Origin of the sequence: Buttiauxella sp. A111 (genome assembly GCF_014189855.1) — a bacterium.
GTDB lineage: Bacteria > Pseudomonadota > Gammaproteobacteria > Enterobacterales > Enterobacteriaceae > Buttiauxella > Buttiauxella selenatireducens.
This window is the reverse complement of sequence record NZ_BJFN01000005.1, coordinates 230686-443005: the sequence shown is the minus strand read 5'-3', so window position 1 is coordinate 443005 and position 212320 is coordinate 230686. Positions and strand designations below refer to the sequence as shown.

Annotated in this window: 194 protein-coding genes, 1 tRNA gene and 1 pseudogene (1 of these 196 cut by a window edge); 79 read left to right on the top strand and 117 right to left on the bottom strand. The window is 49.9% G+C overall.

What is annotated here, in order from left to right; genetic code table 11:
- The 9 genes from BSPA111_RS17145 to fkpA all read right to left on the bottom strand — a co-directional run.
- The coding region (locus BSPA111_RS17145; RefSeq protein WP_032641063.1) for a GTP-binding protein at nucleotides 1-325 on the bottom strand (325 nt) is incomplete at its 3' end.
- Nucleotides 326-397: 72 nt separating this feature from the next.
- Nucleotides 398-2512 (bottom strand): elongation factor G, encoded by a 2115-nt coding sequence (gene fusA / locus BSPA111_RS17140; protein WP_183272351.1) that lies wholly within the window; start codon nucleotides 2510-2512, stop codon nucleotides 398-400.
- A 93-nt stretch (nucleotides 2513-2605) separates the two neighbouring features.
- On the bottom strand, nucleotides 2606-3076 hold the full coding sequence (gene rpsG / locus BSPA111_RS17135; protein ID WP_008457106.1) for a 30S ribosomal protein S7: 471 nt from the start codon (nucleotides 3074-3076) through the stop codon (nucleotides 2606-2608).
- A 90-nt stretch (nucleotides 3077-3166) separates the two neighbouring features.
- Nucleotides 3167-3541 carry a 30S ribosomal protein S12 gene (gene rpsL / locus BSPA111_RS17130; RefSeq protein WP_003023654.1) on the bottom strand — a complete coding sequence of 125 codons (375 nt, stop codon included), beginning with the start codon at nucleotides 3539-3541 and terminating at the stop codon, nucleotides 3167-3169.
- Between the two features lie 126 nt (nucleotides 3542-3667).
- A complete protein-coding gene (tusB, locus tag BSPA111_RS17125; protein WP_183272350.1) occupies nucleotides 3668-3955 on the bottom strand; it encodes a sulfurtransferase complex subunit TusB in 288 nt (95 codons plus the stop codon).
- A 6-nt stretch (nucleotides 3956-3961) separates the two neighbouring features.
- On the bottom strand, nucleotides 3962-4321 hold the full coding sequence (tusC, locus tag BSPA111_RS17120; protein ID WP_183272349.1) for a sulfurtransferase complex subunit TusC: 360 nt from the start codon (nucleotides 4319-4321) through the stop codon (nucleotides 3962-3964).
- A complete protein-coding gene (tusD, locus tag BSPA111_RS17115; RefSeq protein WP_183272348.1) occupies nucleotides 4321-4707 on the bottom strand; it encodes a sulfurtransferase complex subunit TusD in 387 nt (128 codons plus the stop codon). The genes tusC and tusD overlap by 1 nt, the downstream gene beginning before the upstream one ends.
- The gene (locus BSPA111_RS17110) at nucleotides 4707-5429 is read right to left on the bottom strand and encodes a transcriptional regulator (protein ID WP_034460202.1); all 723 of its coding nucleotides are present in this window, start codon (nucleotides 5427-5429) and stop codon (nucleotides 4707-4709) included. Before BSPA111_RS17110 ends, tusD begins: the two co-directional genes overlap by 1 nt.
- A gap of 177 nt (nucleotides 5430-5606) precedes the next feature.
- Complete coding sequence (gene fkpA / locus BSPA111_RS17105) at nucleotides 5607-6440, bottom strand: FKBP-type peptidyl-prolyl cis-trans isomerase (RefSeq protein WP_183272347.1); 834 nt, start codon at nucleotides 6438-6440, stop codon at nucleotides 5607-5609.
- A gap of 227 nt (nucleotides 6441-6667) precedes the next feature.
- Between fkpA and BSPA111_RS17100 the strand changes: the two genes are divergently transcribed.
- The gene (locus BSPA111_RS17100) at nucleotides 6668-6886 is read left to right on the top strand and encodes a protein SlyX (protein WP_183272346.1); all 219 of its coding nucleotides are present in this window, start codon (nucleotides 6668-6670) and stop codon (nucleotides 6884-6886) included.
- Nucleotides 6887-6936: 50 nt separating this feature from the next.
- Here BSPA111_RS17100 and slyD read toward each other — a convergent pair whose 3' ends face one another.
- The 4 genes from slyD to kefG all read right to left on the bottom strand — a co-directional run bounded on the left by slyD (nucleotide 6937) and on the right by kefG (nucleotide 10195).
- Nucleotides 6937-7521: a peptidylprolyl isomerase gene (gene slyD / locus BSPA111_RS17095; RefSeq protein WP_183272345.1), complete on the bottom strand. Its 585-nt coding sequence runs from the start codon at nucleotides 7519-7521 to the stop codon at nucleotides 6937-6939.
- Between the two features lie 99 nt (nucleotides 7522-7620).
- On the bottom strand, nucleotides 7621-7821 hold the full coding sequence (locus BSPA111_RS17090; protein ID WP_183272344.1) for a YheV family putative zinc ribbon protein: 201 nt from the start codon (nucleotides 7819-7821) through the stop codon (nucleotides 7621-7623).
- Nucleotides 7822-7835: 14 nt separating this feature from the next.
- Nucleotides 7836-9644: a glutathione-regulated potassium-efflux system protein KefB gene (kefB, locus tag BSPA111_RS17085; RefSeq protein WP_183272343.1), complete on the bottom strand. Its 1809-nt coding sequence runs from the start codon at nucleotides 9642-9644 to the stop codon at nucleotides 7836-7838.
- On the bottom strand, nucleotides 9644-10195 hold the full coding sequence (gene kefG / locus BSPA111_RS17080; protein WP_183272368.1) for a glutathione-regulated potassium-efflux system ancillary protein KefG: 552 nt from the start codon (nucleotides 10193-10195) through the stop codon (nucleotides 9644-9646). The genes kefB and kefG overlap by 1 nt, the downstream gene beginning before the upstream one ends.
- A 125-nt stretch (nucleotides 10196-10320) precedes the next feature.
- On the opposite strand from kefG, the gene BSPA111_RS17075 reads away from it, so the two are divergent.
- On the top strand, nucleotides 10321-12225 hold the full coding sequence (locus tag BSPA111_RS17075) for an ABC transporter ATP-binding protein (RefSeq protein WP_183272342.1): 1905 nt from the start codon (nucleotides 10321-10323) through the stop codon (nucleotides 12223-12225).
- Between the two features lie 34 nt (nucleotides 12226-12259).
- Here BSPA111_RS17075 and BSPA111_RS17070 read toward each other — a convergent pair whose 3' ends face one another.
- Nucleotides 12260-12859: a LysE family translocator gene (locus tag BSPA111_RS17070; RefSeq protein ID WP_183272341.1), complete on the bottom strand. Its 600-nt coding sequence runs from the start codon at nucleotides 12857-12859 to the stop codon at nucleotides 12260-12262.
- A 62-nt stretch (nucleotides 12860-12921) separates the two neighbouring features.
- Between BSPA111_RS17070 and BSPA111_RS17065 the strand changes: the two genes are divergently transcribed.
- The 3 genes from BSPA111_RS17065 (at nucleotide 12922) to BSPA111_RS17055 (ending at nucleotide 15247) form a co-directional block, all read left to right on the top strand.
- Nucleotides 12922-13944 carry a hydrolase gene (locus tag BSPA111_RS17065; RefSeq protein ID WP_183272340.1) on the top strand — a complete coding sequence of 341 codons (1023 nt, stop codon included), beginning with the start codon at nucleotides 12922-12924 and terminating at the stop codon, nucleotides 13942-13944.
- Entirely contained in the window at nucleotides 13941-14159 is a 219-nt protein-coding gene (locus BSPA111_RS17060; RefSeq protein ID WP_034460225.1) for a YheU family protein, read from the top strand. The genes BSPA111_RS17065 and BSPA111_RS17060 overlap by 4 nt, the downstream gene beginning before the upstream one ends.
- A gap of 209 nt (nucleotides 14160-14368) precedes the next feature.
- Complete coding sequence (locus BSPA111_RS17055; RefSeq protein ID WP_183272339.1) at nucleotides 14369-15247, top strand: phosphoribulokinase; 879 nt, start codon at nucleotides 14369-14371, stop codon at nucleotides 15245-15247.
- A 21-nt stretch (nucleotides 15248-15268) separates the two neighbouring features.
- Here the strand turns inward: BSPA111_RS17055 and BSPA111_RS17050 are convergent, their stop codons facing one another.
- On the bottom strand, nucleotides 15269-15673 hold the full coding sequence (locus tag BSPA111_RS17050) for an OsmC family protein (RefSeq protein ID WP_183272338.1): 405 nt from the start codon (nucleotides 15671-15673) through the stop codon (nucleotides 15269-15271).
- 312 nt (nucleotides 15674-15985) lie between these two features.
- On the opposite strand from BSPA111_RS17050, the gene crp reads away from it, so the two are divergent.
- Nucleotides 15986-16618, top strand: a complete 633-nt coding sequence (gene crp / locus BSPA111_RS17045; RefSeq protein WP_003852956.1) for a cAMP-activated global transcriptional regulator CRP — start codon at nucleotides 15986-15988, stop codon at nucleotides 16616-16618.
- Nucleotides 16619-16873: 255 nt separating this feature from the next.
- The gene (locus BSPA111_RS17040) at nucleotides 16874-18964 is read left to right on the top strand and encodes a YccS/YhfK family putative transporter (protein WP_183272337.1); all 2091 of its coding nucleotides are present in this window, start codon (nucleotides 16874-16876) and stop codon (nucleotides 18962-18964) included.
- Between the two features lie 39 nt (nucleotides 18965-19003).
- Here BSPA111_RS17040 and BSPA111_RS17035 read toward each other — a convergent pair whose 3' ends face one another.
- The 4 genes from BSPA111_RS17035 to ppiA all read right to left on the bottom strand — a co-directional run bounded on the left by BSPA111_RS17035 (nucleotide 19004) and on the right by ppiA (nucleotide 22208).
- Nucleotides 19004-20230 (bottom strand): aspartate aminotransferase family protein, encoded by a 1227-nt coding sequence (locus BSPA111_RS17035; RefSeq protein WP_183272336.1) that lies wholly within the window; start codon nucleotides 20228-20230, stop codon nucleotides 19004-19006.
- Nucleotides 20231-20328: 98 nt separating this feature from the next.
- A complete protein-coding gene (gene pabA, locus BSPA111_RS17030) occupies nucleotides 20329-20892 on the bottom strand; it encodes an aminodeoxychorismate synthase component 2 (protein ID WP_183272335.1) in 564 nt (187 codons plus the stop codon).
- Nucleotides 20893-20925: 33 nt separating this feature from the next.
- The gene (locus tag BSPA111_RS17025) at nucleotides 20926-21528 is read right to left on the bottom strand and encodes a putative adenosine monophosphate-protein transferase Fic (RefSeq protein WP_183272334.1); all 603 of its coding nucleotides are present in this window, start codon (nucleotides 21526-21528) and stop codon (nucleotides 20926-20928) included.
- Nucleotides 21529-21635: 107 nt separating this feature from the next.
- Nucleotides 21636-22208 carry a peptidylprolyl isomerase A gene (gene ppiA, locus BSPA111_RS17020; RefSeq protein WP_183272333.1) on the bottom strand — a complete coding sequence of 191 codons (573 nt, stop codon included), beginning with the start codon at nucleotides 22206-22208 and terminating at the stop codon, nucleotides 21636-21638.
- 406 nt (nucleotides 22209-22614) lie between these two features.
- Here ppiA and tsgA point away from each other — a divergent pair, with 406 nt between their 5' ends.
- The gene (gene tsgA / locus BSPA111_RS17015; RefSeq protein ID WP_183272332.1) at nucleotides 22615-23796 is read left to right on the top strand and encodes an MFS transporter TsgA; all 1182 of its coding nucleotides are present in this window, start codon (nucleotides 22615-22617) and stop codon (nucleotides 23794-23796) included.
- A gap of 28 nt (nucleotides 23797-23824) precedes the next feature.
- Here the strand turns inward: tsgA and BSPA111_RS17010 are convergent, their stop codons facing one another.
- Nucleotides 23825-25108 carry a cytosine deaminase gene (locus BSPA111_RS17010; protein ID WP_183272331.1) on the bottom strand — a complete coding sequence of 428 codons (1284 nt, stop codon included), beginning with the start codon at nucleotides 25106-25108 and terminating at the stop codon, nucleotides 23825-23827.
- Nucleotides 25109-25335: 227 nt separating this feature from the next.
- Between BSPA111_RS17010 and nirB the strand changes: the two genes are divergently transcribed.
- The 5 genes from nirB (at nucleotide 25336) to BSPA111_RS16985 (ending at nucleotide 30979) form a co-directional block, all read left to right on the top strand.
- Nucleotides 25336-27888 (top strand): nitrite reductase large subunit NirB, encoded by a 2553-nt coding sequence (gene nirB, locus BSPA111_RS17005; protein WP_183272330.1) that lies wholly within the window; start codon nucleotides 25336-25338, stop codon nucleotides 27886-27888.
- Nucleotides 27885-28211, top strand: a complete 327-nt coding sequence (gene nirD, locus BSPA111_RS17000; RefSeq protein ID WP_183272329.1) for a nitrite reductase small subunit NirD — start codon at nucleotides 27885-27887, stop codon at nucleotides 28209-28211. Before nirB ends, nirD begins: the two co-directional genes overlap by 4 nt.
- 175 nt (nucleotides 28212-28386) lie before the next feature.
- Nucleotides 28387-29193 (top strand): nitrite transporter NirC, encoded by an 807-nt coding sequence (nirC, locus tag BSPA111_RS16995; protein WP_183272328.1) that lies wholly within the window; start codon nucleotides 28387-28389, stop codon nucleotides 29191-29193.
- A gap of 19 nt (nucleotides 29194-29212) precedes the next feature.
- Nucleotides 29213-30586, top strand: coding sequence for a siroheme synthase CysG (gene cysG, locus BSPA111_RS16990; protein WP_183272327.1), 1374 nt, complete (start codon nucleotides 29213-29215; stop codon nucleotides 30584-30586).
- Between the two features lie 219 nt (nucleotides 30587-30805).
- Nucleotides 30806-30979, top strand: coding sequence for a YhfL family protein (locus BSPA111_RS16985; RefSeq protein WP_183272326.1), 174 nt, complete (start codon nucleotides 30806-30808; stop codon nucleotides 30977-30979).
- 43 nt (nucleotides 30980-31022) lie between these two features.
- On the opposite strand, the gene BSPA111_RS16980 is transcribed toward BSPA111_RS16985, so the two are convergent.
- From BSPA111_RS16980 to pilM, 20 genes are all read right to left on the bottom strand, one after another.
- A complete protein-coding gene (locus BSPA111_RS16980; protein ID WP_183272325.1) occupies nucleotides 31023-32108 on the bottom strand; it encodes an aminotransferase class V-fold PLP-dependent enzyme in 1086 nt (361 codons plus the stop codon).
- 56 nt (nucleotides 32109-32164) lie between these two features.
- Nucleotides 32165-33469 carry a YhfT family protein gene (locus BSPA111_RS16975; RefSeq protein WP_183272324.1) on the bottom strand — a complete coding sequence of 435 codons (1305 nt, stop codon included), beginning with the start codon at nucleotides 33467-33469 and terminating at the stop codon, nucleotides 32165-32167.
- Nucleotides 33470-33479: 10 nt separating this feature from the next.
- On the bottom strand, nucleotides 33480-33833 hold the full coding sequence (locus tag BSPA111_RS16970; RefSeq protein WP_183272323.1) for a DUF2620 domain-containing protein: 354 nt from the start codon (nucleotides 33831-33833) through the stop codon (nucleotides 33480-33482).
- Between the two features lie 9 nt (nucleotides 33834-33842).
- Complete coding sequence (locus BSPA111_RS16965; RefSeq protein ID WP_183272322.1) at nucleotides 33843-34733, bottom strand: phosphotriesterase-related protein; 891 nt, start codon at nucleotides 34731-34733, stop codon at nucleotides 33843-33845.
- Nucleotides 34726-35961 (bottom strand): phosphopentomutase, encoded by a 1236-nt coding sequence (locus tag BSPA111_RS16960; protein WP_183272321.1) that lies wholly within the window; start codon nucleotides 35959-35961, stop codon nucleotides 34726-34728. The genes BSPA111_RS16965 and BSPA111_RS16960 overlap by 8 nt, the downstream gene beginning before the upstream one ends.
- Complete coding sequence (locus tag BSPA111_RS16955) at nucleotides 35954-37129, bottom strand: YhfX family PLP-dependent enzyme (protein ID WP_183272320.1); 1176 nt, start codon at nucleotides 37127-37129, stop codon at nucleotides 35954-35956. Before BSPA111_RS16955 ends, BSPA111_RS16960 begins: the two co-directional genes overlap by 8 nt.
- Before the next feature lie 85 nt (nucleotides 37130-37214).
- Complete coding sequence (locus tag BSPA111_RS16950; protein WP_183272319.1) at nucleotides 37215-37571, bottom strand: PRD domain-containing protein; 357 nt, start codon at nucleotides 37569-37571, stop codon at nucleotides 37215-37217.
- A 25-nt stretch (nucleotides 37572-37596) separates the two neighbouring features.
- Nucleotides 37597-38499 carry a GntR family transcriptional regulator YhfZ gene (yhfZ, locus tag BSPA111_RS16945; protein WP_183272318.1) on the bottom strand — a complete coding sequence of 301 codons (903 nt, stop codon included), beginning with the start codon at nucleotides 38497-38499 and terminating at the stop codon, nucleotides 37597-37599.
- A 256-nt stretch (nucleotides 38500-38755) separates the two neighbouring features.
- A complete protein-coding gene (trpS, locus tag BSPA111_RS16940) occupies nucleotides 38756-39760 on the bottom strand; it encodes a tryptophan--tRNA ligase (protein WP_183272317.1) in 1005 nt (334 codons plus the stop codon).
- Complete coding sequence (locus BSPA111_RS16935; RefSeq protein WP_183272316.1) at nucleotides 39753-40466, bottom strand: phosphoglycolate phosphatase; 714 nt, start codon at nucleotides 40464-40466, stop codon at nucleotides 39753-39755. Before BSPA111_RS16935 ends, trpS begins: the two co-directional genes overlap by 8 nt.
- Entirely contained in the window at nucleotides 40459-41136 is a 678-nt protein-coding gene (gene rpe / locus BSPA111_RS16930) for a ribulose-phosphate 3-epimerase (protein WP_183272315.1), read from the bottom strand. The genes BSPA111_RS16935 and rpe overlap by 8 nt, the downstream gene beginning before the upstream one ends.
- Nucleotides 41137-41181: 45 nt before the next feature.
- Nucleotides 41182-42000, bottom strand: coding sequence for an adenine-specific DNA-methyltransferase (dam, locus tag BSPA111_RS16925; protein ID WP_183272314.1), 819 nt, complete (start codon nucleotides 41998-42000; stop codon nucleotides 41182-41184).
- Nucleotides 42001-42064: 64 nt separating this feature from the next.
- On the bottom strand, nucleotides 42065-43375 hold the full coding sequence (gene damX, locus BSPA111_RS16920; protein ID WP_183272313.1) for a cell division protein DamX: 1311 nt from the start codon (nucleotides 43373-43375) through the stop codon (nucleotides 42065-42067).
- 97 nt (nucleotides 43376-43472) lie between these two features.
- The gene (aroB, locus tag BSPA111_RS16915) at nucleotides 43473-44561 is read right to left on the bottom strand and encodes a 3-dehydroquinate synthase (protein WP_183272312.1); all 1089 of its coding nucleotides are present in this window, start codon (nucleotides 44559-44561) and stop codon (nucleotides 43473-43475) included.
- A gap of 60 nt (nucleotides 44562-44621) precedes the next feature.
- The gene (gene aroK / locus BSPA111_RS16910) at nucleotides 44622-45143 is read right to left on the bottom strand and encodes a shikimate kinase AroK (RefSeq protein WP_064542836.1); all 522 of its coding nucleotides are present in this window, start codon (nucleotides 45141-45143) and stop codon (nucleotides 44622-44624) included.
- A 318-nt stretch (nucleotides 45144-45461) separates the two neighbouring features.
- The gene (pilQ, locus tag BSPA111_RS16905) at nucleotides 45462-46709 is read right to left on the bottom strand and encodes a type IV pilus secretin PilQ (protein ID WP_183272311.1); all 1248 of its coding nucleotides are present in this window, start codon (nucleotides 46707-46709) and stop codon (nucleotides 45462-45464) included.
- A complete protein-coding gene (locus BSPA111_RS16900; protein ID WP_183272310.1) occupies nucleotides 46648-47034 on the bottom strand; it encodes a HofP DNA utilization family protein in 387 nt (128 codons plus the stop codon). The genes pilQ and BSPA111_RS16900 overlap by 62 nt, the downstream gene beginning before the upstream one ends.
- Nucleotides 47024-47491, bottom strand: a complete 468-nt coding sequence (locus BSPA111_RS16895) for a hypothetical protein (protein WP_183272309.1) — start codon at nucleotides 47489-47491, stop codon at nucleotides 47024-47026. Before BSPA111_RS16895 ends, BSPA111_RS16900 begins: the two co-directional genes overlap by 11 nt.
- Nucleotides 47475-48029 (bottom strand): PilN domain-containing protein, encoded by a 555-nt coding sequence (locus tag BSPA111_RS16890; RefSeq protein WP_183272308.1) that lies wholly within the window; start codon nucleotides 48027-48029, stop codon nucleotides 47475-47477. The genes BSPA111_RS16895 and BSPA111_RS16890 overlap by 17 nt, the downstream gene beginning before the upstream one ends.
- Entirely contained in the window at nucleotides 48026-48850 is an 825-nt protein-coding gene (gene pilM / locus BSPA111_RS16885) for a type IV pilus biogenesis protein PilM (RefSeq protein ID WP_183272307.1), read from the bottom strand. The genes BSPA111_RS16890 and pilM overlap by 4 nt, the downstream gene beginning before the upstream one ends.
- A 119-nt stretch (nucleotides 48851-48969) precedes the next feature.
- On the opposite strand from pilM, the gene mrcA reads away from it, so the two are divergent.
- Nucleotides 48970-51522, top strand: a complete 2553-nt coding sequence (gene mrcA, locus BSPA111_RS16880; RefSeq protein ID WP_183272306.1) for a peptidoglycan glycosyltransferase/peptidoglycan DD-transpeptidase MrcA — start codon at nucleotides 48970-48972, stop codon at nucleotides 51520-51522.
- Between the two features lie 193 nt (nucleotides 51523-51715).
- On the opposite strand, the gene nudE is transcribed toward mrcA, so the two are convergent.
- Nucleotides 51716-52276, bottom strand: coding sequence for an ADP compounds hydrolase NudE (nudE, locus tag BSPA111_RS16875; protein WP_183272305.1), 561 nt, complete (start codon nucleotides 52274-52276; stop codon nucleotides 51716-51718).
- Between the two features lie 454 nt (nucleotides 52277-52730).
- On the opposite strand from nudE, the gene BSPA111_RS16870 reads away from it, so the two are divergent.
- The 5 genes from BSPA111_RS16870 to pckA all read left to right on the top strand — a co-directional run bounded on the left by BSPA111_RS16870 (nucleotide 52731) and on the right by pckA (nucleotide 59137).
- A complete protein-coding gene (locus tag BSPA111_RS16870; RefSeq protein ID WP_183272304.1) occupies nucleotides 52731-54872 on the top strand; it encodes an intracellular growth attenuator family protein in 2142 nt (713 codons plus the stop codon).
- A gap of 61 nt (nucleotides 54873-54933) precedes the next feature.
- Complete coding sequence (gene yrfG, locus BSPA111_RS16865) at nucleotides 54934-55614, top strand: GMP/IMP nucleotidase (RefSeq protein ID WP_183272303.1); 681 nt, start codon at nucleotides 54934-54936, stop codon at nucleotides 55612-55614.
- The gene (gene hslR, locus BSPA111_RS16860; RefSeq protein ID WP_183272302.1) at nucleotides 55614-56015 is read left to right on the top strand and encodes a ribosome-associated heat shock protein Hsp15; all 402 of its coding nucleotides are present in this window, start codon (nucleotides 55614-55616) and stop codon (nucleotides 56013-56015) included. The genes yrfG and hslR overlap by 1 nt, the downstream gene beginning before the upstream one ends.
- Before the next feature lie 24 nt (nucleotides 56016-56039).
- Entirely contained in the window at nucleotides 56040-56918 is an 879-nt protein-coding gene (gene hslO / locus BSPA111_RS16855; RefSeq protein WP_183272301.1) for an Hsp33 family molecular chaperone HslO, read from the top strand.
- A 599-nt stretch (nucleotides 56919-57517) separates the two neighbouring features.
- On the top strand, nucleotides 57518-59137 hold the full coding sequence (pckA, locus tag BSPA111_RS16850) for a phosphoenolpyruvate carboxykinase (ATP) (protein ID WP_183272300.1): 1620 nt from the start codon (nucleotides 57518-57520) through the stop codon (nucleotides 59135-59137).
- A gap of 50 nt (nucleotides 59138-59187) precedes the next feature.
- On the opposite strand, the gene envZ is transcribed toward pckA, so the two are convergent.
- Nucleotides 59188-60546, bottom strand: coding sequence for a two-component system sensor histidine kinase EnvZ (gene envZ, locus BSPA111_RS16845; RefSeq protein WP_183272299.1), 1359 nt, complete (start codon nucleotides 60544-60546; stop codon nucleotides 59188-59190).
- Nucleotides 60543-61262, bottom strand: coding sequence for a two-component system response regulator OmpR (ompR, locus tag BSPA111_RS16840; protein ID WP_001157751.1), 720 nt, complete (start codon nucleotides 61260-61262; stop codon nucleotides 60543-60545). The genes envZ and ompR overlap by 4 nt, the downstream gene beginning before the upstream one ends.
- Before the next feature lie 236 nt (nucleotides 61263-61498).
- Here ompR and greB point away from each other — a divergent pair, with 236 nt between their 5' ends.
- The 5 genes from greB (at nucleotide 61499) to feoC (ending at nucleotide 67850) form a co-directional block, all read left to right on the top strand.
- A complete protein-coding gene (gene greB, locus BSPA111_RS16835; RefSeq protein WP_183272298.1) occupies nucleotides 61499-61972 on the top strand; it encodes a transcription elongation factor GreB in 474 nt (157 codons plus the stop codon).
- A gap of 121 nt (nucleotides 61973-62093) precedes the next feature.
- On the top strand, nucleotides 62094-64424 hold the full coding sequence (locus BSPA111_RS16830) for a Tex family protein (RefSeq protein WP_183272297.1): 2331 nt from the start codon (nucleotides 62094-62096) through the stop codon (nucleotides 64422-64424).
- Nucleotides 64425-64854: 430 nt separating this feature from the next.
- On the top strand, nucleotides 64855-65079 hold the full coding sequence (gene feoA / locus BSPA111_RS16825; protein ID WP_183272296.1) for a ferrous iron transporter A: 225 nt from the start codon (nucleotides 64855-64857) through the stop codon (nucleotides 65077-65079).
- 54 nt (nucleotides 65080-65133) lie between these two features.
- A complete protein-coding gene (gene feoB / locus BSPA111_RS16820) occupies nucleotides 65134-67455 on the top strand; it encodes a Fe(2+) transporter permease subunit FeoB (RefSeq protein ID WP_183272295.1) in 2322 nt (773 codons plus the stop codon).
- Between the two features lie 155 nt (nucleotides 67456-67610).
- On the top strand, nucleotides 67611-67850 hold the full coding sequence (feoC, locus tag BSPA111_RS16815; protein WP_183272294.1) for a [Fe-S]-dependent transcriptional repressor FeoC: 240 nt from the start codon (nucleotides 67611-67613) through the stop codon (nucleotides 67848-67850).
- A gap of 42 nt (nucleotides 67851-67892) precedes the next feature.
- On the opposite strand, the gene bioH is transcribed toward feoC, so the two are convergent.
- Entirely contained in the window at nucleotides 67893-68669 is a 777-nt protein-coding gene (gene bioH / locus BSPA111_RS16810; protein ID WP_183272293.1) for a pimeloyl-ACP methyl ester esterase BioH, read from the bottom strand.
- Nucleotides 68670-68707: 38 nt separating this feature from the next.
- On the opposite strand from bioH, the gene gntX reads away from it, so the two are divergent.
- The gene (gntX, locus tag BSPA111_RS16805; RefSeq protein WP_183272292.1) at nucleotides 68708-69391 is read left to right on the top strand and encodes a DNA utilization protein GntX; all 684 of its coding nucleotides are present in this window, start codon (nucleotides 68708-68710) and stop codon (nucleotides 69389-69391) included.
- Nucleotides 69392-69449: 58 nt separating this feature from the next.
- Nucleotides 69450-70025, top strand: a complete 576-nt coding sequence (gene nfuA, locus BSPA111_RS16800) for a Fe-S biogenesis protein NfuA (protein ID WP_034460317.1) — start codon at nucleotides 69450-69452, stop codon at nucleotides 70023-70025.
- A gap of 123 nt (nucleotides 70026-70148) precedes the next feature.
- Here the strand turns inward: nfuA and malQ are convergent, their stop codons facing one another.
- Entirely contained in the window at nucleotides 70149-72230 is a 2082-nt protein-coding gene (malQ, locus tag BSPA111_RS16795) for a 4-alpha-glucanotransferase (RefSeq protein ID WP_183272291.1), read from the bottom strand.
- A gap of 8 nt (nucleotides 72231-72238) precedes the next feature.
- Entirely contained in the window at nucleotides 72239-74641 is a 2403-nt protein-coding gene (malP, locus tag BSPA111_RS16790; protein ID WP_183272290.1) for a maltodextrin phosphorylase, read from the bottom strand.
- Between the two features lie 375 nt (nucleotides 74642-75016).
- Between malP and malT the strand changes: the two genes are divergently transcribed.
- On the top strand, nucleotides 75017-77725 hold the full coding sequence (gene malT / locus BSPA111_RS16785) for an HTH-type transcriptional regulator MalT (RefSeq protein ID WP_183272289.1): 2709 nt from the start codon (nucleotides 75017-75019) through the stop codon (nucleotides 77723-77725).
- Between the two features lie 37 nt (nucleotides 77726-77762).
- Here malT and glpD read toward each other — a convergent pair whose 3' ends face one another.
- Nucleotides 77763-79271, bottom strand: coding sequence for a glycerol-3-phosphate dehydrogenase (gene glpD, locus BSPA111_RS16780; RefSeq protein ID WP_183272288.1), 1509 nt, complete (start codon nucleotides 79269-79271; stop codon nucleotides 77763-77765).
- Nucleotides 79272-79465: 194 nt separating this feature from the next.
- Between glpD and glpE the strand changes: the two genes are divergently transcribed.
- The 3 genes from glpE (at nucleotide 79466) to BSPA111_RS16765 (ending at nucleotide 81470) form a co-directional block, all read left to right on the top strand.
- Nucleotides 79466-79795: a thiosulfate sulfurtransferase GlpE gene (gene glpE / locus BSPA111_RS16775; protein ID WP_183272287.1), complete on the top strand. Its 330-nt coding sequence runs from the start codon at nucleotides 79466-79468 to the stop codon at nucleotides 79793-79795.
- A gap of 63 nt (nucleotides 79796-79858) precedes the next feature.
- A complete protein-coding gene (gene glpG / locus BSPA111_RS16770) occupies nucleotides 79859-80689 on the top strand; it encodes a rhomboid family intramembrane serine protease GlpG (RefSeq protein WP_183272286.1) in 831 nt (276 codons plus the stop codon).
- Nucleotides 80690-80711: 22 nt separating this feature from the next.
- Nucleotides 80712-81470, top strand: coding sequence for a DeoR/GlpR family transcriptional regulator (locus BSPA111_RS16765; RefSeq protein ID WP_183272285.1), 759 nt, complete (start codon nucleotides 80712-80714; stop codon nucleotides 81468-81470).
- Between the two features lie 173 nt (nucleotides 81471-81643).
- On the opposite strand, the gene glgP is transcribed toward BSPA111_RS16765, so the two are convergent.
- From glgP to asd, 6 genes are all read right to left on the bottom strand, one after another.
- Nucleotides 81644-84091: a glycogen phosphorylase gene (gene glgP / locus BSPA111_RS16760; protein ID WP_183272284.1), complete on the bottom strand. Its 2448-nt coding sequence runs from the start codon at nucleotides 84089-84091 to the stop codon at nucleotides 81644-81646.
- A gap of 22 nt (nucleotides 84092-84113) precedes the next feature.
- A complete protein-coding gene (gene glgA, locus BSPA111_RS16755) occupies nucleotides 84114-85547 on the bottom strand; it encodes a glycogen synthase GlgA (RefSeq protein WP_183272283.1) in 1434 nt (477 codons plus the stop codon).
- 107 nt (nucleotides 85548-85654) lie between these two features.
- A complete protein-coding gene (glgC, locus tag BSPA111_RS16750) occupies nucleotides 85655-86938 on the bottom strand; it encodes a glucose-1-phosphate adenylyltransferase (protein WP_183272282.1) in 1284 nt (427 codons plus the stop codon).
- Nucleotides 86939-86952: 14 nt separating this feature from the next.
- Nucleotides 86953-88935, bottom strand: coding sequence for a glycogen debranching protein GlgX (glgX, locus tag BSPA111_RS16745; RefSeq protein ID WP_183272281.1), 1983 nt, complete (start codon nucleotides 88933-88935; stop codon nucleotides 86953-86955).
- Nucleotides 88932-91118 (bottom strand): 1,4-alpha-glucan branching enzyme, encoded by a 2187-nt coding sequence (gene glgB, locus BSPA111_RS16740; RefSeq protein ID WP_183272280.1) that lies wholly within the window; start codon nucleotides 91116-91118, stop codon nucleotides 88932-88934. The genes glgX and glgB overlap by 4 nt, the downstream gene beginning before the upstream one ends.
- Before the next feature lie 259 nt (nucleotides 91119-91377).
- Nucleotides 91378-92484: an aspartate-semialdehyde dehydrogenase gene (gene asd, locus BSPA111_RS16735; RefSeq protein WP_183272279.1), complete on the bottom strand. Its 1107-nt coding sequence runs from the start codon at nucleotides 92482-92484 to the stop codon at nucleotides 91378-91380.
- A 142-nt stretch (nucleotides 92485-92626) separates the two neighbouring features.
- Between asd and BSPA111_RS16730 the strand changes: the two genes are divergently transcribed.
- Complete coding sequence (locus BSPA111_RS16730) at nucleotides 92627-93220, top strand: YhgN family NAAT transporter (RefSeq protein WP_034499233.1); 594 nt, start codon at nucleotides 92627-92629, stop codon at nucleotides 93218-93220.
- A 103-nt stretch (nucleotides 93221-93323) separates the two neighbouring features.
- Here BSPA111_RS16730 and yicI read toward each other — a convergent pair whose 3' ends face one another.
- Nucleotides 93324-95648 (bottom strand): alpha-xylosidase, encoded by a 2325-nt coding sequence (yicI, locus tag BSPA111_RS16725; protein ID WP_183272278.1) that lies wholly within the window; start codon nucleotides 95646-95648, stop codon nucleotides 93324-93326.
- 354 nt (nucleotides 95649-96002) lie between these two features.
- Here yicI and BSPA111_RS16720 point away from each other — a divergent pair.
- Nucleotides 96003-96097 (top strand) — tRNA-Sec (locus BSPA111_RS16720).
- Nucleotides 96098-96122: 25 nt separating this feature from the next.
- On the opposite strand, the gene BSPA111_RS16715 is transcribed toward BSPA111_RS16720, so the two are convergent.
- Both BSPA111_RS16715 and BSPA111_RS16710 read right to left on the bottom strand, forming a co-directional pair.
- Nucleotides 96123-97148, bottom strand: a complete 1026-nt coding sequence (locus BSPA111_RS16715; RefSeq protein WP_183272277.1) for a hypothetical protein — start codon at nucleotides 97146-97148, stop codon at nucleotides 96123-96125.
- A 199-nt stretch (nucleotides 97149-97347) separates the two neighbouring features.
- Nucleotides 97348-97542, bottom strand: a complete 195-nt coding sequence (locus BSPA111_RS16710) for a toxin-antitoxin system HicB family antitoxin (RefSeq protein ID WP_183272276.1) — start codon at nucleotides 97540-97542, stop codon at nucleotides 97348-97350.
- 133 nt (nucleotides 97543-97675) lie between these two features.
- Here BSPA111_RS16710 and BSPA111_RS16705 point away from each other — a divergent pair, with 133 nt between their 5' ends.
- The 5 genes from BSPA111_RS16705 (at nucleotide 97676) to BSPA111_RS16685 (ending at nucleotide 100020) form a co-directional block, all read left to right on the top strand.
- Nucleotides 97676-98206, top strand: a complete 531-nt coding sequence (locus tag BSPA111_RS16705) for a hypothetical protein (RefSeq protein WP_183272275.1) — start codon at nucleotides 97676-97678, stop codon at nucleotides 98204-98206.
- Between the two features lie 205 nt (nucleotides 98207-98411).
- Entirely contained in the window at nucleotides 98412-98786 is a 375-nt protein-coding gene (locus BSPA111_RS16700; RefSeq protein WP_183272274.1) for a hypothetical protein, read from the top strand.
- 173 nt (nucleotides 98787-98959) lie between these two features.
- Nucleotides 98960-99181 carry a YgdI/YgdR family lipoprotein gene (locus BSPA111_RS16695; protein WP_183272273.1) on the top strand — a complete coding sequence of 74 codons (222 nt, stop codon included), beginning with the start codon at nucleotides 98960-98962 and terminating at the stop codon, nucleotides 99179-99181.
- 219 nt (nucleotides 99182-99400) lie between these two features.
- Nucleotides 99401-99643, top strand: a complete 243-nt coding sequence (locus BSPA111_RS16690) for a CopG family transcriptional regulator (RefSeq protein WP_183272272.1) — start codon at nucleotides 99401-99403, stop codon at nucleotides 99641-99643.
- Nucleotides 99644-99648: 5 nt separating this feature from the next.
- Nucleotides 99649-100020, top strand: coding sequence for a type II toxin-antitoxin system VapC family toxin (locus tag BSPA111_RS16685; RefSeq protein WP_373925638.1), 372 nt, complete (start codon nucleotides 99649-99651; stop codon nucleotides 100018-100020).
- A gap of 45 nt (nucleotides 100021-100065) precedes the next feature.
- On the opposite strand, the gene fdhE is transcribed toward BSPA111_RS16685, so the two are convergent.
- The 4 genes from fdhE to fdnG are packed head-to-tail and all read right to left on the bottom strand — an operon-like array spanning nucleotide 100066 to nucleotide 105592.
- Nucleotides 100066-100995, bottom strand: coding sequence for a formate dehydrogenase accessory protein FdhE (fdhE, locus tag BSPA111_RS16680; protein WP_183272270.1), 930 nt, complete (start codon nucleotides 100993-100995; stop codon nucleotides 100066-100068).
- On the bottom strand, nucleotides 100992-101627 hold the full coding sequence (gene fdoI / locus BSPA111_RS16675) for a formate dehydrogenase cytochrome b556 subunit (RefSeq protein WP_183272269.1): 636 nt from the start codon (nucleotides 101625-101627) through the stop codon (nucleotides 100992-100994). The genes fdhE and fdoI overlap by 4 nt, the downstream gene beginning before the upstream one ends.
- Nucleotides 101624-102529, bottom strand: coding sequence for a formate dehydrogenase subunit beta (fdxH, locus tag BSPA111_RS16670; protein ID WP_183272268.1), 906 nt, complete (start codon nucleotides 102527-102529; stop codon nucleotides 101624-101626). The genes fdoI and fdxH overlap by 4 nt, the downstream gene beginning before the upstream one ends.
- Nucleotides 102530-102541: 12 nt before the next feature.
- The gene (fdnG, locus tag BSPA111_RS16665) at nucleotides 102542-105592 is read right to left on the bottom strand and encodes a formate dehydrogenase-N subunit alpha (RefSeq protein WP_183272267.1); all 3051 of its coding nucleotides are present in this window, start codon (nucleotides 105590-105592) and stop codon (nucleotides 102542-102544) included.
- A 173-nt stretch (nucleotides 105593-105765) separates the two neighbouring features.
- Between fdnG and fdhD the strand changes: the two genes are divergently transcribed.
- From fdhD to BSPA111_RS16650, 3 genes are all read left to right on the top strand, one after another.
- Nucleotides 105766-106590 (top strand): formate dehydrogenase accessory sulfurtransferase FdhD, encoded by an 825-nt coding sequence (gene fdhD, locus BSPA111_RS16660; protein WP_183272266.1) that lies wholly within the window; start codon nucleotides 105766-105768, stop codon nucleotides 106588-106590.
- 119 nt (nucleotides 106591-106709) lie between these two features.
- The gene (gene asr / locus BSPA111_RS16655) at nucleotides 106710-106949 is read left to right on the top strand and encodes an acid resistance repetitive basic protein Asr (protein ID WP_183272265.1); all 240 of its coding nucleotides are present in this window, start codon (nucleotides 106710-106712) and stop codon (nucleotides 106947-106949) included.
- A 325-nt stretch (nucleotides 106950-107274) separates the two neighbouring features.
- Nucleotides 107275-107862 (top strand): maltose acetyltransferase domain-containing protein, encoded by a 588-nt coding sequence (locus BSPA111_RS16650; RefSeq protein WP_373925637.1) that lies wholly within the window; start codon nucleotides 107275-107277, stop codon nucleotides 107860-107862.
- A gap of 49 nt (nucleotides 107863-107911) precedes the next feature.
- Here BSPA111_RS16650 and BSPA111_RS16645 read toward each other — a convergent pair whose 3' ends face one another.
- From BSPA111_RS16645 to BSPA111_RS16635, 3 genes are all read right to left on the bottom strand, one after another.
- Nucleotides 107912-109273 carry a PTS transporter subunit EIIC gene (locus tag BSPA111_RS16645; protein WP_183272263.1) on the bottom strand — a complete coding sequence of 454 codons (1362 nt, stop codon included), beginning with the start codon at nucleotides 109271-109273 and terminating at the stop codon, nucleotides 107912-107914.
- A gap of 76 nt (nucleotides 109274-109349) precedes the next feature.
- Nucleotides 109350-110420: an SIS domain-containing protein gene (locus BSPA111_RS16640; protein ID WP_183272262.1), complete on the bottom strand. Its 1071-nt coding sequence runs from the start codon at nucleotides 110418-110420 to the stop codon at nucleotides 109350-109352.
- A 161-nt stretch (nucleotides 110421-110581) separates the two neighbouring features.
- A complete protein-coding gene (locus tag BSPA111_RS16635) occupies nucleotides 110582-111628 on the bottom strand; it encodes a LacI family DNA-binding transcriptional regulator (protein WP_183272261.1) in 1047 nt (348 codons plus the stop codon).
- Between the two features lie 169 nt (nucleotides 111629-111797).
- On the opposite strand from BSPA111_RS16635, the gene BSPA111_RS16630 reads away from it, so the two are divergent.
- Nucleotides 111798-112763 carry a chemotaxis protein gene (locus tag BSPA111_RS16630; protein ID WP_183272260.1) on the top strand — a complete coding sequence of 322 codons (966 nt, stop codon included), beginning with the start codon at nucleotides 111798-111800 and terminating at the stop codon, nucleotides 112761-112763.
- Nucleotides 112764-112842: 79 nt separating this feature from the next.
- On the opposite strand, the gene rhaM is transcribed toward BSPA111_RS16630, so the two are convergent.
- The 5 genes from rhaM to rhaB all read right to left on the bottom strand — a co-directional run bounded on the left by rhaM (nucleotide 112843) and on the right by rhaB (nucleotide 118184).
- Nucleotides 112843-113157 carry an L-rhamnose mutarotase gene (gene rhaM / locus BSPA111_RS16625; RefSeq protein ID WP_183272259.1) on the bottom strand — a complete coding sequence of 105 codons (315 nt, stop codon included), beginning with the start codon at nucleotides 113155-113157 and terminating at the stop codon, nucleotides 112843-112845.
- The gene (fucO, locus tag BSPA111_RS16620; protein WP_183272258.1) at nucleotides 113154-114302 is read right to left on the bottom strand and encodes a lactaldehyde reductase; all 1149 of its coding nucleotides are present in this window, start codon (nucleotides 114300-114302) and stop codon (nucleotides 113154-113156) included. The genes rhaM and fucO overlap by 4 nt, the downstream gene beginning before the upstream one ends.
- Nucleotides 114303-114441: 139 nt before the next feature.
- Nucleotides 114442-115266, bottom strand: coding sequence for a rhamnulose-1-phosphate aldolase (rhaD, locus tag BSPA111_RS16615; protein ID WP_183272257.1), 825 nt, complete (start codon nucleotides 115264-115266; stop codon nucleotides 114442-114444).
- Between the two features lie 189 nt (nucleotides 115267-115455).
- The gene (locus BSPA111_RS16610; protein WP_183272256.1) at nucleotides 115456-116715 is read right to left on the bottom strand and encodes an L-rhamnose isomerase; all 1260 of its coding nucleotides are present in this window, start codon (nucleotides 116713-116715) and stop codon (nucleotides 115456-115458) included.
- Nucleotides 116712-118184 carry a rhamnulokinase gene (rhaB, locus tag BSPA111_RS16605; protein WP_183272255.1) on the bottom strand — a complete coding sequence of 491 codons (1473 nt, stop codon included), beginning with the start codon at nucleotides 118182-118184 and terminating at the stop codon, nucleotides 116712-116714. The genes BSPA111_RS16610 and rhaB overlap by 4 nt, the downstream gene beginning before the upstream one ends.
- A gap of 301 nt (nucleotides 118185-118485) precedes the next feature.
- On the opposite strand from rhaB, the gene rhaS reads away from it, so the two are divergent.
- Together rhaS and rhaR are read left to right on the top strand one after the other, a co-directional pair.
- Entirely contained in the window at nucleotides 118486-119322 is an 837-nt protein-coding gene (gene rhaS, locus BSPA111_RS16600; RefSeq protein WP_183272254.1) for an HTH-type transcriptional activator RhaS, read from the top strand.
- A gap of 77 nt (nucleotides 119323-119399) precedes the next feature.
- Nucleotides 119400-120248 carry an HTH-type transcriptional activator RhaR gene (gene rhaR, locus BSPA111_RS16595; RefSeq protein ID WP_183272253.1) on the top strand — a complete coding sequence of 283 codons (849 nt, stop codon included), beginning with the start codon at nucleotides 119400-119402 and terminating at the stop codon, nucleotides 120246-120248.
- A gap of 41 nt (nucleotides 120249-120289) precedes the next feature.
- Here rhaR and BSPA111_RS16590 read toward each other — a convergent pair whose 3' ends face one another.
- The 4 genes from BSPA111_RS16590 to BSPA111_RS16575 form a co-directional block, all read right to left on the bottom strand.
- The gene (locus BSPA111_RS16590) at nucleotides 120290-120775 is read right to left on the bottom strand and encodes a DUF1240 domain-containing protein (protein ID WP_183272252.1); all 486 of its coding nucleotides are present in this window, start codon (nucleotides 120773-120775) and stop codon (nucleotides 120290-120292) included.
- A 2-nt stretch (nucleotides 120776-120777) separates the two neighbouring features.
- On the bottom strand, nucleotides 120778-121629 hold the full coding sequence (locus BSPA111_RS16585) for a hypothetical protein (RefSeq protein WP_183272251.1): 852 nt from the start codon (nucleotides 121627-121629) through the stop codon (nucleotides 120778-120780).
- Between the two features lie 266 nt (nucleotides 121630-121895).
- Nucleotides 121896-122930: an L-rhamnose/proton symporter RhaT gene (gene rhaT, locus BSPA111_RS16580; protein ID WP_183272250.1), complete on the bottom strand. Its 1035-nt coding sequence runs from the start codon at nucleotides 122928-122930 to the stop codon at nucleotides 121896-121898.
- Between the two features lie 209 nt (nucleotides 122931-123139).
- Nucleotides 123140-124561: an L-fucose/L-arabinose isomerase family protein gene (locus BSPA111_RS16575; protein WP_183272249.1), complete on the bottom strand. Its 1422-nt coding sequence runs from the start codon at nucleotides 124559-124561 to the stop codon at nucleotides 123140-123142.
- 286 nt (nucleotides 124562-124847) lie between these two features.
- Here BSPA111_RS16575 and sodA point away from each other — a divergent pair, with 286 nt between their 5' ends.
- On the top strand, nucleotides 124848-125468 hold the full coding sequence (sodA, locus tag BSPA111_RS16570) for a superoxide dismutase [Mn] (RefSeq protein ID WP_034460735.1): 621 nt from the start codon (nucleotides 124848-124850) through the stop codon (nucleotides 125466-125468).
- 78 nt (nucleotides 125469-125546) lie between these two features.
- A complete protein-coding gene (gene yiiM, locus BSPA111_RS16565; protein ID WP_183272248.1) occupies nucleotides 125547-126218 on the top strand; it encodes a 6-hydroxyaminopurine reductase in 672 nt (223 codons plus the stop codon).
- 67 nt (nucleotides 126219-126285) lie between these two features.
- On the opposite strand, the gene cspA is transcribed toward yiiM, so the two are convergent.
- The gene (gene cspA / locus BSPA111_RS16560; protein WP_034499351.1) at nucleotides 126286-126498 is read right to left on the bottom strand and encodes an RNA chaperone/antiterminator CspA; all 213 of its coding nucleotides are present in this window, start codon (nucleotides 126496-126498) and stop codon (nucleotides 126286-126288) included.
- A gap of 273 nt (nucleotides 126499-126771) precedes the next feature.
- Nucleotides 126772-127482, bottom strand: a complete 711-nt coding sequence (locus BSPA111_RS16555) for a DUF3053 domain-containing protein (RefSeq protein WP_183272247.1) — start codon at nucleotides 127480-127482, stop codon at nucleotides 126772-126774.
- Between the two features lie 517 nt (nucleotides 127483-127999).
- On the opposite strand from BSPA111_RS16555, the gene BSPA111_RS16550 reads away from it, so the two are divergent.
- From BSPA111_RS16550 to uspF, 3 genes are all read left to right on the top strand, one after another.
- Complete coding sequence (locus tag BSPA111_RS16550) at nucleotides 128000-129382, top strand: MFS transporter (RefSeq protein WP_183272246.1); 1383 nt, start codon at nucleotides 128000-128002, stop codon at nucleotides 129380-129382.
- Between the two features lie 258 nt (nucleotides 129383-129640).
- The gene (locus tag BSPA111_RS16545; RefSeq protein ID WP_183272245.1) at nucleotides 129641-129931 is read left to right on the top strand and encodes an HTH-type transcriptional regulator; all 291 of its coding nucleotides are present in this window, start codon (nucleotides 129641-129643) and stop codon (nucleotides 129929-129931) included.
- Nucleotides 129932-130120: 189 nt separating this feature from the next.
- Nucleotides 130121-130555, top strand: coding sequence for a universal stress protein UspF (gene uspF, locus BSPA111_RS16540; protein ID WP_183272244.1), 435 nt, complete (start codon nucleotides 130121-130123; stop codon nucleotides 130553-130555).
- Nucleotides 130556-130654: 99 nt separating this feature from the next.
- Here uspF and glyS read toward each other — a convergent pair whose 3' ends face one another.
- The 3 genes from glyS to BSPA111_RS16525 form a co-directional block, all read right to left on the bottom strand.
- A complete protein-coding gene (gene glyS / locus BSPA111_RS16535) occupies nucleotides 130655-132724 on the bottom strand; it encodes a glycine--tRNA ligase subunit beta (protein WP_183272243.1) in 2070 nt (689 codons plus the stop codon).
- 9 nt (nucleotides 132725-132733) lie between these two features.
- Complete coding sequence (glyQ, locus tag BSPA111_RS16530) at nucleotides 132734-133645, bottom strand: glycine--tRNA ligase subunit alpha (RefSeq protein ID WP_064542532.1); 912 nt, start codon at nucleotides 133643-133645, stop codon at nucleotides 132734-132736.
- A 109-nt stretch (nucleotides 133646-133754) separates the two neighbouring features.
- The gene (locus BSPA111_RS16525) at nucleotides 133755-134066 is read right to left on the bottom strand and encodes a YsaB family lipoprotein (RefSeq protein WP_183272242.1); all 312 of its coding nucleotides are present in this window, start codon (nucleotides 134064-134066) and stop codon (nucleotides 133755-133757) included.
- 142 nt (nucleotides 134067-134208) lie between these two features.
- Between BSPA111_RS16525 and BSPA111_RS16520 the strand changes: the two genes are divergently transcribed.
- The gene (locus BSPA111_RS16520; RefSeq protein WP_183272241.1) at nucleotides 134209-135204 is read left to right on the top strand and encodes an acyltransferase; all 996 of its coding nucleotides are present in this window, start codon (nucleotides 134209-134211) and stop codon (nucleotides 135202-135204) included.
- On the opposite strand, the gene BSPA111_RS16515 is transcribed toward BSPA111_RS16520, so the two are convergent.
- Nucleotides 135201-136118 carry a GlxA family transcriptional regulator gene (locus tag BSPA111_RS16515; RefSeq protein WP_183272240.1) on the bottom strand — a complete coding sequence of 306 codons (918 nt, stop codon included), beginning with the start codon at nucleotides 136116-136118 and terminating at the stop codon, nucleotides 135201-135203. The genes BSPA111_RS16520 and BSPA111_RS16515 overlap by 4 nt on opposite strands.
- Nucleotides 136115-136657 carry an isochorismatase family protein gene (locus BSPA111_RS16510; protein ID WP_183272239.1) on the bottom strand — a complete coding sequence of 181 codons (543 nt, stop codon included), beginning with the start codon at nucleotides 136655-136657 and terminating at the stop codon, nucleotides 136115-136117. Before BSPA111_RS16510 ends, BSPA111_RS16515 begins: the two co-directional genes overlap by 4 nt.
- Before the next feature lie 201 nt (nucleotides 136658-136858).
- Here BSPA111_RS16510 and BSPA111_RS16505 point away from each other — a divergent pair, with 201 nt between their 5' ends.
- The 5 genes from BSPA111_RS16505 to ghrB all read left to right on the top strand — a co-directional run bounded on the left by BSPA111_RS16505 (nucleotide 136859) and on the right by ghrB (nucleotide 142079).
- Entirely contained in the window at nucleotides 136859-137878 is a 1020-nt protein-coding gene (locus BSPA111_RS16505) for a LacI family DNA-binding transcriptional regulator (protein WP_183272238.1), read from the top strand.
- Nucleotides 137879-137980: 102 nt separating this feature from the next.
- A complete protein-coding gene (locus BSPA111_RS16500) occupies nucleotides 137981-138730 on the top strand; it encodes a sugar phosphate isomerase/epimerase (RefSeq protein WP_183272237.1) in 750 nt (249 codons plus the stop codon).
- Between the two features lie 3 nt (nucleotides 138731-138733).
- Complete coding sequence (locus tag BSPA111_RS16495) at nucleotides 138734-139672, top strand: sugar kinase (RefSeq protein ID WP_183272236.1); 939 nt, start codon at nucleotides 138734-138736, stop codon at nucleotides 139670-139672.
- Nucleotides 139673-139754: 82 nt separating this feature from the next.
- Entirely contained in the window at nucleotides 139755-141038 is a 1284-nt protein-coding gene (locus BSPA111_RS16490; RefSeq protein ID WP_183272235.1) for an MFS transporter, read from the top strand.
- 66 nt (nucleotides 141039-141104) lie between these two features.
- Nucleotides 141105-142079, top strand: a complete 975-nt coding sequence (gene ghrB, locus BSPA111_RS16485; RefSeq protein ID WP_183272234.1) for a glyoxylate/hydroxypyruvate reductase GhrB — start codon at nucleotides 141105-141107, stop codon at nucleotides 142077-142079.
- A gap of 36 nt (nucleotides 142080-142115) precedes the next feature.
- Here the strand turns inward: ghrB and BSPA111_RS16480 are convergent, their stop codons facing one another.
- The 6 genes and pseudogenes from BSPA111_RS16480 to BSPA111_RS16455 all read right to left on the bottom strand — a co-directional run bounded on the left by BSPA111_RS16480 (nucleotide 142116) and on the right by BSPA111_RS16455 (nucleotide 147313).
- Nucleotides 142116-142421 (bottom strand): type II toxin-antitoxin system RelE/ParE family toxin, encoded by a 306-nt coding sequence (locus tag BSPA111_RS16480; protein ID WP_183272233.1) that lies wholly within the window; start codon nucleotides 142419-142421, stop codon nucleotides 142116-142118.
- A complete protein-coding gene (locus tag BSPA111_RS16475; protein WP_183272232.1) occupies nucleotides 142421-142675 on the bottom strand; it encodes a type II toxin-antitoxin system Phd/YefM family antitoxin in 255 nt (84 codons plus the stop codon). Before BSPA111_RS16475 ends, BSPA111_RS16480 begins: the two co-directional genes overlap by 1 nt.
- Nucleotides 142676-142877: 202 nt before the next feature.
- Nucleotides 142878-143240: a YibL family ribosome-associated protein gene (locus BSPA111_RS16470; protein ID WP_183272231.1), complete on the bottom strand. Its 363-nt coding sequence runs from the start codon at nucleotides 143238-143240 to the stop codon at nucleotides 142878-142880.
- A 74-nt stretch (nucleotides 143241-143314) separates the two neighbouring features.
- Nucleotides 143315-143930: pseudogene (mtlR, locus tag BSPA111_RS16465) on the bottom strand (mannitol operon repressor MtlR).
- A gap of 113 nt (nucleotides 143931-144043) precedes the next feature.
- A complete protein-coding gene (gene mtlD / locus BSPA111_RS16460) occupies nucleotides 144044-145189 on the bottom strand; it encodes a mannitol-1-phosphate 5-dehydrogenase (protein ID WP_183272230.1) in 1146 nt (381 codons plus the stop codon).
- Between the two features lie 204 nt (nucleotides 145190-145393).
- Entirely contained in the window at nucleotides 145394-147313 is a 1920-nt protein-coding gene (locus BSPA111_RS16455) for a PTS mannitol transporter subunit IICBA (RefSeq protein WP_183272229.1), read from the bottom strand.
- Between the two features lie 582 nt (nucleotides 147314-147895).
- Between BSPA111_RS16455 and BSPA111_RS16450 the strand changes: the two genes are divergently transcribed.
- The 5 genes from BSPA111_RS16450 (at nucleotide 147896) to BSPA111_RS16430 (ending at nucleotide 150561) form a co-directional block, all read left to right on the top strand.
- Nucleotides 147896-148156 carry a hypothetical protein gene (locus BSPA111_RS16450; protein WP_183272228.1) on the top strand — a complete coding sequence of 87 codons (261 nt, stop codon included), beginning with the start codon at nucleotides 147896-147898 and terminating at the stop codon, nucleotides 148154-148156.
- Nucleotides 148157-148230: 74 nt separating this feature from the next.
- Complete coding sequence (locus BSPA111_RS16445; RefSeq protein WP_183272227.1) at nucleotides 148231-148839, top strand: glutathione S-transferase; 609 nt, start codon at nucleotides 148231-148233, stop codon at nucleotides 148837-148839.
- A 178-nt stretch (nucleotides 148840-149017) separates the two neighbouring features.
- Nucleotides 149018-149245, top strand: coding sequence for a hypothetical protein (locus BSPA111_RS16440; protein WP_183272226.1), 228 nt, complete (start codon nucleotides 149018-149020; stop codon nucleotides 149243-149245).
- Between the two features lie 16 nt (nucleotides 149246-149261).
- Nucleotides 149262-149741, top strand: coding sequence for an Hcp family type VI secretion system effector (locus BSPA111_RS16435; RefSeq protein ID WP_183272225.1), 480 nt, complete (start codon nucleotides 149262-149264; stop codon nucleotides 149739-149741).
- A 1-nt stretch (nucleotide 149742) separates the two neighbouring features.
- Entirely contained in the window at nucleotides 149743-150561 is an 819-nt protein-coding gene (locus BSPA111_RS16430) for a DUF4225 domain-containing protein (RefSeq protein WP_183272224.1), read from the top strand.
- A gap of 332 nt (nucleotides 150562-150893) precedes the next feature.
- Here BSPA111_RS16430 and BSPA111_RS16425 read toward each other — a convergent pair whose 3' ends face one another.
- Nucleotides 150894-151247 carry a hypothetical protein gene (locus tag BSPA111_RS16425; protein ID WP_183272223.1) on the bottom strand — a complete coding sequence of 118 codons (354 nt, stop codon included), beginning with the start codon at nucleotides 151245-151247 and terminating at the stop codon, nucleotides 150894-150896.
- Nucleotides 151248-151471: 224 nt separating this feature from the next.
- On the opposite strand from BSPA111_RS16425, the gene selA reads away from it, so the two are divergent.
- Together selA and selB are read left to right on the top strand one after the other, a co-directional pair.
- On the top strand, nucleotides 151472-152857 hold the full coding sequence (gene selA / locus BSPA111_RS16420) for an L-seryl-tRNA(Sec) selenium transferase (protein ID WP_183272222.1): 1386 nt from the start codon (nucleotides 151472-151474) through the stop codon (nucleotides 152855-152857).
- Nucleotides 152857-154704 carry a selenocysteine-specific translation elongation factor gene (selB, locus tag BSPA111_RS16415; protein ID WP_183272221.1) on the top strand — a complete coding sequence of 616 codons (1848 nt, stop codon included), beginning with the start codon at nucleotides 152857-152859 and terminating at the stop codon, nucleotides 154702-154704. The genes selA and selB overlap by 1 nt, the downstream gene beginning before the upstream one ends.
- A 46-nt stretch (nucleotides 154705-154750) precedes the next feature.
- Here the strand turns inward: selB and BSPA111_RS16410 are convergent, their stop codons facing one another.
- Nucleotides 154751-156289: an aldehyde dehydrogenase family protein gene (locus BSPA111_RS16410; protein WP_183272220.1), complete on the bottom strand. Its 1539-nt coding sequence runs from the start codon at nucleotides 156287-156289 to the stop codon at nucleotides 154751-154753.
- A 211-nt stretch (nucleotides 156290-156500) separates the two neighbouring features.
- Here BSPA111_RS16410 and BSPA111_RS16405 point away from each other — a divergent pair, with 211 nt between their 5' ends.
- Nucleotides 156501-157370 carry an ROK family protein gene (locus tag BSPA111_RS16405; RefSeq protein ID WP_183272219.1) on the top strand — a complete coding sequence of 290 codons (870 nt, stop codon included), beginning with the start codon at nucleotides 156501-156503 and terminating at the stop codon, nucleotides 157368-157370.
- Between the two features lie 47 nt (nucleotides 157371-157417).
- Here BSPA111_RS16405 and BSPA111_RS16400 read toward each other — a convergent pair whose 3' ends face one another.
- Complete coding sequence (locus BSPA111_RS16400; RefSeq protein WP_183272218.1) at nucleotides 157418-159385, bottom strand: glycoside hydrolase family 127 protein; 1968 nt, start codon at nucleotides 159383-159385, stop codon at nucleotides 157418-157420.
- A 9-nt stretch (nucleotides 159386-159394) separates the two neighbouring features.
- Complete coding sequence (locus tag BSPA111_RS16395; protein WP_183272217.1) at nucleotides 159395-160798, bottom strand: MFS transporter; 1404 nt, start codon at nucleotides 160796-160798, stop codon at nucleotides 159395-159397.
- A gap of 250 nt (nucleotides 160799-161048) precedes the next feature.
- On the opposite strand from BSPA111_RS16395, the gene BSPA111_RS16390 reads away from it, so the two are divergent.
- Nucleotides 161049-161873 (top strand): AraC family transcriptional regulator, encoded by an 825-nt coding sequence (locus tag BSPA111_RS16390; protein WP_183272216.1) that lies wholly within the window; start codon nucleotides 161049-161051, stop codon nucleotides 161871-161873.
- Here BSPA111_RS16390 and BSPA111_RS16385 read toward each other — a convergent pair.
- A complete protein-coding gene (locus BSPA111_RS16385; protein ID WP_183272215.1) occupies nucleotides 161860-162348 on the bottom strand; it encodes a hypothetical protein in 489 nt (162 codons plus the stop codon). The genes BSPA111_RS16390 and BSPA111_RS16385 overlap by 14 nt on opposite strands.
- On the bottom strand, nucleotides 162338-163135 hold the full coding sequence (locus BSPA111_RS16380) for a winged helix-turn-helix domain-containing protein (protein WP_183272214.1): 798 nt from the start codon (nucleotides 163133-163135) through the stop codon (nucleotides 162338-162340). Before BSPA111_RS16380 ends, BSPA111_RS16385 begins: the two co-directional genes overlap by 11 nt.
- 676 nt (nucleotides 163136-163811) lie before the next feature.
- On the opposite strand from BSPA111_RS16380, the gene BSPA111_RS16375 reads away from it, so the two are divergent.
- Complete coding sequence (locus BSPA111_RS16375; protein ID WP_183272213.1) at nucleotides 163812-164261, top strand: helix-turn-helix domain-containing protein; 450 nt, start codon at nucleotides 163812-163814, stop codon at nucleotides 164259-164261.
- Nucleotides 164262-164495: 234 nt separating this feature from the next.
- Complete coding sequence (locus BSPA111_RS16370) at nucleotides 164496-166283, top strand: methyl-accepting chemotaxis protein (protein WP_255459296.1); 1788 nt, start codon at nucleotides 164496-164498, stop codon at nucleotides 166281-166283.
- Between the two features lie 84 nt (nucleotides 166284-166367).
- On the opposite strand, the gene BSPA111_RS16365 is transcribed toward BSPA111_RS16370, so the two are convergent.
- From BSPA111_RS16365 to hypA, 24 genes are all read right to left on the bottom strand, one after another.
- Nucleotides 166368-168479 (bottom strand): YjbH domain-containing protein, encoded by a 2112-nt coding sequence (locus BSPA111_RS16365; protein ID WP_183272211.1) that lies wholly within the window; start codon nucleotides 168477-168479, stop codon nucleotides 166368-166370.
- Nucleotides 168476-169225, bottom strand: a complete 750-nt coding sequence (locus BSPA111_RS16360; protein WP_183272210.1) for a capsule biosynthesis GfcC D2 domain-containing protein — start codon at nucleotides 169223-169225, stop codon at nucleotides 168476-168478. Before BSPA111_RS16360 ends, BSPA111_RS16365 begins: the two co-directional genes overlap by 4 nt.
- The gene (locus tag BSPA111_RS16355; protein WP_183272209.1) at nucleotides 169225-169869 is read right to left on the bottom strand and encodes a YjbF family lipoprotein; all 645 of its coding nucleotides are present in this window, start codon (nucleotides 169867-169869) and stop codon (nucleotides 169225-169227) included. The genes BSPA111_RS16360 and BSPA111_RS16355 overlap by 1 nt, the downstream gene beginning before the upstream one ends.
- A 66-nt stretch (nucleotides 169870-169935) precedes the next feature.
- Nucleotides 169936-170193, bottom strand: a complete 258-nt coding sequence (gene yjbE / locus BSPA111_RS16350) for an exopolysaccharide production protein YjbE (RefSeq protein WP_183272208.1) — start codon at nucleotides 170191-170193, stop codon at nucleotides 169936-169938.
- 224 nt (nucleotides 170194-170417) lie between these two features.
- The gene (locus tag BSPA111_RS16345) at nucleotides 170418-171848 is read right to left on the bottom strand and encodes a phosphomannomutase (RefSeq protein ID WP_183272207.1); all 1431 of its coding nucleotides are present in this window, start codon (nucleotides 171846-171848) and stop codon (nucleotides 170418-170420) included.
- A 64-nt stretch (nucleotides 171849-171912) separates the two neighbouring features.
- Nucleotides 171913-172971 carry a mannose-1-phosphate guanylyltransferase/mannose-6-phosphate isomerase gene (locus BSPA111_RS16340; RefSeq protein ID WP_183272206.1) on the bottom strand — a complete coding sequence of 353 codons (1059 nt, stop codon included), beginning with the start codon at nucleotides 172969-172971 and terminating at the stop codon, nucleotides 171913-171915.
- 7 nt (nucleotides 172972-172978) lie between these two features.
- Nucleotides 172979-173695, bottom strand: a complete 717-nt coding sequence (locus BSPA111_RS16335; RefSeq protein ID WP_183272205.1) for a WecB/TagA/CpsF family glycosyltransferase — start codon at nucleotides 173693-173695, stop codon at nucleotides 172979-172981.
- A complete protein-coding gene (locus tag BSPA111_RS16330) occupies nucleotides 173682-174851 on the bottom strand; it encodes a glycosyltransferase (protein ID WP_183272204.1) in 1170 nt (389 codons plus the stop codon). The genes BSPA111_RS16335 and BSPA111_RS16330 overlap by 14 nt, the downstream gene beginning before the upstream one ends.
- A gap of 14 nt (nucleotides 174852-174865) precedes the next feature.
- Nucleotides 174866-175735 carry a hypothetical protein gene (locus BSPA111_RS16325; RefSeq protein ID WP_183272203.1) on the bottom strand — a complete coding sequence of 290 codons (870 nt, stop codon included), beginning with the start codon at nucleotides 175733-175735 and terminating at the stop codon, nucleotides 174866-174868.
- The gene (locus BSPA111_RS16320) at nucleotides 175725-177053 is read right to left on the bottom strand and encodes a hypothetical protein (protein ID WP_183272202.1); all 1329 of its coding nucleotides are present in this window, start codon (nucleotides 177051-177053) and stop codon (nucleotides 175725-175727) included. The genes BSPA111_RS16325 and BSPA111_RS16320 overlap by 11 nt, the downstream gene beginning before the upstream one ends.
- A 52-nt stretch (nucleotides 177054-177105) precedes the next feature.
- The gene (locus BSPA111_RS16315) at nucleotides 177106-178311 is read right to left on the bottom strand and encodes a CDP-glycerol glycerophosphotransferase family protein (RefSeq protein ID WP_183272201.1); all 1206 of its coding nucleotides are present in this window, start codon (nucleotides 178309-178311) and stop codon (nucleotides 177106-177108) included.
- A 1-nt stretch (nucleotide 178312) separates the two neighbouring features.
- Complete coding sequence (locus BSPA111_RS16310; protein WP_183272200.1) at nucleotides 178313-179557, bottom strand: oligosaccharide flippase family protein; 1245 nt, start codon at nucleotides 179555-179557, stop codon at nucleotides 178313-178315.
- Nucleotides 179558-179696: 139 nt separating this feature from the next.
- Nucleotides 179697-180089 carry an adenylyltransferase/cytidyltransferase family protein gene (locus BSPA111_RS16305; protein ID WP_183272199.1) on the bottom strand — a complete coding sequence of 131 codons (393 nt, stop codon included), beginning with the start codon at nucleotides 180087-180089 and terminating at the stop codon, nucleotides 179697-179699.
- A 71-nt stretch (nucleotides 180090-180160) separates the two neighbouring features.
- Nucleotides 180161-182308, bottom strand: a complete 2148-nt coding sequence (locus BSPA111_RS16300) for a polysaccharide biosynthesis tyrosine autokinase (protein WP_183272198.1) — start codon at nucleotides 182306-182308, stop codon at nucleotides 180161-180163.
- A gap of 23 nt (nucleotides 182309-182331) precedes the next feature.
- Nucleotides 182332-182766 (bottom strand): protein tyrosine phosphatase, encoded by a 435-nt coding sequence (locus BSPA111_RS16295; protein ID WP_183272197.1) that lies wholly within the window; start codon nucleotides 182764-182766, stop codon nucleotides 182332-182334.
- A 2-nt stretch (nucleotides 182767-182768) separates the two neighbouring features.
- Nucleotides 182769-183905: a polysaccharide export protein gene (locus tag BSPA111_RS16290; protein WP_183272196.1), complete on the bottom strand. Its 1137-nt coding sequence runs from the start codon at nucleotides 183903-183905 to the stop codon at nucleotides 182769-182771.
- 73 nt (nucleotides 183906-183978) lie between these two features.
- Nucleotides 183979-185082 (bottom strand): UDP-N-acetylglucosamine--undecaprenyl-phosphate N-acetylglucosaminephosphotransferase, encoded by a 1104-nt coding sequence (gene wecA, locus BSPA111_RS16285; RefSeq protein WP_183272195.1) that lies wholly within the window; start codon nucleotides 185080-185082, stop codon nucleotides 183979-183981.
- A gap of 1821 nt (nucleotides 185083-186903) precedes the next feature.
- Complete coding sequence (gene yajD / locus BSPA111_RS16280) at nucleotides 186904-187251, bottom strand: HNH nuclease YajD (protein ID WP_034460453.1); 348 nt, start codon at nucleotides 187249-187251, stop codon at nucleotides 186904-186906.
- 47 nt (nucleotides 187252-187298) lie between these two features.
- Nucleotides 187299-189383 carry a formate hydrogenlyase transcriptional activator FlhA gene (flhA, locus tag BSPA111_RS16275; RefSeq protein ID WP_183272194.1) on the bottom strand — a complete coding sequence of 695 codons (2085 nt, stop codon included), beginning with the start codon at nucleotides 189381-189383 and terminating at the stop codon, nucleotides 187299-187301.
- Nucleotides 189384-189531: 148 nt separating this feature from the next.
- A complete protein-coding gene (gene hypE, locus BSPA111_RS16270; protein WP_183272193.1) occupies nucleotides 189532-190542 on the bottom strand; it encodes a hydrogenase expression/formation protein HypE in 1011 nt (336 codons plus the stop codon).
- Nucleotides 190539-191660 carry a hydrogenase formation protein HypD gene (hypD, locus tag BSPA111_RS16265; protein ID WP_183272367.1) on the bottom strand — a complete coding sequence of 374 codons (1122 nt, stop codon included), beginning with the start codon at nucleotides 191658-191660 and terminating at the stop codon, nucleotides 190539-190541. Before hypD ends, hypE begins: the two co-directional genes overlap by 4 nt.
- Nucleotides 191660-191920 carry a HypC/HybG/HupF family hydrogenase formation chaperone gene (locus BSPA111_RS16260; RefSeq protein ID WP_183272366.1) on the bottom strand — a complete coding sequence of 87 codons (261 nt, stop codon included), beginning with the start codon at nucleotides 191918-191920 and terminating at the stop codon, nucleotides 191660-191662. Before BSPA111_RS16260 ends, hypD begins: the two co-directional genes overlap by 1 nt.
- Complete coding sequence (hypB, locus tag BSPA111_RS16255; protein ID WP_183272192.1) at nucleotides 191911-192774, bottom strand: hydrogenase nickel incorporation protein HypB; 864 nt, start codon at nucleotides 192772-192774, stop codon at nucleotides 191911-191913. The genes BSPA111_RS16260 and hypB overlap by 10 nt, the downstream gene beginning before the upstream one ends.
- The gene (gene hypA / locus BSPA111_RS16250) at nucleotides 192767-193126 is read right to left on the bottom strand and encodes a hydrogenase maturation nickel metallochaperone HypA (RefSeq protein WP_183272191.1); all 360 of its coding nucleotides are present in this window, start codon (nucleotides 193124-193126) and stop codon (nucleotides 192767-192769) included. The genes hypB and hypA overlap by 8 nt, the downstream gene beginning before the upstream one ends.
- Before the next feature lie 302 nt (nucleotides 193127-193428).
- On the opposite strand from hypA, the gene hycA reads away from it, so the two are divergent.
- The 13 genes from hycA (at nucleotide 193429) to BSPA111_RS16185 (ending at nucleotide 207922) form a co-directional block, all read left to right on the top strand.
- Nucleotides 193429-193884, top strand: a complete 456-nt coding sequence (gene hycA / locus BSPA111_RS16245) for a formate hydrogenlyase regulator HycA (protein WP_183272190.1) — start codon at nucleotides 193429-193431, stop codon at nucleotides 193882-193884.
- Between the two features lie 216 nt (nucleotides 193885-194100).
- Nucleotides 194101-194706: a 4Fe-4S dicluster domain-containing protein gene (locus BSPA111_RS16240; RefSeq protein WP_183272189.1), complete on the top strand. Its 606-nt coding sequence runs from the start codon at nucleotides 194101-194103 to the stop codon at nucleotides 194704-194706.
- The gene (hycC, locus tag BSPA111_RS16235; protein ID WP_183272188.1) at nucleotides 194703-196511 is read left to right on the top strand and encodes a formate hydrogenlyase subunit 3; all 1809 of its coding nucleotides are present in this window, start codon (nucleotides 194703-194705) and stop codon (nucleotides 196509-196511) included. The genes BSPA111_RS16240 and hycC overlap by 4 nt, the downstream gene beginning before the upstream one ends.
- A 10-nt stretch (nucleotides 196512-196521) precedes the next feature.
- Nucleotides 196522-197448, top strand: a complete 927-nt coding sequence (locus tag BSPA111_RS16230; protein ID WP_183272187.1) for a respiratory chain complex I subunit 1 family protein — start codon at nucleotides 196522-196524, stop codon at nucleotides 197446-197448.
- A 17-nt stretch (nucleotides 197449-197465) separates the two neighbouring features.
- A complete protein-coding gene (locus tag BSPA111_RS16225; RefSeq protein ID WP_183272186.1) occupies nucleotides 197466-199175 on the top strand; it encodes an NADH-quinone oxidoreductase subunit C in 1710 nt (569 codons plus the stop codon).
- A 205-nt stretch (nucleotides 199176-199380) separates the two neighbouring features.
- Nucleotides 199381-199923 carry a formate hydrogenlyase complex iron-sulfur subunit gene (locus tag BSPA111_RS16220; protein WP_034460466.1) on the top strand — a complete coding sequence of 181 codons (543 nt, stop codon included), beginning with the start codon at nucleotides 199381-199383 and terminating at the stop codon, nucleotides 199921-199923.
- Nucleotides 199923-200687, top strand: a complete 765-nt coding sequence (locus BSPA111_RS16215) for an NADH-quinone oxidoreductase subunit B family protein (RefSeq protein ID WP_183272185.1) — start codon at nucleotides 199923-199925, stop codon at nucleotides 200685-200687. The genes BSPA111_RS16220 and BSPA111_RS16215 overlap by 1 nt, the downstream gene beginning before the upstream one ends.
- Nucleotides 200687-201097 (top strand): formate hydrogenlyase maturation HycH family protein, encoded by a 411-nt coding sequence (locus tag BSPA111_RS16210; RefSeq protein WP_183272184.1) that lies wholly within the window; start codon nucleotides 200687-200689, stop codon nucleotides 201095-201097. Before BSPA111_RS16215 ends, BSPA111_RS16210 begins: the two co-directional genes overlap by 1 nt.
- A complete protein-coding gene (gene hycI, locus BSPA111_RS16205; protein WP_183272183.1) occupies nucleotides 201090-201569 on the top strand; it encodes a hydrogenase maturation peptidase HycI in 480 nt (159 codons plus the stop codon). The genes BSPA111_RS16210 and hycI overlap by 8 nt, the downstream gene beginning before the upstream one ends.
- Before the next feature lie 220 nt (nucleotides 201570-201789).
- Nucleotides 201790-202335, top strand: a complete 546-nt coding sequence (gene hydN, locus BSPA111_RS16200) for an electron transport protein HydN (protein ID WP_183272365.1) — start codon at nucleotides 201790-201792, stop codon at nucleotides 202333-202335.
- A 56-nt stretch (nucleotides 202336-202391) separates the two neighbouring features.
- Entirely contained in the window at nucleotides 202392-204542 is a 2151-nt protein-coding gene (gene fdhF / locus BSPA111_RS16195; protein WP_183272182.1) for a formate dehydrogenase subunit alpha, read from the top strand.
- 133 nt (nucleotides 204543-204675) lie between these two features.
- Nucleotides 204676-206895 carry a carbamoyltransferase HypF gene (gene hypF / locus BSPA111_RS16190; RefSeq protein ID WP_183272364.1) on the top strand — a complete coding sequence of 740 codons (2220 nt, stop codon included), beginning with the start codon at nucleotides 204676-204678 and terminating at the stop codon, nucleotides 206893-206895.
- Between the two features lie 4 nt (nucleotides 206896-206899).
- Nucleotides 206900-207922 (top strand): HoxN/HupN/NixA family nickel/cobalt transporter, encoded by a 1023-nt coding sequence (locus BSPA111_RS16185; RefSeq protein ID WP_183272363.1) that lies wholly within the window; start codon nucleotides 206900-206902, stop codon nucleotides 207920-207922.
- A gap of 41 nt (nucleotides 207923-207963) precedes the next feature.
- Here the strand turns inward: BSPA111_RS16185 and avtA are convergent, their stop codons facing one another.
- Nucleotides 207964-209217: a valine--pyruvate transaminase gene (gene avtA / locus BSPA111_RS16180; RefSeq protein WP_183272181.1), complete on the bottom strand. Its 1254-nt coding sequence runs from the start codon at nucleotides 209215-209217 to the stop codon at nucleotides 207964-207966.
- Between the two features lie 302 nt (nucleotides 209218-209519).
- A complete protein-coding gene (locus BSPA111_RS16175; protein WP_183272180.1) occupies nucleotides 209520-211538 on the bottom strand; it encodes an alpha-amylase in 2019 nt (672 codons plus the stop codon).
- A gap of 314 nt (nucleotides 211539-211852) precedes the next feature.
- Here BSPA111_RS16175 and BSPA111_RS16170 point away from each other — a divergent pair, with 314 nt between their 5' ends.
- Nucleotides 211853-212320, top strand: the 5' portion of a protein-coding gene (locus BSPA111_RS16170) for a protein bax (RefSeq protein ID WP_183272179.1). 366 nt of this gene lie beyond the right edge of the window; the window shows 468 of its 834 coding nt (coding positions 1-468); its start codon is at nucleotides 211853-211855; the stop codon falls past the right edge of the window.

Genomic DNA, 212320 nt, shown 5'->3' with positions numbered 1-212320 from the left:
TCGCAGCAACAACCAGGATAGCGCCGTCCATCTGAGCAGCACCGGTGATCATGTTTTTAACGTAGTCGGCGTGCCCTGGGCAGTCAACGTGCGCATAGTGGCGAGTCGGGGTGTCATATTCAACGTGAGAAGTGTTGATGGTGATACCACGAGCTTTTTCTTCTGGTGCGTTATCGATCTGGTCGAATGCACGAGCAGAACCACCGTAGGTTTTCGCCAGAACGGTAGTGATTGCTGCAGTCAGAGTGGTTTTACCATGGTCAACGTGACCGATAGTACCGACGTTGACGTGCGGTTTTGTACGTTCAAATTTTTCTTTAGACACGGCTATATTCCTTACTGTTGCGCTCCCCCCTCAAGGAGAGAGCGCGGGATCAATGTTTTATAAACCCTGGGTTTATTTACCGCGGGCTTCAATTACGGCCTGAGCAACGTTGTTAGGCGCATCATCATACTTCAGGAATTCCATGGAGTAAGATGCACGACCTTTGGTCAGGGAGCGCAATTGAGTTGCGTACCCGAACATTTCAGACAACGGAACTTCAGCGTGAATCTGAACGCCAGTAGCGTTAGATTCCTGACCTTTCAGCTGACCACGACGACGGCTAAGGTCACCGATAACGTCACCAGTGTTCTCTTCTGGAGTTTCAACTTCAACCTTCATGATAGGCTCAAGCAGAACTGGTTTAGCTTTCTTAAAGCCATCTTTGAAGGCAATAGAAGCGGCCAGTTTAAACGCCAGTTCGGAGGAGTCAACGTCGTGGTAAGAACCGAAGTGCAGACGCACGCCGAGATCTACTACTGGGTAACCCGCCAGAGGACCAGACTTCAGCTGCTCCTGGATGCCTTTATCAACAGCAGGGATGTATTCCGTTGGGATCACACCACCTTTGATGTCGTTGATGAACTCGTAGCCTTTCGGATTCGAACCCGGCTCCAGTGGGTACATGTCGATAACAACATGACCGTACTGACCACGACCACCAGACTGCTTAGCGTGTTTACCTTCAATATCGGTAACTTTCGCGCGAATCGCTTCACGGTAAGCAACCTGAGGTTTACCAACGTTAGCTTCAACGTTGAATTCACGCTTCATACGGTCAACGATGATGTCGAGGTGAAGCTCACCCATACCTGCGATGATGGTCTGGTTAGTTTCTTCATCAGTCCATACGCGGAATGATGGATCTTCTTTAGCCAGACGGCCCAGAGCCAGACCCATTTTTTCCTGGTCAGCTTTGGTTTTTGGTTCTACTGCGATGGAGATTACCGGTTCAGGGAATTCCATGCGCTCAAGAATGATCACGTTATCTTGGTCACACAGGGTGTCACCAGTGGTCACTTCTTTCAGACCAATCGCTGCAGCGATATCGCCCGCGCGAACTTCTTTGATCTCTTCACGCTTGTTGGCGTGCATCTGTACGATACGGCCCAGACGTTCACGCGCTGATTTCACCGGGTTGAACACGGTGTCGCCAGAGTTAACAACGCCAGAGTAAACGCGGAAGAAGGTCAGGTTACCAACAAACGGGTCGGTAGCGATTTTGAACGCCAGAGCAGCAAACGGCTCGTTGTCGTCAGAGTGACGAACAGCCGGAGTGTCTTTACCGTCGTCCAGCATACCGTTAATCGCGGTAACGTCAGTCGGAGCTGGCAGATATTCAACAACCGCATCCAGCATCGCCTGAACACCTTTGTTCTTAAATGCAGAACCACAGGTTACCAGGATAATTTCGTTGTTCAGAACGCGCTTACGCAGAGAAGTTTTGATCTCTTCTTCAGTCAGCTCTTCGCCACCAAAGAATTTATCCATCAGCTCGTCAGAACCTTCAGCAGCGGCTTCAACCAGTTTCTGGCGCCATTCTTCTGCCAGTTCCTGCATATCAGCTGGGATCTCTTCGTATTCGAAGGTCACGCCCTGATCAGCTTCGTTCCAGTTGATTGCTTTCATTTTCACCAGGTCAACAACACCAGTGAATTTCTCTTCCGCGCCGATAGCCAGTTGCAGAGGCACCGGAGTTGCGCCCAGACGTTTTTCAATCTGATCAACAACTTTCAGGAAGTTAGCACCCATACGGTCCATTTTGTTAACGAACGCGATACGTGGAACTTTATATTTGTTTGCCTGACGCCATACGGTCTCAGACTGTGGCTGAACACCACCAACAGCACAGTAAACCATTACCGCACCATCAAGAACACGCATTGAACGTTCAACTTCGATGGTGAAGTCAACGTGCCCTGGGGTGTCAATGATGTTGATGTGGTGTGGTTCGAACTGTTTGGCCATACCTGACCAGAAACAGGTGGTCGCAGCAGACGTGATGGTAATACCACGTTCCTGCTCCTGCTCCATCCAGTCCATGGTGGCTGCGCCATCATGAACTTCACCGATTTTGTGGTTTACACCGGTGTAGAACAGAACACGTTCGGTAGTAGTAGTTTTACCGGCGTCGATGTGAGCACTGATACCAATGTTACGGTAACGCTCAATGGGTGTTTTACGAGCCATTTGATTCCTCTATATCCTAGGACGTTCATTTAAGTAACCCAAAGCGGGCAGCTCACATGAAGCGCCCGCTTGGTGACTAACACTACGAAGGGATTACCAACGGTAGTGAGCGAACGCCTTGTTGGCTTCAGCCATACGGTGAACGTCTTCACGTTTCTTAACTGCAGTACCTTTGTTCTCTGCAGCATCAGAAAGTTCGTTCGCCAGGCGAAGAGCCATGGATTTATCACCGCGTTTACGAGCAGCTTCTACGATCCAACGCATTGCCAGAGCATTACGACGAACCGGACGTACTTCTACTGGAACCTGATAAGTAGAACCACCAACACGGCGGGACTTAACTTCGACAGTCGGACGAACGTTGTCCAGAGCGACTTCGAAAGCTTCCAGTTCGTTTTTACCAGAACGCTGAGCCAGGGTCTCCAGCGCGGTATAGACGATAGATTCTGCAGTAGATTTCTTACCATCTACCATCAGAATGTTTACAAATTTGGCCAGCAACTCTGATCCGAACTTAGGATCTGGAAGAATTTTACGTTGACCAATGACGCGACGACGTGGCATGGGAATACTCCGTTGTTAATTCAGGGTTGTCCAAAACTCTATTGAGTTTGACATTTATTTAAAACGTTTGGCCTTACTTAACGGAAACCATTAAGCCTTAGGACGCTTCACGCCATACTTGGAACGAGATTGCTTACGGTCTTTAACGCCGGAGCAGTCAAGTGCACCACGAACGGTGTGGTAACGAACACCTGGCAAGTCTTTTACACGACCACCACGGATCAGGATCACGGAGTGTTCCTGCAGGTTGTGACCTTCACCACCGATGTAGGAGGTAACTTCAAAACCGTTAGTCAAACGCACACGGCATACTTTACGCAGTGCGGAGTTTGGTTTCTTAGGAGTGGTAGTATATACACGAGTACATACGCCACGTTTCTGCGGGCAGGCTTCCAGCGCAGGCACGTTGCTTTTTGCAACTTTGCGAGCGCGTGGTTTGCGTACCAGCTGATTTACTGTTGCCATTAAATAGCTCCTGGTTTTAGCTTTTGCTTCGTAAACACGTAATAAAACGGCCTCATATAATATGAGGACGCAGAATTTTAGGGCTGAGCCGAAAAGGTGTCAAGAAATATACAACAATCCTGGATTTTACCAGGTAATCTGCTGTTCGTGTTTAACTGTCAATCTGACGAAATCAGTATAGCTGACCTGGCCTACACTGGTCGAAATTTGAGCGATTAAGCCGCGTGCCTCGATATCTTCCTGCAGAGCATAAATAGAAATGGGGGCGGCGAGCAGCAAATCAAGGGCCTTCGTCCCACTGAGGGCGACAATAACTGCATCCTGGATCAATAACAACTCATCGCCATGTTTCACGCAGCGCAGCATCGATTCCAGATCGGTTTGAAAAGGTGAGTGTTGTAAAATATGCAGCATGTAGCCTCAGAAGGTTAATACGACATCAAACTTATGTAGCATTTCGCCCAGTGCATCCGGTTCAAGAGGTTGTACATCTAGAATCCACGCACTGTCTATTGGTAATCCCCGCTCCCGGACAGAGGCCGCACAGAGATAACACTGGTCAATGTCATATAACGGCAGTACGCGAAATGTTGCGATGTAATCACGGCCGAGAATGAGACCAGGCCGTTGTCCTGGGAGCAGTTGCAATACACCGTCACCAACGAAAAACACACCGACATCTTCAGTTAACGCCGATGTCGCCAGTAAGGCATCTAGCCCTTCCCGACCGGCAGCACTCCCATGAGGGGCTGATTTAAATACAAATGCGACACGCTTCATCAGAATTGCACCGTTCTATCGCAAGTCAGCGTAGCTTGTGCCAGCGCTCCCAGACCACTGAGAATAAAACCTGGCTGCAAGTTATGGCTCGGTAAACCGAGCTGAGTGGCTTGCTCTTCGTCCGTCACACCGCGACGCAGTGCTGCTGCTACACAGATATGCAACTCAACGCCATGCTGCTGATGCAATTGCTGCCACGCCTGTACGACATTGAATTCGTCACTCGCAGGCGACGTCAAAACGTTTGCGTTGTGGACACCCTCACGGTAGAAAAACACGCTTTCTAACGTATGGCCTTGCATGATGACGGCCTGGGAAAACTGCAATGCGCTACTCGCCTGCTGCGTGCCATAGGCCGGACCTGTCACCAGGATGGCAAAACGCATTACTTATCCTGCCCCTGGAAATCACCGTTTTTGAATTGACGGATGTAGAGATAAACAGTGTGCTTAGAAATATTCAGACGGTCAGCAACCTGGTTGATAGCATCTTTGATATCAAAAATGCCTTTCTCGTAGAGGTTAAGCACAATCTGTCGATTCTTAGCATTATTAGACACATTGCGGTCGGCATTCACTTCTTCGATTGTGAATTCCAAAGCCTGCATGACCAGATCTTCTACGGATGAAGCAAAGTTTACGGACGAAGCAACCTCCGGCGTTTCCGGCGGAATGAACGTCGACATAATTTGCGAGAACGGTACGTCCAGATTGATGTTGATACACAGCAGGCCGATGACGCGTTCATCACGATTGCGGATGGCGATAGTTTCTGACTTCATCAGAACACCACTTTTAGCACGTGTAAAATAGCATTTGGAAACGCTACTGTCCGCGCCAGTCATATCATGCAGCATACGCAAGGCGAGATCGGTGATTGGCGAGCCAATTTTACGCCCGGTATGTTCACCATTTGCGATCCGGATAGCGGAACATTTTAAATCTTGCAGCGAGTGCAACACAATTTCACAATGAGAACCAATCAGCATCGCTAACCCGTCCACGACCGCTTCGTAGGATTTCAATATTTCAAAGTCGGTTTGTTCAAATGGACGTTGGTCCAGTAAGTCGAGCTCACTGGTTTCATTGGTTAAAAGCGAATTGGACATTTAAAGATACCACCCTCTACAGAGAGCCTGTCGCGCTTAAATGGTGTCAGGGCAGACTCATACTCAGTTGTTGCGCAGCCTGCTAAGGTAATACAGCGTCAGATGCGCTTTCCAGCTTTTATTATATCCTGCCTCAAATAAAAAACCGCCGCCCTGGGGGCGGCGGTTAATAATGCCTTATTTGCTCTTAGCTGCTTCAGCTTCTGGAGCTGGAGCGGCATCTGGTTTCGCGTCTGCTTTAGGTGCTGGTTTGATATCCAGCAGCTCAACGTCAAATACCAGTGTGGAGTTAGCAGGGATCCCCGGAACGCCAGTTTTGCCATAAGCCAGTTCTGGTGGAATAACCAGTTTGATTTTCCCGCCTTTCTTCAGGTTCTTCAGACCTTCAGTCCAGCCAGGGATAACACCGTCAAGACGGAAAGAGAGTGGCTCACCACGGGTGTAAGAGTTATCAAACTCTTTACCGTCGATAAGTGTACCTTTGTAATTCACAACAACAGTGTCGCTGTCGGTCGGTGCTTCACCTGTACCGGCTTTGTCGATTTTGTACATCAAGCCAGTAGCCGAGGTTTTAACACCCTTCTCTTTTGCGAAAGCATCACGGAAGGCTTTGCCTTTATCCGCGTTTTCTTTAGCGTCTTTTTCCATTTTCGCTTGAGCGGAAGATTTCACGCGAGCTTCGAAAGCTTGCAGAGTCTGCTCGATTTCCTGGTCGGATAATTTGCTTTTGTCAGCAAATGCGTCCTGAACACCAGCGATAAGCTGATTTTTATCCAGCGTAATCCCTAGTTTTTCTTGTTCTTTCAGAGAGTTTTCCATGTAACGGCCCAGCGAAGCACCTAATGCATACGCAGATTTCTGGTCGTCATTTTTAAATGCCGCGTTGCTTGCAGCTGGCGCGGTAGGTGCAGCAGCATCTTTTGCTGCAGCGGCTGGAGCAGCGAACGCAGGAGCGCTCAGGGCAACGGCCATCGTGGTCGCCAGTAGCGTTACTTTAAACAGTGATTTCATCCATTTCTCCAGGGCCGGGGCCTCAAACCCCAAGGTTATTATCAACTAAGAGATGTACTATAACGTCGTGGAAGAAATCTACACAATCTCTCCGCGTCTTATCGAGACAAATTCAGACTCTTTTTGTTTAAAGAAGTTTCGTCCAGAGCAAAACTGCGCTGTAACGTGTGGAATTTTTCAGTAGAATCGCCGGAAATTGTCCATCCGCAGAGCAGGAGAGATTAGCCATGCAACAAAAATCGACCGAACAACGGCTGGAAGAACTTGAGAGTCGTCTCGCTTTCCAGGAGATTACGATAGAAGAGTTAAATCAGACGGTAACGGCTCACGAATTAGAAATGGTCAAACTGCGCGAGCATTTCCGATTGCTGGTTGAAAAGTTAAAAGCCAGCCAACCGTCAATGGTTGCCTCAGAATCAGAAGAAACCCCGCCGCCGCATTACTAGCAGCACAAAAAAGGCGTGTCAGTGACACGCCTTTTTTTATCTCGAACGGATTAGTGGCAACCGCAGCCGCCATTGCCGCCACAACCGCCTTTACCGTGTTCGTGATCATGGTCGTGACCGTGACCACCACAGCAACCACCTTCGTGGTCATGGTCGTGGTGATGATCGTGCTCACCGTGAACGTGGCCATGAGCCAGCTCTTCAGCGGTAGCTTCACGAATAGCGATAACTTCAACGTTGAAGCTCAGGTTCTGACCTGCCAGCATGTGGTTGCCATCGACAACAACGTGCTCATCTTCAACAGCGGTAATTTCAACTGGCACTGGACCCTGGTCGGTATCAGCCATGAAGCGCATACCCACTTCCAGCTCATCAACGCCCATGAACACATCTTTAGGAACGCGCTGAACCAGATTCTCGTCGTATTGACCGTAAGCGTCATTTGCGCCAACGTTCACGTCGAAACGATCACCCACTACGTGGCCTTCCAGCGCAGTTTCCAGGCCTGAAATCAGGGAGCCGTGACCATGCAGATAGTCCAGCGGCGCACTCACCGGAGACTCATCAACCAACACACCGTCTTCTGTACGTACCTGGTAAGCCAGGCTGACCACCAGGTCTTTTGCTACTTTCATGATATCTCCTGAGCGAGCATGGGAAAAAAAACTGGCGCCGATTGTAGCGGAATTTAGCGCCGGTGTACCCCTAAGCTTAAAAAAAGCTGGCGCACCTCGCTAGTCTGGATGAAAAATCCCAATGACTTGCTCTTGTTTGCGAGCATGGTCCTGCGGTTGCTTATCCGCCTCACGCATTTGGTGTCCACACTTAACACACTCAACTATATCGACATTATTCTCACGCCACATCGCGAGAGAATCCCGCGTCTGACATTCGGGGCAAACAGCCCCGGCAATAAATCGTTTACGCACCGGCATTGGCTTCACCTTAATTATTCAAAATCATCCCAACCATCGAACTGGCGACGCTCTTGCTGCATCTCGCGTTCGAAAATTTCTTCCAGTTCACGACGCGCTTCACGCACCCTGGAAATTTGTGCGTTATCGGTATGAATGGGCATTAATTCACGCAGCATACTCATATCCAACCGCCTGAAGTGGAGTTGTGCACGATGCGCTTGATGCGGATGCATACCCAACGTCATCAGGGCCTTACGCCCAAGCTCCAGCGCACTGGAGAAGGTTTCACGTGAAAATTGGGTCACTCCAGCTTGCAACAATTCATGAGCTTCTACACGCCCCCGGGCTCGCGCCAGTATCGCCAGATGTGGAAAGTGTTGTTGACACAAGTGAACCACTTTCATGGTGTCTTCCGGCTCATTACAGGTAATCACAATCGATTTTGCCGTTTCTGCACCCGCCGATCGCAGCAACTCCAGTTCTGTTGCATCACCGTAATAAACCTTATAGCCGTATTTGCGCATCAGGCTTACAGAGCTGATATCCCTCTCGAGTACCGTGATGCGCATCTTGTTTGCCATTAGCAAACGGCCAATGACCTGCCCAAAACGCCCAAAGCCAACAATAATGACTTGTGGCTGATCGTCTTCCACATAAGGTTTTTCATCCGTTTCGTCATCAGCAACATTAAATCGCCGCGCAAGAATGGCATCGACACCTTTCATCAGCAGCGGTGTCGTCATCATAGAAAGCGTGACGGTCACCAGTAACAGCGGCATTTGGTCGCCACTAAATAGCTTTTGCGATGAAGCCGTTGAGAAAAGTACGAAAGCAAACTCCCCTCCCTGGCTTAACACACCTGAAAACTGCAAACGCTCCGAGCTGCGCAAACCGAAAAACCACGACAGGCCGTACAGCACACTGGCTTTAACGGCCACCAATACCATGACGCCTAACACGACCCAGAAAAGATGGGTGTAGAGCACGCCAAGGTTTAACGCCATGCCAACGGAAATAAAGAACAATCCCAGTAATAGTCCTTTAAATGGATCGATAGCGATTTCCAGCTCGTGCCGGTATTCGCTTTCGGCCAACAATACGCCGGCGATAAACGTACCCAGCGCCATTGAAAAGCCGAGCGCATCCATGAATAACGCCGAGCCCAGCACCAACAAAAGTGCTGCGGCGGTAAAGACTTCACGCACACCAGAACCCGCAATAAACCGGAAAACCGGTTTTAGCAGATACCGACCACCAATCAACATTCCTGCAAAGGCCAACACTTTGAAGCCGATTTTTATCCAGTCGGGGCTGTCATCACCATTTCCGGCCAGCAGCGGCACCAATGCAATCGCAGGAATGACAGCTAAATCCTGGAACAGCAACACTGAGAAACCAAGCTGGCCGGCTTCATTGCGATTCATTCCTTTGTCACGCATCAGTTGTAGCGCCATTGCGGTGGATGACATCGCTAAACCTATGCCGCCTATCACCGCCGCCTGCCAGGAAAACTTCGTTAACATCAGCAACCCTGCCAGTACAACGGCACTGAGCAGCACCTGCGCGGCACCGACACCAAAAATAGAACGTCGAAGTTGCCAAAGTTTGGATGGGTTCAACTCCAGACCGATGATAAACATCAGGAAGACAACGCCCAATTCAGAGAAGTGAAGAATTTCATCCACATCACTGATAAAACCTAACCCCCATGGGCCAATGGCTATACCCGCCAATAAATAGCCCAGCACCGCGCCAATCCCTAAACGGGCCGCAATCGGCACAGCAACTACCGCGGCAAACAAAAACAGGACGCCAGCCAACAATAAGTCTGAACCTTCCATTAGCGACCTCCCGGAAGTAACGGCGAAGCCAGCCACTCGCCATAGGCCTTCGCGTGGCTGGCAAGTTCTTGCGGAGTCTGCCGACGAGCCCAATAAACGATGATGGGATTCATCCAGTGCATACGACACATTGCAGCTGTGAGCTCAAACGGGCGCAAAATATCGGTCAGTGGAAACCGATTAAAACCGTCATGCCGATACGCACCTTCAGGCTCGCCGGTGGTAATCACACTGCGCCAATACTTTCCCTCCAGAGCATTACCTCCAATACCGCTGGCAAAGCCACGGCTCAACACACGGTCCAGCCACTCTTTGAGTAACGCCGGGCAGCTATAGGTATAAAGAGGATGTTGGAAGACGATGACATCATGCTCTCGCAGCAATGCCTGCTCATGATAGATATCGATAAAAAAGTCAGGATAGTGAGCGTAAAGGTCATGCACAGTGACATTAGCAAGCTTCTGCGCCGCCTGGAGTAAGACGCGGTTTGCGACCGAGTCTTGTGACTCCGGATGGGCATATAGCAGCAAAACTTTCGGCGGCTGCAACATCATTACCCTCCAGGGCGTCGTCATAGTCGTTATTTTGGGCTACCATGCAGCCCGACGCGAAGGCAGAAGCTTCACGTTACCTAAATATAATGACAATTTAACATACTCTGAACATACGGCGCTTTATGATTGTTTTCTCCTCGTTACAAATTCGTCGCGGTACCCGCGTTCTGCTGGATAATGCCACCGCTACCATCAATCCGGGCCAAAAAGTGGGCCTGGTGGGTAAAAACGGCTGCGGAAAATCCACGCTGCTGGCGCTGCTGAAGAACGAGATCAGCGCCGATGGCGGAAGTATGACTTACCCTGGAAACTGGGCTTTAGCCTGGGTCAATCAGGAAACTCCTGCGCTGGCAATGCCCGCCATTGAGTATGTTATTGATGGCGACCGTGAATTCCGCCAGCTTGAAGCTGAACTGGCAAAAGCCAATGAGCGTAATGACGGCCATGCTATCGCGCTGGTTCACGGTAAACTGGATGCGGTTGACGCCTGGACGATTCGCTCACGTGCCTCCAGTTTGTTGCACGGCTTAGGCTTCAGCAATGAGCAGCTCGAACGTCCGGTCAGTGATTTTTCGGGTGGCTGGCGCATGCGTCTGAACCTGGCTCAAGCACTTATTTGCCGTTCAGATTTGCTGTTGCTCGATGAACCGACCAACCACCTGGATTTAGACGCCGTTATTTGGCTTGAGCGCTGGCTGAAAAGTTACCAGGGGACGTTGATTCTTATTTCCCATGACCGTGACTTCCTTGACCCTGTCGTGGGGAAAATTATTCATATCGAGCAAGAATCGATGTTTGAATACACCGGTAACTACTCGTCGTTTGAAGGCCAACGCGCCACTCGACTGGCTCAACAGCAGTCGATGTACGAAAGCCAGCAAGAGCGCGTCTCGCACCTGCAAAGTTTTATCGACCGTTTCAAAGCCAAAGCCAGCAAAGCGAAGCAAGCGCAAAGCCGTGTGAAAATGCTCGAACGCATGGAATTGATTGCCCCGGCACACGTAGATAACCCGTTCCATTTCAGTTTCCGTGCCCCAGAAAGCTTGCCAAACCCGCTGCTGCGCATGGAAAAAGTCAGCGCTGGCTATGGCGACCGCGTGATCCTTGATTCCATCAAGCTTAATCTGGTTCCTGGTTCCCGCATCGGCCTGCTGGGTCGTAACGGTGCCGGTAAATCCACCCTTATCAAATTGTTAGCGGAAGAAATTCAACCACTGCAGGGCGATATTGGTCTGGCCAAAGGCATCAAGCTGGGATACTTCGCACAGCACCAGCTTGAATATTTACGTGCTGACGAATCTCCGCTGCAACATCTGGCACGTATCGCGCCAAAAGAATTAGAACAACAACTTCGCGATTACCTGGGCGGCTTTGGATTCCGGGGCGATAAAGTGACCGAGCAGACCGCACGTTTCTCCGGCGGTGAAAAAGCGCGTCTGGTATTGGCACTGGTTGTCTGGCAGCGCCCGAACTTGCTGCTGCTCGATGAACCAACAAACCACCTTGATCTCGACATGCGTCAGGCACTGACTGAAGCGTTGATTGATTTCGAAGGCGCATTAGTCGTGGTTTCGCACGACCGTCACTTACTGCGTTCGACGACCGACGATCTCTATTTAGTCCACGACGGGAAAGTCGAAGCGTTCGACGGCGATCTTGAAGACTATCAGCAATGGCTGGTTGATCTGCAAAAACAGGAAAACCAACCGCAAGACTCGGCAAAAGATAACGTCAACAGTGCGCAAGCGCGTAAAGATCAAAAACGCCGGGAAGCAGAGTTACGCACGCAAACCCAACCGCTACGCAAGCAAATTACCAAGCTTGAAAAGCAGATGGAAAAGCTAAATGTGCAACTTGCAGAGGTCGAAGAGAAGCTGGCTGACAGCGCCATTTACGACCAAAGTCGTAAAGCGGAAATGACGGAATGCCTGCAAACTCAGGTTAAGGTAAAAGCGGCTCTGGAAGAGTGTGAAATGGAATGGCTGGATGCGCATGACCAGTTAGAACAGATGATGCAGGTCGAATGACAGTCTGGCCTCACCCAATGTGAGGCCAGATGACTCAATGCCAGATAAGCAGCACACACGCCGCAGTCAGCAAACCCATAAAGATATTAAAGATTGCCCAGGCGCGGCGGCTACGAAGTAACGTGCCAATCATGCTGCCAAACGCAATCCAGATGATACCTGCAACGATGTTAACCAGCGCAATACCGATGCTGATTAGCACCACAGAGTGCAGATACTGAGAACCGGCAAGGCTAAAACTTGCCACTGCGCCTAACGCCATCAGCCACGCTTTCGGGTTGATAAGCTGCAACAAACCACCCTGCCAGAATGGAATCGGTGACGGAGGTGGCGCATCGGTTTCCAGTTTTTCATATGTCGCTGTGCCGATTTTCCATGCAAGCCACAATAGGTAAGCACTCCCGGCAATTTTCAGGATAAGGTGCAACGCTGGATATAAAAGGATTAAGCTACCGACGCCAAAGGCCACCAGCAACAAGATGCACTGCATCCCCAGCATGATGCCTATCATCAAAGGTACGGTACGCATAAAGCCGTAGTTGGCGCCGGAAGAAGTCAGCAACATATTGTTTGGGCCGGGTGTAATCGCCGCGACCCAAAGAAAACCAAGCATAGAGAAGAAAAACGTTTCCATGAAATGGGTGTTCCACACCCGGTAAAGTTAATGAGCAAGCTAAATGAAACTAACAGTGTGATATGGCCACGACAAGTCCCGCAGTATTGAATTTTAATCACGTAGACGATGAACAATTTCGTCCGTTAAAGGGTGTCAGTAATCCGCACCTGCAAACTATGCTCCCTCGCTTAATTCGCCGCCGCCTCAATTTCAAACCTCACTGGCAGCGTCTGGATATGCCGGATGGGGATTTTGTCGATCTTGCCTGGAGCGAAGACCCGCGACAGGCAACGCATAAACCACGGTTAGTCGTTTTTCATGGTCTTGAAGGGAGCCTGCACAGCCCGTATGCGCATGGATTAATTGATGCCGCACGTAAGCAAGGCTGGCTCGGTGTAGTGATGCATTTTCGGGGTTGCAGCGGCGTACCGAATCGCAAGGAACGAATCTATCACTCCGGTGAAACCGAAGATGGAAGCTACTTCCTCAACTGGCTCAGTACACGTTACGGCAACGCACCAACGGCGGCTGTCGGGTTTTCACTTGGTGGAAATATGCTTGCCTGCTTAATGGCAAAACAAGGTGCTCATTGCACACTACAGGCCGGTGTTGTGGTTTCTGCCCCACTCATGCTTGAGCATTGCAGCAAACATATCGAAACAGGATTTTCGCGCGTTTATCAACATTACTTGTTGAATCTATTGAAGAAAAATGCGGCACGCAAACTGAGAAGCTATCCGGGGACTCTCCCTGTCGATATGCGTCAGCTCAAAGGTATGCGCCGTCTGCGCGAGTTTGACGATTTGATTACCTCAAAGATTCACGGTTTCGCCGATGCTATCGACTATTACCGCCAGTGCAGCGCCATGCCACTATTGCCACAAATCAAAACGCCTACGCTTATCATCCACGCCAAAGATGACCCGTTTATGGATCACCATGTGATCCCTGATAAAGCGATATTGCCCGACAACATTGAGTACCAACTGACGCGTTACGGCGGCCATGTTGGGTTTGTGGGTGGCACACTGCGTCGCCCGGAAATGTGGCTTGAACAGCGTATCCCACAGTGGCTGTCTAAATTTTTGGAAAAATCACTATGATGATTCCCTGGCAAGATCTCCCTCCCGAAACGCTTGATAATCTGATTGAATCCTTTGTATTACGCGAAGGTACAGATTATGGTGAACAAGAGCGCTCACTAGAGCAAAAGGTGGCCGATGTTAAGCGCCAACTGCAAAGTGGAGAGGCCGTATTGGTTTGGTCAGAACTCCATGAAACGGTGAATATCATGGCCCGTGGGCAATTTCGCGGCTAAATATTAATCTTCTATACTGCATAATGCCCCTCACCCCAACCCTCTCCCAAAGGAGAGGGAGAAAAACAAACCAGGCCCGCTCCAGTTCCCTCTTCGGGATAGGGAGAAGAACATGCTCAATCCAGTTCCCTCTCCTGGGGGAGAGAGGGTTAGGGTGAGGGCCAAACCCAGCTAAACCCACTTGTGATTACCCAGGGAGTTGTTGCCTTATGTCAGCCAAACATCCGGTTATTGCCGTAACAGGTTCCAGCGGCGCGGGAACGACCACCACCAGCCTTGCCTTTCGCAAAATATTTCAGCAACTCAATCTTCGCGCAGCCGAAGTCGAAGGTGACAGTTTCCACCGTTTCACTCGCCCTGAAATGGATATGGCTATCCGTAAAGCTCGCGATTTGGGTCGCCATATCAGCTACTTTGGCCCGGAAGCGAATGACTTCGGCTTACTTGAGCAAACGTTTCTGGAGTACGGAAATACCGGGCAAGGTAAATCACGCAAGTATCTGCATACCTATGATGAAGCGGTACCCTGGAACCAAATTCCGGGTACGTTTACTCCGTGGCAATCGCTGCCGGAACCGACTGATGTCTTGTTCTATGAAGGTTTGCACGGAGGAGTTGTCACCCCGCATCATGATGTGGCGAATGCCGTCGACTTGTTGGTTGGCGTAGTGCCGATTGTGAACCTGGAATGGATACAAAAACTGGTGCGGGACACCAGCGAACGCGGGCACTCCAGAGAAGCGGTGATGGACTCAGTCGTACGCTCGATGGACGATTACATCAATTACATCACGCCGCAATTTTCCCGTACCCATATCAACTTCCAGCGCGTGCCTACCGTTGATACGTCGAACCCATTTGCGGCACGTGGTATTCCGTCACTGGATGAAAGCTTCGTGGTGATTCATTTTCGTGGGCTGGATAACATTGACTACCCGTACCTGCTCGCCATGCTGCAAGGCTCATTCATTTCCCACATCAATACATTAGTGGTGCCGGGTGGCAAGATGGGACTGGCAATGGAATTGATTATGGCGCCGCTAGTTAAACGGCTGGCAGAAGGTCGACACATCAATCAGGGCGGATAGTTACCGCCCTGCTGACACACATTAGCCTTCAATCACTTCATAGCTATGAGTAATGTTCACAGCTTTTTCCAGCATCAGAGCAACAGAACAATACTTTTCAGCAGATAAATCCACCGCACGGGAAACCGCGTTATCTTTCAGTTCTTTGCCTGTCACGATGAAATGCAGGTTAATGGTGGTAAAAAGACGAGGGGCTTCTTCACGGCGCTCAGAGGTCAGTTTTACTTCGCAATCCGTCACGTTGTAGCGACCTTTTTGCAAAATAGAAACCACATCGATTGCACTGCAGCCCCCCGCAGCCATCAGAACCATCTCCATCGGACTTGGGGCTTTATCGCCAGAATTACCATCCATCAAAATCTGGTGTCCTGAAGCGGACTCCCCAAGGAAGGTTAACCCTTCAACCCACTTCACTCGTGCCTGCATGTTACTTCTCCAGTTGAAAAAAACCCTTTCAGAGTACGCGGATGCAGCAAAACTGGCAACGGAAGGCGACCTGCGTCATGCTGAAACGAGACAATAGGAGACACTTGTCAAAAGCTATGCTAAAACAATCCAGATGCTACATCGATACATTGACGTAATGCATGTATGCAGAGGACGTCACTAATTACAGGCAGCAAGAATGACTTGCATGCCATCTCCCCAAGGTGGGGAATATTCTAATACTTGCAACGCCAGACAGGATGTTTAGCGTCTTGTCGTTGGTAGCTAGTTATAAACAGAGGATAACCGCGCATGGTGCTTGGCAAACCGCAAACAGACCCGACTCTCGAATGGTTCTTGTCCCATTGCCATATTCATAAGTATCCATCGAAGAGCACACTGATTCACCAAGGTGAAAAAGCTGAGACGCTGTATTACATCGTCAAGGGCTCTGTGGCTGTTCTGATTAAAGATGAAGAGGGCAAGGAAATGATCCTCTCCTATCTGAATCAGGGCGATTTTATTGGTGAGTTAGGGCTGTTCGAAGAAGGCCAGGAACGTAGTGCATGGGTTCGTGCTAAATCTGCCTGTGAAGTGGCTGAAATTTCCTATAAAAAATTCCGCCAGCTGATTCAGGTCAACCCAGACATTCTGATGCGCCTGTCTTCCCAGATGGCTCGTCGTCTGCAAGTGACATCTGAGAAGGTCGGTAACCTGGCATTCCTGGATGTGACTGGTCGTATCGCACAGACACTGCTGAACCTGGCGAAACAACCTGATGCAATGACCCACCCAGACGGTATGCAGATTAAAATTACCCGTCAGGAAATCGGTCAGATCGTAGGTTGCTCTCGTGAAACCGTTGGTCGTATCTTGAAAATGCTGGAAGATCAAAACCTGATCTCCGCTCACGGTAAAACGATCGTCGTTTACGGCACTCGTTAATCTCCGTTCTCAAAAAAGGCGTGTCGCTCAGGTAACACGCCTTTTTTGTATCTAAATTTTGTATCCGAGTCATTGGGGTTGCAACAAAACAGCAAATAAGTTCTCCTGATGAACTTGCAAATAAGTGATGATTCAGCCCTTGCATGGGCCTCTCCCCATTGGGGTTACTGCCAGTAGCATTCAATCTGCACCCGGCAGATTTATCGAGTGAGTAACTGCAGCTAACGCCGCTGCAGCTTCAAGTAAGAAGGAAATATGTGGCGCCGACTGATCTACCATCCAGAAGTTAACTACGCTTTGCGGCAAACGCTGGTGCTGTGCCTTCCTGTAGGAGTAGGTTTACTGCTCGGAAATTTGCAGTTAGGGCTGCTGTTCTCGTTAGTGCCCGCCTGTTGCAACATTGCCGGTCTGGATACACCTCATAAACGCTTCTTCAAACGCCTGATTGTTGGCGGCACTCTTTTCGCTGTCAGCAGTTTAATCATGCAGCTTTTGCTGCTGTACACCTCCGTTCCATTACCCGTTATTCTCATGGTGATGGCGCTCATGCTTGGCGTTACCGCAGAAATCAGCGCCCTGCATGCTCGGTTGCTTCCTGCCTCGTTGATTGCTGCCATCTTTACACTCAGCATGGCCGGCAATATGCCTATCTGGAAGCCGATGGTGCTGTATGTCTCTGGCACGATTTGGTACGGGGTATTTAACTGGCTTTGGTTCTGGATGTGGCGCGAGCAGCCGTTGCGCGAATCGTTAAGCCTGCTCTATCGCCAATTAGCGGATTACTGTGAAGCCAAATACAGCATGCTAACTCAGCATACCGATCCCGAAACATCACTCCCACCGCTCCTGGCTCGCCAGCAAAAAGCCGTCGACTTGATTACCAACTGCTACCAACAACTGCATATGCTATCGGCGAACCAGCAAAACGGTTACAAGCATTTGTTACGCTCCTTTCAAATCGCGTTAGACCTACAAGAGCACATTTCCGTCAGTTTGCATCAACCTGCCGAGGTGCAAAAACTTGTCGCGCAAAGTCATGCGGAAGCCGTTATTCGCTGGAATGCGCAGACCATTGCGGCCCGTTTACGCGTTCTGGCCGATGACATTCTTTACCATCGTTACCCGCAGCGTTTTACGATGGAAAAGCAAATTGAAGCCCTCGAGAAAATCGCCCGGCAGAATCCGGATAACCCGGTCGGACAGTTTTGCCATTATCACTTCAGCCGTATCGCGCGTGTATTACGCAGCCAACGCCCACTGTACGTCCGTGATTTAATGGAAGACCGGCAACGCCGTTTGCCACTGTGGGCAGCGCTGAAAAGCTATTTATCGTTGAAATCAGCGGCCCTGCGCAACGCCGCCCGGTTAGGCGTGATGTTAACCATCGCCAGTATTTTTGGCGCATTCTTACATCTGCCAAAACCCTACTGGATTTTAATGACGGTGATGTTTGTAACGCAAAATGGCTACGGCGCCACTCGGGTACGCATTCTGCACCGTTCGGCAGGTACCATTGCTGGCCTGGCCATTGCGGGTTTCGCCCTGCACTTTCACTTCCCACAAGACATTGCGTTGGCCGCGATGCTGGTCATTACCCTCGTCAGCTATTTGATTATTCGTCAAAGCTATGGCTGGGCGACAATTGGTTTCACCGTGACGGCGGTATATACCCTGCAACTGCTAACGCTTAGCGCGGAGCAATATATTGTTCCGCGTTTGATAGATACCCTGCTGGGTTGTTTGATTGCCTTCGGTGGCATGGTATGGCTTTGGCCGCAATGGCAAAGTGGGTTGCTGCGCCAGAACGCCCACGACGCACTGGAAACAGACCAAGAGGCCATTCGTCTTATCCTGAGTAACGACCCTGAACCCACGCCTTTGGCCTGGGAGCGTATGAAGGTCAATCAGGCCCATAATGCACTGTTTAACTCGCTGAACCAGGCGATGCAGGAGCCCGGTTTCAACTCGCATTATCTGGCAGATATGAAACTGTGGGTGACGCACAGCCAGTTTATCGTCGAGCACATCAATGCCATGACGACTCTGGCACGCGAGCACAACATGCTGACCCCGGATTTAGCCCAGCATTATTTGCAGTCATGTGAAATTGCGCTGCAACGATGCCAACAGCGGTTGCAGTACGATGGGCCGGGAGAGACTAACGACGCGAACATTCTCGACCCACTGGAAGGGCTTCCGAGTGGGCCGCTGAGCACAATGGAACAACATTTACAGCGGATTTTGGGTCACCTCAGCACAATGCACACCATTTCGTCGGTTGCATGGCGCCAGCGCCCCCATCATGGTATCTGGCTGAACCGTTTACGTCGGCCTGAGAGTAAGTAAACCTACGTCATCCGCCGTTTTTCCGGATGACGCGGGCGTTTACACGACCTGAGATACGATTTTCTCGACCGCTTTAGCAAAGCGCGCCATACCTTCATCAATATCAGCCTTTTCAACGATTAAAGCTGGTGCAAAGCGCATGACATCAGGCCCGGCATTCAAAACCATCACGCCTTCCTGAGCGGCCGCATGAAGGAATTCACGTGCACGGCCTTTGTATTGCGGTTTCAGCTCCGCACCAATCAACAAACCCATGCCGCGAATATCGCTGAACACATCAAACTGCTCATCAATCTGCTTTAAATGCTTCGCGAACTGCTGACGTTTTTCAGTGACGCCCTTCAACACCTCAGGCGTATTGATGATATCAAACGCTGCACCTGCAACAGCACACGCCAGCGGATTTCCACCGTAGGTAGAACCGTGTGTACCAACATGGAATGCCGAGGCTATTTCTTGCGTCGTCAGCATGACGCTCACAGGGAATCCGCCACCAAGCGCTTTAGCACTGGTCAAAATGTCCGGAGTCACGCCGTAATGCATATACGCAAACAGTTCGCCGATACGCCCCATGCCACACTGCACTTCATCGAAAACTAACAGGGCTTTGTGTTCATCGCACAGTTCGCGTAAGCCTTGCAGGAATTCTGGCGTCGCCGCCGTGACGCCGCCCTCTCCTTGAATCGGCTCAACCACCACCGCACAGGTGTGATCGTCCATTACGGCTTTTACCGCATGTAAATCGTTAAACGGTACATGGATAATATCGGCGGGTTTCGGCCCAAAACCATCGGAATATTTTGGCTGCCCACCGACAGAAACGGTAAACAAAGATCGACCATGGAAAGCGTTATGGAAGGCAATAATTTTGGTTTTGTACGGACTATGGCGTGTGGACGCGTAATAACGAGCCAGTTTAAATGCGGTTTCATTTGCTTCGGTGCCAGAGTTCATAAAGAGCACGCGTTCAGCAAATGTGGCAGCAATCAGCTTACGTCCGAGGCGCAGAGCAGGTTCGTTGGTGAACACATTACTGGTATGCCATAGCGTTTCGCCCTGGCTTTTTAACGCTTCAACTAATGCCGGATGGCAGTGCCCCAACGCCGTAACTGCGATCCCACCCGCGAAATCAACATACTCTTTTCCTTGTTGATCCCAGATACGGCTCCCCAGGCCTTTTACCGGGATAAACTCTGCCGGTGCATAAATCGGCAAAATGACTTCATCGAAAGTTGCCCGGGTAATTGCTGATTGTTCAGTTGCCATTTATTGCCCATCCCTTTTTACGCATCAAACGCCATGGAAGACACATGAAAATATAATCATGGAATATGCATAAAAAATCATTTAGTGGCAATAAAAAATCAATACTTCAGGAAATTGGCTAACAGTTGATGTCCCTGCTCGCTGAGAATGCTTTCCGGGTGAAACTGCACGCCTTCCAGCTTCAGCTCGCGATGACGAATACCCATAATCTCTTGCTTATCGGTCCAGGCCGTCACGTCAAAACACTCTGGTAGCGTTGGCGGGTCGATGACTAAAGAGTGGTAACGCGTCACGGTCAGAGGATTGTTCAGACCGTTAAATACACCAGTATTGTTATGCGAAATCGCGGAGGTTTTACCGTGCATCACTTTTTGGGCGCGGACAATCGTCGCACCAAATGCCTGGGCAATAGCCTGATGACCAAGGCAAACGCCGAGGATGGGTAGCTTTCCGGCGAAGTGGGTAATCGCCGCGAGGGAAATGCCCGCTTCAGAAGGTGTACAAGGTCCTGGGGAGATAACCAGTTTTTCTGGTGCCAACGCGCTGATTTCTGAAAGGGTCAGCTCATCGTTACGTTTCACCATGACTTCCGCGCCCAATTCGCAAAAGTACTGATAAAGGTTCCATGTGAATGAGTCGTAATTGTCGATAAGCAGTAGCATCGCGGCTCCCGGGTAAAAATGAACCGCGCTATTCTATTCGCTTTCCCGCGCTTCACTCACGACTTTAGTGAAAATCTCGCTGAGCTGGGTTAAATCTCCCAACGCACCAGCCTGATTTGCAGCTTGCCATTCGTCAGGATCAACGTCACTCCAGTCCAACAGATATCCGGCATGAATCGCCAGTTGCTCAAAGAACACACGTTGCGCGCGCCCACTCCCCACAAAGAACGGGTGAAGAACGTTAATCTCACAGTAGTAATGTGCCAGACGATTAACAAACTCGTTTCTGGCAAGCCCCGTCAGATAATGTTCGTCTTCCATCTCCTGCAGCAGATCGTTGCCTTCATTTTCGATGTATTCGAAATGGCAAAAACGTGTCTCGCCCTTGGAAATATCCACATCACGTAGGTCGCCTGCCCAATCGAAGACATCCTGAAAAAGTTGCTGATGGATGGCACACAACCACGGCAATCCGCGATGCAGCGGACCAAGTTCAATCGTGTCTGCGCGTAGTGCGATAGCCTCATCTTGCGCATGAGGTTCAAGAACATCCAGCCGATTACTGGCCTGAAATGAACGGCTTCGCTGTTGTTGCCAAAGGCGGGACTTTTGCTTGTCGGTCAGTTTCTTTGCCATGGTGCCTCCCTAACATGACCCTTTATTGCCACAAGTATAAGCAGCAATCGTTGGAAGTGCTGGAAGGAGGAGATTGCGCAGGTAGAGATTACCCGCGCAGGTATTATTTACGGCAGGACTTTTGCGGAAAGGATAACGACAGGTTTTGACGGAACATTTTGGTATGGACCCACATCATGCGTCTGCACTTGAGAGATCTTATCGGCAACGTCCATCCCTTTCACAACTTTACCAAATACTGCATAACCAAAGTCGCGCTGCCCGTGGTCAAGGAAAGCATTGTCAGCCACGTTGATGAAGAACTGGCTGGTAGCACTGTCTTTATCTGCGGTACGCGCCATAGAAATGGTGCCGCGGGTATTACGCAGCCCGTTATCGGCTTCGTTTTTAATCGGTGGATTCGGCTGCTTTTGATTCATATCTTCAGTAAAGCCGCCACCCTGAAGCATGAAGCCTGGGATCACACGATGGAAAATGGTGTTGTTATAGAAGCCGCTGTTCACATAGTCCACGAAGTTTTTCGCAGAAACGGGGGCTTTTTGGCTATTTAACTCAAGCTCAATTTCACCCGCTGAAGTTGTCAGCAGGACGTGTGGGTCACCTTTAGCAGCTAGCGCAGCAGGAGATAGCGCGGTAAGAGCAAACACGGTTGCTACGGCCGCCAGAGTCGATTTGAGCATGAATAATTCCTTACGAAGGCAGTGAATGAAGCAAGTTGCTAGATTGTAAAGAGGCACTCAACTATGCGCCAGCCATTTACGGTTTTTTACTTTCACACAAATCAATAAGTTAAATGAACGAATAAACATACGACGCATTTCAATGTGATTCATATCACTTAAAATGCATGTAATTACAGCAAATGATTCATAAAATGTATGAATAGGTCACATTTTTGACTAAAATCCATCCTTCTCGAGTGCTGTCAAAGCACTTTACATTTTTATACCCCTAAATAATTCAAGTTACTTCAAGGCGGCAAGCCCGCGAGTCCCCAAGAGCTTACTTGAGTAAGTGACTGGAGTGAGTGGGAGCAGCCAACGCATAAGCAGCTTGAAGTATGACGGGGATATTCACAGGCTTGTCATGACTAACAGCAACCGTATTAAGCTCACATGGATCAGCTTCTTCTCCTACGCCCTGACTGGCGCGTTGGTGATCGTCACCGGGATGGTGATGGGCAATATTGCCGAATACTTCCACGTTCCCGTTTCCAGCATGAGTAATACCTTTACCTTCCTGAATGCGGGCATTTTGATTTCTATCTTCCTGAACGCCTGGTTAATGGAAATCGTGCCACTCAAAACTCAACTTCGCTTTGGTTTCATCCTGATGGTTCTGGCCGTTGCTGGGCTTATCTTTGGCGACAACCTGACCATTTTCTCAGTGGCGATGTTTGTTCTTGGTCTGGTCAGCGGTATCACCATGTCGATTGGTACCTTCCTGATAACCCATATGTACGAAGGCCGTCAGCGGGGATCACGTCTGTTATTTACCGACTCCTTCTTTAGTATGGCGGGGATGATTTTCCCAATGGTGGCTGCGATTCTTCTGGCACGCAGCATCAACTGGTATTGGGTCTATGTCTGTATCGGCCTGGTTTACGTTGCGATTTTTATTCTGACAATTGGTTGTGATTTCCCGGCATTAGGTAAACACGCTGCGCAAACCGAGAAAGTCGTCGAGAAAGAAAAATGGGGCGTTGGCGTGTTGTTCCTGTCCATTGCTGCGCTGTGCTACATCCTTGGTCAACTGGGCTTCATCTCCTGGGTTCCGGAATACGCCAAAAGCCTGGGCATGAATCTGAATGATGCGGGTCAGTTAGTTAGCGATTTCTGGATGTCTTATATGTTTGGTATGTGGGCATTTAGCTTTATTTTGCGCTTCTTCGATCTACAACGCATTCTGACTGTGCTTGCGGGTGCTGCCACAGTGCTGATGTATCTGTTCAACACAAGCGAACCTGCGCATCTGGCGTGGTTTATACTGGCTCTGGGCTTCTTCTCCAGCGCGATTTACACCTCGGTCATTACGCTGGGTTCTTTGCAGACCAAAGTGGCTTCGCCAAAACTGGTTAACTTCATCCTGACTTGCGGCACCATCGGTACCATGCTGACCTTCGTTGTCACCGGCCCGATTGTGGCTCACAGCGGCCCACATGCGGCGCTGCAAACCGCAAACGCCTTGTATGCAGTGGTGTTTATTATGTGCCTGATTTTGGGACTGGTGACGAAACACCGCCAACATAATGCGACTGCCGCACACTAATCGCGAATATTGTCATGGCGGGTAGATCTTACCCGCCAAAATTTATCTCTTCCGCCTCGTCCAGCATCACCCAGGTTTGTGACAATTGTGTCGTCGCAATGACCTTTCCACCGCGCACCGACCAGCGCACAGGAACCTGTCTCCTCACTGCATCAAAGCCATTCTCTGCAGGCAGAATGATCAGATGCGCCGTATTTCCCTCAACAATGCCGTAATCCTGTACCCCGAACGTACGCGCACTATTCTCGGTGATCAGTTTCAAGCCTTCATCAATTTGCTGATATCCCATCATCTGGCAAACATGTAGCCCCATATGCAGCACCTGTAGCATATTAGCAGTGCCCAGTGGATACCACGGGTCGAACACATCATCATGGCCGAAGCAGACGTTGATTCCCGCTTCGAGCAACTCTTTTACACGGGTGATACCCCGGCGTTTCGGGTAATCATCAAAACGCCCTTGCAGATGGATATTCACCAGCGGATTGGCGACAAAGTTAATCCCGGATAGCTTCAGCAAACGGAACAAACGCGAGGTATAAGCGCCATTGTAAGAGTGCATCGCCGTGGTATGACTGGCGGTTACGCGCGCGCCAATGCCATCTCGCAGAGCGAGTGCCGCGACCGTTTCGACAAAGCGTGATTGCTCATCGTCTATTTCATCGCAGTGAATATCTAGCGGGCGATCGTACTTTTGTGCCAGCGCAAAAGCCTTATGCAGCGATTCCACGCCATATTCGCGGGTAAATTCAAAATGCGGAATTGCCCCAACCACATCAGCACCAAGGCGTAGGGCCTCTTCAAGCAGGGCTTCACCGTTGGGGTAAGAAAGGATCCCTTCCTGCGGGAAGGCGACAATCTGTACCTCAATCCACGGCGCAGCTTCCTTTTTCACTTCGAGCATCGCTTTTAACGCAGTCAGCGTTGGATCCGACACATCAACATGGGTGCGTACATACTGGATACCGTTGGCTATCTGCCATTTCAGTGTTTGCCAGGCGCGTTGTTTTACATCTTCGTGCGTCAGCAATGCTTTGCGTTCAGCCCAGCGTTCAATGCCTTCAAACAAAGTTCCTGACTGATTCCAGTGGGGTTGCCCCGCGGTCTGCGTGGTATCAAGGTGAATGTGTGGTTCGATAAAAGGCGGGATGGCTAAACCGCCTCGCCCATCAAGAATCTGTTGGCTCTCAGGCTGGGTTTCGCCCATCGGTTTGATTGCCAGAATGTGCCCGTTTTCGAGAGTTAATTGCCACAAACCTTCGCGCCCGACCAGACGCACATTTTGAATTAGCTCCAACACCTTATTGCTCATATCCACCTCTTCTTGATTAACCACCCCTTCTTCATAGCACACTCATCAAAATGAGAACATTTATTGTCTCTTCACGAAAAGCCAAACAATTCCACACCTTAGAAAAACTCACTAAAATCATACATATACCCATTAAGAGGTATATAAAGGTGTATTTGATTTGTATCAATAATCGCCATTGCTGAATCGTTAAGGTAGGCAGTAATAGAAAAGAAATTGAGGCAATTATGAGCAAAGTCAAAATCGCAATCATCGGTAATGGCATGGTTGGCCATCGCTTTATCGAAGACCTACTTGATAAAGCCCAGCCAGGCCAATTCGACATTACTGTTTTTTGTGAAGAGCCGCGAAAAGCCTACGATCGCGTACACCTCTCTTCCTATTTTTCTCATCATACCGCTGAAGAGTTATCGCTGGTTCGTGACGGCTTCTACGAAAAACATGGTGTAAAAGTGCTGGTTGGCGAACGCGCCATCACCATCAACCGCCAGGAAAAGGTCATCCACTCGAATACCGGTCGTACCGTGTATTACGACAAACTGGTGATGGCAACCGGTTCTTATCCGTGGATCCCGCCAATCAAAGGTTCTGAAACACAAGACTGTTTCGTCTACCGCACTATCGAAGATTTGAACGCCATTGAAGCGTGCGCCCGTCGTAGTAAACGCGGTGCCGTTGTCGGTGGCGGTTTATTAGGCCTTGAAGCCGCAGGTGCGCTGAAAAACCTGGGTGTCGAAACTCACGTTATCGAATTCGCGCCAATGCTGATGGCTGAACAACTCGACCGCATGGGTGGCGAGCAACTGCGCAATAAAATCGAAAGCATGGGCGTACGCGTTCACACCAGCAAAAACACCCAGGAAATTGTCCAGCAGGGCAACGAAGCGCGTAAAACTATGCGTTTTGCTGATGGTACCGACCTGGAAGTGGACTTCATCGTCTTCTCCACCGGTATCCGTCCACGCGATAAACTCGCCACCCAATGCGGCCTGGCAACAGCGCAACGTGGCGGTATCGTTATCAACGACACTTGCCAGACTTCTGACCCGGACATCTACGCCATCGGCGAATGTGCCAGCTGGAATAACCGTACATTCGGCCTGGTTGCACCTGGCTACAAAATGGCGCAGGTCACTGCCGACCATCTGCTTGGTTCTGAAAACGCCTTCGAAGGCGCAGACATGAGCGCCAAGCTGAAATTACTCGGCGTTGATGTTGGCGGGATTGGTGATGCACATGGCCGCACGCCAAATTGCCGCAGCTATGTTTATCTCGACGAAAGCAAAGAAGTTTATAAGCGTCTGATTGTCAGCGCCGACAATAAAACTCTGCTTGGTGCAGTTCTGGTGGGCGACACCAGCGATTACGGCAACCTGCTGCAACTGGTTCTGAACAACATTGAACTGCCTGAAAACCCGGATGCGTTAATTCTTCCGGCGCACGCAAGCTCTGGTAAACCCGCGATTGGTGTCGACAAACTGCCAGACAGCGCGCAAATCTGCTCCTGCTTCGATGTCACTAAAGGTCATCTGATTAAAGCGATCAACAAGGGTTGTCATACCGTTGCTGCGCTGAAAGCGGAAACCAAAGCGGGCACTGGCTGCGGCGGCTGTATTCCATTGATCACTCAGGTATTGAATGCCGAACTGAGCAAACAAGGCATCGAAGTTAACCATAACCTGTGTGAACACTTTGCGTTTTCTCGTCAGGAGCTGTACCACCTGATCCGCGTTGAAGGTATTAAATCCTTCGACGAGCTGCTGGAAAAATACGGTAAAGGTTACGGCTGTGAAGTGTGTAAACCGACCGTCGGTTCTCTGCTGGCTTCTTGCTGGAACGAATATGTGCTGGCACCTAAGCACACGCCGCTGCAAGACACCAACGACAACTTCCTCGGCAACATCCAGAAAGACGGCACTTACTCTGTGATCCCACGCTCTGCTGGCGGTGAAATTACCCCAGAAGGCCTGATGGAAGTAGGTCGTATCGCCCGAGAATTCAATCTCTACACCAAAATTACCGGTTCCCAGCGTATCGGCCTGTTTGGTGCTCAAAAAGATGATTTACCAGAAATCTGGCGCCAGCTGATTGATGCCGGTTTTGAAACAGGCCATGCATACGCGAAAGCACTGCGTATGGCGAAAACCTGCGTGGGCAGCACCTGGTGCCGTTACGGTGTAGGCGACAGCGTCGGCTTCGGCGTTGAGCTGGAGAACCGTTACAAGGGGATTCGTACCCCGCACAAAATGAAATTCGGTGTATCCGGCTGTACCCGTGAATGTGCAGAAGCACAGGGTAAAGACGTGGGCATTATCGCTACCGAAAAAGGCTGGAACCTGTATGTCTGCGGTAATGGCGGTATGAAACCACGCCACGCTGATTTACTGGCCGCTGATTTAGACCGTGAAACGCTGATCAAATACCTCGACCGTTTCATGATGTTCTACATCCGCACCGCAGACAAACTGACCCGTACCGCACCTTGGCTGGATAGTCTGGAAGGCGGTATCGAATACCTAAAACAGGTCATTATCGACGACAAACTGGGTCTGAACGCTCAACTTGAAGCCGAACTGGAGCGCCTGCGCGAGAAAGTGATTTGCGAGTGGACTGAAACTGTAAATACCCCAGAAGCGCAAGTTCGCTTCAAACACTTTATCAACAGCCCGCAGCGTGATCCGAATGTACAGATTGTTCCTGAGCGTGAGCAGCACCGTCCGGCTACACCTTACGAACGTATCCCGGTCACCCTGGTAGAAGAAGTGGAGGAAAATGTATGAGCCAGTGGACTACCGTTTGCCCCTTAAACGACATCCTGCCTGCTACCGGTGTTTGCGCATTGGTGGGTAATCAGCAGATAGCCATTTTCCGCCCACGTAATGACGATCAGGTTTTCGCTCTTAGCAACATCGACCCATTCTTTGAAGCCAGCGTGTTGTCTCGTGGGTTAATTGCCGAACACCAGAACGAACTTTGGGTTGCCAGTCCATTGAAAAAGCAGCGTTTCAGACTGCGTGATGGATTGTGCATGGAAGATGAGAGCCGCTCAATCGCGCACTATAAAGCGCGTGTACAAGACGGCCAGGTTCAGATTAAAGCATAAAACAACCCTCACCCTGCCCCTCTCCCTGAGGGAGAGGGAATAGACCGTTCTCTCTCTCTCCTGGGGGAGAGGGGATAGACCGTTTTCTCTCTCTCCTGGGGGAGTGGGCCGGGGTGAGGGCAAACTTTCAGATCTTCATTTTTTAATTTTCTTTCACTTTCTTGGGATAACAAAAATGTTCACCGATACCATCAACAAATGTGCGGCTAATGCCGCTCGCATTGCCCGATTGTCGAAAAACAACCCGCTGGGTTTTTGGATAAGCTCCGCGATGGCAGGGGCTTACGTGGGACTTGGGATCATCCTGATTTTCACCCTCGGTAATCTGGTTGAGCCTTCGCTGCGTCCACTGGTAATGGGGGCTACCTTCGGTATCGCCCTGACACTCGTCATCATCGCGGGCTCTGAGTTATTCACTGGACACACGATGTTCCTGACGTTTGGTGTGAAAGCCGGCACTATCTCCCATGGTCAGATGTGGGGCATTTTGCCGAAAACCTGGTTAGGCAATCTGGTGGGCTCTGTGTTTGTGGCACTGCTCTACAAATGGGGTGGCGGCAGTCTTTTACCGTTAGATACCAGCCTTGTTCACACCGCTGCATTAGCAAAAACTACCGCTCCGGCTATGGTGCTGTTCTTTAAAGGCGCGCTGTGTAACTGGTTGGTTTGTCTTGCAATCTGGATGGCTGTACGTACTGAAGGTGCCGCGAAATTCATCGCTATCTGGTGGTGTCTTCTGGCATTCATCGCTTCCGGCTACGAACACTCCATTGCCAACATGACTCTGTTTGCACTTTCCTGGTTTGGCCATCACAGCGACGCTTATACCCTTGCAGGTATCGGTCACAACCTGCTGTGGGTAACGCTTGGGAATACCCTATCTGGCGTAGTATTCATGGGTCTGGGTTATTGGTATGCTACTCCGAAAGCGGAGCGTCCACAGCCTGAGCGAATCGCCGCGCCGGAGACTGCACGTAACTAATTTCTTTTGAGGATTGACCGTGGATCACCTGCCAATATTTTGTCAATTGCAAAGTCGTGACTGCCTGCTCGTGGGTGGCGGCGACGTTGCAGAACGTAAAGCGCGTTTGTTGATGGAGGCAGGTGCAAAAGTCACTGTAAATGCCCTGGACTTCTCCCCACAATTTCAGGTGTGGGCTGAACAGGGCATGATTACGTTGGTACAGGGGGAATTCCTCCCCGCGTTACTCGATGAGTGCTGGCTCGCCATTGCCGCGACAGACGACGACGCCGTGAATCAACATGTCAGCGAGGCATGCGAATCCCGCCGTATTTTCTGTAACGTTGTTGATGCGCCCAAACAAGCCAGCTTCATCATGCCATCGATTATTGACCGCTCACCGCTGATGGTTGCGGTCTCTTCCGGTGGCACATCTCCTGTTCTTGCCCGTCTGTTACGAGAAAAACTCGAAGCCATTCTGCCGCTGCATCTGGGGAAAATCGCCGCTTATGCCGGGACTCTGCGCGGCAAAGTTAAATCAAATTTCAAAACGATGGGCGAACGCCGCCGCTTCTGGGAGAAGTTCTTCTCCAATGATCGTCTGGCACAGTATCTGGCCAACGAAGACCAGAAAGCTATCGATAAAGAAACTGAGTCGATGTTCGCGACACCACTGGATCACCGCGGTGAAGTGGTGCTGGTCGGCGCAGGGCCTGGTGATGCCGGATTGCTGACATTAAAAGGATTACAGCAAATCCAGCAAGCCGATGTCGTGGTATATGATCGCCTGGTCTCCGACGACATCATGAACCTGGTTCGCCGCGATGCTGACCGCGTATTCGTGGGAAAACGCGCGGGTTATCACTGTGTTCCGCAAGAAGAAATTAACCAAATTCTGCTGCGAGAAGCGCAAAGCGGTAAACGCGTTGTGCGTCTGAAAGGTGGCGATCCGTTCATCTTTGGTCGTGGTGGTGAAGAGTTAGAAACGCTGTGTGAGGGCGGCATTCCGTTCTCCGTTGTCCCCGGCATTACTGCTGCGTCCGGCTGTTCCGCATATTCAGGTATTCCCTTAACCCACCGCGATTACGCGCAAAGTGTCCGTCTGGTTACAGGCCATTTGAAAACAGGTGGTGAACTGGACTGGGAAAACCTGGCCGCTGAAAAACAGACTCTGGTGTTTTATATGGGTCTGAACCAGGCTCCAGCCATTCAGGAAAATTTGATTAAACACGGTATGACCGCAGAGATGCCGGTCGCGCTGGTCGAAAACGGCACAGCGGTAAAACAACGTGTTGTCAGCGGAATATTAAGCGAGCTCGGCACATTATCGACTCAGGTTGAAAGCCCGGCATTAATTATTGTTGGCCGTGTTGTGGCATTGCGCGATAAATTAAATTGGTTCTCGAATCACTAAAGATATTATCTTAGATAAAAGATAGCCTGCTGGTTAATTCCCGCAGGCTTTTTTATTTCTGAGTTCTGAGTACAAACGGAATTTTAATTAGCAATACGATTAGCATTTAATGTCGGTAGGATTGCGGACTTAGCAATTTCCCTTTCATCACATACACTTAATCGCCTTTTTTATATTAAACATCATCCATATTATTCTATTTATAACCAGGGAAGACTCATGATTAAGCTCGTGAAAATTGCTACCGTATTTACTGTATTATCCACATTGACTGCATGTAGCGGACACATTGAAAACAAAAGCAAAAACTGTGGTTACGACTACCTTCTTCACCCAGCTATTTCTATTTCAAGAATCATTGGCGGCTGCGGCCCTGCGGATGAGTCTAAATAAGCAAGTACTCGAAATCGCTCTCATATTATGAGAGCGATTTTATTTATAGCCCCTGACAACTTTCCTGCAAAATACGCAACACCGTCTGCATCCCACTGCGATTGGGATTAATACGAATCATACGTTGTTCAAGCGTTGGGTCGGTCTGCCGAAACGTGCCGGACACCCGGTAAAACAACGGTGGGATTTCATATTTCGACTCGGCTCCGACCGGATACGGCAACGCCCCCAATTTCTGCGCTGAATAAAGTACCTTTTCCGCAATCGGCTGATGAAACTCCACCAGAAGAACTTTAGATTGGGCGTTAGCAATAAATGCATGTTTAACCTGTGGAATATGCCCAGAGTTCAGCGCCTCAACAAGGTTGTTGTTAACCTGCGACTGAACCGCGTGCATCACTGGCGCGAACACCAGCCCACGCAAGGCTTCCATTGCCTGGAACCCCTGAACCTGGCTGCCACCTGAATACATACTCTGTCGCACAGCACTCACCACTTTTTCCTCCCCCACTACCACGCCAATTCCCGGTGGGCCGAAAAGTTTAAAGCACGAGAAAGTAGAAAGTGTGGAGCCGCATTCGCACCCAATATTGTCTACTTTCATCACCGCATAATTATCATCAGTCAGTGACGGCAATCCGTATTGGTTAAAGCAAGAGATAACATGGTTCAATTCGTATGAATCATCTAACTTTTGCCGCGTATGCTGGATAAGTGCGGCCTTCGGCTGGTGCAATTCAATCACTTTTTTGACTTCCTCAAGCTGATTAAAATCGGCACGAATCAGTCGCAAACCCATCTGTTCGGCAATGACGGCAGTCGTGGGGTAAAGAGGGGCATCGTGGATAAGTAAACTTTCTCCCGCATTCAACATAGCTGCCAGGCCGCTACGAATCGCCCCCGTTCCAGCCCCCTGAACGAATGCCGCCGCCGGTGCGCCAAAGAAATTGGCCAGCACGGCCTCAACACGACGAGTCATCTGCGGCTGATTCAGGCCGGGAACCAAACCCAAATCGCCGCCATTGAGAAAATCACTGCCGGGAAAATGCCGACAAATCACATCCACCAGTTGGAACTGCTTACACTGCGCCTGCTCCATCGTCAGGCTTTGCAAAGGCCAGGTTTTCACTTTACTCGCTCCATGAAAGCCTGCCGTCGCGATCAACAGCAGGCGTAAGGAAGGGATCAGACCGGAACGAACAGGCCGCAATAGTAGAGAATGTTAAGCACAATACCGGTAATCAGCACTGCGACGACAGGTGAGGCCATTTTCTGAACCGGACGCCCCAGTGATTCATTAAGGAAATAGAGCGCGGCGGCGATGGTAAAACCGGTGTATCCCGCCATTTTGATGGCGGCAAATATAGAGCCAACCAGCAATGCCATTTCCATCAGCATATTCATCGCGTTACGGATGTTATCTGAGGCATTTCGCACCGAAGGATATCGCCCCAACCATTTACCAATGGAGCGTAACAGCAGCACTTCTGCAGAAATGACCAACGCCCCCACCACAAAGGCAATCAACGGGTTAGAGATTAAATAGCCCACAGCGAAGACAAAGGTGAAGCCCGCGACAGCATAAACACCCGTCGCCAGCGCGGTGGTTGCTATCATGGGTACAAATCCCAAACCGCGCATGAATTCAGCCAGCGCCGCCTGGTTTATCAGGGTCTGCGACTGCGCCGGATCAAGTCCCGCCGTATAAGCCTTCTCAAGCGTGAAGATAGACACTTCTGAACCCGCAAAAATCTTCATGCTGGCTACGGCTGCAATCAGGCCACCGACAATCGCGATGTACGGCAGGTTCTTGATGATTCGCGATGTTCGCTCTTCAAAGACCGACGAACCGCCATCGTCGCCATCTCGTTCATCGCGAGTGCGATGATCCTGCGAAATCGCAATGCCCAACAGCATGACCATGCCGACGAAAATCTCAATAGATTCAGGGTTGAGATGCGGGAAGAAGCGCACGATGAGCACGCGCGTCATCAATACCACTACCGCCGCGAACAGGCTGTTCTTCCAGCCAAATTGATAGAAAATCGCCACCAATGGGAACAGCGCGAAAGCCGAAACGACCGGAGAACTCAGTTCACCAAGCGAACCCAGCACGTCTACCGGCAGCGCCGTCAGCAAATGGTTTACCGGCAGCAGGCAGGTGAGGATCAGAATCCCCCAGACCGCGCCCAGACCAAACGCCAGTGCACTATTAAAAGCCAACACACCGATAATATCCGTCGGCAAAAACAGCAACCAGCTGTTGAGCAAACCTGTTTTGAGCGTAAACGAAATACCGACCGATGCTACAAAGCCAATACTCAGTCCGAATGCAATACTTCCCGCCTCGCGGCGATTCATATTGCCTTCAATAAGCTGAGGCAAAATGGGGCGAATACCATCGTGGAATACCGCCGCCGACTTATGCGCCAGCAGTGCCGTCATGCCGGTCAGGCAAGCAACCACGAGAATCTGAATGTAGAAATCCATAGCGCCGCCTTTATTTTAAGTGGGCGATAAGCATCGGAATGGCATGTTCGATATGCTCAACCGACAGGCCAAAAGCGACTTTTCCTTCCGCGACCATTTTGGCGACCTGCTCTTCCTTCGCCTTAATTCCCGGCTTCGCTATGGTGCAACTTTTGTTGTAGCCAATTATCGCAATAGCGATAGACAATGCGGCCCCCGCCCCGGTGTTGCAGGCGCCAATGTAGTAATCAAGCTGGCCGGATTTAACCTTCGTGGCCGCTTCCATATCGTTGTAAATAAACACTTCAAAGTGATTAGGTGCAGAAGTCTCGATGGTTTTTTTAATGAGCTCACGCTGTAAGCCAGCAACGCCAATCTTTTTCATGGGAATTCCTTATTTAAAGAATACAGAGGGATTGTCACGCAACATCAAATCAACGTCGGCCTGGGTGAAACCAGCCTCCCGCAATAAAGGGACAAACGTTGTCAGCAAGTAATCAAAACCAAGGCCGCCATTCGCCTTTAAATGTGAGCGGCGGGTAATATCCATCGAGAGCATGACGTGGTCCAGCAGGCCGCGGCGGGCAATTTCTTGCAGCATCGCCACGCGTTTCTCATCCGGGTAATAGTTGTTTTTACCGATGGTATCGAACTGAACGTACGCGCCCTGTTCAATCATGCGCAGAATGTTGTCGAGGTTATCTTTCAGGTCACAATGACCGACGACAACGCGCGAGAGGTCCACGCCGTGCTTTTTCAGTAGCGCCAGTTGCTCAAGCCCCATGGTGCTAAACGAGGTATGGGTAGAAATCGGGCGACCCGTTTCCCGATGGGCTATGGCTGCGGCGGCGAACACTTTAGCTTCGTCCGACGTAATCACATCCACACTCGACCCAATTTCAGCAATGATCCCGGCTTTTAAGCGGGTGTCATCAATGCCGATTTCTATTTCGGCGATCATCTCCTTCGCCAGCGTTTCCACTGGGGTTGTGGCAACATGCTGCGGGAAAAAATTATGCTGGTAGTAACCCGTGCAAGCCATCACGTTCATTCCGGTGTCTTGCATAATATCGAGCAAAAACTGCGGATTACGCCCCATGTATCGATTGGTCATTTCAATAATGTTGCGTACGCCCTGGGCATAGAGCGATTTCATTTCTGCACAAATCAGGTCGTATTGATCCAGGCGGCAATCAATGTTGTTTTTAAATGACGACAGATCGATATGCAGATGTTCGTGAGCGTAGGTGTAGCCCTTCACATCAATTCGCGATTGTTCAACCATGATTGCCTCCAGTGTTTGTGTTATGCAGCAGTGACAGGAACGAGGTGCCGTTTTGTGGTGCGCTTGCGCTGAAGAAATCGCAAACTGTTGCGCCAACATCGGACAGTGTTGTTCTGACGCCAAGATGCGCGCCGGTGATTCCCGGTTGCCAGACCAGTAACGGCACGTTTTCACGCGTGTGTTTGCTGTGACCAATCGTGGGATCGTTGCCGTGGTCGGCCATGACGACCAGACAATCACCAGGCTGCATTGCGCTCATTAGCCGACCGAGGTTCTCATCTACAACCTGTAACCTTTCGGCATAGCGATCCACGTCCTGGGCGTGCCCGGCTAGATCGGTTTCCTGAATGTTGGTACAGATAAAAATATCCCCCGGCTTTTGGAGTTCATTGAGCGTAATGTTCATGATCTGCTGGGTATCAACGAGGTTCTGGTAGCTAACGCCATGCGGGTTAATCGCAATATCAGCCACTTTGCCCACCAATACGGTTTTGATATTCACCTCATGCAGTTTTTGTGGAACCTGCACGCTGGCATTGACCCCAAAACCCATGTGAACAACCTGGAAACCGTGTTGATAGACTCCGGATCGTGGTGCGTTTATGCCGATATACTGGCCCAGTTTTTCCTCAGCGGCGTCCAGTAGCTGCTGGCTGCTTTCCAGCAAACCGCCGAATGCAATCACTCGCCCAACCTGGACACAATGACGAACAATCTCACCTATGACGCGAACTTCTTCAAAAGAAATAGCGTTTAAATTTGCGCTAATATTAAACACTTGCCCGAGATCGGCTTCGAGGTTATCGCCAATGGCAACGGCCTGATTTACCCACAAATATTGCAGGTCGCTGCCCTTACGCTCGACCTGCCAGCAATCGGCAATTAACGCGCGTTCAACATCATCAATGACCGCTGAAAAAGGCATGCGCAGAGGCGGTTGTGGCCGAGTGCCCAGAATTTCCTGATGGCCCATAAAAGTGTCGCCACCTTCATGTTGCAACATGGCCGTCCCGTAAACAGCGCTCGCAGAGGATTGCATCGCCCCTTCCGTAAAGCCCAGTGCATTAATCAAACCGAGTTTTTCCAGCACCGGTAAACTTAACTGCGGGAAGCATTGCAAAATATGCCCGCAAGTGTTGGCACCGATATCCTCTGGCCTGACTTGCGGCACATCATCCATGGCGCCCACACCAAAACTGTCTATCACCACGACCACAAATTTACTCACGCAAACCTCCAGCGATAGGGTTACCGAGACTGTCGTACAGCGCTTCTAGCACCGGCTTTCCGTGGCTTATCCCGGAGACCAACGCCACATCGCTGCGCGTAACAAAAACCTGTGTCCGGAAGCACATGACGACCGGTGCGCCCACTGGAAACTCGCCCGCAAGGCCGATGTGGTAGTCGATGCTGCTGTCATCCATTGGCAGTATTTTTGCAGGCACCGCGTCACTGTCTGCTGCCGGAAAAACCAGGGCATTTTGCGCATGGCCCCGGCGATAGTAGCCCCCGCCAAAACAGTAACTCCGCCCCTGGAATTGATGCGATATTTCAGTGAGATACAACATGGCGATACGCTCTGGTTGGTCGCCGTGTTGATTTGCAGGAATCGTACCCGTTAGTGCATGACCCGGTTCTGCATGTGTCACGCCGTACTGCGCCAGCAGGGGTAACGAGCTACAGCTGGACGCAGATGGCGCATTAATTTGTGCCAGTTCAATTCCCTGCGTACGAAGCAGATCGCGAGCATGTAGTAACGTGGTCAAATTCGGTGTTGGCTGCGTTTGTTGCATGTCCTCATCCCACAACAAACAAGGGAAGTGAGTCAGCCCGGTGATTTTTACCCCAGGCATTTTCTGGATGGCAGCAACCACTTCGCGCAACGTTGAAAACGGGAATCCCGCTTCCTGACCTGGATACAATGTGTCTTTATCGCCAAAAACTTTGAGCATGATTGGCTGAATCTGCCCGCAGTGCAGCGCCGCATCAGAAATTTCCTGCGCTTTCTCCAGTGAGAAAATGGTGATCATTTCTGGTGAAGCGTTAACGCTTTCCACTATTAAACTTTTGGGTACCTGAACCAGATGCCCAACGTGGGAAACCGGAACACCCGCGTTACGCAATGTGCGGGCTTCTTTAAAATCCACCGCGACAGTGCCATGAAAGCCCAACTCAATCAGGCGTGTCGCAATCCACGGGTTACGCCCCAACTGTTTCGTCATCAGATAGAGCGTGATGCCCAGGTTTTCCGCTGTTTCCAGCAGGCGACGACCGTTCTCCATCACCTGATCAACATCAATCACGCAGGTATCTGGCAGAATGTCGCCCTGTTGCCATAACTTAATTGCGGCCTCAATCAGCGCCGGATTTTGTGCCTTGAGTGCTTCAATAAACATGCCTTTGCCTCTCGACTCCATGCTGCAAAAAATCTAAATAATCATTTTTTTGAATATTTAAGATAAAGCAGTTTGCTGACAATAATTATTCTTTGCTCGCCATCCACAGGCTAAAAAGATTGGCGAGCAGATAACCTTCTTCATTGGGATGAAGCGTGACATCAAATGGAGACAGCATGGCGCGATGAATCTGCAGCAGCTGCGTATAAACCTGCGAGTTGACGATTTCTTCCAGCAACTCGTCATCAAGCGGGCCGATCTCTTCACCCCGGCGGCTGCGCATCAATGCATTCGCCATATGAGTGATCGCCATTTCCCCCTGTTCGTTTCGCAGCGGAATGGACCATTCCGTTTCCAATTGGATAACAACACCTAACATGCCGTCGCAGATATCCCTGTCGATAAGGCCTGCATCGCATAACAGATTTAACCGCTCTTCCATCCCGTATTACCCCCTGGTGAAATACTCAATAACTTGGCTCTTGTTCACCCAGCAGAACTCTTTGCTGATGAGCAAGCAGCTCATTTTTGTTCACGACCGTGCGCAGAAGTTGCTGGATTGGCACATCATCGGCACGCGTCAGCACTACCGCTTCTGAGGCTTGCACAAAACGGGCATCACCCTGCAAAGGCAGCGCTTCCAGACCGAGCAATTCAAGCGAGTCCTCGCCGCCCACGTTCCAGATAACGGCGTCAATTTCACCTTTTGCGACGCGGTTAATACACTCGTGATACGGCACATCGAGGATCTCAACCGGCTGACCAGAAAAATAAATCTCCGTCATAATTCGCTGGTCGGCCGATCGCGGGTCTAGCCCTACGCGCTTAATTTGTTGTGTATCCACACGGCATATGAGTTTATGTTCACCCACGTAAGTATGCGGACCCAGCTCCAGCGCAATACACACATCTGTATTATCCAGATAACTCTGCGCCGCGAGCCGCGAAACCACCGCCAGATCGTAAACACCATTCAACAGGCATTCCACGCGAACATCCGAGCCACGCATATGCGCGTAGTAAAATGGAATCCCATCAAACTGAGCTTTTAACCCACTGGCTAAGCCTTCATATAGACGGGTGTAGGGCAGCGGCATGGCACACACGACGTTGCCAATATCCGCAAAAGCCAACAGGATTTTGTTATCCATACTCACCAGATAACTTCCGTTGCGCCCGCGTCGCTCAACTTTTACCGCACCTGCTTTCTCAAGAGTTTTTAAGGCTGCCTGAATCAAGCCCACGGAGAAACGGCATTCAGTCGCCAGTTCATCGATGGTTTTCAGGCGACTGCCTCTTTTTTCGCCCAGTAAATAACGCGCCAGGCTGGCCTGCGCAACGCCCTCTTTTTTGATAAAGCTACGGCTCATATTTAATCTTCATTTTATTGAATGGTTATATCTTCATTAAATTGAATATAAATGGCAAATGGGGAAGATGCAAAAAGAGAATGGGATCACAAAAGAAAAGGGAATGATGGAGGGTTTGAGATTCATTGCCCTCACCCCAGCCCTCTCCCCCAGGAGAGGGAGAAAACCGAGCAATCCTCTTGCCTTGAAGGAGAGGAAGAAAACCGAACAATCCCCTCTCCTTCAAGGAGAGGGTTAGGGTGAGGATGGTTTTAAACTACGGGTGGGCTACAAACCCAATCACCTCATAAACTTTTTTCAAGGTGGCGCTCGCATGCGCGCGCGCTTTCTCGGAACCGTCTTTCATCACTTGCTGCAAGTAGGCTTCATCGTTACGGAAACGGTGAAAACGTTCCTGCAACTCAGTCAGCATGCCGGAAACAGCATCAGCAACTTCACCTTTCAGATGACCATACATTTTGCCTTCAAACTGCTGCTCAAGTTCTGGGATAGATTTCCCTGTAACGCCCGCCAGAATATCCAACATATTGGATACACCAGCTTTGTTAGTGGTGTCGTAACGAACAACAGGCGGCTCATCAGAGTCAGTGACCGCACGTTTGATTTTCTTCACTACCGCTTTCGGGTCTTCCAGCAGGCCGATAACGTTGTTGCGGTTATCATCTGATTTAGACATTTTCTTGGTCGGCTCAAGCAGAGACATCACGCGCGCGCCAGACTTCGGAATAAACGGCTCAGGCACTTTGAACACATCACCATACAACGCATTGAAACGTGCAGCGATGTCGCGGCTCAGTTCCAGGTGTTGTTTCTGATCTTCGCCGACCGGGACCAGATTGGTTTGGTACAGCAGAATATCCGCGGCCATCAGCACCGGATAATCAAACAGACCCGCGTTAATGTTTTCCGAATAACGGGAAGACTTGTCTTTAAACTGAGTCATACGGCTCAGCTCGCCGAAATAGGTATAGCAGTTCAGCACCCAACCCAACTGTGCATGTTCTGGCACGTGGGATTGTACGAAGATGGTGCTTTTAGCCGGGTCAATACCACAAGCCAGATACAGTGCCAGCGTGTCGAGCGTCCGTTTACGCAGTTGTGCTGCATCCTGACGCGCAGTAATCGCATGCTGATCGACGATACAGTAGATGCAATCGTAATCGTCCTGCATATGGACCCACTGACGCAGCGCACCCATGTAGTTACCAATGGTCAATTCACCTGATGGCTGTGCGCCACTAAAGACAATGGGCTTACTCATGTTCTGATTCCTGATGTTCTTTGTTAGAGAGCCCTAATGCGGGCAATAACTCGTTGAAATGGTCAAATATGTAGTCTGGTTTGCTCAACTCGATGGATTCACCGTAGTTGTAGCCGTAGGTCAGGCCGACGGAACAACATCCGGCTGCCTGTGCTGCGAGAATATCATTGCGGGAATCGCCAACAAACAGCAACTCTTCGGCGCTCAGATTCAACTGTTCCATCACTTTGTGCAGCGCTTCGGGATGCGGTTTTTTATTCTCCACATCGTCGCCGCCAATAATGATTTTGAAATAATGTGCGATACCCAACCTTTCCAGCATCGGTAACACAAATGGCGTCGGTTTGTTGGTGACCAGACCCATCGGCAGGCCTTTTTCAGCGAATACCGCCAGCGTGTTAGCCACTTCCGGGAACAGGAAGCTGCCTTCCTCCGCCGTTTCCGCATAGAAGGTATCAAACAGTTTACGCGCGATACGACATCTGTCGGCTTCTGGCTCTTCGCCTTTTAAAGCCCAGGTCAGCGCACGCTTAACCAGCACGTCTGCACCATTGCCGATCCACTTTTCAACTTTGTCTTCACCTGCCGTTGGCAACTCCAGGGCATACAGCGTCTGGTCCATTGCCTGGGTTAAACCCAGCGCGGTGTCAACCAGCGTACCGTCTAAATCAAAGGCGATACCGCGAATTTTATTTAACTTATCCATGACTTACCTTTGCCAACTCACTTCGCATACGGTCAATTACGGCTTTGTAATCTGGCTGATTGAAAATCGCAGAACCGGCAACAAACATATCAGCGCCTGCTGCGGCAATTTCAGCGATGTTGTCAGCTTTCACGCCGCCGTCAACTTCCAGACGGATGTCATAACCGGAAGCCTCAATACGCTCGCGCACCTGACGCAATTTTTCCAGCGTATGAGGAATGAAAGATTGCCCGCCGAAACCAGGGTTTACGGACATCAGCAAAATCACATCCAGCTTATCCATCACATGATCAAGACAACTCAGCGGCGTTGCAGGATTTAGCACCAGCCCTGCTTTGCAGCCGTGTTCTTTAATCAGTTGCAGGGAACGGTCAACATGTTCGGACGCTTCAGGATGGAAGGTGATGATGTTGGCACCCGCAGCGGCGAAATCCGGAATAATACGGTCAACGGGTTTCACCATCAGATGCACATCAATAGGGGCGGTAATCCCATAATCTCGCAGGGCTTTTAATACCATCGGGCCGATGGTGAGATTCGGAACGTAATGGTTATCCATAACATCAAAATGGACGACATCCGCACCAGCAGCCAGCACAGCAGCCGTGTCTTCACCCAGGCGGGCAAAATCGGCTGAGAGGATTGATGGGGCAATCAAAAACTGTTTCATCCGCTTCTCCAGTAGCAAATCATTAACGTCTGCGGGCGAAACAGCTTAGGCACCGACTTTATACAGCGCTAGCAGTTCGTCCACCTTGTTACGTTTTCCGCCATTCCGGCTAATACTGCGTCGCACTTGTACCACGTGCAGTTTGGCTTGCTGATACCACAACCGGGTGAGCTCTGTATCATGGTTAGAAATCAGAACCGGGATGTGATTTCCTTGCAAATTTTCCGCTAACTGCGCCAGGTGTTGCTGCTGCACCATATTAAAGCTATCAGTGTGATACGCCGTAAAGTTAGCAGTAGCAGACAATGGCGCGTACGGCGGGTCGCAATAGACAACAGAACCCGCGGTTACATTCGCCATGCTGACGTCATACGACTGGCACAGGAATGTCGCGTTTTGTGCTCGTTCGGCAAAATGATACAACTCTTCTTCCGGGAAGTAGGGTTTGATGTAGCGGCCGAACGGGACATTGAATTCACCACGTAGGTTATAACGACAAAGGCCGTTGTAACAATGGCGGTTCAGATATAAAAACAGCAAAGCACGACGGAACTCATCTTTGCACAGATTAAATTCAGTTCGATTGAGATAGAACGCTTGTTCGTCGTTTTGTGCAGCGGTAAAGAGTTTTCGAGACTCCTCAACGTACTCATCCGTGCGGGTTTTAACGATGTTGTATAGGTTAATCAGATCGCTATTAATATCTGCGAGGATATAACGGGAGTAATCAGTATTCAGAAAAACTGAGCCGGCACCGACAAACGGCTCAATCAAACAATCACCTTTCGGCAGATACTTTTTAATGTCTTCGAGCAGGGGGTATTTACCCCCTGCCCATTTCAGAAAAGCGCGATTTTTTTTCATGCTGCCTAACTATTTACACCTTTTCCAGCTGTGGAAAGGTTCCAACAGCGGCTGCGCTTGTTCATCACTTCAGATCAGACTGAACCTGATGGATAGGTTTTGCCCATGGGTTCTTGGCCTGCACATCAGCTGGCAATGTTGCAACAGCACGTTTCGCCTCATCTTTGCTGGCGTAGATACCGCTAACCAACACATACCATGGCTGACCATTTCGTACTGTCTGGTAGACCATATAATGTTGCAGATTCTCTTTCTTCGCCCAGGCATTCAAGTTTGCTGAGTTAGAAGATGAGCTGAGCTGTAAAGTGTAATGGCTACCAGGAGCGCCTTTGATTGCACCAGCATCACCCGCTACCGCGCCAGTAGCCGCAGTCACAGGGGCTGCTGTCGTGGCTTTCGGTGCTGAAGACGTTGCTGTCTCAGTGGCTGTGGCTTTTGGAGTAGTTGCGGTAACCGGTGCTTTAGCTGGCGCGGTCGCCGTTGGTGCTGGAGCCGTCACTGCTTCGCTACGTTTCGCAATCACCACAGGTTTTGGTTCAGCGACTACTGTGCTTTTCGCGACCGGCTGTTGCTTAGCCGGTTGAGCTTTGTGTTGCGGCTCAATCACAGCAGTTTTACGTTCTTGACGTGGTGCCGCTTGCTTCGCTGGTTCAGATTTCGCGACCGGGCGTGGAGCGGTAGTTGAGCTATTGCTACCCGCAACCGCCGCAACTGTAGCTGGCGCTGTTGGCAACGTTGAATTGCTCACGACATTATCAATCTGACCCGATTGTTGAGTCAGTGCATTATTCAGATCACCCGGAACTTCAACACGCTGCTGGCCCTGAGGTACAGGCTGAGTTTGCGCGTCAGTAGGGGTTGAAGAAATTGCAGGAAGAGTCACTTCTTGTGGGTTCGCGGCATTTTCTGTCTGATTGGCCGCAGTTGTCGAACCATTAGCCTGATCGGCGGTGTTGCCCGCAGCGCCAGACAAATCGATGTTTTTCTCAGCACCAGGTGTCTGATCTGCAGTTTCAGTCGTCGAAGGGGCTTTCAGCGCCGAGCCAATTCCAATGATTAATAGCAGCAGCACTAGAACACCAATGCCCATCATCAGATGCTGGCGAGATACCGGAACTTTCTGTTTAGCGGATTTTTTACGAGCACGCGCCGGGCGACGTTCTTCAGCATCAACTTGAAGATCATCTTCGCTTTCATACTCTTCTTCATCACGAGTACGGCGGGAACGCGCTGGACGAGGCTCGTCGGCATCTAATTCAACATCATCGACATTGATTTGTGGCTCACTCTCGCGCTCATCAGCTCTACGGGTACGACCTGAACGACGATCGCTGGGATCGGGTTTCAGCTCATCTTCCGGTTTAAACTCATCCATTTAACACCCCACTAAAAGGCTTATGCCAGCGATTCGTACTCAGCACATCACCCGAAGTTAAAAATCGCCTGACTGCAGCGACCGAAATTTCTAATAATTAAGCCTGCTGACAGTCAGCAATGGCGGACAAAACGACATCGTGTGGCACTCCGCCACGCACTTCACTCTTCCCGATAGCCAGTGGCAGCACTAAACGCAAATCACCAGCCAACACTTTCTTGTCACGCATCATGTGGGGCATATACGCGTCTGCTGACATTTCTTTCGGCCCAGTAACTGGCAGCCCAGCACGTTGCAGCAGCTTGATGATTCGCTGAACATCGGCTTCACTGAAGTTACCAAGACGCTGTGCCGTACGCGCCGCCATTACCATACCTGCAGCAACAGCTTCACCATGCAGCCAGTTGCCATAGCCCATTTCAGCTTCTATAGCGTGACCAAAGGTGTGACCCAAATTCAGTAAAGCACGTAAGCCGCTTTCGCGCTCGTCAGCGGCAACAACTTCTGCTTTCAGCTCACAACAACGACGAATACACCAGGCCAAAGCTTTGCCATCAAGCGCAAGCAATGCGTCCAGGTTTTCTTCAAGCCAATCAAAGAATTCACCGTCGAGAATAATTCCGTACTTAATCACTTCTGCCAGGCCAGATGCTAACTCCCGCGCCGGTAAAGTATTCAGACAGTCGAGATCCACCACAACCGAAGCCGGCTGGTAGAACGCACCAATCATATTTTTACCGAGAGGATGGTTAACGGCTGTTTTTCCGCCAACAGAAGAGTCCACTTGCGAAAGCAATGTGGTCGGAACTTGAATAAAACGCACGCCACGTTGATAGCTCGCAGCAGCAAAGCCAGTCAGGTCACCAACGACACCGCCACCAAGGGCGATGAGTGTCGTGTCACGACCGTGTGGCTTTTCAAGCAACGCGGTAAAGACAGTGTCTAATACTGCGAGGCTTTTAAATTGTTCGCCATCCGGAAGGATGACGGAATCGACTTTAACGCCCGCTTGCTCAAGCACGCCACGCACCTTATCCAGGTAGAGCGGCGCCAGGGTTTCATTGGTCACCAGCATCGTTTGGTCGCCAGCTTTCAACGGCCCAAAAGATGCCGAGTCACTAAATAACCCAGCAGCAATGGTGATAGGGTAACTACGTTCCCCGAGAGTGACTGTTAACCTCTCCATAACGCGAAGTCCACCTTGATGTTGCTTAGCCCGCAGGCGTTTTTTTCGATTAAGCCAGAATCAGTTGCTTTCCAACATATGAATAATCTGGTTAGCAACCACTTTGGCACTTTGGTCGTCGGTGCGAATCGTCACATCAGCAATCTCTTCATAAAGAGGATTGCGTTCTTGAGCTAATGCTTCAAGAACTTCACGCGGTGGAGTCTCAACTTGCAGCAGTGGGCGCTTTTTATCACGCTGAGTACGAGCAAGCTGTTTTTCGATTGTGGTTTCAAGATACACCACAACTCCACGGGCGGAGAGACGGTTACGGGTCTCACGAGACTTCACAGAACCACCGCCAGTTGCCAGCACGATGCCCTGTTTTTCAGTGAGTTCGTTGATGATTTTTTCTTCGCGATCGCGGAAGCCGTCTTCGCCTTCAACGTCGAATACCCAGCCCACATCAGCTCCGGTACGTTTCTCAATCTCTTGATCAGAATCGAAAAATTCCATATTGAGTTGCTGAGCTAACTGACGCCCAATAGTGCTTTTGCCGGCACCCATAGGCCCAACCAGAAAGATATTGCGTTTCTCTGCCATTTTTTCGGTACTACTAAGACAATTCGTTGATGATAAACCCGCCCTGTTACAACCAGGTGCAGCGGGACATGAACTGAAACCTCATAAGCGATAGTGCGAGAGTCAGACTGAAAATTATCTCAATACTCAAGGTAGTTTGGCAACCGATTATATTCCCCAGCGTTCTCATGAAGAAGAAAATACATAAATCAGGGTTATCTGTCACAGTCTTGAGCAACCAGCCTCTCGAAACGGTACACCTTGTAAGCTAATTCCTCTCTGCCGTCAAACACCTGGGCGTCGTTTCAAAGAAAAACTCCACGATGATGCAAGAAAACACTACGGAACAGGGATAAGTCGCGGTGTAATAAAGACCACCAACTCTCGGCGTTGGTGGTCTTTAGCATCATGGCGAAACAGACTCCCCACTAGTGGGATGGAGCCCAGCAGAGGGACGCTATCACTGCTGTCTTTATTGTGCTGCTGGAAAATCCCGCCAAGAGCCAGGGTTTCACCGTTTTTCACCGCTACAACCGTTTCTATCTCCTGTTTGTCTATTGCCAATACCTCACCATCAGTCTGCTGAATACTTCGACCCGGCATATTTTGGCTAATACGCAGTTTTAAACGAATGTTGCCATGCGGCTGAATAGTTGGCGTGACTTCCATCCCCAAAACCGCCTCTTTAAATTCGATTGAGGTCGCCCCGCTCTCACCGCTAGATACCTGATAAGGAATTTCAGTACCTTGTTTAATACTGGCGGGCTGCTGATGCGCCGCCATCAGGCGAGGACTCGCAATAATCTCCAGTTGTTGCTGCTGTTCCAGAGCGGATAGCTCCAGTTCCAGCAGCCTTCCATCGATACGAGCAATGTTAAAACCCACTTTTGCTGTCGCACTGCCAACAGAAACATCTGCCGAAACTCCGGTGGGTCGATGGAGCTTATTTTCACCAGTTTGCTCCGCAGCAGACCATTTCACACCCAGCTCACGCAGCTTATCCTGGTTGATGGTCACAATATGGGCTTCAATCTCTACCTGCCCAATCGGTAAATCCATTTCGGCAACCCAGGCAGCAATCTGTTTCAAGACATCTTTATTGTCATGCACAATCAGCCTGTTAGTTCGTTTATCTACCGTGGCATAGCCCTGGGCGCTTGTCAGTTTAGTTCCCGCCGATTTCAGCGCAGCGGCTAACTCTTCTACATCAGCATAATGAGGAGCAAATACTTGCTGCAACATCGGTTGGTTGAGTGTGAGTTGTTTGCGCTGTTCCATCGCTAACGCTTGCTGCTCCCGGAGGCGAGCCTTAGGCTGAATCTGTATAACATTCCCGTCCTGCTGCTGGCTGAGCTCAGCGCTGTTGAGTACCAGTTGAAATGCCTGCTTCCACGGTACGTTTACTAAGTTGAGCGACAGCACACCTTCAACGCCAGGTGCAATCAGCAGGTTAACTCGTCGAGCTTCAGCCAGCGCCTGCAACACCTGGGTTATTGGTGCGCCATCAAGCACCAGCGAAATACCTTTATCGGCCTGGCTTGCGAACGGCAGCACCAGTATCAAAAGTAATCCCCTCATCCATTGCATGTGTTTTTCCTTTTATTTCCCAGCGGTAAGAAGAGAGTGGGCAGCCGGGGTCAAGTTTTGCGACCACAGCTCCTTTGCCCACACTTTCAATCTGCGCGCCTTTAAAGAGCACGCTATCTGGCTTAATACGCCGCCATACACCTTGAGGGTCGAGCATCAAAGCCGTACTGGTCTCAGTTGAATTGATAACGCCCTTTAACGTCCAACGCCCAAGTTGGGCAGACAGGCTTTCACAAGGCGAAATATGTGGCAGAAACGGGTTTGGCGGTATCGCCCACGCTGAGGAGATCACCAGAAAGACCAACCCACCAATGCTACGGTTCATCAGCGAACTCCATAGTCATCACCAGACTGAGTAACTCCCCTTGCGCCGTGATGGTGAACGAGTGGTTTGCCACAACACGATATTCGGCAAGCCGTATGAATAATCCCGGTAGTTTCTCCCATGGAACCAGCATGTTCAGCACTGCGCCTTTATCGTCAGGCTGCCACTTCACTAGCTGCCCTCCCGCTTGACTGACAAAGTCCGTCACGGAAAACAGCGGTGCCTTCAATGGCGAAACAGGTTGTTCGAGTGCAGCCAACTGCTGGATTTTGTGTCTTAACCGCGCCAGCTGTTGACTCATTTGCTCGCAGTGCGCTTGCAGCTGTTGAATCTGAGAGTTCTGCGGCAGTATCAGAAACAACCCAGCAGCAAGCGTCGCCATGCTTGTTATGCAGGTAAACGTTGCAATGCGTATCCAACGCGCCCCACTTAGCCAGCGCTCAATGAACCCGTGCATTTTCCACCTCTGAAAGCATGAGTGTGACACCGAAGCCGTATCCACCTTGTGCTTCATGCTGAACCGCGCCTGCCTGAACGGCAGCAACACCGTCAAGCTGTGCGAGCATCTTTTCCAGCCTGTGCATATCATCCAGATCCGTTGCATGCCCCTTGAGCTCAAACCGCCCATTTTGCAGGGTCAGTGAAGACAGCCAGGAACCGGCAGGCAACCCCTCTGCCAGCCGAACCAATCGCCGCTCCCAAACCTGCACAGCCCGTTGCTGCGCATTACGAATTTGCTGCAAATGCAGGAGTTTTCTTTGCTGCTCTTCGAACCCCAGCCGTTGCTGATAAAGGGCCTGTAATGCAGGGAGCGTATTTGCCAGGTATTCACTTTGAGTCTGGTGCTGACTGACTTTCCATGCCGATAACTGCCGCCCGGCAAAAGCGATGAGGGGCACGAGTATTAAAACCAGAGCAAGCAAAACACTCCAACGGTGCACCTTCTGCTGGCGCAGCGTCTGGCGCCATGGCAACAAATTAATCAGCGCGCTCATCGGGACACCCTGCCAATGGCCAGTCCTATCGCAACCGTAAACACTCCACCATGACGCGGCAGCGGCGGTTGCAAGCGTGAAAGTGCGGACCACGCATCCAATGGCAAAAACCCCACCGGCTGTGACTCGGGTTGCGCGAAACTCAGCGCCACCTTCCCCGGCTCGGTTTTAAGTTGCTGGCATAAATCGCTAATCGTGGGTACGACATGGGTATCAGCCCATCCCCAACGTGGCGTGGTTTCGGTTGAAGCCCATAACCAGTGATTCTCTTCGCGATGCACCAAATACTCGCATTTCTCCAAATGACAGGGCGTAGTAAGCGCTGGCAATGCACTCGCGCCAGGGGTCAGAGTTGCCGGAAAAAGCTTTACCACTGCCAGACTTTTTATCAACGCAGCGACATCTGTCTGGCGCGCAGCTACTATCAAATACGGGTCAGCAACATCTTGTGACGCTAAATAATCCCAGCACAATTGAGCGGGTGTCATTTGCAGCTGCCGGGCGGTTGTTGATGCGATATACGCGTCACTTGCAGACTCGGCCAGACGTTTGTCAGGCGCAGGAATAGGGCGTTGCAATGTCCGCTGGGTTGGAAAAGAGACACGCAATTGATGGCGCACCGGCAATTCTTTTCGCCAGTCCAGCAAAGCGTTAGCGAATGCTTCCGTATTCATTAACAAACCGTCGCGAAAGGTTCCTTCAGGCAGGGGAAGTTGCCACCAATGCCGAAGCTGCCACCCTTGCCGTTGGCGTTGAACCGCCACCGCACGCACGCTTGTATGTTGAATATCCAGGCCTATTTGCCAGGTTGCGAACATCATGATTACGGTCTCCTTATCGCCGTGCGAGGAAAATGCCATACCAATGCCACTGGCTTGCCTTTATACTACCGCGCGGTTGTTTATAAACTGCCCAATGGAAACGTAATGGGAAATCTAAGGTGAAGTTCGTAAAGTATTTATTAATCCTTGCAGTGTGTTGCATTCTGCTGGGAGCAGGCTCGATCTTCGGGCTCTACAAATTTATTGAGCCGCAGTTGCCTGATGTCGCCACGCTTAAAGACGTGCGGCTCCAGATCCCAATGCAGGTTTATAGCGCTGATGGTGAGCTCATTGCTCAATATGGTGAGAAGCGCCGTATTCCGGTAACGCTCAATCAAATCCCGCCAGTGATGGTGAAAGCTTTTATTGCGACCGAAGACAGCCGCTTCTACGAACACCATGGCGTAGATCCTGTCGGGATCTTCCGTGCCGCAAGCGTAGCGCTGTTTTCTGGCCATGCATCTCAAGGTGCAAGTACCATCACGCAACAGCTGGCACGTAACTTCTTCTTGAGTCCTGAACGCACTCTGATGCGCAAGATAAAAGAAGTGTTCCTGGCGATTCGTATTGAGCAGTTGCTGACTAAAGATGAAATCCTCGAGTTATACCTCAACAAGATTTATCTCGGTTACCGCGCCTATGGTGTCGGGGCCGCAGCCCAGGTCTATTTTGGTAAGTCGATTGATCAGCTGACACTAAGCGAAATGGCGGTGATTGCCGGGTTGCCAAAAGCACCGTCAACTTTCAACCCACTTTACTCAATGGACCGCGCCACTTCCCGTCGTAATGTCGTGTTATCGCGTATGTTGAGCGAAAACTACATTTCTCAGGCGCAATACGACGAAGCACGCAACCAGCCAATCGACGCTAACTATCACGCGCCAGAAATCGCATTCTCTGCACCGTACCTTTCTGAGTTGGTGCGCCAGGATATGGTGGCGCGTTATGGCGAGAAAGCCTACGAAGATGGTTATAAGGTTTACACCACCATCACACGTAAAACTCAGCAAGCCGCTCAACAAGCCGTACGCAATAACGTCATGGCTTACGATATGCGTCACGGTTACCGTGGCCCATCGAATGTGTTGTGGAAAGTGGGTGAAACCCCGTGGGATAAAACTAAGATTGTTGATTCGTTAAAGAATCTACCCGTCTACGGCCCGCTGTTCCCTGCTGTAATTACTCAGGCAACCCCTGCGGAAGCGACAGCATTGATGGCTGATGGCAGCGCCGTTTCTATCAGTATGGATGGAATGCGTTGGGCGCGCCCTTATCGTTCTGACACCGCGCAAGGCCCAACGCCACGTAAAGTGACAGATGTGGTGCAAGCGGGGCAACAAATCTGGGTTCGTAAAGTTGATGAGAATTGGTGGCTTGGGCAAGTCCCGGACGTGAACTCCGCCCTGGTTTCTATCAATCCACAGAACGGTGCCGTTGTGGCGTTGGTTGGTGGTTTTGACTTCAATCAGAGCAAATTCAACCGTGCCACTCAGGCATTGCGTCAGGTGGGCTCCAACATCAAACCGTTCCTTTACACCGCGGCAATGGATAAAGGCCTGACTCTGGCGAGCGTGCTGAACGATGTGCCGATTTCTCGCTGGGATGCCGGTGCCGGTTCCGACTGGCGTCCGAAAAACTCTCCACCAGAGTATGCAGGCCCAATCAGATTGCGTCAGGGCCTTGGCCAGTCGAAGAACGTGGTGATGGTGCGTGCAATGCGAGCTATGGGTGTTGACTACGCAGCAGAGTATCTGCAGCGCTTCGGCTTCCCTGCGCAGAACATTGTGCATACCGAATCTCTGGCACTTGGCTCGGCCTCTTTCACGCCGATGCAGGTCGCTCGCGGTTATTCCGTCATGGCCAACGGTGGTTTCCTGGTTGATCCGTACTACATCTCAAAAATTGAGAATGAAATTGGCGGCACGATCTTTGAAGCCAAGCCGAAAATCGCCTGCCCTGATTGCGATATTCCTGTGATTTACGGCGAAACGCCGAAGTCTAACGTGCTGGAAAATCAGAATGTTGAAGACGTCGCGCAGTCTCAGGAACAGCAGAACGCCAGCGTTCCAATGCCGAAGCTTGAACAAGCCAATAGCGAACTGGTCGCCCAAAGCAGCCCGCCTGAGTACGCACCGCACGTCATTAACACGCCGTTGGCGTTCCTGATAAAAAGCGCGCTTAACTCCAATATTTATGGCGAACCCGGCTGGCAAGGCACCGGCTGGCGTGCAGGTCGTGACCTGAAGCGTAACGATATTGGCGGCAAAACCGGTACCACGAACAGCTCGAAAGATGCATGGTTCTCAGGTTACGGGCCGGGTGTGGTGACATCCGTATGGATTGGTTTTGACGATCACCGTCGTGATCTGGGACGGACATCCGCATCAGGTGCTATCAAAGATCAAATCTCGGGTTACGAAGGTGGGGCGAAGAGTGCTCAACCGGCATGGGATGACTTTATGAAAGTCGTTCTGGAAGGTGTACCAGAAGAACCGTTAACGCCGCCACCGGGCATCGTCACCGTTAATATTGACCGTTATACAGGGCAATTGGCGAATGGCGGGAGTAGTCGTCCGGAGTACTTTATTGAAGGCACTCAACCTACGCAGCAGGCAGTGCATGAAGTGGGTACGACAATAATTGATAACGGCGAGAGCCACGAGTTGTTCTAAAAACTTGATACAGCCCGCTTCGCGTTGAAGCGGGCTGTATTGAAAAAATTGAAACCCTAAATAATTCGAGTTGCAGGACTAAAACGCCAAAGGTGTTTTAGAACAGCGCTTGCGCTGGCCCCGAAGGGGTGAGGCCCACGATGGGCCGAATAATAACGCAGCCAACGCACATGCAGCTTGAAGTATGACGGGTTTACAAACGCCCCTGCTCTCTCAACCATTCCCGCACTAAGAAAAGCGCACTTACATTTCGCGCTTCGCTAAAATCTTCTTCATCGAGCAAATCAAGCAGCGATTCCAGCGGCCAACGTACTTGCGGCAACTCTTCTGGCTCGTCACCCTCCAGCGATTCGGGATAGAGGTCTTCAGCAATAACAATGTTCATTTTGCTCGAGAAATAGGACGGTGCCATCGTCAGTTTTTTCAAGAATGTCAGCTGATTAGCGCCAAATCCAACCTCTTCTTTCAACTCACGGTTCGCTGCTTCAAAGACGGTTTCACCAGGATCGATTAATCCTTTAGAGAACCCAAGCTCATAAGATTCGGTTCCAACCGCGTATTCACGAATCAAAATCACATGGTTATCGATGATAGGTACTATCATGACAGCTTCACGCGCAGACGGACGCATCCGCTCATAAACGCGGCGCACACCGTTGCTAAATTCCAGGTCCACCGTTTCGACATTAAACAGGCGTGAACGGGCCACGGTTTCAACATGTAAAATGGTCGGTTTTTGTAATGGTTTACTCATCGTGGCTGGGCTAACAGTAAATGCAGGTACGTCATTGTGCGGTATGCCACATATCTCACGCAATGAACATTCGTTATTATTTACATTTCTGTAACTTTAAGTGATTTTTCAAAGTCTCTGCTACATGTCAATAGGCTGTAATTGAAATAGGAATTTGCTGATATTTCTCGTAAAGTCGCTTTGCTAACATTATGTTACAGCACGCTATGCACAAAAAAATGTCTCAAGAATGGTGCCATGGCTGCCGATAAATACTTCTATGCCCTACATAATTTGAGTTTAATCGCGGCAGGAAGAGAACGAGTTTCGATAAACTAACGTGAGTATGTGACTCGGACGAGTGAATGTTGCCAACAGCTATCTCGTTTGACGTCCGTTGGAAAGGCACCCGAATGCTGTCAGGGGTGCAACTTGCTGCGTTTTAATAAGAAAACGAGTGTTTGATGGGGAAAGCATGAGCACCTTATTACTTCTTTTAGCTGCTATGCTGGCCTGCATCTTAATTGCGGGGTGGCTAATTTGGCGCAGCCTGCGCTTACGCGCTCGAGTATCACAAGCACAATCATTTAGTGGCGCGACCTCACGCAAGCTAACCGCTGAAGAACGCGCCGCGGTTGAAAACTACATTGAATCTTTAGCCCGCACGCAGGATATCGTGGGGCCCTCTGGCGCCAGTGCCGCGCCGACCAAACTGGTCCTCAATGCGTTGAGTAACACTGCGCTGTCGCTCACACGCTCTATCACCCGATATGGCTTATCCACAGACGATCCTAATAAGTGGCGTTACTACCTCGACTCTGTAGAAGTGCATCTTCCGCCATTCTGGGAACAATACATTACCAACGATAACTACGTTGAGTTGATTCGTACGGAAACCATGCCGTTAGTGATTTCCCTTAACGGGCATACACTTATCGACTACAGCAGCGAAAATTTTGGTTTCGCTCTTGAGAAAAACCCTCATAGTCAGGCATCCATTCGCGGCGAAGAAAGCGAACAAATAGAGCTGCTGAATATCCGTCAGGAAACGCCTGAAGAATACGCGCTAAGCCGTCCTGATGGGCTGCGCGAGGCCATTCTCATTTGTGTGGCTTTCATAATGCTGTTTTTGTGCCTCGTGACCCCATCGGTTGTTTTACCGTGGTTAGTGGGTGGTGCCTTTATGCTGCTGGCGGCAAGTCTGTGGGGTTTGTTCGCTCCTCCGACAAAAAATGCACTGCGTGAAGTCCACTGCTTACGCGGTACGCCTAAGCGTTGGGGACTTTTCGGTGAGTCAAATCAGGAACAGATTAACAATATCTCGTTAGGGATAATCGACCTGATTTACCCTGCACACTGGCAACCCTACATTGCTCAGGATCTTGGGCAAAAAACAGATATTGATATTTATCTCGACCGTCATGTGCTTCGCCAGGGGCGTTTTCTGTCTTTGCATGATGAAGTCCGCAACTTCCCTATTCAGCATTGGGTGCGCAACCTGGTGATTGCCATGGGTAGCCTGCTGGTGCTGACAATGTTGACTGTCTGGGTTCCGTTAGAAATGCCGCTTAAACTGAGCATGTCCTGGCTGGAAGGCGCGCAAACTATCGAAGCCAAAACGGTGGCTGATCTCGATAAAAAAACGCTCCGGGTTGGCGACACGTTGAAAGTAAACGGTACGGGTATGTGTAATATCCACACGCCAGATAACTACACCGCGCGTCAAACGTATCCGTTTACCCCATTTGATTGTTCACAAATCATCTGGAATACCGCTCCGGCTCTGCCGGTGCCGGAATCAGATATCATGGACAAAGCCACGGCATTGACGCAGGCAGTCAGCGGGCAAATTCATCCGCAGCCCAGCAATGACTCTAAAGTTAACCCGCAGTTACGCAGTGCCATTCAGAAATCAGGCATGGTGTTACTGGATGATTTCGCTGGCATTGTTCTGAAAACCCAGGCGCTTTGCACCACTGATGACGAATGTATCCGGCTGAAAAATGCCTTGGTGAACCTGGGCAACACGAAAGATTGGGATACCCTGACCAAAAAAGCGGATTCAGGAAAACTCACTGGCGTGAATGTTCTGCTGCGTCCGGTCAGTGCCGAGTCGCTGGATAATCTGGTTACCACGTCTACAGCACCGTTCTTTATCCGAGAAACGTCTCGCGCAGCACAGGCTCTCAATAGCCCAGCGCCCGGCGGATATGTGATCATGAGTGACGAAGGCAGCGACCTGGTAGACCAACCTTTGCCACCGGTTCCGTTGTATGACATTCCGGCGCAGGAGCAATGGACGGAGTTCCAACGGCTAGCCGATATGCTTCTCAAAACACCGTTTAAAGCCGAAGGAATTATTACAGGCATTCGACAGGATGCGAACGGGACGAAGCATATTTCACTGCACCGGGTCCCGGACAGCAGCAGCCTGTGGAGTTACATCAGTACCACGCTGCTGCTTATCGGCATGATTGTTTGTCTACTCGTTAACGGTGCGCTGGCAATTTGTCGATATCGCCGCAGCCGCAACCGTCTGGCGCAAATCCAGCAGTACTATGACAACTGCATGAATCCATCGCTGACCGCGATCTCCGCTGTACGCCCGCTGTTCTAAACTTCGCGTGACAGGTTGTGCTAACCTGTCACGCAGTCTCTTTTAATCAGGCCAAGACCCTATGCATATTGATATTGCCTGGCAAGATGTCGATACCGTCTTGCTGGATATGGACGGCACGTTGTTGGATCTCGCGTTCGATAATCACTTCTGGCAGAAACTGGTACCAGAATGTGTCAGTCAGCAAAGAGCGATTCCACTTGATGAAGCACATCAGCTGATTCGTCAGGAATATCACGCCGTGCAACATACACTAAACTGGTACTGTCTGGATTACTGGAGTGAGCGTCTGGGTTTGGATATTTGTGCGATGACAACCGCGCAAGGGCCAAACGCAGTGTTACGTGAAGATACCGTTCCGTTCCTCGACGCCCTGAAATCCTGCGGGAAGCGCCGAATTTTATTGACGAACGCGCATCCACATAATCTGGCGGTCAAACTCGAACATACAGGTTTAGCTCAGCACCTTGATTTATTACTTTCCACCCACACATTTGGTTATCCGAAAGAAGATCAGCGGTTGTGGCAGGCTGTTGCTGAGCATACCGGGCTGGAACCTGAGAGAACGCTGTTTATCGATGATAGCGAACCGATTCTGGATTCCGCCGCGAAGTTTGGCATTCGCTATTGTTTGGGTGTGACCAATCCCGATTCTGGCCAGTCCGACAAAACCTATCAACGCCATCCTGCATTGAACGACTATCGCCGACTACTCCCGAAGTTGATGTTTAAGGAGTCGTGATGAAAGAAAAATCGTCTGAAGGTGTGCGTCTCGACAAATGGCTGTGGGCTGCGCGTTTTTATAAAACCCGCGCGATTGCCCGGGAAATGGTTGAAGGCGGCAAGGTGCATTACAACGGCCAGCGCAGCAAGCCGAGTAAAATCGTTGAGCTGAATGCCATGCTGACGCTACGCCAGGGCAATGACGAGAAAACTGTCAAAGTACTGGCTGTCACTGAGCAGCGTCGCCCGGCCACGGATGCCTCGCAGCTATATGAAGAGACAGCAGAAAGTATTACTAAGCGGGAAAAAGTGGCGCTGGCACGCAAGATGAATGCGCTGACTATGCCCCATCCCGACCGTCGCCCCGATAAAAAAGAGCGTCGCGATTTGATGAAATTTAAACACGGTGGCAACGAATAGTTGCCACCTGAATGAGAGAAAACTATGGCTCAACAAGACCAATTACATCGTTACCTGTTTGAAAACTTCGCCGTGCGCGGTGAACTGGTAACGGTTTCCGACACCTGGCATCACATCATGGAAAACCACGATTATCCTGCTCCCGTTAAAACGATTCTCGGTGAATTGCTGGTCGCCACCAGCCTGCTGACTGCAACCCTCAAATTTGACGGCGATATTACCGTGCAATTGCAGGGTGACGGCCCAATGAGCCTGGCAGTGATTAACGGCAATAATAACCAGCAAATGCGCGGTGTTGCGCGTTTTAAAGGTGAAATCCCTGCTGATGCGGACTTGAAAACTCTGGTGGGCAACGGCTATCTGGTGATCACGATTACACCAGCTGAAGGCGAGCGTTATCAAGGCGTAGTAGGGCTTGAAGGCGATACTCTGGCAGCGTGTCTGGAAGATTACTTCTTACGTTCCGAACAGTTACCGACGCGCCTGTTCATCCGTACTGGCGATGTTGAAGGCAAACCTGCTGCAGGCGGTATGCTGTTGCAAGTTCTGCCAGCACAAGATGCTCAGGCAGATGATTTCAATCACCTGGCAGCACTGACCGAAACCATCAAGGCTGAAGAGTTGTTGACGTTACCGGCCAACGATGTGCTGTGGCGCTTGTACCACGAAGAAGAAGTGACACTTTACGATCCGCAGACGGTCGAATTTAAATGTACGTGTTCACGTGAACGCTGTGCCGATGCACTAAAAACTCTGCCTGATGAAGAAGTAAACAGCATCATTGCAGACGAAGGTGAAATCGACATGAACTGTGATTATTGCGGCAACCATTACGTGTTCAACTCCATGGACATCGCTGAGATCCGCAACAACGCCTCCCCGGCAGACCCTCAGGTTCATTGATTTCCTGACCTCACTTTAGCGGTCTGTCACGGTGAGATCTGTTTGCTTCACCGGTTTTCCGTTCACCCGTGCGGCTGATTATCTCTGTAACCGCCGTTAACGGTGAACGTGCCAGGAGGATTACGCCATCCTCCTGGCGACCTCGGCGCCCGGTTTTAAATTGCCGGGAGTCGGGGTCCATAAGGGAGCGACGGCTCCCCTATGACGTTCACCGGTTCGGTGACTGCATATATCGAAAGGCTTCGGGTGAACGGAAACTTCACCGCTTCCGACATAAACAACCCATGCTCGTCTCAAAGATGTGACTAAGAGACAGCCGGAGTGAGGCATTCAGACTCAAAGTGTTTCATCATTTGCACACGAATGCGCTCTCGCTCACACCTCGTCCGTTAATCGCACTATTTTTTAACATATTCAGAATATTTTCCCTGCCGAGCCAGCATTTCCTGCCATACTCTCACCCCGTTGCGACTCGCTTCACAGCGTTTTCCGCTATATGGATTCGAGTGGATGCTCAAATCTATGATAAGTGTCGCGGTTAACAACCCATAAACAACCCTACAATATTAAGCAGTACAAATTGGCTAAGGAGCAGTGAAATGCGAGTTAAAGGCATAACCCCGCAAGATCTCAAGGCTTATGGAATTCATGACGCAAGTGAAGTGATTTATAACCCTGATTACGACACGTTGTACCGCGAGGAACTCAATCCCAACCTGCAAGGTTTTGAGCGCGGCATAGAAACAAATCTCGGTGCGATTGCTGTTGATACCGGTATTTTTACCGGCCGTTCCCCGAAAGATAAATACATTGTCCGTGACGACACGACGCGCGATACCCTTTGGTGGGCAGACACTGGCGAGGGTAAAAACGATAATAAACCGCTTAGCGAAGAAACCTGGCAGCATCTGAAAGGACTCGTCACCCAACAACTCTCTGGCAAACGCCTCTTTATTATTGATGCTTTCTGCGGTGCTAACGCGGATACCCGCCTCTCCGTACGTTTTATTACCGAAGTGGCCTGGCAGGCTCATTTCGTTAAGAACATGTTCATCCGTCCAACTGACGAAGAGTTAGAAACCTTCAAAGCTGACTTTGTGGTGATGAATGGTGCGAAATGCACTAACCCACAATGGAAAGAGCAGGGATTGAACTCTGAAAACTTCATCGCTTTTAATCTGACCGAGCGCGTGCAATTGATTGGCGGGACCTGGTACGGCGGCGAAATGAAGAAAGGCATGTTCTCTATCATGAACTACCTGCTGCCGTTGAAAGGCATTGCTTCTATGCACTGCTCGGCAAACGTCGGTGAGAAAGGTGATGTGGCGGTGTTCTTTGGTCTGTCCGGCACTGGCAAAACTACGCTTTCTACCGATCCAAAACGCCGCCTGATTGGCGATGACGAACATGGCTGGGACGATGACGGCGTGTTCAATTTTGAAGGCGGTTGCTACGCGAAAACCATTCGTTTATCCAAAGAAGCCGAACCGGAAATCTTTAACGCGATTCGCCGTGATGCACTGCTGGAAAACGTAACCGTTCGCGATGACGGTTCTATCGATTTTGATGACGGTTCCAAAACCGAAAACACCCGTGTTTCCTACCCGATTTACCATATCGATAACATCGTTAAACCGGTCTCTAAAGCGGGCCACGCCAACAAAGTTATCTTCCTGACCGCTGATGCCTTTGGTGTTCTGCCTCCGGTTTCCCGTCTGACGGCAAATCAAACGCAGTACCACTTCTTGTCGGGCTTTACCGCTAAACTGGCGGGTACTGAACGCGGCGTGACTGAACCCACTCCGACTTTCTCCGCCTGTTTTGGCGCTGCATTCTTGTCTCTGCATCCGACACAATATGCAGAAGTGCTGGTGAAACGCATGCAAGCGGCGGGTGCTCAGGCTTATCTGGTTAACACCGGTTGGAACGGCACCGGCAAACGTATTTCTATCAAAGATACGCGCGCGATTATTGATGCCATTCTGGATGGTTCTCTGGACGACACCGAAACCTTCACGCTGCCAATCTTTGGCCTTGCTGTTCCAACAGAACTGGAAGGCGTTGATAGCCACATCCTGGACCCACGGAACACTTACGCATCACCAGAAATGTGGCAGGAAAAATCCGAGCAACTGGCTACGTTGTTTATCGAAAACTTCGAGAAGTACACCGACACCCCTGCGGGTGCAGCGCTTGTTAGTGCTGGGCCGAAGATTTAATTCGACCTGACCTAAAAACTAAAAAGCCTTCCCTGCCGGGAAGGCTTTTTTTATTCTCTCTCACCATTGAGAGGTTGAGGAGACTTCTTCATCGGTACTGGCAGATAAGCCCGTATCCGCAAACCGCCCCGCTCGCTAACGCCGATATCCAACAAGCCGTTATGGTTGTCGATAATACGCTGCACGATGGCCAACCCCAAACCGGTTCCGCTGGTGCTACGCGCGCTATCGCCACGCACAAAAGGCTGGAACAGGTGCTTAAGCTGGTCAGGTTTAATCCCTGGGCCATCATCTTCCACCTGGAACCATGCGCGGTTTAGCTCGCCGCCACTGCTTACCTTAATCCAACCATTACCGTATCGCGCCGCGTTCACCACCATATTGGCGGCTGCGCGTTTGATGGATAACGGATGGATGTTAACCAGCAATTCGCCAGCTTGCAGATCGGTATCAATTTCGCGCTCATAGCCACTTTCTGCGGCCACCACTTCACCCAATACACTATTGAGATCGGCAATTTCCAGCGGCATCTCTTGCCCGGTACGCAGGTAATCGATGAACTGCTCGATTATCGCATTACACTCTTCGATATCTTTGTTAATCGATTCAGATAGATAGCCATCCTCTTCACTCATCATCTCTGTTGCCAGACGAATACGAGTAAGCGGCGTGCGCAAATCGTGGCTGACACCCGCCATTAATAGCGTGCGGTCATCGGCGAGCTGTTTCACACCTGCGGCCATGTGGTTGAAGGCTCGGGTCACTGAACGCACCTCCGACGCGCCATATTCGCGCAAGGGTGGCGGAATAATGCCTTTACCGACTTGCAAAGCGGCATGCTCAAGGTCAACCAAGGGTCGGTTCTGAATACGAATAAACAGCCACGCACCACCAATCGCGAGCAACATTATTGCAAGCGTATAGCGGAACAGCGGCGAGAAATCGCCCTGATGAATTTCAGTCAGGGGGACACGAACCCAGATATTTGGCGACAGCCACGTCTTCAGCCAGACAACTGGCGAGCTCTTGTTAACCTCAACACGCACTTCTGTTGGGCCACCCAATTGCTGCGCCATTTGATGGCTGAGGAATTCGTAATGCTGCGCCCAGCGCAAACCCGCGTCTTCCGCCGCTTCATTGGAATACAGAGAAATTCCCAACTCACGGTAGATTTCACGCCGAAATGCAGGCGGAACCACCAGTTGCGTGCCATCTTCGAGTTGCAGTTTATCGGTCATGAGCATACGGACTTCGTAAGCCAATACCTTATTAAACTGCTGCAAGCTCGGCAGAATGGCGAAGTTCAACACCACAAGATAGGTCGTCACCAGGCTGACGAACAGCAAGGTGACGATCAATAACAGTGTGCGGGCAAACGAGCTTCTGGGGGAGAAGCGGACTCGCCTCATGCCTTAGAACCGTCCGGCACAAATACGTAGCCCAGACCCCATACGGTCTGGATATAGCGTGGATGCGCAGGGTCTTCTTCAACCATGCGGCGCAGACGAGAAATCTGCACATCGATAGAGCGCTCCATCGCGCTGTACTCACGGCCACGCGCCAGGTTCATCAATTTATCGCGTGACAACGGCTCGCGCGGATGGCTCACCAGCGCTTTCAGCACCGCGAACTCGCCACTGGTTAATGGCATAGGCTCGTCTTCACGGAACATCTCACGAGTACCGAGGTTCAGCTTAAACTTACCAAAGGCAATAACCGCTTCTTCCTGAGAAGGTGCACCAGGCAGTTCATTAGCCTGACGGCGCAGAACAGCACGGATACGGGCCAGCAGTTCGCGTGGGTTAAATGGTTTTGGAATGTAGTCGTCAGCACCAATTTCCAGCCCCACGATACGGTCAACTTCTTCGCCTTTCGCGGTAACCATAATGATTGGCATTGGGTTGCTTTGGCTGCGCAGACGGCGGCAGATAGACAAGCCATCTTCGCCCGGCAACATCAGGTCAAGTACCATCAGGTGGAAGGATTCACGGGTTAACAGGCGATCCATCTGTTCTGCGTTAGCAACGCTACGGACCTGGAAGCCTTGTTCGGTGAGATAACGTTCAAGCAGCGCACGTAAGCGCATGTCGTCATCCACGACCAGAATCTTATAGTTCTCTTGCATTCTTATACTCCCAAAGGCTCGAACAGTGAGTGCGTATTCTTAAAAAACTGCGGCGTTACGACCAGTCAAATCTGGTATATATTCTAGTCGAAATTGTTACAAAGCATATTAAACAGATGGTTATAGACTCTTTTTAACCAAAAATGATGACTTGGTTCGCAAATTTCTGGGATTGCCATCACCCTGATATTTCGGTTTAAATCACCTTTATTGTGCTACTCATTCAAGGCTTGATGATGAAAACGCCATTAATTACCCGCGAAGGCTATGAAAAGCTAAAACAAGAAAAGGACGCCTTGTGGCGAGAAGAGCGTCCGGAGGTGACAAAAAAGGTCACCTGGGCGGCCAGTCTTGGCGATCGCAGTGAAAATGCCGACTACCAGTACAACAAAAAAAGACTGCGAGAAATAGATCGCAGAGTGCGATATCTCACGAAATGCCTCGAACAATTGAAAATTGTCGACTATTCCCCGCAGCAAGAAGGCAAAGTGTTCTTTGGCGCGTGGGTGGAAATTGAAAACGACGACGGAAACCAGCTGCGTTTTCGTATCGTGGGGTATGACGAAATCTTTGGGCGCAAAGATTACATCTCTATCGACTCCCCGATGGCTCGCGCCCTACTGAAAAAAGAAGTGGGCGACCTCGCCATTGTGCAAACACCCGCAGGTGAAGCGCAGTGGTACGTCAATAATATCGAGTATGTGAAATAACCCGCACAGCCAGCAACAGAACTGTCCGATTCATCACCTGTCGGGCGCTGTGGCTGGCATTTTTGCCCTCCGATCCGTATAACTATGCCTTGAAATTTCTACCTGGACAGATGACAAACCCATGATGAATGATTCACTCTGCCGCATTATCGCCAGCGAGCTAAAAGCCAAAAATGAACAGGTTGATGCCGCCGTTCGCCTGCTGGATGAAGGGAATACCGTGCCGTTTATTGCACGTTATCGTAAGGAAGTCACCGGCGGGCTGGACGACACTCAACTGCGTCAGCTGGAGACTCGTCTGGGCTATCTGCGCGAACTCGAAGATCGCCGCCAGACCATCCTCAAATCCATTACCGAACAAGGTAAATTGAGTGACGAACTCGCCGCGGCCATCAATGGCACGCTGAGTAAAACCGAGCTCGAAGACCTCTATTTACCGTATAAGCAAAAACGTCGTACACGCGGGCAAATTGCGATTGAAGCCGGTCTTGAGCCACTGGCCGAATTGCTTTGGAACGAGCCGTCACACACACCAGAAGAAGAAGCCGCCCGTTTCGTTGATGCCGACAAAGGTGTTGCTGATACCAAAGCCGCCCTTGATGGCGCACGCTATATTCTGATGGAGCGCTTTGCCGAAGATGCGGCGCTGCTGGCAAAAGTGCGTAATTATCTGTGGAAGAACGCGCATCTGGTTGCCAATGTGGTGAGCGGTAAAGAAGAGGAAGGCGCGAAATTCCGCGACTACTTCGACCATCACGAACCGATTGCCACCGTTCCCTCCCACCGCGCGCTCGCCATGTTCCGTGGCCGCAACGAAGGTATTTTACAGCTCGCGCTGAATGCCGATCCGCAACACGACGAGCCACCGCGTGAAAGCTATTGCGAACAGCTGATTATCGACCATCTTGGTTTACGTCTGAATAATGCCCCGGCCGATGCCTGGCGCCGTGCAGTAGTGAGCTGGACCTGGCGTATCAAAGTGCTGATGCACCTTGAAACTGAGCTGATGGGTACCGTACGCGAACGCGCCGAAGACGAAGCAATCAACGTTTTCGCCCGCAACCTGCACGACTTATTGATGGCGGCGCCGGCTGGTCTGCGTGCGACTATGGGCCTCGATCCAGGTCTGCGTACCGGCGTGAAAGTGGCGGTTGTGGATTCAACCGGCAAACTGGTCGCCTTCGACACCATCTACCCGCACACCGGGCAGGCAGCGAAAGCCGCCGTCGTCGTTGCAGCACTGTGTGAGAAATACAACGTCGAGTTGGTTGCCATCGGCAACGGCACGGCATCGCGTGAAACCGAACGTTTCTTCCTCGATGTGCAAGAACAATTCCCGAAAGTCACCGCGCAAAAAGTGATTGTCAGTGAAGCGGGTGCTTCCGTCTATTCCGCATCGGAACTGGCGGCGCTGGAGTTCCCTGACTTAGACGTGTCGATTCGTGGCGCGGTTTCTATTGCCCGTCGCCTGCAAGATCCGCTGGCAGAGTTAGTGAAAATCGACCCGAAATCTATCGGTGTCGGCCAGTATCAGCACGATGTTAGCCAGTCGCAGTTGGCGAAGAAGCTGGATGCGGTCGTCGAAGACTGCGTAAACGCCGTGGGCGTGGATCTGAATACCGCGTCAGTACCATTGTTAACCCGCGTGGCAGGATTAACGCGCATGATGGCGCAGAACATCGTCAACTGGCGTGATGAAAATGGCCGTTTCCAGAACCGCCAACAGTTGCTTAAAGTCAGCCGTTTAGGGCCGAAAGCCTTCGAGCAGTGTGCGGGCTTCCTGCGCATAAACCATGGTGATAACCCGCTGGATGCTTCAACGGTTCACCCGGAAGCGTATCCGGTTGTCGAGCGCATCCTGGCCGCGACCGAACAAGCGTTGCAGGACTTGATGGGTAACGGTGAGGCGCTGCGCGGCCTGAGCGCCCGTGAATTTACCGACGAACGTTTCGGTGTGCCAACGGTTACCGACATCATCAAAGAGCTGGAAAAACCAGGCCGAGATCCTCGTCCTGAGTTCAAAACCGCGAAGTTTGCTGATGGCGTAGAAACCATGAACGACCTGACGCCTGGCATGGTGCTGGAAGGCGCAGTCACTAACGTGACCAATTTTGGCGCGTTTGTAGATATTGGCGTTCATCAGGATGGTTTAGTTCATATCTCCTCGCTTTCAGACAAATTCATCGATGACCCACACAAAGTGGTGAAAGCCGGCGATATCGTCAAAGTGAAAGTGATGGAAGTGGATCTGGCGCGTAAGCGTATTGCGCTCACGATGCGTCTTGATGAGCAACCTGGCGAGTCCAACCGCCGTGGTAGTGCACCGCGTGAACAAAACGAGCGCCGTCCGGCACAACAGCAGAAACCTCGTGGGCGTGATAACGCCGCAAGTAGTAGCGGTAACTCTGCGATGAGTGACGCGCTGGCCGCGGCATTAGGCAAGAAACGCTAATATACGTTGTTAATTCCGCTCTCTCCTCTTAACCCGGAGAGAGCGGAAAAAGTCTGATTTAATAATTTGCGGCAGATCAATTTTCACCGCGATATAAAACAGCACTAATATTTATCAAATGCGTAACACTTGAAATATCCAGACAACATTAACAGAGATAAAATAATAATTTTATCAATTCAAAATAAACACAACTCATTGTTATTATTAATTTTTATATAAAAACAGCCTTTCAAAACCCTCCCATAAAATAAACTTCTGTTTCCTGTGAAATAAGCCACACCCTCTTATTCATCACAAAAATATTTATTGAAGACAGAAACCATTCTCATTATCATTGGTTTGTTCGTTAATTCTCCTCCATCCAAAGAAAATTCTTGTTAGCGTTTCTCGTTAGCGCAATTAAAGAGCCCAGCTCTAAGTAGGTCCTATGCGATTCTTGCCAAGTAGCTCGTGGAAAATTATCGGCTTTGCCAACGAAATCAGCCCTTCATATCGCCAGAAATTATTATCACTCGGTATGTTGCCAGGCTCGTCCTTTAACGTTGTACGTGTCGCGCCTTTAGGCGATCCCATTCATATCGAAACGCGTCGCGTCAGTTTGGTATTGCGCAAAAAAGATCTCGAACTGCTGCACGTTGAAGCCATTGCCTGACTGGCGGGGTGAGCGCTCGCGCTCGTTGCTATTTTCTTTAAGTTCACGAATAAAATGAAAAAATTAACTATCGGCTTAATCGGTAACCCTAACTCCGGGAAAACCACGTTATTCAACCAGCTCACAGGCTCACGCCAACGAGTGGGTAACTGGGCGGGCGTTACTGTTGAACGTAAAGAAGGTCAGTTTTCAACGCTTGCGCATCAAGTCACGCTGGTCGACTTGCCGGGCACCTACTCGCTGACCACCATCTCATCGCAGACATCGCTCGATGAACAAATCGCCTGCCACTACATTCTGAGCGGCGAAGCAGACTTGCTGATAAACGTGGTCGATGCGTCGAACCTCGAGCGCAATCTGTATTTAACGCTGCAACTTCTCGAGCTGGGTATTCCATGCGTGGTCGCGCTCAACATGCTCGACATTGCCGAGAAGCAAAACATTCGTATTGATATCGATGCGCTTGCAGCACGCCTTGGTTGCCCGGTGGTTCCATTAGTATCGACTCGTGGCCGTGGCATGGAAGGTCTGAAGCTGGCAATTGACCGCCGTCAGCCTAATGCACATACCGACTTAGTCCTTTACCCACCGAAATTACTTGAAAACGCCCGGACACTGGCAGCAGAAATGCCAGAGGATATGCCTGCGCAGCAACGCCAATGGCTGGCCCTGCAAATGCTTGAAGGCGATATCTATAGCCGTGAATATGCCGGTCAAGCCGCTGATAAGCTGGATGCCATTCGCACCCAACTGACTGAAGAAAATGAAGATCCGGCACTCCTGATTGCTGATGCGCGTTATCAAACCATCGCCGCCATCTGCGATTCCATCAGCAACAGTCTGACCGCCGAACCGCATCGCCTCACCGCGATGATGGATAAAATTATCCTGAACCGCTTCCTCGGCTTGCCTGTCTTCCTGCTCGTGATGTATCTGATGTTCTTGCTGGCGATTAACATCGGCGGCGCGTTGCAGCCGATTTTCGACGGTGGTTCTGCGGCTATCTTTATCCACGGCATTCAGTGGATAGGCGCAACATTGCACTTCCCAGGTTGGCTGACAATTTTCCTCGCGCAGGGTATCGGTGGCGGTATTAACACCGTGCTGCCGTTGGTGCCGCAAATCGGCATGATGTATCTGTTCCTCTCCTTCCTTGAGGACTCCGGTTACATGGCGCGCGCGGCATTTGTTATGGACCGCCTGATGCAGTCGCTCGGCTTACCGGGCAAATCCTTCGTTCCGTTGATTGTCGGCTTCGGCTGTAACGTCCCTTCGGTAATGGGTGCGCGTACGCTGGACGCACCACGTGAACGCCTGATGACCATCATGATGGCGCCGTTTATGTCATGCGGTGCTCGTCTGGCTATTTTTGCGGTGTTTGCTGCGGCCTTCTTCGGTCAGCAGGGGGCGTTGGTCGTCTTCTCGCTCTACATTCTTGGCATTGTGATGGCGATTCTTACCGGTCTGATGCTCAAACACACCATCATGCGCGGTGAAGCCACGCCGTTTGTCATGGAACTGCCGGTGTATCACGTCCCTCACCTGAAAAGCTTGTTGCTGCAAACCTGGCAACGCCTGAAAGGCTTCGTGCTGCGTGCCGGTAAAGTGATCGTCATCGTCAGTATTTTCATCGGTGCGCTGAATAGCTTCTCGTTTAGCGGCAAAGAAGTGGACAACATTAACGACTCTGCTCTGGCGTCGGTTAGCCGCGTACTCACCCCGCTGTTGAAGCCGATTGGCGTGCATGAAGACAACTGGCAAGCGACCGTTGGCCTGTTCACTGGGGCAATGGCGAAAGAGGTGGTGGTTGGCACACTCAACACCCTCTACACCGCAGAAGATATGCATGAAGAACCGTTTGATGCCGCCAGTTTCAGCCTGACAGATGAGTTAGGTGCCGCCGCCGGAGAAACCTGGCAGAGTCTGAAAGACACCTTTAGCCTGAGCGTGCTGGCCAACCCAATCGAAGCCAGTAAAGGCGACGGCGAAATGGCAAGCGGAGCAATGGGCGTCATGAGCAGCAAATTTGGCAGCGCAGCAGCGGCTTACAGCTACCTGATTTTCGTTCTGCTCTACATCCCATGTATTTCCGTGATGGGCGCAGTGGCACGTGAATCGAGCCGTGGTTGGATGATGTTCTCCGTACTTTGGGGGCTGAATATTGCTTACTCGCTTTCCACGCTTTACTACCAGACCGTGACGTTTAGTGCACATCCGCAATACAGCCTGGTCTGTATTCTCGCGGTGGTATTGTTCAATGTGCTGTTGATAGGTGGTTTGCGCCGGGCGCGTAGCCGTGTGGATGTTAGCCTGATGACGACGCGTAAAACTGTCGAAGCTGCGTGCTGCAAAAGCACCACGGGCGATTGTCACTAAGAGCCATCTCAGTAGGCGTGATTGATGCAGTGAGTTTTGACTCGGACTGCGCGGAAAAACCGGAACGTACACGAAGTACGTGAGGATTTTGAGCACAGCCCAGGGCAAAACTCACAAATAAAATAGCCTAATGAGATAGGCTCTAAGGGGATATCATGGCGAGTTTAATTGAGATTCGTGATGCACTGGCGCTGCAAGGCCGTCTGGATGCGACGCAAATTAGCCAACAGCTCTCCACACCGTTGCCGCTGGTTAACGCGATGCTGAGTCGTCTTGAAGCGATGGGCAAAGCCATGCGCATCACCGAAGACCCAAACGACTGCCTGACGGGAAGCTGTAAAAGCTGTCCGGAAGGTAAAAAATGTATTCGCGAAGTCTGGGCGCTACGGGCCTAAAATGAATGAGAAAGGGCCGGATGTGAATCCTGCCCATTTTATTTAATCTTCAAGACGCTTTTGAAAATCTTCCAGCACCTGGCAAACATCCTGCGGGTGCGAAATAAACGGCGCATGGGCGGCTTTAGGGAAAACCACCGCTTCACTTTGCGGCCAAAGCTCTTCCAACAAGCCCGCGACTTTACGCGGCACCAGCCCATCAAGATGTCCATACAAGCGTAAAAACGGCAGTGTTAGCTGGCCGAGCGGCTGGCGTAAATCCGCCGTTTTCAGGATCTCCAGGCCACCGTTTAGCACCTCAACACTTGGCATTGGCTGCTCGAGAACCACAGCTTTCAGGCGGCGAGCATCCTGGCGAGCGGTTTCTGTACCCAGCGTTTGTAACGCCAAAAAACGCTCCACGGTACGCTGAAAATCTTCACTCAATTGCTGTTGGAAACCCGCCAGAATTTCAGGTTTGATGCCCGGCCAGTCACCATGAGCAGTGAAGCAAGGCGAGGACGCAATGGTCACCAGTCCTCTCACGCGTTGCGGATGAGTTAACGCAATCTGGCTTGCCACCAGCCCACCCAAACTCCAGCCCAGCCAAATTGCCCGTTCCGGCGCGTGTGCCAATACCGTCTCGGCCATTTCCTCGAGTGTCAGCGCACCAAAATCCTGGCTGCGACCGTAACCGGGTAAGTCGACAAGATGAAGGCGAAAATGCGAGCTTAATTCCTCGCAAATGCAATGCCACACTTCCGCGTTCAATCCCCATCCGTGCAGCAGCACAAGATCGTCTTTTCCTTCACCTTTTGTCTGCCACCAAAGCTTACTCATCAGTTACTGTTCTCATTTTGTTCAGCAAGGAGGCGAATATGCTAACAATCCCAGGGCTATGTTGGCTATGCCAGATGCCACTTGCTTGTGCGCATTGGGGAATTTGCTCGCGTTGTACTCAGGCATTACCCACGCCACCGCCCTGCTGTCCATGCTGCGGGCTGCCCTGCGCCAATACGCACTTGCCTTGCGGGCGTTGTGTGCAAAAGCCTCCAGAGTGGGATTCGATCGTGTTCGTCACGGATTACAGACCCCCGCTTAATCAGCTCGTCCAGCGATTCAAATTCAATGGCACCGTCGCATTGGCACCTGCTCTGGCGCGTTTAATCATGTTGCGTGGGCTTGAGGCAAAACGTACTCAAAGCGGGTGCAAACCTGATTGCATGGTCAGTGTTCCACTGCATTCACGCCGTGCCTGGCGTCGTGGCTTTAACCAAAGTGACCTACTGGCACACTCGCTGTCACGTTGGCTACAGTGTGACTATTTCCCAAAGGGGATCATTCGAATTCGGGCCGCGCAAACACAACATCAACTCACGGCCCGGCAGCGGCGCAACAATCTAAAAGGCGCTTTCAGGGTTGATTTTCCCGTGGCAGGCCGCCATATAATTATTGTGGATGATGTCGTCACGACGGGCAGTACGGTGGCGGAAATTGCGCGGTTGCTGAAAAAGCAGGGCGCGGCGACTATCCAGGTGTGGTGCCTTTGTCGAACCTTGTAGACCCTCGATGATGGGCGTATTATAACCGACTAAAATAGTCAACTATTGAGCAATCGTTATGATCCGTATTTCCGATACAGCACAATCCCACTTTGCCAAACTGTTGGCGGGTCAGGAAGAAGGGACGCAAATTCGCGTATTCGTCATTAATCCTGGTACTCCAAATGCGGAGTGCGGGGTTTCTTACTGTCCGCCGGATGCGGTAGAAGCATCAGATACTGCCCTTAAATTCGAGCAGTTAACCGCGTATGTGGATGAGTTAAGCGCACCTTATCTTGAAGATGCCGAAATTGATTTCGTTACCGACCAACTCGGTTCACAACTGACGCTGAAAGCGCCAAACGCCAAAATGCGTAAGGTTTCTGATGATGCGCCGTTAATGGAACGCGTTGAGTACATGCTGCAAGCCACGGTAAACCCACAGCTGGCTGGCCACGGCGGTCGTGTCACGCTGATGGAAATTACCGATGAAGGTTTTGCGATTCTGCAATTCGGCGGCGGCTGTAACGGCTGTTCAATGGTAGACGTGACCCTGAAAGAAGGCATCGAAAAACAACTGCTGGCAGAGTTCCCTGAACTGAAAGGTGTTCGTGATTTGACCGAGCACCAACGTGGCGAGCACTCTTACTACTGATTTATTTTGCCCTCACCCTAACCCTCTCCCACAGGGAGAGGGGACTGACCGGTTTTCCACTACACATGGATACTGGTTTTCCCCCTCTCCTTTGGGAGAGGGTCGGGGTGAGGGGAATCAGAACTACTTCTTCTTGCGCCGCTTATCTAAATCCTTCAGCAACTTATTCACTTCGTCATCTGCGAACATCTCCTCAAGCGAGGTCGATAACTTGCGCCGCCAGTTTTTATACTGATAGCTAGTCCCCGGAATGTTCACAGGTTCCGCGATACCTAACCAATCCTCCGGTTGCAAACCCAACAGAGCGCTATTGCTATCAGCAATGTAGCGTTGCATCCCGCGATTTAGCGTGGCCGTCATCGCCATCAACGAGGCTTTATGGCCTGCGCGTTTTGGCAGACAGCCATATTCATGCAGACTATCCAACAAACCTTGTTTGGCACGCTCGCGATCCTGATACAACTCAGTCAGCATCTCTTCATCAGGATACAGACCAAGGGTTTTACCCAACGTCAGATCGCCGCTTTCCCAGTAACCGCGCAGCGTCGGCAAATCGTGAGTGGTGGCAACCGCCATGGATTGTTTCGGCCACGCTTTCGGCGCGCGGAACTGTTTTTCCTGATCGTGCTCGAAATAGAGCACTTTGTAGGAGTAAACCCCGCTGTCACGCAGCTTGCCGACAATCTCAACCGGCACCGTACCGAGATCCTCACCGATAACCATGCAGTGATGGCGTTTACTTTCCAGCGCCAGTATCGACAGCAGATCGTCCACCGGATAATGCACGTATGCGCCTTTGTCTGCGGTTTCGCCATAAGGTATCCACCACAAACGCAGCATCGACATAACGTGGTCAATACGCAGCGCACCACAGCTGGTCATATTGGAACGCAACAGTTCAATAAACGGTTGATACGCACGCGCGGTAATCACATGCGGGTCCATCGGTGGCAAACCCCAATTCTGGCCGAGCGGGCCAAGAATATCCGGCGGCGCACCCACGGAAGCTTTCAGGCAGTAAAGTTCGCGGTCACACCAGGTTTCCGATCCCCCTTCCGCCACGCCAACTGCTAAATCGCGATACAAGCCAATCGGCATTTTAAAGCTTTGGCTCGTTTGCCAGCACATCTCGAACTGGGCGTAAGCAAGGTATTGCAACCACAGATAGAAATTCACTTCATCACTGTGTTCGGTGCAGAACGCTTTGACTTCCGGGTTATGTGCGTCGCGGAAACCTTCCGGCCACACCGGCCAGCCCCAGCGCATTTGATCTTCTTTCACCTGATAAGCGTGCAGTGCGTCGAACGCCGCCTGGTAGTAGAGACTATCGCCGCCTTCTTGCACAAATTTCTGGAAAGCAACGACGTGCTCGTCCCGCGCGCCACGTAAAGAAAACTGCTTCCACGCCATGCGCAACGCAGCCATTTTCAGCACGGTAACGGTGGAATAATCGACCCACTGCGCATCTCGCGCCGCTTGCAACGTTGCCTGGGTGGTCGGCATTTTCCACCACGTCTGCGCTTCATCGCTAAGCAAGAAATCGTCAACCGCGTTCACATCGATATAAATCACGTTCAACCAACGACGTGATGACGGGCTATACGGGCTGGCACTTTCTGGATTCGCAGGATACAGCGCATGAATCGGATTCAGGCCGATAAACGAGCCACCCCGTTTTGCCACATCCACCAGCATGCGTTGTAAATCACCGAAATCCCCAATACCCCAGTTATGCGTCGACCGTATGGTGTAAAGCTGAACACACGCTCCCCACAGTTTTTCATCCCGCATCAACGCGGCAGGTTCATAACAACGCTTTGGCGCGACAATCACGCGGCATTGCCAGTTGTGCTCATTCTGGCTGACTGTGAGGTCGTGATAGCCTTCCGGCAATGTTGCAGGCAACAGCATCTTTTTGCCTGCCTGTGCATGCCCTTTATGCTGCTTGCCCTCTTCGGTGGTCAGATGCCAGGTGTATTCACCGTTTCCTTCCAATACCGTCGCCATGCGAGTGCCAGAAGTAAACACCAGCACATTCGCCACTGGTGTTACTGCCACCTTTTTCAAGGTGACAGTACGGTTCATGGCTTCCAGCAAACGCTGCTTGGTATCCGCAGGAATCGCCTGCGGTTTGCCATGGGCGTTAATGTAGTTTGGGCTAATTCCCGCCTCCAGGGCGGCGTTATCAAGACGTTTGCTGTCCATGCTTTCCCTTAGCGTTTTGCCTGCCAGATACGTTGTTGATAATCACGGATAGAACGATCGGAGCTGAACATACCGCAACGAGCCGTATTCAGAATGGCGGCGCGCGTCCAGGCTTCCTGGTCGAGATACAGTGCATCTGCAAGTTTTTGCGCTTCCGCATACGCCGTGAAATCGGCCATCACTAAATACGGATCGCCGCCTTGTTTGCCGATGCTGTGCAGCATCTGGTCGAAGGCATGTTTATCGCCATCGCTATAAACCCCTTTTTCCAGCTCTTTAAGTACGGCATCCAGCACTTTGTCTTTCTTACGCCATTTCACTGGGTCATAGCCTTTGGCTTTGAGCGCTTTCACTTCTTCCACGGTATGGCCGAAGATAAAGATGTTTTGCTCACCGACTTTCTCAGCGATTTCGACGTTCGCCCCATCCAGCGTACCGACCGTCAGGGCTCCGTTGAGCGCCAGTTTCATGTTACCGGTGCCGGAGGCCTCTTTACCTGCGGTAGAGATTTGCTCGGAAATATCAGCCGCCGGAATCATCACCTCTGCCGCAGAGACACAGTAATCCGGCAGGAATACCACTTTCAGCTGATCGCCAACGACCGGATCGTTGTTGATGGCATGCGCGACTTTGTTAATCGCAAAGATGATATTTTTTGCCAGGTAGTAGCCCGGAGCCGCTTTCGCACCGAACAGATACACACGCGGCACGCGGGAAGCGGTCGGGTTTTCACGGATTTCTTTGTACTGCGCCAAAATGTGCAGCAGGTTCAAGTGCTGGCGTTTGTACTCATGCAGGCGCTTGATCTGTACGTCAAACAACGCATCCGGGCTGATAACAATACCCGTGCGGTGTTTAACAAAGGCAGCCAGCTTCACTTTGTTTTGATATTTGATGTCGCGGTATTCCTTACGGAATTTCGCATCATCAGCATATTTTTCCAGACCTTCGAGCACGTCCAGATTGTTTGCCCACTCTTTCTTGAGCTTTTTATCGAGCAGTGCCGCAAGTGCCGGGTTGCACTGTTTGATCCAGCGACGTGGGGTAATACCGTTGGTTACGTTATGGAATTTGTTCGGCCACAGTTGGTGATATTCCGGGAACAGATCTTTGACCACCAGATCGGAGTGCAGCGCTGCCACACCGTTTACCGCAAAACCACTGACCACACACATGTTCGCCATGCGAACTTGCTTGTTGTGAACCACAGCCAGTTTTGCCCACACGGCTTCGTCGCCAGGCCAGGTTTTGTCCACCAGCTTCTTAAAGCGGGCATTAATTTCATTGATGATCTGCATATGGCGCGGCAGCAACGCTTTCACCAGTTTCTCGTCCCAGCACTCCAGCGCTTCAGGCATCAGTGTGTGGTTGGTATACGCGAAGGTTTTACTGGTAATGGCCCAGGCGTCATCCCAGCTCATCTGGTGCTCGTCGATAAGCACACGTAACAGCTCAGGAATGGCGATAGTCGGATGGGTATCGTTCAGCTGAATGACTTCGTAATCCGCCAGTTCTTTATGCTTACGGCCCGCCAAATGGTGACGACGTAAGATATCGCCCACCGAACACGCGCACTGGAAATACTGCTGCATCAGGCGCAGTTTCTTGCCGTTCAGGTGGTTGTCGTTCGGGTAAAGCACTTTAGTCAGTTTTTCAGCGTCGATGCCCTGCTGTTCTGCTTTCAGGAAATCGCCGTCGTTGAATTTAGTTAAATCAAATGGATGAGCGTGTTTTGCCTGCCATAAACGGAGCGGTTGCGCGATGCCGTTACGGTAGCCGACAACCGGCAAATCCCAGGCTTCGCCGTGGAACACAAACGCAGGCTCCCAGCGAAGAGTCTTGCCATCTTTCACGACTTTGCCGCCGACACCCACTTGCACGTCGAGTGCTGAATTGTGCTGGAACCACGGATAGCTGCCGCGATGCCAGTCGTCAGGGGCTTCCATCTGCTGCCCATCTTTAAAGGACTGGCGGAACAAACCGTACTGGTAATTCAGGCCGTATCCAATCGCTGACTGTCCGACGGTAGCCATGGAATCCAGGAAGCACGCAGCAAGACGCCCCAACCCGCCATTACCCAATGCTGGATCGGTCTCCGCTTCCAGCAAATCGGTCAGGTTGATATCGAACGTTTTCAGTTCATCAGCGACGTCCTGATACCAACCGAGGTTCAGCAAATTGTTACCCGTCAGACGACCAATCAAAAACTCCATTGAGATGTAGTTTACGTGGCGCTGATTTTTTTCAGGTTTAGCCGCAGGTTGAGCTGCCAGCAATTCAGCAAGCGCGCCACTGACAGCATGCCACCATTGGTGCGGGTTCATTTCGGAAGCTGAATGCAACCCATAACGCTGCCACTGACGTGTCAGTGCAGCCTGAAATTGTGCTTTATTGAAGGTCGTCTGTGACATAAGGGCTCGGTCCTGTGATGTTCTAATTTCATTACCCGCTAGTGTGCAGGGTGACCAGGGCTAATTCCTCCTCCTGAGTCGGATTAGGGAGGGAGGAGTAGTGGGGAGTAGCTAAAAATGTGATCGCCACCACTTAAAATGAGGCGCGGCTATCACAAACGCCCACCAGCACTGAGTTTTCACATCGGCAGCTGACATTTCATGAATGAATTCATCTAATCCATAGATTTGTGACCAGGAGCAACTTACCACGTCTCAAACCCTCAACAATCTTGCAATAACCCGCAAACTGGTCGACTTTGTAGTAAGTATTAATTACGAAGCGTAAAAAAATTCACAATCGAACATATTTCTTACACAGTGAAGTGGTAGACCATGCTGATCCCCTCCAAATTAAGTCGTCCAGTACGTCTGGAAAATACAGTGGTCCGCGACCGTCTGTTGAAGAAGTTATCAACGGCCAATAATTATCGAGTTGCACTGGTAACCAGCCCGGCGGGTTATGGAAAAACGACTCTGGTTTCTCAGTGGGCGGCGGGGAAAAATGAGTTAGGTTGGTATTCCCTTGATGAGGGTGATAACCAACAAGAACGTTTTGCCAGCTATTTGATAGCGGCCATTCAGCAGGCGACTTCTGGCCATTGCGTGACCAGCGAAGTCATGGTGCAAAAACGCCAATACTCGAGCTTAACCGCGCTGTTTGCCCAACTGTTTATCGAAATGGTGGAATGGCATCGCCCCCTGTATTTGGTCATTGATGATTACCATCTCATTACCAACCCAGTGATTCATGAAGCGATGCGCTTTTTCATTCGCCATCAGCCAGAAAATCTGACGCTGCTTGTGATGTCGCGTAATTTGCCACAACTGGGTATCGCCAATTTACGCGTGCGCGACCAACTGCTGGAAATCGGCAGCCAACAACTCGCTTTTACACACCTTGAAGCGAAACAATTTTTCGACCACCGGCTCAATTCACCTCTCGAGAACACCGAGAGCAACAGCCTGTGTGATGATGTCGCCGGTTGGGCGACTGCGCTGCAACTCATCGCGCTTTCCGCACGCCAGAACAGTAACTCCTCAGCACAACACTCAGCACGCCGGCTTTCAGGCATCAACGCCAGCCATTTATCTGACTATCTGGCCGATGAAGTGCTGGATAATGTTGACGCACAAACGCGTAATTTCCTGCTGCGCAGCTCGATTCTACGGTCGATGAATGACGCGCTGATTGTCCGTGTCACCGGCGAAGAAAACGGCCAGATGCGCCTTGAAGAGACCGAACGCCAGGGGCTATTTATTCAGCGCATGGATGACAGCGGCGAATGGTTCCGTTTTCACCCGTTGTTTGGCAATTTCTTACGCCAACGTTGCCAGTGGGAACTGGCGACCGAACTCCCGGAAATCCATCGTGCGGCAGCGGAAAGCTGGATGGCGCAGGGTTTCCCAAGCGAAGCTATTCACCACGCGTTGGCTGCAGGCGACGCAACCCTGCTGCGCGATATCCTGCTCAATCACGCCTGGGCACTGTTTAATCACAGCGAATTAGCCCTGCTGGAAGAGTCATTAAAAGCATTGCCGTGGACCAGTTTGCTGGAAAATCCGAAGCTTGTATTACTGCAAGCCTGGCTGATGCAAAGCCAGCATCGCTACAGTGAAGTCAACACACTGCTGGCCCGTGCTGAGCAGGAAATGAATGTCGTAATGGACGATACCATGCACGGCGAATTCAATGCATTACGCGCTCAGGTTGCGATTAATGATGGTAACCCGGATGAGGCCGAACGGCTGGCAATGATCGCGCTCGATGTGCTGCCGCTGGCCAGTTTCTACAGCCGTATTGTCGCAACATCAGTGCATGGCGAAGTGCTGCACTGCAAAGGCGATCTCACCAAATCGCTTTCTGTGATGCAGCAAACTGAACAAATGGCGCGCCGCCATGACATGTGGCATTACGCACTATGGGGCTTATGCCAACAGAGCGAAATTTTATTGGCACAGGGTTTCCTCCAGTCAGCATGGGAAGCGCAACAGAAGGCCTTCACGCTGATTGAAGAGCAACACCTTGAGCAACTCCCGCTGCACGAATTTTTACTGCGTATTCGTGCGCAGTTGCTGTGGGCGTGGTCGCGGCTCGACGAAGCCGAAGCGACAACGCGCATGGGCCTGGAAGTGCTTTCCGGGTATCAGCCACAGCAGCAATTACAGTGCCTTGCGTTGTTAGTGCAATGTTCTCTGGCGCGCGGCGATCTGGATAACGCCCGTAATCATCTGAACCGTCTGGAAAACTTGCTAGGGAATGGTGCGTTCCATAGCGATTGGGTGTCCAACGCCGACAAAGTGCGTGTGATTTACTGGCAAATGACCGGTGATAAACAATCCGCCGCCAACTGGTTACGTCTGACTCCAAAACCCGAGTTTGCCAATAATCACTTCCTGCAAGGCCAATGGCGTAATATCGCGCGAGCGCAGATTTTGCTAAGCGACTTTGAGCCAGCCGAAATGGTGTTGGAGGAGTTAAATGAGAATGCCCGCAGCCTGCGCTTGATGAGCGATCTCAACCGCAATCTGTTACTGCTTAACCAACTTTACTGGCAGGCTGGCCGCAAGAGTGATGCGCAACGTGTATTGTTGGAAGCGCTGGCACTGGCCAACCGCACCGGATTTATCAGCCACTTTGTGATTGAGGGAGAAGCTATGGCGCAACAACTACGCCAGCTGATTCAACTCAACACGCTGCCGGAACTGGATCAGCATCGTGCGCAACGCATTTTGCGTGAGATTAACCAGCATCATCGCCACAAGTTCGCCCATTTCGATGAGAACTTTGTTAACCGTTTATTGACGCATCCTGAAGTGCCGGAGCTGATTCGCACCAGTCCGCTGACGCAACGCGAATGGCAAGTGCTGGGGCTTATCTATTCGGGCTACAGCAATGAGCAAATCGCGGGTGAGTTGGATGTTGCGGCCACCACGATTAAAACGCACATTCGAAATTTGTATCAGAAGTTGGGTGTGACGCACCGCCAGGATGCGGTGCTACACGCACAGAAATTGCTGAAAATGATGGGGTATGGCGTTTAAGACATCGCCCTCTCCCATTCGGGAAAGGGCAATATATTCAAGATGCTAACGATAACTTCGCTTTACCGACACGCTTTCCCAGCCATTGGGCGACACGCACTTGCTGTTCTTTCGTCAACCACATTCCTAATTTGGTACGACGCCAGATAGCATCATCCACACCACGAACCCACTCATGCTCAACCAGGTAGCGTAGCTCTGCTTCGTAAAACTCATGACCAAAGTCTTCGCCCAAATCACTGACGCTGGTCGCCCCCGCCAGAATCAAATCGCTGTTGCTGCCGTAAGTCCGTGAGAAACGACGCGCCAGGCTTTCGCTCAGGAAGGTGTAGCGGCGGCGCAATTGCGCGGCGTAATCATCGCGATCGCCCTGAATATCGCCACCTGGCAAGGTGCAGCCTTTAGTCCAGGCTGGCCCCATTTTCGGGTAGTAGCCTTTCAGCTTATCCAACGCATGTTCTGCCAGCTTGCGGTAAGTCGTGAGCTTGCCACCAAACACAGACAGCAGAGGAGCATTGCCCTGCTCATCATGAATATCGAGCGTGTAATCACGGGTGATAGCCTGCGGTGAATCGGACTCATCATCACAGAGCGGACGGACACCCGAGTAGGTCCAGACGATATCGTCACGGCTCAGCGTCTTTTTAAAGTGCGCGTTGTAGGCTTCCAGCAGGTATTTAATTTCATTCTCGTCAATGTGGACATCTTTCGGATCACCCTGATATTCCACATCGGTAGTACCAATAATTGAGAACTCATCCATCCACGGAATAACAAACACGATGCGCTTATCTTCGTTTTGCAGAATATAAGCCTGCTTCTGATTGTGTACGCGTGGCACCACAATGTGGCTGCCTTTGATCAGCCGGATGCCATATGGCGAAGGCAATTGCAGACCGTCGTCAAAAAAGTTTTTCACCCATGGTCCAGTAGCGTTCACAAGACCACGCGCACGCCAGCTGAATGTTTCACCGGTTACACTATCTTGCGCTTCGACAATCCATAAACCGTTTTCACGCCAGGCGCGCGTTGCGCGAGTGCGGGTTTTCACCTCGCCACCTTCACGCGTCACCATTTGCGCGTTCGCTAAGACCAGGCGCGCATCGTCAACCCAGCAGTCGGAATATTCGAAACCGCGCACAATAGACGATTTCAGAACGGAGTCTGCGCCAAAACGCAAACCGGTGGACGCAGGCAAACTGGTACGTTTACCGAGGTGGTCGTACATAAACAAACCGATACGAATCATCCACGCCGGACGCAAATGGGGGCGATGTGGCAGACGAAAACGCATCGGGAAAGCAATGTGGGGAGCCATGTTCAGCAACACTTCACGCTCGGCTAATGCTTCACTCACCAGGCGAAACTCGTAATGTTCAAGGTAGCGCAAGCCACCATGGATCAATTTCGAGCTGTTAGAAGACGTGGCACTCGCCAAATCCTGAGCTTCAAGCACCAACACGGATAAACCACGGCCTGCGGCGTCAGCGGCGATACCTGCCCCATTTATTCCTCCGCCAATCACAATCAGATCTTTAGTTTCCATGTCACCCTCACACGCTTTCGTTAAAGTTCAAATATGTTCGTTATCGCTCATACTAGCAAGTCTACGCGCGCTTTGTAACGAAAAAAAAACATTTCTGCGTGATATGGATAACATAATGACGTTAATATCAGCGGGCAGAGGGCTGATTCCCTTAATATGGCACAAGCCAATTGAATAAAGTGACGAGCAAATCCATGGAAACTTTTGAGTGTATTGGTGTGGAAGAAGCGCACCAGAAGTTGCAGCAAAAAATGGCAGTATTGGTTGATATCCGCGACCCGCAGAGCTTTGCGATGGGCCATACGCCTGGCGCATTCCACCTGACAAACGATCGTCTGGTGGCATTTATGCAGCAAACCGATTTTGACACGCCGGTGATGGTGATGTGCTATCACGGCAACAGCAGCAAAGGGGCTGCGCAGTATCTGCTGCAACAAGGCTACGACCATGTTTATAGCGTCGATGGCGGTTTTGACGCATGGCATCGCCATTTCCCTGCTGAAGTGGCACACGGCGCCTTTTAATGAGTCAGGAAATCACGGTGTTGCAGGTATAATGCTCTTTTTGCTTAGAGCGGGTTAAACCTTATGATCATGATTACCTCGTTTGCCAACCCGCGAGTCGCGCAGGCATTTGTCGACTATATGGCGACGCAGGGCGTTATCCTCGCGATTCAACAACACGAACAGAGTGATATCTGGCTGGCAAATGACAGCCAGGAATCCCGTGTACGTGCCGAGCTCGAACAGTTCCTTGCGAATCCTGGTGACCCACGTTATCTGGCAGCAAGCTGGAATACCGGCCACACCGATAGCGGCTTGCACTACCAGCGCTATCCTTTCCTCGCGACGATTCGGCAAAAAGCGGGCCCGTTTACGATGGTTATCATGGCGGCTTGCGTGCTGGTGTATTTAATGATGCAAGTTATCGGCGACCGGGCCGTTATGGTGTGGTTAGCCTGGCCGTATAAAGACAGCTTGCACTACGAGTTATGGCGCTATTTCAGCCACGCGTTAATGCACTTCTCGATTATGCATATCGCTTTCAACTTGTTGTGGTGGTGGTATCTCGGCGGCCCGTTAGAAAAACGCCTCGGCAGCGGAAAACTAATCACCCTGACGCTGGTTTCTGCCCTGCTGAGCGGCTTCGTGCAGGCAAAATTCGGTGGCCCACTTTTCGGTGGTTTATCGGGCGTGGTTTACGCATTAATGGGTTATGTCTGGTTGCGTGGAGAACGTGACCCGGACAGTGGCATCTATATGCAGCGCGGTCTTTTAGCCTTTGCGGTTCTCTGGATTGTGATAGGATTTTTCGATGTCTTAGGAATGTCGATCGCCAACGCCGCTCACATTACCGGCCTGGTTGTTGGTCTTGCAATGGCGCTGGTTGATACTTTGCATGCGCGAAAACGAACATAGCATTTCAGGAGAATAAAACAGCGTGAAGCAAACACAACGTCATGATGCGATTGTCGAACTGGTTAAAAAACAGGGTTATGTCAGCACCGAAGAGTTAGTCGAAGAGTTTGCTGTTAGCCCACAAACGATTCGCCGTGATCTGAACGATCTGGCCGACCAGAACCTGATCATGCGCCATCACGGTGGTGCTGCATTACCGTCAAGTTCCGTGAATACACCATGGCACGATCGTAAAGCCACGCAGACTGCGGAAAAAGAGCGCATCGCGCAGAAAGTTGCCAGTCAGATCCCGAACGGTGCCACGCTGTTTATTGATATCGGCACCACACCGGAAGCGGTGGCTCATGCTCTGCTCAATCACAGTAATTTGCGTGTCGTGACCAACAACCTGAACGTGGCGAACACACTCAAGGTGAAAGAGGATTTCCGCATTATTCTGGCGGGTGGCGAATTACGCAGCCGCGACGGTGGAATTATCGGAGAGGCGACACTCGATTTTATCTCTCAGTTCAGACTGGATTTCGGTATCCTGGGGATCAGCGGCATCGACGGCGACGGCTCGTTACTGGAGTTTGATTACCACGAAGTACGCACCAAACGCGCGATTATTGAAAACTCACGCTGTGTGATGCTGGTTGTCGATCACTCTAAATTTGGCCGCAATGCGATGGTGAATCTGGGCAGCATTGCTCTGGTGGATGCGGTCTATACCGATATCATTCCGCCAGCAGGTGTGATGCAGGTGATTGCAGAGAATAATGTGCAGCTAGAGTTGTGCTAAAACCCCCCTCACCCCGGCCCTCTCCCTGAGGGAGAGGGGGGAAAACCTGTCCAGTTCCTTCTCTTGACGGTGATGGAGAAAACCATACAGTTCCCTCTCCTGACGGTGATGGAGAAAACCATACAGTTCCCTCTCCTTCAAGGAGAGGGTTAGGGTGAGGATGGTTTCAGAACTTACAACCTCACCGGCTTAATATGCCAAATCTCATCGGCGTATTCCTGAATCGTCCTGTCAGACGAGAAGTAACCCATATTGGCGATATTATGCATGGCGCGAATCGTCCACTCTTCTGGCTGGCGGTAAAGTTCGTCGACCTTATCCTGGCAGTCCACATAACTGCGATAATCTGCCAGCACCTGATAGTGGTCACCAAAGTTAATCAGTGAGTCCAGCAGGTCGCGATAACGTGTTGGCTCCCCAGGGCTGAACGTTCCGGTGCCAATTTGCGTCAGCACCTGGTGCAACTCCTCATCACTTTCATAATATTCCCGTGGCTTATAGCCTTTGCGCCGCAACGCTTCGACCTCGTCCGCCGTATTACCAAAGATGAAGATATTCTCTGCCCCAACGTGCTCCAGCATTTCAACGTTTGCCCCGTCCAGCGTACCGATGGTCAGCGCGCCGTTAAGGCCAAACTTCATGTTACTGGTGCCGGACGCTTCGGTTCCCGCTAACGAAATTTGCTCAGAAAGATCCGCCGCCGGGATAATGATCTGCGCAAGACTGACGCTGTAGTTCGGGATGAAGACCACTTTCAAACGATCTTTTACTACCGGATCGTTGTTGATCACCGCCGCCACATCATTGATGAGATGAATGATGTGTTTCGCCATGTAGTACGCCGACGCCGCTTTACCCGCGAAGATGTTCACACGCGGCACCCAATCGGCTGTCGGGTCGGCCTTAATGCGGTTATAGCGCGTAATCACATGCAGCACATTCATCAGTTGGCGTTTGTACTCGTGAATACGTTTGATCTGTACATCAAACAACGCATTCGGGTTCACCACCACATTCAGATGCTGGCCGATGTAGCTGGCCAGGCGCTTCTTGTTAGCCAGCTTCGCCTTACGCACATCCTGATTCACCGTAGGGTAATCGATGTGCTGCTTCAGTTCGTTTAACTGGCTGAGATCGGTACGCCAGGTGCGACCAATATTCTCATCCAGCACATCAGAAAGAGGTGGATTCGCCAGCGCCAGCCAGCGACGTGGAGTCACACCATTGGTTTTATTGCAAAAGCGCATCGGGAAGATAGCGGCAAAATCGGCAAACAACGACTGCACCATCAGGTTGGAGTGCAACTCCGAAACGCCGTTTACTTTATGACTGGCCACAACCGCAAGCCACGCCATTCGGACTTTGCGACCGTTGGATTCATCAATAATCGAAGTGCGCCCCAGCAAAGCGGTATCGTTCGGATACTGCTCCTGCAAGGTCTTGAGGAAATAGTCGTTAATCTCAAAGATTATCTGCAAATGACGCGGCAGAATTTTACCCAGCATATCCACAGGCCAGGTTTCCAGCGCTTCGCTCATCAGCGTGTGGTTGGTATACGAAAAGACCTGGCAGGTCACTTCGAAGGCGTCTTCCCAACTGAATTTATGCTCGTCGATTAACAGGTGCATCAGCTCAGGAATCGCTAACACTGGGTGCGTATCATTGAGGTGGATGGCGATTTTATCCGCCAGATTGTCATAGGTTTTATGCAGCTGATAATGGCGGCTAAGAATGTCCTGTACGGTCGAGGACACCAGGAAATACTCCTGACGCAAACGTAGCTCTCGGCCTGAATAGGTCGAGTCATCCGGATACAGTACCCGTGATACGTTTTCTGAATGGTTCTTATCTTCTACCGCCGCGAAATAATCGCCCTGGTTAAATTTACCCAGGTTAATTTCGCTACTCGCCTGGGCATTCCACAAGCGCAGTGTGTTAGTGGCATCGGTATCGTAACCTGGGATTATCTGGTCATACGCTACGGCCAAAATCTCTTCGGTTTCTACCCAACGGAATTTTTTAGCTTCCATTTGCACGCGCCCGCCAAAGCGAACTTTGTAGCGCGTATTGTGGCGCTTGAACTCCCACGGGTTACCGTACTCGAGCCAGTAATCCGGGGACTCTTTCTGACGGCCATCAACAATGTTTTGTTTAAACATGCCGTAGTCGTAACGAATGCCGTAACCACGACCCGGCAAACCGAGTGTCGCTAATGAATCGAGGAAACAGGCGGCGAGACGACCTAGCCCGCCATTGCCGAGGCCGGGGTCGTTCTCTTCGTCAATCAACTCTTCAAGATCCAGCCCCATCTCTTCCAGAGCGTTTTTGACATCTTCATAAATGCCTAATGAAAGCAGCGCGTTAGAGAGTGTGCGGCCAATCAAAAACTCCATCGACAGGTAATAAACCTGACGAACTTCCTGGGAAAGCTGAGCTCGGTTGGAGCGCAACCAGCGCTCAACCAGCCTGTCACGAACCGCAAATAATGTGGCGTTCAGCCATTCATGCTTGTTTGCTATGGCGGGGTCCTTCCCAACCGTGAACATCAGCTTATAGGCTATTGAGTGCTTTAAAGCCTCAATACTCAGCGTGGGTGATGCATAAGAAAAGGGTGCGTTCATATCAGTGATTCCTGGTGGATGGCTACAGCAAACGTTGGTACAGATCGCGGTAGGAATGCGCCGCCACCTGCCAGCTAAAATCCATGCCCATCGCCTGACGTTGCACAAATCTCCACAACGACGGGCGGGACCACAACACGAAGGCACGCCTAATCGCTCTTAGCAGCGACCAGGCATTACTGTCCTCGAACACAAATCCACTGGCGATACCGTCAGCCAGGTTTTCCAGCGAACTATCAGAAACCGTATCTGCAAGCCCGCCCGTGCGCCGCACCAGCGGCAAAGTGCCATACTTCAGGCCATACAATTGCGTTAGACCACACGGTTCAAAACGGCTTGGCACCAGTATCACATCAGCCCCGCCCATAATCCGGTGCGAGAACGCTTCGTGATAACCGATTTGAACGCCCACTTGCCCTGGATGCTCTGCAGCAGCCGCAAGGAAACCTTCTTGCATCACCGGGTCACCCGCCCCCAGTAACGCCAATTGCCCGCCTTGCTCGAGTAAACCCGGCAACGCCTCCAGCACTAAATCCAAACCTTTCTGGCTGGTTAAACGGCTTACCACCGCAAATAGCGGTGCTTTGTCGTTCACTTTCAGCCCCATTGCCACCTGCAACTGGCGTTTGTTCTCCGCCTTTTCTTCCAGAGTATCGCGGGTGTAGCGAGACGCCAGAAGTACGTCGTGCGCCGGGTCCCAAATTTTTTCGTCCACGCCATTGAGGATGCCGGACAACCGCCCCTCACGATGACGCTGACGTAAAAGCCCTTCCATGCCGTACGCAAATTGCGGTTCGGTTATCTCTCGAGCGTAGGTCGGGCTGACCGCCGTAATATGATCAGCATAATAAAGACCCGCTTTCAAGTACGAAATTTGACCATTAAACTCCAGGCCGTTCATATCGAAGAACGACCACGGCAGTTCAATTTCACTCATATGATGGGCGTAAAACATCCCCTGATAGGCCAGGTTATGCACGGTAAATACCGACTTTGCCGGACGCCCACGCGCTTCCATATAGGCTGGCACCAGGCCCGCATGCCAGTCATGTGCATGCACAATATCCGGATGCCAGAAGGGATCCAGGCCACATGCCATCTCGGCACCGACCCATCCTAAAAGGGCAAATCGGAGCACGTTGTCGACGTAAGCGAACTGATTGGTATCGTGATACGGGCTGCCTGGGCGGTCATATAAATGCGGAGCGTCAATGAGGTAAATCCCCACGCCGTTGAAGTGGCCATATAACAAAGTCATATGACCCGCGAAGGTGTCACGGTGTGCAACAACCTGCGCATCAACGATGCCACGACGGATGTCAGGGAAAGCGGGCAGCAAGACTCGCGTCTCAACGCCACCTGCGATTTGTGCTGCTGGTAGCGCACCAATCACATCCGCCAGGCCACCCGTTTTCAGCAGTGGAAAAATTTCAGAACATACATGTAAGACCTGCATTATCGCTCCCGTATGGAAAGTCGTGGCGCTCTATTTAATTAAAATTCAGGCACGCCAAACGATAAAAATACTACGCGCAGCACACGCCACGCGTGGGTCAATCCTGTTTAACCTGGCAACCTGGCTAGCATCTCTCGCGTCACCAAAACAATGCCTTCTTCTGAACGGTAGAAACGGCGTGCATCTTCTTCGGCGTTTTCCCCCACGACCATGCCCTCAGGAATGACGCAAGCGCGGTCAATAATGCAACGACGCAAGCGGCAAGAGCGGCCGACCTGAACATCAGGGAGTAATACTGACGAGTCAATGTTGCAAAACGAGTTGATGCGCACACGCGGGAAAAGCACCGACTGAACCACAACCGAACCCGAAATAATGCAGCCGCCAGACACCAAAGAGTTCAGCGTCATGCCGTGGCTGCCCGAGCGGTCCTGCACAAATTTAGCCGGAGGCAGGGGCTCCATGTGGGTTCGGATTGGCCATTCCTGGTCGTACATATCCAACTCTGGCGTCACCGAAGCCAGATCCAGGTTAGCTTTCCAGTAGGCTTCCAGTGTCCCCACATCACGCCAGTACGGCTCTGCATTTGGGTCAGACTGTACGCAAGAAAGTGGGAATGGATGGGCGAAGGCCGAACCGGATTTCATGACGAACGGAATGATATCTTTCCCGAAGTCATGGCTTGAGTTTTCGTCTTTGTCGTCGGCTTCCAGCAGTTCGTAGAGATAATCTGCATCGAAAACGTAGATCCCCATGCTGGCGAGCGCTTTGCTATCGTCACCTGGCATTGAAGGCGGATTAGCTGGTTTTTCAACGAATTCAATGATTTTCTCTTCGCTATCCACCGCCATCACACCAAATGCTGAGGCTTCATGCAGCGGCACAGGCATACATGCCACCGTACAGCGCGCGCCTTTTTCCACATGGTCAATCAACATGCGCGAGTAGTCTTGCTTGTAGATATGGTCACCCGCGAGGATCACCACATACTCCGCTTTGTAGCGACGGATAATATCGAGGTTTTGCGTGACGGCATCAGCCGTGCCGCGATACCAGTTTTCACCGTGTACGCGCTGCTGTGCCGGGAGCAAATCAACAAACTCGTTCATCTCTTCACTGAAGAAAGACCAGCCACGCTGAATATGTTGCACCAGCGTATGTGACTGATATTGGGTTATGACGCCGATGCGGCGGATACCCGAGTTAATGCAGTTCGACAATGCAAAATCGATAATACGAAACTTGCCACCAAAGTGGACGGCAGGTTTGGCGCGCGTTGAAGTTAAATCTTTCAATCGGGTACCTCGCCCACCAGCCAGAATCAGGGCGACAGCTTTATTTGGCAATTGTCTTGCCAGCATCAGAGGATCGTTCTTATCAAGCCTAACCATGACTGACTCCTTTTTTATGATTTCTGGAATACGCAGACTCCGTGCGCTGGACCATGCCATACAGCTAACACCACCGGGTTATCCTCACCGGCAAACGGAGGAATAGCACGCCACTCCCCTTCAGGTAGTACGATGTCAGCCACTTCTTCGGTAGCATTAATCGTGATGAGCCAACGTTCAGAAAGCTGGATTTGAAGGCGATGAATCCCGTTTTCCCACTCGTCAGTACTCAGAGGCTGAGCCTCTTTATTCCACCAACGGACATTGCCATCACCTTCCTCCCACCAGACGTTTTGCGTTAAAGCCGGAATCGTCTTGCGTAGATGAATCAATGCCGCGGTAAATGTGGTTAAGCCATCGTTACAGTGTTCCCAGTCAAGCCAGGTCAGTTGGTTGTCCTGACAATAGGCATTGTTGTTGCCGTGCTGGCTATGACCGTGTTCGTCACCCGCCAAAAGCATCGGCGTACCCTGAGAAAGCAGTAACAATGTCAGTAACGCGTGGACGCTGTCGCGCCGCCGTTCTTTGATAAAAAGCGAAGCTTCCAGCCCTTCGAAGCCGTAGTTATTACTGTAGTTATTGTTGGTGCCATCACGGTTGTCTTCACCGTTAGCTTCATTATGTTTTTGGTTGAAGCTGACACAATCGCGCAGCGTAAAGCCGTCGTGGGCAGTAATTAAATTGATGCTGGTAGATGGCTTGCGATCTCCACGACGATAGACATCGCTGGAGCCAGCAAAACGGCAAGCAAATCCCCCTAACGACAGATCCTGTCGTAACCAGAATCGCCGAATGCCATCGCGAAAATGATCGTTCCACTCGGCAAATAACGGCGGGAAGTTACCGACCTGATATCCACCCGCACCGATGTCCCACGGTTCCGCAATCAGCTTTACCTGCGACAAAACCGGATCGTTTTTGATCGCTTCAAAAAACGGAGCATCCTGACGGAATTCCGGTGTGCGTCCCATAACTGAGGCTAAATCGAAGCGAAAACCGTCGATATGGCAGCTATCGACCCAATAACGCAGGCAATCCATCATCTGAGCGACCACACCTGGCGTGCTCAAATTTAAGGTGTTACCGCAACCCGTCCAGTTCTGGTAATCACCGTTTTCCATTAACCAATAATAGCTACGGTTGTCGATTCCGCTCAGCGAGAGGGTTGGACCGTCGCGATCCAGTTCAGCACTGTGGTTGAGTACGATATCGAGGATCACCTCAATACCCGCCTCGTGCAGCGCTTTTACAGCGCCACGGAGTTCATTGGCGGCGGCCAGGGGATCTTGATTCACCGCGTAGTAGCCTTCAGCGGCGTACAACGAACGGGGGTTATAGCCCCAATAGTTGCTTAACCCTAAATGGGCGATACGCGGTTCGGTGACAAAATGCGCCACCGGCATCAGCTCCAGCGCCGTAATGCCCAGGCGTTTGAAGTAGTTGATCATCACCGGATGGCCGAGCGCGGCGTAGGTTCCGCGAAGTTCTTCAGGGATCTCCGGGTGAAGCAGCGTCAAGCCGCGAACGTTTGCTTCATAAATAACCGTATCGCCCCACGGGGTATGCGGCAGTTCGTCGTCTTCCCAGTCAAATTTATCCTGCACCACCACGCACTTCGCCATATGCGGGGCGCTGTCTTCGAGGTTCGGTTCATCGTAACCGCCGTGCAGATGGGGATGGTAGTCCGTCCCGCCTACCACCACGCGAGCACAAGGATCTAACAGCAGTTTCGCCGGGTTGAAACGATGCCCATTTTGCGGCTCCCACGGACCGTGTACACGGTAACCGTATTTCAGACCCGGTTTGGCGTTGGGCAAATACCCGTGCCAGATGTCGCCGGTTCGCACGGGTAAATCGTAACGTTGCTCGTGGCCGTGTTCGTCGAACACGCACAGTTCGACTTTATGGGCGTTGGCAGAAAACAGGGTGAAATTCACCCCTTTCCCGTCGTAGAACGAACCGTAGGGCGTGGAGTTCCCAGCGCTGAGTAGCGTCATTCCGCCTCCCGCACCAGCCAGAGGGTAGAAAGCGGTGGTAACGTCAGGCTCAACGAATGCTCTCTTCCATGGCTTGGGATCGCATCACTGTGAACCGACCCGCTATTTCCGGTATTGCTGCCGTGATAGTGCATGGAGTCAGTATTGAGCTCTTCGCGCCAGCGGCCTGGTTGGTTAATGCCGAATCGATAGTGGTAACGCGGCACGGGTGTAAAGTTGCTGGCGACAATGATTTCATTGCCCTTCGAATCGCGGCGCACGAAGATAAACACCGAGTTAACGTTGTCTTCAACCACCAGCCACTCGAAACCATAGCTGTCAAAATCCAGCTCATGCATTGCGGCATGATGGCGATATGTCCGGTTCAAATCGCGAACCAGCCGTTTCACGCCGTGGTGCCAGTTGTCGCCGCCTTCCAGCAAGTGCCAGTCGAGGCTGCTGTCGTGGTTCCACTCCCGCCCTTGAGCAAACTCGTTGCCCATAAACAGTAATTTCTTACCAGGGAACGCCCACATCCACCCGTAGTAAGCGCGCAGGTTGGCAAATTTTTGCCATGCGTCGCCCGGCATGCGGTCGAGAATAGATTTTTTACCGTGCACTACTTCATCATGCGACAACGGCAGTACGAAGTTTTCGGTGCTGTTGTACAGCATGCCGAAGGTCATTTTGTCGTGGTGATACTGGCGATGCACCGGATCGAGTTTCATGTAATCGAGCGTGTCGTGCATCCAGCCCAGATTCCATTTAAACCAGAACCCCAATCCGCCCATTGAAGCTGGGCGCGACACGCCTGCAAAGTCAGTCGACTCTTCCGCCATCGTCACCGCACCCGGCGTCTGCTCGCCAATAATGCGGTTGGTGTTACGCAGGAATTCGATGGCCTCGAGGTTTTCGCGCCCGCCTTTATCGTTCGGGATCCATTCGCCTGGCTGGCGGCTGTAATCGCGGTAAATCATCGACGCCACGGCATCAACGCGCAAGCCATCAATGCCGAAACGCTCAATCCAGTACAGCCCGTTGCCAACCAGATAGTTACTGACTTCACGCCGCCCATAGTTGTAAATCAGCGTGTTCCAGTCCTGGTGATAGCCTTCACGAGGGTCGCCGTGTTCGTACAAAGACGTGCCGTCGAATTTAGCAAGACCCGCGTCGTCTGTCGGGAAATGCCCAGGCACCCAGTCCAGCAGCACATTCAGGCCCGCTGCATGTGCGGCATTAATGAAATAGCGGAAGTCGTCGCGCGTGCCGAAGCGGCGCGTCGGCGCATACATCCCTTGTGGCTGGTAGCCCCAACTGCCATCGAACGGGTGTTCGTTAATCGGCAACAGTTCGAGGTGCGTAAAGCCCATCTCTTTCACGTACGGCACCAGTTGGTCTGCCAGTTCGCGATAGCTGAGCCAGAAATTATTGTCGGTATGACGACGCCAGGAACCGAGATGCACTTCGTAAATTGAAATCGGCTGATCAAAGCCATTGGCGCGTTGACGCGCAGGACTCAGCGTGGTTTTTTCAGGCAAACCGCAAATCAGCGACGCTGTTTCTGGACGCATTTGAGACTCAAACGCGTACGGGTCCGCCTTAAGACGCAAATGCCCTTCGGTATCAATCAGTTCGAATTTGTATAACTGCCCAGGATGAGCGCCGGGAATGAAAAGCTCCCAGATCCCGCTTTCGCGGCGTAAACGCATCGGGTGGCGACGGCCATCCCAATAGTTAAACTGGCCAACGACGGAGACACGGCGGGCATTGGGTGCCCAAACGGAGAAACGTGTGCCGGTAACGCCATCCATTGTATCGGCGTGAGCACCGAGTGTTTCGTAAGGACGCAAATGCGTGCCTTCGGACAATAACCAGCTATCCACTTCCTGGATTAACGGCCCAAAGCGGTATGGATCATCAATAAGATTTTCATGGCCATGCCACATGACAGCCAGCTGATAACGGAAAGGATTTTTACGGCGGGGGATAACCCCGCAAAAGAAACCACGTGAATCAATGCACTCTAACTTACCGACTTTACCTCCCGTTTTTGGTTCGATAACCCACACTTCAGTGGCGTCAGGTAACAGGGCACGAACTTCCAGCCCAGCTTCTGTTTTATGCATTCCCAGCAAGGAAAAAGGATCAGCAAAATGACCCGCAATTAGCGCATTTATCACGTCTTTTTCTGGATGAACAGACATGGATTTCGTCCTGTTTTTTTTGTCTCATCCCAGCGCTACGCTTACGCGCCCGGAGAACGTTATCATTGACCCAACAGGCAGCGTAAATGAACTCCTGTAAGCTGCTCCGCCCAACAACCCATCACGACAGTTATCACTGTCCTGAATAAAGCATAGCCAACGCGCTGTTTTACTCCCGATAAAATAAAAGAATGTCTTACATTCCATGTATGACGCGAAAAAAAAGGGGCTGCAATGCCCCTCTTGTAAATAAGTGTACTTATGCGAGCAGGCGCAACATTCTACGTAACGGTTCCGCAGCACCCCACAGAAGCTGATCACCCACGGTGAACGCTGAAAGGAATTCAGGACCCATGTTGAGTTTACGCAGACGGCCAACTGGCGTGGTCAATGTGCCGGTAACAGCCGCAGGGGTGAGTTCGCGCAGCGTGATGTCACGATCGTTTGGCACCACTTTTGCCCACTCGTTATGCCCGGCCAGCATCGCTTCAATGGTTGGCAGCGAGACATCTTTTTTCAGTTTGATGGTAAACGCCTGGCTGTGGCAGCGTAATGCGCCAACACGGACACACAGGCCATCAACCGGGATAATGCTGCCAGTATTCAGGATCTTGTTGGTTTCAGCCTGGCCTTTCCACTCTTCGCGGGTTTGGCCATTATCGAGCTGCTTGTCGATCCACGGGATCAGGCTTCCCGCCAATGGCACGCCAAAGTTATCCGTTGGCAGGCTGCCGCTACGGGTCAAATCAGTCACTTTGCGTTCGATATCCAGAATGGCGGAAGCAGGATCGGCCAGTTCAGCCGCAACGTGATTATGCAGTTGTCCCATCTGGCTTAGCAGTTCACGCATATGGCGCGCACCGCCGCCGGATGCCGCCTGGTAGGTCGCAACAGACACCCAGTCAACCAGGTCGTTTGCAAACAGGCCGCCGAGAGACATCAGCATCAGGCTGACCGTACAGTTGCCACCGACAAAGGTTTTCACGCCGTTGTTCAGACCTTCCTGAATAACGTGTTGGTTAATCGGGTCGAGGATAATAATCGCGTCATCTTTCATACGCAGAGAAGAAGCTGCGTCAATCCAGTAACCTTGCCAACCGCTTTCACGAAGCTTTGGATAGATTTCGTTGGTATAATCGCCGCCCTGGCAGGTAATGATAATGTCCAACGCCTTCAACGCTTCCAGGTCATATGCGTCTTGCAGCGTGCCATTGTTCTGGCCGGCAAAAGACGGGGCCGCGAGGCCTAACTGGGAAGTAGAGAAGAAAACCGGACGAATGGCGTCAAAATCACGCTCCTCAACCATGCGTTGCATGAGAACGGAACCGACCATACCGCGCCAACCGATAAAACCAACATTTTTCATAGCGACTAATCCTGCGGGGGTTTGCATTGTGTGCGTTAATTGGAATTACCGTCCACATTACAAAATGCTGTCAAAGTCGCAAGTGAAATTAATCAATGATACGCAACCTATTAGAAATACAGCTTATTAGAGACAACTATTCATGACCGAAATTATTTCTGCGGCAGTATTGTTAATCCTGATTATGGACCCGTTAGGTAATCTGCCGATCTTTATGTCAGTGCTCAAGCATACTGAACCGAAGCGTCGCCGGGCGATCATGATCCGCGAGCTGCTTATTGCTCTGATAATCATGCTGATTTTCTTATTCGCTGGGGAAAAAATCCTCGCATTTCTCAACCTGCGCACGGAAAGCGTCTCGATTTCCGGCGGGATAATTCTGTTCCTGATTGCGATTAAAATGATATTCCCAAGCCATGAAGGGAACGCCTCTGGCCTGCCTGCGGGTGAAGAACCGTTTATCGTGCCGCTGGCGATCCCGCTGGTTGCCGGGCCAACGCTACTGGCAACATTAATGCTGTTATCCCACCAGTATCCGAATCAGATGGGGCATTTAGTCATCGCGCTGTTGCTGGCATGGGGCGGAACCGTGGCGATTTTGCTGCAATCGTCGTTGTTCTTACGCTTGCTGGGCGAAAAAGGCGTGAACGCGCTGGAGCGCTTGATGGGTCTGGTATTGGTGATGCTGGCAACCCAAATGTTCCTCGATGGCCTTCGGGTGTGGATGAAGGGTTAAATTTATAAGCGCTGATTAAGTCCCCTCTCCCTCAGGGAGAGGGTTAGGGTGAGGGTGAAATACCCCCCTCATCCCAACCTCCCCCCAGAACGACAAAACCCCATTAAAGCTCGATAACCAACCCCGCCTCGCGCGAATCCGGCGTCACAACCACGCCAAACTCACCCGCCGCACTTTTACCTTGCTTCACGCCTTTCACGTTGCCGATATTGCGCAGACACAGCGTCCAGTCTTTCGCCTGCCCGTCGCCCTGCACCGTCAGCGTATTCCCTTCGCGCTTAACCTTCAGTGTATAAATCACCGAACCGTCTGCCGCCGGGACTTCGCAAATAGCTTCACGGCCATCATCCAGATTAAACAGCTGGAAAGTGGTGCCTTCATGCCATGCGTAATCCGGTTTTTGATCGTTGTTGCCCAACGCCAGCAGCGTGTTGTCACGCACATACACCGGCAAGCTCAGGAAATCATGCTGCTGTTTGTGCCAGCGGCTGCCCTGCGCTTCATGATTAGTGAGCAGATGCGTCCAGCGGCCTTCCGGCAAATAGAACTGCACATCACCCGCTTCACTGAACACAGGCGCAACCATCACCGAATCACCCAACATATACTGGCGGTCAAGATAATCGCAGCCCGGATCGTCCGGGAACTCCAGCATCATGGAACGCATCATCGGCGTACCGAATTCTGCGGCCTGCGCCGCCTGGCGGTACAGATACGGCATCATGCGCGATTTCAGTTGCGTGAAGTGGCGCACCACGTCGCAAGCTTCGTCATCATATGCCCAAGGCACACGGTAGGATTTGCTGCCATGCAGGCGGCTGTGGCTGGAGAGCAACCCGAACGCGCACCAGCGTTTGTAGACATGCGCAGGCGCGGTGTTTTCAAAACCGCCGATATCGTGGCTCCAGAAACCAAAACCGGACATCCCCAGCGACAACCCGCCGCGCAGGCTTTCCGCCATCGATTCATAGTTGGCGTAGCAGTCGCCGCCCCAGTGAACCGGGAATTGTTGTGCACCGACAGACGCTGAACGGGCGAACAGCACCGCTTCTTCGTCACCGAGTTCCTGCTTCAGCACATTCCACACCAGCTCGTTATAGATGAACGCGTAATGGTTGTGCATTTTCTGCGGGTCGGAGCCGTCATGCCAGACCACATCCGTTGGGATGCGCTCACCGAAATCGGTTTTGAAACAATCCACGCCCATGCGCACCAGGCGTTTCAGATGCCCTGCATACCATTCGCACGCCGCCGGATTGGTGAAATCAACAATCCCCTGCCCTGGCTGCCATTTATCCCACTGCCACACCGCGCCATTCGGGCGTTTGAGCAGATAACCTTTTTCCATTCCTTCACGGAACAGCGGGGATTTTTGGCCGATATACGGGTTAATCCACACACAGATTTTCAGGCCACGCGCTTTCAGGCGCTTCAACATCCCTTCCGGGTCGGGGAAGGTCACCGGGTCCCACTCAAAATCGCACCACTGGAAGGCCTTCATCCAGAAGCAGTCGAAGTGGAAAACGTGCAGCGGCAGATTGCGCTCGGCCATACCGTCGATAAAGCTGTTAACCGTCGCTTCATCGTAATTCGTCGTAAATGACGTGGTGAGCCATAAGCCAAACGACCACGCTGGCGGTAACGCCGGGCGGCCTGAGAAGCGGGTATAACGGTCGAGCACCGCTTTCGGCGTTGGGCCATCTATCACGAAGTATTCGAGGTATTCGCCTTCTACGCTGAACTGCACTTTGGAGACTTTTTCGGAGCCCACTTCAAAGGAGACACATTCCGGATGATTCACCAACACGCCGTAGCCGCGGTTAGTGAGATAGAACGGGATATTTTTGTAGGATTGCTCGGTACTGGTGCCGCCATCGCGGTTCCAGGTTTCCACCGTCTGGCCATTTTTCACCAGCGCGGTGAAACGTTCGCCGAGACCATAAACCGTTTCGCCCACGCCTAAATCCAGACGCTCAAACATGTGCGTATTGCCGTGGTTTGCGTCCTGCACGTAGCCGTTATTTTTGAACGCGCTACCGGTGATACGGACGCCGTCGCGCAGGAAATCCAGCGCCCAGTCGTTGCCCTTTGTGACTCGCACGCTCAGGTTGCCGCTTTTCAACTCAGCGTACTCAGCCGTGTTTTGCATCGTCACGTTCACGTCATTGAGCACATTCAGCGGATAATGCGGCCCGTTATTCACCGCGCCCTGGAAGTGCTCAATCCGCACCCCGACAATACCTTCCTGCGGCGAGAAGAAGCGCAGCGTAAACAGAGGCGTATCGAGCTGATTGCCACGTTCGCTGACATCCTTCGTCCCTGCATACACCACCATTTCGTTGCCATTCTGTTCCACGTCAAACACCTGAATCGGGTGAATCAACGTAAGTCCAGGCTGGATCAGCCAGTTACCGTCACTAATTTTCATTATGCAGTCCTTACAATGCTGGAATTTTTTGGAAACGGCGTTGACGCAGTGTTGATAACCCACCGGAGCGGTACGCCAGGCAAAAATGAGCGTGAAATTCAATATCAACGGTTGTAAAGCATCTGGCAGAGGGTCGGAATTCTAATTTCTGGTTATCAGATTACGTTTCTTGATAAGTGTGAGCGGAGTCGCTCTCTTCGCAGGCTAAGAGTCAAGGAGAGTCTGTTTTTCGTGCGGTTTGATTGATCTGGCTAATAGTTTCAGAGAAATCATAGGGGAAAGAGGAAAGCATTGTTTGGTAAGGGGGAAAAACTCGGTATACTGCGCACCGCCTCCATGTAGCAATCGAGGCTAGGAAGATCGTCGTCTCCGGTGAGGCGGCTGGACTTCAACTCCAGTTGGTGCCGCCAGCGGTGCCGGGCAGGTTCGACTCCTGTGATCTTCCGCCATTTTTTTACTTGATATAAAGTTGAGCTAAAAAAGAAATCGCCCCAAGTTATTCAGGAATGTCTTTGTATCTAAAAAGTATGCTGGATAAGCACTTCTAAGATCATTAATATCTGAAACTGAAACCATAGCTACTTCACAACCATTATTTTCGGCACAGTATTTTTCAGCTTCTTTGTACTTTTTAGCTGCGGCTTTATGGTTTTGTGATGTAAAGTTATTTATAGTTATCTGCTTAACATTTGTATCTACTATTATGATAAATAAGCCATCCGGATCTTCCTTTAGCTTTTCAGACTGTTCGATATGACTGATAAATTTATTATAAGCAGTCAAGTTTTCAAATACATTTAGCTTTTCACTAAGAACTTTTAATTCGGTTGAAATAGAATTATATCTCCCTATTATATTTCCAGATTCTATTCGATAGAATAAATCGGAAACCAATTGGAAAAAATACAACCAAGACTGATCTCCCTGTCCAGATTTTAGAGATTCTTTACGAAAAAGACCGACCATTTCTACTGCAGTCGCCCAACTATGTTGTATAGCTGTTCTTAACTGCATTTCTATACGTAAGCCATTCAATGATTCATGCTTGTCATTTTTAAATGAATAAATCATATGAAGACTTCTATACCCAGATTCTTTTACATTAATCATGTAATCATCTGTGCGAACTAATTCATGTTTAAATTTTAATTTTTTGATCTTTTTTTCAAGGCTATACACCTGTTCAATATTACTAAGAATAACCCGACAACCTCCCAAATCTTGCATTTTATGAAGTTTCATTTCGGGGAAGCGCTGTAGCTTATTAATTATTGATGGTAATCTTTTTATTCTGGAAGACATTAGCATTTTCTTATCAACGACCATAGCCTCCCTGCCAAGATAAAATTTCAATCTATTTAAAGGATATAAATGTAACATCCTCCATGCATGAAGTTTGTCTAAATCGCTATCATCCATAGTTTGATTGCTGGAGGCGCATAAAACAATCCTTTCCCCTGCACGACCTATTTCTTTTTTCGAAAAATCCAATGTATACATGCGCAATAGTAACCTGTAATGATAATAAGTCATGCATTGTAAAATTAACAAAAACTTGACTATATCTATCTAATTGATAATAAAAATTTCCAATTATGATAATTTTTCGATTACATTTAGTCTATTTTATAAGTGTGATGAATGTATCAAATCAGGGAAGAAAAAATATTGCATCCTTATATTAGATATGTACATGTAATTAATTAATTTTAATATTACTTTCCAACCGCTCCAACTCCTTCCTCCCAAGTGTCTTCAACCAATTCCCCAAACTCATTCCAGCATCCTTCGCTGCAACTTCAAATTGGGCTTTCAGCTCTGGTGTGATGCGGATCTGAAATGTCGGAGATTTACCTGCCACAGAGTGTTTTACATCCCTTTTCACAGTTGACATGTACGTACCCACAAGATTAGATTTAAGTGGTCAGGTGACACCCTACCATAAGGTCACCTGAAAAAAAACGCCCCCGAAAAGTATTACGAGTACCAGACGAGGGCTAACCACAAACGTTAATGGAGTTAACGATATGGCTAACACGAATACTACCACAACCAATCCCCCTGAAACCGCATACCCACAGCCAGTTATTGAATCGGCAATCACGACATTAATAAAAACCCCGCTCGGTGCCACGCACGATCTCTTCCAGGTGCTCGACGCTTGCCAGCACTATGTTGATGCGCTTGTTGAAAACGACGACAGCACCGAATGCATGGCGCTGTGTGGGCGTTTGCTCGCAGCATTCGAAGTGTTGAAAGTCGCACTAAAAGCACCATTGACAACGCATTTAATTGAGCGCCTGACGGTGGATGTGGCAGAACCCGATAATTATCGTGGTGCACTTTCTACCGATTCGGAAACCCTGCGTGAATACTGTGTAGCGCTAACCCTATTATTGTTGCAACGCCAGCAGTCGGCGGAGCAGGAAGAACATATCACCGGGTTGTTATTCGAGTTGGTTAACGTTCTGGTTGAGGATTTGAAAACGCCGCGTTTTGTTCGCACAGAAGGCGGGCTGACGATGATTAGCGGTGAAGCAGTGCCAGGCATTCACTGATTAATTAAGTGGGCGAGGTGGCCCATTTCGCCCAATTTTTCAGCCTTTTTTGTGTGCACAGCATGTGACATACTATGCCGCTAAAGTTTGCGCCGTATAAGCAAAAGAATCAGTCAGTTAGACTTACCTGGCGTAAATGAAAAGAAACAAAGGGTTGCGTGGTAACGTAGCCCTTTTTTAATGTCTGAAGATGCAGGCAACAGCAATGGAAGAGGTTTTTATGAATTGGGATGTGTTGAAGTGGTTGATTGGCATCTACTTTGGCTGTTTTTTTGGACTTCTCAAAGTCGCCTACTCAGACCCAAAATTTTATCTGGAATACATAGATAAAAAACTCACCTGGTTCTGTTACACCTGCATGATAGCGTTCAGCGCCTTCTGGTACGGGCTGTATGCGTGCAGAAGCTACACCGTAGATAACATAGATCTGATATCAGAACAGCTTTCCCATCTGGACAAAGAATACAGCTACGTCACTTCTTATCTTTTGGTCTTGATTATTGCGTCCTGTCTATCCTTCGCTGCCAGCATTTTGTTTATTGATATCGCGCGCAGGAAACAAGCTCATTTGAGCTCCTGAACCTCGCTTAGTCGCCGAGAAATCCTGAGCAAATTAAAAGCCCGTATGGTTAATCCACGCGGGCTTTTTGTATCTTGTCGTCGCTCCCCAAAAACCCTTCGTAATACACCTTAACAATCTGTCTTACTTTCAACGGGTAATATTCCTGCTCACTTTGAAAGGGATGCTTCTGTATGAATAAGTTGATGAAAATTTTGCTGTTAAGTGGCGTTGCGCTGTCTGCTACCGCTTGCTCAAGTGACTATGTGATGTCGACCAAAACTGGCGATATGATTGTGACGCAAGGGAAACCGCAGGTGGATAAAGACACTGGCCTTATCAGCTATACCGACCAGCAAGGCAACGAGCGCCAGATTAATGACGATCAAGTTGTGCAGATGATTAAGAAAAACTGATTTGCACGCTCAAACTGGCCAGTGCTAACTGGCTGGTACTCTTTTTCCCCTTCTCTTTTTTTTCCCGCGATAAATCCCCTGAAAGATTCCAATCTGGAAGGCATCTCGAAGAAATGAAAACTCACCAAATCAAAGCGTTAAATTTCGTTTTTGGGAGGCGTATGATTTGCGAACAAGGACGATTTAAATTTGAACTAAAATGATATATTAAGGTGATATATGGCAACGATGTTTGGAGAAATGATGGGACGAATTCTTCTCGATCTGTCGGACGAGGCAATTCAACGCCTTGATAGTCTTAAGCAGAAACGCAATTTACCGCGCGCTGAGCTGTTACGGGAAGCGGTAGAGGAGTATCTGGAAAGGCAGACTCAAACCAGTATCAAAGAAGCATTTGGTCTTTGGGGTGAAGAAGCACCCGATGGTTTGGAATACGAACGAAAACTTCGCGAGGAATGGTGAAGCTTATGCACTCAGCTGTTTTTGACACCAATATTTTGATCGATTACTTGAAAGGTCGCCCTGAGGCACAGGCAACTATCGAAAGTTACGGAAGTAAGCCTTCAATCAGTGTTGTGACCTGGATGGAAGTGATGGTCGGAGCAAAACATTATGCTCAGGAACAACAAACCAGGCATTTTCTTTCTCAGTTTGATGTTTTACAGATTGATTCAGCAGTATCAGAAAAAGCAGTGGAAGCACGTCGTCAATATGGAATAAAACTGCCAGACGCCATTATTTTAGCCACTACCCAAGTGAATTCGAAAACGCTGGTAACTCGGAATACTAAAGATTTTCAAAATGTTCCAGGCGTTATCGTGCCTTATTCGCTCTCATAAAAAACGGCCCATTTCTGAGCCGTTTGATAGTAACCAGATTGGAAACTACTCCCCTTCCCCAGGGAACAGGAACGGGTTGATGCTGCTGCGAGCAAAGCCTTCTTGCTCCATGCGCGCATCCAGCACCAGCGAGGCTAAATCGTCGGCCACGGCTTCCACATTGGCATCTTTTTCCTGATACAAAATCTTCAGGTAAGTGCCACAGTCGCCGCAGCTTTCCGCTTTAATCGCTGACTGTTCGCTGTCGAGCGACCAGTAGTTCAAATCGCGGGTTTGCTCGCAGTTGCTGCATTTGATTCGCACCACGTGCCATTCGGTTTCACACAGGTTGCAGTGCAAATAACGCAGGCCACTGGTGCCACCAATCTGCACGACGCTGGAAACCGGCATCGAACCGCACACCGGGCAGAACTGGCGTTGTTCGCCGTATTCTGCTTTAGCACGACCTGGAATCAGACTCGCCATTTGCGCCCAATAAAGTGATAACGCCGCCCAGATGAACGGGGCTTTGTCGCTACTCACCAGCGCAAAATCGGTGTTAAACAGCGCAGTGGCCATCTCTTCGAGTTCTTGCGTCGACGCTTTTTCCAGATTTTCGATAACCGCCAGTGCCTGGCCGCTCATTTCCGGTTTCAGCTCGGCAATCAGCGAATTAAGCAAACGCTGCCAGTGCGGGTCGCGTGGCAGAACGTGGATATCCAGCGGCGGCTTGCCCGTTTCAGATGATTTCTGAATCAGCGCCGTTAAATCCATTTCCAGTGGGTGGTCATACAGCACCACCTCCTGCGCATGGGCGATCAGTGCGGCAAAGCGCAGGTAGTCGCCCAACGGATTATCGGTTGCCAGTTCGCGCAGTCGTTCTGCTCGGCGGTTATAGAGATTTTTCAGCCGGGGGAACAACAACGGCGGAATCATCTCCGCCGTACGTTTCTCGCTCGAACCCAGCTGATCTTGCGGGATTATGCGAATACTCATTCCTGTCGTTTTTCCTGTTTCTGGCGAACTTCACGATACCATTTAGGATGGTGTTTCTTCGCCCAGGTCGTGGTAACCCAGCCTTCCACCATCGCAGTAATCGTGCCTTTCACCCAAAGGGCGGCGTAGATGTGGACCATAATAACCACAATCAGTGCCACTGCGGCAAATGAATGCACCATCAGGGCTACGCGGATCACCGGGATTGAGAATGCAGGCGCAAAGTAAGGACGCCAGATAATCACGCCACTCACCAGCAACAGCACCAGGAAGATAATCGCCGCCCAGAACACGCACTTCTGGCCGAAGTTATACCGCCCGGTATCACCTACTTCCTCGTTGACGACGATCTTACGAATATTCTTCGCCCAAAAGATATCATCCCGATTGATTAGATTGTGGTGCCAGTAACGGAAAAACATGATGATAAACGAGGCAAACATCACCACACCGACGAACGGGTGGAGGATGCGTGCCAGCTGCGGCGTGCCAAGAATGTTCATCAACCAGTTGAAGGATGGGAAGAAAAAGCCCAGTCCGCTGATTGCCGCCAGCATAAAGCAGAAGGCGGTAATCCAGTGGTTGATACGCTCAGGCGCGCTATAACGCTGAATAGTCACTTGTTTTTTCATGGCTTGCGCACCTCGTCATCGTCATGGTGCAGGTTATCGTCCTCTTCTTCGGCACGGTTCGGGCCGACCCCTACATAGTGGAATACACTGGCAGCAAAGGTCGCAGCAAAGCCGATAGCGGCCAGCGGCTTCCAGACGCCTTTCCAGAATTTCACCGTTGGGCTGATGGACGGATTCTCCGGCAGGCCGTGATACAACGTCGGCTTGTCCGCATGATGCAGCACATACATAACGTGTGTGCCACCAACGCCTTCAGGATCGTACAGACCGGCGTTGTCGTAACCGCGCGTTTTCAGCTCGCTCACACGCTCGCCCGCCAACGTTTTCATATCCTCTTTCGAACCGAAATGAATCGCGCCGGTTGGGCATGTTTTCACGCAAGCGGGCTCCTGACCGACGGTCACACGGTCTACACACAAAGTACATTTGTAGACGCGGTTGTCCTCCGGGTTCAGGCGCGGCACATCGAATGGGCAACCCGCGATGCAGTAACCACAGCCGATGCACTGTTCAGACTGAAAATCGACGATGCCATTGGCGTACTGAATGATTGCGCCTTCAGCCGGACACGCCTTCAGGCAGCCAGGATCCGCACAGTGCATACAGCCATCTTTGCGGATAAGCCATTCCAGCTTGTCGTTTTGCTCGACTTCCGAGAAGCGCATCACCGTCCACGATTTGGCGGTTAAATCCGCCGGATTATCGTAAACCCCAACGTTACTGCCGATTTCATCACGCAGATCGTTCCACTCCGAACACGCCACCTGACAGGCTTTACAGCCGATACAGGTGGTCACGTCGATAAGTTTTGCGACCTCTTGTTGATGATCCCGCGCCTGTGGCGCGGGTGTAATGCCGTTAGTAGCGGAACGACGGATGATGTCCTGAGATTGATAAGCCATAATTCGTCTCCGTTACACCTTTTCCACATTGACCAGGAACGCCTTAAATTCAGGCGTTTGCGTGTTGGCATCACCGACATATGGCGTCAGGGTGTTGGCGATAAAGCCTTTCTTCGCCACGCCTTCGTAACCCCAGTGAATCGGAATACCGATGGTGTCCACTTTCTGACCGTTAACATCCAGCTGGCGAATACGTTTGGTCACCACCGCTTTGGCCTTGATAAAGCCACGGTTAGACGAAACTTTCACCGTGTCACCGTGTGCAATACCGAGTGAATTCGCGAGCTTCTCGCCAATCTCAATAAACTGCTCTGGCTGCGCGATGGCGTTCAAAACCGCGTGTTTGGTCCAGTAGTGGAAGTGCTCGGTCAGACGATAAGTGGTGCCGACATACGGGAACTTGTCGTGTTTGCCCATCGCTTCCAGGTCACCTTTGAACACGCGCGCGGCTGGGTTAGAGACCACGTTCGGGTGCAGTGGGTTAGTACCGAGTGGCGTTTCAAACGGCTCGTAATGTTCCGGGAACGGCCCTTCTGCCATCTTGTCGATAGCGAACAGGCGCCCTAAACCTTCCGGCTGCATGATGAACGGCCCAACGTCAGTACCCGGTGCGGCAGTGCTGTAGTCGGCAATATCCGCACCGCTCCACTTCGCGCCATCCCAGGAAATCAGGCGGCGTTTTTCATCCCACGGTTTACCCTGCGGGTCAGCGGAAGCGCGGTTATACAGAATGCGACGGTTGAGCGGCCACGCCCAGGCCCAGCCCAGTGTGTTGCCTAAACCTGACGGATCGGCGTTATCACGTCGCGCCATCTGGTTGCCGTCTGGCGTCCAGCTACCGGCGAAAATCCAGCAGCCACTCGAGGTGGTGCCGTCATCGCGCAGTTGAGCAAACGAACTAAGCTGCTGACCTTTTTTCACCAGCACCGCGCCAGTTGCCGGGTCAGTCACATCCGCCAGCGCTTTACCGTTGCTTTCCATCGCCACTTCTTCTGGCGCTGGGTTATCTGGCGTCAGGTAATTCCAGCTCATGTTCAGCACTTGCTCAGGCAGCGCACCGCCCTCGGTCTGGTACATGTGGCGCAAGCGGCTAAAGATACCCGCGAGAATTTCGCCGTCGTTCAGCGCTTCTCCTGGGGCGTCCGCACCTTTCCAGTGCCACTGCAACCAGCGACCGGAGTTAACGATAGAACCGTTTTCTTCGGCAAAGCAGGTGGACGGTAAGCGGAACACTTCGGTCTGGATTTTCGACGGATCAACATCGTTCATCTCGCCGTGGTTTTGCCAGAAGTTCGAGGTTTCCGTGTTCAGCGGGTCGATGGTCACGAGGAATTTCAGCTTCGACAGTGACGCAATGACTTTGTTTTTGTTCGGGAACGAGGCGACAGGGTTGAAGCCCTGGCAGAGATAACCGTTCACCTTGCCCTGGTTCATCATCTCGAAATATTGCAGGACGTCGTAGCCTTTGTCCCACTTCGGCAACCAGTCATAACCCCAGCTATTTTCCGCTGTGGCTTTGTCGCCAAAGAAAGCTTTCATCATCGAAACGAAGAATTTCGGGTAGTTACCCCAGTAGTTTACCTGGCCTTCCAGCAACGGTTTTGGCGTGTTGGCGGCAAGATAGGTCTGGAGGTCGGGCTGTTTTTCATTCGGCAGCGTCATGTAGCCTGGCAGGCTTTGTGACAACAGGCCAAGGTCGGTCAAACCCTGAATATTGGAGTGACCACGCAGGGCGTTCACGCCGCCGCCAGCCATACCCATGTTGCCGAGTAGCAACTGAATCATCGCCATGGTGCGAATGTTTTGCGCGCCCACGGAGTGTTGCGTCCAGCCCAGCGCATACAGGAACGATGCGGTTTTGTTTTTGACGCTGGTTTCTGCGATGTATTCACACACCTTGATGAAGTCATCTTTAGGCGTGCCGCAAATATTGGACACCACGTCTGGCGTGTAGCGGGAAACGTGCTCTTTGAGCAGATTCCACACGCAACGCGGATGGCTGAGTGTCAGGTCGCGTTTCGCGAAACCTTTCTCATCCAGCTCATAGTTCCAGCTCGTTTTGTCGTATTTACGGTTTGCCGCGTCGTAGCCGGAGAACAGGCCGTCGTCGAAGCTATAATCCTCACGCACAATCAAATTGGCGTTGGTGTAGGCCTCAACGTATTCGCGGTTGAATTTATTGTTGTTGATCAGGTACAGCAGTACACCTGACAAGAAAGCAATGTCAGAGCCTGAGCGAATCGGGGTGTAGAAATCCGCCACCGAAGCGGTACGCGTAAAGCGCGGATCGATAACGATGAGCTTCGCGCCATTGTGAATTTTGGCTTCCATCGCCCAGCGGAATCCGACCGGATGCGCTTCTGCGGCGTTGCCACCCATCACAATCACGAGATCGGCGTTCTTGATATCAACCCAGTGGTTGGTCATCGCACCGCGACCAAATGTTGGAGCAAGACTTGCTACCGTTGGTCCGTGTCAGACACGCGCCTGGTTATCCACGGCTAACATGCCGAGGGCGCGGGTAAATTTCTGGGTTAAATAACCGGTTTCGTTACTGGAGGCTGATGCACACAACATACCGGTGGAAAGCCAACGGTTAACCGTGGTTCCCTGGTCGTTCTGCGCAATAAAGTTGGCATCACGGTCTTCTTTCATCAGTTTAGCGATACGGTCAAATGCCGTTTCCCAACTGATTTGTTCCCACTTATCCGAGCCTGGCGCGCGGTAAGACGGGAATTTAAGACGGCTTTCGCTGTGGATGAAATCCACCAGGCCTGCGCCTTTCGGGCAAAGCGCACCGCGGTTTACCGGATGGTCCGGATCGCCTTCAATATGGAAGATAGATGCTTTGGCATTTTTCGCTCCGTCACCGAGACTGTACATCAACAGCCCACAACCGACAGAACAGTATGTGCAGGTATTACGGGTTTCACGAGTACGCAGTAATTTATATTGCCGTGTTTCCGCAAGAGCAACGCCCGGGGCAAAACCCAGTGCCGCTGCTGTAGTCCCTGCCATACCGCCAGCACAGATCTTAAAGAACTGTCTTCTGCTGACCTGCATGGATGCTCCTTTTTTTCGACATTTTCACATGACTTATAGGTGTATTTTTTTGCGGTCTAAGCCGCAAAGGTTCACAATCAAACCCAAACTGGCAATAACCCTTAATCCTAAAGAGTTAGTGTTGCAAGAATACCACATTAGGATTAAGGCTGTTCCAATCAGGTTAAGACAAAGTGAACAAATCCAACCCAAATCAGGACAAAATTGTGAACGCCATCACTGGCGCGCGGACGATAGATCTGTGGCAGCGCCACGATTTACACCAGCCAAAAGGCGACTGGCTGGCTGAAGAAGTCCCAGTGGCTCTGGTTTACAATAGTATTTCGCATGTCGTTATGATGGCTTCGCCCAAAGATCTGGAGTCATTTGCATTGGGTTTTTCCTTATCAGAAGGAATTATAGATTCTCCTGCTGATATTTATGGCATGGATGTCATTTCGGTATGCAATGGACTGGAAGTGCAAATCGAGCTTTCCAGCCGCCGCTTTATGGGGCTGAAAGAACGCCGCCGCTCTCTTGCAGGGCGTACCGGTTGCGGCGTCTGTGGCGTCGAGCAACTCAATGATATTGGCCGCCCAATAACCCCCCTTCCGTTCACCCAAACCTTCGATTTGAACAAGCTTGATGCAGCCCTGACCCAGATGCGTGAATACCAGCCCGTCGGGCAACTCACCGGTTGTACGCACGCCGCACTTTGGCTTAATGAAAACGGCACGATTCTGGATGGCAAAGAAGATATTGGCCGCCATGTGGCGCTGGATAAACTGCTCGGCGTACGTTGCCGTGAAGGTTGGAATAACGGTGCGGTGCTAGTCTCCAGCCGCGCCAGCTATGAAATGGTGCAAAAATCGGCCCAATGCGGCGTCGAAATTTTGTTTGCCGTGTCTGCCGCAACCACGCTGGCCGTGGAAGTTGCGCAGCGCTGCAATCTGACGTTAATTGGCTTTAGCAAACCCGGTCGTGCGACGGTTTATACCCATCCGCAGCGGCTGTGTTAACGAGTTGTACATTCCGTTACTTACCGACACCAATCACTCACTGAACGTATTTGTTTGTTGGAATAAAGTTATTTCAACGGGCCAACAACCCATACATAAACAAATACGAGACTATCAAAATGAAAAAAGTATTAACTCTGATTGCTGTTGCTGTAATGGGTCTGTCTTCTGCTGCTTTCGCTGCTGAAACCACCGCAGCACCTGCTCCGGCAAAACACAGCACCACCACCGTACACCACAAAAAACACCATAAAGCAGCACCTGTAGCGCAGAAAGCGCAGGCTGCTAAAAAGCACCACAAAAAAGCAGCGACTCCAGTAGCACCTGCAGCCAAACCAGCGGTTAAACCAGCTGCATAACAGTGCAATGAGAACCCTCATTATTAAAAACACCCGGCTTGCCGGGTGTTTTTTTATCAAACCAGAACGGCTGCTAAAGCGTTATCGGTTTGAAATCATTCTCTTACTGGTCATTCTTTACGGAATGGTTGCAGCTAGCCTTTTTCTTTAATTTATTATCTTCGTAGCGTCACAAACTCCTCGTCATTTCTCAACCTGCTCATCACCGCGATTAAATACATTCTCCTGACCACATAATAATTTGATTCCATGGCTGAATCTGATGTTGGATAACATGGCGCTTACGAGTGTCACAAACTACGACAGTTCAGGAAAATTAAGGAATATGGCTATGTCAGTAAGAAGAAGAATGGAAGTCGGTGAATTGTACACAGACCACTGCGAAGGATTACCAGAAGAACGCCGTGCTGGAAAAGAGTTGGTCTATGACTACAACCTGACGCGCCCAGCGCAGGAAACTCGCCGCGCAGAATTGCTCAAGCAATTATTCGGTAGCGTGGGCGAAAATTGCTGGATTGAACCCCCTATTCGCGTGGCTTACGGCAGCCACACTCATATCGGCAATAACTTTTACGGCAACTTTAATTTCGTGGTGGTGGACGATGCCACCGTAACAATTGGCGATAACGTGATGGTTGCGCCAAACGTGACGATCTCCACCGCCGGACACCCGATCGACCCAGAAATCCGTATCACCGGACAGCAGTTTTCTTTACCGGTGACAATTGAAGACAACGTCTGGTTGGGAACAGGCGTTATTATCAACCCTGGTGTGACGATTGGCCGTAATAGCGTGATTGGCGCGGGCAGCGTGGTGACGAAATCTATTCCCGCAAACGTGGTTGCCGCGGGGGTGCCATGCCGGGTGCTGCGTGAAATTAATGAAGAGGACAAGCTGGCTTTTTCTCGCTAAGCCAGCCTGGTTTGTTGCCCTCTCTGATTCGAGAGGGCATTTGAAACAATCAAGACGCCGGGGATGCCACCAGTTTGCGAGTCTTACCATAAATAATGGTCAGCACCGCAGGGACGGTAAATGCGACGACTATCGCAAACACTTCATAAATCATTTTCGAATCTGGGCCACTAAACAAACCTAATTCGAAGACATTCAACACCGGCAGGAAGCTGTAGGTTTTCACGCCCAGCAAACCGGTAATCCCCCCGCCTAATGCCGCACCAATACAACCGAAGACAAACAGCATTCTATATTTCAGGTTCACGCCATAAAGTGCCGGTTCAGTGATACCAAAGAAGGCGGAAATTGAGGCAGAAATCGCAATTTGCTTATCTTTGAGGTTGCGGGCAATAAAGATAGCGCCAAATGCCGCGCCAAATTGCCCCATCACTGCTGACATAAACATCGCCATTATGGTGTCGTAACCGTTGACCTGAATGTTGATCAGCGCCAGCGGAATGATGCCGCAGTGCACGCCGAATACCACAAACAGTTGGCCGATACCTGCCAGTAATGCACCAGAAATCACCGGGCTTAAGTTGTAGAGCCATGCGTAACCGTTAGCAATGCCGACCCCAACGTAATCTGCAATTGGGCCAATTAACGTAAATACCACGAATCCACAAATAATCAGCGACAAGCATGGCACGAAGACAAAGGCGGCAAGTTCCGGGATGACCTTTTTCAGCCAGCGCTCCACATGGCTCAGGAACAGCACGGCAAATACTGCCGGGATCACCGCGCCACCGTAGATTTTAACGTTCAGCGCCAGGCCCATAATATGGAAGGCGCCGGGCACGCTGGCATCGGTTAATGGGAATATCATCGCGGCGGTTAGCGCCAGCGCGGTAAATTTATTGGTTTTAAAGCGCTCCGCTGCCGTGACCGCAATAAATAGTGGCAGCATGACAAACACGCCACTCGAAAGAGCATTAAACACGGTGAAAATATAGGAATGGGTATCCACCAGGTTCATGGTTTGCAGCAAAACCACAATGCCTTTGACCACGCCGACACCCGCCAACACGCCGATGTATGGCGTGAAAATAGCGGAAAGCGTTGCCAGCAAACGACTTGCCCATGAGCCTTGCGCGACTACGGGTTCGTTGGCGGCGGGCCTTTCGCCAAGGATTTCTTTAATTGCATTAAAGACTTGCTCGACCTTCGGCCCAATAACAATCTGGAATTGGCCTGGGTTGTCGACTAATTTCACCACTTCAGGAAGATGATATAAGGCTTCCTGATTCACTTTATTCTTATCTTTCAGAGTAAAACGTAAACGTGTTGCGCAATGAGTAATATGTTCAATGTTTTCGGATTCGCCAACGTGGTGAATAATCTGTTGGGCAAGATGACTGAAAGTAGCCATAGTGATTCCTTAATAACAGCGCTTATTTTTATTGCCCGATAGCGATATCAGGCAACGTTGTAGGGTGCAGGTTTAATTACGCGTAATCGCCTGGTTTTGTTTTACTTTTAACGGACACGCCAAAATCGGTAAAAATACGCTGTGGCAAATTATTACCTTTTGCTTCAGCAATATGATGCGCCAGAATCTGGAACGGAATCACCATTAATAATGGCGCAATGAAAATATCGACATCGGCATTAATGGCTAAGGTTCTGGCGTCGTCGCTTTCACCTAATTTCACGGTATAAATATAATCGGTATATTTTTGCTCATAGGCTTTTAGCAGCAATAAACGCTCGCGTGCTTCACCCGGTGTGTCGAGGAAAAATATACGGTGGTTGCCGTTCACTTCAAAATAAGGGCCGTGCATAAACGCTTCCAGCTCAACGCCCTGAGATGGCACGCGAATAGTTTCCGCAAACTTTGTCTCCATCTCTTTAATCACACCGACGCTCGGGCCGTAACCAATCGCGGTGAATCGTGGGGATGCCGTTAATTCATCTTTCCATTTTTCAAAGAAAACTTCAGCCGTATCAATAATTTCTGGAATAGATTCTACGGCGACGGCCAGTTTCGCTAACTCTTCGGCCTCCTGAGCTTCGTTAATCAGGCCGTTGTAGCGAGCGGTATAAACGCCCAACAGCATGAATTTGAAAATGGTCGCCACGTAGCCTTTGGTGACGTAGCCCACGCGTTCTTCACCAATTTCAATATCAATGGCGTGGTCAACGGTATTTGCCAGTTCACTGGTGAGTTTACTGGTCAATCCGTAGGTCGAAATCGGGAAACTTTTACGGATATGTTTTATCGCGTTGATGGTCGATGTGCTTTCGCCACTTTGCGAAACGCCCATCACTAAATCGGTTGAAGCATCCATTTTTTCGTAGTGCTGAAAGTGGAACGGTTCTTCCACGGTGACACGCACATTTGCCAGATTTTCAACGTAGTACTTCGCACTTTTGATGGCGTTGATACTGGAGCCCGTGGCTAAAACCAACCATGACCCCTTCCCTTTAATCTCTGGTAGATCATGTGGATAACGATCAAGCATGCCCGATAGTGTGGCTTGCTCTTCGTGAATGTATGTCATCATTGTCGGCTTCATTGGCCCTCCTGAAATCAAAACCTGAAAACGTTTTCAGGTTTTAGGCTAGAGGAGCCAGAGTGGGGTTGTCAATCCACTTTTCAGCAAATGTGGTGGGGATCAAAAAATATCGTGTGCGGGTGTTTTTACACTGTTTGAAGTCAGCAAAAAGCAAAGATGAATTAGCAGGATTCTCCTGGCATGAAGCTCACCTGGATTTTTTCAGGAACGGTAGACTTCGCTTCATCTCTCAGCAGAGTCATTAAAATCTGCATGACTGTTTTGCCGATCAATTCGTTATGATGGTTCACGGTAGTAATACGTGGGATGAAATATTCGCTACCGGGGAAATATTCGCAGCTCACAATAGCAATATCTTCTGGCACAGAAATCTGCCGATCTTTTAACGCTCTGATAGCGCCCTTTGCCACATGATCATTAATTGCCACAATCGCTTCGGGCAATTTTTCGCTTTGTGCCAGTAATTTTTCTATCGCTTCATAACCATGTTGCAGATAGAAGTTATTCAGCACAATATTATTATCATCAGCCTGTAGGCTGGCATTATTTAATGCATTACGGAAAGCATCAACACGCTGATGGGTAATATAAACGCTTTTTGAACCACCAATAAAACCGATATTCTTATACCCTTTACTTATCAGGTGATTAGTTGCGAGCGTGACACAACCTGATTGATCGCGCTCTACGCAAGAATAATCCACATCAGCCAGTTGCCGTCCTACAACAATAACCGGGATTGCTGAGCTGAGTTTTTTTAACTCTTGCAAGTACGAGTCGGGAACATTGTTATAGTCAATATTACCGCCAAGAATAATAACGCCATCGATCTGGCTATCGGTAATCGAATTGAAAATGTTCTCTTCAGGGATAATTTCACCTTGTGAAGAGGATTTATTAGCGGATTGCGTATCATAGAGCGTGACTTTATAACCTGCGCGCAAACTTTCATTTTCGATTTGAGCAACCAGCATCACAAAGTAAGGGTTACTAATATCAGATACCACAATGGCCAGCGTCTGCGTCTTTTTAGAAATCATGCCACGCGCTAACAAATTTGGACTAAATTGCTGTTCCTGAATAACTTTCTCGACACGAGCGCGGGTTTTATCCGACACCCAACTGTTGTTATTCAACACTCTGGAAACCGTGGCAATAGATACATTGGCCAGTTCAGCAATATCCTTGATTGTTAGCGGCTTTTTCATTTTCTGTCCCTTTTCGACACGGCGTTAATAGTAGGGCAAGCCATCGTATGAAGCAAAGGAGGATTTTTCCTTCACCATTCACCTGTCAGACTCCACTTTTCCCCCAATCTGCCGATAACTTAACCAGACGCCAGGGCGACGCAACGGCGAGTAATCATTCGAGGTTAAAATGGATAATTTTCAAAAAGATATTGATGAAAGGGCTAACCTGGCGTTATCCAACAAATTTGAGTTGTTGTTATTCCGCTTAGGGAAAGGCCAGCACTCTGATAAATCAGAGCTGTACGGCATCAACGTCTTTAAGCTGCGTGAAATTGTGCCGATGCAGAAAATCAATCGTGCGGCCGGAATGATGTCACCGCTGTTAGGCATGGCCAATATTCGTGATCAGATTATCCCGGTAATCGACTTGCCCGCCGTCACCCGTTGCACGCCAGAAACGGGGCTAAACCTGTTACTGATAACCGAATACGCCCGTAGCACGCAGGCATTTGCGGTAGAGTCAGTGGAAAATATTATCCGCCTGGACTGGAGCCAGGTTCACGCCGCCGAATCAGGTGTAAGCAGCCGTAATATCACCAGTATTGCTTCGCTCGATAGTGACGAATACAAAGGTGAACTGGCGCTGGTACTCGATGTTGAACAAATTCTTTACGACATTATCCCTTCCGGGCGCAATGTTGATGTCGCGGCCATTGAGGGGAGCACAAACCCTCTGAAACCGGGTGCTGTTGCCATTGTTGCCGAGGATTCGAAAGTCGCCCGCATGATGCTCGAACAGGGCCTGAAAGGTATGGGCATTCCGACGATTATGCATTCCACGGGCCTTGAAGCCTGGGAGAAAATCAAGGTTATCGCCGCAGAAGCCAAAGCCGCTGGGCAGCCCATCACCGACCGTATTGGCATGGTGTTAACCGACATCGAAATGCCGGAAATGGACGGTTTTACCCTGACGCGAAACATCAAAACGGATATCACGCTTAAACAGATCCCGGTGGTGATTCACTCGTCGCTTTCAGGTAGCGCCAACGAAGATCACGTGCGCAAAGTGGGCGCGAATGGCTATGTCGCGAAGTTCGATGTGAAGGAGCTTTCTCAGGTGATTAATAAGGCGCTGGAGGGGGCGGAGCTTTAATTTTTCGGTTAATCCGAACCATTAAAGCTCGCTGACAGGGTGGATACCGCACACGCGAATCCACCCTGCAAACCAGGTATTACTCTAAATAAAACACTTCTTTTAATTCTGCACTCACCGGGCTGTTATCCGGGTTGCTTGGCATGATCTCGCTCATATGCTTCCACCAGCGCTGGCAAACTTCCGTTTGGGCAACGGCGTTCCAGCGGGCTTCGGACTCAATCTCTACCGTGGCAAAAAGCAGGTTGCGCGACGCATCAAGATAAATGACGTAATGATGCGCACCATGCTGTTTCAACACCGCTTCCAGCTCTGGCCAAATTGGCGTGTGTCGACGTTGGTACTCTTCATGCGCATCAGGATTTACCTGCATCACAAACGCTTTGCGGATCATAACGCCTCCAGGTACAGCTCGCGAACTTCATCGCGGGTAGCCTCGCGTGGGTTGCATGGCGCGCAGGGGTCTGCAAGCGCGTTGTCCAACCAACCTTCGATATCAGCCGTTTTAATCCCAAGCTGGCTGAAACCGGATGGAATACCTACGCGAGCGGAAAGCGCGCGTATGGCGAGAATCGCCTCGAAACTGGCTTCTTCTTCGCTCATCGACAACGTATCCACACCCATCGCTGCGGCGACTTTCGCAAAACGCGAAACGGCTTTTGGACGGTTAAACGCTTCAATCACCGGCAGCAAAATCGCGTTACACACACCGTGCGGAAGATTGTGTGTCGCGCCCGGTTGGTGCGCCAGCGCATGAACCAGGCCAAGCCCGGCACTGTTAAACGCCATGCCCGCCAGATATTGCCCGTAAGCCATCATTTCACGCGCTTCGAGGTTATGCCCATCGTCGACCGCTTTCGGCAACCACTGGCTAATCAGACGGATAGACTCGAGCGCATTGGCATCGGTCAGCGGATGCGCCGCGACAGAAACGTAAGCTTCGATGGCGTGAGTCAGCGCGTCCATACCCGTTGCGGCGGTGACGCTTGCCGGGATATCCAGCATGACGCTGGCGTCATCTACGGCGATATCAGGAATCAGGTTTGTATCGATAATCACTTCTTTCACATGGCGCACAGAATCGATGATCACCGCGTTACTGGTCATCTCCGCTGCGGTACCAGCAGTGGTGTTAATCGCCACCAGCGGAACGCCGGGATGGGTGACTTTACCCACGCCCGAATAAGCCGTTGATGGCCCTGGGTTGGCGGTCAGGATTTTCATTGCTTTAGCGGTATCAATCGGGCTGCCGCCGCCAAAGGCAATCAGGTAATCGCATTTGGCTGCCTGATACGCGGCAAACCCTTTTTGCACCAGTTCTTCGGTCGGGTTCGGGAACACTTCGTCAAACAGTTCGTAAGAAAGCTGATGCTCGTCGAGCGCGCTAAACAGGCTGTCGAGCAGACCCATTTTCACGAGCTGCCCGTCGGTAATAATTAACGCTTTGCCCCAGGGTTTTGTGGCAATCAATTTCACCATATCGCCGATTGCGCCCGCGCCGTGCAGACTGATTTTGGGTAACGCCAACATAAAGCTCATAGCTATTCTCCATAATGATCGTTTTCCTCTCACCCCGGCCCTCTCCCAAGGGGAGAGGGGGAAAAGGTAAAGAAAGAATGGCTGAAATCAAATTCCTCTCACCCCGGCCGTCTTCCAGGAAAAAGAGAAAGAGCTAAGCTCAAAGTTCTAACGCACTGGCCAATGGGGTCACTCCAAAGCGTTTGCCGAGCGCGATAAGTTCGTCGCGGCTGATGGTTTGTTTCATGCCGCCCATGGAAATAACTTTTACCAACACTTCAGCGGACTTCTCTGCGGTATCGATAAGACCAAACGCTTCATCAAGCGTTGGGCCGCTACCAAACACGCCATGGAAAGGCCACAACACCAGCGAATGTTTTGCCATTTCGTCAGCGGTCGCGTTACCAATTTCATCAGTCCCTGGCACCATCCACGGCAGAATGCCGACACCATCCGGGAACACCACCAGACATTCGGTGCTGCCTTCCCACAGTTTGCGGGTGATGACGTCGGTGCGGTTTTCCAACACGTAAGTCAGGGCAATCAGGTTGGTGGCGTGGCAATGCATAATGACACGGTCTTTACCGCCGGTGGTTTTGATGCGCACGCTGTGCGACTGGAAGTGTGCTGCCAGTTCAGACGTTGGCACCGCTTCGTTCTCCAGCCCCCACAAAATGTGATAGCCCTTACCGTGGTTGTCCACTTTAACCACGCCAATGTTTTCCGCCGGAGCAAGCTGCACGTTGCGGAAGAATTTACCGGAGCCGGTAACGATAAACGGCGTATTCGCCAGCTCAGGCATTGGCTGGCTCAGAGCGATATAGCGCGGTGCGGCGTGGAAGTCAGCCTGGAAAGGGGCGATGTCTGATTCATCCAGGCGCATCGTGATGTTGCCGCCGTTGCGCTCGTCCCAACCTTTCAGCCAGGCATCGCTAGTTGCTTTGATCATGCCTTCTACAAACCAGGCGTTAAGGATGTTCTGCATAGTCTTATGTTCCTTTAGTGTTCTCTTTTTCCCCTCACCCTGGCCCTCTCCCTAAGGGAGAGGGGACTGATCGAGTTCCGCAAGTGGGTGAGGTGACTGTTTGGTTTTCCCTCTCTCCTGTGGGTGAGGGAATGGTTCGGTTTTTCCCCTCTCCTTTGGGAGAGGGCTGGGGTGAGGGTCTGGGCGAACTTAACCGCGCTGGCTCAACACGTCTTTCTCGTAACCGCGCACGGTCTTCAGCCACTGGGCATCAACCGGTGTGTCGTTGCGCTGGCAATACATTTCCCAGACCGCCGCCCATGGCAGTGATTTTTGCTCTTCCAGCAGGGCCAGACGAGCGGTGTAATCGCCTTCAAGTTCCAGTTGGCGCAGGGTTTCGGTCGGTTCCAGCAACGCACGCAGCAATGCTTTCTTCATATTGCGAGTGCCGATAACCCACGCAGCGATGCGGTTGATCGAGGCATCGAAGAAATCCAGACCGATATGAACGCGATCGAACAGGTCGTGGCGGATAATTTCGCTGGCGATCGCTTGCGTTTCGTCATCCAGCAGCACGACGTGGTCGCTATCCCAACGCACCGGACGGCTCACGTGCAGCAGCAGGCGCGGCACATACAGCATGGCGCTGGAAATTTTGTCAGAGATAACTTCGGTCGGGTGGAAGTGCCCGGCATCCAGACACAGCGCAGTCTGGCGGCTGGTCGCGTAACCGAAATAGAATTCGTTGGAGCCGACGGTGTAGCTTTCCGCTCCAATGCCGAACAGTTTGCTTTCTACTGCGTCGATATGGTGTGCCGGATTGAGTTTTTCGCTCATCGCTTCATCCAGCGCGGCCACCAGGCGTTGACGTGGTGCCAGACGGTCAATGGTGATGTCTTTCATGCCATCCGGGACCCAGATGTTCATCACTGACGGCGTGCCCAGCTGCTCGCCAAAGTACGCAGAAATTTTGCGGCTTGCTTTAACGTGGTCAATCCAGAACTGGCGAATTTCATCGTTAGCGTGGGACAGCGTAAAGCCGTCGGCGCTTAACGGGTGCGAGAAACAGGATGGGTTGAAATCCAGTCCTAATTTGTTCGCTTTCGCCCACTCCACCCAGTTTTTAAAATGCTTAGGTTCGATCTTGTCGCGCGAAACCGGCTGCTCAGATTCCAGATAAATGGCGTGCAGATTCAGGCGTTTTGGGCCCGGAATCAGGCTTAATGCGCGTTCCAGGTCAGAGCGTAGCTCATCGGCATTACGCGCTTTGCCCGGGTAATTCCCCGTAGCCTGAATCCCACCGCTCAGCGCGCCTTCTGGGTTTTCAAAGCCCGCGACGTCATCGCCCTGCCAGCAGTGCATCGAAACCGGCAGGCGGTCGAGCTGAAGTAGTGCGGCTTCAACGTCAACACCGACAGCAGCAAAGCGCTGTTTTGCCAGTTCCCAGGCTGTTTCAAGAGATGTGGTCATGCGCAAAACTCCTTTCGTGTTTGAATATTCAGCGGCAACTGCTCGATATAACGGGCAATTTCGCTGTCGGTTTCGGGGTTAAAAGATTTCAGTTGATAGCTGGCAGCGACAATTTTTCGGAAGTCGTCGACATCAGTAATTTCGTCCAGCGCCATTAACTGGCAGCCGATATTGCCAAGCGTTGAGGCCTCAATCGGCCCGGCAAGCACCGGAATACCGCAGGCATCGGCGCAAAGTTGGTTGAGTAATTCGTTCTGGCTGCCGCCACCCACAATGTGCAGGCAGCTAAACGGGCGACCACGAACGGCGGCCAGTTCTTCCAGCGTTTTGGCATACAGCAGTGCCAGGCTGTCGAAAATACAGCGTGCGAGTTCGTTATCAGTGAACGGAACCGGCTGGTTGCTTTCACGGCATGCCACCTGAATTTCACGGCTCATGCTTTCAGGATTAATAAAACGATCGTCATTTGGATTGATGACAAACTTGCAGGCTGCCGTCTGTTTAGTGCGATCGATGAGATCCGCAAGATCGGTAATGCCCAGCTCTTTGGTGACACGCTGCAATAACCACAGTCCCATAATATTTTTCAGGACACGGTAGCGCCCTTCCGCACCACCTTCGTTGGTGATGTTGGCGGCTAATGCCTTGCTGTTGGCGTAAGGCGTTTTGCTCTCAAAGCCCATCAGCGACCAGGTGCCGGAAGAGAGATACGCGGCATCTTTGTCTTTGAGCGGCGCACCGATAACTGCGCTGGCCGTGTCGTGAGTGGCAACGCTCACCACCGGGATTTTGTTGCCTTCGCGGCAAATCCACTGGCCGATAACGCGGCCTGGGTGTGTTGGCTTACCAAACCATTTATGTGGAACACCTGCCCAGTCGAGCAGCGTTTCATCCCAGCTATCGCTGTTGATATTGACCAGTTGCGTAGTGGTGGCGTTGGTGTATTCCCAGTTCATCACGCCCGTCAGGCGGTAGCAAAAATAGTCGGGAATCAACAGCGCGTGCTCGGCTTTATCAAGCAGCTCCGGTTGTTGTTCGACCAGCGCACGGAGCTGGTAAAGCGTATTGAACGGCAGAAACTGAATGCCGGTGCGGCGGTAAATATCTTCACGGCCAAGCTGATTGAAAGCGAGATCCATCACGCCATCGGTGCGGCTATCACGATAAGCCACGGGCAGCCCAACGCGATTGCCTTCACGGTCAATCAGCACATAATCCACACCCCAGGTATCGATACCGATGCTGTCGATTTTAATGCCTTCGTCGCAGGCTTTTTGCAGGCCAGTGCGGATTTCATGCTCCAGCGCATCAACGTCCCAGACGGTGAAACCCTCAGCCTGTTTTAAGTCGTTGGTGAAACGATGAATCTCACGCAGGCAGATGCTGCGGGAGTCACGTTCAAAGCGTGCCAGCATGACACGGCCACTTGATGCACCGAGGTCTACCGCAACACTGTGGCGTAGAGTCATTTTTGGGGTCCTTGCTAAATTAATTGGCTCCACTCTAAAAACTAACGCCCTCGCCCACCTTCTTGACACTGACAGCCCCCATCAGCCGCTGGCAAAATGGCAAAGATGAACGTGAGTTATGTCACAGATTGATATTTACACCCCCAAAAACCGGCCTGTGACGCTTGCCGCATTTCCTGATAATTCCCACCCTTTCTTAAAAAACGTGCAATTTTTAACTGATTTCGTGTCGAAATTTTAAGGTGACGGGGAGCTTCGTTACTTACTATCAATCGACAATTAAAATGTTCCGGGGGTAATGATGGCGGTATTGCATGGTTTTGATTTTTTCCCATCAGGTCATTCATCCGTGGCAATCGAGCCACGTTTACCCCAGGGGGCATTCCCGGAACACCACCACGATTTTTATGAAATCGTTATTGTTGAACACGGCACCGGAACACACGTTTTTAACGGCCAGCCCTACACGCTAAGCGGCGGCTCGGTCTGTTTTGTGCGTGACCACGACCGTCATTTATACGAACACACCGAAAACCTCTGTCTGACCAATATTCTGTATCGCGCACCCGATGCCTTCTGCTTTTTGTCCGGGCTGGATAAGTTGCTGCCGCAAGAACAAGATGGCAATTACCCGTCGCACTGGCGCGTGAACCAGCCAGTGCTACAACAGGTGCGTGGATTGATCGAGCAGTTCGAACAGGTTGGCGAAGCAGCGGATACCCACGCCGTGGCTAACCGTGAAATCCTGTTTATGCAGTTGCTGGTTTTGCTGCGCAAAGGCAGCATGATGGAAGGCGCGACGAACGCGGAAGGCCGATTAAACCAGTTGATGGCCTGGCTGGAAGAGCATTTCGCCGAAGAGATTTGTTGGGAGCAGCTGGCATCGCAATTCACACTTTCCCTACGCACCCTGCATCGCCAGCTAAAACAACAAACGGGTATGACGCCGCAGCGTTATCTCAATCGTTTACGTTTGATGAAGGCCCGCTATTTGTTACGCCACGGCGAGGAAAGCGTCACGAATATCGCGTTTCAATGCGGCTTTGGCGACAGCAACCATTTTTCGACGCTTTTTAAGCGCGAGTTTTCCTGGTCCCCGCGTGAGATTCGTCAGGGACGGGACACGGAACTTCAGTAATCGCGAACACAATCACCGTTTTATTTACCCAATAAGCCGATAATCTTTAGTTGGCTAAATTTTAGGATGGATAAGCGGTGACGAATCATTTAGTCCTCAAAAAAGCAGACTTCTTTGTCTCTGCCGCGCAGCCCGTGGCGGTGGCAGACCGCTATCCGCAAAATGTTTTTGCCGAACATACCCACGATTTCTGCGAGCTGGTTTTGGTGTGGCGCGGCAATGGGCTGCATGTGCTGAACGACCGCCCTTATCGCATTACCTGCGGCGATCTGTTTTATATTCGCGCTGAAGACCGCCACAGCTACGAGTCGGTGAACGGTTTAGTCTTGCACAACATCATCTATTGCCCTGAGCGGCTAAAAATCAATGTCGACTGGGATGATTTACTGCATAGCGTGAGGGATGCGGGAAAAGATCCGCGATGGCGGCTTTCCAGCCAAGGCATGGCGCAAGCACGTCAGTTAATCGTGCAACTGGAGCACGAAAGCGTGAAACCCGATGCACTCTCGTTGTGTTTGACCGAAAGCCTGTTTCTACAACTTTGCATTACGTTGCGCCGCCACCGTTATCAAACCCAGGACGCAGCCGGGCCGGACAGCAGTGAGATATTGGATCTGCTAATGGCGGCGCTGGGGCAAAGTCTCGAAACGCCCTTTGAGCTGACGCAGTTTTGCCAGCAGCACCAAGTGGCAGAACGCCATTTACGCCAATTTTTCCGCCAGCAAACCGGCATGAGTATCAGCCAGTATTTGCGCCAGCTAAGGATTTGCCAGGCACAGGATTTACTGCGCAATAGCGAGCTGTTGGTTGGGAATATCGCCACCCGCTGCGGGTTTGAGGACAGTAATTACTTTTCGGTGGTGTTTACTAAAGAAACAGGAATGACGCCACGAATGTGGCGCCAGAGGTATGCGGTTGACGTGTAACCACCTGTACCCCCAAATAATTCGAGTTGCACCGCGGCAACTCACATTGAGCGTGAAACATGATGATTATTGTCTTGTATAAACCAACGATTGGGGACAATGGTCTTACATAGCTCGAGATCGGTAACATAATAATATTCCAGCTTTTCCTGCTGGCAATTACTGTATGTTGAGAACGCTAATCCAATGGGGATCAGAAAGGCGATGATGAAACCCAAAGCAGTTGTAATCACACCAAATGCTCCCCAAATCTTACCAATCTTCGTTCTATTAGTAGGTATCGTGGTTCCTTTTGCAAAAAGCACTCGAAGACCCAAAAAAATGAAATAAATGCAGAGTGGTATTGCACCGACACAAGCAACGGCCTTAGCATGGTAAATAATAATATCATCGTTTGCATACAAGGAGCGTAAGTCACACATTGGGACAGAGTAGATAATGAAATAAAGTAAACTAGAAATAATAGATATTAAGATAAGGCTGACGCCCTTAACCACTATCCATTGCAGTAAATATTCTCTGTTCATTTTTAATATGTCGCATTAGAAAATAAATTTAAAAATAATGGTGCGTGTTGTTGATTCCACTCTCTCATTTTCCGTTCTTGTTCCAATGCAACGCGTAGATTTTCTTTAAGATTGGCTGATAGCCCAAACTCATCGTCTAGCGTGTTTAGTCCAATATTTAGAGCGATACCTATTGCTACAACTATTATCGTGGTAAAAATAATAGGTGCACTGACAAACAGCGCCCCACCACCTAAAACCGCAATCACCACCCCAGATACAATCGCCTTTGCCACATCAACCGTAATATCCACCAAGAAATCAATGAGATCGCAATCAGATTTAAATATCAGCTCCACGACTCGCCATGCTAATGAACAGCAAATACAGAATTTGGTGCCTTTGATAAATGACTCCATAAGCCCACGCGCACCAATCGCCATTTCCAGGATTTGCGGGTTGTCTAATGCATAACGTGTACCGTTAAGAATGCGGCGCATGGAAGCATAACCCGTTATTTTTATATAATACTTACCTCTGTATTGATATTTAACAGCCCGAATACCCAGCGCTCTAAAGTTAAAAACAAGCTTGTTTAATTCATTATAATACGCGCCTAAACTCCCAATGGTGCGAGAACCATCGAAAGCATCTTTAATGTTTCCAGGTCCCGCTCTGTAACTGAACAGGAAGTCTATCTTGCCGACAAGTTCGCTGGCAATTCTTTGTGCTTCACCTGGTGTCAGTAGCATGACGTAACAGCTTTCAGTAATAAATGAGCCATTCATCATTGCCATATCGCGTAGTGTGGGGTTCATGCTGGGGTAGGTTGATAATAAAGGCTCATCCTGTAAGCCCATTAGCATTTTTTGCATTATATATTCCTTTATTAATGATCCCTGTTTAATTGCTGGAATTTTGTCCCAATTAATAAGGTGAGGCAACATTTTTGTTAATGATATATCCAGCGATAAATATATATATTAGTAATACTTTTATATTTATTGGTATCAATTTATAAAGAGCTGTCTGTGAGTGTATATAAACAAATCAGCAAGCAGGAGAAAAGTTAAAAAAATCCCCGTCAAAATGACAGGGACTTGTGACTAAGAAACAGGAGGAAACAGGGGCTGGAAGGAGATCAGTTCGCCATACCTAATCCGACGATATTCGCGGCAATAATAATCACCACGCATCCCACGCTCAACACGCCCACTGGGCGTGTCCCTGCTGATTTCCACTCTTTCATAATCAAGCCAACCAACCCGCCACACAGCACGTAGAAACTCATGTGCAACATCCAGCTCATGTAGTCGTACTGTGCCGGAATTCTGGCGTGACCCCAGGCGTAGAAGAAGAATTGCAGATACCACATCAAACCGGCCAGTGCGGCAAACAGCACGTTGCTGATGATCAGCGGTCTTGCCAGTGAGAAGTCGGCTTTTATCGACAGGTTTTGCATTTTTGCCAGACGAATGAAGCAATAACCCAGGTTTATCAACGCACCACCGCCCATGATGATGACGTAACTTGGCAGTGCAACGTACAGCGGATCAACGCCCAACGCGGCAGCGGCTTCATGCATTGGTTTTGCGGCGTCCATCGCAAAAGACATACCCGCCGAGAAGATGCCGCACATTACTGCCAGAACCAGCCCTTTTTTCAGGTTAAATTCTTCGGCTTTAATGCCCATTTGGCGCTCTTTAAGTTGCCCGGCGCGGGTGACAATCGCCACGCCGACCAGCGCAACCAGTACGCCCAGCAGCGTCATGCGCCCACCTGGCGTGCCAATCAGTACATCAAATTTTCCGGCAATAATTGGCGTCATTAAGGTGCCGACGATAAGCGTAATGCCAATCGCGATACCAATGCCCATCGACATACCCAGGTAACGCATCGTCAGGCCGTAGTTGATATTGCCGATCCCCCACATCGCGCCGAACAGGAACACCGGCAGCAAGGTAGATATATTAAACGAACCGTAGTAAGCCCAAAAATCAGGTAAAAGAAGATAACTGACCAGCCAGGGCAATATTATCCAGGAGACAAAACCGCCCACCGCCCACATTGTTTCCCATGACCAGTGCTGTACTTTCTTAAAAGGGGCGTAAAAACAAGCGGCACTGGCTGCCCCCACCAGATGCCAGATTATCCCCATCGTTATAGCGTTATCCATTATTTATCCCTCTGTTTTAACTAAAAAACGTAGGGGTGACAGCTCACTACCCCGAATCATCGAGTCTAAAGAGTGAGCAACGAGTGAACCTTCTATGTGCTGCCGCAGCAGGGGTAAAACTGGCAAAATTCAGGGGGTGCGATTGACGGGAGTCACAGTTCTTAATTTCCCCTCCACCCGATAGCCGAGTGGAGGTAACGCGAAAAGAATTAACAGATTTTTGCTGTTTTCACGCCCAGCAACCAGGCCAGTTTTTCCAGAATATCCCCCTGATGTCCGAGGCCAATTGCACAATGGTGTGCAGGCCCACCAAGGCTCCAGAGCGTAGTGAACTCGCGCGCAGATAACGGGAAGCGGTAGCGGCTGTTGGTGTTGCCGATATCCAGAACGTCGCCAGGAACGGCTTCGCCGTGGGCATACTGCAAACACACGCCGTTTTGCGCATCTTCAACGATGGAAAGGAATGTCACCGGGCCGGGTTTGACCGTCATCTGAATTGACACGCCTTTGCCCGGTTTGCCGTGATAAACCGGCAGCGGCACAAGGCGCACATTGCCTTGCGCCATCAGCGGATGCGCTGGGCCATCGTGCCCCCAGAGCACGACGTCATCGGCAAATTCAATGCCGTATGGCTCAGAAAACGAACCACCCGCGCCAAGCAACTGCTGGATTTTCATTGCCAGCACGTTTTTGATTTCATACTCCCCGGCGACCGGAATTCCGCGCTGGGTGAGCAGCGTGTTGCCGAGAATAATCGAGGTAATGATGTTTTCGTAGGCGTTGCCATTGCGCCCTTCATAGTAATAAGCCAGCGCACCGAGATGATTTTTTTCAATCAGTTGGTCCATGGCGCAGGCGGTTTGCACGGCACGTTGCAGTTCGACTTTTTCACACGCCGCGTCAATTTGCAGCGACGCTTCCACTTCTTGCCATTTTTGGGCACAAGCATCAGCCGTGACCTGCTCGCGGTATTCCGCCAGTTCGCACATTTCCAGCGGCTTAAACCGCACGCCGAGTTTTGCACTCAGGTTGGTCATGTTGCTGTAAACGTCGACCATCCCGTCGTAATAATGGCCCAGCACGCCGACCTGACACGCAGCCAGCCCTTGTTGCACCTCAAGTGCTTGTAACCATTGCGCGGTTTGCTGCCAGACGTGCTCGTCGCCCTCTAGTGCACCGACAATAAGTTGGTAGCGAATACCCGCGCGATTGAACACGTTTGCCAGTTCCGGGGCGCTGCATGCCTGGCAATGTGCCAGCCACTCGCCGGTGCGTTCACCACGGTCAGTCATATCGCGGATTTTTGCATACGGCAGGCCCAATTCTGGCTGGAGAGCCAAAATAATCACCGGCTTGTTAATCTTCTGCACCAGCGGCAAAACGGTAGAACTCAGGGCATAGGTGCTGATGTAAAGCACAATGGCATCAACAGGTTGCTGCTGGAGGTGTGTGGCGAAGGTATCGGCTTTGGCGACGCTATCAATAAGCCCGCCATTAATCACCGAAACATTCAGTTGTGCGAGGCGTTGGTCGATGTGTTGTAGATAACCGGTGAGGCGCTGTTCAAGACCTGAAAATTGCGGCCAGTAGGTATCGAGTCCAATACCGAAAAGGGCGACATTAAGCGACATGATGATGCTCCAGGCAAAATAGAAGCATCGACTATCGCCTGAATGGCATCAGACGACCTTTGTGGTAATGCCAAATCCTGTGGAGGGTGGCAAAAAACGATTTATCCACCTGACAGTGCTCACATTTTCGCCATCATCACAATAAGTTATAACCTTATAAAAACTACGGCATTGATAATCATTTTCAATATCATTTAATTAACTATAATGAACCAACTGATTACGCGGCGTTAACAGGTTATGCGCCGTCCGATAATATAACCCAACCTTCTAAATGGAGATGAACATGAGTTATACACTGCCATCCCTGCCTTACGCTTACGACGCCCTGGAACCACACTTCGACAAGCAAACGATGGAAATCCATCACAGCAAACACCATCAGGCGTACGTGAATAACGCGAATGCAGCGCTGGAATCCCTGCCAGAATTCGCAAGCCTGCCAGTTGAAGAGCTGATCGCTAAACTTGATCAACTGCCAGCTGACAAGAAAACCGTTCTGCGTAACAACGCAGGCGGCCACGCTAACCACAGCTTCTTCTGGAAAGGCCTGAAAACCGGCACCACTCTGCAAGGTGACCTGAAAGCAGCCATCGAACGTGACTTCGGTAGCGTTGATAATTTCAAAGCAGAATTTGAGAAAGCAGCAGCAACACGTTTCGGCTCTGGCTGGGCGTGGCTGGTTCTGAAAGGCGACAAACTGGCTGTGGTTTCTACCGCAAACCAGGATAGCCCGCTGATGGGTGAAGCCGTTTCTGGCGTATCCGGTTTCCCAATCGTGGGTCTGGATGTGTGGGAACACGCTTACTACCTGAAATTCCAAAACCGTCGCCCTGACTACATCAAAGCATTCTGGGATGTAGTGAACTGGGACGAAGCAGCAGCACGTTTTGCCGCTAAAAAATAAGTTGCATTGCAACTGCTGAGAGGCGAGCCTGATGGCTCGCTTTTTTTATATCTGTAGTCAGGCCACAGGGAGGAGCAGATGCACTATCCACTCAACGTTTATATTGGCAAAATTCGTGAATATGCAGGCAGCAGGCCAAGCGCTATCGCCAAATACCAGGTCGACGGTGAGCTCAAACTCACTGAACGGGGCCTGGAAGGCGATCAGCAGGCCGAAAAAATCATTCACGGCGGGCCGGATCGTGCGTTGTGCCACTATCCTCGTGAGCACTACCTCCACTGGGCACGCGAATTCCCTGAACAGGCCGAGCAGTTTACCGCCCCAGCTTTTGGCGAAAATCTCTCAACGCAGGGGCTGACTGAACACGATGTCTACATTGGTGATATTTTTCGCTGGGGCGACGCGCTGATTCAGGTCACGCAACCGCGCTCACCCTGCTTCAAGCTGAACTTCCATTTTGGTATCAGTGATATGGCCTCCCTGATGCAGAAGTCCGGGCGTATCGGCTGGCTTTATCGGGTGGTGCTGGCAGGAAATGTTTCGACGGATTTACCGCTGGAGCTGGTTTCTCGCGTGAGCGATGTTTCGGTGGCAGAAGCGATTGCCATAGCCTGGCATATGCCATTTGACGACGAGCAGTATCATCGCTTGCTTAGCGCGGCAGGGCTGTCAGTGAGCTGGACGCGCACCATGCAGAAGCGCCGGATTTCGGGGAAGGTTGAAGATAATTCACGACGCTTAATCGGGTAGTAAAGCCCAGAAACGAAAAAACCCGCCGAGGCGGGTTTTTAAATTTTTAGCTTTGTTAACGCTAACCTTACAGGCTAGTTACGTTACCAGCAGCTGGGCCTTTAGCACCACTTTCGATGGTGAAAGACACTTTCTGGCCTTCGTCCAGAGACTTGTAGCCATCGTTCTGGATAGCAGAGAAGTGTACGAACACGTCTTTTGAGCCATCGTCAGGAGTGATGAAGCCGAAGCCTTTGTCAGAGTTGAACCATTTTACGAGACCAGTCATTTTGTTAGACATAGATATTACCTTTTAGATTAAGTTTGCCTTCCGGCGCAATTGGAATGTTTTACAGATTTTTTAAAGCGATAAAGGAAGGTAGATCACGTCGAAGGGTATCTATGATAACTCTTTGAGGACTGCGTTACTAAACTGCTTAGGTCTGTGCTTCAAACCGATGAGTGCATTAACTCATATTTCCGGTATGAATGACAAGATTTATTTTAGCCATCCACAGGGCTGGAGCTCAGGCCACCTCTGGGATTCCCCGCCTTGCGACGGGGAAAATCACCATTACTGCATAGCGCTTTGTGCAGTTGAATAGGCCTGCATAAACGCCTGGTGCTGTGAAGCCAGCGGAGCAATCAATGAGTTATACTGACTTGCCTGCTGTGACGTTGGGAATTGAATCCCCCCCGCGGTAAATCCAACCTGAGTCCCCTGCTGCTGGATGAAATCACCCACTTGCACCAGTTGAGCCGTGAAAGTTTGTGCGGCTGGGATCAGCGGAGCCATAGCGTCTGCTGGAGCAGTAACCACTTTTTGATAAACCTTATCGTAAACGGTTTTCAGCTCGTCAGCTTGCTTCAAGGTAGAGCGAGCGCTGTCTGCCTGCATTTTGGCATTCTGCACTTGCTGACCTAATACGTTAAGTGAACCGTTCGCCTGGCGCAGTGGCCCGCTTTGGGTCATATAATCTTGCGGCACACGAATGCTGTTCACGCTATCAGCGACGGGCTTCATGCCATCGTCCATGACCTGATTCATCTGTTGGGAGAAACCATACAGAATCGCGTAATCAGAAACGAGCGGGCCAAATTGCTTCTTCTGATCGGTCGTCAGCGTCGGTAAACGTTCACCGCTGCGCATCACCGTATTTTGCAAGAAATCGATAAATGCCTTACGTTGATCGCCTTCTTTATCAAAGCAACCACTCAAGCTCACCACCATTAAAATTGCCGCAAGCGGCGCAAACCAGCGTGACCAGGACTTACCTGTCGCCATCTTTTCTACTCCTTTCATCATTCAGTGCCAAAGCGAAAATGCGTACCCAATAATGCTGCTAAGGATAGTCCAACCTGACTTCGCAAGATACCCTTTGCTTCTAATCTCTTAAGGCAAATTTATACGATTCATCGTCGGTTTTGGCGCGATATTGCTGGCGTCGCGACAAGGATGGAGCATGCGGTCATCGGCAGTTGTTCCACATCCGCCACAAGCCAATGTTGCTTAATTGTTAAACTCATCACAAATCCGGTCACGCCTTCTCTACGTTGAATAAATATTAAGCCATTAATACTAAACAATTTATTTTTACGAGTGGGTAGACGCTTGTTGAATCAGTACGATAATCGCACACAAACGCCTGTCAGATGATTGCCCTGAAGCCTGCCCAGTGGTTTGATTTAACGAACGATTAACGAATTTTTGTTCGATAATCGAACAATCCAGAATCACTCCGACAAACTACGCCCGACCCTACACTCTGGCCATGGTTTGATCCTTTCGCAGGACTTGCCTTATGACAAAGACAACAACAACTGATATTCAGGCATTTATTAACAATAATCGGTTTTCCAGATACCAGTGGATGATCCTCGTGCTGTGTTTTATCACGGTGGCGTTGGACGGATTTGATACCGCGATTATTGGATTTATCGCCTCCGACCTGGTGCAGGAATGGGGCGTGCAGAAATCTGACCTTGGCCCAGTAATGAGCGCCGCGCTGGTTGGGCTGGCTGTGGGTGCGTTAACGGCTGGGCCGATGGCTGACCGCATTGGGCGTAAAAAAGTGCTGGTACTTTCCATTCTGGTATTCGGCGGTTTTAGCCTACTGACGGCCTTTGCCACCAGCCTGACCTCCCTCGCCATACTGCGCTTCCTGACTGGCCTGGGCCTGGGTGCAGCAATGCCCAACGCGGCAACGCTGATGTCCGAATACGCACCGGAACGTAAACGCGCTTTGCTGGTAAACCTGATGTTTGTCGGCTTCCCAATTGGCTCGTCAATGGGCGGCTTTGTCTCCGCATGGATGATCCCGCATTACGGCTGGCAAAGCGTTCTGGTATTAGGCGGTGTGATGCCATTGATACTTTCGGTGGTGCTGATGATTTGGCTGCCTGAATCTGCACGTTATCTGGTGGTAAAAAACAAACCGCAGAAAGATATCGCCACTATTTTACGACGTATCGCGCCGCTGCCATCAGGTGAAAACCTGCGCTTCGTGCTTAACGAAGTCGGCGGCCACTTCAAAGATAAAACCGCACTTGGCGTGATTTTCTCACCGCGTTATCTGGTAGGAACGCTAATGCTGTGCCTGACCTATTTTATGGGCCTGCTGATTTTCTATCTCCTGACCAGCTGGCTGCCGCTGCTGATTCGTGAAACGGGCGCAACGCTCAGCCAGGCATCGATTATCACGGCACTCTTCCCGCTGGGTGGGGGAATTGGCGTTCTGATTATTGGGGCGCTGATGGATAAGCTGAACCCGAATAAAGTAGTCGCGGTAGGTTATTTGCTGACAGGGCTGTTCGTTTGCCTGGTGGGCTTCTCCACTTCAAGTCTGGTGCTGATGGGCGTGATGGTGTTTATCGCCGGGACAATTATGAACGGGGCGCAATCCTCAATGCCCGCACTTGCGGCAGGTTTCTATCCAACCCAGGGACGTGCTACGGGTGTCGCGTGGATGCTTGGGCTGGGGCGCTTTGGCGGGATCCTCGGGGCGTTTAGTGGCGCATTCCTGATGCAGGCTGAACTGTCGTTCAAAACCATCTTCATGCTGTTGGCCATTCCGGCGGTACTCTCAGCGACCGCGCTGATGGTGAAATCCTGGGCAAGTCAGCGCACGCCAGGTGAAAATCGCACAGAAAGTCATGAGTTGGATAAAGTTACGCAAAAAGCATGATGGAAAATTTTTCAACTACGGCGGGCTTGTCCCGCCGTTTTGCATAAATAGTCTAACCATTTACAAATTTATACTCCCCGCCCTACTCCATAGCATTTTCAATTCCTTATGCCGCTTAGGTTTTTTGCTGAAACGCATAAGCCGCTTTTTGCTTAAAAATAGTTAGTCTGAAAATCATCGTCACGCTTTTTTTCGAACTACTCTTAATGAGCTTCTTACGTGTTCACTGTCCATTGTGTGATTTATGAGGAGTACTCGATGGAATATAAAGATCCAATGTATGAGTTACTAAGTAACCTTGAGCAGATTGTTTTTAAAGATAAACAACAGACGATGGCTCTTAATGATAAGCCCAATGCATTTTCTGAATTTGAACAGTTGAGAAAAAGCACTGGGTTAAAGATTGATGATTTTGCCCGCGCAATGGGCGTAAGTGTTGCAATGGTACAGGAGTGGGAATCAAAACGACTCAGACCCTCCAATACCGAGCTGAAGTTGATGCGCTTAATGCAGGCAAATCCAACGATCAGTAAGCAATTGATGGAATGATTGAGTACTTTGTACCCTGATGCCTTAGTCTAAACCCCGTGTATGCGGGGTTTGTTGTTTCTGGAAGCGACGAAAATAGTATCAAACGAAGCGGCAATATCCGGAAACCAGACCTGTATCACTCCCCAAATCACAAATTTAATCCATAACTTAAGGAGGGTTATTTTCGAGAAAACAAAAGGAGGTTGTATGTCTAAGAATATCCTCGTGCCTATCGATATTTCTGAGATAGAGCTGACGCAACAAGTCATTCCTCATGTGGAAACGTACGCCAAACAAGACGATGCCACGATCCACTTCCTGGCCGTTATCCCCGACTATACCTATTTTGCCTCTTACCGCCTGGGTTACGCGTCCGTTCCGCCAGATGCCAAAGAAAGGGAAGTGGCTGCCATGGAAGCACTGAGCGAAATTGTCGCTAAGTTCAGCCTGCCAGAGGACAGAATTGAAAAGTATGTTCTGTGCGGGCCACCGAAAGATCATATCCTCCAGTTGGCCGACGATATTCATGCGGATGTGATTATTCTGGCCTCTCACCGACCCAGCATCTCGACCTATCTTCTTGGTTCAAACGCAGCGGTCGTGGTGCGTCATGCCAAATGCTCGGTGTTAGTGGTTCGTTGAGCTGTGCCATAAGCATAAGCCCCGCTGATGCCGCAGAATTTGTTGTTTTTCACCGATAAAAAAACCCGCCGAAGCGGGTTTTTAAGAACGACGGAACGTTTATTGCAGCAGAGAAATATCTGCAACCTGCAAGAACAGTTCGCGTAGCTTGGAAAGCAGCGTCAGACGGTTAATACGCAGCTCTTTATCTTCTGCGTTCACCATCACTTTGTCGAAGAACTCATCCACCGGCTCGCGCAGGTTAGCCAGCACTTCCAGGGCTTCCTGGTAGCGGCCTTCTGCGAAGAACGGTTCGAGTTTATCGCGCATCACAACCAGGTTGGTTGCCAGACGGATTTCTTCTGCTTCTTTCAGAACGGAAGCATGAACGTGGTCGTTCAGCTGCTCGTCAGACTTGGCCAGAATGTTAGAAACACGCTTGTTGGCTGCTGCCAGTGCGGCTGACGCTTCCAGTGTACGGAAGTGAGACACCGCTTTCATGCGCGCATCGAAATCTGCTGGTTTAGTTGGACGACGTGCCAGGACAGCCTGGATGGTATCCACGCTGTGGCCTTCTTCCTGATACCAGGCGCGGAAACGGCCCAGCATAAAGTCGATGACTTCGTCGACAACCTTCGCGTTGGTCAACTTGCTGCCATACAGGCGCACGGCCTCTTCGGTCAGCGTTTGCAGATCCAGCGGCAGGTTTTTCTCAACGATGATACGCAGCACACCAAGGGCTGCACGACGCAGAGCAAACGGGTCTTTGTCGCCTTTCGGGTGCTGAGAGATACCGAAGATGCCCGCGAGGGTATCCATCTTATCGGCAATCGCCACCGCGCAAGCCACCAGGTTAGAAGGCAACGCGTCGCCTGCAAAACGTGGTTGGTATTGCTCGTTCAGTGCAACAGCAACGTCTTCAGCTTCGCCGTCGTGACGCGCATAGTGCATGCCCATCACGCCCTGGGTGTCGGTAAACTCGAACACCATGTTGGTCATCAGGTCGCATTTGGACAGCAAGCCCGCACGCGTTGCATGATTAACATCAGCACCAATTTGACCCGCAATCCAACCAGAAAGCGCTTCGATACGGTTGGTTTTGTCGCGCAGCGTACCGAGCTGTTGTTGGAACAGCACGGTTTCCAGACGTGGCAGATTATCTTCCAGACGCTTTTTACGGTCAGAGTTGAAGAAGAACTCCGCATCCGCCAGACGTGGACGCACAACTTTCTCGTTACCGGAGATGATTTGCACCGGGTCTTTCGACTCAATGTTGGCAACGAAGATAAAGTTTGGCATCAATTTGCCGTCGTTTGCGTAAACCGGGAAGTACTTCTGGTCACCTTTCATGGTGTGAACCAGCGCTTCCGCAGGTACCGCAAGGAATTTCTCTTCGAATTTAGCCGTCAGAACAACCGGCCATTCCACCAGAGAAGTGACTTCTTCCAGCAGGCTTTCGCTCAGATCAGCGTTGCCGCCGATTTTGCGTGCCGCTTCTTCAGCGCCTGCTTTGATAACCGCTTTACGCTGCTCGTAGTCGGCAATAACTTTGCCGCGCTCAAGCAGAATTTCAGGGTACTGATCGGCGTTGTCGATGGTGAATTCCGGCTCGCCCATAAAGCGATGGCCACGAATCACGCGATCGGACGCGATACCCAGAATCGTTGCTGGAATGACTTCGTCACCCAGCAGCAGAGTCACGGTATGAACCGGACGCACAAAGTGCGTGTCGTTTGCACCCCAGCGCATCAGTTTTGGAATCGGCAATTTGGTCAGAGCCGTCGCAACCATCGCAGGCAGCAGCGCTTGCGCGTTTTCACCTTTAACGTGCGCGCGATACAGCAGCCACTCGCCTTTGTCGGTCGTCAGACGTTCAGCTTGTGCAACGGTAATACCACAACCGCGAGCCCAGCCTTCAGCGGCTTTGCTTGGATTGCCTTCTGCATCAAAAGCGGCAGAAATTGCCGGGCCACGTTTTTCAACTTCGCGGTCTGGCTGAGATTCCGCCAGATTAGAAATCTTCAGTGCCAGACGACGTGGAGCTGCAAACCATTTTACTTCGCCATGAGCGAGGTTTGCCGCATCCAGTTCTGCTGTTACGTTTGCAGCAAAGGATTCGGCCAGGCTGCGCAGGGCTTTTGGTGGCAGCTCTTCAGTGCCGATCTCCACCAGAAAAGTTTTTTCAGACATGGCAGCCTCTTATTTGTTCTTATTGCACATCGGGAAGCCAAGCGCTTCACGAGAAGCGTAATAGGCTTCAGCCACAGCTTTGGTCAGTGTACGAATACGCAGAATGTAGCGCTGACGTTCGGTAACCGAGATGGCCTTACGGGCATCAAGCAGGTTAAAGCTGTGCGCGGCTTTCAGAATGCGTTCGTAAGCTGGCAGCGGCAGTGGGTTTTCCAGCGCCAGCAGATGCTGCGCTTCTTTCTCATACTGCTCGAAGCAGGAGAACAGGAAGTCCACATCAGCGTGTTCGAAGTTGTAAGTCGATTGCTCAACTTCGTTCTGGTGGAAGACGTCGCCATAAGTGGTTTTACCCAGCGGGCCGTCGCTCCAGACCAGATCGTAAACGCTGTCTACGCCCTGGATGTACATCGCCAGGCGCTCTAAACCGTAAGTGATTTCACCGGTAACAGGCTTACATTCCAGGCCACCAACTTGCTGGAAGTAAGTGAACTGAGTCACTTCCATGCCGTTGAGCCACACTTCCCAGCCCAGACCCCAGGCACCCAGCGTTGGGTTTTCCCAGTTGTCTTCTACGAAGCGAATATCATGAATCGTTGGGTCCATACCCAGCTCTTTAAGCGACCCAAGGTACAACTCCTGAATGTTCTCTGGAGAAGGCTTGATCACCACCTGGAACTGATAGTAGTGCTGTAAGCGGTTCGGGTTTTCACCGTAGCGGCCATCGGTAGGACGGCGAGATGGCTGCACATACGCAGTTGCCATCGGCTCTGGCCCTAAAGCCCGCAGGCAAGTCATTGGGTGAGAGGTGCCGGCGCCGACTTCCATGTCCAAAGGTTGAACAATGGTGCAGCCCTGGCGAGCCCAGTAGTCCTGTAAAGTCAGGATCAGGCCTTGAAAGGTCTTGGTATCAAACTTTTGCATGTTGATTTCGCACGCGTTCGAGAGGGTTGAAAAGAGAAGCGGCCAGTATACCTTTTGATGGGAAGATATACAGCCCGAATCCACGTGCTGTTTGCCCTGTGTTGCGGCTTTATGTCGACGAAAGGTGCAAAAATTGACCGCTTTCGTCGAAGGAGCAGGTAAATGCTTCCCGGCGCGTCGTGCTGCCAAGGATCTCATAACTTCCTTGATACTGCTTAAAATCCACCACGCTGATGCGCCGGGATTGCGTGTTGTAACGATGCGCCGCCTCCAGCTTGCAGGTTTCGATCATCGTTTCGCCCTGAATGGCGGGGTGTTGTGCAACTTGCGCATACTGTGTTTGCTGCTCGGGCGAACTACAAGCACTCAACAACAGGGCGGTTAATGCTAGCGCCCCACGGCATTTTTTTATTTTTGGCATCATCATTCGTTAACTGTACGTTAAAATCGTTATTGTTATTCAATAAGTAACAGGTATTCCGCATTCTGCAAACCCGCACTGCGCCTGACAAGAGTGCCGCTGCAAACTCAGATTAATACCTATTTAGCCCTCAGAGGAACGAATGGAGCAAAAAATTAACTGGATTGATAATTTACGCGGGATTGCGTGCCTGATGGTTGTGATGATTCATACCACAACCTGGTACATCACCAACGCGAATATTGTCACGCCATTTAGTTGGGATTTATCAAACGTGCTGAATTCAGCCTCTCGCGTGAGCGTTCCGCTGTTTTTCATGATTTCAGGTTATCTGTTTTTCGGTGAGCGCAGCGCGCAACAACGTCATTTTTTACGTATTGCCGCATGCTTGTTTTTTTATAGCGTGGTCGCGCTCATCTATATCAAGTTACTGACTCCCATCAACGCGGGGCTTTCGCTGCGCTACATCCTGCAAAAACCGGTGTTTTATCACCTGTGGTTTTTCTTTGCGATCATAGTGATTTACCTGCTTTCACCGTTAATTCAGGTGAAGAAGGTTAACGCGACGGTGATTCTGGGGCTGATGGTATTACTTGGCGTGATCGCCAATCCTAATACCGTGCCGCAAACGCTGGATGGCGTGAAATGGCTGCCGATTAATTTATACATTCGTGGCGACACGTTTTATTACGTGCTTTACGGTTTGTTAGGCCGCGCAATTGGCATGTTGGAAACGGATAAGCGCTGGATTAGCGGGTTGGCGGCAGGCCTGTTTGCGTTGTGTATTTTTTCGATTTCGACTAGCACGCGTCATCAACTGGAAGTGAACGGTAATTTTGCCGACACATTCTATGTTTATTGTGGGCCACTGGTGTTTATCGCCGCCATTAGTTTGCTGGTGCTCGTCAAAAATTGCCTGAATGGTCGCCCGTTACCGGGACTGACGTTAATCTCGCAGCACTCACTGGGGATTTACGGGTTCCATGCACTGATCATCCACTTCTTGCGCACCCATGGATATCAAATCATAAGCTCTCCGGTGCTCGATATTATGTGGATTTTCGGCGCAACACTTGCGGGTAGTTTGCTGCTTTCCATGGCGTTGCAGCGCATTGATACCCGAAAAATGGTGAGCTAAACGTTACGGGCGCGGGCGCGATGTAACTGGCGTGGTGACGAAAACCCCGCCGCAATCGCCGCCTGCTCCATGCGTTGTCCCTGCAACAAACGCTGTTCGGCAACCGCCAGGCGCAGTTGCTCCAGATAATCTCGCACTGAAATCCCCAAATGCTGCTGAAAAAGGCGCGATAAATGGCGTGAACTGACGTGCACTTTATCGGCAATTTCCTGGACACCCCACGCGAATTCAGGCGTAGCCGACAGCAAATCCTGGGCACGATGCACCGCCGGATGAATGTGATTGCGATAGCGCAGCCACGGTGACAATTGCGGATCATCCCCAGACCGGCGAAACCACACGACCATTTCACGCGCCACATCTAACGCCGCTTTTGGCCCACAATAGCGGTTAATCAAATGCAGTGATAAATCAATACCAGAGGTAATCCCCGCGCTGGTCCAGATGCCACGGTCTTCAACAAAAATACGGTTTTCCTTCACCTGCGCAGTCGGGGCTGCTGCGCGCAACCGGAGCAGCACATCGTGATGCGTGGTGCATTGCACGCCGCTCATCAGCCCGGCTTTCGCCGCCAGCAGCGCCCCCGAGCAGACGCACATCAAATTGAGTTGTTGGCTGTGAATTTGCGGTTGCAGGCGCGTCAGCCAGCGGCGCACCTGTTCAGCCTGCGGCGTATCAAAGTAGCGGTTTGAATCGCACACGCCGGGCAACACCAGCAGACTGCCGGACGGGAAGTTTTCTGGTAGCGGTTCGATACCCGAAAAATTAAGCCCGATAGACGTCGTCACTTGTGGGTCCGGGCCGATGAAATGCAGATGAAAAGCATCGCCTGCCAGCGCCAGCGTTTCCGCAGGGCCAGTCAAATCGAGCGACAATACACCGGGCAAAACAACGAACCAGACCCCAATACTCACGATAATGACTCCAGGCATTCGGCAACGGTTTGGATTTGTGCAAATCGCCCTGCCAGCACCGTTTCGGTTCGATGCCGGAGGGTTGCAGTATCCAGCGTAACCCCTTTCCAGCTCATCGGGAAGGTGAGCATCGCGTCACTGACAAATGAAACGCGATAACCCAAATCGGACGCCACCCGCGCGGTGGTTTCGCAGCATTGCTCGGTACGAATCCCGCAAATAATCAGATGGTTAATGTCACGTTTACGCAGCCAAAGATCGAGGCCGGTATCCGTAAATGCGTTGTGGACGTGTTTCTGGAATACAACATCAGCCTGATGCTGCAAAAAAGGCATCGCTTTAACGTAGCCGGAAGCGAGGGAGAACGGGCCTTGATCGTCAACATGGAAGATATCTACCACCGGGACTTTCAAATCCTGACAGCCAGAAATCAGCGTTGAAATCGCCTGCCTGAACGCAGGAAAATCCTCTTCCTGCCAGTAATCGCGATGGAAAAAGGATTGCTGGGTGTCGATATTAATCAATGCGGAACGTGACATTTTCGGACTCCTCATCAGTGAACAGGATTCCATTGTGACAAGAGTTTGATGTGCTGCTAATACCAAAAACGGACAAGATCAGGGTGAATGAGGACGCGTTATTTTTCAGATTGTGAGTCTCGCCGCCAACAAAGATGTAGCTCGAAGTATGACGGGCATAATTTATGTTACTCTCCAGAAAGTTACCCTTCGGAGACAATCATGACAAGCAAGGCAGCCCGCCCAACGATAAGCGACGTCGCGAAAGCGGCAAAGACCGGAAAAACCAGTGTTTCCCGCTATCTTAACGGCGAGCAAAGTGTGCTGTCTGACGATCTGCGCTTACGCATCGAAACCGCAATTGCTGAGCTCGACTACCGCCCAAGCCAAATGGCACGCGGCCTGAAACGTGGGCGTACGCGTTTAATTGGCCTGATTATTGCGGATATCACCAACCCCTACTCTGTCGATGTACTCAGTGGCATCGAAGCGGCATGCCGGGAAAAAGGCTTTACGCCGCTGGTCTGTAACACCAACAACGAAGTGGATCAGGAGCTGCATTACCTGGATTTGCTGCGCAGTTATCAGGTGGAAGGGATTGTGGTGAATGCGGTGGGCATGCGCGAAGAAGGGCTAAATCGCCTGCAACAATCTGCTCTACCCATGGTGCTGATTGACCGAAAAATCCCCGATTTTGCCTGCGATGTGGTGGGTCTGGATAACACTCAAGCCGCAACAACCGCAACCGAACATCTTGTCGAACAAGGGTTTGAAGCGATTCTGTTTCTCAGCGAACCTCTCGGCACCGTTAACACGCGCCGGGAACGTCTGAATGCATTCCACGCCACGCTCAGGCGCTATCCAGGGATTGTCGCCGAAAACGCCGAAGTGCCTTTACACGAAGCCGACATGATGGACAACACGCTGCGGCAGTTCCATTCCGGCCATCGTGGCATGCGTAAGGCCGTCATTTCCGCCAACGGTGCACTCACGCTCCAGGTTGCCCGCTCAATGCGACGCATTGGTTTGAATTGGGGCAGCGATATTGGCCTGTTAGGCTTCGATGAACTCGAATGGGCAGAGCTTGCCGGTGTGGGGATCACCACTCTCAAACAACCGACCTGGCAGATTGGCTACGCCGCTCTTGAGCAAGTTGTTAAGCGCATTGAAGGCGGCAGCGACAGTGTCTATGAGCAGGTTTTTTCAGGCGAGTTGATCGTGAGAGGTTCTACAGTACGGTAATCTTTGTTCGTGATAGCGATCATAAATTAGCTATCCCTGGCTTTTCTTTGGAACCGGTTCCATCTAGCGTAATAGATACCATTACGACTCCGGACGAAGTTAATGCCGAGAAAAATTATTATTGTCACAGCCGCTTACGGGCATGAACGTATCGCCGCTCTGGGTGGCCAACATGCGTTGTTGCCTGTCATCGCCAATGCCGGTGCTGACGGGGTAGAAATCCGCCGCGAATTATTTAACGCCGTGCAGCTTGATGCCCTGCCAGAACTGGCGCAGCAAATCGCTGAACACCATCTCCAGGCCTGCTATTCCGCACCGGAGCCGCTGTTCATTGATAACGGCAAACTGAATCCCCTGATCCCTTCATTGCTGCTCGAAGCCCATCAGCTCAATGCCAGTTGGCTTAAACTTTCTCTCGGCCACTTCCGTAGCAGTCAGCAATTTCCTCTTTTGCAGCAGTGGCTTGCTCAAAGCGATGTGCCACTGGTGGTGGAAAACGACCAGACAAATTACGGCAAACTCGCCCCGATGCAGCGCTTCCAGGCGGCCTGCAACGTGCTGAACCTTCCCGTAACGCTCACTTTTGATATGGCGAACTGGCTGTGGGTCGATGAATCGCCAGAAGCCGCGGCTCGCGTACTTGCGCCGTCTGTCAGCTATATCCATGTTAAAGCCGCCGTTGCGCACCATTATCACTACCGCGCCATCGCGCTGGATGAGGCTGAACCACGCTGGCTGGAATTACTGAAAAACCTGCCAGCCGACGCGCCGCGTGGGATTGAATTTCCGCTTGAGGGCCGTGACCTGACCGCGGTCACCCGCCACTACGTCAACTTATTACGCGAGGAGTAAGAGATGTCGAAACAGCTTGATGTGATAACCATTGGTGAAGCGATGGCGATGTTTGTCGCCAGCCAAACCGGTAGCCTTGCCGCCGCAGAGCAGTTTGTCAAACGCGTGGCTGGCGCTGAACTGAACGTCGCCACCGGCCTTGCACGCCTTGGGCTGAAAGTTGGTTGGGTCAGCCGCGTGGGTAACGACTCTTTTGGCCGCTATGTGCAGCAACAGTTGGCGAAAGAGCAAATCGACGACCGTGGCGTCACCACTGATGAGCGTTATGCAACTGGCTTCCAGCTCAAATCTAAAGCCGAAAATGGAACCGATCCCATTGTGGAGTATTTCCGTAAAGGCTCGGCTGCCAGCCATTTATCAATTGCCGATTTCAATGAAAAGTACTTCTGTTCCGCACGCCATTTGCATTTGAGCGGTGTGGCGGCAGCGCTTTCAGACAGCTCTTTAGAACTGCTAAATCACGCCGCACGGATAATGAAACAGAAAGGCAAAACGATTTCTTTCGACCCAAATCTGCGTCCGGTGTTGTGGAAAAGCGAAGCAGAAATGGTGAAGCAGTTGAATACGCTCGCTTTCCAGGCCGATTGGGTTCTGCCCGGTTTGAGCGAAGGTGCATTGCTGACAGGGCAAAAAACCCCAGAAGCGATTGCTGATTTTTATCTGGATCACGGTGTGAAAACCGTGGTGTTGAAAACAGGCGCTGACGGTGCCTGGTTCAAAACTGCCGACGGTGAAAAAGGCGCGGTGAGCGCAGTGAAAGTGGAAAACGTTATCGACACCGTCGGTGCCGGAGACGGCTTTGCGGTGGGCGTGATAAGTGCCCTGCTCGAAGGAAAATCTTTACCACAAGCCGTTAGCCGCGGTAATAAAATCGGCTCACTGGCGATACAAGTCATCGGCGACAGCGAAGGGTTACCCACCCGAGCGGCGCTTGGCGAATAAACACTACCCAAAATTAAAAGACTGCATCGGCTGTGCCCTACACTCGGCATGATGCGACTCTCCTCAACATAGAGGCTAGCCTATGAAAACCCATACTATTGCGCCAAAACGTTGGTGGTACATCATGCCAATCGTGTTCATCACGTATAGCCTGGCGTACCTCGATCGTGCCAACTTTAGTTTTGCTTCCGCCGCAGGCATTAATGACGACCTGGGCATCACCAAAGGGATCTCGTCGTTGCTTGGGGCACTGTTTTTCCTGGGGTATTTCTTCTTCCAGATCCCCGGTGCGATGTATGCCGAACGTCGCAGCGTGCGCAAACTTATCTTTGTCTGCCTGATTTTGTGGGGCGGCTGCGCGTCGTTGACTGGCATGGTCAGCAATATTCCGGCACTGGCTGCCATTCGCTTTATCCTCGGCGTGGTGGAAGCCGCCGTGATGCCAGCGATGCTGATTTACATCAGCAACTGGTTCACTAAATCCGAGCGCTCAAGAGCTAACACCTTCTTAATCCTCGGTAATCCGGTCACGGTACTGTGGATGTCGGTGGTTTCAGGCTACCTGATTCAAGCCTTCGGCTGGCGCGAAATGTTTATCTTCGAAGGCATTCCAGCGGTTATCTGGGCCTTTGCCTGGTGGGTACTGGTAAAAGATAAACCTGCGCAGGTTGGCTGGTTGTCCGAAGACGAAAAAGCCGCGTTACAGGCTCAGCTCGAAAAAGAGCAACAAGGGATTAAAGCGGTGCGTAACTACAGCGAAGCATTCCGCTCGCGCAATGTTGTGCTGCTGTGTATGCAATATTTCTGCTGGAGCATCGGCGTATATGGCTTCGTTTTGTGGCTGCCCTCTATCATCCGTGGCGCTGGGGCGGCTGGCATGGGAATGGTGGAAGTCGGCTGGCTGTCATCGGTTCCGTATCTGGCGGCAACTATCGCGATGATTGTGGTTTCCTGGGCCTCAGACAAAATGCAGAACCGTAAACTGTTCGTCTGGCCTCTGCTGCTGATTGGTGCCATGGCATTCCTCGGCTCCTGGCTGGTAGGCGCTGACCATTTCTGGGTTTCCTACACGCTACTCGTGATTGCCGGTGCCGCAATGTACGCCCCCTACGGCCCGTTCTTTGCGATTATCCCCGAAATGCTGCCCCGCAATGTTGCCGGTGGCGCAATGGCATTAATTAACAGCATGGGTGCATTGGGTTCATTTGTTGGCTCCTGGTTTGTTGGCTACCTTAACGGCGCAACGGGCAGCCCGTCCGCTTCCTATGTTTTTATGGGGGTAGCATTGCTCGCCTCTGTGTGGCTAACTCTGATCGTAAAACCGGCGATAAACCAACACGTTCCGGTGGGAGCACACCACGCCTAATCTCAAGTCAGGCGGCCGTTATGCCGCCTGACTGTTACTGTTTTTAACTGCTTATCGGAGAACGCCATGAAGCCGCCCGTCATCCTCTACAAAACACTACCTGACGACCTGCTTGCCCGTCTTGAAAGCCACTTTACCGTCACTCAGTTGAAAGATTTAAACCCGGAAACCATCAAGCAAAATGCGCAGACATTTGCCGAAGCGGAAGGAATTCTGGGTTCCAGCGAGAAAGTCGATAAAGCGTTTCTGGAACACACACCGAAACTGCGCGCCGCCTCTACCGTTTCCGTGGGTTACGACAACTTTGATGTTGATGCGCTCACTGAACGCCAGATTGCGCTGATGCACACGCCAACGGTCCTGACTGAAACCGTCGCAGATACCATGATGACGCTGGTGCTGGCGACAGCTCGCCGGGCAGTGGAAGTGGCAGAACGTGTGAAAATTGGCGAGTGGAAAGGCAGCATCGGAGCGGATTGGTTTGGTATCGATGTGCACCATAAAACGTTAGGTATTCTGGGTATGGGCCGCATTGGTCTGGCGCTGGCACAACGCGCGCACTTCGGCTTCAACATGCCAATCTTGTATAACGCCCGTCGCCATCATCAAGAAGCGGAAGACCGCTTTAACGCCCGCTATTGCGACCTGGATACCCTGCTGGCCGAATCTGATTTCGTCTGTATTTCTCTGCCGTTGACCGATGAAACGTATCATCTGATTGGCGCAGAGCAACTGGCAAAAATGAAGTCTTCTGCCATTTTAATTAATGCCGGACGCGGCCCTGTCGTTGACGAAAAAGCGTTAATTCAGGCACTGGTAGACGGCACAATTCACGCCGCAGGTCTGGATGTATTTGAGCAAGAACCATTGCCTGTGGACTCGCCGCTTCTCAGTCTGCCGAATGTCGTGGCACTGCCGCATATTGGTTCTGCGACACACGAAACACGCTATAACATGGCCGCCTGCGCGGTAGATAATTTGATTACTGCTCTGAGTGGCAAAGTGAAAGAGAATTGCGTGAATCCGCAGGTGTTGAAGTAAATCTTAAGGCCTGCGGGGAAACCTGCGGGCTTTAAATCACCGCTCTCGATTCAGTAATCGTCTGGGTAATCTGCTCTGGTGAATGATGCCAATAACCGTAATGCCCTCTGTCACAACGCGGTAATAGATTGCATGGCTCATATAGGGAAAACTCCATACGCCTGGAAGCAAATCTTCCGCTTCGTCGGTTCCCATATGGGGCATTTCAGCCAAATGTTGCAACGTGACCCGCATCCCCGCCAGATAATCACGAGCCACCAGCCCGCCAAACTGCTTCAGCGAAAATCCCTTTATCTCGCGCAAATCTTCTCGCGCATCTTCCGTCAGTTTGTAGCAAGCCATTAAAGATCCTTCATTAGCTCGTCAAAAACAGTATCACCGTCATGTACCTGACCGTTTTGGGCCTGGGCAATCGACCGGGCAAGCTTATCGCGCAGGCTTTGCAACTTGATGGCTTCAAGTTCGTTGTAATCCTCTATGGACATCACAACGACAGACGGCTTGCCATTTTTGGTGATACTTACTGGCTCTCGCTGGGCTTTGGCAATCATTTCCCCGAACTGGGTTTTAGCCTGATTGGCTGTGAAACTTAACATAACGCTACCCTCATATCGCCTGAATAGGCATAAATCGTTCGATTCATACCTATTTTGAATCATGCATGCTGAATGGGCAAGTCAGACTAGCGCTGATCTATGGGATAAAAAAATTAGGAGAGAAAGGTCTGGAGGGGCTTCGCAAAAAACTTAAAAGGCGGAAAGCATTTACGCTTTTCCGCCCTATAACACCGCAGAACGATTAGAAATCGGTCTTAGAGAAACCGGTCATTTCTTCAAGGTCCATCTCACGACCTAACGCCGTCATCGGATGGACGATAACCAGGCCGCGCACAGCTTTTTTCAGCTTGCCCATGTCGGCTTGTTCTTTCTTAGTAATTGGACGCTTGTACGGCATTGCCATCAGCTTTTGCGCTTCTTTGCTCAGCTTCTGGTTGCGCACCGCTTGCAGGCGAACAATCTCGATTTCCAGCTTCGCTTTCTCTTTTTCCAGCTCAACATACTTCTCAGCGTCATTGATCAGATGCAATTCAGGCATCTCGTGACGGATAGCGTCGAGACGATCGCTCAGGCGTTTGATTTCTGCTTTTTCGATTTCTTTCATTTTTGATTAACCGTGAATAACTTTTATTGCTGGCAAGGATACACCATTCGGCGTAAGAGGGCGAAAAGGGACTGCTATCGAGATGGCTTCTGGAAGGCTTTTTTTAAGCTGATCCGTGAGATCAGCTCGGTCAGAGAAAGCACCATCGTTGAACGAACGATTTGCTGATAACGCTGTTTTTGCATGATGAACAGCTCAGGATCGCTGCCATCAACAAACTTTGGCGTCGGCGGTAGTGCTGAAACACAATGCAATTCACCAAATGGGCCAAGCATCTCATCGTCGGTAAACGTGTAGTCGTTGCCGTCGTGATTGAGTTCTTCACGCAGGGCCATCAACAGCTCGCAATCTTCGTATTCCGTGCGATTGAGCACGCCAAGACCGTAGATGAGTTTGAGACGGACGGAAAGATCACCTAATGGGCCATCACCATCCAGCAGCGGCTCAACGGCATATTTCACCGCATAGTCGTCTTTACGGAATACCTGAAGCACCAGGATATTAACCGCTTCGGTGAGAAGCTCAACAGCGGCAATGAGCAGGCTGCGTACGGTTTTGCCAGCATTAAGACGCTCAAGCACACGGTTTTCAAAGGCCTGGGTTTCTTCCATCGTTGCCTACATCACTAAAAGTATTATTGGGTGCAGCGTCTACTGCTACTGCACCCGTTTTATACCCGTCATACTTCAAGCTGCATGTGCGTTGGCTGCACTCATTCACCCCAGTCACTTACTTTAGTAAGCTCCTGGGGATTCTCTCCCTTGCCGCCTTCCTGCATCTCGAATTATTTGGGTATACATCAATTATTTGCCGTTATAGGCATCCACTGCTTGTGCGACAACATCGCTATTTGCATCAAGGCCAGATATTTCAGCAAGCGTAGCCTGTGGGCCTTTTTCAGCCAGCAACTGCTCCAGTTCCTGCGCTTGCGGATCTTGCTCGCTGCGATAATGCATCGCCGCCGCAATCCCTTTGACCAGGTTCAGGTGCGGTAAACCGTATTCGATAGTGCCCAACAACGGTTTAATCAGACGGTCGCCCGCACTTAATTTACGCAAAGGTTGGCGACCCACGCGTTCCACATCATCTTTCAGATATGGGTTTTCGAAACGACCCAGGATTTTCTGGATATAGGCCGCATGTTTGTCAGCGTCAAAGCCATAGCGTTTGATCAACACCGCGCCGCTTTCGTCCATCGCCCCTTTCACCACAGCACGGATTTTCTCATCCAGAATCGCATCGCGAATGGTCTGATGGCCCGCAAGCTGACCAAGGTACGCGGTTATAGCATGACCGGTATTCAGCGTGAAGAGCTTACGTTCAACAAACGCCATAAGATTATCAGTAAGTTCCATGCCAGGAATGTTCGGCAGGTCACCTTTGAACTGAGTTTTATCAACAATCCACTCGCTGAATGTTTCAACGGTGACTTCAAGCGGATCGTTAGTCGCAGATTCTGAAGGAGGGACAATGCGGTCAACGGCGGAATCCACGAAACCAACGTGCTGCTCAACCCAAGCCTGATCATCCTCAGAAAGCGCCTTCATGACATGGGCTTTAAGCTGGCTGGTGCCACGCACCATGTTCTCGCACGCGATAATATTCAGAGGTTTTTCATTGCCATTGGTACGACGCAAAACCAGACCTTTTGCCACAGCTGGCGCGATACGTTCCAGAACGACAGGCCCGACAGCCGTAGTGACCAGGTCAACGTCGGCAATCAGCGTGACAACTTCGTCACCTATGCTGCTGACGGCATTCACATTAGAAACGGTATCGATTTGCTTTTGCTCACCTACCACATGAACCTGGTAGCTATGACGCTCGTTCAGCGCATCCAGTACGGTTTGATTGACGTCCGCAAAGGTCAGTTGGATACCGGCATCTGCCAACAGTTTGCCGATAAAGCCACGTCCGATATTACCTGCGCCAAAATGTAATGCTTTCATGTCGTTTACCTTCTTAAATTTGAATCACCCGAGAGGGTTCGGGTGAGGAGGCTTGTGGTACTGACCACCCTCACCCTAACCCTCTCCCTGAGGGAGAGGGGATCGTTCCGTTTTCACCCTCTCCTGCGAAAGGGGACTTGCTTTACTCCCTCTCCTGGGGGAGAGGGCCGGGGTGAGGGCGACCGAAGCAGCCCACACCACTCCTTACTTCTTACCTGCCAGCAGGTCGAGCACTTCCTGAACACTGGTGGTATTCGCCAGACGCTCAATCACTGACTCATCATCCAGCGCGTTGGTAAGGCTGGTGATGACCTGGATGTGTTCGTTGTTGCGAGCAGCAATACCGATAACCAGACGGGCAATATCATCAGACTCTTCACCGAAGTGAACACCGTGTGGATATTGGCAGAATACAACGCCGGTTTTCAGTACACGGTCTTTCGCTTCAACCGTACCGTGTGGAACGGCGATACCTTCGCCCAGATAGGTTGGGGTCAGTTTTTCACGTTCAAACATCGCATCCACATACTCAGGCTGCACGTAACCACCGTTCACCAACTGCTCACCGGCAAAGCGAATCGCTTCTTCTTTTGTCGCAGCAGTCAAGCCGAGGAACACGTTGCCTGCGCCCAGACGGAACAGCCCTTCTTCGCTTGGCACAAAGCTGTCTTCCAGGCTGGTCATGACCTTAACTTCTTTCTCGCTCAGGTTATGAGAAGCCACCAGACGCTCGGTCAGGTTGGCGTACAGGCTGCTGTCGAGGAAGTTAGTCAGGGAAATATGCTGTGCCTGTGGAACCTGACGCATCGCACGTTCAGTCAGGTCACGGTGCGTAATCACCAGGTCAACATCATCCGGCAAGCTGTTGATTGCACAGTTAGTTACGGAGATATTTTTCAGGCCTGCGTCGTTGACTTTCTTACGCAGCACGCCAGCACCCATGGCACTTGAACCCATACCCGCATCACACGCAACGATGATTTTGCGTACGTGGCTCAGGTCGTTAGACAGACCCGCACCGACCGCCAGTGGCGCAGCGCCGCCTTTGGATTCCGCTTTCATCTCAGCCATACGGCGAGCCGCTGCTTCGATATCGTCTTCTTCTTTCACTTTGCTGGTTTTCAGCAGAATCGCTGAAACCACGAAGGAAACCGCCGTTGCCGCCACAATCGCTGCAATGTTTGCGAAGTAAGCACCTTTTGGCGTCATCGCCAGAACCGCCAGGATTGAACCCGGAGATGCCGGAGAAACCAGGCCGCCGTTCAGGATAGTCAGAGTGAACACGCCAGTCATACCGCCGAGGATAACGGCCAGGATCAGACGTGGGTTCATCAGAACATACGGGAAGTAAATTTCGTGGATACCACCCAGGAAGTGAATGATTGCCGCGCCGCCCGCAGACTGCTTAGCATTACCGCGACCGAAGAACATGTACGCCATCAGCACGCCCATACCAGGGCCTGGGTTTGCTTCAATCAGGAAGAAGATTGATTTGCCCAGTTCGTGAGATTGCTGAATACCCAACGGTGAGAAGATACCGTGGTTGATTGCGTTGTTCAGGAACAGGATTTTCGCCGGTTCGACGAAGATAGACGCCAGCGGCAGCATGTCATGGACAACCATGAAGTTAACGCCCGCCGCCAGAACTTTGGACAGGACTTCAACCGCAGGACCGATACCCATGAACGCCAGAATCGCCAGGATCATACCGATGATGCCAGCGGAGAAGTTGTTCACCAGCATTTCAAAGCCGGATTTGATCTTGCCATCAACCCATGCGTCGAAATGTTTAATTGCCCAGCCACCCAGAGGACCTGCAATCATCGCACCGAGGAACATCGGCATATCCGCACCGACGATAACACCCATTGTGGTGATTGCACCGACCACACCACCACGATCACCACCGATTAAGCGGCCACCGGTATAACCGATGAGCAGCGGCAGCAGATAGGTAATCATCGGGCCTACCAGTTTCGCCAGCGTCTCGTTTGGCAGCCATCCGGTTGGAATAAATAAGGCTGTGATAATACCCCAGGCGATAAATGCGCCGATGTTTGGCATTACCATGTTACTCAGGAAGCGACCAAAGCTTTGCACTCTGATCTTGATATCGGATGACATACGCACACCCCTTATTGTGTTCACGTGCTGGAAAAGCAGCCCGAGGTTTATTGTTAAAATGTGGTGGCAAGCAGTGCTGCCAGATGCTCTAAGTGAGGCGAATCTGGCACGTGATCGTTAAGCTGTCCAGTGCGCGGAATTTTATGTGACATGCATCACTAAATGTGGGGTATGACGAACCGTGATCAGGTGATCTCGATCACATTTTTGGTGTGTAAAAAAAAGACAGCAGCGGCTTTTTGTTCATGAATGACGTTTATATGTGATTAAGATCGCATTTTCCGGTCGTAACTTTGTTATTTATATGTGATCAATATCACAAAGTATTTTACGTCTATTTTCCCGTTTGTGATCCAGGGACATCCAGGCCTGCTTGCGTATTTCGTTTTGTCAGAAAATTACAGCGCAGCGGCAGGCGACGAAATGCGACGTAACTCACTCTTTATAGCCAGGCCATCAGACTCATCCGATCAAAAATCAAATAATAAACTCACTTGATTATTATCAATTCACCCAATCATCATGGTTTATCTTTTATACCTGCCGTGTAACAAAGTGTTCTTTACCTAAGAGGTACGAGCCATGGACTTACTCATCCGCTTCCCCTGGATTGCGTTTGTCGCAGTATTGCTATTCTTTGTGTTATGGCGCCTTCACCCGAAACGCTCATCGATGGTCGCGGCAATGGCATGGCTTATCTATGGCATTTATGAATTCACCATTTTCTTTCGTCTGACCTGCGACGACACCTGTATCCGTGTAGATCTGCTGGTTCTCTACCCGTTGCTGCTGCTCATTTCGCTATGGGCATTTATTGCCGCGCTATGTTTCCGAAAATCCTGACTTTTTAAAGCGCACTACCTTTTAAAGCATCCTGATCCATACTTAGTTTTTGTTAATTAAAAATGGACGATGTAATGAAACTAATTGGTAATTACACCAGCCCGTATGTGCGCAAAATCTCTGTCATCTTGCTGGAAAAAGGCATCACGTTTGAGTTTGTTAACGACAACCCGTGGGTTTCAGAAAGCATCACGCCGCATTACAATCCGCTGGGCAAAGTACCCGCGTTAATCACCGACGACGGCCAATACTGGTTCGACTCCCCGGTTATTGCGGAATATCTCGAACTTTTGGATCTTTCCCCCTCATTCATCCCGCGTGATCCTCAAGCCGCACTGCAAATGCGCCAAATGGAAGCCCTTGCGGACGGTATCATGGACGCAGCGCTGGTTTCCGTACGCGAACGCCAACGCCCCATCGAGCAGCAATCAGAAGTCGAACTACTCCGCCAGCGGGAAAAAATCAGCCGTGGCCTGACGCTGCTCGAACAATACGCAGCGGACAAGAAGCTGGACGCGGAAAACATTTGCGTCGCGACAATCGCAGTGGCGTGCGCAGTGGGCTATCTCAATTTTCGACGCGTTTCCCCAGGCTGGTGTGTTGACCGCCCGCATCTGGTGAAACTGGTAGAAAAACTTTTCGAACGTGAAAGTTTTGCCCGCACCGAACCGCCAGCAGCATGATTTGGCTGTAAATAAAACCTCCTGGCTGCACGGCGAGGAGGTTGGATATTAAATAGTCCCTCTCAAATTCCCCGCCATAATAAAAAAGTCAGATTTCGGACATTGTATAAAAAAACATCCTTATTTCTTTTTTAACAGCGTAAAAAAGGGGGATTAAATCATTTATGGAATCTCGCGAATGCCTGCCACTGGTTCAACAAATGAAAAAGCTATAAGAGATCTTACAAGAGAGATTTGTGAAATCATCGACAACAATCCTCTTGCTCTCGAGGAAAAAATGGCGGCCGTCATGATGGTCTGCTTTGAAATACTCTCAGCCATTCCAGCCAATGGAATAAGAATGAACGTTTCTGATGGGCAAACGCTTTATCTGGAACTCAAACAGCCAGAGACAACAACTCATTAATACGGGAATCACTATTATGGCAAATAATATTTATCTCTCTTTAACCGGCGAACAGCAAGGATTGATATCAGGCGGCTGCTCTTCTTATGATTCAATAGGCAATGCCTATCAGGCATCCCATCGAGATCAAATACTGATCTATGAGCTCTCCCATGCTATTTCCCGTGAGCAAAACGTTAATCACCAATCGGTAACGTTCAAAAAGCCGATCGATAAATCATCTCCACTATTAGCTTCTGCAATATCCAATAATGAGAAAATGGAAGCTGTGTTTGAAGCGTACAGAACAGATAGGTCCGGTATTCAAATTCTGTTTTATCGTATTAAATTAATCAAAGCGACCATTGCAGACTTCAGTTTCGTTTCGCCAAACTCATTGACTCATAACGACGCCCAACCCATAGAGACTATTTCTTTAAAATACGAAAGCATAACCTGGGAACATGTTTTAGCGGGGACATCCAGTTATAGTCTATGGGAAGACAGGATATTTTAAAATGGACGGTTTATTTGGTAATGATGCTGGCAATGATTATTATCTCGTTATGGGTGGGCTTGAAGCAAGAATGCTAAAAGAAACTGCATTAACCGCTTCACAATTCATCAATAATAATAGATTACGAATAGATTTTGTAAATAACATCACTCTTTTTATTGAATGTAAAATGGAGATATTAAGTGGTGACTATCCTGAAACCAGCAAAAAAGAAGCCCTGACTCACCTGAAAGAAGAGAGATCTTATCTTATCCATCAGGAAAATCTCATCAGGCAAAAGAGAGTCACACAGAATATGACCATAGAAATTAAACAAGAAAACAATCTGTGGTCATATGTTGTTAAAGGGGCTTTTATTCTTGGTGGAGCAGGTCAGTTTCTGGCGGGTCTGGGAATGGTAGGAGCAGGATTGACATCCTGTGCCACTTTAGTCGGTTGTGTTGTCGGAGCCGCATCGATCACTGCCGGACTGACTCTTGCAATACATGGGATAAATTCTATCGCGGAAAATTCAATGTCATTATACCGTAACGATCAGAATTATAAGTGGTATGTGAGCGAATGGTATGAGAAAGGTGCCGTTGCTCTGGGGTACACAAAAGCACATGGTGATCTAGTCTATGCCGGTGTTGATATTGCTTTTTCCGGGTACGGATTATTTAAAAACGTGCTCAAACCTGACGCCTGGAGGCTGTTTCACTATGTTAATAGTGATTTCCTGAAAGGCTATCAAACGATGAGTCGCCCTGCCTTGTATTTGGAAATTTTCGTGGACGGCAATACTGCTTTATCCGCTTCAAATACGGCGAAATCGATGTAAAAATAAGAGACACAAATAATCATTCAATCGATTATTTGTGTCTTTTGCTTTCATTGGATGATGGACTAATAAAAACATGCACAAATAGAAAAATAGTGGCAATAGTTCGCACAATCGTATTTCCTTCGACCCATTGGTTTACGAAAGTTAACAACACACTAACTCCCTTTTCCAGTATGGAAAAGTGAATTACACCAAAAAAAGATGTAACTAACAGAAAGATAAAGAATGTTATCGAGTTAAGTTTTCTGCCAGAGAAAAGGTGCTTTAACTTAATGACAATAAACAACCCAGAGAGTGAAAAAATCAAATAACACACAGCAACAATATATTCACTCATCTCTTTCGGCCTCTTCATATTTACGCTTTAACACATTCACAAGCCTGTGACATTTGAACATATAATTAACAGCATATATTTTATATGCAACAAAAATTATGAATGCATATATCGTGAACAAAATAAAACCAATTGTAGCATCACTTTCAGGTGAGAATATTGGTATACAACATAAAGCACTAAGAATAAAAAAAGTAATCACAAAAGGTTTAAAATGTCTGGCAAACTCACGCACAACCCACTCCAGAGTTGCTGGATACTTTTCAGCGGTAAGCAATAGTTTGTCTATTTCTTTTTTTGTAAAGCCACTCTCATTCATCAGCTTTATTAATTGTTCTTCATCCATGTGAACCTCAAATATATAAATAGCAGTCCAATAATTCTACGCGCCTTTCCCCTTTAATAGAAATAGTCGATATCGTAAAAACAGATGCCAATAAAATAAACTCACATTAAATATATCAGCTTAGCCTCACCGCACCGAACCACCAGCAGCATGATCTCTCGCCATGACAGGGGGCCCGATCCCCCTGTAAACTATCGCGAAATTTCACCACTCTGCGGCCTGTTATGACACCCCATCGCACCTTGTACAGCCATCTTCCGGCGATCGACAAATTGTTACGTGACGCCTCATTCAACGCCTTGCTGCACAAATTCGGCCACACTCAGGTGGTCAATACCCTGCGTGAGATGCTGGAAATAGCGCGCGAGCATATCCGCACGCGGGAAGCCCTGCCATCCTGGAATGACGATTGGGCAACACAGGTGCAGACACGTCTGGAATCCAGCCAGCGCAGCGCACTGCTGCCGGTGTTTAACCTGACAGGCACCGTACTGCACACTAACCTGGGCCGGGCGTTGCAGTCGCAAGCGGCGATTGAAGCGGTGACTCAGGTCATGCGCCATCCCATCACGCTGGAATATGACTTACACGGCGCGGAACGTGGGCATCGTGATAAAGCGCTGGCATCCCTGCTTTGTGAGCTGACTGGCGCTGAAGATGCCTGCATCGTAAATAACAACGCGGCGGCGGTGTTGTTGATGCTGGCGGCCTGTGCCAGCGGTGAAGAAGTGGTGGTATCACGTGGCGAACTGGTGGAAATCGGCGGGGCATTTCGAATTCCGGACGTGATGCGGCAGGCGGGCTGTCAATTAGTTGAAGTCGGCACCACCAACCGCACGCACCTGAAAGATTATCGCCAGGCCGCAGGTGAAAACACGGCGCTGTTGATGAAAGTCCACACCAGCAATTACCAGGTTGCAGGCTTCACCAAAGCGGTCGACGAAGCCGAACTTGTCGCACTCGGCAACGAGCTCAACATCCCCGTCGTAACAGACCTCGGCAGCGGCTCGCTGGTTGATCTTAGCCAGTGGGGATTGCCGGAAGAGCCGATGCCGCAGCAACTGATTGCGGCAGGCGTGAGCCTGGTGAGTTTCTCCGGCGATAAACTTCTCGGCGGGCCACAAGCAGGCATTATCGTTGGCAAAAAAGAACTGATTGCCCGTATTCAGCAGCATCCGCTAAAACGGGCGTTGCGCGCTGACAAAATGACACTCGCCGCACTGGAAGCCACATTGCGCCTGTATCAACATCCCGAAACACTGGTCGAAAGGTTGCCGACATTACGCCTGTTGACCCGCAAAGCAGCTGACATCTCCGAACAAGCCAATCGCCTGTTACCCGCATTCCAGAGTAAATATGGAGCGCAATTTACGGTGCAGGTCGAACCTTGTTTATCGCAAATTGGCAGCGGCTCGCTGCCGGTTGACCGCTTACCGAGCGCGGCACTCACGTTCACGCCAAAAGATGGCCGCGGCACCACGCTAAGTTCGCTGGTAGAAAGCCTGCGCGATTCATCCACACCCGTTATTGGCCGCATCAACGATGGACGTTTATGGCTGGATTTACGCTGCCTTGAAGATGAATCAGCCTTCATGGAGAACCTGAACTGATGATTATTGCTACCGCCGGGCACGTTGACCACGGCAAAACGACACTGCTACAAGCCTTAACGGGCGTGAACGCTGACCGCCTGCCGGAAGAAAAAAAGCGTGGCATGACCATCGATCTCGGATACGCCTACTGGCCGCAACCGGATGGCCGCATTCCCGGTTTTATTGATGTGCCAGGCCATGAAAAATTCCTCGCCAATATGCTGGCGGGCGTAGGCGGTATCGACCATGCGCTGTTAGTGGTCGCTTGCGATGACGGTGTGATGGCGCAAACCCGCGAGCACCTCGCCATTCTGCAATTAACCGGGAAACCGTCTCTGACCGTCGCATTAACCAAAGCTGACCGCGTGAGCGCTGCGCGTATTGATGAAGTACGGGCAGCGGTTGTGGATACCCTCGGCGAATTCGGCTGGCAAGACGCGGCGGTATTTGTCACAGCGGCCACCAGCGGTATCGGAATTGACGAACTACGTGAGCACTTACTTACACTGCCAGAGCGCGCACATCCGCGCCAGCATCGATTCCGCCTCGCCATTGACCGTGCTTTTACCGTAAAAGGTTCAGGCCTGGTGGTGACCGGTACGGCGTTAAGTGGCGAAGTGAATGTGGGTGATTCGTTATGGCTGACGGGTGCTGATAAACCGATGCGTGTACGCGGTCTGCACGCGCAAAACAGCAAAACGGATACCGCCTGTGCCGGGCAGCGCATTGCACTCAACATTAGCGGTGATGCGGAAAAACTTGATATCAAACGTGGCGACTGGTTACTGGCTGAAAAACCACTCCAGCCGGTTGAGCGCGTGATTGTTCAGTTGCAAAGCCATGCACCGCTGCAACAATGGCAACCGCTGCATATTCACACCGCCGCAAGCCACGTGACGGGGCGAATTTCGCTTCTGGAAGACGACCTCGCCGAACTGGTGTTGGATGTCCCACTGTGGCTTGCCGACAACGACCGCCTGGTGCTGCGCGACATCAGTGCTCGGGTAACGTTGGGTGGAGCGCGAGCCATACTTTTGCACGCACCGCGCCGGGGTAAACGCCAGCCGGCATTTTTGGCATGGTTGCAGCAGCTCAAACTCGCTGAAAATGACCAACAGGCGCTCGATATTCACTTGCAGCGCAGTGCCGTCACGCTAACTGACTTCGCCTGGGCACGGCAATTGACAGCTCAGGGTTTGCAAGAGTTGTTGGCCGACACCGACTCTCTGCGCGCGGGCAACAATCTGCTCAGCGACGAAATGGCGGCGCGCTGGAAACAGAAATTGCTCGACACACTCGAACGTTATCATCAGCAGCATGACGACCAACCCGGCCCAGGGCGCGAGCGCCTGCGTCGCATGGCGTTGCCAAGTGAAGACGAGCCGTTGGTTCTGGCGTTAATAGAAAAAATGCGCCAGGAAGGGTTATTGGCAAGCCGTCAGGGTTGGTTGCATTTACCCGACCACAAACCGGGTTTCTCTGCAGAGCAGTTGGTCGTGTGGCAAAAAGTCGATGCGCTGTTTGGTGATGAGCCGTGGTGGGTACGTGACCTGGCACGAGAAACGCAGCAAGATGAACAAGCCATGCGCCAGCTGCTGCGATTTGCCGCACAGCTTGGGCTGGTCACTGCGATCATAAAAGATCGTTATTATCGAAATGATCGGATTCAGGTTTTCGCCAATTTGATCCGTGAATTAGATCAAACACAAGGCGCCACCAGTGCAGGGGATTTCCGCGATTCCCTGGGCGTTGGTCGCAAACTCGCGGTACAAATTCTTGAGTACTTTGACCGCATTGGTTTTACACGCCGTCGCGGTAATGACCATCTGCTGCGAGATAAGGCGTTGTTTATGGTTGAGCAGTGAGAACTAACAGGGGTGCGATTGCACCCCTGATTCGTTTTCTAACCCGTCAGAACAGCCCTAACGGCTTATCGGAATAACTCACCAGCAAACATTTAGTTTGCTGGTAATGCTCCAGCATCATTTTATGCGTTTCGCGCCCAATACCAGATTGTTTATAGCCGCCAAACGCAGCATGTGCCGGATAAGCGTGATAACAGTTCGTCCACACGCGCCCCGCCTGGATGCCACGACCCATTTTGTACGCCAGATTACCGTTACGACTCCAGACACCCGCGCCCAAGCCGTATTCCGTATCGTTCGCCAGCTCAAGTGCCTCCTCCATAGTCTTGAAGGTGGTGACGGCGAGAACAGGGCCGAAGATCTCTTCCTGGAAGACACGCATGTTGTTTTTACCAAACAGAATCGTCGGCTCGAGGTAATAACCGGCTTTCAAATCGCCTTCCAGCGCTTTACGACGCCCGCCGGTGAGCACATCTGCGCCCTCTTTTTTGCCGATATCAATGTAGTTCAGGATAGTTTCCATCTGCCCTTGTGAAACCTGCGCACCCATTTGTGTACGGGAGTCCAACGGGTTGCCACTGCGGATAGATTCGACGCGGCGAATCGCACGTTCCATAAAACGTTCGTAAATGGATTCCTGCACCAGCGCGCGGCTTGGGCAGGTACACACTTCGCCCTGGTTAAAGGCAAACAGCGCGAAACCTTCCAGCGCCTTGTCGAAGAACGCGTCCTCTTCGTCCATCACATCAGCAAAGAAGATGTTCGGGGATTTACCGCCTAGCTCCAGCGTCACCGGAATAATATTCTGGGTCGCGTACTGCATGATCTGTTGGCCTACTTCAGTGGAGCCGGTGAACGCCACTTTGGCGATGCGTTTTGACGTCGCCAGATATTCACCGATTTCACCACCTGCACCATTCACCACGTTGATGACGCCCGGCGGCAGTAAATCTCCCACCAGTTCCATCAGCAACAATACGGAAAGCGGGGTCAGACGCGCCGGTTTCAGCACGATGCAGTTACCTGCCGCCAGCGCCGGAGCCATTTTCCAGCTCGCCATCAGTAGAGGGAAGTTCCACGGAATAATCTGCGCCACCACGCCAAGCGGTTCGTGGAAGTGATACGCCACGGTATCGCCGTCGACTTCACTGATCCCGCCTTCTTGTGCACGAATACAGGATGCAAAATAGCGGAAATGGTCGATAGCTAAAGGTACGTCAGCACCGCTGGTTTCGCGGATCGGCTTGCCGTTATCCCAGGTTTCCGCCGCCGCGAGCAGCTCAATGTTCTGCTCCATACGATCGGCAATTTTAAACAGAATATTGGCGCGTTCCTGAACGGACATTCCGCCCCAACCTGCTTTTGCTTCATGCGCCGCATCCAGCGCTAAATCGATATCGCCTTTACTGGAACTGGCAATCTCACACAGCGGTTGGCCCGTCACAGGCGTCAGGTTTTCGTAGTATTGCCCTTCAACCGGTGGGACCCACTGGCCACCGATAAAGTTGTCATAACGCGGTTTAAGTTTTAGCGGAAAACCATACTCGCCAGGGATGATTCGGGTATCTGGAGGATTATTTGTCATGTGTATCTCCTTGTCGGTTTGCACACACAAGCGTAGTCGCCAGTGGTGATTTCTTCGCCAATGTTTGAAGGCTTTACGACACAGGTCACGGATTAATAATCGAATGATTCGGAGTATTCAGCCAGCAGGCAGAATGATTTGAGACATACTTAATGATTCCCTTTTTTCCATTTACCCGTTTATTAGACCCTAAAGATTTAGAGGAATGCTGATGCGCCTGTTTATTGGTTTCGATGTAGGCGGTACCCATGTTAAGCACGGTTTATTCACAGAAGAGGGAGAGGTGCTGATTGCCGAAGAATATGACACTCACTATGACAAGCAGCTGTTTCTTGATGCCTGGCAAAGTGTGGTTGCAGGCTATCGGCAGCATAATGAAATTGCCGGTATTGCCATCAGTTTCCCCGGATACATAAACCCTCATACCGGAAATGTCCCCAAGGCTGGCGCGCTAGAGTTTCTTGATGGCAGCAATCTACTGGAGATTTTCGGCGCATTAACCGACCTTCCGATTACCGTTGAGAATGATGCCAACTGCGCCGCACTCGGTGAAATGTGGCTGGGCGCGGGGAATGAGTATGAGTCACTGGTCTGCATCACCATTGGCACCGGTATCGGCGGTGGAATTATCGTAAACCGCGAATTAATGCGTGGTTCGCACTTCCGCGCGGGCGAGTTTGGTGTTCTGCCTGTGGGAAAATACGGTGAAGACATGCACCAGCTCGCCTCTGCCAAAGGGCTGATGGAAGCATGCCGCCGCGAAATGAACATCCCCGCAGAAGAGAAAATCCGTGGTCAGGATATTTTTGCCCGCGCCGAAACAGACCTGCATATTCAGGGCGTTATCGACAATTGGGTGAAATACCTGGCGCGCGGAATTTATAGCGTGGTGTCTCTGTTCGACCCGCAAGCCATTTTACTCGGCGGTGGCGTCAGCACACAGCCAATGCTGTACCCAATGCTGGAACGTCATCTCGAAGGATTTAAATTCTGGGATGTACTGAAAGTCCCGATTCGCCCTTGCAAGCTGGGCAATAAAGCCGGAATGCTCGGCGCGGTGTGGCTGGCGAAGCAGAAATAGCCGGTGTAAATGGGTGGATGTCGCTTACGCTAATCCACCCTCAACTTTTACTCGCCATTCACCCAAATACGCATTTCCCCTTCCCCACGGTTTGCCCAACTAAACCACGGAATAAAGGTCAGCTTCTTAGACTCGGCTTTCACCGGCGATTTATCGTAGTGATACAACGCCTGTTGGTCGACTTTCTCGCAGGTCTTCCGCAGGCCATCGGCCTGAATCAGCACTTTATGGGCGAAGATGCCTTTGCCTTCAATCAGGTTAAATGTGCTCTCTTTTGGCAGCCAAAGGTTATGCAGTTCCGCGCCGTTATCCGCTTCTTCCAGGCAATACACCAATGGCCCGCGCTGCACCGCCACTTTCCCGGCTACATGGCGCAATAACGGATGACCATATACACGGCGAACCGGCATTGGCAGCGTCAGAGTGAGGTGGTCACCCTCTTGCCATAGACGATGAAGATGCAGATAACCTTTGCGCATTTCCCCTTTGCAGCTTTCACCGTTGAGCAACACTTGCGGGCTTTCGCACCAGTCTGGCAAACGCAACGCGAGTGTGTGTTGCACCGGAAGCGCAGAAGTCACGGCAATTTCGACCTGTTCGTGCCACGGATAATCGCCGCTAATTTTCAGGCGTAATGCTTTGTCACCCACCGGCACTTCCATTTCGTTTCCAACATACAGATGTACATACAACGCGTCCGGTTGCGGGGTGTAAATGTAATGGCCGAGCGAGGTCAGCACACGCGCGATATTGGGCGGGCAGCAGGCGCAGCCAAACCAACGCTGGCGAACCGGTTTCACGTGGTCATAAATATGGTTAAACGCCAGGGTTTTCGGATGCACTTCCAGCGGATTAACGTAGAAAAAGTGTTTACCATCCAGCGCCATGCCACCCAGAACGGTGTTGTACAACGCACGTTCCATCACGTCTGCAAAACGGCTGTCAGCTTCCATTTGCAACATGCGGCGGGCGTACATCATCAGTCCAATAGAAGCACAGCTCTCTGCGTAAACCGTGTCATTGGGCAAATCGTAATCCGAGCTAAACGCTTCGCCACTGCTTTGCGAGCCAATCCCACCAGTAATATACATCTGGCGCTGCACCATGTTGTCCCACAAACGCAAACAGGTCTGGCGCTTCTCTTCGTCTTTATGCAGCCGCGCAAGGTGCGCCACGCCCGCCATCAGGTAAACAAAGCGTACCGCGTGGCCAATGGCCGTTTGCTGCAGTGCCAATGGTTCATGTGCCTGGCTATAGGCTTTGTCTTTCACCATCCATGCCGGGCCGTGAATGTTCCAGTGCGAGGTACGCCCACGTTTTTCATATTCAATATCGTAGAAATGCGGCTGTGCTCCACGTTCTTCAACAAAGTAATTCACCAGAGCTAAATAGCGCTGATTGTCAGTCACTTCATACAGGCGCATCAGCGCCAGTTCGATTTCAGGATGCCCCGGATAGCCATGGAGCTGATTCGCACCCGGACCAAACACACTGTCGATGTGGTCAGCCAGACGACACACCACTTCTAACAAGCGGCGTTTTCCCGTCGCCTGGAAGAAAGCCACACCGGCCTCAATCATATGCCCTGCGCAATAAAGTTCGTGGCATTCGGCGAGATTCGTCCAGCGCTCGGTCGGGGCTTTGACGGTGAAATAAGTATTCAGATAGCCGTCTTCACACTGCGCCGCTTCAACCAGTTCGATAACGTCGTCGGCCGTTTTTTCAAGCTCTGCGTCTGGTTTCTGGCACAGTGACCACGCCACCGCTTCCAGCCATTTCGCTACATCGCTGTCCTGGAAAACCATGCCGTAAAACTCGCCATCTTTACGCCCTGCGGCAATCTCAAAATTCTCGATGGCGTGGCTCGGGTCTGCCTCGGTAATGCGATCATTTAACGCGTCCCACTGATAAGGGATCACCACATCGCGCACCAGCCGTTGGTACTGGCCCAAAAACGCATCTGTCACTTTCAGTTTGTGCAGGTCTACTTCCTGTAAAATATCAGGCTGATTCATAACAACTCCTCAGACGGTCTGGACATGGCGCTGACGTAGGTCAGTGGAAATTTGCGCCATCATAGGGTTATTCAAACGGCAACGGCGAATCGCCAGAGCCAGTAACAGGTGGAATGCGGCCGGCAACAAGGTTTCCAGCGCAGTAATGCCTGACAACGACGCCGCTGTTTGGTGTTCTGGGCCTGGCTGATAGGCCACAAATATAAACACCAGACTGATGATTCCGGCACTGGCGGCCCAGGCTAATTTGATAAAGAACAGATTGAACGCGAAGTTCATGCCAGATGAACGCACACCGGTTTTCCATTCGCCGTAATCATCGGCAAATGCCATGATGGAAAAGTGCAGCGGCAACGTGAAACCGAGAATCACGCCATTTGCCAGTATCACGAACAGCCATAAGGTCTGGAACGCCGCGCCGGTAGGTAAAAGCCACATGCCAACGGCAAGAACGGCCAACACCAGATTGGTGTAGTAATAGAGTTTTACGGTATCGAAACGCTTAGCCAGCGGGTTAACGATCACCGCCCCCAGAATCGATGCGAACGTCACCATGGTGAAGAACAGAGAGGCAAAGCCAGCGCTACCTTGCAGTACATAGGTGATGAAATACATGTAGCCGCCGCCGCGCAGGTTAAACACGTTGATCAGCAGGAACGACATCACCAGGCTCAATAACAGCTGATCGTTTTTACGCAGGCCCGCCAGGTGTTCGCGCAGGGTAAATTTGCCCATCAACGCCAACGGCACACGTTCGTGCACCCAGAAGAAGCAGCACAGGAACATTCCCACCGCCACGGTACACAAAATGCCGACACCCATCTGGTAGCCTTTTGCGGCGTTGCCCTGACCGATTATTTCCACAAGCCACGGCAAACCAACGGATACCAAAAAGCCCGCTACGCCACACAGCACAAAGCGCCAGGACTGACAGGAAATCACTTCATCGTGGCGAGTTGTCATGGTGTTGATCAACGCACAGTAAGGCACGTTGATGGCGGTATAGCCGATGGAAAGCAAAAGGTAGGTACCGAATGCCCAAAGGATTTTCATATTGGCGCTGAGGTCTGGCACGGTGAAGGTCAGCACGCCGATAACGCCAATCGGCACCGCAACCCACAATTGCCACGGGCGAAAGCGCCCAAAGCGGCTTTGTGTACGGTCAGCCAGAATCCCCATCAGAGGGTCGGAGATGGCGTCAAAGACACGCAAAGCGATAAACAGCGTGCCGACAATAGCGGGGGTTAATCCAAAAACATCGGTATAGAAAAAGGTGAGGAAATTCATGATAAGACAGGTGATGACTGTTCCGCCCGCATCACCTAATCCGTAACCTATTTTCTCGCGTATCGAGAGCCTGTCATTTAAAGCCGAAGTTGAAATATCAGTATTATTTATAGGGGTAGAGGTCATGATTTACGCCTCGATATTTTATGGGTATTTGGATTTAAAAACTGGGTTTGTTATTTTTGTATTTGCAAATGACCTACATAAATTGGCACTCAATCTAGAGAGCAACAAGGCGAGAGAAAAGTATAAAAAGATGACAATTCCGACCTAAAGATAAAACTGTGAACAAGATCGCCAAACGTCGCGAGTAATCCCACCCAGTGAAGGATTTTTACTACACTGGTTCGGGAATGCAGATTCAATGGTGATCTAATTGCTTGATTTAAATATATCTTTACCCATATCAGTGCAAAACGGCGGCTTGTTTATTTCGCGAGGTGTCGGTAGCCATCCACAGCGTGAGCTCGACTCGTGGGAATTAATTTTCGTTGAAAAAGGGATACTTACGATCCGGGAAAATGACACGCTGTTCAGCGTTAAAGAAGGGGAAAGTTTATTACTCTGGCCCCACAGGAAACACGTCGGAGTAGGAACCTTCCCGTCTGATTTAAAATTCTACTGGCTACACTTCGAACTCAATGCGCAACATAATAAAAAATTAGACTTGCCGGTATCGTTAATATCACTACCTCAACATGGGCAAGTGATTAACCCCCAATATGTTATTTCTTTATTCCGCCAGTTTTTAAGCGAGCAAGAATCCATGATGCGCAGCAGCGCACTGGAGTTAATTTTATTGCTGATCATGCAGCAACTTTCCGTAGCAGTGCTCGACAATACGCATACAGATAACAGTGGCGCAGTCCTTGCTTACAAAGCACAACAATTAATTCGCACTCAATTTCATCTGCCGATTTCCACATCGATGCTTTCAAGCCAGTTGCATTGCAATGCGGACTATCTTGGGCGCGTTTACCGTCAGACTTTCCAGTTAACCATTACCGAGGCGATTCACCGTCAGCGCGTGCACAGTGCAGAGAAAATGTTGATTGGCGACGCCTGCTCATTGAGCGAAGTCGCCGAACGTTGCGGGTTTCAGGATGTGGGCTATTTCCGGAAGGTATTTCGTAAAGCGATGGGATTAACACCCGCCGCATGGAAGCGGCGCTACAGTAAGGTGCATATTAATTCGGATTGAGGGAGCGCGCAGATATACGGGTACAGTAAAACAGAGGCGAGTTATTGTCGGTAAAGAGATATCCCGAGTCATTTTCACGCAAGATATGCACGCGCAGCCCGCGATCTTTAGTATAAAAAAAATCAGGCAGGAAGGTGAAAAGTTGCTTCATGTCTTCCGGCGGATCGCTGCTATCATCAGCGACCATAATCGTGTCGCCTTGCTCCTTCCAATATTTGAAGGGGAAATTATTGGTGCGAGATACAGGGGAATTATTACTACGATGGAATGACCCCAAACTTTCAAAACTCCCGAAGCCGTCCGCGAAGGTATAATGCATAATCGAATTATAATATTCATCCTTACCAATTAGGATTAACTGACTTTCACAGGAGAAATGATTTTCATCGTAACGAATATACGCGATAGATAGCAATGGGATAAAAATCATTGACAAAATGCCTACCCAGATAACACCTAATTTTTTATTGTTCATAGGCACCTCGTTTGAAAAAGTAGGACTTGCAGTGCGCGTCTCGGATCTCTATTTTCTTATTACATAGCTGAACGGATGAACCTTCCTGCAGACGATTTATCGTCATATAAACGACGCTGCCCATGTTACAAACCAGAGGATAACGTTTATTCATGGCGACAAAACTGTTTGTGCTGGTATCTACACCAGGATAAGAAGAATAAAGTTCACAGCCGTTAACCAAACCGATGTAGCTATAGTTTTTGTAAAATGAGTCTTCTTTTATCAGGTTTATAACAAGCATGCCCCAGCAAAGTACGGCAAGAAGGCCTGCAAATAAAAATGACCATTTTGAACTTATAAAGTGCGCAAAGCGACCAGGTGTTTTTTTATTCTCAACCATGCTGACAGGTATGTTTGTGAATACTTCTGGCTGAGTTTCTGAATCAGATAAAAAATCTTCGGGAACGCCAATGCGCAATACGGCTATCGACTTAAACCCCATCTTTGGCATTGTTTTGATGATGTCTTCGGCAAGGCCCGCTGATTTAAGCCCTTTCCTGATTGACGCAATATTCTGGTAAAGCGTATTTGTCGTGACCACTGAACCGTGTTTTTCCCACACCTCTTCGAACAAAAACTTCTGTGTTAGCACCTGATTATTATGCTCAAGCAGCTTCAGTAAACATTCGCTCGCAGGCGTGTGGATAACAACAGCCCTTCCGTCATGGCCTTGCACAGGACGAAGGCTGTGTTCATCCGGATCAAAAACAAGAGTGCCGTTGATCAGGAAAACACGTCTCATCATTGAGCTCCACTTAACGAAAGAGCGGGCGTTATTGTCTCGCCGACCACAACCTGTAAAATCAAAAAAATCTTAATCATATTTTTTCTTTTTTATAATCAATGAATTACAGATTACATCCTGTAACGCATGCACGCTAACAAGAGTAATAACTCAGGACTCTGAATCAGTATAAATCACATAACATCACTCCTCATTGCATCCGGAGCCTTTATGATGAGATTCATCCTTTGGCAGATGTATTGGTTAAACGAATGGACAACGTCAATCTTGATTAAGGTTATTGACTGGAAGGAAGGGAGCAGAGACGCAATAGCATTCAAAGCTTAATTCAGCACAGATAATCCAGTAAAAACAGATCTGTATCGGGTTATCCAGTTGAACTCTCTGTTTAAAACAGAAATTTGGTGTTTTACATTGAGCTATGGCGACATTACAAAAACCAGCATAAATAATTAACAAGTCCGCCCTCCATCAAAACTTTATGCTGAAAATTTCACTCAGGAAACTCGTTATGCTTCACCGCCCCCATTTTAAGGGCTAAAAAACGCAGGTCTGACTCGATGTTGAAAGTATTTTCTGCCCACATATAATCGTCCTTATAAAGTTTGTGGCTTATAAGAAATATATATGTTCGGCAATACTATGGCCATTGCTATTACCTATGAGCATGAAAGACATGAGCTACCATTTATATGGCTTTATTATCGGCAAAGAAATTCATTTTGATGTAGAAACTGGGCGGATGTATCGCCTTCCTTCTACCCGAGCTAATAAAAATTTTATTTTCGGCACAATTTCATTTAATGAGACTATGTTGCAGTTATTTTTGTATCTGCTAAAGCATGCCCGTAATAGAGAAGTGACCAAAGAAGAACTGTTCAAGAACGTGTGGGAAAATAATGACCTCAGTTCTTCATCACAACGTTTGTGGCAGGTACTCCACAACCTTAATAAGAAACTTAACACGTTGGGCTTACCTGCCGACTTTATTCGCAACATCAAGGGCTGTGGCTACATTATTAACTACCTTGATATCACGCCAGTCTATTACAGAATTAGTGATCTCCTGCCTAATTCTGAGCAAACAAAGGAGAGAGTGAAGTTAGTTAATATTCTGGGAGATTGAGTCGCCTCAGAATCTCTTGCCCTGGGCATAGTATGCCCAGGGACTTTTTATAAGCACCTGGGCTTCACACCGAAACGGAATATAACGATGAATGTAAAAAACTATTTTTCAAATTTAAAAGTGAGTAAAAAGCTTTCCTTCGGGTTTACAGTGGTTTTGTTGGTTACTGTTGCCATCGTTATATCGGGCATCGTCGGCTTAAAAAACGTGCAAGATAAAATTAATAAAATGTCGATGAGCACACAATTATTTAACTCACTTTCAGCCGCAAGATTGGGTCGTACCAATTACCAATACACCCATAATGCAAAATATCTTGAGCAAAATAAGAGTGCGCTGGCAAACATGGATACCATTGTGAGCCAAATGAAGCATCTTAGCTGGTCAAATGAAGGGATGCAGTCACTGGTCGTCACTGAAAAAGCGGTTAAAAACTATATCGCGGCAACCCGCCCTTTTGTTGACGCGTTAAGTCAAAAAGAGAAAGATATTCAACTCCTGGATTCGAAAGATCTCTATAACAAGTCTTTAATAGCCGATCGACTAAGCCGTGATAATACGCTGAATGACGATCAGCAAACCCAGCTTTCGCAGCTCGCTTTTATGTTCAATGATATCGACTCTGCGCTGAACGATTATAAAGAAAACCCAACAGATCAGAGTCAAAAAGCCCTCGATGGGCGTCTTGCCAACGCCATTACCAGCGCCGAACAAATGTTAGCGGTGCTCCCGGCGATACAACACGACTGGCTGCAAAAAAGCATGCAGGAGATGCACGGTTTTGCTGCGGAAATGCCGCTTTATCGTACCTCATGGAATACGGTTAACACGGCATCGAACAACTTAACTGCGCGGGCAGTGGAGTTAACGAGTGCGGTCACAAATCAATTTACGCTACAACAAAAAACGGCTGAGAAAGGCGTATTGAATGCCGAGTTGCAGATGGAAATCGTCGCGCTTATCGGGATTATTATCGGCATATTGATGGCCTTCGTGATCACCCGTTCTATTACGCGCCCATTGATTGAAACGTTGCAGGTTGCCGAGCAAATTGCCAAAGGCGACCTCACCAGTACGCTGGAAAGTGTCCGTCGTGATGAGCCGGGTCTGCTGATGCAGGCTGTCGCCACGATGAACAGCAATTTGAAAGATATTATTCATAACGTGCGTGATGGCGTCGACAGCGTTGCGCGTTCATCGTCTGAAATTGCCGCCGGTAATATGGATTTATCCGCGCGTACTGAGCAGCAATCTGCCGCCGTGGTGGAGACCGCCGCCAGCATGGAAGAGCTGACATCCACCGTCGCCCTGAATGCCGAAAATGCCAAACATGCGCGCCAATTAGCGGAAGCCGCCTCGCAAAAAGCCAATGAAGGAAGTCAGATTTCTAAGATGGTCATCGACACGATGAAAAACGTACAGAGCAGCTCGCACCGTATTTCGGAAATCACGACCGTCATCAACAGCATCGCATTCCAGACCAATATTCTGGCGTTAAATGCCGCCGTTGAAGCAGCACGAGCGGGAGATCAAGGGAAAGGTTTTGCCGTAGTGGCAGGTGAAGTGCGTAACCTGGCGCAGCGAAGTGCGCAGTCAGCAAAAGAGATTGAAACCTTAATTCACGAATCAGTTTCTTACGTCGATTCAGGGTTCCGTCTGGTGGAAGGTGCAGGTGTCGCCATGGAAAACATTGAAACGTCCGTTATCCAGGTGAGAGATATCATGAGTGAAATTGCGGCGGCGACCGATGAACAAAGCCGAGGGATTTCGCAGATTGCGCAAGCGATGGCAGAAATGGATACAACGACCCAACAGAATGCGGCATTAGTCGAAGAATCTTCCGCTGCCGCAAGTTCGCTTGAAGATCAGGCGGTGCAGTTGGAGAAAGTGGTGTCGATATTTCGGGTTTCAAAAACTCAAACAGAGGCGGCAGACATTCGCCCTTCTGCCCCTCATCACACTCAGCCAAAACCAGCCAGAAAAACTGCGGCGAACAGTAAAGATAGCTGGGTAGAGTTTTAACGATTTTTTGCTGTGCCAACGATCTGGGAAATGGGCGGTAAACCGCCCTTAATAACCATAAAAATTAGCCATGGAAGGCAACACTCAATACTGCGCGCCGCGCGCATCCGTGAAGCCGTACAGCGAGTAACGTTTCTGCAATGGCTGGCCGCCATCACGCGTCAACGGCACCCAGTTGAAGCCTGCCTCGGTGTTCGTCGGTCGCGTACTCAGCAAATCCAGTGGAATCGAGATATAGAACCCTTTGGTGAAGCTCCCTTCGCCGTAATCGTGAGACGACACGTTGGTCAATGTGGCGTATGCACCAGCGGTAATCCCACTTGAGAAGCGGCGAGAAATATCCAGCGTGCCGCCTTTATCGCCCGCCAGATAGCGCCCGACACTCACTTTCAACAGGAACTCATCAGCAAACCACGGCTGCCAGTAACCCGTCACATTCCCGGTGGTCACGCTGTAGTCGGCCATTCTCATCGGGTCGTTCCAGTCACGCTGTTTAACCCAGTTCAGATCGGCACCCACGGCCCACTGTTGATCCAGCGGACGGTACAGCACTTCACTCCCCACCCCGGCAAACATCATTTCCAGATAGCCGCCGTAGTTCTGCATGTACCAACCATCGCCCAGTGCGCCAATACGCGTAAGTTGCAGGTTATTCAGGTACAGGTCGCTACTGTCGACATACTCACGAATATGGGTACGCACCTGCGGAATGTGGCTGTCAGGCGGAGGAGCGGTGAAGTTGAACTTGTCGTAGTTGTTGTACACGTTAAGCCATGCTACACCGCCAATTGTCCAGTTATCGGTCAGTTGGTAATCGACACTGCCGCTCAGCGCAAACTGATACATATAGAACGATTCAGGCCCGCCGAATGACTGGTTTAATATCGGCGACCAGTCAAAGCTCAGAGAAGATTGCTTCTCGGCGTATCCAGCCTGCATATGCGGTGGCTGCTGTGGCTCCAGATGCACGTCAATGTTTTCAGGGTTAGCCGCGCCGAGTGGCACACCGCTAAACGCCTGGTCAAGCGACGCCACATCACTGCGATGGCTGATCATTGGCAGACGTTCGCTGTTTTCAGTCACCACAATCTGACGCGTGCCTTCCGGCAGATTATTCATCACGATGCGGTTAGCGCGCTCGATCCCTTCCTCGCGAACCCGGTAATCGGTTTGCTCACCAGAAACATACACCGTATCCCCTGCCCGCTGGATGGACGGCGATGATAAACCGGCGTTGTCACGCAGCGCATTAAGCTGGGCATCCGCTGTGTGCGGGTCAAAATCTGCGGGTTGCGTGGCTGGCGCATAAACAGGCCGGGAAGGTTTTTGTGCCGGACTGCGCAGCGCCTCAAAATTGGTGACCAGCGTGAAGCCGAAGGTCATCGTGTTGCCACGCTCATAACCCAGATTCAGATCGCCCCAGTCACCCAGGCGGTACAACATCCCAACGTTAATCGGGCTATCTTGTGCCAGCTTTCCGGCGCGATCGTCACGGTAATTATTCCCGTCGTATTCCACCTTAAAGCGCAGTGGCTGCCACGGCGTCTGGTATTCCACACCACCGAACAATGCCGCTGGGCCGTGGAAGAAACGGTCCGAATCAACCTTACCGCCACTGCCGCTGTAACCTTCCTCGCGCTGGCAAAAACCCTCGCTGGCTTTGCAGAATGGGTTAGTGATATTGCCGCTGTTGCCAACATAGCCCCAGCCCATACCGAGCGTGAAATCAAACGGCCCCGCCGCTTTCGTCGCCACCAGATATTCGCTGTCGAACAAGCCAGTACCGCCGATATCTCTGAAGCCTAACGAGATGTCCGGCGTCCAGCGAGTTTCCTGCCACAGGCGAGCTTTCAGGTCGATAGCTTTATCTTTATAGGTCTGGTCACCACTGAAATCTTCCGCACCGTAACGGCGAGTACGCACGTCGGTATAGCGGATGGTGCTTTCCAGCCACGGCATCAACTGCAAGGTTAACGACCAGAAGCGGTATTGGTCATTGTCCCGGTAGTTCACGTTGAATTCGCCAGAGGGGGCCATACGTGCGGTGGGCATCTGCAATAAGCCAACACCACCAAAATCTGACTGCGAAGGGGTGACGTACGGGGTATATAACGGCGTGCCCCAGTCAGCACAGGCCACGTGACTGAAGCCGCCAAGAGACAGCGCAATCATAGAACTGAGTGTAGTGAGCTTCATGGCGCGACAGTCCGTTGTGTAAGCAAGTGGATAATGTCCTGGTTAAGCGACTGATAACCTTGTGGTAATGCAGACGTTTGCAGGTTCAACCAAATCTGGCTGCCGGGCTGTGGCTCATGGTAACGACGATTCCAGTAACCAGTAGGGACGGTTTCCGTGGTGCCGTCTGGCGCAATCACCGTCACGGTGTCCCCGTCGATACCGGGTTGTTGCTGGTCAATAGAGACATAAGCAGCGGTCTGCTTACCTGCAACCCAGGTGACGGCAGTTCGTGAGCTGTTCCATAACGTCAGGTCCGGTTTCGGAACGGTCGTAATGTACAGACGATAAGCGCCCGCAAGCTTCGGTGAATCTTCAGATTTCAGACGTACAACATCCGGGTCCAGAGAGAGGGGATAAGCACCGACCGCTTTCCATTCATTGATACGCTGGCGCAAAACGTTAACGCGCTGAGCCAGAAGAGAATCGCCCTGCTGCTGCAACTGTTTACCGAGTGCTGCAAGCTTTGCGACAATCTGCTGCTGGCGTTGCTGCTGTTCCGCATCGCTCGCCGGTGTTGAAATCTTCGCGGTGCGCCAGTCGATATTGGTAGGCAGTGCAGAGCTTGTGACCAGTTCACTCAGGTCATTGGCATTCACATTGGCGGTGGAACATGCAGGCTGACAAATAAGAGTAACCTGCCCCTGGCTGTAACTCAGCGGGGCTACCGCCAACAAGGTGGCGGTAAGCAAGAGTGGTTTCATCATCAGGAATAAGGTTTCAGTAAAGTGAGGGACCACACCGGGCCATGAGGATGCAGGGTTTGTTCGCTGTGAACCACCTGCCCGGTTTGCGCATCAACCCAATAACGTTGGGTATAAGTGGCACCATCACCAACGGATGAAACTTGTTCTTCCAGCAGACGATAATTGCGGGTGTTACCGACAATGGTGAAATCTTGCGTGCCTGCCCAATGGAAGCGTGAAGTCACTGAAGCCGCGTGGAAAGAATCACTCTTCCATTGCGTTTGTGCTTTCCACTGCTGCCCTTCCTGAATGGTTAACGGATTGGCTAATGGATCTGGGCTGCTGCTTTCGAACGCCAGCAGGTTATCCGGAAAACCGATGGTTTTAATAATGCGTCCATTTTGCGTGGCGACCATTTTTGAATCGGCGGTGAGCCACTTCTGAATATGGTTTTCATTCCAAGCCAGCACGATAAAAGCTAACGGGCCGTCATCCACTTTAAGGGACATAGACGCATAGGGAACGCTGCTAACTTTACTGCTATCGATTTTCGCATCCTGCGAAGAAAAGGTCTGTGTAATAGTCTGTGAAACAATACCAGGGCGATATTGGCTGCAGGCGCTGAGTAAAATAACCGCGCCGGCCAGGCATATTTTTTTATACATATTAAGAGCCGTAAGCTGGCAATAAAAATGGGGTCCCCAGAAGAACCCCATGAATATTAGAAATGATTAATGCGTAGAAGTGGTGGTGCTGGTACTGGTGCTGCCACTTTTGCTGTCGCGGTTGTTGCTAACAACGAGCGCAGAAATGGCTACTGCACCCACCGCGCCGACACCGATAGCAACCGCAGAACCGGCTGCCACACCCGCAGCGGCAGTTGAAGAACCTGCAGCTGCGCCAACAGCGGCAGATTCAGTCGCAGCCATAGATGCCATAGGTGCCGCCAGTACACACAGCATTAGCGCAGATAACTTAATCAATTTCATTTATAGTCCTCTATTATTGTTTCATTGGTGTATTTTCCCGGTGGAATAAATTCCACTGGGAAAAACTCGAGTAATTCTATTTAATCGAAAAAAGTTAATAACTGATCGTATTACTAAAAAATTAGCCAAATGGAAACATCACGATCATTAATTACAAAATTAATATAATATTAATTTAAAATTATGAAGTGAGAACAAAAACCACGTAAATACAAACCACAAAGCTAACTATAAAGAACTCTTTTTAAACTATCATTAACCAATGAAACAGCTAACTCAAAAGTATCAGACTCAGCGTAACAACGTAATTCAGGAGCATTACCAGATGGTCTAAAATGTATCACGGAGTCATTTTCCAAAGTAATTCTAAGCCCATCAACAGTATTAACATTTTTAACACTCATATCTATTTTGCATATTTCACTAATCAAAACCTGTGGCTCACTTACTCCCAACCTAATAATTACATTGCTTTTATCAGCAGGGAAGTTTTCAATTCTATCTGAGTGTGTAAATCTTTTTGGTAATGTTTCAACTAAGGATGATATTTTTCTTGTGCCTAACGTTGAAAAAAGCATTAATGCTGGTAATAAAGCATCTCTTGTGGGCAGAGCAGTGAGGACACTTTCATCAAAAGTAATATCCGACCCTAATAAAAACCCACCATTAGCTTCAAATCCAGCGACACGATTGTGATCTTTCTTTAATGAAAAAAACTCAGAAATGACAAATGGGGAACCTATTTTTGTATATTTAATACGACTAAAGCGCTCACATTTATCTATCCCGGTATTACAATTTATAGGTATAGCAAGAGCTTCAATTTGAAGAGCATCAGCACAAAGCAACCCTAATATATCCCCTCGAATCCACTCACCTTTTTCATTAAAGACCAAAGGTCGATCGCCATCACCATCAGTAGAAAATATCATATCAAAATCATATAGTCTTGACCATTGCTTGGCTTTATTTATATCATGTTCAGAGACAGCTTCAGTGTCAATAGGTACAAAATCATTAGATCTTCCTAAAGATACAACTTCAGCTCCAAGAAGAGAAAAAACTTTAGCATATAAATCTCTTCCCGCACTAGAGTGTTCATATATGCCTATTTTCCTGCCTAAAAGAAAATTCGATTCAAATAATGAAGAATATCTTGAAATATAGTCATTTGCAGCATCACAACTAGCGTCAAGCATCGTGAAGGTAGTTATCTCATCAAACAATATATCTATATTTAATATATTACTCTCATCGCTTTTAGTTATTTCCCCTTCAGGGCTATAAAATTTCAATCCGTTTCTATCGAATGGAATATGACTTCCTGTAATCATTATTGATGGTATTTGAGATTTTATTGATTTCAATGCAAGAGCTGGTGTAGGAATGACACCATAATATATAGGAGTAATACCTAATTGAACTGCAGCTTCTGCACATTCCATTGCCATGTTGTAGCTGCTCGGCCTATTGTCATTTGCAATGGCAACACTATCAAATTTATATGAAGACTTCATGAAAGAGAGGAAAGAAATGGTAAATGCAGCGCAAACATTATTACTAAAATCTTTAACTAGACCTCGAGCACCGCTGGTACCAAATTTTATATTACTATCTGAGACTATTGTTTTGCTGGACAATCTTAATTTGCACATCGTAAAAACCTTTAAAAAACACGCAAAAATTAGAATGGAAAAATAGAAATTATGCCCCCCCCCACTAAATCAACTCCTCTTTATTTTGATTGGTGTGAAGGGACTCAACAATTTTTTTAATATCCTGAACTTTATTCTTATCTGCAACCAAAATTGCATCAGGAGTTTGAATTATAACTAACCCTTCTACTCCAACAGTTGCAATAAGAATATTTTCTGAATGAATATAATTATTTTTGCTATCACAATCGATTACTTCACCAGAACAGAAGTTACCATTACTATCCTTAGAAGATAACTCCCATAATGATGCCCATGAACCAACGTCACTCCATTTAGAATCTAGAGGCACAACGACACACTCGCTAGAATTCTCCATTACTGCATAATCAATGGACATAGACGGGCATTTATTAAACTCATCATTATCTACAGATATAAAATCTGAATCAGCATTAATATAAGATTTATTACAATAAGATAAAATATCTGGCCTATATTTTTTCAACTCATTTAAATACACAGATGCTCTGAACAAAAACATGCCACTATTCCAGAAATAATCACCCTGATTTATATATGACAAGGCAGTATCAAGATCAGGCTTTTCAACAAAGGATGATACCTTAAAAGCAGAAGAAGATAACTCCTCACCTTTTCGTATATATCCATAACCTGTTTCTGGAGCAGTCGGAATTATACCAAAGGTAACTAATTTTCCTTGTTCTGCAAATATCCGTGCAGCTTTTATACTTTCAGAAAATGCATCCACGTTTTGTATTACATGATCAGCGGCTAATACAAGCAATAAAGGGTCATCATCTTGTAGAGCATGTATGGCAGCAAGAGCTACGGCTGGAGCAGTATTTCTACCACATGATTCCAAAATAATTTTTGCGTTACTTATTTGCAGTTGTCTTAATTGCTCAGCAACAATATATCTATGATCAAAATTGCAAATTAGCAAAGGTGATCTATCAGTAATCTTACTAGACCTTAAAAGTGTATTTTGCAGAAGGGTCTTATTGTCAAAAAAAGATAGGAATTGCTTTGGATGCTTAGAACGTGATAGCGGCCATAATCGACTTCCATTTCCGCCAGCAATTATTACAGGTATTATCATGATATTTTTACTTAAATGTATATAGAAGGAATTTGAAACTCTTAAATAGTCTTTTGATTCGAAACCATTTTGGCTCTTGGATTATGCGATAAATACTCTCCAACCCTAATTTCTGAATTGCTTTTGGAGCACGATTGAATTTATTTGCTAAAAAGGAAATACTCCCGCCACATCCAATTACAAATTTAACACCTAATTGCTCAAGCACTTCTTTATTTTCATCAATCCAAAACTCTTGTTTCTTTGCTCCAAATGCTACAAATAAATACTCAGGATTAACCAAGGATAATTCATGTAAAATATTATTATTTATTTCATCGCAAAATGGATATGGTGCAAATTCAGGTGCGTAACCATAGCATTTTGCACCGAAATCTGTGCGTGCTCTTTCAACTGCTAATTTATTTGTTTCAGGTAAGTCACCCAATAAAAAAATTTTCTTTTTATTCAATCTATTATCTTTAAGGACTTCATATATAATATCAGAGCCACTTATTTTGTCGAACTTCTCTTTTTTTAAAATTCTAGCTAAAATATAAGGAACTTGACCATCAAAGGAGGAAATATTTTCATTTATTATAGTTTTGAACTTCTCATCTCTATAAGCTTCTACAATAAACTCTGCATTTACCGTAACTATAAATTTCAACCCCCCTGAAAGGGTTATTAAATCATTTAGATGTAAACCTTTAAAAACAAGACCAAACATTTTAACATTTTTCATATATAGCCTTACTCATTTTCTTTAGATTTTTATCCCAGCTGTATTTATCTAAAGCAGTATCCTTGGCATTCTTTGCCAGCATTTCGCACTTTAATGAGTTATTTAACAATTCATTAACGGAAGAAGCAAACTGATCAGGGTCGTCGCATATAATCGAATTATAATTATTTTCTAAATATATACCTTCTGCACCTATCCTTGTAGTCACAATTGGAAGACCTCTATAAAGAGCCGTGATATTTTTTACTTTCATTCCACTTCCAAACCTTAAAGGAGAAACAAATACTTTAACCTTCTCCAAAATAGTATTTAAATCCTCAACAAATCCACAAAAAATAACACTTTGATATTTTGAAATTAAATGTTTTTCTTTTTCAGGGATAGAACCAATGATATAAAACTTTGCATCTTTATTTTTTTTTAATATTTGCGGCCAAATATCGTTCAAGAACCAAAATACGCCATCACGATTAGGATTCCAATTTAGGTTGCCTATGAATGCAATTGTATTATCTAAAACATCAAACTTAGATATTTCATAACGCAGCATCGAGTCATCACCTAAATGATAGGTTATTTCAAATTTCTGTTTAGAAACACCCAAACCTTCCAATTCTGTAATGTCATTTGGTGAGGCAAATATAACATCGGCTATATTGCATATTTTTTTTTCGTATTGCTTAACACGAACCGATTCAAAATGTAGCAAAGCTTTTTTAAGTGGATTTTTTTCCTTTGATGCAGTTCTTTCCCAAAGCTTAAACTCTGCATTGTGTTGATGTAAAAATATTGGCTTATTAAATTCACCTGGCACATACTGAAACATAAAAAAATGGTCAACTAAAATTGCATCACACCATACCAATAATTCATTTAATATATGTCCTGAAGAGTCATTAGCATTCCTATACACAGATAAAGGCTTATTAAATAAATAACTAAAAAATAAATTCAATGCGTTTTTATTATATTTAGATTTGGATAATGGAATCTCTGTAACATTATCAAAAAAGTTGATGGTGTTTTTCTCTGAATTTAAAGTGAAAATTTTTAAATCAAACTCACCGCTTAAATGCTCAATTATTTTCCTTGTCTTAACTAGGCCCCCGGAGTCAACACTGTAGGGGTATCTTGAAGTTAATAATAACAGTTTCATTACGCCCTCTATAATTATTTTAAATAAACAGAGTAAATGTCCTTCACCCCTAAAAAAATGCCTTTTAGACAACTAAAAAAAATCGCTCTTTTTCTAGAGTTAAAAATTAACACCCCAAAGGCAAAAAGATATTTAAAATAAAATAAAATAGAATACTTAAAATACATACCTTTGAGATTTGAATTAATAAGTTTATTGCTTAAGAAATATGATAAGGAAAAGAAAACATGTGGGTTATAATCATTTTTCCTTGGATGAAAAACAAAGCAATCATGCTTATAAAAAACTCTAGGATTGAACTTTAAAATAATCCTTTCCAAATAATCAGTTTCTTCGCCTTGGTTTATTATATTACCAAGCCCTAGCTTTTCATTAAATTCTAATCCATTAGCATACTTATAAGGGAGAATAATGGATATAGAGCAAGCATAGAACATAATATCCTGAAGTCGTATTTCAGTGCTTTTAACTATTTTTTTCACACCTTTCGGCGTAAACCTTTCAAATAATATATCCGATACCACGGGACAAATAGTAACTTGCTCAATGCATAATTGGTTTACATAAGAGGCAAATTCTTTACTATAATGACAATCATCGTCAGAAAACAATATTTTATCAGTAGGCTGTGGGTTACATTCTTTTCTAATATGATTTAAAGCAATATTCCTCGCAATAGATAAGGGAATAACCTCACCTACATAAATAGAATCATAACTTAATTTATTTTCATTGAAAATATGTTCAACTAATTCATGTTCATTAGATTGATTAACAAAAATAACTTTGGCATTATCAAAAAAAACTATAGTGCTAGCAAGCTTTCTCAGCTCATCAACTCTTCTTCCATCGCTAGTTAAGATTACAAACACTTTACTTTTCATCTCCCCCACCTATTTTTGTCAACCTTTCTAATAGCACCCAAAATAACACCATGGAAAGATAACTTGTTATAAAATATGAATACTCACCTCTATTGATATCCATTACCATACTCAGCAGAAGTATATAGAGAAAGGACCATTTCTTTGATAACTTGTAGATGATAAAAAAAGTCCCTGTGAATAATAGAGGGAACACATATGGACCTAGATATTTAAAAGCACATAAAGATTCAGTTAATGGCGTTAATGCAAACCCCATATTAACATCCATGTATGATGAAAAATTCATAGCGACAGAATATGGTTTATTCAAGAAAACATCTCGAGGCACCAAGTAAAAAACCCATGATAAATAGGGGTTAATTGGAGTAGAGTAAATATTACAAGATGTGAAATTTGAATATACCGTTATCGCAGAAGTAATATTTGTGAAAATAAACTCACCGGCATACCCGGAGATAAAATCAATAAAACTTCTTTCACCCCAAGCAACCTTATCCATAGCCCCCCTTGACGCCATTGCCAAAACAACAGGTGACAAAATAAGTAACAGTTTAAATGGTTTGAGTTGGTTACTTCGACTGAGTTGGTAGATGACAATAATGGTAAAATAAATAAGAAACTTTCGCCCTCCAATAGATAAATCCAGTAAAAAATAAAAGGAACATAAAAACATAATAATATAAAAATGCTTTCTTACTGCTTTTATACTATAAAGTTTTGTAAAAACAAAAATTGATGATGCAGAAGATACACTACCCAGAAAATACCAAAAATCAACATTCACGTAATCTTTAATAGCTATTCTATCTTGCCCACTTAAAGCAAAGATTGCTAAGTTATTTGAATAATAAGTGATTGCAACAACTGAAAATATAATGGTTGAATAAGCATATAATAATGGTAGTTTTCTTAAGTCAATATTTTTACTTACAACTGTATACTGAGCATTAGTTTCTTTCAGTGTAAAAGAAAATAAAATCACGAATAATGAGAATGAAATAAGTGAAGAGTTTAATGTATATAAATTAGAAAACTCATCATAATATGAAGAGAAAAATGAAAAATTGAAATAAAAGTAAAAAATAGGCCATATCACTCCATACAAGAAGAAAAAAGTGATGAACCAAAAAGAAAATGTTGATAAGAATGGTTTATCATCTGAAAATCTAGACAATAAGAAAAATATATATATTGCGACAAACAAAGGAATGGTTAAATGAAAATTGAAATCATTGTTCAAATCACAAATCACGGCGTAAATAAAGATTAATATAGATATCAATCTCAAAAAAAAATTAAAATATTGCTTTGCCATATGCAGCCTATATTATTGCAACAATCAACAACTCTCATCTCCAAATGTATTATCAACTATGAACTTTTCTGACATGCTCATATATTGCATCAGAATTAATATAAGAGTCATCACTAGAAAAATATTCACTTATGAAAACAGTTCTATCATAACGAATATCCTTCACTACGAAATCATTTATTCTGGACATCAATTGTTCAAAATCCCTAGCTTTATAACCTGGGGTAAACTCCTCATAATTGAAATAAAGGCTTCGAGAATTAAGCATGTAATCATTTAAATCAAAACAATAGAATAAAATTTCTTTATTCAACAAAATATAATCGAGATATATTGATGAGTAATCTGTAATTAATAGATCAAAGGCACTTAAATAAGGGTATATATCATCAATTTCTTCGCTGATAAGATGAATATGTTTATAGATAGAAAAATCAATTGCTTTGGAGTGATTATCACTAGGATGTAACTTTACGTATAACTGACAGCTATTATATCTTAGAAATTCTTCCATAATTCCAAAATTAAACTTAGCCATTTGAAAGTAGTCAACACCACTATCTCTAAAAGTTGGCATTAATAAAATATTTTTGAATTGTTTCGCTTTAAGTTTTAAATGAAATTTTTCCTCGTAGTTCACATCATTCAATCTAGTTAGTTTTTTTTCAAAGAAAACATCTGTACGAGGTGAACCACATCGTATGAACCTCTCACTACCAATATTAAAGGCTTTTGATAAAATATTTACCCAAAAATCACTAGGCGCAAACATCAAATTAGGTTGCTTAAAACACTCAGGTTCTTTAACCTTGTACAGAAATTTTTTTATTACACTGTTACTATTATACTTATCACATAATGGCCCATTATCGATATCATACTCTATCTTTTTTAAAGGTAAACCATGCCATAAGTTTACATAATAACAACGATTTGATGTCCAGAAAAAGATATCGGTAGTATATGAGGATACAAAATATACGCAAGCCCGTGACATTATATATAATCCTCGCAAACTCCTCCTTTTAACTGCATGCAATCCTATTTTTGAAAGTTCTGTTATCAATTCATTATCATCAGTAACCCAATAGCATTTTACATCAGGGTACTTATAACTACATTTAATATATGCATACTTAGTGTTGTCATTGAATTTATTTTTATAACTCCCAAAGCACCATATTTTTTTATTTCTGGAAAAAAAACCAATCAAGAAATACATCGGCCATAAGAGCATAATTTTAACTATTAACTTCATTCTAAACCCTGATAAATTTAGTGTAAAAAACACCAAGCCTGTATAAAAACACTATAGTTTCTGAAAGTAACACACAAGAAGCCATAGTAACTGGAGATAAAGTGTTTGTTATAATAAAATAAGTAATCGAAATAAAAAATATTACAGCTCCATAGTAAACACTTTTATTAGTATACTTAGATAATTTAAACGAGGACAATATTGGGTACCCAAGTATAACTGAAGGGAAAGTGACGCCTAGTGTAAATATAAATACTTTTAAAACATCATTGCTTTGAAGATATTTTTCGCCGAATACAAATAACAATACATCCCTTGATATAAAGCAGCCAGCTATAACTCCAATGCAAGAAATAATAACCCCACAATAAAAAACTAGAATTGCAAACCGTTTATTTTGCTGCTGTGAAATGTATGGGTACAATGAATTCGTCACAGGATAGATTAGTGATTGAGCGGCTAGATATAATTTTTCTGAAACAGAGTATATTGATAATGAATAAGCCCCCTTTAGAGTTCCTATTATAAGCCCACAACTTGTTGTATACAATGAAACAACTAAGCGAGATATAAAAAAATCAATCGTATCTTTAAAGATTAACACCAGCATATTCTTCCTAATTTTTAATTTTATATTATAGCTCGTCTTTAAATACACAGAACAAAATATACCAGGAAGAAGGAATGACACAGAATACAAAAAATACAATATATGTAGATCTTCATCATTTTTAATGAATGCATATACAAAGCATAGAAACATTGCTTTTGTAGCTATGCCAGCTAAACTTACAACCCCCATTCTTTGAACGCTACTAAAAAACCATTGAGGGGTGAGAGTTAGCCCTAAACCTGTAATAAACAGTGAGAACATCATTACGCTTTCGTACTTTCCAACTATTAGTAGAAAAATAACTATAACTACATTCGAAAAAATTAATGCGATGAGTTTTAGACAGTAAACCACTGACACATAATTATTTAAAAATTCACTATTTACTTTGCATATTCTTCTTGGTGCAGACAAGTCGAATCCTAGACCAATAAAAATAGCCAAAAACTGTGCTATTGTAATATAATAAATATAACTCCCAAATGTCACAACAGAAAAAGACCTTGCCAAGTATGGCAAAATTAAAAATGGTGCAACATAGTTAAAGAACTGCAATGCAAATAGTAAAAATATATTCTTTATTAGTGATTTTTTGTTACTCAAAACTTGAACCATTTTTAATTGCCAATTCAAGGGCGTCCATACAAAACATTACAATGTAATTACACCAATGATTCTTAGTTAATCATGCCTGTCATTGGCTCTATTCCCAGTAAAGTTTAGAATCGTTGCCAATACATTAATAGAAAAAACTCCATCACGTATTATTAATTTAAATAGTCTTCACTATTTCAATAATTTCCGTTGTCGAAATTGAAGGAGTTCTTGGTAAATATATTACTTCACAAGCACTTTTAACCCAATCAAATCGCCCCTCCCAATCATCACCCATAACTAATATATCTGCTTTATGTTCTTTTATGTACTCTATTTTTTTCTCCAATGACTCCTCAATAAAAACTTCATTCACAAACTTCAGCGATGAAATTATCGTTGTTCGGTCAGACTGAGAGTAAATTGGGTACCTATTTTTCTTTGAATAGTTTAATTCATCTGACGAGACACCGACAATCAAATGCTCTCCAAGCTCAGCCGCTCGTTTTAATATATTAACATGCCCTACATGAAATACATCAAACGTTCCAAATGTGATAATTCTTCCCACTCCCCCTCCTTTATATGCTTTAACGCCATGGTTAAATAGTAATAGCTATGATCACTGACTTTATGAATACCCTATGAATAATATTTGTATGCTCCATATTCGTAATAATTTGCCGCTCGTTTTTCTACACCGTTAAAAATAACTCCATTTATTACTAAATCATTTTTCTCAAAACGGCGCGCCGCAACTTCAATTTCTTTAAGTGTATTAGTATGAAAACGTGCAACTAACATTATAGTCCCCGCGTACTTTGCAGTAATACATGCATCTGATACTGCGAGAATTGGAGGTGTGTCAACAATGACTAAGTCGTAATGTTTGGATGCCCAGATAAGCAATACATTAAGGTCCTCACTCATAAGTAATTCGGAAGGATTTGGCGGAATTTGGCCACGCGACATAAAATCAAGTCCTTCGATCGAAGTATCCTGCACTGCATCTGTAAATTCTACCTGCTTACTTAGCACTGAAGAAAGCCCTACTCGATCATTACAATTTAAAACATAATGCATCTGTCCTTTACGCATATCTGCATCTATCAACAATACCTTTTTACCAGCCTGGGCTATGACAGCCCCCAAATTGCTGCTGACGAAAGTCTTACCTGCCTCCGGTGTTGCTCCAGAAATTAGAATAATATTATTTTTAGCCTGTATCATTGCAAAGTGCAGGCTGGTTCGAAGGCTTCTCAGAGCTTCCACAGCTAAATCACTAGGGTTTTCTTTTGCTAAAAAGGTTGTAGAACGAATAATTTTACGTTTGTTCCTTAAAAGAACATTCTTATCTTTTAACCAGTTGGAAACTGGTACTGAAGCGTAAACATTCATCCCTAAACTTTCAATATCTTCACTGCTTTCCAATCCATTATGCAAGAATTTGAGTAGGAGGATATATCCTGTTGAGATTAACAGCCCAGAAATCAAACCAATTACTACTATCAGTATTTTATTAGGGGCAACAGGCTTAGTATCAGCTAAAGCATTGTCAATTATGCGTACATTCCCAACAGTACTCGCTTTGTTGATACTAAGCTCTTGCTGTTTATTCAGCAAGAGCATATATACTTCCTGCCCAGACTGAACATCTCGAGTAAGGCTTAATATTTCCTGTTGAGTTTTTGGCATATTACCAATACGGACATTCAGTTTATCTTTTTCTTTTTGAAGAACTGATTTTTTTTCAAGAAGAGTACGATATGCAGGGTGATCTTTAGTATACAGCTTTGAGATTTCAGCTTCTTTAAATGTCAATTCATTTAACTGCGTTTCCAGTGAAACGGTACTATCAAGTAGAGATTTTGCTTCTAATGATAAATCAACAGATTCATTCTGTTGACGATACATATTTAAGCGATTCTCTGCCTCATCCAGTCTACCTCGAATTACAGGCAACTGTTCCTTTAAAAATTCAAGGCTTTTTGCAGCTTCTTCAGATTTACGACTTACATTCTGTTGCAGATAATTATTACTGATACTATTTAGCACCTGTGTTGCATGTTTGATAGATTCATCTTTATAAGTTAATAGTAATAGACCACTATCTTTATTTTGTTCAACGACAGTGAACTTTTTCCCCAATTCATTAATTGCTGTCAATTTTGATTGTTTTACAACATTAAAGGTTGTGCCTACAGCAGCATCTATACCACTTACTAATAGATTAATATCATCTTTAATCAATAGTTTCCCTAGTTTACCAGTTATGACATCGTTGCCAATCCTAACTTCATAAGTTGAGGGAGAAATTATAGAAAGGGTAAATACTTTATCTAGTAAATCTTCTGGTAGAACTAGACGGGAGATTGCAATATTGCTTTTTTTCTTCCCTTCTAATCTTGAAAGACCCTTTCCCAAAAGTGGAAAATATTTTTCCTCTATAACAGTATCAAGACTTAAATCGTCTACAGTTTGTCCTAAAACCATACGCGATTTTAGAAGACCAATTTCTGTCTGTGAAGCTGGTTTTCCGCCAGCCATTGGAAGCATGTCTGAGATTTTGCTTAACATGCTATCCCCAGTATTTTGTTCCACCTGAATCAATGCACTGCCGCTATATATAGGCGTTGCTAAAAGTGCATAAGAAATACTGATAATGAAGAAAAGTGTCGTTGTAACAATCACTTTCCATTTGTTATCAACCAGTACCCCAATCATCTCACGTAGTGATACTTCTTTTTCATTGTTGCTTTTTTTGTTAATAGTTTGACTTTGTTCTGACATTTAACGGCATCTCTTTACGGTGTCTATTTCTTTAACGCCAGGACCCAACGCGCGGTGCTTTGGGCTAGTTGTGTATAAACCAGTTGGTACATTTCACGGCTTTTCTTATACGGGTCGCCGATTTCCAGCTGATTTTGCCAGTGGCCAAATAACATGGTTTTGCCACTCACTTCTGGATAGCTTTTCTTAATACGCTCGAGGTGGGATTTTTCCATAACCAGAATCAGGTCGTATTGCATTGCAAGGCTTGATGAAAAAGCCTGCGCGCAATGTCCATCAAGCGATAGCCCATGCTCGGCGGCGACTTCAGCAGCCATGGCATTCGCCCCTTCCCCTACCAATGCACCCAGCCCCGCGGAATCAATCTTTTTACCAGGCAGGGCCTGGCGCATTAAACGCTCCCCGGTCGGGGAGCGGCAAATATTGCCAATGCAAACCACTAAAATAGAATCAAACATAGTTACCAGACCTTAATTAAATGAGCGGATTCGGTCAGGTCGTGAACCCCAGAAATGGTTGGTACTAGCTGGCTTATTACGCGGTTCCATCGGGTAAGTGGTGCGGTAGTGACATACACAATGTCATACGGTTGTAGTTTGAATTCAGTTCCCATCACCAGCGCGGTAGCATCAGAAACATTCAACTGGTAGACGTTGGCAATCTTGCCGCTGGCGTCTTTCCCACGGTTGGAACGGATAACGAAAATCCCGGTCGCGTCAGAGCTCATCTGGTCGATACCTTCCGCATTGCCCAGCGCTTCGGTCAGAGTCATACCACTGCGGTCCATTTTCAGGGTGGTCTGTTTCTTCACTTCACCCATTACGAACACTTTCAGGTCATCGTTGCGCGGAACATACAGAATGTCGCCGTTGTACAGCAGGCGGTTTTGTTGCAGGTCGCCGTTTTTCATCAGCGCCTGGAGAGAGATTCGCTCGTCTTTGCCATTGTGGGTCAGCACCGCGTTGTTCCAGTCAGCACTTTCGCCCAGGCCGCCGGCCTGGTTAATCGCATCCATAATGGTTAATGGCACGTTGGTAATGGCCTGCTGGCCAGAACGCACAACTTCACCCGTTACATACGCTTTTTGCGAGCGGAATGCGGCAACGCTGATGTCAATCTGAGGGGTTTCAATGTAAGCCGCCAGTTTATCGGTCAGCTCTTCGCGCAGTTGGGTCAGTGTGCGGCCAACGACTTTTACCTTGCCCGCGTACGGGTAGAAAATCGTGCCGTCTGATTGCACCCAGTTACCGGTGTCGGAAGCGCTACGATATTGGCCTGCGGGAGTGGTCAGTTCCGGGTGATCCCACACGGTGACCATCAGCACGTCGCCCACACCAATGCGGTATTGGTAGTTCTGAACTTCATCTTCCAGCTTCGGGTTGGTACGCGCCACAACCGGAGCAGAGCTCAGGGATTCGATCAGCTTTGGGGTAACGGTATAGACGTTAACTTTGTCGTTGATGTTAGCGCTGGTGTCGTCTTTATTGACGATGGTCTTGCCGGAAGTGGTGAGATTGCTGCCTGGAATGATAGTACAGCCACTCAGTAAAGCAGCTGAAATCAATAACGGAACAGCTGCTAATTTTACAGTCATCATTATGGTCACTTGATTGATTTAATAGTGTAAAACCCAGCAGCGCTGGGCTTTTATACAAAGAGAAATCGGGGGGTTAGCGGTTGCTCGCAGGCAAGTCACCGTTAACTGTAATTTTATGAGGCGAGTTGTGTTTCTTTCTTAAATCCGGGTTGCGTTTTTGCAGCCTGTTGTTAGTGACAAAATAGCCACTAAACAGAACGAGGAACGCAATCAATGAGAGCCACTCAGGTGTGCCAAGCTGGGAAAGTACAATCCCGAAGCCGGCAAATGTTGCTGTTAGCAGGGTCATAACCCCTACCGTCTGGCGGCCCGTTAACCCACTACGCATTAAAATATGGTGCAAATGATCGCGGTCAGGATGGAATGGACTTTGCCCACGGCGGAGGCGACGCACCATGATGGTCACCATGTCCATGAGCGGCAGCGCTATCATCCACAATGCGCTTACTGGGGCCATCACAGCGTCGTCACCCTGGGTACCGAGAATAATGAGCCACAGCATAGTGAAGCCAATCACCATGCTGCCCGCATCACCCATGAATACTTTCAAACGCTTACTGACTACCAACCCCATGTTGAACATCAAATAAGGGATCAGGGCAACAATCATCAGCAGGCACCACATGGCTCGCGTATGTGCCCCTGCCAGCATGAAAGCCACCATCAATGCGGCAAATGTCGCACTCGCGACGGAACCAAGTAACCCATCCACGCCATCAACCATGTTGAAAGCATTGATGGCAGCCCAGGTGGCGAACAGCGTCACCAGGTAACCGATTGGGCCGAGCAGTAACTCGTATTGACCCAGAACCTTGCCGAATGTCTGGAGGTAGAAGCCGTCAACCATGATGACGACCGCGGACAGCGCCTGGATGAAAACACGCGGCACTACAGGCAGGTCGAAGCGGTCATCCGCAATACCGACAAACAGCAGTAAAGAGATGCTCAATAAGTAGGGAAGAAAATGCGCTTCAGTGTGCGGCAGAACTTCAGGCCAGAACAGGTAGAACATCACTATTGCGCAGTAGAAAGAGATCCCGCCGACCAGGGGGATTTCCCCTTTGTGTTGCTTACGCCCACCGGGCTTGTCGACCAGACCGCATTTTAAGGCAACCAGGCGAGCGAGGAGGAGGAATGTCATCGCTGTAGAAAACATGATGATAATTTCTTTACTCATGGTTATACCTTATTTCTTTTTAGCCACGCTACCGCCCATGGCGAATGCGAAAATATCCACATACCACTAGTGAAATTCATAAAATGTGCACATAAGTCACCATGTCAATACATACAATTAACATGGGATAATTCTGAGGCGAAAGTATTCTATTACGTCTAATTTTTCAGGTCAAAAATCACACCCACCGGGTCTTATTAGCAGTGAATATATTAATTTTCGTTATAATCCCTTATTGTTATTACATTTTTATCATTAAAAACAATAACTTATAAGATTAGGTATCGTGTTGTTAATAAATTAGACAGTGATTACTTAATCATCATTAAATTATTAAAAAAAGATTTAATTAAACAAAATTGATTCTTTAAAAAGTACTTTCGTGCGTAACCATTAGTCATGTTTATTATAATTAAATAATCTTCAAATTTTCACATCAAAATAACTTCACTTAAACCACTTTAATAACAAAAAACATTTCACAAAAAATGAAACATCACACAAGATAAAGCGTACTTAATGGAGATATAAAGAGTAATAATTAATTATATTATCCAAATGACAAAAAATAACCACCCATAAATATGGGTGGACATGAATCATAAAATTACTTTTATCTATTCGTGCTATGAATGCATGCTATCGGATTAATCCGATCTGGCATGAGCTAAAAATTGAAAATGTGAATTTGGAAATTTAGAAAACAAAAGCTCTGAATCAGAGCGCAATTAAGAGCCAACCATTTGATATAAAACATATTTATGTCAGATAAAGCATAGTGATAACTTTGGTTTGTTATTTGTGTGACTATTTAACCAACTGGTTTAATTATATTTTCATAAAATATTACATTGAGTCTGTTCAATTTCTGCAAAAAACACATGATGTAAAAATATATTTCTGACATTTTTTCCTGAAATCTTGAAGATTTTACCTTAGGAATGAAGCGGCTAGCGGCCTGTATATGAAGGCGCTGAAGACCCTGCGCCCTCCATGGGCATACATATACTGACAAACTGCATTAAACGACTGACAAATTTTTATTAAATTGAAAATAAAACCATTTGGATGATGGAAATCCCGCAGTTATCTGCTACTCGAGATCGTTCGTTTGAGGTGCGAAAATTCCTAAAAATAATAAGATTTTTTAAGAATGCTCAGGAATTTTATTATTAATTAGCCGTATTATAGTTTTTTTAAAATTTTTTTTGACCAATGAAAGGAGCACTCATTTTACGCGCGTGAATGCTCATTTTATTTCGTCCAATCTCAAACGAAAATACTATAATATTCAGCATATTATGATATAAATGCATAACATCATGAGAATTTAAACCTTATAATTTCCTCAGGTTATTTTCTGCGCAGGATAGAACAAACCTGAAGAAATACGCGTAATCCCCTCTATTGTCCTGCTAATGCCCATAAATAATCATTACAGCACCATGACAATCGCAAGAATTGCCAAATAAAACTTCACTTATTCCATGGATAGCATGCGCATTTACTGAGTTAATTATGGGTATTTATGGACATTCCAGCCCCAGAACGCCCATCTGCATAAAAACTGACTTTCTATTGATTATGGGGTGTTCCATGAGCCTGGCCGCCTACCCTTCCTCGTGCTGACCGCTTCTTGACAACAGTGGTGTGGTGAGCAGTGTTGCTGCTCAGCTTTACTGGAAGGGTGATTCAGGTGCAGGAGGAGATTATGTGGCGATTTGCAGAGGGGTTGGCGGAACGACTGGCGAAGACAGCAAGGGATGGGAAATCAGGCGGAAACTAAAAAAGAGGGCAACGTTTACATTGCCCTCCAGATAACTACTTCTTCTTGTTCAACATCGACTTTAAATCCGCAAACGGATTATAGGTCGCCTCGCCGACATCTTTTTGCGCGTCCTCACCAGCCACTACGGTCGTGCCATATTGGTCAGCTTCGGTGTACTTCGAGTGCTCGTGGTCATGGCAATACAGGCACAACAGCTCCCAGTTACTGCCATCTTCCGGGTTATTGGTGTGGTCGTGGTCGATATGGTGAACCGTCAGCTCACGCAGGTTTGAATACACAAACTCACGTGAACAACGCCCGCATACCCACGGATAGATTTTTAACGCTTTTTCACGGTAGCCGCTTTCCAGCCGCGTGTAGTTTTTCGGGATCAGAGCCATGATTGATGTTTACCTGATAAAAAGAGTGGACTAAAGCTAGTTTCAAACTAAATCCCCTCTTTATCAATCCCCAAACGTTTCATCCGTGAAAGCAACGTCGTGCGCTTGAGTCCGAGCCGCTGCGCCGCACCACGCGGGCCGGCGACCACCCCGTTGGTTTCTTTCAGCACACGCAAAATTCTCTGCGCTTCATCTTCCCCTTCACGAATTTCCTCACTCACCATAGCTGGCAGCGCTTTTTCTTCCGCCCGGTGATAGTCCATTTCTGGCAAAGAAAGATGCAGCACATTGCCACGCGTAAGCAGCACCGCACGTTCAATCACATTTTCCAGCTCACGTACGTTACCCGGCCAGTCCATACGGCTTAGCGCGCGCAAGGTTTCCGCCGGAATACTGTCAATGTTGCGGTTCATGCGATGGGCGATTTTAAAGGTGAAGGATTTCACCAGCAACGGAATGTCTTCCGGGCGCTCACGCAGCGGTGGCAGCATGATTGGGAACACGTTCAGGCGATAATAGAGGTCGCTACGAAACTCACGCTCGGCCACCATCTCTTTAAGATTGCGGTTGGTCGCCGCAATTAAGCGCACATCCACCTGCTGTACTTTGTTGCTGCCGAGCCGCTCAAATTCTTGCTCTTGTAGCACGCGTAACAGTTTAGGTTGCAGCTCCAGTGGCATATCGCCGACTTCATCAAGAAACATCGAGCTTTTGTCCGCAAGCTCAAACCGCCCGATACGCTGGGTATTGGCGCCAGTAAACGCACCGCGTTCGTGGCCGAACAGGTCACTTTCCAGCAATCCTGCAGGCATCGCGGCACAGTTTATTTTCACCATCCGGCGGCTATTACGTTCGCTCAGGTTATGAATCGCCCGTGCAATCAGTTCTTTACCGGTGCCAGTTTCACCGAGGATCAGCACCGTACTGTCGCTTTTTGCCACCATATCGACTTGCTTGAGCACGTTCGACATCACGTCGCTGCGGCCAATAATCTCGCCAAAATCACTGGCGACATTATTGATTTGCTCGGTGAGGTAGAGGTTTTCGTCGACGAGATTCTCTTTTAAGCGATTGATTTCCTGATACGCCAGCGCGTTATCCACCGCGATAGCGATACGCTCAGCAATCTGGCGCAGCAGCTTGAGATTTTGCGGAGTAAAGACTCCCGCCTCGCATTGCGCCAGTTTCAACACGCCGAGCATGTTGTTGCCAAACGTGAGCGGCAGCAGGCACAAAGTCTGGATTTGGTTGCCCCACATTTCAAACAGCATGCGCTCATACGGCGCAAGTTGGTCACCATGATGGAGATTGAGCAGCAACATTTCACCACTTTTGAAGACGCGCTCGGAAAGCGTTCCCATCAGGGCGACATCACTCTGATCGTGGATGGGCGACTGCTCATCCACAAAGTGGGTGGAATAGATGGTCAGTCTTTCTTTGCGGTTGCTACGCAGGACAATACTGATGGAGTCGATGGAAAAATAGTGGTGAATTTCTCGAGCCACTTCACTTATCAGTTCATCGAGATCGAGCTTAGAAAGCACTGCATTCGTCACCGCCACCAGGATACGGAAGTCGTCACGTTCGCGGCACAGCTGTTGATAACCGAGGTTTGAGTCGATGCGGCTTTGAATTTGCTCGGCCACCAGCCCGACAATTTGCGCCAGCGTATGCAGGCGATTGAGCTCTTTGTCCGTCCAGATGACATCGTTATTGCGAATAAACTCGCAGCCGCCAAGGATTTTCCCCTCTGCCGCCATTGGCAACAGGCAGTAGCGGCCAAAAGGCGCATACAGCTCAAGGTTCATCACCTGCGGCCAGGTGTCGTTGAACTCTTCCTGGGAACACAACAGCGCTTCCGGGCGTGAAAGCACGCGCCGCACTGGCCCATTTGCCAGCACCATTTCATCTTCGTAATGCAGTTCTTTACCGTGTTGATCCCTGCCATAAAAGGCCACACGCTGATGCAATGGATGGTAAAGCAGAATATTCACTCTGTCCGCGAGCGCGCTCTGTTTTGCCATTTGTGTCAGGCAGTGAGCAAGTGCCGGAAGATCAGGTTGCTGCAACAGGGTACGCGTTATATCAAACAGCCCCTGCTGCCCGAGATCACTCATCGGTGTGTATGGCATGTTGCTTATCCAGAAAGATGATGGCTAAAGGGCCCGTTTTTCTCCCTCTCTCTTGAGGGAGAAGGTTGGGGAGAGGGCCCCGATGACATTTGTCATATAAATTGCGCTTAAGTGTAGCTCGGGCGCGTCAAATCGTTCCTGGCTCAGGTCAACAAATCCGTGGTAGCGGCTCAGAATGGGGTAAATCTAACGAACGTTTTACGCCGTAAAGTCCGGCGACCCGCACACCTTTGCGTTCGACAACATCACCAATAATCGCGGCATTCTTGCCTAAAGGATGCGACTGCAACGCGGCAAGCACCGCATCGGCCGCGTCACGCTGTACCGCAATCACCAACTTACCTTCGTTGGCAAAATTCAGCGCATCGAGACCCAGCAACTCACACACGCCACGCACCGCCGGATTCATTGGCAATTGGCTTTCAGTCACTTCCATTCCGCAGCCGCTCGATGCCGCAAACTCATGCAGCACCGCATTCACGCCGCCGCGAGTCGCATCACGCAACGCTTTGACGCCTGCAATCTTCAGCAATGGCGCGATTAACGGAGCCAGTACCGCGCAGTCACTTTCCAGCGCGCCTTCCAGACCCAGCGATTCCCGCAGGTTAAGGATAGTCGCGCCGTGGTCACCCAGCGTTCCGCTGACGATCAGTACATCACCTGCGCCAATACGCTGCGCGCCCCAGCCCAACCCCGCCGGAATCGCGCCTATACCGGCGGTATTGATAAACAGTTTATCCGCCGCTCCACGCTGCACCACTTTGGTATCGCCGGTCACAACCGCAATCCCCGCAGCTTTTGCGGTCACCGCCATGCTGGTGACGACGCGTTCTAATGTTTCAAGTGGCAGACCTTCTTCAAGGATGAATCCGCAGGACAACCAGCGCGGAGTCGCGCCGCTAACCGCAACGTCGTTCGCCGTGCCACAAATGGCGAGCTTGCCAATATCGCCGCCAGGGAAAAATAGCGGGTCAATGACGTAGCTATCGGTCGAAAACGCTAAGCGGTCGCCGTGGGCGGTGAGTTCAGCCAGCGGCAAACGCGCCTGATCTTCCTGCTCTGCAAGCCAGGGATTATCAAACGCTTGCACAAACAAGTCAGCTACCAACTTTTGCATTGCCTGGCCGCCACTGCCGTGGGCTAATTCAATCGTTTTCATGCTTCGCTCTCCTGACCGCGATATTGATACCAGGCGGCACATGCCCCTTCGGACGAGACCATCAATGCGCCAAAAGCATTTTGCGGATTGCAGGTTTTGCCAAACATCGGGCACTGATGCGGTTTGCAACGCCCGGTAAGCACGTCGCCGCAGCGTGCTAACGGGTCGTCATACACCTGTTGCGGTGCGGGTTTGAAATGGTCTTCGGCATCAAACTGACGGTAGCCTTCGGTAAGTTGAACGCCGGAATCACTGATGGTGCCAAGCCCGCGCCATTCGGCATCACCGCGCACGGTAAACACCTCGGCAATCGCCTGCTGAGCAAGATTATTACCGGCATCCGGCACCACGCGTTTGTACTGATTTTCCACGGCACTGTGCTGATGGATTTTTTGTTCCACCAGCATCACTACGCCCTGCAATAAATCCAGCGGTTCAAAACCTGCCACCACTAGCGGGCGTTGATGTTGTGTCGCAATAAAATTATACGCTTCGGTGCCAATCACCATGCTGACATGGCCGGGCGCCAGGAAAGCATCAATGCCGTTGTCGGGCTGCTCTAGCAAACTGCGCAGCGTTGGGATCAGCGTAATGTGCTGGCAGAAGAAGTAGAAATTGTTAATGCCCTGCGCTTTGGCTTGTTGCAGCGTAATGGCGGTTGTCGGCATGGTGGTTTCAAAACCGAGGCCGAAGAACACCACTTTGCGGCCCGGGTTCTGGCTCGCTAAAGCCAGCGCGTCCATAGGCGAGTAAACCACGCGCACATCCGCGCCACGTGCTTTCGCCTGCATCAACGAGCCATTTTTCCCCGGCACGCGCATCGCATCGCCAAAGGTGCAAAAAATCACTTCGGGATGGCTGGCGATTTCAATACAGGTATCAATGCGCCCCATCGGCAGCACGCAAACCGGGCAGCCAGGGCCGTGGATAAACTCGATATTTTCCGGCAGCAATTGGTCGAGGCCAAACTTAAAGATGGCATGGGTATGGCCGCCGCACACTTCCATAATCCGCAGCGGATGCTGTGCGGTGTAAGTCAGCTTCTGCGCTCGTTCACGCAGCACATCTATCAGCTGCATCACTTTTTCCGGCGCGCGGTATTCATCAACAAAGTGCATCATCTGCGCTCTTCCCCAAACAGCAAGCCGCCGACATCGGGTTCCACTTCAAACATGTTTTGCAACGCGTCTAAGGTGTCTCGGGCTTCGGCTTCATCAATAATCGCCATCGCAAAACCGACGTGAACCAGGACCCATTGGCCGATTTGCGCATCGCCGACCAGCATCAGGTTAACGTCACGCTTGATACCGCACACATCCACTTTGGCGCTGCCGTCTGCCAGGCGCTCAACGATTTGACCGGGAATGCCTATGCACATCGCTGCGTCTCCAGCCAGTTCAGCCATTCATCCATGCCTTCACCGCTTGTTGCGGAAACCAACAGGATTTCGATATTCGGGTTCACCTGGCGTGCGTAATCAAGGCACTTATCGACATCGAACTGCAAATACGGCAGCAGGTCGATTTTATTCAGCAGCATAAGCGAGGAGGCGGCAAACATATGTGGGTACTTCAGCGGCTTGTCTTCACCTTCCGTCACGGAAAGCACGGCGACTTTATGGCGTTCGCCAAGGTCAAAACTCGCCGGGCACACCAGGTTGCCGACGTTTTCGATAAACAGAATGCCGTTGCGCTCAAGCGGCAGGCGCTGCATGGCATCACGGATCATCTGCGCATCGAGGTGGCAGCCTTTACCGGTGTTCACCTGAATTGCGGGCGTTCCCGTGGCACGAATGCGCGCGGCATCGTTCACAGTTTGCTGATCGCCTTCAATCACCGCGCAAGGCACTTTACCGTGCAGGCGTTTTAAGCTTTCGGTCAGCAAGGTGGTTTTACCAGAGCCCGGGCTTGAAACCAGGTTCAGCACCAGTTGCTGCTGTTTGGCAAACTGCTCACGGTTGTAAACCGCCAGTTGGTTGTTTTTATCCAGCACGTTGAGTTCGATTTCTAACATGCGGCGCTGAGTCATGCCCGGCGCATGGGTGCCAGCGGCACCGTGGCCATAATGCAGGTCGCCCTGCTCATCAGCGGTTGGGGCAAATTTAACGCCTGTGATTGGCGTTAAAGCCCGCGCGGCTGGCGCGAAAGGTGCGCTGCGAAAACCGGAGTGCGGATTACGCTCGTCGCCTTCTATATACAAGTTGCCTTCAGCGCAACCACAAGTACTACACATGATTTGTCTCCTCTACTTCCAGACGCTTAATCTGCACGCCATCATCTGCAACGATGCGTAAATTGCTGCCCTCGCACGACGGACAACGCCGAACCAACTGCGTTAACAAGGTGATGTGCTGCTGGCAGTCGTAGCACCAGCATTCCGCTTCTTGTTGATGGATATGAAGCTGGCAGCCTTCAGCGAGGGTGTCGCGGCACACTAATTCGAAACAAAACTCCAGCGCGCTTTGCTCAACGCATGAGAAAGCGCCGACTTCCAGCCAGACGGCGGTGACGCGTGTCGCGCCATGTTGGCGGGCTTGAGCTTCAATGAGTTCCAGTGCGCGTTGGCAGAGGGTGATTTCGTGCATGTTGCCTCCGGGGTATCTGGTGGAGGTAATGCAAGGATGGTGCCAAAACTGCCCTCACCCTAACCCTCTCCCCCAGGAGAGGGAATTGTCCGGTTTCTCCTTCTCCCTGGGGAGAAGGTCGGGATGAGGGGGTGAGGGCGTCCAATGCCAAATGTCACTCCCCGTCAAACATGACGAAATGACATGTCATTCCTGTGGCTATTTGCAAGCTAGCAATACAAAAACCAATAATTTCAACTAAATACAATATTGGCACGAAACGTGCTCTGTAGCTGCAACAGCAAAAACAGAGTGAACTAATAATGAACATTTGGGAACTGAGTGAAAAAGCCGAATACATTGCTGACAAGCACCAACGCTTGCTCACGCAGTGGCAGCAATACTGCAATAGCTTGATTCAGGGGATCACCCTTTCTAAAGCCAAACTGCATCATGCAGTCGGGTGCAATCCTGACGATTCACTGCGCTTCTTCTTATTTGACCACTTCGTCATTCACGTCAGCCTGGCAGAAGGCTTCAACAGCCACACTATCGAGTACTACGTTGAGAAGCGTAATGGCGACGATAGAGTATTGATTGCAAAAGCAATCCTTGATGACGAAGGCCGCATAGACAACAGCATCAGCAACCGTAACCGCGAGAATGTTCTCGAGCATTACCTCGAAAAAATTCGTCCGGTCTACGAAAACCTGTATAGCGCGGTTCACAGCGACACCCCTGTGTCGATGGGGCAACTGCAGCAAAGCGCTCAGGCCTGATGGCTCTGCGGAGTGTCGAAAAGTGTCGAAACGACAACCATCGGCACAGTTTCGTCAAAAATGATGATAATGATGAGTTGCTCTAGATAATTCGAATTACAGGACGGCGGCAAAGGAACGCGTCCCCAGGAGCTTACTTAAGTAAGTGACTGAGGCAAGTGAGTGCAGCCAACACACCTGTAAATCGAAGTATGACGAGCAACAGAGGAACAACTGGTGAATCGCTTTATAATCGCCGACTCCAAACTCTGTATGGGTTGCCATACCTGTGAGGCGGCTTGCTCCGAAACGCACCGTCTGCACGGCCTGCAATCCATGCCACGCCTGAAAGTCATGCGTGATGCTAATGATTCCGCCCCGCAAATGTGCCATCACTGTGAAGATGCGCCGTGTGCAGGCGTGTGTCCGGTTAACGCTATCACCCGTATCGACGGGGCGGTACAGCTCAACGAAAGCCTGTGTGTAAGCTGCAAACTGTGCGGCATCGCCTGCCCATTTGGCTCGATTGAATTCTCCGGTAGCCGCCCAATTCATATCCCTGCGAATGCCAATAGCCCGAAAGCGCCACCTGCGCCTCCGGCTCCTGCACGTATCAGTTCCCTGCTCGACTGGGTGCCAGGCGTTCGCGCTATCGCCGTGAAGTGCGATCTGTGCAGCTTTGATGAGGCTGGCCCGGCGTGTGTCCGCACCTGTCCAACCAAAGCACTGCGTGTGGTTGATAACAACGACATTGCCAAATCAAGCAAACGCAAACGTGAACTGACCCTGAGCACCACGCTTGGCGATCTCACCTTGTTTACCCAGCCTGAGGTAAAAAAATGAGTGCATTTATCCTGATTCATTGGGCGCTAATGGGTTTTGTGCTAAGCGCTACGCTTGCAGGAATCACAGTTTTTAATAAACCGGTGAGCGGTTTTATTGCCGGGCTTGGCGGTGCCATCAGCTCTGTCCTTGTCCTGATTGCGGGCTTCGATGCGTTAACGGGCTTTGGCGGAATGGCGCAAATCTGGCACCAGAATATCCAGCTCAATGCGTTTAACGGCGTGTGGCTGGTCACTCTCGGTCTGCCTGGTCTGTTTATCTCGCTGTTTAATATCGACTGGCACCGTCATCAGGCGGTAAAAGCCAACGGCTTGCTGGTCAATCTGGTGATGGCGGCGGCGGTAGCGGCGCTGGTTGCCGATAACCTCGGCATGCTGGTTGTGTTAGCTGAGATCGTCGCGCTGTGCGGCTACTTCCTGACAGGCTGCCAAAAGTCCGGTCAGTTGTGGTTTGCTCTGGGCCGCCTTGGCACCGTACTGCTGGCCGTGGCGTGCTGGATGCTGTGGAAACAGTACGGCACGCTGAGCTATGCCGAATTGCATCTGTTAACCAATGGCGCACCGGTTAGCTCCGTGGTTTGGCTGCTCGGTCTGATTGGTTTTGGTTTGCTGGCGGGCATTATTCCGCTCCATGGTTGGGTGCCACAGGCTCATGCCAACGCATCTGCTCCAGCCGCCGCGCTGTTCTCCGCCGTGGTGCTGAAAATTGGCCTGTACGGCATAATGAGTTTCTCCCTTATCAGCAACGCTATGCCGTTGTGGTGGGGCATTCTGGTCGTGGTTCTGGGGATGATTACCGCGTTTATCGGCGGCCTGTACGCGCTGATGGAACACAACATCAACCGCCTGCTGGCTTACCACTCCCTTGAGAATATCGGCATTATTTTGCTCGGCCTTGGCTGTGGCCTGATGGGTCTTGCGCTGAACGAATCCACGCTGATTGCGCTGGGCATGATTGGCGGCTTGTATCACCTGTTCAACCATAGCGTGTTCAAAACCACGCTGTTCCTTGGCGCGGGCGCGGTGTGGTTCCGTACCGGTCATCGCGACATCGAAAAACTGGGCGGAATTGGCAAGCGTATGCCGCTGATTTCTATCGCCATGCTGGTCGGCCTGATGGCAATGGCCGCCCTGCCGCCGCTGAACGGCTTTGCGGGCGAATGGGTGATTTACCAGTCGTTCTTCCATCTCGGCACCCTGCCGCTGTTTATCGCACGTTTCTTAGGCCCATTGCTGGCCGTAGGCCTTGCGATTACCGGTGCGCTGGCGGTGATGTGTATGGCGAAAGTGTATGGCGTCACCTTCCTCGGCGCGCCTCGCACGCCAGAAGCTGAAAACGCGACTTCCGCACCGTTCCTGATGAGCCTGTCTGTAGCTGCACTTGCCGCCTGTTGTGTGATTGCCGGTGTCGCCGCTCCGTGGCTGATTCCGCTGTTGCAAAACGCGATCCCACTGCCGCTGCAAACCGCCAACACCACCGTTTCACAACCGATGATCACCCTGCTGCTGATTGCTTCCCCACTGCTGCCATTCATTTTGATGGTGATTTTCCGTGGCGACCGCCTGCCAAACCGCACGCGCGGTACGGCCTGGGTTTGTGGCTACGACCACGAACAAGCGATGGTGATTACCGCAGGGGGTTTTGCTCAACCCGTGAAAGCGGCCTTCGCGCCACTGCTGAAACTGCGCAAAACCCTCAACCCGGTGAAGTGGGTGCCTGGCTGGCAGTGTGATTGCCTTGCCGGTACGTTCCGTCGCCTGGCGATGATCGAACTGGCCGTGTTGCTGGTTGCGGTTTGCGCTTAAGGAGCCTGAGATGAATACCATTTTCTTTTCGTTGATTCAGGCGTTGGTGCTGTTTGCCGTTGCGCCGTTGTTGTCCGGTATCACCCGCGTCACCCGCGCCCGCATGCACAACCGCCGCGGGCCTGGCGTGATGCAGGAATATCGTGACCTGTTCAAATTGCTGAGACGCCAGAGTGTGGCGCCAGCCGCTTCCGGTTGGGTGTTCCGCCTGATGCCGTTTGTGATGGTTGGCGTGATGCTGACCATTGCGACCGCGCTGCCGGTGGTGACGCTCTATTCCCCGCTGCCGTCGCTGGGCGATTTGATCACGCTGATTTACCTGTTCGCCATCGCCCGTTTCTTCTTCGCGATTGCAGGCCTGGATACCGGCAGCCCGTTTACCGGCATCGGTGCCAGCCGTGAAGCGATGCTGGGCGTGCTGGTTGAGCCGATCCTGATTCTGGGACTGTGGGTGGCCGCACAAGTGGCGGGCAGCACACACATCAGCAATATCGCCTCCACCATCTATCACTGGCCGACTGCACAGAGCTTAACGCTGATTCTGGCGCTCGCCGCCTGTGCTTTCGCCACGTTTATCGAAATGGGCAAACTGCCGTTCGACCTCGCAGAAGCCGAGCAAGAATTGCAGGAAGGCCCGTTGACCGAATACAGCGGTGCCGGTTTTGCGGTGCTGAAATGGGGGATTTCCCTCAAGCAATTGGTTGTGCTGCAAATGTTCGTCGGCGTGTTCCTGCCGTGGGGCCAGATGAGCGAATTTAGCTGGGGCGGCCTTGTCATCGCGCTGGTTCTGGCGGCAGTCAAACTGGTCGCTGGCGTGCTGATTATCGCGCTGTTTGAGAACAGCATGGCGCGCCTGCGGATGCTGGAAACCTCGCGCATTACCTGGGCCGGTTTTGGCTTTGCCTTTTTAGCCTTCGTCTCCTTGCTGGCGGCGTGATTTAAGAGAATTTATCTATGTCTGAAGAAAAGATTGGTCAACATTATCTCGCCGCACTGCATAAGCAATTTCCTCATGCCGTGATCGACGAAGCCTGGCAGACCAAAGACCAAATCACCGTCAACGTGAAGCTCAACATGCTGCCAGAAGTGGTGGAGTGGCTTTACTACCAACAAGGCGGCTGGTTATCCGTATTGTTCGGTAACGATGAACGCCAGTTGTGCGGCAGCTATGCGGTTTACTACGTGCTTTCTATGGAAACCGGCGTGAAATGCTGGATCACCGTGCGCGTCGAAGTGGATGCCGATAAACCTGAGTTCCCGTCCGTCACGCCGCGTGTGCCAGCCGCCGTTTGGGGTGAGCGCGAAGTGCGTGATATGTACGGCCTGCAACCTGTTGGCCTGCCAGATGAACGCCGTTTAGTGCTGCCAGATGATTGGCCAGATGACCTGTATCCGCTGCGTAAAGACAGCATGGATTACCGCCAGCGCCCTGCGCCAACCAGCGACCAGGAAACTTACCAGTTCATCAACGAGCTGGGCAGCAAGAAGAACAACGTGGTGCCGATTGGCCCATTGCACGTAACGTCTGACGAACCCGGGCATTTCCGCCTGTTCGTTGACGGCGAAAACATTATCGACGCCGATTACCGCCTGTTCTACGTCCACCGTGGCATGGAAAAACTGGCTGAAACCCGCATGGGCTACAACGAAGTCACCTTCCTGTCTGACCGCGTATGTGGCATTTGTGGCTTCGCCCACAGCACCGCGTACACCACGTCTGTTGAGAACGCGATGGGGATTGTCGTGCCAGAACGCGCCCAGATGATCCGCGCGATTTTGCTGGAAGTGGAACGTCTGCACAGCCACTTGCTCAACCTCGGCCTCGCTTGCCACTTCGTCGGCTTCGACTCCGGCTTTATGCAGTTCTTCCGCGTGCGTGAGATGTCCATGAAGATGGCGGAAATCCTCACCGGCGCGCGTAAAACTTACGGCCTGAACCTGATCGGCGGGATTCGTCGCGATCTGTTAAAAGACGACATGATCCAGACGCGCCAGCTGGCACAACAGATGCGCCGTGAAGTGAAAGATCTGGTGGATATTCTGATGAGCACGCCGAATATCGAACAGCGTACCGTCGGCATTGGCCGCCTCGACCCGCAAATCGCCCGTGATTTCAGTAACGTCGGCCCAATGGTTCGCGCCAGCGGCCACGCCCGTGACACCCGCGCCGATCACCCGTTTGTCGGTTACGGCCTGCTGCCAATGGAAGTTCACAGCGAAACCGGTTGTGACGTGCTGTCGCGCCTCAAAGTGCGCATCAACGAGGTTTATACCGCGTTGAACATGATTGATTTCGGTCTGGACAACTTGCCTGGCGGGCCGCTCGCCGTTGACGGCTTCACCTACATTCCAAACCGTTTTGCACTCGGCTTCTCCGAAGCGCCTCGTGGCGATGATATTCACTGGTCGATGACCGGCGACAACCAGAAGCTGTACCGCTGGCGCTGCCGTGCGGCGACGTACGCCAACTGGCCAACGTTGCGTTACATGCTGCGTGGCAACACCGTTTCCGATGCGCCACTGATCATCGGCAGCCTGGATCCTTGCTACTCGTGTACCGATCGCATGACGGTGGTTGATGTGCGTAAGCGCAAAACCAAAGTGGTGCCGTACAAAGAGTTAGAGCGCTACAGCATTGAACGCACCAATTCGCCGCTGAAATAAGTTGAGATGCCTTGGTTTAGTACAACCCTCACCCTAACCCTCTCCCTGAGGGAGAGGGGACTGTCCGGTTTTATCCCTCACCAGGGAGCGATCGGTTTTCCCCCTCTCCTGAGGGAAATGGGATCGATCGGTATTCCCCCTCTCCTGGGGGAGAGGGTCGGGGTGAGGGCAATGTTAAAAACCAAGGCAAAACACTGGAGTCATCATGTTTAACTTCATCAAGAAAGCCATAAAAGGCGGCGTGGCCACCGAGTCATACCCGCTACAACCGATAGCCGTGGACCCTAATTTCCGTGGCAAACCGGAACACAACCCGCAGCAATGCATCGGTTGTGCGGCGTGTGTGAACGCCTGCCCGTCTAACGCATTAACGGTGGAAACCGATCTGGTTGCCGGGCAACTGGCGTGGACCTTCAATCTTGGTCGCTGCATTTTTTGCGCGCGTTGTGAAGAAGTCTGCCCAACGGCGGCCATCAAGCTTTCTCAGGAATACGAACTGGCGGTGTGGAACAAAGCCGACTTCCTGCAACAAGCGCGTTTTGATTTGTGCAATTGCCGTCAGTGCAGCAAACCTTTTGCCGTGCAAAAAGAGATTGATTACGCCATTGCTTTGCTTGAGCACAACGGCGACAAACTTGCCGAAGCGCACCGCGCCTCGTTTGAAACCTGCCCGGAATGCAAACGCCAGCAAAGCCTGGTGTCTTCCGACCAAATCGACCTTAGCCGCCAGATAAGAGAGGCCAGCTAATGAGCATTTTACTCGGCCCACGCGACGATAAAGGCATGCCCGTCCCCATGACGGTGGATGAGTCTATCGCCAGCATGAAAGCGTCACTGCTGAAAAAGATTAAACGATCTGCATACGTTTATCGCGTTGACTGCGGTGGCTGTAACGGTTGCGAAATCGAAATTTTCGCCACACTTTCGCCACTTTTCGATGCAGAACGCTTTGGTATTAAGGTGGTTCCGTCACCTCGTCATGCGGACATTTTGCTGTTTACCGGCGCGGTGACTCGCGCAATGCGTTCCCCTGCGCTGCGCGCCTGGGAATCCGCGCCGGACCCAAAAATCTGTATCTCCTACGGCGCATGCGGTAACAGCGGCGGCATCTTCCACGATCTGTATTGCGTCTGGGGCGGCACCGACAAAATCGTCCCGGTCGACGTGTATATTCCGGGCTGCCCACCGACACCTGCGGCAACACTGTACGGTTTTGCTATGGCGCTGGGCTTGCTGGAGCAAAAAATCCACGCCCGTGAAGCGAGTGAGATGGACGCTCAACCGGCGCAAATTCTGCATCCGGATATGGTTCAGCCGTTGCGTGTACGTATCGACCGCGCTGCCCGTCACCTGGCGGGTTATCGCTATGGACGCCAGATTGCTGACAGCTACATGGAAAATCTCACCGCCGGTGGCGGCAGTGTTCAGCAGTGGCTGGCACACGAGAACGATCCACGACTGACCGAGATCGTCACTCATCTGGAAGAACTGGTGAAACAGGAGCGCGTGTAATGAGCGAGTCGGTGGTCTTTTGCCAGCTTAGCCGTAAGTTTGTCGATGAAAACGACAACACCCCGAGTGATGCGCAACAGGTGGTTTATTACAGCCTCGCAATCGGCCACCATCTCGGCGTTATCGACTGCCTGAAAGAGAATCTGGTTTGCTCATTTGAACCTTACAAAGCGTGGATTGCCACGCTTGAAGAGGGCAGCGAAGCGCGGCGCAAAATGGAAGGTGTGCCGCGTTATGGCGAAATTGTTATCGACCAAAGCCATGTGGTTTTGTTAGCGAAAGCCTTTGATGCCGCAAAACCGACGCAAACCGAACAGCAGCAAATCTGGAGCCAGGAATTGCTCGACATGCTGCAAGCCATCCAACAAGAACCCGCCATTTATTTGATGGTACGGAGACGTTATGACTAACAAGAGCGTTTTACTGTGTGTCGGTAACAGCATGATGGGCGACGACGGTGCAGGCCCGTTGCTGGCCGAAAAGTGCCAGGCTGCGCCACAAGGCGACTGGGTAGTTATCGACGGCGGCACCGCACCGGAAAACGATGTGGTGGCGATTCGCGAATTGCGCCCTGAAAGATTGCTGCTGGTCGATGCCACGGATATGGGCCTCGCCCCTGGTGAAATCCGTGTTATCGACCCGGACGATATCGCCGAAATGTTTATGATGACCACCCACAACATGCCACTCAACTATCTGATTGATCAGTTGAAAGAGGATGTTGGCGAAGTGATTTTCTTAGGCATTCAGCCCGATATCGTCGGCTTTTACTACCCAATGACCGACGCGATTAAAGCGGCGGTGGAGACGGTGTATCAACGTCTGGCAGGCTGGGAAGGTAAAGGCGGTTTCGCAGATCTGGAAGCGCCGGAGTTCGAGTAAGTTTTGGTGATTTAAACACCTTATCCCTAACCCTCTCCCCCAGAAGAGGGGATTTTCCCCCTCTGTCATTTGCCCAAATGACATCGTCAAATGTGTCGATGTCACTGTCACCCCAGCCCGGATCAATGCGTAACGCCTTGAATCACGCTAGTTTCAAAGTTGGCACACTTTATGTATGTCTATCGCCGACTTATAAAAACACTCTCCCCAGGAGCTTATGATGAACCGCTTCATCATTGCAGATTCGAGCAAATGTATTGGCTGTCGCACTTGCGAAGTGGCCTGTGTCGTGTCCCATCAGGAAGCACAGGATTGCGCGGCATTAACTCCGCAAACTTTCCTGCCACGTATTCACGTGATTAAAGGCGTGAATGTTTCTACAGCGACGATGTGCCGCCAGTGCGAAGACGCACCTTGCGCTAACGTCTGTCCGAACGGTGCTATCAGCCGCGAACATGGGTTTGTGAATGTGATGCAAGAACGTTGCATCGGCTGCAAAACCTGTGTGGTTGCCTGCCCGTATGGCGCGATGGAAGTGGTCGTTCGCCCCGTCGTGCGCAACAGCGGCGCGGGTCTTAACGTGATGGCCGAAAAAGCCGAAGCGAATAAGTGCGATCTTTGCCACACCCGCGCAGAAGGCCCGGCCTGTATGGAAGCCTGCCCAACCAACGCCATTATCTGCGTTGACCGCAACAAGCTTGAACAAATGAGTGCTGAAAAACGCCGCCGTGCCGCGTTTGATGCGACTTCATCTCTGATTTTCTAATGCATTCCTAAAAATATGAAGGAATGAGATTTTCACTTTTAACAGGTCTGTTACCGATGAAAAAGATTACCAGCGTCTGCCCTTACTGTGGCGCAGGCTGCAAATTGAAATTGGTTGTTGAGAAAAACAAAATTATCCGTGCTGAAGCCGCTGATGGTGTCACAAACCAGAATGAACTCTGCCTGAAAGGCTATTACGGCTGGGATTTTCTCAACGATACCAAACTGCTCACACCGCGTTTAACGCAGCCAATGATTCGTTACGAAAAAGGCGGGAAACTCCAGCCCGTCAGTTGGGATGAAGCCATCAGCTATACCGCTAAACGTCTGAAAGCGATTAAAGAGCAACATGGCCCGCGCTCGATTATGACGACCGGTTCGTCACGCGGAACAGGTAACGAAACTAACTATGTGATGCAGAAGTTTGCACGCGGCGTGTTGCATACCAACAACGTCGACTGCTGTGCGCGTGTTTGTCACGGGCCGTCGGTTGCAGGTTTGCAGGTGACGCTGGGAAATGGCGCGATGAGCAACTCCATCGGCGATATCGAACACTCTAAGTGCCTGTTGGTGTTTGGTTATAACTGTGCCGATTCGCATCCGATTGTGGCGCGTCGGGTGATTAAAGCGAAAGAAAATGGCGCGAAAATCATTGTTTGCGATCCGCGTCGCATCGAAACCGCACGTATCGCCGACCAACATTTGCAGCTGAAAAACGGCTGCAACATGGCGCTGGTGAATGCCTTTGGTTACGTGCTGCTCGAAGAGAATCTCTACGATAAAGAGTATGTGGCGAAATACACTGACGGTTTGGATGCCTACCGTGAGGTCGTCAAAGGTTACGCACCAGAAGACGTTGAGCACCTGACCGGTGTTCCGGCACACATGGTTCGCCAGGCGATGCGTACATTTGCTGCCGCGCCTTCCGCCACCATCATGTGGGGCATGGGCGTCACGCAGTTTGGCCAGGCGGTTGACGTGGTAAAAGGCTTATCAAGCCTTGCGCTGTTGACAGGAAACCTCGGTCGCGAAAACGTCGGCGTTGGCCCGGTTCGTGGGCAGAACAACGTGCAGGGCGCGTGTGACATGGGCGTACTGCCAAACCAGTTCCCTGGCTATCAGGATGTGGTTGACCCGGAAGTACGCGCCAAATTCGCCAAAGCCTGGGGCATTAACGTCGACGATATGGACGACAAAGTCGGCGTGCGTATCACCGAAGTGCCACATATGGCTATCGAAGGCGAGATGAAAGCCTACTACATCATGGGCGAAGACCCGCTGCAGACTGAAGCCGACCTTGGCCTGGTACGCAAAGGCTTTGAAGCGCTCGATTTTGTGGTGGTGCAAGACATCTTCATGACCAAAACCGCCGAAGTGGCCGACGTTATTTTGCCAGCCACTTCCTGGGGCGAACATGGCGGCGTGTTTACCTGTGCCGACCGTGGTTTCCAGCGTTTTGAGAAAGCGATTGATGCGAAATACAACGTCAAACGTGACTGGGAAATTATCAGCCTGCTCGCCACCGAAATGGGCTACCCAATGCACTACGACAACAACCAGCAAATCTGGGATGAACTGCGCGAACTCTGCCCGCTGTTCTATGGCGTGACCTACGAGAAAATGGGTGAGATGGGCCATGTGCAATGGCCGTGTCCGACGCTTGACCATCCTGGTACGCCGTACCTCTACAAAGACAGCAAGTTCGATACGCCAAACGGTAAAGGCCAGCTTTTTGCCGCCGAGTGGCGCGCACCTGCCGAAGTGCCAGACGCGGATTATCCGCTGGTGCTGTGTACCGTTCGTGAGGTCGGACACTACTCCTGCCGCTCGATGACGGGCAACTGTGCGGCGCTGCAAACACTCGCCGATGAGCCTGGATTTGTGCAAATCAACCCGACGGATGCCAAGTTGCTCAATATCAAAGACAAGCAACTGGTGTGGGTCAGTTCGCGTCGCGGCAAAGTCATCAGCCGTGCCGAAGTGAATGAGCGCATAAATCTTGGCTCGGTGTACATGACTTACCAATGGTGGATTGGTGCGTGTAATGAACTGACTCAGGACAACCTTGACCCCATTTCCAAAACGCCGGAAACCAAGTATTGCGCGGTGAATATCAGCCAGATTGCTGACCAGCAATGGGCCGAGAACTATGCGCAAACCACCTATAGCGATATGAAAGCGCGTTTGCGCAGTGCGGTAGAAGTTTAAGAACTCCCCTCGCCCTCACCCCGACCCTCTCCCCCAGGAGAGGGAGAAAAGAATAGCTCCTTCTCCCTCAGGGAGAAGGCTGGGATGAGGGTGTTAAAACCGAACAGGAACATAAGTGAATCTTAACGGCGTGATGCTACGCATTCGCGGCAAAGTCCAGGGCGTGGGTTTTCGGCCTTTCGTCTGGCAACTGGCGCAACAACTCAAACTCACAGGCGACGTCTGTAATGACGGCGCGGGAGTATTAGTGCGCCTGACATCTGCCGCTGATGCGTTTATGACCCAGCTTCACGCCCATTGCCCACCGCTGGCGCGTATCGATAGCGTTGAACAATCCACTATGCAGTGGGAAACCCTGCCGCAGGATTTCACTATTCGCCACAGCGACAGCAGTTCGATGGACACGCAAATTGTCCCTGACGCCGCAACGTGTCCGGATTGCCTGCGCGAACTCAACGATCCAAACGATCGCCGTTATCGCTATCCGTTTATCAATTGCACCCACTGCGGCCCACGTTTCACGATTATTAACGCCATGCCGTATGACCGGCCAAACACGGTCATGGCGGCGTTCCCGCTGTGTCCGGCGTGCGAGAAAGAGTATCGCAACCCGATGGACAGGCGCTTTCATGCGCAGCCCGTCGCCTGCCCGGATTGTGGCCCGCACATGGCCTGGCAATGTGGGGAAGTGTCTTTAGAACGCGAAGATGCTCTTCAGGCTGCCGTAATGGCGTTAAAAGCCGGAAAGATCGTGGCGATAAAAGGGCTCGGCGGGTTCCATCTGGCGGTTGATGCGCGCAACAACAACGCCGTTGCCAACTTACGGGACCGTAAACATCGCCCGACAAAACCGCTGGCGGTAATGCTGCCAGACTCAGACGGATTGCCTGCGGATGTCGTCGCACAGCTCAATACTCCAGCAGCACCGATTGTCTTAATGGCGAAGTCGGATTTACCCGACTTAAGCGAGTTTATCGCACTACATCTGAACGAAGTCGGCGTCATGCTGCCCGCCAATCCACTGCAACACCTTTTGATGCAGGGCTTCGGCGCACCTCTGGTGATGACCTCCGGTAATGTAAATGCCAAACCGCCTGCCATTACCAATCAACAAGCGCGCGAAGAATTATCCAACATTGCAGACGGCTGGCTGCTGCACAATCGCGACATCGTGCAGCGTATGGATGACTCCGTGGTGCGTGCCAACGGTGAAATGCTGCGTCGTGCCCGTGGATTTGTGCCGGATGCCCTGCCGCTGCCGCCTGGTTTTGCCGCACTGCCGCCGATTCTGGCGCTGGGCGCAGATTTGAAAAATACCTTCTGTTTGCTTCGCGACAACCAGGCGGTGCTCAGCCAACATCTGGGCGATCTCTCTGAAGATGGCGTGGAGCAGCAATGGCATAAAGCGTGCACGCTGATGTGTGAAGCTTATGATTTTACGCCAGAACATGTCGTGATAGATGCCCATCCAGGCTACCACAGCGCCCGTATTGGGCGTGAAATGGGGTTGCCCATCAGCACGGTTTTGCATCACCACGCTCATGCAGTGGCTTGCATGGCCGAACACTTTTGGCCACGGGACGGGAGAGATGTCATTGCGCTAACGCTGGATGGTATTGGTTATGGCGAGAACGACCAGCTATGGGGCGGCGAATGCCTGCGTGTGAATTATCAGGAATGTGAACACTTAGGGGGTTTACCAGCCGTGTCTCTGCCTGGAGGAGATCTCGCGGCTCGCCAGCCGTGGCGCAACCTGCTCGCCCATTGCCTGACTTTTTTGCCGGACTGGCAACAATATCCAGAAACCGCAATTGTGCGCGAACAAAACTGGCCGCTACTGGCAACGGCGATTGCCCGTGGAATTAACACCCCGCTCGCCTCCTCCGCAGGTCGTCTATTCGATGCTGCTGCTGCCGCGCTTAACTGTGCACCGCTGCAACAAAGCTATGAAGGGGAAGCCGCTTGTCGCTTTGAAGCACTGGCGTCACTTAGCGGTGCCTGTCTCCATCCTGTCACCCTGCCGCTTGTTGAAGGCAAACTTGATATGGCGACGTTCTGGCAGCAATGGATGAACTGGCACGACTGTGCGCCTGCTCGCGCCTGGGCATTCCATGATGCGCTGGCAAAAGGTTTTGCTGATTTGGCTCGCAGCCACGCGCGCCGGTTGTCGATTAATACCCTCGTGTTCAGCGGTGGCGTACTGCATAACACACTGATGCGCGAACGGTTTGCGCATCATCTCGCAGATTTCAATCTGCTCTTCCCGACACTGTTACCCGCCGGTGACGGTGCTCTTGCATTGGGTCAGGCCCTGGTTGCCGCCGCCCGCTTATCCCTTCCTTCACAAGGATAAAATGATGTTCTTGCGTATTCTTCGTGACAACCCGCGCGCAGCCGTTTTGTTGGCAGTGTTAGTTGCCGCCAACCTTGCGTCCTGGGCCTGGGCGCTGGTTTCATTTCACCACAGCACTGCCTTGATGGCCGCAAGTCTGCTGGCCTGGTGCTATGGATTGCGGCATGCAGTCGATGCCGATCACATCGCGGCAATTGATAATGTGACGCGCAAAATGATGCAGCAAGGGAAACGCCCATTTGGCATTGGCGCCTGGTTTTCGCTCGGCCATTCCAGCATTGTGGTGTTGGCCTCTGTTGCGATTGCCGCCACTGCCGCTGCATTCCAGAACGATATGGACTGGTTTCATGACGTCGGCGGTGTGATTGGTACCGCAGTGTCGGCCTGTTTCTTGCTGGCAATGGCGCTGGTCAACCTGGTGATTTTACGCGGCGTTTGGCGTAATTTCCGTCAGCTAAAACGTGGCGAACCGCTTTCTGCCGAGGCGACCGATTTCACCGGTGGAGGCGTGATGAGCTGGCTGTTCCGCTCCACCTTCAAGCTGATTAACAAAAGCTGGCACATGTATCTGGTCGGCTTTTTGTTCGGCTTAGGCTTTGATACAGCAACAGAAATTGGCGTGCTGGGTATTTCAGCCGCCAGCGCATCCAGCGGTATGTCGATGTGGTCAATTCTGGTGTTCCCGGCGCTGTTTGCCAGCGGGATGGCGCTGATTGATACGCTCGACAATATGATTATGGTTGGCGCTTACGGTTGGGCGTTTAACAAGCCGCAACGCAAGCTCTATTACAATATGACGATCACCGGCACCTCTGTGGTCGTCGCCCTGTTTATCGGCGGCATGGAAGCATTAGGATTGCTGGCAGATAAGTTCGACCTGCATAACGGCTTGTGGAAATGGGTTGATGCGCTGAATGAAAACCTCGGCAATGCGGGCTTTATCGTGGTTGGGTTGTTTATTGTCTGCTGGATTGTGTCGATGCTGAATTATCGCTGGAAAGGGTATGACTCTCTGGTAGTTCGCTAGCGTAATAAAGCCTTCTCCTTGCGGAGAAGGCTTTCACATTTTTACTTCGCTTCAGCCCACGCGCGTTCAATTTCTTCGGCAAGGATCTTCACGCCTGCCTCGATTTTATCCGGCTCCGGCACATAGTTCATGCGCATACATTGATGCGTGTGCGGCCACGGTTTATCCAGCCCTGGGAAGAAATAATCCCCCGGCACCATCAAAACGCCGCGTTTTTTCAGGCGCTGATAGAGCAATTCGGTAGAGATTGGCAGGTCTTTGAACCACAACCACAGGAAAATTGCCCCCTCGGGTTTGTGGATCAGGCAGCGTTCAGGCGATAAATAGCGGCGAATTATCGCTATCGTGTCCTGAACTCGCTGGTAATAGAACGGTTTGATCACCGTCTCAGACAAACGCAGCAAATCGTTGCGCTTAATCATCTCGCACGCCATCGCTGGGCCAACGCCACCCGGTGCCAGGCTGATGATGCCGTTCATATTGCTGATAGCAGAGATGATTTTGTCATCGGCAATAATGATTCCGCATCGGCTACCCGGTAAACCCAGTTTGGACAGGCTCATACACAAGATGATGTTTGGATTCCACAGCGGGCGAGCTTCGCTGAAAATAATCCCCGGGAATGGAACGCCATAAGCGTTATCAATCACCAGTGGAATACCGTGCTGGTTGGCCAGCGCATCGAGTTTAATCAGCTCTTCATCGGTAATCACGTTGCCCGTCGGGTTGGTCGGGCGTGAGACGCAAATCATCCCGGTATCAGGGCCGATGCGCAGATGTTCAAAGTCTACGTGATATTTGAACTGGCCTTCCGGCAGCAGTTCGATGTTGGGACGCGTCGAAACAAACAGGTCTTCTTCGAGGCCGGAATCCGCATAGCCGATGTATTCCGGCGCCAATGGGAACAACACCTTTTTAGTGCTGCCATCGGCATAACGACCCGCAAACAAATTAAATAAGTAGAAAAATGCACTCTGACTGCCATTTGTCAGTGCAATATTCTGTGGTGTGATATCCCAACCTAATTCTGTGCGCAGCATATCCGCAAGCGCGTCAAGTAACTCACTTTTCCCCTGCGGGCCATCGTAATTGCATAGCGCGTCGGTCATTTTCCCGTTTGCCAGCATGTCCGCCAGCAGATCCTGGAAATAGTCATTCATCGCAGGAATTTGCGCAGGATTACCGCCACCGAGCATGATCGCTCCAGGTGTGCGCAGGCCGTCGTTGAGGTCCTCCATCAGGCGTGTAATGCCTGCATGGCGGGTAAATTTGTCGCCGAAAAGTGAAAACGTCATAACGTAGATCTGTCTTTGACCATCAAAAGAGGCTAACCATAACGCCGTAAAAGACGCGGTGCAAACGCATTAAGGATAGCCTCTTATCGGCAATATGCTGCGTATTGCGGCCAGGGCAGCACAGAATATTGCCCTGGCCCTCACCCTAACCCTCTCCCCCAGGAGAGGGAATTATCCGGTTTTCCCCTTCTCCTGGGGGAGAGGGAATTGTCCGGTTTTCCCTTCTCCTGGGGGAGAGGGAATATGATCGAGCTGTTTTGACCTTCCCCTTCTCCTGGGGGAGAAGGACGGGATGAGGGCGCTCAGTGATTTCCTGCCCAAACAACCATCACTTTGTCCTCTGCTGACTCGCGGCTGAATCCATAGCCCTCTTTCATATTCAGCGTGTTTTGTTTACCCGCGCCAATAGCCGGATGGCGGGCACGGAACTGGCTGATTTTCTGCCAATGCGAGAGAGTTGCCAGATTTTGCCCCCAGTTCATATCGGAACGCGTGCCTTGCAGCGGGTCGGAACCGGTTGGGCCAAACGGACGTTCCGTCTCATCCCCGTAGAATATCTGCACCGCGCCCGGCGCCAACAACAGCAGTTCCGCAGCACGCTGGCCTCCTTCTCGGAACAATCGGGTATCGTGCGAAGAAAGGTAGCTAAGAACATTAAAATCCTGCAACTTAGTCGCCATTTGCTGCCAGATGAGATCCATGTCCGCAAGGCAATTCACCGCTTTTGCTGCTTGATCCTGATAATCAAAATTGATCATCGCGTCAAAGCCGCTGTTGTAGTAATCACTTTTCATCACGCCGTGGCCCCAGGATTCTCCGGTCATCCAGAACGGCGCGTCATCCAGCTTCTTGTCTGGATTAGCCTTTTTCCATTCGGCCAGTGCGCTGACAGACTGCTCTTTCAACTGCTGCCAACCTGCTTTTTCAACGTGTTTTGCCGTATCTACGCGGAAACCATCAATGCCGTAATCGCGCACCCACTGGCTAAGCCAGTGAGTCAGGTAATCACGCACGGTATAACCCGCAATGTCTTTGGCGTGGGTGTCGGGTTTATGACGATAAAAGATCGGTAAACCCGCGGGTTGGGTGGATTCCGTTTTTAAGTCTGGCAAGAAAGCGAGCGACATCGTTAAGTCATCAAAACCCGGGCTGTCGTAGTTGCCAATATCAGTGCGGATCCAGTTTTTCCCCCACCAGTTTTGCCAGGCCGTGCTGTCACCGAAATTGATGTAATCATTGAAGGAATGCCAGCTTTGGCCAGGGCCAGGCTTCCAGTCAGTCCAGTGTTTGCCAAGCGTTTTTGTCAGTTCATCTCCCTTGAGATACAACGCACCGAACTGGTATTCCTGCATATCAGCAAGCGTTGCGTAGCCGGTGTGGTTCATGACGATATCGAACAAAATACGGATACCACGCTTGTGGGCTTCATCCACCAGTGTGCGCAACTCATCCTCAGTGCCCATATTGGCGTCGAGTTTTGTCCAGTCCATGGTGTAGTAACCGTGGTAGGCGTAATGCGGGAAGTCCCCTTTCGTGCCACCGCCCACCCAACCGTGGATTTGTTCCAACGGCGAGCTAATCCACAATGCGTTAACGCCCAATTGCTGGAGATAATCGAGCTTGCCGGTTAATCCGGCCAGATCTCCACCGTGAAACGTGCCAATTTCCTGCTGGCCATCTTTGTGGCGACCATAGCTGTTGTCGTTTTTCGGATTACCATTTTCAAAACGATCAGTCAGCACAAAATAGACCGTGGCGTTATGCCAGCTAAACGGTGCGGACTGTTGAGTGCTGGAAGATTCAAGCAGCAACAGACCGTTGCTGTTCGCCGCAGGCATCAGGGTAATCTGGCCTTGTTTGACCGTAGCCGTCGTCCCGCTATAGAAATCGCGTACTTCGCTGCCTTCAGCAAAAGTTTTACTGACGTCCACGGTTAACGCTTTGCCATCCCATTTTGGGCATTGCCGGGTCACATCGACCGGAGCGGCTTGTGGCTCGCTATTAACACTCAGGTTCAGCGTGGGAGTACCGCTGCGGGTGTCGATTTGTACCCGATACTGCCCTTCACGAAATAAACGCCAGACGGGTGCCTCTCCCTCGCAAGGCTTTAACGAAAGGGCCTGATTAAGCTTGATGGATTCTGCGGGCTGCCAACAGGTCTGATCGAATTTAAGACTTAACGGGAGTGTCCCTTTCGCAAGCGTTGCCTCACTGACAAACACGCCAGGAGTTTGCTCTTTGAACGCCGGAATTCCAGGGGCTGTCCACGCAGCTTGCACAAGCCCTGGAAGCAGAAGAATCAAGAGAGGTAATTTATTCATAGGGTTAAGCCCGCGATTATCTTTTATCCAGTGTGGCACTGTTTTTAATCGTAGAGTTCATCCCAAAAATGGATAGTTGGGGAGGAGATAACAGGGTGAGTGATGGCGGTATCAATACATTAAAATATGCGATAACCATCGCAAAATATGACACTTTTTGCCGTTAAAAGAAGTTCGCACGTGACATCATTTCAGAATCGGATTATTTCTTTTGGTGCTCGGGAGGTCTATTTTTGTTAGTATCTGCGTTCACTTTGTTCGAAATCCTTCACGAATAAGGCACTAGAAACGTAACGATCCGACCAGGAGATCTAATGATATCAACCCCAATCCGACGATTTGGGGCTGCGATACTTATGTTACTGACCTTCAGTTTTTCAACTGGGGTATTAGCAAGTAAACATGAGCCAAAATCGCATAAAGCCCAATTAACTGCGAAAAAAAGCACGAATACACAAAGTAAGAAACTGGCAAGTAGTAAGAAAGAGTATTCTCGCAATAGTGAAATTGCATCGCTCCCTGATTTGCGAAAATACCCTTCCGGAACACCTAGAAAAAAAGCGTTTCTCCGGACGGTCATGCCATATATTACTAGTCAAAATGCAGCGATCACTGCTGAACGTAACTGGTTGGTTTCTAAGCAGTATGAGAAACGCTGGTCACCTTCAGAGCGTGCGCGTCTGAAAGACATTACCAAACGCTATAAAATTGCGTGGAACGGTAATACCCGAAGCGTGCCGTGGAACACGTTGATGGAAAAAGTCGACATCATTCCTACCAAT

Coding starts and splice junctions, on each gene's coding strand:
- BSPA111_RS16590 (WP_183272252.1), bottom strand. CDS start 120,775: ATGAACAGAGAATATTTACTGCAATGGATAGTGGTTAAGGGCGTCAGC.
- BSPA111_RS16965 (WP_183272322.1), bottom strand. CDS start 34,733: ATGGTTGAACAATCGCGAATTGATGTGAAGGGCTACACCTACGCTCAC.
- BSPA111_RS16935 (WP_183272316.1), bottom strand. CDS start 40,466: ATGGATAAGTTAAATAAAATTCGCGGTATCGCCTTTGATTTAGACGGT.
- BSPA111_RS16315 (WP_183272201.1), bottom strand. CDS start 178,311: ATGAAGTTAATAGTTAAAATTATGCTCTTATGGCCGATGTATTTCTTG.
- selA (WP_183272222.1), top strand. CDS start 151,472: ATGACACCCCATCGCACCTTGTACAGCCATCTTCCGGCGATCGACAAA.
- nirB (WP_183272330.1), top strand. CDS start 25,336: ATGAGCAAAGTCAAAATCGCAATCATCGGTAATGGCATGGTTGGCCAT.
- BSPA111_RS16500 (WP_183272237.1), top strand. CDS start 137,981: ATGCCGAGAAAAATTATTATTGTCACAGCCGCTTACGGGCATGAACGT.
- BSPA111_RS17025 (WP_183272334.1), bottom strand. CDS start 21,528: ATGGCAAAGAAACTGACCGACAAGCAAAAGTCCCGCCTTTGGCAACAA.
- BSPA111_RS16300 (WP_183272198.1), bottom strand. CDS start 182,308: ATGTCAGAACAAAGTCAAACTATTAACAAAAAAAGCAACAATGAAAAA.
- BSPA111_RS16330 (WP_183272204.1), bottom strand. CDS start 174,851: ATGAAACTGTTATTATTAACTTCAAGATACCCCTACAGTGTTGACTCC.
- BSPA111_RS17010 (WP_183272331.1), bottom strand. CDS start 25,108: ATGAGCAATAAGGTGTTGGAGCTAATTCAAAATGTGCGTCTGGTCGGG.
- BSPA111_RS16830 (WP_183272297.1), top strand. CDS start 62,094: ATGATGAATGATTCACTCTGCCGCATTATCGCCAGCGAGCTAAAAGCC.
- glgX (WP_183272281.1), bottom strand. CDS start 88,935: ATGACGCTACTCAGCGCTGGGAACTCCACGCCCTACGGTTCGTTCTAC.
- bioH (WP_183272293.1), bottom strand. CDS start 68,669: ATGAGTAAGCTTTGGTGGCAGACAAAAGGTGAAGGAAAAGACGATCTT.
- rpsG (WP_008457106.1), bottom strand. CDS start 3,076: ATGCCACGTCGTCGCGTCATTGGTCAACGTAAAATTCTTCCAGATCCT.
- fucO (WP_183272258.1), bottom strand. CDS start 114,302: ATGAGCTTTATGTTGGCGTTACCCAAAATCAGTCTGCACGGCGCGGGC.
- BSPA111_RS16610 (WP_183272256.1), bottom strand. CDS start 116,715: ATGACCACATCTCTTGAAACAGCCTGGGAACTGGCAAAACAGCGCTTT.
- BSPA111_RS16475 (WP_183272232.1), bottom strand. CDS start 142,675: ATGTTAAGTTTCACAGCCAATCAGGCTAAAACCCAGTTCGGGGAAATG.
- hypD (WP_183272367.1), bottom strand. CDS start 191,660: ATGCACTTTGTTGATGAATACCGCGCGCCGGAAAAAGTGATGCAGCTG.
- slyD (WP_183272345.1), bottom strand. CDS start 7,521: ATGAAAGTAGCAAAAGACCTGGTGGTCAGCCTGGCTTACCAGGTACGT.
- BSPA111_RS16685 (WP_373925638.1), top strand. CDS start 99,649: ATGCACTCAGCTGTTTTTGACACCAATATTTTGATCGATTACTTGAAA.
- BSPA111_RS16510 (WP_183272239.1), bottom strand. CDS start 136,657: ATGTCACGTTCCGCATTGATTAATATCGACACCCAGCAATCCTTTTTC.
- yrfG (WP_183272303.1), top strand. CDS start 54,934: ATGCATATTGATATTGCCTGGCAAGATGTCGATACCGTCTTGCTGGAT.
- BSPA111_RS16480 (WP_183272233.1), bottom strand. CDS start 142,421: ATGGCTTGCTACAAACTGACGGAAGATGCGCGAGAAGATTTGCGCGAG.
- malT (WP_183272289.1), top strand. CDS start 75,017: ATGCTGATCCCCTCCAAATTAAGTCGTCCAGTACGTCTGGAAAATACA.
- hycC (WP_183272188.1), top strand. CDS start 194,703: ATGAGTGCATTTATCCTGATTCATTGGGCGCTAATGGGTTTTGTGCTA.
- yjbE (WP_183272208.1), bottom strand. CDS start 170,193: ATGAAATTGATTAAGTTATCTGCGCTAATGCTGTGTGTACTGGCGGCA.
- envZ (WP_183272299.1), bottom strand. CDS start 60,546: ATGAGGCGAGTCCGCTTCTCCCCCAGAAGCTCGTTTGCCCGCACACTG.
- BSPA111_RS16355 (WP_183272209.1), bottom strand. CDS start 169,869: ATGTATAAAAAAATATGCCTGGCCGGCGCGGTTATTTTACTCAGCGCC.
- BSPA111_RS16380 (WP_183272214.1), bottom strand. CDS start 163,135: ATGATGAGACGTGTTTTCCTGATCAACGGCACTCTTGTTTTTGATCCG.
- BSPA111_RS16585 (WP_183272251.1), bottom strand. CDS start 121,629: ATGCAAAAAATGCTAATGGGCTTACAGGATGAGCCTTTATTATCAACC.
- BSPA111_RS16955 (WP_183272320.1), bottom strand. CDS start 37,129: ATGTTTATTGAAGCACTCAAGGCACAAAATCCGGCGCTGATTGAGGCC.
- malP (WP_183272290.1), bottom strand. CDS start 74,641: ATGTCACAGACGACCTTCAATAAAGCACAATTTCAGGCTGCACTGACA.
- yiiM (WP_183272248.1), top strand. CDS start 125,547: ATGCACTATCCACTCAACGTTTATATTGGCAAAATTCGTGAATATGCA.
- BSPA111_RS16470 (WP_183272231.1), bottom strand. CDS start 143,240: ATGAAAGAAATCGAAAAAGCAGAAATCAAACGCCTGAGCGATCGTCTC.
- cspA (WP_034499351.1), bottom strand. CDS start 126,498: ATGTCTAACAAAATGACTGGTCTCGTAAAATGGTTCAACTCTGACAAA.
- ppiA (WP_183272333.1), bottom strand. CDS start 22,208: ATGCTCAAATCGACTCTGGCGGCCGTAGCAACCGTGTTTGCTCTTACC.
- aroB (WP_183272312.1), bottom strand. CDS start 44,561: ATGGAGAGGTTAACAGTCACTCTCGGGGAACGTAGTTACCCTATCACC.
- greB (WP_183272298.1), top strand. CDS start 61,499: ATGAAAACGCCATTAATTACCCGCGAAGGCTATGAAAAGCTAAAACAA.
- BSPA111_RS17075 (WP_183272342.1), top strand. CDS start 10,321: ATGATTGTTTTCTCCTCGTTACAAATTCGTCGCGGTACCCGCGTTCTG.
- BSPA111_RS16400 (WP_183272218.1), bottom strand. CDS start 159,385: ATGAATCAGCCTGATATTTTACAGGAAGTAGACCTGCACAAACTGAAA.
- nirD (WP_183272329.1), top strand. CDS start 27,885: ATGAGCCAGTGGACTACCGTTTGCCCCTTAAACGACATCCTGCCTGCT.
- BSPA111_RS17040 (WP_183272337.1), top strand. CDS start 16,874: ATGTGGCGCCGACTGATCTACCATCCAGAAGTTAACTACGCTTTGCGG.
- rpe (WP_183272315.1), bottom strand. CDS start 41,136: ATGAAACAGTTTTTGATTGCCCCATCAATCCTCTCAGCCGATTTTGCC.
- glgA (WP_183272283.1), bottom strand. CDS start 85,547: ATGCAGGTCTTACATGTATGTTCTGAAATTTTTCCACTGCTGAAAACG.
- hypB (WP_183272192.1), bottom strand. CDS start 192,774: ATGTGTAGTACTTGTGGTTGCGCTGAAGGCAACTTGTATATAGAAGGC.
- BSPA111_RS16950 (WP_183272319.1), bottom strand. CDS start 37,571: ATGGAAGAGCGGTTAAATCTGTTATGCGATGCAGGCCTTATCGACAGG.
- glpE (WP_183272287.1), top strand. CDS start 79,466: ATGGAAACTTTTGAGTGTATTGGTGTGGAAGAAGCGCACCAGAAGTTG.
- BSPA111_RS16220 (WP_034460466.1), top strand. CDS start 199,381: ATGTTTAACTTCATCAAGAAAGCCATAAAAGGCGGCGTGGCCACCGAG.
- rhaM (WP_183272259.1), bottom strand. CDS start 113,157: ATGATCCGCAAAGCGTTTGTGATGCAGGTAAATCCTGATGCGCATGAA.
- tusB (WP_183272350.1), bottom strand. CDS start 3,955: ATGCTGCATATTTTACAACACTCACCTTTTCAAACCGATCTGGAATCG.
- hypA (WP_183272191.1), bottom strand. CDS start 193,126: ATGCACGAAATCACCCTCTGCCAACGCGCACTGGAACTCATTGAAGCT.
- BSPA111_RS16225 (WP_183272186.1), top strand. CDS start 197,466: ATGTCTGAAGAAAAGATTGGTCAACATTATCTCGCCGCACTGCATAAG.
- BSPA111_RS17110 (WP_034460202.1), bottom strand. CDS start 5,429: ATGTCCAATTCGCTTTTAACCAATGAAACCAGTGAGCTCGACTTACTG.
- BSPA111_RS16395 (WP_183272217.1), bottom strand. CDS start 160,798: ATGACCTCTACCCCTATAAATAATACTGATATTTCAACTTCGGCTTTA.
- BSPA111_RS16440 (WP_183272226.1), top strand. CDS start 149,018: ATGCCTGCCACTGGTTCAACAAATGAAAAAGCTATAAGAGATCTTACA.
- BSPA111_RS16640 (WP_183272262.1), bottom strand. CDS start 110,420: ATGAAGCCGACAATGATGACATACATTCACGAAGAGCAAGCCACACTA.
- uspF (WP_183272244.1), top strand. CDS start 130,121: ATGTCTAAGAATATCCTCGTGCCTATCGATATTTCTGAGATAGAGCTG.
- tsgA (WP_183272332.1), top strand. CDS start 22,615: ATGACTAACAGCAACCGTATTAAGCTCACATGGATCAGCTTCTTCTCC.
- BSPA111_RS17100 (WP_183272346.1), top strand. CDS start 6,668: ATGCAACAAAAATCGACCGAACAACGGCTGGAAGAACTTGAGAGTCGT.
- mtlD (WP_183272230.1), bottom strand. CDS start 145,189: ATGAAAGCATTACATTTTGGCGCAGGTAATATCGGACGTGGCTTTATC.
- BSPA111_RS16645 (WP_183272263.1), bottom strand. CDS start 109,273: ATGGCTACTTTCAGTCATCTTGCCCAACAGATTATTCACCACGTTGGC.
- BSPA111_RS16385 (WP_183272215.1), bottom strand. CDS start 162,348: ATGAACAATAAAAAATTAGGTGTTATCTGGGTAGGCATTTTGTCAATG.
- rhaD (WP_183272257.1), bottom strand. CDS start 115,266: ATGCAGAACATCCTTAACGCCTGGTTTGTAGAAGGCATGATCAAAGCA.
- dam (WP_183272314.1), bottom strand. CDS start 42,000: ATGAAAAAAAATCGCGCTTTTCTGAAATGGGCAGGGGGTAAATACCCC.
- BSPA111_RS16715 (WP_183272277.1), bottom strand. CDS start 97,148: ATGTATACATTGGATTTTTCGAAAAAAGAAATAGGTCGTGCAGGGGAA.
- pckA (WP_183272300.1), top strand. CDS start 57,518: ATGCGAGTTAAAGGCATAACCCCGCAAGATCTCAAGGCTTATGGAATT.
- BSPA111_RS16320 (WP_183272202.1), bottom strand. CDS start 177,053: ATGGCAAAGCAATATTTTAATTTTTTTTTGAGATTGATATCTATATTA.
- BSPA111_RS16210 (WP_183272184.1), top strand. CDS start 200,687: ATGAGCGAGTCGGTGGTCTTTTGCCAGCTTAGCCGTAAGTTTGTCGAT.
- nudE (WP_183272305.1), bottom strand. CDS start 52,276: ATGAGTAAACCATTACAAAAACCGACCATTTTACATGTTGAAACCGTG.
- feoC (WP_183272294.1), top strand. CDS start 67,611: ATGGCGAGTTTAATTGAGATTCGTGATGCACTGGCGCTGCAAGGCCGT.
- kefG (WP_183272368.1), bottom strand. CDS start 10,195: ATGTTGCAGCCGCCGAAAGTTTTGCTGCTATATGCCCATCCGGAGTCA.
- BSPA111_RS16705 (WP_183272275.1), top strand. CDS start 97,676: ATGGCTAACACGAATACTACCACAACCAATCCCCCTGAAACCGCATAC.
- BSPA111_RS16325 (WP_183272203.1), bottom strand. CDS start 175,735: ATGAAAAGTAAAGTGTTTGTAATCTTAACTAGCGATGGAAGAAGAGTT.
- damX (WP_183272313.1), bottom strand. CDS start 43,375: ATGGATGAGTTTAAACCGGAAGATGAGCTGAAACCCGATCCCAGCGAT.
- BSPA111_RS16635 (WP_183272261.1), bottom strand. CDS start 111,628: ATGAAAAAGCCGCTAACAATCAAGGATATTGCTGAACTGGCCAATGTA.
- BSPA111_RS16410 (WP_183272220.1), bottom strand. CDS start 156,289: ATGACAAATAATCCTCCAGATACCCGAATCATCCCTGGCGAGTATGGT.
- BSPA111_RS16365 (WP_183272211.1), bottom strand. CDS start 168,479: ATGAAGCTCACTACACTCAGTTCTATGATTGCGCTGTCTCTTGGCGGC.
- BSPA111_RS16550 (WP_183272246.1), top strand. CDS start 128,000: ATGACAAAGACAACAACAACTGATATTCAGGCATTTATTAACAATAAT.
- BSPA111_RS16505 (WP_183272238.1), top strand. CDS start 136,859: ATGACAAGCAAGGCAGCCCGCCCAACGATAAGCGACGTCGCGAAAGCG.
- BSPA111_RS17090 (WP_183272344.1), bottom strand. CDS start 7,821: ATGCCGGTGCGTAAACGATTTATTGCCGGGGCTGTTTGCCCCGAATGT.
- fusA (WP_183272351.1), bottom strand. CDS start 2,512: ATGGCTCGTAAAACACCCATTGAGCGTTACCGTAACATTGGTATCAGT.
- yajD (WP_034460453.1), bottom strand. CDS start 187,251: ATGGCTCTGATCCCGAAAAACTACACGCGGCTGGAAAGCGGCTACCGT.
- asd (WP_183272279.1), bottom strand. CDS start 92,484: ATGAAAAATGTTGGTTTTATCGGTTGGCGCGGTATGGTCGGTTCCGTT.
- hypF (WP_183272364.1), top strand. CDS start 204,676: ATGCTACGCATTCGCGGCAAAGTCCAGGGCGTGGGTTTTCGGCCTTTC.
- BSPA111_RS16345 (WP_183272207.1), bottom strand. CDS start 171,848: ATGTGCAAATTAAGATTGTCCAGCAAAACAATAGTCTCAGATAGTAAT.
- BSPA111_RS16405 (WP_183272219.1), top strand. CDS start 156,501: ATGCGCCTGTTTATTGGTTTCGATGTAGGCGGTACCCATGTTAAGCAC.
- BSPA111_RS16555 (WP_183272247.1), bottom strand. CDS start 127,482: ATGGCGACAGGTAAGTCCTGGTCACGCTGGTTTGCGCCGCTTGCGGCA.
- hycI (WP_183272183.1), top strand. CDS start 201,090: ATGACTAACAAGAGCGTTTTACTGTGTGTCGGTAACAGCATGATGGGC.
- BSPA111_RS16370 (WP_255459296.1), top strand. CDS start 164,496: ATGAGCACACAATTATTTAACTCACTTTCAGCCGCAAGATTGGGTCGT.
- BSPA111_RS16695 (WP_183272273.1), top strand. CDS start 98,960: ATGAATAAGTTGATGAAAATTTTGCTGTTAAGTGGCGTTGCGCTGTCT.
- trpS (WP_183272317.1), bottom strand. CDS start 39,760: ATGAGTAAGCCCATTGTCTTTAGTGGCGCACAGCCATCAGGTGAATTG.
- BSPA111_RS16895 (WP_183272309.1), bottom strand. CDS start 47,491: ATGCACGGGTTCATTGAGCGCTGGCTAAGTGGGGCGCGTTGGATACGC.
- glyQ (WP_064542532.1), bottom strand. CDS start 133,645: ATGCAAAAGTTTGATACCAAGACCTTTCAAGGCCTGATCCTGACTTTA.
- BSPA111_RS16690 (WP_183272272.1), top strand. CDS start 99,401: ATGGCAACGATGTTTGGAGAAATGATGGGACGAATTCTTCTCGATCTG.
- selB (WP_183272221.1), top strand. CDS start 152,857: ATGATTATTGCTACCGCCGGGCACGTTGACCACGGCAAAACGACACTG.
- BSPA111_RS16890 (WP_183272308.1), bottom strand. CDS start 48,029: ATGAGCGCGCTGATTAATTTGTTGCCATGGCGCCAGACGCTGCGCCAG.
- BSPA111_RS17060 (WP_034460225.1), top strand. CDS start 13,941: ATGATGATTCCCTGGCAAGATCTCCCTCCCGAAACGCTTGATAATCTG.
- BSPA111_RS16215 (WP_183272185.1), top strand. CDS start 199,923: ATGAGCATTTTACTCGGCCCACGCGACGATAAAGGCATGCCCGTCCCC.
- fdhE (WP_183272270.1), bottom strand. CDS start 100,995: ATGAGTATTCGCATAATCCCGCAAGATCAGCTGGGTTCGAGCGAGAAA.
- BSPA111_RS16335 (WP_183272205.1), bottom strand. CDS start 173,695: ATGAAAAATGTTAAAATGTTTGGTCTTGTTTTTAAAGGTTTACATCTA.
- BSPA111_RS16340 (WP_183272206.1), bottom strand. CDS start 172,971: ATGATAATACCTGTAATAATTGCTGGCGGAAATGGAAGTCGATTATGG.
- BSPA111_RS16450 (WP_183272228.1), top strand. CDS start 147,896: ATGGACTTACTCATCCGCTTCCCCTGGATTGCGTTTGTCGCAGTATTG.
- glgP (WP_183272284.1), bottom strand. CDS start 84,091: ATGAACGCACCCTTTTCTTATGCATCACCCACGCTGAGTATTGAGGCT.
- asr (WP_183272265.1), top strand. CDS start 106,710: ATGAAAAAAGTATTAACTCTGATTGCTGTTGCTGTAATGGGTCTGTCT.
- hycA (WP_183272190.1), top strand. CDS start 193,429: ATGAACATTTGGGAACTGAGTGAAAAAGCCGAATACATTGCTGACAAG.
- BSPA111_RS16290 (WP_183272196.1), bottom strand. CDS start 183,905: ATGATGACTGTAAAATTAGCAGCTGTTCCGTTATTGATTTCAGCTGCT.
- rhaS (WP_183272254.1), top strand. CDS start 118,486: ATGGCGGTATTGCATGGTTTTGATTTTTTCCCATCAGGTCATTCATCC.
- gntX (WP_183272292.1), top strand. CDS start 68,708: ATGCTAACAATCCCAGGGCTATGTTGGCTATGCCAGATGCCACTTGCT.
- crp (WP_003852956.1), top strand. CDS start 15,986: ATGGTGCTTGGCAAACCGCAAACAGACCCGACTCTCGAATGGTTCTTG.
- ompR (WP_001157751.1), bottom strand. CDS start 61,262: ATGCAAGAGAACTATAAGATTCTGGTCGTGGATGACGACATGCGCTTA.
- avtA (WP_183272181.1), bottom strand. CDS start 209,217: ATGACGTTTTCACTTTTCGGCGACAAATTTACCCGCCATGCAGGCATT.
- fdoI (WP_183272269.1), bottom strand. CDS start 101,627: ATGAAAAAACAAGTGACTATTCAGCGTTATAGCGCGCCTGAGCGTATC.
- BSPA111_RS16230 (WP_183272187.1), top strand. CDS start 196,522: ATGAATACCATTTTCTTTTCGTTGATTCAGGCGTTGGTGCTGTTTGCC.
- fdxH (WP_183272268.1), bottom strand. CDS start 102,529: ATGGCTTATCAATCTCAGGACATCATCCGTCGTTCCGCTACTAACGGC.
- BSPA111_RS16525 (WP_183272242.1), bottom strand. CDS start 134,066: ATGCCAAAAATAAAAAAATGCCGTGGGGCGCTAGCATTAACCGCCCTG.
- BSPA111_RS16545 (WP_183272245.1), top strand. CDS start 129,641: ATGGAATATAAAGATCCAATGTATGAGTTACTAAGTAACCTTGAGCAG.
- glpD (WP_183272288.1), bottom strand. CDS start 79,271: ATGGAAACTAAAGATCTGATTGTGATTGGCGGAGGAATAAATGGGGCA.
- BSPA111_RS16175 (WP_183272180.1), bottom strand. CDS start 211,538: ATGAATAAATTACCTCTCTTGATTCTTCTGCTTCCAGGGCTTGTGCAA.
- BSPA111_RS16185 (WP_183272363.1), top strand. CDS start 206,900: ATGTTCTTGCGTATTCTTCGTGACAACCCGCGCGCAGCCGTTTTGTTG.
- kefB (WP_183272343.1), bottom strand. CDS start 9,644: ATGGAAGGTTCAGACTTATTGTTGGCTGGCGTCCTGTTTTTGTTTGCC.
- BSPA111_RS16445 (WP_183272227.1), top strand. CDS start 148,231: ATGAAACTAATTGGTAATTACACCAGCCCGTATGTGCGCAAAATCTCT.
- yhfZ (WP_183272318.1), bottom strand. CDS start 38,499: ATGAGCCGTAGCTTTATCAAAAAAGAGGGCGTTGCGCAGGCCAGCCTG.
- rpsL (WP_003023654.1), bottom strand. CDS start 3,541: ATGGCAACAGTAAATCAGCTGGTACGCAAACCACGCGCTCGCAAAGTT.
- sodA (WP_034460735.1), top strand. CDS start 124,848: ATGAGTTATACACTGCCATCCCTGCCTTACGCTTACGACGCCCTGGAA.
- BSPA111_RS17055 (WP_183272339.1), top strand. CDS start 14,369: ATGTCAGCCAAACATCCGGTTATTGCCGTAACAGGTTCCAGCGGCGCG.
- pabA (WP_183272335.1), bottom strand. CDS start 20,892: ATGCTACTGCTTATCGACAATTACGACTCATTCACATGGAACCTTTAT.
- BSPA111_RS16575 (WP_183272249.1), bottom strand. CDS start 124,561: ATGTCGCTTAATGTCGCCCTTTTCGGTATTGGACTCGATACCTACTGG.
- BSPA111_RS16985 (WP_183272326.1), top strand. CDS start 30,806: ATGATTAAGCTCGTGAAAATTGCTACCGTATTTACTGTATTATCCACA.
- hslO (WP_183272301.1), top strand. CDS start 56,040: ATGGCTCAACAAGACCAATTACATCGTTACCTGTTTGAAAACTTCGCC.
- BSPA111_RS17065 (WP_183272340.1), top strand. CDS start 12,922: ATGGCCACGACAAGTCCCGCAGTATTGAATTTTAATCACGTAGACGAT.
- pilQ (WP_183272311.1), bottom strand. CDS start 46,709: ATGCAATGGATGAGGGGATTACTTTTGATACTGGTGCTGCCGTTCGCA.
- BSPA111_RS16495 (WP_183272236.1), top strand. CDS start 138,734: ATGTCGAAACAGCTTGATGTGATAACCATTGGTGAAGCGATGGCGATG.
- tusD (WP_183272348.1), bottom strand. CDS start 4,707: ATGCGTTTTGCCATCCTGGTGACAGGTCCGGCCTATGGCACGCAGCAG.
- rhaB (WP_183272255.1), bottom strand. CDS start 118,184: ATGACTCTACGCCACAGTGTTGCGGTAGACCTCGGTGCATCAAGTGGC.
- hydN (WP_183272365.1), top strand. CDS start 201,790: ATGAACCGCTTCATCATTGCAGATTCGAGCAAATGTATTGGCTGTCGC.
- feoB (WP_183272295.1), top strand. CDS start 65,134: ATGAAAAAATTAACTATCGGCTTAATCGGTAACCCTAACTCCGGGAAA.
- feoA (WP_183272296.1), top strand. CDS start 64,855: ATGCGATTCTTGCCAAGTAGCTCGTGGAAAATTATCGGCTTTGCCAAC.
- BSPA111_RS16650 (WP_373925637.1), top strand. CDS start 107,275: ATGGCTATGTCAGTAAGAAGAAGAATGGAAGTCGGTGAATTGTACACA.
- BSPA111_RS16490 (WP_183272235.1), top strand. CDS start 139,755: ATGAAAACCCATACTATTGCGCCAAAACGTTGGTGGTACATCATGCCA.
- BSPA111_RS16375 (WP_183272213.1), top strand. CDS start 163,812: ATGAGCTACCATTTATATGGCTTTATTATCGGCAAAGAAATTCATTTT.
- flhA (WP_183272194.1), bottom strand. CDS start 189,383: ATGCCATACACACCGATGAGTGATCTCGGGCAGCAGGGGCTGTTTGAT.
- BSPA111_RS16975 (WP_183272324.1), bottom strand. CDS start 33,469: ATGGATTTCTACATTCAGATTCTCGTGGTTGCTTGCCTGACCGGCATG.
- BSPA111_RS16730 (WP_034499233.1), top strand. CDS start 92,627: ATGACCGAAATTATTTCTGCGGCAGTATTGTTAATCCTGATTATGGAC.
- glgB (WP_183272280.1), bottom strand. CDS start 91,118: ATGTCTGTTCATCCAGAAAAAGACGTGATAAATGCGCTAATTGCGGGT.
- nfuA (WP_034460317.1), top strand. CDS start 69,450: ATGATCCGTATTTCCGATACAGCACAATCCCACTTTGCCAAACTGTTG.
- BSPA111_RS16295 (WP_183272197.1), bottom strand. CDS start 182,766: ATGTTTGATTCTATTTTAGTGGTTTGCATTGGCAATATTTGCCGCTCC.
- BSPA111_RS16430 (WP_183272224.1), top strand. CDS start 149,743: ATGGACGGTTTATTTGGTAATGATGCTGGCAATGATTATTATCTCGTT.
- fdhF (WP_183272182.1), top strand. CDS start 202,392: ATGAAAAAGATTACCAGCGTCTGCCCTTACTGTGGCGCAGGCTGCAAA.
- BSPA111_RS16870 (WP_183272304.1), top strand. CDS start 52,731: ATGAGCACCTTATTACTTCTTTTAGCTGCTATGCTGGCCTGCATCTTA.
- BSPA111_RS16970 (WP_183272323.1), bottom strand. CDS start 33,833: ATGAAAAAGATTGGCGTTGCTGGCTTACAGCGTGAGCTCATTAAAAAA.
- BSPA111_RS16700 (WP_183272274.1), top strand. CDS start 98,412: ATGGAAGAGGTTTTTATGAATTGGGATGTGTTGAAGTGGTTGATTGGC.
- fkpA (WP_183272347.1), bottom strand. CDS start 6,440: ATGAAATCACTGTTTAAAGTAACGCTACTGGCGACCACGATGGCCGTT.
- BSPA111_RS17050 (WP_183272338.1), bottom strand. CDS start 15,673: ATGCAGGCACGAGTGAAGTGGGTTGAAGGGTTAACCTTCCTTGGGGAG.
- BSPA111_RS16360 (WP_183272210.1), bottom strand. CDS start 169,225: ATGATGAAACCACTCTTGCTTACCGCCACCTTGTTGGCGGTAGCCCCG.
- BSPA111_RS17070 (WP_183272341.1), bottom strand. CDS start 12,859: ATGGAAACGTTTTTCTTCTCTATGCTTGGTTTTCTTTGGGTCGCGGCG.
- BSPA111_RS16710 (WP_183272276.1), bottom strand. CDS start 97,542: ATGTCAACTGTGAAAAGGGATGTAAAACACTCTGTGGCAGGTAAATCT.
- BSPA111_RS16520 (WP_183272241.1), top strand. CDS start 134,209: ATGGAGCAAAAAATTAACTGGATTGATAATTTACGCGGGATTGCGTGC.
- BSPA111_RS16455 (WP_183272229.1), bottom strand. CDS start 147,313: ATGTCATCCGATATCAAGATCAGAGTGCAAAGCTTTGGTCGCTTCCTG.
- glgC (WP_183272282.1), bottom strand. CDS start 86,938: ATGGTTAGGCTTGATAAGAACGATCCTCTGATGCTGGCAAGACAATTG.
- hypE (WP_183272193.1), bottom strand. CDS start 190,542: ATGAAAACGATTGAATTAGCCCACGGCAGTGGCGGCCAGGCAATGCAA.
- yicI (WP_183272278.1), bottom strand. CDS start 95,648: ATGAAAATTAGTGACGGTAACTGGCTGATCCAGCCTGGACTTACGTTG.
- tusC (WP_183272349.1), bottom strand. CDS start 4,321: ATGAAGCGTGTCGCATTTGTATTTAAATCAGCCCCTCATGGGAGTGCT.
- malQ (WP_183272291.1), bottom strand. CDS start 72,230: ATGGACAGCAAACGTCTTGATAACGCCGCCCTGGAGGCGGGAATTAGC.
- ghrB (WP_183272234.1), top strand. CDS start 141,105: ATGAAGCCGCCCGTCATCCTCTACAAAACACTACCTGACGACCTGCTT.
- nirC (WP_183272328.1), top strand. CDS start 28,387: ATGTTCACCGATACCATCAACAAATGTGCGGCTAATGCCGCTCGCATT.
- pilM (WP_183272307.1), bottom strand. CDS start 48,850: ATGATGTTCGCAACCTGGCAAATAGGCCTGGATATTCAACATACAAGC.
- BSPA111_RS16435 (WP_183272225.1), top strand. CDS start 149,262: ATGGCAAATAATATTTATCTCTCTTTAACCGGCGAACAGCAAGGATTG.
- glpG (WP_183272286.1), top strand. CDS start 79,859: ATGATCATGATTACCTCGTTTGCCAACCCGCGAGTCGCGCAGGCATTT.
- BSPA111_RS16425 (WP_183272223.1), bottom strand. CDS start 151,247: ATGGATGAAGAACAATTAATAAAGCTGATGAATGAGAGTGGCTTTACA.
- BSPA111_RS17035 (WP_183272336.1), bottom strand. CDS start 20,230: ATGGCAACTGAACAATCAGCAATTACCCGGGCAACTTTCGATGAAGTC.
- BSPA111_RS16900 (WP_183272310.1), bottom strand. CDS start 47,034: ATGAACCGTAGCATTGGTGGGTTGGTCTTTCTGGTGATCTCCTCAGCG.
- hslR (WP_183272302.1), top strand. CDS start 55,614: ATGAAAGAAAAATCGTCTGAAGGTGTGCGTCTCGACAAATGGCTGTGG.
- glyS (WP_183272243.1), bottom strand. CDS start 132,724: ATGTCTGAAAAAACTTTTCTGGTGGAGATCGGCACTGAAGAGCTGCCA.
- rhaT (WP_183272250.1), bottom strand. CDS start 122,930: ATGGATAACGCTATAACGATGGGGATAATCTGGCATCTGGTGGGGGCA.
- BSPA111_RS16260 (WP_183272366.1), bottom strand. CDS start 191,920: ATGTGCATAGGCATTCCCGGTCAAATCGTTGAGCGCCTGGCAGACGGC.
- wecA (WP_183272195.1), bottom strand. CDS start 185,082: ATGAGTAAAGAAATTATCATCATGTTTTCTACAGCGATGACATTCCTC.
- BSPA111_RS16630 (WP_183272260.1), top strand. CDS start 111,798: ATGGATAATTTTCAAAAAGATATTGATGAAAGGGCTAACCTGGCGTTA.
- aroK (WP_064542836.1), bottom strand. CDS start 45,143: ATGGCAGAGAAACGCAATATCTTTCTGGTTGGGCCTATGGGTGCCGGC.